The sequence below is a fragment of the Streptomyces cadmiisoli genome (assembly GCF_003261055.1).
Lineage (GTDB): Bacteria > Actinomycetota > Actinomycetes > Streptomycetales > Streptomycetaceae > Streptomyces > Streptomyces cadmiisoli.
Genome location: NZ_CP030073.1, coordinates 7,160,116 through 7,390,801 on the forward strand (window position 1 = coordinate 7,160,116; position 230,686 = coordinate 7,390,801).

Genomic DNA, 230,686 nt, shown 5'->3' on the forward strand with positions numbered 1-230,686 from the left:
CGCCGCCATGTCACCGCGCAACGCGCCTACTACGCCTGGGTGGTGGACGGACTGCCCCGGTCACCCCTCATCGAGGCCGCCTTCGACCGGCTGGAGGAACTGTGGCCGAGCGACCCCGGCCCGCCCGTGCTCAGCTGGGGCGACGCACGGATCGGGAACGTCCTCTACGACGGCTTCGAGCCCGCGGCCGTCCTCGACTGGGAGATGGCGGCCACGGCACCGCGCGAGGTCGACCTGGGCTGGACGGTCTACCTGCACCGCTTCTTCCAGGACCTGACCGCCGCCTCCGGGCAGCGCGGCCTGCCGGACTTCCTGCGCCGCGACCGGGTGGAGGCGCGCTACGCCGAACTCACCGGCCACACACCGCGGGACATGGACTTCCACACCCTGTACGCCGCCCTGCGGCACGCGATCGTGATGCTGCGCGTCGCCCACCGGCAGGTGCACTTCGGTGAGATCGCCGTCCCGCCGGACCCGGACACGCTGATCCTGCACCACGGCAGCTTGCGGGCCATGGTGCAGGGCGGCTACCGGTACTGAGCGCGGCCCGTCAGGCGGCGCTGCGGCGCATCGTCGGGACACGCATCGGGCGCGAGCCCGGGCCCCCGACGTGGGAGAAGGGCTGCATGCGCCAGTCGAGCCCCTGAGGCAGCGTCAGCAGCAGCGCGGTGTCCTGCTCGTGCGGCTCGAAGGACTCGTCCGCCGGCCGTGCGTCGGCGGCCCTGCGGCCCGTACCCGCGCAGACCGTGAGACCGAACGGGTTCCACGGCGAGGCGCACAGCGCGTGCTCCGGCAGGAAGTCCTCGTCCGCCAGCAGGGCGATGGGCTGGGCGCAGTCCGGGCAGATCACCCGGTACATCTCGAAGGTGTCGTAAGCGTCGGCCTCGTCTCCGTCGAAGGCGTCGGGTTCGACACCCTCCGGCTCGGGCTCGACGACCGGCTGCTGCCGCTTGGGTGCGGTACGACCAAGGCGCTTCAGACTCTGCATGTTCTCCCCCTCGGGCTGGGCCGTGAAAGGCGCTGCGGCCTCGACCACAGCAAGCACTTCCCGTCCTCCGACCGGCGTAATCACGACTCCATCACGGAGAATGTTCGAAACCTGTGGCGTTCGTCACATGCCGCCCGCAGGTGCCCCTTGCGCGCCGCGCGCGTCCCCCGGCCGGCGCACGACCGGCCCCCGCCGCCCGACGGGGCTCGCACGACCTGCGCTGCTCGGGTATCCGTGGAGATCAGCCGCACTGTAGGTTCTTGCGCCATGGAGGAGCTGGACCGACAGATCGTGCAGCTGCTCGTCAAGGACGGGCGGATGAGCTACACCGACCTGGGCAAGGCCACGGGCCTGTCCACGTCGGCCGTGCACCAGCGGGTGCGCCGGCTGGAGCAGCGTGGCGTCATCCGCGGGTACGCCGCGGTCGTCGACCCCGAGGCCGTCGGGCTGCCCATGACGGCGTTCATCTCGGTGAAACCGTTCGACCCCAGTGCCCCCGACGACATCGCGGACCGCCTCGCGGGCGTCCCCGAGATCGAGGCCTGCCACAGCGTCGCCGGCGACGAGAACTACATCCTCAAGGTGCGCGTCGCCACCCCCCACGAGCTGGAGGAACTGCTGGCGCGGCTGCGGGGCCTGGCCGGTGTGTCCACCCGCACCACCGTGGTGCTGTCGACGCCGTACGAGGCACGGCCGCCGCGGATCTGAGGCACCTGCGTTCCGGGGCGCGCGGGCGAGGCGGGAGACTGTTCCCATGAGTGAGCGCACCGCCCCGCCCAGAACCGTCCTGCTCCGCCGCGGAGAGGTCCACAGTCCCGCCGACCCCTTCGCCACCGCGATGGTCGTCGAGCACGGCCAGGTCGCCTGGGTCGGCTCGGAGGGCGCCGCCGACGCCTTCACGGACGGCGTGGACGAGGTCGTCGACCTGGACGGTGCCCTGGTCACCCCGGCGTTCACCGACGCGCATGTGCACACCACCTCCACCGGCCTCGCGCTCACCGGCCTGGACCTGTCCGGCGCACCCTCCCTGGAGGCGGCCCTGGCGCTGGTGCGCCGGTTCGCCGCCGACCGCCCCGCCGACCGCGTCCTGCTCGGCCACGGCTGGGACGCCTCGCGCTGGCCGGGCGGCCGCCCGCCGACCCGCGCGGAACTCGACGAGGCCACCGGCGGCCGGCCCCTCTACCTCAGCCGGATCGACGTCCACTCGGCGGTCGTGACGACGGCGCTGCTCGACCTCGTCCCCGAGATCACCGACCGCACCGACGGCCCTCTGACCCGCGACGCCCACCACACCGTGCGCGCCGCGGCGCTCGGCGCCGTCACGGCACGCCAGCGCACCGACGCCCAGCGCGCCGCCCTGGCCCATGCCGTCTCCCTCGGCATCGGCTCCGTCCACGAGTGCGGCGGACCGCAGATCTCCTCCGAGGACGACCTCACGGGCCTGCTCCGGCTCGCCGCCGAGGAGCCCGGCCCCCGGGTCGTCGGCTACTGGGCCGAACAGGGCGAGGCGGGCGTCGCACGGGCCCGTGAGCTGGGCGCGCGAGGAGCGGCCGGCGACCTGTTCGCCGACGGCGCCTTCGGCTCGCACACGGCCGCTCTGCACGAGCCGTACGCGGACGCCGGGCACACCGGCACCGCCTACCTGGACGCCGTCGCCGTGGCCGAACACGTCACCGCCTGCACCGAGGCCGGCCTCCAGGCGGGCTTCCACGCCATCGGCGACGCCGCGGTGACCGCCGTGGTCGAGGGCGTCCGGGCCGCCGCCGAGAAGGTCGGCCTCGCGCGGGTGCGCGCCGCGCGCCACCGTGTCGAGCACGCCGAGATGCTCACCCCCGAGACGATCGCGGCCTTCGCCGAGCTAGGGCTGACGGCGTCGGTGCAGCCGGCCTTCGACGCGCTGTGGGGCGGCGAGGAGGGCATGTACGCCCAGCGGCTCGGCGCCGAGCGGGCCCGCCTGCTCAATCCCTTCGCGGCGCTGCTGCGGGCCGGTGTCCCGCTGGCCCTCGGCTCCGACAGCCCGGTCACCCCGCTCGACCCGTGGGGCACGGTGCGGGCGGCCGCCTTCCACCGGACGCCGGAGCACCGGATCTCCGTACGGGCCGCGTTCACGGCGCACACGCGCGGCGGCTGGCGGGCCGTAGGACGGGACGACGCGGGCGTCCTGGTGCCGGGCGCGCCCGCGGACTACGCCGTGTGGCGCACCGGCGCCCTGGTGGTGCAGGCCCCGGACGACCGGGTCGCGCGCTGGTCGACCGACCCGCGCTCCGGCACCCCCGGTCTGCCGGATCTGACCCCGGGCTCCGACCTGCCCGTCTGCCTGCGCACCGTGGTGGGCGGACGGACGGTGTTCGTACGGCCGGGCGAGTGATCTCCCGGGGTGGCGGAGTGAGGATCGCCGCCCGGCGCAGCGTCGCGCGACCTGCGTATCCTCTGGCCCGACCTGGGCATCCCTGGCATCACCGCAGGTCGAACGACTGTTGACAGGCGGCGGCCCGGGGCCGGTAGGTTCGGCCGAGTCCACCACGGGACGCCCGACCGGCGAACGTCCGCGTCCGCGTCGCGGCGCCGCTGGGTCAGGGACGGTGTACCGCACCGGGGCACCGCCACTGGGAGCCAGGCTCAGCGACCGCGCCGCGGCGCGGGAACGTCCGGCCGGACGGGGGTCCCTCCCAGGCCGAGCGAGGTCGAGAGCTCGGGGGGAGGGTGTGACCCGGGTGGGGCCCGGGCGCTCAGTAGACAACGGCTTCAGGTCGACCCGCAGCCGGCGGGTCCCAGGTCGGCCCGAAGGGCGCCGGGCCCCCATCCGCAGCATAGGCCGCGGCTCCGCGGAGCCGGCCGCCGCGGCGTCAGGACCGCGGCCGGACCCCCTCCCGATCGCTTTCGGCCCCCTCGCGGAGCAAAGACAGATGCCTGCCCTGCTTTTGTGGAACCGACACCAGTAATCGAACATCCCGTCACGTCACCGCAGGCCGCGGCCACTATGGTGGACGTCTGCGGACGGACGTGAAGGGGCAGCAGTGAACGACGGCGAGGGGAACCGCGCGGCAGAGGCCCGGGTGAGGCGCTTCGGCCCGCTCGGCACGGCCTTGGTGATCATCCCCACCTACAACGAGGCGGAGAACATCAAGAGCATCGTGGGCCGTGTCCGCGAGGCGGTTCCCGAGGCCCACGTCCTGGTCGCCGACGACAACAGCCCCGACGGCACCGGCAAGCTCGCGGACGAACTGGCCGTCGGCGACGAGCACGTCCACGTCCTGCACCGCAAGGGCAAGGAGGGCCTCGGCGCCGCCTACCTCGCGGGCTTCCACTGGGGCATGGAGCACGGCTACGGCGTACTGATCGAGATGGACGCCGACGGCTCCCACCAGCCCGAGGAACTGCCCCGGCTGCTGACCGCCCTCAAGAACGCCGACCTGGTGCTGGGCTCGCGCTGGGTGCCCGGCGGCCGGGTCGTGAACTGGCCGCGGAGCCGCGAGATCATCTCCCGGGGCGGCAGCCTCTACTCACGCGTCCTGCTCGACGTGCCGATCCGCGACGTCACCGGCGGCTACCGGGCCTTCCGCCGCGAGACCCTGGAGGGCCTCGGCCTCGACGAGGTCGCCTCCCAGGGCTACTGCTTCCAGGTCGATCTCGCCCGCCGCGCGATCAAGGCCGGCTATCACGTCGTCGAGGTGCCGATCACCTTCGTCGAGCGGGAGCTCGGCGACTCCAAGATGAGCCGCGACATCCTCGTGGAGGCGCTGTGGCGGGTGACGTCGTGGGGCGTGGGGGAGCGGGTCGGCAAGGTGCTCGGCCGCGGACGGCCTCCGCAGCCGTAGACGGCACACGCTTATCCCGCACTGAGCCGGGCCCAGGCACACTGGGTGCATGACGATCGGCGCTTCGGACCCCGGCCACCCCACGCGACCCCGCCGTTCGCGGGTGCGCACCTTCCTGCCTCTGGGCATCGCCGCCTGGCTGGTGCTGGAGATCTGGCTGCTGACCGTGGTCGCCGGCGCGACGAACGGGTTCACGGTCTTCCTGCTGCTGCTCGCCGGGCTGGTGCTCGGCGCGGTGGTCGTCAAGCGGGCCGGCCGGCGCGCCTTCCAGAACCTGAACGAGGCGCTCCAGCGGGGCGGGACACCGGCGGGCGGCGGTGGGAACGGCCTGACGATGCTGGGCGGTTTGTTCCTGATGGTCCCCGGACTGATCTCTGACGCGGCCGGACTCCTGCTGCTCCTCCCGCCGGTCCAGAAGGCCGTCGGCCGGTTCGCGGAGCGCACGGTCGACCGCAAGCTGCGTGAGGCCACCCCTGGCAGCCTCGGCGACGCGTTCCAGCAGGCGCGCATTCACCGGCCGGACGGAAAGGTCGTGCAGGGTGATGTCATCCGGGACGAGCCGGAGGGCGCCCCGCGCGATCCGCGCCCGCCGCTGAACCGCTGACCACCCGTTCGGGAGCCCGGGCGGACAGGCCGGTCTTCGGACATGACTGCGGGCGCCGCACGTGATCTCACGTGCGGCGCCCGCAGTCTGTTCGCTTGTCGTGTACTGAATCCGGCCCGAGCCGCGCAATTACTACGCGGACTTGCGGCTGTCTCGGGGATGGACCGCGATGTTCATCGCGCCGGACCGCAGAACGGCGAGCCGCTCCTCGAGGACCTCTTCGAGCTCCTCTCGGGTGCGCCGCTCCATCAGCATGTCCCAGTGCGTGCGCGCGGGCTTCGCCTTCTTCTCCTCCGGACCGTCGCCGTCCACGAGGAGTGCCTGGGCACCGCAGACCTTGCACTCCCACTCCGGCGGGATCTCCGCCTCGACCGAGAAGGGCATCTCGAAGCGGTGCCCCTTCTCGCATGCGTACTCCACGGCCTGGCGCGGGGCCAGGTCGATGCCGCGGTCCGTCTCGTAGCTGGTCACCACGAGGCGCGTGCCGCGAAGAGCTCGCTCACTCATGAATCGTGCCTCCCGGGCTTGTCGCCCACAGGACAGGTGTCGCTGTCGTCGTCATCCGGTCAACGTCCGGTCGGCGGTAAAGATTCCCGTTCGGAGTCCCGTTCCGGGTCGTGCGTCGCCGTCGTAGCCGCCCATGTTGTACCCACCCGCGCCCGGTTTGTCACATCTGACAGCAGATGTCACCCAGCGTTTCGGCATCTTTGACGCGCAGTAACGGTACGCCTGGCAGGCCAAACGCGTACACTACAGCGCTTTCGTCCTGTGTGCTAAATCCTTTCGGGCACCGGGTTCCCGGCGTCGGCGATCGCACGCCGCACCGGAACCCGGGCCAGCAGCACGAAGCCGAGGGCGAAGAACGCCACCAGCGAGATGATCGCGTCCCGGTAGCTTCCGGTCAGCTGGTAGGTCAGGCCGAACAGCAGCGGGCCCAGCCAGCTCGTGCCGCGGTCGCTCAGCTCGTACGCAGAGAAGTACTCGGCCTCCTTGCCCGGGGGGACCAGGTGGGAGAACAGGGAGCGGGACAGCGCCTGGCTGCCGCCGAGCACGAGACCGATCCCGGCCGCCAGCACGAAGAAGAACACCGGCGCCCCGGCCGGCAGGAAGTACCCGATCGCCAGGATCAGCGTCCAGGCGACGAGCGAACCGAGGATCGTGCGCTTCGCGCCGTGCCGGCGGGCCAGCCGGCCAAGGCCGAGGGCGCCGAACACCGCGAGGACCTGGACCAGCAGCACCGCGCCGATCAGCGTGGACTGGTCGAGCCCCAGTTCCTTGGAGCCGTAGACGGAGGCCTGGGTGATCACCGTCTGGATGCCGTCGTTGTAGACGAGGTAGGCCAGCAGGAAGGACAGGGTGAGCGGGTGGCGCCGCATGTCGCGGACCGTCGCGGCGAGCTGCCGCCAGCCCGTCACGGTCGCCTCCCGGGCCGGTGAGCGGCGGTCGCGCAGCCGGCGCAGCGGAACGAGGGCGAACGCACCCCACCACAATCCGGCCGACGCCAGGCAGATACGGACCGCCATGGACTCCGTGAGGCCGAACGAGTCGTGGGCGAGGTAGAGGATCAGGTTGGCGACGAGGACCAGCGCGCCGGCCGCGTAGCCGAAGGCCCAGCCCCGGGAGGAGACCGCGTCGCGTTCCGCCGGCGGGGCGATCTGCGGCAGGTAGGAGTTGTAGAGCATCATCGCCACGGACTGCGCCGCGTTGGCGACGATCAGGAGCAGGCCGCCGAGCAGGTAGCGGTCGCCGTCCAGGAAGAACATGCCCGCCGTAGCTGCGGCGCCGATGTACGCGGCCGCGCCCAGGAGGGGCTTCTTGCGGCCGCTGCGGTCCGCCGCGGCGCCCACGAGGGGCATGATCACGACGGCCACGATCACCGAGAGGGACACCGAGTACGCGAAGAAGGAACCGGCCCGCACCGGGATGCCCAGCGGATGCACGAACCCCTCGTCGTCCGCCGCGGCCTCCGCGACCGTCGTCAGATACGGCCCCAGGAACACCGTGAGCACGCTCGTCGAATAGACCGAGCACGCCCAGTCGTAGAAGTACCACCCGCGCTGTTCGCGCTTGCGCTCGGCGGCCCCGTCGGCCTCCGGCGTCCGCACCGTCCCGGTCCCCACCCCTGCCCTCGCTTCCCCGAGAAGTGCCGTGCGCGGCGGCGGTCCGGGGTCAGACCCAGACGCCCCGGTCCTCCATGACCTTGCGCAACGTGTCGATGTGATCGGTCATGATGCCATCGACGCCGAGGTCCAGGAGCCGGTGCATCCGCTCCGCCTCGTTGATCGTCCAGACATGCACCTGCAACCCGCGCGCGTGCGCGGCCCGTACGAAGCGGTGGTCCACCACCTGGATCCCGGACTGCGCCTCCGGCACCTGCGCCGCGACCGCCGAACGGCGCAGCGCGGCCGGCACGCCCCAGGAGCGCATCCGCAGGTTGAGCACGCCGCGCGTGCCGTACGACGTCGCCAGACGGGGCCCCGCCAGGCGTTGGGCGCGGATCACGCGGGCCTCGGAGAACGAACCGGCGCAGACCCGGTCCCAGGCGTTCGTGCGCCCGATCAGCTCCAGGAACGGGTGCAGGGCCGACTCCGCCTTGAGGTCGACGTTCCACCGCACCTCGGGGAAGGTCTCCAGGAGTTCCTCGAACAGCGGCACCGGTTCGCTGCCCGCCACACGCGCGTGCCGGACGTCCTCCCACGGCAGATCGGCGATCCGGCCCGCGCCGTCGGTCACCCGGTCCAGCGTCGAGTCGTGGAAGGCGACGAGCCGTCCGTCGCGGGTGGCGTGCACATCGGTCTCCATGTACCGGTAACCCGCCTCGGCGGCCCGCCGGAACTGCAGGACGGTGTTCTCCAGGCCGTCCGCCGAACCGCCCCGGTGGGCGAAGGGGATCGGACCGGGATGGTCGAGGTACGGATGGCGTATGCGCGTGCTCACGGACGCAGTATCGCGCGCCGGGGTTGACCGGTGGCAACGACGGTGCTGCCGCCGGATGCCGGGGGGACGGCGAACACCCGCAGGAAGACCTGGGCGAGCGGGCCGATCGACACCGCGTACAGCAGCGTGCCGAGGCCGACGGTGCCGCCCAGGGCGAAGCCGGTCGCCACGACCGCCACCTCGACGCAGGTCCGGATCAGGCGGATGGAGCGGCCGGTGCGCTGGTGCAGTCCCGTCATCAGGCCGTCGCGCGGGCCGGGCCCGAAGCGGGCCGCGATGTACAGGCCGGTGGCGACGCCGTTGAGCACGACGCCGGACACCATCAGCGGCACCTGCACGGGCAGGGTGCGGGCTTCGGGCACCAGGGCCAGCGTGGCGTCGAGGGCCACGCCGATCACGAAGATGTTGGACACGGTGCCGAGGCCGGGGCGCTGGCGCAGCGGGATCCACAGCAGCAGCACGGCCGCGCCCACGATGATCAGGACCACGCCGATGGACAGCCCGGTGCGCTCCGCGAGGCCCTGGTGCAGCACGTTCCAGGGTTCGAGGCCGAGACCCGACTTCACCAGGAGCGCGGAGCTCACGCCGTAGAGCGTGAGTCCGGCGTAGAGCTGGAACAGCCGACGTGCGAGATGCCCCTGCGTGGACAAGACGTGCCCCCTGGTGGTCGTAGTGGCCTGATGCGTGACACTCTGTGGCTTGGGATGGAAAGCCATCCACGGCCAATTCGGGGAAGGTGGACTGGTAATCATGCCGCAGTGGACCTCGGCGGTGGGGGCGGCGCAGCTCGCCCGGCTGCTCACGTCGCAGCAGGACCGCCCGGCCGGACCCGGATCCCGCCGTCCCCCCGCCTATCGCGCGCTCGCCGACGGCGTCCGCCTGCTGGTGCTCGAAGGGCGCGTCCCCGTCGCCGCCCGGCTGCCCGCCGAGCGCGAACTCGCCCTCGCCCTGTCCGTCAGCCGTACGACCGTCGCCGCCGCCTACGAGGCGCTGCGCGCCGAAGGGTTCCTGGAGTCCCGGCGGGGCGCGGGCAGCTGGACCGCCGTGCCGGCCGGCAACCCGATCCCGGCGCGCGGCCTCGAACCGCTCCCGCCGGAGGCGCTCGGCTCGGTGATCGACCTCGGCTGCGCCGCCCTGCCCGCCCCCGAGCCGTGGCTCACCCGCGCCGTCCAGGGCGCCCTGGAGGAACTGCCGCCGTACGCCCGCACGCACGGCGACTACCCGGCCGGGCTGCCCGCCCTGCGCGCGATGATCGCCGACCGCTACACGGCGCGCGGGATTCCCACGATGCCGGAACAGATCATGGTGACGACCGGCGCGATGGGCGCCATCGACGCCATCTGCCATCTGTTCGGCGGCCGCGGCGAGCGCATCGCGGTCGAGTCGCCGTCCTACGCCAACATCCTCCAGCTGATGCGGGAGGCGGGCGCCCGGCTGGTGCCCGTGGCGATGGCCGAAGGGCTCACCGGGTGGGACGTCGACCGCTGGCGGCAGGTGCTGCGGGAGGCCGCGCCGAGGATCGCGTACGTCGTCGCCGACTTCCACAACCCGACCGGCGCGCTCGCCGACGAGGACCAGCGGCGCCGGCTGGTGGAGGCCGCCCGTTCGGCCGGTACCGTGCTCGTCGCCGACGAGACCATGACCGAGCTGTGGCTGGACCCCGAGGTGGAGATGCCGCGTCCCGTGTGCGCCTTCGACCCGGCCGGATCGACCGTCATCACCGTGGGATCGGCCAGCAAGGCGTTCTGGGCGGGCATGCGGATCGGCTGGGTGCGGGCCGCGCCGGACGTGATCCGCAGCCTGGTCGCCGCGCGCGCGTACGCCGACCTGGGCACGCCCGTGCTGGAGCAGCTCGCCGTGAACTGGCTGTTCGGCACCGGGGGCTGGGAGCAGGCCGTGGCGGTCCGCCGGGAGCAGGCCCGGGACAACCGGGACGCCCTGGTCGCCGCGGTGCGCCGGGAACTGCCCGACTGGGAGTTCGAGGTGCCCCGGGGCGGGCTCACGCTGTGGGTGCGGGCCGGGGGGCTGTCGGGCTCGCGGCTCGCGGAGGCGGGGGAGCGCGTCGGACTCCGGGTGCCGTCCGGTCCGCGCTTCGGGGTGGACGGCGCCTTCGAGGGGTATGTGCGGCTGCCGTTCACCGTCGGGGGCGCGGTGGCCGAGGAGGCGGCGGTACGCCTGGCCGCCGCGGCACGGCTGGTGGAGAGCGGAGGCGCGGTGGGCGCGGTGGCGCCGGGGTCGTTCGTGGCCTGAGGCGGAGCGTGCGCATCGAGGGGTAGGGCTCCGCAGGGCCCCGGCACCGGCGCCGACCCCGTGGAGCCCCAGGGCTACGAACTCGCCCGTGACGGCTCGGCCACCACCGCCTTGGCCACCACCGGTTCCGCCGTGACCGCCTCGGCCACCACCGGTTCGGCCGCCGCCTTGACCACCACCGGTTCCGCGGTGACCGCCTCGGCCGTCACCGCTTCGGCCGTGACCGCCTCCGCCGGTACCGGCTCCGGTTGCGCGGGTGTGCGTTCCGGCTCCGCGTCCGCCGGTGTCGTCCGCTGCGGCAGCAGGTCCAGCACCGCCTGCCGGTCGGCCTCGGTCGTCGCCTCGTCGTACGGGTCCGGGGTCGCGGGCACCTGGAGGCGCAGGACCGGGCCCGCGCCCAGTCGGGCGTAGCCGCGCCCGGACGGGAGCTGGGCGACCGGTGTGCTCTGCGGGGGCGCGCCCAGGACCGCTTCGAGGTGCTCAGCGGTGGCCGGACCGAGCACGACACGCGCACTCGTGTGCCGGGCCACGGATTCGGTCAGGGCGTCGAGGCCGTCGAACTGCTCGGCGACGACCACCGTGACGTTGGCGGCACGCCCGTGCCGCAGCGGCACCTGGAGCAGGGACAGCGGGTCCTTGTGGCCCTCGGCGGCGGCCACGTGGCTCAGCGCGGTCGGCCGGTCCAGGAGGATCCACAGGGGACGCTTCGTGTCCTCCGGCGGCGGATGGCCGGCCTGCCGGGCGCGGTTCGCCGCGATCAGCCGGCGCTCCGTCTCGGCGGTGGCCCATTCCAGGCTGGCCAGCGCCCCGGCGAGGGCGGACTCGACGGCCAGCACCCCGTCCCGGCCGGTCAGGCACGCGTGGTCGTCGGTGCCGCCGCCCTCGACGACCACGATGTCGCCGTACTGGAGGGCCTGGAGCGCGATGCAGCGCAGCAGTGTCGACGTGCCGCTGCCCGGCCGGCCGGCGACGAGCAGATGCGGTTCGGTGGAACGGGTGCCCGTGCGCCAGACGACGGGCGGGATGTCGCGCTGCCCCGTGCCGTGGGTGAGGGGGAGCGTGCGCTGGACCTCCGTGGGGTCCGTGAAGCCGAGGACCGTCTCGCCGGGTGCCGTCACGAAGCGCTGGGGGGCGATGTCGGTGGGCAGGGGAGCCAGCACGGTGACTGTCAGCTCGTTCCCCTCCGCGTCCCACTCGAAGTGGTACTCGCGGCCGCGGCCCGACTTCGCCGAGAGCAGGTGCTCGACGCGGGCGCGGGACTCGGGCTCGCCGTCCGGGAAGTACGCCGGGTAGCGGACCAGAAGGTGCGTGATGCGTCCGGTCGTGTCGAACGCGTATTCAGGGAAGGCCTTGTCCCATTCGCCGCCGTGGGCGTACAGGGGAGCGGGATCGTCGGCCGTGGAGAAATGCGGGACCATCGCCTCGTACAGCGAGTGCAGGCGCTGTGTCTGGGTCTCGTCGGGGCCCTCCGGCGTCGCCGGACCGCGGTCGCGGCCCTGCCAGGCTGCCGCCGCCATCACGGTGATGACGGCGAGCAGCGGGCCGTACGGCACGAGCGCCAGGACGAGGACCGCCGAGGCTCCCAGGAACAGCAGTGGGCCACGTCTGTCCTTGGGAGTCTCCGCCCACTTGCGCCGCCCGGCCGAGGCCAGCCGGCGCAGACCGCGAGTGATCGTGATCAGCGGGTGGAGGACGTCGGTGGCGCTGTCGGCCGCCGTCCGTGCCAGATCCCGGCTCCGGGCGAGCTGCGTGCTGCCGTTGCTCAGAATGCGGGGGAGGGGGCGGGCCACTGGTGTCTCCTGGAGGTGCGTACGAGCGGGATGGTGCGTCCCCGGGGGCGCGGGGTCAGAACTTGAAGCCGCCCAGGAGGCTCGCCAGGCTCTCGCCGCCGGCCTTGATGCTCGGGGCGATGGCCGTGCTCGCGAGGTAGAAGCCGAACAGGGCCGAGATGCAGGCGTGGGACGCTTTGAGTCCGTCCTTGCGGAAGAAGATGAACACGACGATGCCGAGCAGGACGACGCCTGAGATGGACAGAATCATGAGGTCTCCTGGTGTCTTGGGGGACAGTCACCGTGAGTTCTTCCAGGATCACAGCATGTATCCATACGATTAAAGGTGCAACCGGGTGAAATTTCGTACTTTTCGCCCTTGTGGCGGAGTCGTGACGGGCCGGTCCGGCGGGGCGATTGCGCCCGACGGGTGCATCGCTGATCTTTGCCTGGGACGGGGCCGGTCATGTGCCCGCGCAGCCAGTACGCTGGCAATTCACCCGTACGGCCGCACCGCTCGCAGTCGTACGCTTGGCTCCCCCTCGTCCCCGACGTGCGCAAGTGAGAGGCGGTCCGGCTGATGACCGAAGCCCCCGACCCCGAGGTCGTGGAGCTCGCGACCAAGATCTTCGATCTGGCCCGGCGGGGGCAGACCGAGGCCCTCTCGGCGTACGTCGACGCGGGCGTTCCGGCCAACCTCACCAACGACCGGGGCGACTCCCTCGTCATGCTCGCCGCCTATCACGGGCACGCCGCCACCGTGCGTGAGCTCCTCGCGCGCGGCGCCGAGGCCGACCGCGTCAACGACCGAGGCCAGACACCCCTCGCGGGGGCGGTCTTCAAGGGCGAGGAAGAAGTGATCAAGGTTCTCCTGGAGGCCGGCGCCGACCCGGCCGCGGGCACCCCGTCGGCCGTCGACACGGCCCGGATGTTCGGCCGCAAGGAACTGCTGGAATTGTTCGGCGCGCACTGAACCGAAGACCCTGACCGGGCGGAAAGGCCGATCGGTCAGGCAGGACACGGAAAACGGGGGAGGCGGTACAGGGCCGCCGGAAATTTCGGTCGCGGCATCACGAACAGCCGGGTCATCATGACGTCGTGATTCACGGACGCGATGGCTGGGCAGGTGTTGCCGCACCGCGCGGGCCGTGACGCGGTCCGCATGGGCCACCGACGAGAGGCAGAGGAAGATGGTCTACAGCAAGCAAGAGACGGCGGGCGCCCCGACGTGTTGTCACGCGGCCAGGTAGTGCACGTTTCCCGGTTGCGTCGACGCTTGATGTGAGGCTGTTTCCCATGTTCGATCCGGTCATAGCGCCCAGCGGTACCCTGCTCGGCCTGCTCCAGCGGGGCCGTGGCGACGGCACACTGCACGCGCTCACCGCTCCGCGGTCCGAGGCCCTCGCGGCCCTGAACCAGTGCGTGCTGAACGACCCCCGCCACGACTGGCAGGTGGAGAACCGCTCCCTTTACTACGCCCGTCTGTACCTGGACCTCGGCGGCGAACTGGACGCCATCGAGGCGCATCTCTTCGACCCCGAGGACATCGTCGACACCGACGACTCCCGCACCGGTCTCGCGCTCGCCGTCCTGGGCCACCTCGCCTCCTACGGCAGGCTCGACGCGCTCGCGCTGCTGCGCAGGTACGCCGCCCACGGTTCCAACTGGGCCTGGGCCCTGGACGAGCTGGCGCTGCGCGACGACGACGCCGGTCTGCGCGCCCTTGCGGCACCTGTGCTGGCCCGGTTCCCGGCCGACCCCCAGGGCGAGGCCGAACTGGCCGCCGCCGTGCGCGACGCCTTCGAGCCCCGGCCCTGGCGGTTGTGGGCCGACGATCCCCGCGAATCCGTCGCCACCCGCGTGCGTGCCGCGCAGGAAGCCGGCTGTTTCGACCGGTGGCAGCGGCAGATGCGGCCCACCGGACCCCGTCCGGGCTGGAGCGTGCAGGCCGTGTTCGAGTGGGCCCAGCAGGGCATCGAACGCGGTGCAGCCCTCCATGTGCCCGCCGCCCGCTGCCTCTCCGCCGTCGCGGGTCCCGACGACCGGCCCGAGATCGTCCGGGCCGCCAAGGACGGCACCGAGGGCGCCCGCTGCACCGCGCTGCGCTACCTCGCCGACTGCGACGATCCCGACGCCCTGAACCTCATCGAGGCCGCCGTCGCCACCGGCCCGGCCCCGGTCGTGGAGGCCGCCGTCGACGCCTTCGAGCGGATGCGCAGCGTCGCCGCCGTCGACCGGGCCCGCGGCTGGGCCCGCCGGCCCGACCCGCTCGGCGCCGGCGCCGGGCGCATGCTCGCCTGTCTGGGCGGGGCCAAGGACAGCGACCTGGTCCTCGGCGCCCTGCGCGACGCCGTGCGCGGCGAGGGACCGGACGCGCCGACGCTGTGGACCCTCGTCGACGGCGCCGGCCGGCTCGGCATCGCCTGCGCCGCCCCCGTACTGCGCCACGTCTACCGCGAGACCGCCTCGTCCCATCTGCGCGGCAGGGCCGCCCGCGCCCTGGCCGCCACCGATCCGTCCTTCGCCGCCGGCTTCGCCGTCGAGTGCCTGTGGGACTGCGAGGAGACCACCCGCGAGATCGCCGCCCGGCACGCCGAGACCGGCGACGCCCGTGTGGTCGAGCAGTTGCGCCGGCTCGCCGCCGACCCCGCCGAGGAGGCGGAGGTCCAGACGGCGGTCCGCAGCCGCATCGGACCCGACTCCTCCGCCGTGTGAACTCCGACCTGACGGGCCCGACGGCTTATTTCGGACGTAGCGGGCCCGTCGGGTGAACAGCGGGTGACCCCGGAGTCAGGGGCGCGTGGACGCGGTCCGACCTGCTCGGGTGCGCAGCGCAACGCTCATGGATCGTTCCCCGTCCGGAAAGATCGACGTTGACGCGGCCACGTCCAGTGCGGCGACAACACCCCTATGCGTGTCGTCATAGTGACCGAATCCTTTCCCCCCGACGTGAACGGCGTGGCCCACTGCGCGCTCCAGACCGCCCGACACCTCGTCGATCGCGGTCACGCTCCCCTCGTCGTCGCCCCGGCCCCCGCTCCCGGGAACAAGGCAGCCGCCTCGCTCGCGCCCTGCCCCGTCGTCCACGTCCCCTCCCTCCCGCTTCCCGGCTACCCCCAGGTCCGCGTCGCCCTCCCCAGCCGGCGGCTGGCCGCCGCGCTGATCGAGCACGAGGCCGACATCGTGCACCTGGCCAGCCCCTTCGTCCTGGGTGTCCGGGGCATGGCCGCCGCCGCCCGCTACGGCGTCCCCGCCGTCGCCGTCTACCAGACCGACCTGGCCGGATACGCCCGCACCTACATGGGCGCCGGCGAGGCCGCGGCCTGGCGCCGCATCCGCTCCGTCCACTCCGCCGCCGACCGCACCCTGGCTCCCTCCACCGCGTCGCAGACCGACCTGGAGGCCCACGGTGTGCCCCGGGTGCACCTGTGGCGGCGCGGCGTCGACACCGTGCGCTTCCGCCCCGTCCTCCGGGACGACGCGCTGCGCCGCGAACTCGCCCCGAACGGTGAGCTGATCGTCGGCTACGTCGGTCGGCTCGCGCCCGAGAAGCACGTCGAGCTGCTCTCCGGGGTCTGCGGGCTGCCGGGTGTGCGGGTCGTGGTCGTCGGCGACGGGCCCAGCCGGCCCGGTCTGGCCGAGGCACTGCCCGGCGCGGTCTTCCTGGGCCGCCGCACCGGAGACGAACTCGCGCGGATCTTCGCGTCCTTGGACGTCTTCGCCCACACCGGCCCGTTCGAGACCTTCTGCCAGACCGTGCAGGAGGCCATGGCGAGCGGTGTTCCCGTCGTCGCGCCGGCCGTCGGCGGCCCGCTGGACCTGGTCGACCACGGCCGCACCGGGCTGCTCGTCCCGCCGCGCGACGCCGACGCCGTCCGGGACGCCGTGGCGCACCTGGCCGCCGACGACGCCCTGCGCGCCGCCTTCGGGGCCGCCGCGCGCGCCACCGTCGAGGGCCGGACCTGGGCCGCCATCGGCGACCAGCTGATCACGCACTACGAGGCCGTGCTGGAGGCGCGCAGGCCGGCGGTGGCGGCATGAACGCCCCGCTGCGCATCGTCCGCCTGGCCAACTTCGTCGCCCCGTCCTCGGGCGGGCTGCGCACCGCCCTGCGCGAGCTCGGCAAGGGCTTCAGACGGGCGGGCCACGACCCCGTCCTCATCGTGCCGGGCGAACGGCACACGGACCGCGACACCGAGCAGGGCCGCGTCATCACCCTGCCCGGTCCGGTACTGCCCGGCACCGGGGGCTACCGCGTCCTCGTCGACAAGCGCCGGGTCGCCGCCCTGCTGGAGGAACTGGCCCCGGACCGTCTGGAGGTCTCCGACCGGACGACGCTCAGGTGGACCGGCAAGTGGGCGCGGCGCGCCCGGATCCCCGCCGTGATGGTCTCGCACGAGACCGCCGACGGCGTGCTGCGCACCTGGGGCCTGTCGGAGGACCTGTCCCGGCGCGCCGCCGACGCGCTCAACGTCCGTACCGCACACACCTACTCGAGGGTCGTGTGCACCACGGAGTTCGCCGAGCGGGAGTTCGTCCGGATCGGCGCCCGCAACGTCGTACGGGCTCCGCTGGGCGTGGACCTGGTGGCCCGGCATCCCGCCCTGCGCGACGGCGCGCTGCGCGACCGGCACGCGCGTGCGGACGAGGAACTGCTCGTGATGTGTTCGCGGCTGTCCGTGGAGAAGCGGCCCGGCACCGCGCTCGACGCCCTGGAGTCCCTGCGGCGCCGCGGCGTGCGCGCCGTGCTCGTGGTGGCGGGGGACGGCCCGCTGCGCGCGCGGCTCGAACAGCGGGCGCGGGAGCGCGATCTGCCGGTCGCCTTCCTCGGCCACGTGTCCGACCGGGGGCTGCTCGGCGCGCTCCAGGCCTCCGCCGACGTGTGCCTGGCCCCCGGGCCCGCCGAGACGTTCGGGCTCGCCGCACTGGAGGCCATGGCGTGCGGTACGCCCGTCGTGGCCAGCGCGTCCTCCGCGCTGCCGGAGGTGATCGGATCGGCCGGAGCCACCGCCGCGGACACCGGGGACGCCTTCGCGGACGCCGTGCGGACCCTGCTCGACCTGCCGGAGCGCGACCGCCGCGAGGCGGCACGCGCGCGTGCGGAGTGCTTCGGGTGGTCCACCGCGGTGGAGGCGTTCCTCGCCGCGCACGACGCGACCGCCCCGGACCGTCCCTTCGTGCGTGCGGAGGGCGCCGCATGAGACCCGTCCGCTTCGTGGCGCTCGGCGACTCCCTGACCGAAGGGGTGGGCGATCCCGTGGGGAAAGGGTGGCGAGGCTGGGCCGCGCTGCTCGCCGGCGGGCTCGGCGAACAGCCCGCCGAATTCACCAACCTCGCGGTCAGCGGCGCCCAGACGCGCGACGTGCTGGAACGCCAGCTGCCCCCGGCTCTGGCCCTGCGGCCGGACGTCGTGTCCGTTCTCGTCGGCGTCAACGACACGCTGCGCCGCACGTTCGACATCCACCACATCGCCGAGCGCCTCGACAAGGTCTACGCGTCCTTCGCCCGGCAGGACACGGCACTGCTCACCGCGTGCCTGCCCGACCCCGGCACGATGCTCGGGCTCCCCGGGGCGCTGGCCGCCCCGCTGGCCCGCCGGCAGCGGGCGGTCAACACCGTGGTCCACGCGCTCTCCGAACGCCACGGAGCCCTGCACCTGCACGCGGCCGAGGGAGCCTGGACCACCGACCGGGCGATGTGGAGCTCGGACCGGCTGCACCCCGGTGAGCGCGGCCACCGCCAACTGGCCGTGCGGTTCCACGGACTGCTCACGGACGCCGGTCTGGCGACGGGGGCCGCGCCCTGTCTGGAACCCGAGTTCCGCGCGCCCACCAGATCGGCGAGCCTGTGGTGGCTGGCCACCGCGGGCACCGCCTGGGTCGCCCGGCGCTGCAACGACCTGCTGCCCCAACTGCTGCGGCTCGCCGCCGACGAACTGCGCCACCGCGCGCGTGGCACCAGCGGCCGGCTCGACCTGGGCGCGGCACACGACGTGTCCGCGGCGCTGGCCGCGCTGTCCCTGCCGGTACCGGACCCGGTTCCCGGGCAACTGCCGGTTCCCGGGCGGCGGACCGCGCCGGGCGAACGGCCCCGGCCGGAGCAGCTGTCGGTGCCGGGACAGAGGCCGGTGCCCGGCCACCGACCGGAACCGGAGGCGGCCTAGAACCCCGCGCAGCAGTGACGCACCCGGGACCCTTCGCGCCCCGTGCCGCCTGCGCGCGCGTCGAGGGCTTCAGCGGCGGCGTACCGCGACGAAGCGGAGCGGAGTGCCCGGCACCGCCTGTGCGGCCGCCGGCAGGTCGCCCGCGGTGACGACCGCGATCACCGGGTAGCCGCCCGTGGTCGGATGGTCTGCGAGGAAGACGACCGGACGGCCGTCCGGCGGGACCTGCACGGCTCCCAGGACGACGCCCTCACTGGGGAGTTCGCCGCCGACGGCCCGCTCCAGCGCCGGTCCCTCGGTGCGCAGTCCGATGCGGTTGCTCGCGGCGGACACCCGGTACGCGCGGGAGGTGAACGTCCCTGCGGCAGCGGGCGTGAACCAGTCGTCGCGGGGCCCGAGCGTCACCCGCAGGACCAGTTCGGCCGGGGGCGCCGGCTGCGGAGCGACGTCCACGCACGCGTGGCTGCCCACCGGAGGCCCCAGGGGAAGGACCGTTCCGTCCGTCAGGGGCGGCGGCCCGAGGCCGGACAGCAGGTCCGTGGCGCGGCTGCCGAGGACGGGCTCGACGGCGACGCCGCCGGACAGGGCCACGTAGCTGCGCACCCCGCGGACGGCGGCGCCGACGTCCAGCAGTGCCCCGGCGGGCACCCGTACCGGCGCGCCCCAGGCGACCGGGCGTCCGTCCACCGTGACCGGGCAGGGCGCGCCCCCGACCGCCACGGTGACCGGGCGACGCGGGCGCAGCGCGCAGCCGTTGAGGGTCGTCTCCAGGACGGCCGCCTCGGGCGGATTGCCGACCAGCCGGTTGACCAGCGCCGCGGCGGGGGCGTCGAGCGCGCCGGAACGCGGCACCCCGAGGTGGGCGTGCCCGGGTCGGCCGCCGTCCTGCACGGTGGTGAGCGCCCCGGCCCGCACGACACTCAGCGCACGGTCCGTCATGACGGCCCCACCGGGACGAAGCGCACGCGCGTGCCGGGCGACAGCAGCGCGGCCGGCACGCGCGCGTGGTCCCACAGCACCGCGCCGGTGGTGCCGATCAACTGCCAGCCGCCCGGCGACGCGTGCGGGTACACCCCCGTGTACGGACCGGCCAGCGCCACCGAACCCGCCGGGACGGCGGTGCGCGGCGTGGTCCGGCGCGGGACGTGCAGGTGCGGGGGCAGCCCGGTGAGGTAGCCGAAACCGGGGGCGAAGCCGCAGAAGGCGACCAGGAACTCGGTGCCCGCGTGGACCCGGGCGACTTCCGGCTCCGACATTCCCCACAGTGCCGCGACGTCCGCGAGGTCGGGGCCGTCGTAGCGCACCGGCAGCTCCACGACCTCGCCCGTGCGCGGGGGCGCCACGGGCACTTCGGTGGCGGTGAGTTCGGACGCCAGACGCACCGGGTCGTCGAGTCCGTCGAGGAGGACCGTGCGGGCCGCCGGCACGATCTCGCGGACCGTGAGCGAACCCTCCGCGCGGCGGCGCACCAGTTCCGCGTGCAGCGCCTGCGCCTCGTCACCGGAGGACACCTCGACGAGCAGGGCGCGGTCGCCGACCGGCAGCACCCTCATGCGAAGGCCTCCACCCGGACCCCGGACTCCTCCAGCCGCCGCCGGACCCGGCGGGCCAGCTCGACGGCGCCCGGTGTGTCCCCGTGCAGGCACAGGGAACGCGCGCGTACGTCGATCCGCGCGCCCGAGCGGGCGGTGACCGTCCCCGACCGCGCCAGGCTCACCGACCGCCCCACGACCGTGTCGGGATCGGTGACGACGGCGCCCTCCTGGCCGCGGGGTACGAGAGTGCCCTGCTCGGTGTACGCGCGGTCCGCGAACGCCTCCGGGACGGCCGGGAGTCCGGCCCGCGCGGCCAGGTCCAGCAGCCGCGAGCCGGGCAGCCCCAGCACGGGCAGCGCGGCGTCCGCGAGGAGCACGCCGTCGACGACCGCGGCGGCCTGCTCCTCGTCGTGCACCACGCGGTTGTACAGCGCGCCGTGCGGCTTGACGTAGGCAACGCGTGCGCCCGCGGCACGGGCGAACACCTCCAGCGCGCCGATCTGGTAGGCGACCTCGGCCGCCAGCTCGTCGGGCGGCACGTCCATGGCGCGCCGCCCGAACCCGGCCAGGTCGCGGTAGGAGACCTGCGCGCCGATCGTCACCCCGCGTGCGGCCGCCAGCCGGCACACTCGGCGCATGGTGGCCGCGTCCCCGGCGTGGAAGCCGCAGGCCACGTTGGCGCTGGTGACCACCGACAGCAGTTGCTCGTCGTCGGTCAGCCGCCAGCGGCCGAAGCCCTCGCCGAGGTCGGCGTTCAGATCGATCGCGGTCATGGGTCCCCTCCTGCTGAGTCAGGCCACGCGGTACTGCTCGTCGCGGGCGTCGGTCAGGAACATCTGTCCCGGTGCGTGGGTGATGGCGAACGGCGGTCCGGAAGCCATCACGGCGGCCTGCGGGGTCACGCCGCAGGCCCAGAACACGGGGATGTCGTCCGGCTCGGCCTCCACCGGGTCGCCGAAGTCGGGGCGGGCCAGGTCGGCGATGCCGAGGCCCGAGGGATCCCCGCAGTGCACGGGACTGCCGTGCACCGCGGGGAGCAGGCTGCTCTCCCGGATGGCCGCCGGCAGATGCTCGGGCGGCACGGGGCGCATCGACACCACCAGCGGTCCGTGCAGCCGTCCCGCCGGCCGGCACTCACGGCTCGTGATGTACATCGGCACGTTCCGGCCCTGCTCGATGTGCCGGATCGGGACGCCCGCGCCGGTCAGCGCCCACTCGAAGGTGAAGCTGCACCCGATCAGGAACGACACCAGGTCGTCGCGCCAGTGGTCGAGCACGTCCGTCGGTTCGTCCACCAACTCGCCGTCCCGCCAGACCCGGTAGCGCGGCAGGTCGGTGCGCAGGTCCGCGTCGTCCGCCAGCACCGTCTTCCACGAGCCGGCGTCGGTGACGTCGAGCACGGGGCACGGCTTGGGGTTGCGCTGGCAGAACAGCAGCATGTCGTACGCCCAGTCCGCGGGCACCGAGATCAGGTTGACCTGGGTGTGGCCGGCCGCGACGCCGGCGGTGGGGCCGGTCAGTCCCGCGCGGACCCTGGCCCGCGCGGCTCTCGGGCTCCACGCGTGCGCGTGCTCGTCGACGAGGGTCATGGGCAGGTCCTGCGTGCGGTTCACATCAGCTCCTTCCCGCGCGTCTCGGGCAGTCCGAGCAGCGCCAGCGCCGCCAGTCCGTAGCCGATGGCGCCGAAGACCAGCGCGCCGCCGACGCCCCAGCTGTCCGCCAGGAAGCCGACCGTCGTGGGAAAGACGGCTCCCACGGCGCGGCCGGTGTTGTACGTGAAGCCCTGCCCCGTGCCGCGCACCTCGGTCGGGTAGAGCTCGCTCAGGAAGGAACCGAAGCCGCTGAAGATGGCCGACATGCAGAACCCGAGCGGGAAACCGAGCACCAGCACAAGGGTGTTGGCGCCGCTGGGAATGTTCGCGTAGGCCAGGATGCAGACGGCCGACAGCAGGGCGAACAGCCAGATGTTGCGGCGGCGGCCCAGCCGGTCGGTGAGGTAACCGCCGGTCAGATAGCCGAGGAAGGCGCCGGAGATGAGGAACGTGAGGTAGCCGCCGGTGCCGACGACGGACAGGTCGCGCTCCGTCTTCAGATAGGTCGGGACCCAGGTGGCGAGCGTGTAGTAGCCGCCCTGGACGCCGGTGGAGAGCAGTACGGCGAAGACGGTGGTGCGCAGCAGACCCGGAGCGCCGGCGGTACCGCGCCGGAATATCGCCGCGAACGACCCCTTGTGCGGATTCTTCGCGCGGGCCGCGGCGGCCTCGGGGGCGTCGTGCACCCGGCGCCGCATCCAGATGACCAGTACGGCGGGCAGGGCCCCGGTCCAGAACATCACGCGCCAGGCGAGGTCGTGGTCGAGGTAGGAGAAGACGAGCGTGTACACGATCACGGCCAGGGCCCAGCCGACCGCCCACGAGCTCTGGATCACGCCCAGGGTGCGCCCGCGGTGCTTCGCGCTCGCGTACTCGGCGACCAGGATGGCGCCGACCGCCCACTCGCCGCCGAAGCCGAGGCCCTGCAGGGCGCGGAAGACCAGCAGGGTCTCGTAGTTGGGCGCGAATCCGCAGGCCACGGTGAAGACGGCATACGTGATGACCGTGATCATCAGTGCCTTCACCCGGCCGATCCGGTCCGCCAGCACCCCGGCGAGGGCGCCGCCGATCGCGGAGACGACGAGCGTGACGGTGGTGAAAAGTCCCGTCTGTCCGCTGTCCAGGCCGAAGTAGGCGGCCAGGGCGACCATGCTCAGCGGCAGCGTGAAGTAGTCGTACGAGTCCAGCGCATAGCCGCCGAAAGCGCCGCCGAAGGCGCGCCGGCCGCGCGGACCGAGTGCGCGCAGCCAGGCGAACGCGCCGTCGTCGGAACCGTCACCCGTCCCGGGGCGGGTGTCGGCGGTCAGGGCCTGCGGTGGAGGGGGCGTACTCATGTGCACCTCGCAGTGGGAGGACGGAGGGTGCTTTCGGACCGGGTCGTGCCGTGCGGGGAGGGAGCGGTGGCGCGGTGGGGTCGCGCCGTTCGCAGCAAGGTAGGGGATCGTTCAACGATCCTTCAATACTCGTGTTGTTTCGTTCTTGTATCTGCGATTGAATTCCGGGCATGGCAGAGCAGCTGACGGGACTGGCCGACGACCGCGCGCTCCTCGGGCGCACCAGCACCGCCGAGCGGGTCTCGGACATCCTCAGGAGCCGTATCGCCGAGGGGTACTTCCCGCCCGGGACCCGGCTCTCGGAGGACAGCATCGGCGGAGCGCTCGGCGTCTCCCGCAACACGCTCCGCGAGGCGTTCCGGCTGCTCACGCACGAACGACTGCTCGTACACGAGCTGAACCGCGGTGTCTTCGTCCGGGTCCTGACCGTGGACGACGTCGAGGACATCTACCGCACCCGACGCCTGGTCGAATGCGCCGTCGTCCGCGGGCTGGGGGAGCCGCCGTACGCGCTCGACCGCCTCGCCTCGGCCGTGGCCGAGGGGGAGCGGGCCGCCGTCGAGAATGACTGGAAAGGGCTGGGCACGGCCAACATCCACTTCCACCGCGAACTGGTCGCCCTCGCCGAGAGCGACCGCACCGACGAACTGATGCGCAGCGTCTTCGCCGAACTGCGCCTGGCCTTCCACGTCGTGGACGACCCGCGCCGGCTGCACGAGCCGTACCTCGCGCGCAACCGCCAGATCCTCCAGGCCCTGGAGACCGGCGCCAAGGACGAGGCCGAGCGGCTGCTCGCCGTGTACCTGGACGACTCCCTCGCCCGGGTCGTCGAGGTCTACCGGCGCCGCGTGGGCGAGGACGGGCAGCCCTCGGCCGCGTCGGCCTGACACTCCCGTTCCGCGCGGGTCCGGCGCGTTTTCCCCCGCATCGGTCCGCCGCTCCCGCTTCGGCCCCGGTCCCGCGCCTCCCCCTCGCCTGGGTCCGCCGCGCCGGCTCCGCCCGCCTCCCGCGCCTCCCCCTCGCCTCGGTCCGCCGCTCCCGTTCCGCCCGGGTCCGGCGCCTCTCCCCGGCCTCGGTCCGGCGCTCCCGTTCCGCGTCCGTGTCGCCGCCGGCGCAGGGGCCCATCTGCGTCGTTTGGGTCGTTGTCGGACCGAGGACCTAATCTGTGCACCGTGACTTCGCCTGCATCGACGGACAGCGTTCCGCCCCAGTTCAACGCGGGGCCGCGGCCCGCTCCGGGCCCGGCCGCCGACGAGGGACTGGCGCGGCGGCTGCGCGCGCTCGCGTGCACCGCGCCGCTGCACGACCTGGACGCGCGCAAGGCCAATCTGGCGGGCGAGTACGCGGTGTACGGCATGGCGGAGGTCGCCCTCGCGGCCATCGATCTGGTCACCCTCAACATGGACTTCGACACCGGCGCCGACCACGACCAGGTGGTGGCCCGGCTGCTGCCGCGCATCGCCGCGCAGGCCCCGCGGCGCCCGGTCGCCGAGCACGAGCGCGTGGCCCGCTGGGTGCTGGAGAACCTGATCAACGTCGGCAGCGTGGACCGCGGATTCCGCGTGGTCTACGGCACGTTCGCGTCGGACGGCACCTACGTCCGGCGTGACTACGACTTCAAGCTGATCGAGGAGGTGCCGGGCCCCGGCGGCAGTGTCTACCTCCGCACCACGGACGAGGCCGTCAACGTCCTGGTCGGCGCCCTCGACACGGACGTCACCAGCGCGCAGATCGCCGCCGAGGTCAAGCTGGAGGTGCTGATCAACCGCGGCCGGCTCGCCGACGCGCAGCTGGCCGCCGAACAGGCCCGCTACCGCACCGTCCAGTACTCGGAGACCCTGCGCAGGGCGCTGGAGGCGACCCGGCGCAACGTGCGCGCGGTGGACTGGCTCGGCACCGTGCCCGACATGATCGCCGAGGCCCTCGACCACGTCGCCGACCGCTACCGCCACGAGAACGCGATCCTCACGAACATCCGCAGGGCGCGCGACGAGTCGGAGGACCCCGAGCACAAGCGGCGCGCCGCCGAGCTGGTCGACATCGTCAAGGACTGCATCCGGCGCCACACCCAGCTCCAGTCCCGGCTGCTGGAGGCCGGGCCGCTGTTCCGGGCCGAACAGGACCGGCAGGCCTTCGCCACCCCGATGACCACCTCCGGCACCGATCTGTACGGCCATCTCGTGGCGCCGCTGCTGCCGCTGCCGCTGGCAGGGGCGCTCCGGGTCACCGACGCGTTCTTCGCCCGCGGCACCGGCCCGCGCACACCGGTGTCCGTGCGCGTCGGTGACCTCGTCGACCTCCTGCTCACCCCGCCGGTCGAGCGGGAGCACCTGGGCGCGGAGATGCCCGAGCCGGACCTGATCGCCACGCCGGACGACAGCCGGTTCAGCGAGGAGCAACTGGCGGCGGCCACGCAACTGCTGGACCTGCCTGCGGACGCGCCGCGGCGGCTGTCGGGACTCCTGGCGCAGGCCCGCGGAACCGACCCCGATCTGCCGTACCTGGTGGCTCTGATGGCGGTGCACGCGGCGAGCCCGGCGGTGGGGACGGCCTACCGGCAGGGGGAGCAGAAGCTGCTGTTCTCCGTCGACGACGGGACGGAACTGGACGACCCGGAGTTCGGCGGGGCCGACCTCATCGTCGGGACCGCGCTGCTGGACGCCGTCGCCATGGCCGCCGACCGGACGGAGGCCGCGTGAGCCCCACCCCGCCCGTCGAGTGCGGGCCGTTCCTGCCCCGTCGCGCGATCGCGCGCACCCCCGGGGGCTTCGGCCCCGAGTTCGTCGCCGAGTCCGAGGAGTCGCGGTCGTGAGTGAGCACGTTGAGCCGGAAGGCGGTCCGGCGGCGGTGAGCCCCGCCGCCGTCACCCCCGCGGACGCCGCCGACGCGGCGCGGCTCGTCGCGTTCGGGCTGCAACCGAAGCTGCTGCCCGCCCGGGACCAGGAGTACGCGGACCTGCTGCGACGCCACCGGGAGGACCCGGCGTTCGCGCGGCTCGCGGACGCCGTGGCCGCCGGGCTCGGACTGATCGTGCTGGAGGTCTCCCCGCGCGCGGGCATGGCGGTCACCGCGGCCGAGGACTCGGTGTTCGCCGTTCGCATGGGCGACTACGCGCGCCGTACGGCCGCCGACTCCGGCGACCGCTTCCTGCACGGGCTCGCGCACCTCGCCGTGGCCGCGATGGCGTTCCCGCGCCCGGAGGACCTCGCCGACGACGGCTACATCGGGCGCGTCACGGTCAACGGCGTCGACGCCTTCGTACGGCAGGCGTGCCGCCGTCTGGAGGAGCGGGCCGCCGACCAGGGGGAGAACACCGACCCCGCCACCGACACACCCGGCCTGGAGGCCGCCTGGCGGATCTGGGTCAGACGCAGCGCGACGGGCGCCACGAAGGACGCGCGCCGCCTCGCCGGTTCCACGACAGGCATCATCGGCAAGGCCGTGACGTTCCTCACCGACTCCGGATTCCTGCAGCGCACGGGCGACGACAACGGCGGCACGTACCGCACCACCGCCCGGTACCAGCTCCAGGTCCGCGACATGGCGTCCAGCGCCGCCATGGCCGAACTGCTGGAACTGGGTGTCGTCCCGGTCACCGACGGCACCCCGACGCTGCTGCCCGCCGAGGACACCGACGACCTGGATCTGGTGGCCGACGCCGGGCTGCCCTTCCACACCGCCTGAACCGCCCCCTTCTGACGAAGACTTACGAGAGTCCGCCATGTACGAGCTGTCCCGGGTCCGCCTCTACTCCATCGGGCCCGCCGGTGCGCGCTACGCCGACACCGTGCTTGACCTGCGTGGAGTGGGCGAGCCCGTGCCCGATCCCGCGCCCACCCAGGCGGCGTTCTTCGAGGAGGAGCCGGTCGGTCCGCCGCGCCGGCCCGCACCCGCGGGCGTGCTCTTCCTGGAGAACGGCGGCGGCAAGTCCGTCCTGCTGAAGTTGATCTTCTCGGTGATGCTGCCCGGCCACCGGAACACGCTGGGCGGCGCCAGCTCCGGCGTGCTGCGGAAGTTCCTGCTCGCCGACGACTGCGGGCACGTCGCGCTGGAGTGGCAGCACGTGCAGACCGGCGAGTGCGTCGTCGTCGGCAAGGTGAGCGAATGGCGCGGACGGCAGGTCTCCAACGACCCGCGGAAGTTCGCCGAGGCCTGGTACTCCTTCCGGCCCGGACCCGGTCTGACGCTGGACAACCTGCCCGTCGCCGAGGCCACCTCCGTACGCCCGACCGTGGAGGGCCAGTCGGGCGCCCAGGGCCGCCGGCGCACCATGAAGGGCTTCCGCGACGCGATCACCGAGGCGGGCAAGGCGTACCCGCACCTGGAGGTGCACTGGGAGGAGATCCACGACCGGTGGATCGAGCACCTCGGGGACCTCGGACTCGACCCCGAACTCTTCCGCTACCAGCGGGAGATGAACGCCGACGAGGGCGAGGCCGCCGGACTCTTCGCGGTCAAGAAGGACTCCGACTTCACCGACCTGCTGCTGCGCGCCGTCACCGACACCCGTGACACCGACGGGCTCGCCGACCTCGTCAGCGGTTTCGGCAACAAGCTGGGCCGACGCGCCGAGCTGATCGCGGAACGGGACTTCACCGCCGGTTCGGTCGATCTGCTCGGCCGGATCGTGGAGATGGCCGAGGCCCGCGCACGCGCCCGTGACGTCCACACCGGCGCCGAGCGGCGGGCGCGGACCCTGGCGCGCAGGCTGTCCGCGCGCGGTGCCCAGGAGCGGATGCGGGCCGCCGACCTCGCCCAGCGCGTCACGGCCGCCGCCTACGCCGTGACCCACGCCGATTCGGCACGGGAGCGCAGCGCGCTGATCGCCGCCGAACTCGCCTACCGGCACGCCTCGCTGGCGCTGACGGCCGCCGAGAAGTCCGCGGCAGCGCAGAAGCGGGAACTCGCCGACGCACGCACCCTGCACTCCGCCTGGCAGGCCGCGGAGGCCGCACTGCGGCACCGCGCCGCCGCCGACCGGGTCGCGCGGGTCGCCGTCGCCATCCAGGAGGCCGAACGCGACGCCGCCCCCGCGCTGGCCGCCCGGGCGAAGGCCGCCGTCGACCTGGTCCGGGCCCTGCACGCGGCCGCGGAGAGCGCCGAGACCCTGGCCAACGAGCAGGAGGAGCGGTCCGGCGCGCTCCAGGAGGTCAGCGACAGCGCGTACCGGGACTCCACCGGCGCCGCCACCCAGGCGCAACGGGCCCGCAGCGATGCCGAGCACCTGCGCCAGCGCCTGACCGAGGTCGAGCAGGAGACCGCGGAGGCGGTGCGCGCGGGCTGGCTGGACGACAGCGCCCCCGACGCCGACCCGGCACGCGCCGCCCTCGCCGCCAGCGACGCCGAGAAGTCGGCGGTGGCCGCCTGGGACACCGCGCGGGAAGCCTCCCGCCGGGCCGGCGAGCACGCCCGGGAGTCCGCCTCGGCCGAGTCCCGCGCGGAGCTGACGGCGGCCCGGGCCGCGGACGCCGCGACGGCGGCCGAGCGGTCCTACGACGCCGAACGCCGCGTCGCCGAGACGCTCGCCGCGGAGGAGCGCCTCGCCGAGCTGCTCAGCCTGCCCACCGCCGCCCGCCCGGCACCGGGCGGCGTGCCGGCGCCCCGCGCGGGGGCCGACGACATCGACGGCGCGACGGCGGACACCGCCGACGGTGCCGCCGCCCCGGACGCCGCCGACGGCGCGACGGGCGGCCGCCCCGCGCCCGGCGCGGACGGCGCCACCCGGCGCTCCCCGCGTCCCCTTCGCCCCGAGGCCGAAGGGGCGCTCGACGCCGAGGAGCTGGACCGGTTCGCCGACGAGCTGCGCGAACTGCTGGACGACACGGTCGCCTCGTCCGAACGGCACCTGTTCGAACTGCGCACCGCCGCCGCCGACGACGCCCGGATCCTGGGCGCGCTCGGCGACGGCGGACTGCTGCCGCCCGGCCCCGACGTGCTGGCCACCGTGGAGTACCTCGGTGAGCACGGCATCCCCGCCCTGCCCGGCTGGCGCTATCTCGCCCAAGCGGTCGACCCCGCCGACCACGCGCGGGTGCTGGCCGCACGTCCGGAGCTGGTCGACGGCGTGATCATCACCGACCCGGCGTCCCACGCCCGGGCCCGCGAGACGCTGAACGACGCCGCGCTGCTGCCCCGTTCGACGGTGGCGGTCGGCACCGCCGCCGCCCTGCTCGCCCCCACCCCGCCCGCCGACGCGACGCCCGCCGACGTCTTCCTGGTCCCGCCGAACCCGGCCATGCACGACGAGCACGCCGCCGACGAGGAGCGGCAGACCCTGCGCGCGAGGGCCACCGAACGCGACGAGGAGATCCGCACGCTCGCCGCGCGCCTCGGCAAGGACCGGGAACTGGCGGCCCGGCTCGCCTCCTGGCGCACGGGCTGCCCGGCCGGGCGGCTGATCGAGCTGGCGCAGAGCGCGCGGGACACCCGGGCGTTCGCCGAGGAGGCCGAGGCCGAGCTCGTTCAGGCGCGGACCGTGCGCGCCGAGGCCGAGGAGGCCGCGGCGGAGACGGCGCAGGTGCGCGAGGAGCGCCAGGAGGCCGCGCAGAAGGCCCGACGGGCCGCCGACGCCCTGGCCGGACTGGCGTTCCGGCTGCGGGAGCGGGCCGGCTGGCAGGTCAAGTCGCGCGAACTCGCCGACGAGGCCGCCGACTCCGAGGAGCGCGCGCAGACCTGTCTGGAGCGGGCCCGCGTCGCCGACGAGGACCGGCGCGCCGCCCAGCGGGCAGCCGACGACGCCCGCCGCACCGCGCGCGCGTTGCGCGCCGAGCGCTCCGAGATCGCCGGCGCACCCGACGACGTACCGGACGACGGCACGGACCGCCCCAGGACGGCGCTGCCCGCACTGCGCGAGGCCTATCGCGCCGCCTCCCAGGTGTACGAGAAGGTCGGTGTCGGCGCCGACCTGCGGGCCGAGCAGGCCCGCGCGGAGAGCGACGAGAGCGCGGCCCGCGCGGAGCTGGACCGGCTGAGCAACAAGGTCCGCACCCGCGCGGAGCTGCTGCTGGAGTCCCCCGACGGCGCCGACGGCCCGTCCCGGCAGGCCGCCGCGGCGCGCGCCGAGGAGCACGTACAGCTCCTGGAGACCCGTATGTCCAGCGCCAGCGAGCAGCTCGGCCGGCTGCGCGGCGAGGCCGAGCGGCACGCGCCCGAGGACGGCGACGCGCACACCGAGCTGCCCGAGGAGTCGCAGCCCCGCGACGCCGAGCACGCCCAGGCGCTGCTGCGCACCGCCACCGCCGAACTGGGCGCCCGGACCGACGCGTTGAGCGCGGCCCGGGAGGCCCACGCCGAACTGCTCGACGCGCACCGCGCCGCGCAGGACGCGGCCGGCGGCTTCGACGAGATCGCCGCGATGCTGCGGGACCTGTTGCGCGAGCAGCCCGGCGACGAGGAGCCGGAGTCGCCGGAGCCGTACCCGGGCGGCTTGGAGGACGCCCGGCAGTCCGCCGCGGAGGCCCGCCGGTCGCTGCGCGGCTGCGCCGCCGACCTGTCGGCCGCCGAGACGGCGGTACGCGAGGCGAGTGACATCCTGGTCCGGCACGCCAACTCCACCCGCTACGAGCAGGTGCGCACCCCCGCACGGCAGCAGATCCGCGAGCTGCCCGCGCCCACCCTGCCGGAGCACGCCCAGAAGTGGGCCGACGCGTTCGCGCCCCGGCTGCGTGTCCTCACCGACGAACTGGCCCAGCTGGAACGCAACCGGGACTCGATCGTGGACCGGCTGCGCGGCCTGGTGGACTCGGCGCTGGCCACCCTGCGTTCCGCGCAGCGGCTGTCCCGGCTGCCCGAAGGGCTCGGCGAGTGGTCCGGGCAGGAGTTCCTGCGCATCCGCTTCGAGGAGCCCGACCAGGCCACCCTCACCGAGCGGCTCGGCGAGGTCATCGACGAGGCGACCAGGGCCGCCGTGAAGAAGAACTCCGACCTGCGGCGCGACGGGATGTCCCTGCTGCTGCGGGGGGTGGCCGCCGCGCTCCGGCCCAAGGGCGTGGCCGTCGAGATCCTCAAGCCGGACGCCGTCCTGCGCGCCGAGCGGGTGCCCGTCGGGCAGATGGGCGACGTGTTCTCCGGCGGTCAGCTGCTGACCGCGGCCATCGCCCTGTACTGCACCATGGCCGCGCTCAGGTCGAACGACCGGGGCCGTGACAAGCAGCGGCACGCCGGGACGCTGTTCCTGGACAACCCGATCGGCCGCGCCAACGCGACGTATCTGCTGGAGCTTCAGCGGGCCGTGTCCGACGCGCTCGGCGTCCAGCTGCTGTACACCACCGGTCTGTTCGACACGACGGCACTCGCGGAGTTCCCGCTCGTCATCCGGCTGCGCAACGACGCGGACCTCCGAGCGGGGCTGAAGTACATCAGCGTGGAGGAGCACCTGCGGCCCGGTCTGCCGCAGCAGCCGCAGGCCGGGGAGGCCGGGCACAGCGAGATCACGGCCACCCGGATGTTCAAGCGCCCGGCACCGGCCGCCTCCTGAGGAGCGCGGGGGACCGCGCGCCGGCGGTGGCCGGTCACGCGTTCCCCCGTACGCCCCCGGGTCACTTCAGGCGTCCTCCTTCAGCAGGTCAGCGCACTTCTCGCCGATCACCATCGTCGTGATGCACGGATTGACCGTCACCAGATCCGGCATCACCGAACCGTCCGCCACCCGCAGACCCTCGACGCCCTTCACCCTCAGCCGGGCGTCGAGCGGGGCCGAGGGGTCGTCGTCGGCGCCCATCCGCACCGTGCAGGACGGGTGGTAGACGGTGTTGTGGGTCTTGCGGATGTAGTCGAGCAGTTCGCCGTCCGACCGGACGTCCGGGCCCGGCGCCAGCTCCGCGCCGGCCCAGCCGCTCAGCGCCGGCTGCGCGGCGATCCTGCGGGCCAGCCGCAGCCCGTACGTCATCACCCGCACGTCGTGCTCGTGCGTGAAGTACCGCGGGTCGACCCTCGGCCTGTCGCGGTGGTCCCGGGTCCGCAGCCGCACCGTTCCCCGGGACCTGGCGCGGGTGACGTTCGGGGTGAGGCAGAACGCGTTCTCCGAGGTCGGGTAGCCCCACCGCGCCGTGTTGAGGTCGAAGGGCACCGAGCCGTAGTGGAACATCAGGTCGGGCCGGTCCAGACCCGGCTCGGTGTCGTAGAAGACGCCCGCCTCCCACCACTGGCTGGACGTGGTGGTCATCGGCCGGGCGGCCTCCCACATGATGACGCCCTCGGGATGGTCCTGGAGGTTCTCGCCGACGCCCGGCGCGTCCACGGTCACCTCGACGCCGACCTCCCTGAGGTGCTCGGCGGGGCCGATGCCGGACAGCATCAGCAGCTTCGGCGAGTCGATCGCGCCGCACGAGACGACGACCTCCCGCCGGGCCCGGACCGTCCGGGTGCGGATCAGGTCCGGGTCCAGGTACTCGGCGCCGGTGCACCGCCGTCCCTCCAGCACCAGCCGTCTGGCCCGCACCCCCGTGCGCACGACCAGGTTCGGCCGCTTGCCCATCACCGGATGCAGATAGGCCACCGAGGAGGACTGCCGGACGTTGTTCTCGTCGGCGTTGATCTGGAACCAGTTGGCGCCGCGGACCACGGTCGTACCCGTGTTGAAGCCGACCGTGGGGATGCCCGCCTGCGCGCACGCCTCCAGCAGCGCCGCCCCGCAGGGGTCCTCGCCCTTGAGGGTGCGCAGCTTCACCGGGCCGGTGCGGCCGTGGTGGTCGCCGGGCGCGTCGTTGGCCTCGAGCCGGCGGTAGAGCGGGAAGAGGTCGGCCGCGCCCCAGCCCGGGCAGCCGGCCGCGGCCCAGTCGTCGAGGTCCTCGGCGGGGGCCCAGAAGGCGATGCACGAGTTGTGCGAGGAGCAGCCGCCGAGCACCTTGGCGCGGGCGTGCCGCAGGAAGCTGTTGCCGGCCTCCTGCGGCTCGACCGGGTAGTCCCAGTCGTAGCCGGACTCCAGCAGGCCCATCCAGCGCTCCAGCCTCAGGACGTCGTCGACGCCGACGTCGCTCGGGCCGGCTTCCAGGACGCACACGGTGACCGAGGGGTCCTCGGAGAGTCTGGCCGCGACCACGTTTCCCGCGGTGCCGCCGCCGACCACGACGTAGTCGAACTCGTCGGTGTGCATGAGCTGCTGACCCCCTTCAGTCGGCCGCCGGGGCGGTGGGCCGGGCGGAGGACTCCAGCCGGTGCTCGGCGAGGACGCCGGTGCGGTGGCGCTGGACGAACCAGTAGTAGGCGAAGCCGCCGCCCGCGATGACCGCGACGAACAGGACGGCACCCCACCGCAGGTACCAGTGGAACGGCGCCGACGCGTTGTACACCGAGGCGCGCGGCCAGATCAGGTTGACGGTCATCGCCAGCCCCCACAGCACCGCCGCGATGTTGACGGGCAGTCCCCACCGGCCCAGCGAGAACCTGCCCTCGGCGGGCTGCCACCTGCCGCGCAGCCGGGCCACCAGCATCGGCGCGGTCACGCCGAGGTAGGCGAGGTAGATCATGATGATGCCGATGCTGGTGACCACGGTGAAGATCTGCGGCTGGCGGATGTTGACCACGAGGATCGCCAGCGCGAGGACACCGATGACCACGGCCGGCAGCACCGGCGTGTGGAAGCGCGGGCTGACCCGGGCCATCAGGGCGGACGCGGGCAGGTTGTTGTCCCGCGCCATCGCGAACGCCAGCCGGATCGCCGCGGTGTGGACGGCCAGGGCGCACACCGTGACCGCGATCAGCACGCACCACAGCATCGCCTTGCCGGCCGTCGGGCCGAGCACGTCGAGCACGATGTACTGGAGGCCCTCCGTCGACAGCTTGTCCCCGTTCAGGGTCGACACGCTCATCAGCGCGAGCAGCAGGACCAGCCCGCCCAGGACGAACGAGGCGACGATCGCGCGGATGATGGCGCGCGGCGCGTTGCGGGACGGGTCGAGGGACTCCTCGCCGAGCGAGGCGGCCGTGTCGAAGCCGTACATGACGTACGCGGACGCCAGCGAGGCCACCAGGAACGCGCCGAGGTAGCCGGCCGGCTGGCCGGCCCCGGTCCCGGCGGTGTCCGTCACGACCTGCGGGCCGCGCGTGATGTGCGCGGCGAACAGGGCGATCAGTACGACGGTGGCGATCAGCTCGATGAACACGCCCGCCGTGTTGATCCTGGCCATCAGCTTGACGCCGAAGGCGTTCACCACGGTGGTGAACAGGATCAGCACCGCGGCCAGGATGACCGCGTTGGTCGCCACGTCGTAGGTGCCGGTGCCGTCGCCCACCAGTTGGAACACGTCAGATATCTGGGGGAGCGTCAGCTGGTAGGCGAGGGCGACGGCCGCGATCGACACGATCGACGCGATCAGCATCATCCAGCCCGCCAGCCAGCCCAGATGCGGATTGCCCACCTTCTTCGACCAGTTGTAGACCGAGCCCGCCACCGGATAGCGGGCCGCGAGCTCCGCGAAGCACAGGGCGACCATGAACTGGCCGCCGAACACCAGCGGCCACGACCACCAGTAGGCGGGACCGCCGCTGCCGTAGCCGAAGTAGAACAGCTGGAAGGTGCCCGTCAGGATCGAGATGTAGCTGATCCCGGCGGCGAAGGTGTGGAAGTTGCCGAGCGAGCGCTTGAGCTCGGGTCTGTATCCGAACTCGGCGAGTTCGGTGTCGTCGTGGCCGGGTTTCCCGGCGGGTGGATGTTCGGTCGTCGTCATGAGCGGACTCCTGGTGGGGCTGGGGGAGGTGGGAAGTGCGGCTCCTGCGGGTGCCGGGACCGGTGGGGGATCGCCCTAGGCGAACCAGCCCTGGGGCGAGGGCGCGGTGTTGCGCCAGATGTGTTTCGGCTCGCGGTACTCGGCGAGCCCTGCCGGGCCGAGTTCGCGCCCGGATCCGGACTGCTTGACGCCACCCCACTCGGCCTGCGGCACATAGGGGTGGTAGTCGTTGATCCAGACCGTGCCGAGGCGCAGCCGTGCCGCGACGCGGGCGGCGCGGGCACCGTCGCCGGTCCACACGGCGCCGGCGAGACCGTAGACCGTGTCGTTGGCGAGCCGTACCGCCTCGTCCTCGTCGCTGAACCGCTCGACGGTCAGAACCGGACCGAAGGACTCCTCCCGGACCACCGACATCGTGGGCGCGCACTCGTCCAGCACGGTCGGCAGGTAGTAGAAGCCGGCGTCGAGACCGGGTCCCGACGGCCGGTCGCCGCCGCAGCGCAGCACCGCGCCCTCGGCCAGCCCCCGTGCGACGTACGCCTCCACCTTCGCCCGGTGCGCCGCCGAGATCAGCGGCCCGGTCTGCGCCCGCTCGTCGAACGGCCCGCCCAGCCGGATGAGTTCGGCCCGGCGCACCAGCTCGTCCACGAACCGGTCGTGCAGCGCGTCCTCGACCAGCAGCCGCGCGCCCGCCGAGCACACCTGCCCCGAATGCAGGAAAACGGCGGTCAGCGCCATGTCGACGGCGGTGTCGAAGTCGGCGTCCGCGAACACGATGTTGGGGTTCTTGCCGCCGAGCTCGAGCGCGACCTTCTTCACGGTGCCCGCCGCGGCCGCCATCAGCCGGCGGCCGGTGTCCAGCCCGCCGGTGAAGGAGACCAGGTCCACGTCCGGGTGGTCGGCGAGCGGCGCTCCGGCCTCCGGACCGGCGCCGAGGACCAGATTCCCCGCTCCGGGCGGCAGCCCGGCCTCGGTCAGCAGCCGCATGAGGTGGATCGCGCTGTGCGGGGTGAGCTCGCTCGGCTTGAGGACGAAGGTGTTGCCGGCCGCCAGGGCCGGGGCCACCTTCCAGGAGGTCTGGAGCAGCGGGTAGTTCCAGGGCGTGATCAGCGCGCAGACACCGACGGGTTCGTACACGACCCGGCTGTCCACACCGTCGCGGCCCGTCTCGACGACCCGCCCGGTCCCGGTCGCGGCCAGCCGGCCGAAGTAGCGGAAGCAGCGGGTGACGTCGTCGATGTCGTACTCGCTCTCCACCAGCCGCTTGCCGGTGTCCAGGGACTCGGCGCGGGCGAGCGCGTCCTTGTCCCGTACGAGCAGGTCGGCCACGCGCAGCAGTAGATCGCCGCGCTCCTCGGGGGAGGTGTGCGGCCACGGGCCGGTGTCGAAGGCGCGGCGGGCCGCGGCGATCGCCTCCGCGGTGTCCTTGCCGCCCGCCTCGTCCACCACCCCGACCGGGGTCCCGTCCGCCGGGCAGCGGATCTCACGGGTGCGCTCGTCGACCGCCGCGCGCCACGTGCCGTCAATGAACAGGTCCGGCATGGCCGCCTCCCAGTCTCTCGACGATCCACTCGTGGAAGATCCCGATGTGGTGCTCGTTGGGGACCAGCACACCGCCCCGGCGGTACGCGCGGGAACCCATCGCCGGCTGTGTTCTTTCACAGGCCTCGAAGTCCTGTGTGTTCACCCGGTGGAACAGCTCCACCGACTTCGACACGTCGGCACCCGAGGCCACCACCTCCGGCGCGTACAGCCAGTCGCACTCGACGACCGTGCGGTCCTCGGCCAGCGGGAACATGCGGTGCACGATGACGTGGTCCGGAACCAGATTGACGAAGACCGTCGGCTTGACGGTGATCGCGTAGTAGCGGCGGTCCTGGTCGTCGGTGACCTGCGGCAGCCGGCCGAAGCCCGCGCTGCCGTCCACCGTGAAGCCCTTGATGTCCTCGCCGAACTCGGCGCCGTGCCCGACGTAGTACTGCGCCGCGTAGCCGTCGGCGAACTCCGGCAGGACGTCGGTGAGTTCGGGATGGATCGTCGCGCAGTGATAGCACTCCATGAAGTTCTCGACGATCAGCTTCCAGTTCGCCCTCACGTCGTACGAGATGCGTTTTCCGAGCGCGAGGTTCTCGGCGCCGTAGTGCCCGATCGCCGCCGCGTCACCGAGCCGCTCGACGGCCGCGCCCGTCACCGTCTCCTCGAACGAGGGCGGTTCGTCGGCCAGGCACACCCATGCGTAGCCCAGCCACTCGCGCAGCGCGACCCCGATCAGGCCGTACTCGACGCGGTCCACGTCCGGCATCCCGGTCAGGTTCGGGGCCGCGATGAGCTTGCCGTCCAGGTCGTAGGTCCAGGCGTGGTACGGGCACTGGAGGCTGCGCCGGATCCGGCCCGACTCCTCCGTGCACAGCCGGGCCCCGCGGTGGCGGCACACATTGAGGAAGGCCCGCAGCTCCCCGGAGCGGTTCCGGACGACGACGACGCTCTCCCGGCCGACCTGCACCGTGCGGAACGTGCCGGGTGCGTCCAGGTCGGCGCTGCGCACGGCGCAGAACCACAGGGACTCGAACAGGTGCCGCTGCTCCTGCCGGAAGATCTCCGGGTCGGTGTAGTAGCGGCCGGGCAGGGTGGCGATCAGGCTGGGGGACACTCGGTGCGTCGTCACGTGCGGGCTCCTGGGGCGGGCGCGGCGGCGAGGCGGGCGGGGGCGAACAGGCCGATGGGGTGCGCGGTGGTGCCGGTCAGGGCCAGATCGGCGAGGATCTCGCCGACGACCGGCACGAACTTGAACCCGTGCCCGGAGAAACCGCAGGCCACGGTGACCGAGTCCGGGTGGGCGGGGTGGCGGGCGATCACGAAGTGCTCGTCCGGGGTGGTGGAGTACATGCAGGTGGCGGCCTTGAGGAAGGTGCCCGGCAGGTCCGGGATGCAGCCGGACATGTGATCCGCCATGGCCCGGATCTCCTCCTCGCGCACCGTGCGGTCGATGGTCTCCGGAGTGGTCTCGGTGCCCTTGCGGAAGAAGGCGACCTTGGCGCCGAGCCCGGGGCCGTCGATGGCCGGGAAGCCGTACACCTGGACGCCGTGCGCGTCCTCCCAGACGTAGATGGGATGGTTCTCCGGGAGGAAGGGGCGGACTCCGTTCCGCGGCTGGAACCAGTACATGACCTGCCGTTCGATCCTGCACGGCACCCCGATGTCGGTGAGCAGCCGCGGTGCCCAGGCGCCCGGGCAGATCACCAGCTGCCCCGCGGTGTAGCTGTCCTCGGCGGTGTGCACGCGCACGCCGTCCCGATACGGCTCCCAGCGGATCATCGGCTCTTCGAAGTGCAGCTCGGCGCCCTGCCGGGTGGCCAGCTGGAGGTGCGCGGCCACGGTGTTCTCCGGGCGCAGCAGACCGGCCTTCTTCTCGTACAGGGCCACCTCGTCGTCGCGCGGGGTGAGCGTCGGGAAACGCCGGCGGATCTCCCGCGCGTCCAGCATCTCGTGCGGCAGGTCCCACTCCCGGGCCGAGCGGAGCGCTCCGGCGACGGTCCGGGAGTCCGGGCGGCCGACCATCACGCCGCCGCCGAGGATCGCGATCTCCCGGCCGGTGGCCCGCGCCAGGTCGTCGTACAGCTCGTAGGCGCGCAGCAGCAGCGGGACATACGCCGGGTCCTCGAAGTACGACTGCCGGGTGATCCGCGAACCGCCGTGGCTGGAGCCCCGGTTGTGCACGGGGCCGAACTTCTCCAGGCCGAGGACACGGGCTCCGCGAGCCGACAGATGGTGGGCGGCGGCGCTGCCCATGCCGCCGAGGCCGATGACGATCACGTCGTAGGTGGGGGACACGTGGGTCTCCAGGGGTCGTTGGCGTGTGTCTCAGCGGCGGATCCGGGTCATCCCCGGGTCGAAGAGCGGCTCCTCGGCGACCGTCGCCGGGACCTTCTCGCCGAAGTACTCGACGTGCACCCCGGTGCCGGCCGGCAGGTCCGCGGGCAGCCAGGCGTACGCGACGCAGCGGCCCAGTGAGTAGCCGTACGACGCGCTGGTCACATAGCCGGCCGGCGCGCCGTCGACGTACACCGGCTCCTTGCCGAGCACGACGGAGGCGGGGTCGTCGAGCAGGAGCGGGGTGAGCCTGCGGGTCGGCGGCGTGCCGGTGAGCGCGGACCGCCCGAGGAACTCCTTGTCCATGCGCACGGCGAACCCGACGCCCGCCTCGAACGGGTCGTGCTCGTCCGTCATGTCGACGCCCCAGGCGCGGTAGCCCTTCTCCAGGCGCAGGGAGTTGAACGCCGAACGGCCCGCCGCGATCACGCCGAGCTCCCGCCCGGCCTCCCACAGGGTGTCCCACAGGCGAAGGCCCAGATCGGCGGTGGTGTACAGCTCCCAGCCCAGTTCACCGACGTACGACAGGCGCAGGGCCGTCACCGGGACGTGCCCGATGTGCGTCCGCTTGGCGCGGAAGTACCCGAAGGCCTCGTGCGAGAAGTCGTCGCCGGTCAGCGGCTGGACCAGCTCACGGGCGAGCGGACCCCACACGCCGACGCAGCAGGTGCCGGAGGTGATGTCCTCGATGTGGACGTCGGCCGGTGCGTGGCGCAGGAGGTGGTCGAGGTCGGCGGGCGAGTTGGCGCCGACCTGGAAGTGGTCGGGGGCCAGCCGGGCCACGGTCAGGTCGGAGCGGACACCGCCCGACTCGTCGAGGAGGAGCGTGTAGGTGACCGCGCCGGGCTTCCTGCGCAGATTGTTGGTGGTCATACGGTCGAGGAAGCCGAGGGCGCCGGGGCCCGTCACCCGCAGGCGGCGCAGCGGCGTCATGTCGTACAGGGCGACCCTCTCGCGGGTCGTCCGTGCCTCCGCGGCGGCGATCGGGGACCAGTGCCGGGCGGACCAGGCGTCGCGTTCGGGCAGCGGGTCGAGCCCGTCCACGAGCCGGGCGTTCGCCTCGTACCAGTGCGGGCGCTCCCACCCGCCGCCTTCGAGGAAGTACGCGCCCAGTCGCTCCTGACGGGAGTGAAAGGGACTGACGCGCAGCGGCCGGGGCCGCTCCATCGGCTGGAGCGGGTGAATGACGTCGTACACCTCGACGAACTGCTGCGCACCGCGTTCCCGGACGTACGCGGGTGAACGCTGCGCCTGCTCGAAACGCGTCAGGTCGCACTCGTGCACGTCGATCGACGGCCGCCCGTCCACCATCCATTCGGCGACCGCCCTGGCGGCACCGGCGGAGTGCGTCACCCAGACCGCCTCGGCCAGCCAGAACCCGCGCAGCTCGCGCGACTCGCCCAGCAGCGGCATCCCGTCGGGGGTGAAGGAGAAGACACCGTTGAAACCGGTCTCGATCCCGGTGGCGCGCAGCGCGGGGAGGAGACGACGGCAGTCCTCCCAGCTCGGCGCCCAGTCCTCGGGTGTGAACGGACAGGAGGAGGGCATCTCCAGGCCCCGGGCGCGGGCCTCGTCGTACGGGAGCACCGCGAACGGGTCGACGGGCAGCGGCCGGTGGGCGTAGGAGCCGATCCCGATGCGGTCGGTGTGCTCACGGAAGTACAGGTCGCGGTCCTGGAAGCGGAGGATGGGCCTCGACGCCTCCGCCGTGGCATCGCGCAGCTCCGGCAGCGGCCCGGTCCTGACGTACTGATGGGCCAGGGGCTGCAGCGGTACGTCGACCCCGGCCGCCCGGCCGATGACGGGACCCCAGAATCCGGCGGCCGAGACGACATGGTCGGCCGGGAACGTGCCGCGGTCGGTGACGACGGCCGTGACCCGGCCGTCCCGCCGCTCGATGCCGGTGACCGTGTGCCGGTCCAGGAACCGTGCGCCTCTCGCCGTGGCCCGCTCGGTCCGGGCGCGCGCGGCGAGCAGGGCGCGGGCCAACCCGTCGTCGGGCGTGTGGAACCCGCCGAGGACGACTGACTCGTCGAGCAGCGGCCACAGTTCCTTGCAGCGGTCGGCGCCGACGACCTCACCGCGGATGCCCCAGGAGGCCGCCCAGCCGGCCCGGCGATGTAGGTCGGCGAGGCGTTCGGGGGTGGTGGCCAGCTCCAGCCCGCCCACCCGGTCGAAGCAGGGGACTCCGTCGACCTCGAGCGCGGTGAACTTCTCGACGGTGTAGCGGGCGAACTCGGCCAGTGTCCTGGACGGGTTGGTCTGGAAGACGAGGCCCGGCGCGTGCGAGGTGGAACCGCCGGGGGCGGGCAGGGGGCCCTGCTCCAGGACGGTGACGTCCGTCCAGCCGCGGGCGGTGAGTTCGTCCGCGAGGGAGCAGCCGACTATGCCGGCGCCGATGACGACCACGCGGGGCTGCGGGCGGGTTGCGGGCGGGGTGGACATGCCCCTCCTTGGCGTTGGCGTTGGCATTGGCGATGGCGGGGACGGTGGTGGGGCGTTGGCGTCGGCGTTGGTGGGAACGTCGGCGTCGGCGGGGTTTTCCGCGAGGGCGCCGGAATGCATGTCCCCGGCCGTGTCCGGAGCGGGCACCGGTCGCCGGGACGATGCGCGGTCCCGGAACGGTGGCGGCGCGGCTCCGTCTCAGACGGTCGCGCGTTGGTGGGCGCGGGGGTCGCGCGCGGTCACGGCCCGTCGGCCGCCCGGAAGGCTCACAGGACCACGACCGAGCGCAGCACCTCGCCGCGGCGCATCCTGGCGAACGCCTCCTCGACCCGGTCGAGAGCGATCGTCTCTGTCACGAAGGCGTTGAGATCGAGCAGCCCGTAGAGGTACTGGTCGATCAGGAAGGGGAAGTCGCGGCTCGGCAGGCAGTCCCCGTACCAGGACGACTTGATCGCGCCGCCCCGCGAGAACACGTCGATCAGCGGCAGCTCGATCCTCGTCTCCGGGGCGGGGACACCCACCTGGATCAGCAGGCCGGCGTGGTCGCGCATGTAGAAGGCCTGCTCGAAGGTCTCCGGGCGGCCGACCGCGTCGATCGCCACATCGACCCCGAAACCGTCGGTGAGGGCGCGAACGGCCTCGACCGGGTCGGTGCCCCGGGAGTTGACGGTGTGCGTGGCGCCGAATTTCTCGGCCTGGTCCAGCTTCCTGTCGTCGATGTCCACCGCGATCACCTTCATGGCGCCGTTGAGGCAGGCGCCCGCGATCGCCGCGTTGCCCACGCCTCCGCAGCCGATCACGGCGACCGAGTCGCCCCGCCCCACGTTGCCGGTGTTGACCGCGGCGCCGTACCCGGCCATCACGCCGCAGCCGATGAGCCCGGCGGCCTCGGGCCGGGCCGCCGGATCGATCCGCACCGCCTGCCCGGCCGCGACCAGCGTCTTCTCGGCGAAGGCACCGATGCCGAGGGCGTTGCTGAGCGGGGTGCCGTCCGGCAGCGTCATCGGCTGCGTGGCGTTGCGGGAATCGAAGCAGTACCAGGGGCGGCCCCGGCGGCAGGAACGACACGAACCGCACGGCGCCCGCCATGCGAGCACCACGAAGTCGCCGGCCCGGAGGTCGGTGACACCCGCGCCGACCGCCTCGACGGTGCCGGCCGCCTCGTGCCCCAGCAGGAACGGGAAGCCGTCCGTGATCGCGCCCTCCCGGTAGTGCAGATCCGTGTGGCAGACCCCGCAGGCCTGCACCGCGACGAGGACCTCTCCGGGCCCCGGGTCGGGGACCACGATCGTCCGCACCTCGACCGGTGCGCCCCTCTCGACAGCGACTGCGGCACGGACCTCGTGTGGCACGGCAGGCTCCTCTGCTGTTGCGCATGGCACGACGGGTTGCGCGATGGGGAACATATTGAGAATGGCATCAAGCGGCCGTCAAGAGGTGCGGGTTAACCCTTGGCAAAAGGACCGGCGGGGGCGAAACGCGCCGGACACACAGCGGTGCGGGGACCAGGAACTCCCGGTCCCCGCACCGCTGTCGAGCCGTGCCGGCGGCCCCCGGCAACGTCCGCCGCGGCGTCCGTCGGGTGCCGACGTCCGCCGCTGCCCGCGTCAGAAGCCGTAGCCCATACGGCGTGACAGCTCCGAACCGGCCGCCACCGAGCGCTTGGCGAGCTCCGGCACACGGTCGGAGTTCAGCCGGTACACCGGTCCCGAGACGCTGATCGCGGCGATCACCTTGCCGTCGTGCGCGCGGATCGGCGCCGCCACGGCGGCGAGCCCCAGCTCCAACTCCTCCAGGGTGACCGCGTAGCCCTGCTCGACCACAGCCTCCAACTCGGCCCGCAGCACGCTCGCCCCGGTGATCGTGCGCTCGGTGAGCCGGGGCAGCGGACGCGCGAGCAGACCCTCGCGCAGGGTGGGCGGCATATGGGCGAGCAGCACCTTGCCGCTGGACGTGGCGTGCAGGGGAGTGCGTCTGCCGAGCCAGTTCTGCGCGGTCACGGAGGCGGTCCCGCGGGCCTGCATGATGTTGACCGCGGCATCGTCGTCCAGCACCGCGATGTTGACCGTCTCGCCCAGCTCGTCGGCGAGTTCCCGGCACACCGGGACACCCTCCTGCGAGATGTCCAGCCGCACTGCCGCCGCCCCCGCCAGGCGCAGCACGCCGGCCCCCAGGTAGTACTTTCCGCGGTCCTTCGCCTGCGCCACCAGACCGCGGTTCTCCAGCACGCCGAGCAGCCGGAACGCGGTGGACTTGTGCACGTCCAGCTCATCGGCGATCTCGGTGACGCCCGCCTCACCGTGCCGGGCGAGGATCTCCAGCACGCTCACCGCGCGATCCACCGACTGCACCGCTCCGGCCGCGCCTCTGCCGCCCTGCTTCATGGGGTTCCCGGCGCTCTCCTCGCCGCGGTCGGAATGCCTCTGCGTGCGGGCCATAGCTCAACTCTCACCACCTGGCGGCCCTGTTTGGGCCGCATCTGCGGGAAACCCTTGACGCGACGGTCGCCCCGCCCGGATTCTGTTGCGCATGGCGCGCTTCTGTGCGCCATACGAAACATCATGTTACTCAAGCGGCCGTCACCCGGAAGGGGCCGGACCGCCGGACCGACCCCGGCCCGCGCCCTCGCTTTCCCTGCACTTCGCGTACTTCACGTACCTCGCACACCCGTGTACTCCGCGTACTTCTGGAGCGTTTCGACCGGCTCGTACGCCTCGAACGCCCTGCACTCCGCGACTGCCGGACCAACGACGCTCCGCACTCCCTGATCCGCCTGGCCGCACAGATCCCGGACCGAGTGTCCCGGACCGAGAGGGGGGCCCATGATTCCCGTCTGCCGCCTCGAAGACCTCCCCGAGGGCGAGTCCGTCCGCGTCGAGACGACCCCGCCCGTCGCCGTGTTCCACACGGAGGAGGGTGAGCTGTACGCCGTCGACGACACCTGCACCCACCAGGACGCCTCCCTCTCGCAGGGGTGGCTCGAGGGCCGTCAGGTCGAATGCCCGCTGCACGCCGCCTCATTCGACCTGCGTACCGGGCAGCCCACCTGCCTGCCCGCCCGTCGCCCGGTCCGCACGCACCGCGTCACCGTCGAGGACGGCGTCGTCCACGTCCACCTCACGGTGGCGGAGGGCACGGCCGCATGGGCACGGAGCACCCCGGTGGTTCCGTCCGCCCCGCAGGCCCACAGCCCTTCCGCGGCCGAGGGGACCCGCACCGCATGAGGACCGTGACTGTCGTCGGCGCCTCGCTCTCCGGTCTGTACGCGGCCCGCGAACTGCGTTCCCAGGGCTTCGACGGACGCTTGGTCGTCATCGGTGACGAGCTCCACCGCCCCTACGACCGCCCGCCGTTGTCGAAGGGCTTCCTCACCGGACGGACCGACGAGGCCGGACTGGAACTCGCCGACCCCGAGGAGACCGCGGAACTCGACGCCGAGTGGCTTCTCGGCACCCGGGCCCGGGGCCTCGATCCCCGCGGCCGGACCGTGGTGCTGGACGACGGCCGGACCCTCTCGACCGACGCAGTCGTCATCGCCACCGGCGCCTCCGCCCGCCGCCTCCCCGGTCGACATCCGGCCGGCGTCCACACCCTGCGCACCCTCGACGACGCCCTCGCGCTGCGCCACGAACTCACCCGGGGCCCCCGCCGGGTCGTCGTGATCGGCGCCGGCTTCATCGGCGCCGAAACGGCGTCCTCCTGCGCCGCACTCGGTCACGAGGTCACCGTGGTCGAGGCCGCTCCGCTCCCCCTCGTGCCGCAACTCGGCCCCGACATGGCCGCCGTGTGCGCCCGGCTGCACCAGCGGGCCGGAGTACGGCTCATCACCGGGACGGGTGTGGCCGGCCTGCGCGGCACGGACACCGTCTCGGGAGTCGTGCCGGCGCACGGCGCGCTCCTCCCCGCCGACATCGTCGTCGCCGGTGTCGGAGTCACCCCCAACACCGACTGGCTGGCCGGCTCGACGCTCGCCCTGAACGACGGCGTTCTGTGCGACGACGGCTGTACGACGTCACTGCCGCACGTGGTCGCCGTCGGAGACGTCGCCCGGATCGGCGGGCTGCGCGCCGAGCACTGGACGGCGGCAACGGAGCAGCCCCGGGTGGCCGTGGCCAACCTTCTCGCCGGACGTACCGTCGAGACGGTGCGGTCGGTGCCCTACTTCTGGTCCGATCAGTACGGCGCGCGCATCCAGTTCGCCGGACGCCGCGAGGACGGTGACACCGTGCGCATCACCGAGGGCGACGCCGTCGATCCGGCCGGGGGCGGCTTCCTGGCTCTGTACGAGCGGGCGGGACGTACGACCGCCGTGCTGGCGGTGGACCGTCCCCGGTCCTTCATGCGCGTACGACGCGAACTCGTGCGCGCGAAAGAGCGGGTGGAGTCGGCCACACGGTGAGCAGTGCCGCCGGAAGAGGCGACCCGGTACGGCTGTACGGTCGGGGCTGGGCGCGCCGAGCAGTCGCGCGGCCCGCCCAGCCGTACCCATCACCACGGTCAGGGTGCCGGTACCGCGACCACCGCCCCGCTCCGGCCCGGTAGCTCCCCTGTGCGGGAACGGGACACTCGGCGTCTCAGGGATGCGACAACTGTCCGGCACCACCACGTCGGCGTATTCGCTCCTGAGTGCGCTCGGCGGAACGTGCCTGGCGCCGGGCACGCCGCCGCTCGCGGCGCAGCGCGCGTGCGGTGCTGCTGGGCATCGACACCACCCCGTTGCGCTGGTTCCACACCTGGCGCGTCACCCATACGTCGAGGACGCTCCAGGTGGCCACCACCGTGCTCGCGATGCTGCTGAGCACCATCGGGAACGCCAGCCAGGATCCGGCCAGCGTGCACAGGAACGCCACCATCGCCTGTACCAGCGTCACCGCGATGATGATCACGGCCCGCACGGCCGCCGTCCGCACCGGATCGGGCAGCCGACGGCGCTTCGCGGGCTCCTCCACCCACAACGGTCGGTAGTACGGGCGATCCTGATAGCCGTCCGGCTCGTCGTGCCCGATGATCCGGCCGGCCTCGGCCGCTGATGTGACGGCACCTGCCGGAGCGGCCTGATCGTGACCCGGGACAGGCGGGGCCGGCGCCTCCCGTGTCACCGCGGCCGTCGCTTCCCGAACCGTCTGCTCCGGCACTTTCGCGGTCGATCGCGGACTCTTCGCCCGTGGTCCGTCCGCTGCAATGTCGCGATCCGGCGCCCCGGTGTCCCGCTGCTCCACCGCTTGCGCGGCGGCGCCGTCACCGGACGCCTCATGCCGCTCCGCCGTCCCCATCACCGTGTCACTCCCCACCGCCAGCAGCCCGATCGCTCCGGTCCGAAGACCCGACTCCCCAAGGGCTGCCCGGCTTGCGCTGATTTACGCCGCGCGGGTGCGGGATGCGGCTCCTGTGTCCGATTCCGCCACCCATTTCCTGTAGAGAAGGACGAACGGGGCGCCTCGAAGATTCCCGCGGATCGAAAAATTCCAGCCAAAGGCCCGGCCATGCCCATGTGATCCGGACTCGCGGCCGTCGCAGCGATCGGGGAGGCAATCTCCCGCAATGGCCGGACAACTCCCCATGCCGGACCTCCCGTACGGAAGCTCGGCTTCCGGAAGGCCCTTCGAGTTAACTGTGTGTCGGTAGTAGGCTCGCGCCGTTTGTTGACGCACATGCACCCCCTTCCGCTGGGGGCGAGCTGGGGGAGGCCATGCGCTTTCGCGGGAAGTCCATCCGCAGGAAGATCGTGGCGTTGCTGCTCGTGCCGCTGGTGTCCCTGACCGCGATCTGGGCCTTTGCCACGGTGCTTACGGGACGCGAAGCCGACCGGCTGTTCACCGTCTCGTCCGTCGTCGAGGACATCGGCTACCCCACCGAGGACATCGTCCGGGTCATCCAGCAGGAACGCCGCCAGAGTCTGGTCCATCTGGCCGATCCGCGCGCCTCCGACGGGCTCGCGGCGCTCAGGCGCAGCCGCACCGCCACAGATGAAGCCGTGGGCGAGGTCCGCCGGAACGCGCAGGACCCGGAGGTGCGTGACGCCCTCGGTGAGAACACCGACGAACGTCTCACCGCCGTACTCGATGCCTTCGAGGGCATCGAATCCCTGCGTCGCAGCGTCGAGGACGGCACGGTCGACCGCGCGCAGGCCCTCGATCTGTACAACCGCCTGGTCGACCCCTGCTTCGTCCTCCTGACCGACCTCCATCTCGTCGACAACGTCGAAATGGACACGCAGTACCGCGCGCTGGTCAACATCGCCCGTGCCCGCGAGCTGCTCTCCCGCGAGGACGCCCTCCTCGGTTCCGCCCTGATCGTGGGCGAGCTCTCCCGCGCCGAGGTCCGCGACATCTCCGATCTCATCGCCCAGCGCACCCTTATGTACGAGACGAACCTGCCGCTGCTGCCGAGCTCGGAGCGGGACCGGTACGAGCGTTTCTGGAAGAACGCCGCCAGCGCTCCCCTGCGCGTCGCGGAGCAGTCCGCGGTCTCGGCCGCCTCCGGGGACACCGGCGCAGTCAGCGCGCAGAGTTGGGACACCGCGGCAGGCAATGTCCTCGACGAACTCGCCACGCTCGACGACGAGGCCGCGGACCGCTATCAGGAGCGCGTCCGGCCGATCGCGATCGGGGTCATCGTCAAGGTCGTCGTCGCGGGGGTGCTCGGCTTGATCGCCCTGCTCGCCTCGCTCTTCGTGTCCGTGCGTGTCGGCCGCGGCCTCATCCGCGACCTGCGGCAACTGCGGCTGGAGGCCCACGAGGCGTCCGGTGTGCGGCTGCCCAGCGTGATGCGCCGGCTCTCGGCGGGCGAACACGTCGACGTCGAGACCGAGGTCCCGCGCCTGGAGTACGACAAGAACGAGATCGGCGAGGTCGGCCAGGCCCTCAACACCCTCCAGCGCGCCGCCGTCGAGGCCGCCGTGAAGCAGGCCCAGCTCCGCGCGGGCGTCTCCGAGGTCTTCGTGAACCTCGCCCGTCGCAGCCAGGTCCTGCTGCACAAGCAGCTCACGCTCCTGGACACCATGGAGCGCAGGACCGAGGACACCGAGGAACTCGCGGACCTGTTCCGCCTCGACCACCTCACCACACGCATGCGGCGCCACGCCGAGGGCCTGGTGATCCTCTCCGGCGCCGCGCCCTCCCGGCAGTGGCGCAAACCCATCCAGCTCATGGATGTCGTACGCGCCGCCGTCGCCGAGGTCGAGGACTACGAGCGCATCGAGGTCCGTCGGCTGCCGCGCACCGCCGTGACCGGACCGGCCGTCGCGGACCTGACGCATCTCGTGGCCGAGCTGCTGGAGAACGCCACGGTGTTCTCGCCCCCGCACACCGCCGTGCACGTGCTCGGCGAGCGGGTGGCCAACGGCTTCACCCTGGAGATCCACGACCGCGGTCTCGGCATGGCGGCCGAGGCGCTGCTGGACGCCAATCTCCGGCTCGCCGAGACACCGGAGTTCGAGCTGTCCGACACCGACCGGCTCGGACTGTTCGTCGTCAGCCGGCTCGCGCAGCGCCAGAACGTGCGGGTCTCGCTGCAGCCGTCCCCGTACGGCGGCACGACCGCGGTGGTGTTCATCCCCGACTCGCTGCTGACGGACGAGGTACCGGACACCAACGGCGTCGGCTTCCGTCTCGACCGCCCCCGGCCCTCCAAGGAGGCCGAACTCGAGGAGAGCCGCAGGACGGCCCTCTCCCAGGTCCCGGTGCAGCTGCCCGGCCTGCCCGCCGGGCTCCTGGACGGGCCGGTCGAGCTGGAAGCGCCTGTCGACGTGGACGCCGTCGAGGACTTCCCCGGCGCGCTCGACAGCGAGGAGACCGAGCGCGGCGGACTCTTCCTTCCCCGCCGCTCCCGTACCCGGGCGGACGAGGACGAGCCGAGCGGCACCGACGACGAACAGGCCTCCGGTTCGCACGGCGCAGCCGGCCGGACCAATGCTGACGATCACGTGAACGCCCCGGTGCCGCTGCCCCGCCGCCGGACGCCCAAGCTGGTCAGCTCGCACGGGCGGCCGGTCACCGACCAGCGGTCCCGCCGCCAGGCGGCGGACGAGGACGCGACGGACGTCCCGGTGGCAGGCCTGCCCGAGCCCGAGCGCACGGCTCCGCTGCCCTCCCGCCGCCGCCAGACCTCGCCCCTCGGCCGGTCCACCGGGCCCGGCAGCCGCGGCGACGACTCCGGCTCGTCAGGGGACGGAGGCGGTGAGCGGCCGGAGCTTCCGGGCCGTACCACCGGCACACGATCGGGGCCGCCGGTACAGGACCTCGGCGGGCGCTCCGCGCGGCCGGGGCGCACCCTCGACGGTCTGCCCGCTCCCGCCCTCCCGCGCAGGAGCCGGGGACCGTCCGCGATCGGCCCCCGCGCCACGGACGACCCCGCTCCGAGCGCCACCGGTGACGAGTCCGCTCCGAGCGTCACCAGGGAAGAGCCCTCCGGCACCGCGTCCGGTCGGCTCCCGCGCCGCGTCCGGCAGGCGAGCCTGGCCCCGCAACTCAGGCAGGACCCCGGCCGTCGCGACGAGGACCGGACACAACCCGTGGAACGGGACGCCGACGAGGTACGCAGCAGAATGGCCTCTCTCCAGCGCGGCTGGCAGCGTGGCCGCGAGGAGAACGCCGCCGGCGGCGACGCCGACCGCGGCACAGCACCGCAAGGGACGACAAAGGGGGACGGTCGATGACCGCACCGAAGGCCACCGGCCACACCGCGACCGGCAAGTCCGGCGAGCTCAACTGGCTCCTCGACGACCTGGTCGACCGCGTGGCGAACATTCGCAAGGCTGTCGTGCTCTCCGGCGACGGCCTCGCCACGGGCGTCTCCAAGGACCTGAGCAGGGAGGACGGCGAGCACCTCGCCGCCGTCGCCTCCGGCTTCCACAGCCTCGCCAAGGGCGTGGGCCGGCACTTCGAGGCGGGTAACGTGCGCCAGACCGTGGTCGAGCTGGACGACGCCTTCCTCTTCGTCACGGCGGCCGGTGACGGCAGCTGCCTGGCCGTTCTCTCCGACGCGGACTCGGACGTCGGGCAGGTCGCGTACGAGATGACGCTGCTCGTGAAGCGGGTCGGCGCACACATGGCCGCCGCTCCGCGCACCGATCTGCCCGCCGGCGGGTAGTGGAATGACATGAGCGCAGACGGTCAGGCCAGAAGCCACTGGTTCGACGACGAAGCAGGACCGGTCGTCCGCCCCTATGCCATGACGCGCGGCCGCACCAGTCATGCGGCCCAGCACCGCCTCGATCTCATCGCGGTGGTCGTCACGGAACCCCGGGCGGACGACACGGACACGGACTCGGCGCTGTCCCCGGAGCAGGCGGACATCGTGGAGCTGTGCCGCGACGTCCCGCAGTCGGTCGCCGAACTCGCGGCCGAACTCGACCTGCCGATCGGCGTCGTACGGGTCCTCATCGGCGATCTCGCGGACGCCGAACTGGTGCATGTGACACGCCCCGTACCCCCCGCCGAGCTGCCCGACGAGAGTATTCTGCGCGACGTGATCAACGGCCTCCGGGCGCTGTGAGCAGCGCGGAAGCGAGGTGGAGACGTGACAGGCTGGCAGTTCTGGGTCGACCGGGGCGGCACCTTCACCGACATCGTCGCGAGGCGCCCGGACGGTCGCCTGCTGATGCACAAACTGCTGTCCGACAATCCGGCCCGGTACGCCGACGCAGCGGTGGCGGGCGTGCGCGAGCTGCTGGCCGGCTCCGAGGATCCCGTCGACGTGGTGCGCATGGGCACGACCGTCGCCACCAACGCCCTCCTGGAACGCAAGGGTGAACGCACCCTGCTCGTCACCACGCGGGGCTTTCGCGACGCGCTGCGCATCGCCTACCAGAACCGCCCCCACATCTTCGCCCGCCGGATCGACCTGCCCGAACTGCTTCACGAACGCGTCATCGAGGTCGACGAGCGCCTCGCAGCCGACGGCGCCGTCGTGACCCCGCCGGACCTGGACTCCCTCGCCGTGCCGCTCCGGCAGGCCTTCGACGACGGAATCCGCGCGGTCGCCGTGGTCTGTATGCACAGCCACCTCCACCCCGCCCACGAACAGGCCGTCGGCGACCTCGCCGCCACCGTCGGCTTCCCGCAGATCTCGCTGTCCAGCGAGGTCAGCCCGTTGATGAAGCTCGTCCCGCGCGGCGACACCGCAGTCGTCGACGCCTATCTGTCGCCCGTGCTGCGGCGCTACGTCCAGCACGTCGCCGACGAGCTCGAAGGCGTACGCCTGATGTTCATGCAGTCCAACGGAGGGCTCGCCGAGGCCGGCCAGTTCCGCGGCAAGGACGCGATCCTCTCGGGTCCCGCGGGAGGCATCGTCGGCATGGCCCGGATGTCGCAGCTCGCCGGCTTCGACCGGGTCATCGGCTTCGACATGGGCGGCACCTCCACCGACGTCTCGCACTTCGCGGGCGAGTACGAACGCGTCTTCACCACCCGGATCGCCGGCGTGCGGCTGCGCGCCCCCATGCTGGACATCCACACCGTCGCGGCAGGCGGCGGCTCGATCCTGCACTTCGACGGCTCCCGCTACCGCGTAGGGCCGGACTCGGCCGGCGCGGACCCCGGCCCCGCCTCCTACCGCGGCGGCGGACCGCTCACCGTCACCGACGCCAACGTCATGCTCGGCCGCATCCAGCCCGACGACTTCCCCCAGGTGTTCGGCCCCGACGGCGACCAGCCGCTCGACGCGGCCCTCGTCCTGGACCGCTTCAGCGCGCTGGCACAGGAGATCCACGAGAGGACCGGAGACGACCGCACGCCGGAACAGGTCGCCGAGGGCTTCCTCCAGATCGCCGTCGCCAACATCGCCAACGCGGTCAAACGGATCTCCGTCCAGAAGGGCCACGACGTCACCCGCTACGCGCTGACCACCTTCGGCGGCGCGGGCGGCCAGCACGCCTGCCGGGTGGCCGACTCCCTCGGCATCCGCACCGTCCTCGTGCCGCCCATGGCCGGCGTCCTGTCGGCGCTCGGCATCGGCCTCGCCGACACCACGGCCATGCGCGAGCAGTCCGTCGAGGTACCCCTGGACCCCGCGACGTCGCCCGACGTCCTCAAGACGGCCGGCGATCTGGAGGCGGCGGCCCGCGCCGCGCTCCTCGCCGAGGACGTCCCCGAGAACCGCATCGAGGTCACACGGCGCGCGCAGCTCCGCTACGACGGGACCGACACCACCCTCTCCGTCGAGCTGACCGATCCCGCGACGATGCGGCAGGACTTCGAAGAACGTCATCGCGCCACGTACTCCTTCACCCTCGACCGCCCGATCGTCGTCGAAGCCCTCTCCGTGGAAGCCACCGGCATCACCGAACCCCCCGATCTCTCCGCCCTCGCCCCCTACGAGGGCCGGACCGCCCCCGCTCGGACCGTCCGCCTGCACACCGGTGGTGCCTGGCGGGACGTGCCCCTGCGCCGCCGCGAGGACCTGCCCCCGGGCGACACCGTCACCGGTCCCGCGATCATCACCGAGTCCGGCGCGACGACCGTCGTCGACGACGGCTGGCGGGCCGCGGCGACCGACGACGGGCATCTGGTCATGGAACGCGCGGCGGTCACGGAGAGTTCCGAACTCGACACGGAAGTCGATCCGGTTCTCCTCGAGATCTTCAACAACCTGTTCATGTCCATCGCCGAGCAGATGGGGGCGCGACTGGAGTCCACGGCGCAGTCGGTCAACATCAAGGAGCGTCTCGACTTCTCCTGCGCCCTGTTCGACCCGGACGGAAACCTGGTGGCCAACGCCCCTCACATCCCCGTCCACCTGGGTTCGATGGGCACCAGCGTGAAGGAGGTCATCCAGCGCCGTGGCAGCGGCATGCGGCCGGGCGACACCTACGCGGTGAACGACCCGTACCACGGCGGCACCCACCTCCCCGACGTCACCGTGATCACGCCGGTCTTCGACACCGCGGAACGGAGTGACACGGAGAGTGACCGGATCCTCTTCTACGTCGCCTCGCGCGGCCATCACGCCGAGATCGGCGGCATCGCGCCGGGCTCGATGCCCGCCGACAGCCGCACCATCGAGGAGGAAGGCGTCCTCTTCGACAACTGGCTGCTCGCCGAGGACGGCCGGCTGCGCGAGGAGGAGACCCTGCGTCTGCTCGCCGAGGCGCCCCACCCCTCCCGCAACCCGAAGACGAACCTCGCCGACCTCCGCGCCCAGATCGCCGCCAACCAGAAGGGCGTCGACGAAGTCGCCCGCATGATCCGGGACTTCGGCCTCGACGTGGTCCAGGCCTACATGCGGCACGTCCAGGACAACGCCGAGGAAGCCGTGCGCCGGGTCGTCGACGCTCTGGAGGACGGCGAGTACGCCTATGAGACCGACGCGGGCGCCGTCATCCGCGTACGCGTGCGCGTGGACCGCGAGAACCGGTCCGCCACGGTCGACTTCACCGGGACCTCGCCCCAACTGGCCACCAACTTCAACGCGCCCTACTCCGTCGTCAACGCCGCCGTCCTGTACGTCTTCCGCACCCTGGTGGCCGACGACATCCCCCTCAACGACGGCTGCCTGCGCCCGATCGAGATCGTGGTGCCGCCCGGCTCCATGCTCGCGCCCCGGCCGCCCGCCGCGGTCGTCGCCGGCAACGTGGAGACTTCCCAGGCCATCACCGGCGCCCTGTACGCCGCTCTCGGCGTCCAGGCCGAGGGCTCCGGCACCATGAACAACGTCACCTTCGGCGACGAGCGCCACCAGTACTACGAGACCGTCGCCTCCGGCTCGGGCGCCGGAGACGGCTTCCCCGGCGCGAGTGCCGTCCAGACCCACATGACCAACTCGCGGCTGACCGACCCGGAGGTCCTGGAATGGCGCCTGCCGGTCCGGTTGGAGGAGTTCTCACTCCGGCGCGGCAGCGGGGGCGCGGGACGGTGGCCCGGTGGTGACGGTGCGGTACGCCGCATCCGGTTCCACGAGCCGATGACCGTCTCCACGCTCTCCCAGCACCGCAGGGTCCCCCCGTACGGCATGGCCGGCGGGGAGCCCGGCGCGCTCGGCGCCAACCGTGTCGAGCGCGCGGACGGCACGGTGACCGCACTCGGCGGAAGCGACACGACGGACGTCGGCCCAGGCGACGTACTCGTCGTGGAAACCCCAGGCGGCGGAGGATACGGGCCGCCGCCCCCGACCCATCAAGCAGGAGAAGAGATCGATGATCCTCGGGCGTTCTGAGCGCGGCAGGTCCCCGGTCGAGCCCGTCACGCTGAAGATCCTGGTGGCCGGCGGCTTCGGCGTGGGCAAGACCACCCTCGTCGGCGCGGTCAGCGAGATCAGGCCGCTGCGCACCGAGGAACTGCTCACCGAGGCGGGGCGCCCGGTCGACGACACCAGCGGCGTGGAGGGGAAGCACACCACCACGGTGGCCATGGACTTCGGCCGCATCACGCTGCGCGAGGACCTGGTGCTGTACCTGTTCGGGACGCCCGGCCAGGAGCGGTTCTGGTTCATGTGGGACGAGCTGTCCGAGGGGGCTCTCGGTGCTGTCGTACTCGCCGACACCCGCCGCCTGGAGGACTGCTTCGCCGCCATCGACTACTTCGAGCGGCGTTCCATCCCCTTCCTCGTGGGCGTCAACTGCTTCGAGGGATCGGCCCGTTATCCGGCCGACGAGGTACGCCAGGCCCTCGACCTCGACGACGACGTGCCGGTGCTGCTGACCGACGCCCGTGACCGGGAGTCGGTCAAGGACGTCCTCATCGGTGTCGTCGAGCACGCGATGCGGCATGCGGCCGACCGCCGCCAGGCCGTGTCGACCTGAACGGCGCGCCCGCTCTCGGGCGGGTGCCCACGGCCCGTACCCCCGCCGACAGGGGTACGGGCCGCAGCCCGGGGGCGTCGCACGCGCGTGTGCGGCCCGACGGCGCGCCTAGAGGTCGCCGTCCTCCATCCAGCCGAAGCTCTTCTCCACCGCCTTGCGCCAGTTGTGGTACTCGCGGTCCCGCACGGACGCCTCCATGGCGGGTGTCCACTCGGCGTCCCGCTGCCAGTGCGCCTTGAGCTCGTCGAGGTCGTTCCACACTCCGGTGGCGAGTCCGGCCGCGTACGCGGCCCCCAGGCAGGTCGTCTCGGACACCCGGGGCCGGATCACCGGCACACCGAGCACGTCCGCCTGATGCTGCATCAGCAGGTTGTTCCTGGTCATGCCGCCGTCCACCTTGAGGGTGGTGATGTGCACCCCGGAATCCTGGAACATGGCGTCCACGACCTCACGTGTCTGCCAGCTCGTCGCCTCCAGCACCGCGCGCGCGAGATGCGCCTTCGTGACGTACCGGGTGAGACCGGTGATCACACCACGCGCGTCGGAGCGCCAGTAGGGGGCGAACAGACCCGAGAAGGCGGGCACGATGTACGCGCCGCCGTTGTCCTCGACACCGGCCGCGAGGGTCTCGATCTCGTCGGCGTTGCGGATGATGCCGAGCTGGTCGCGGAACCACTGCACCAGGGCGCCCGTGATGGCGATCGAGCCCTCCAGACAGTAGACCGGAGCCTCACCGCCGATCTTGTAGCCCATGGTGGTCAGCAGGCCGCTCTTCGACGGCACCGGACGGTTGCCGGTGTTGAGCAGCAGGAAACTGCCCGTGCCGTACGTGTTCTTCGCCGACCCCACGTCGTAGCAGGCCTGTCCGAACACGGCCGCCTGCTGGTCGCCGAGCGCCGACGCGACGGGCACGCCCGAGAGCTGGCCCACCGCGGTCCCGTACACCTCGGCCGACGACCTGATCTCGGGCAGCACGGACTCGGGCACGTTCATGGCGGCGAGGATGGCCGGATCCCACTGGAGGGTCTCCAGGTTCATCAGCATGGTGCGCCCGGCGTTGGTCACGTCGGTGACGTGCCGACCGCCGTCGACGCCGCCGGTGAGGTTCCAGATGAGCCAGGAGTCGATGGTTCCGAAGGCGATCTCGCCCCGCTCGGCGCGCGCCCTGAGGCCCGGCACGTTGTCGAGCAGCCAGGCCGCCTTGGGCCCGGAGAAGTAGCTGGCCAGGGGCAGTCCGGTCTGCTCGCGGAAACGGTCCTGCCCGTCGCGGCCGCCCAACTCGTTGCAGAGGGCGGCGGTGCGGGTGTCCTGCCACACGATGGCGTTGTGCACCGGCTTGCCCGTGGCGCGGTCCCACAGGACCGTCGTCTCACGCTGGTTGGTGATGCCCAGCGCGCTCAGCTGGTCGGCGCGCAGTCCGGCCTTGGCGATCGCGCCGGCCACCACGGCCTGCACCTTGGACCAGATCTCCGTGGCGTCGTGCTCCACCCACCCGGGCTTGGGGAAGATCTGGCGGTGCTCGCGCTGGTCGACCGCGACGATCGCGCCGTTGCGGTCGAAGATGATGCAGCGGCTCGATGTGGTGCCCTGGTCGATCGCGGCGACGTACTTCTCGGCGTTGTCCGTCATGGCTACCCCTTGGGCTGGGATCAGAAGGCTGCGTTGTAGATGAGGCCCGCGAGCGTTCCTCCGACGAGCGGGCCGACGACCGGAACCCAGGCGTAGGCCCAGTCCGAGGTGCCCTTGTTCGGGATCGGCAGGAAGGCGTGCACGATGCGCGGGCCGAGGTCGCGCGCGGGGTTGATCGCGTAGCCGGTCGGCCCGCCGAGCGAGAGGCCGATACCGACGACCAGGAGCGAGACGATCAGCACGGTCGTTCCGGACTGCCCGAGCCCTTCGGTCAGGCCGAAGGCGAGAATCGGCAGCACCAGCGCGATCGTTGCGATGATCTCGGTGACCAGGTTCGCGACGGGATTCCGGATCTCCGGGATGGTGGAGAAGATCCCGAGGGTCGGAGTCGGCTCGTCCGCCGGGCCGCCGGTCGTGTCGGACCCGCGGACGTTGGCCTGGAACTGGGCGAAGTACACCAGGTAGGCGAGGGCGGCGCCGAGCATGGCGCCGATCATCTGGCCCAGCAGGTACAGCCAGACCTTGCCCCACTCACCGGTGTCGACGGCGATGCCGAGGGTCACGGCGGGGTTGAGGTGCCCGCCCGACAGGGGCGCGGCGGTGTACGCGCCGGCCAGTACGCCGAAACCCCAGCCGAAGGCGATCACTGTCCAGCCCGAGGCCCGCGCCTTGGAGTGTCTGAGGGTCACGGCGGCGCAGACACCGGCCCCGAAGAGGATGAGGATGGCGGTTCCGATGATCTCGCCGACGAGAATGTCTCCGTTGCTCATGGCGGCTCCTAGGCGCTGGCCCGGAGTGATCGACCCCGGACCTCCGTGCAGGGTGCGTGTCCCGTGCTCCCGTGCCGACGTCCGTCGAAGGCTGGGAGTTTCCCGCGCCCCGCCCGGCGTCCGTGACGAGCGTGCCGTGGCAGCCGAACCGCCGCCTGGGGGAGTGGGCCCCGACTCAGAGGCCCCTGCGGCGCATTGCCGTGATACGTCGTGATTGTACGGCGATGTCGACTGACACGGGGAAGTGTTCACCGACGCCCGGGGGGCGTCAAGGTCGTGTGCAGCAACGGTTCGAAGCCCGGTGTACGCGCGCGGTTCGTTGCCTCGCCGGCCCACCGTCCGCGGGCGGGCCGACCGGCTCGAGCGTCGGGCGGCGGTCGCGTGCGGCCCCGCGCCGGCCGTTCACCTCCGCGTCGGATCCCCCATCGCGCATCCCGCCTGACGAGCCGTCGCCCGCGCGCCGCGACGGACCTCGTGGCCGGGCGAACCGACGTGTCCCAGCACCCAACTCGCGCCGTACAGCGACTTGGCGGCCTTCTTCAGCGGCGCCAGACAGGCCGCCGCCTGCCGGTGATCGGTCACGCTGCCCGGTGGGCACAGCACGGTGGCCAGGGACAGCGTGACCGCACGTCCGCCTGCCGACCAGGGCGCGTCCAGCACGGACGCGGCGAGCGGATCCAGCCCTTCCGGGTCGGCTAGTACCAGGAAGTCGTCCCCGCCGATGTGCCCCACGCGCGTACTGCCGGACGCCGCGAGTTGCAGAGCCCGCCCGACCGACCGGATCAGCTCGTCGCCGGCCGCGAACCCCGCGCTGTCGTTCACCTGCTTGAAGTGATCGACATCCAGCCAACTCAGCGCGAAGGCATGCCCGGTCGCGATCCGCCGGTCCACCTCGCCGGTGATCGCGTCCGAGCCGGGCAGCCGCGTGAGCGGATTGAGTCCGGCCGCCTCCTCGACCCGGGTCTCGGCCAGCGCCCGTACGAGGTCCGCCAGGCGTACGGCGCCCACGCACCGGCCGTAGGCGTCGACGACGGCCACGTCGTCCGAGATCCTCGCCCGGCCGCCGTCCGCCACCACGTCCAGCACCTCCCACGCGGTGGCGTCGATACCCACCGTCCGCGGCGGGTCGCCGAGCTTCGCGGCCGGCCGGTCCGCGTACAGGGCGTGCCCGTAGCGGCCCGACATCGACAACAGGAAGCGGGAGCGGTGCACGGACCGCACCGGCACGCCGTCCCGGTCCACCAGCAGTACGCCGGACACCTCCGGCGAGCCGGTCAGCAGCGCCCGCACCCGCCCCGCGGAGGCGTCGGCGGGCAGCAGCGCGGCCGGCCGCACGAACTCCCGTACCAGTGGCCCCGTCGGCGTCGGCGTCCCGACGGCGGGGGAGCGGGGCGGAACGTATACGTCCACTGCCGGCAGTCTGGCCGGCGGCGCGAACAGATGGCCCTGGGCCAGTTGCGCCCCGGCCGACAGCGCCGCCGCGCACTGGAATTCGGTCTCCACCCCCTCCACGGACAGCAGCGCGCCGAGCTCGTCGCACAGGGTGCGCATCGCCTTCACCGCGGCCGGCCGGGACAGCAGCGACGAGTCGAGTTTCACCACGTCAGGGGAGAGGTCGGTGAGCAGACACAGCGGTGCGTCGCCCTCCCCGACTCCGTCGGCGCTGATCCGGAAGCCCTGCTCCCGCAAGGCGGCGGCCGCCTCCAGCAGAGCCGTGCGCGGCACATGCGTGAACGGCGGGCAGATGTCGACGGTGATCTCCCAGGGCATCCGTCCGGCCGCACGCACGGCGTCGTGCAGCGGGGCCAGGCCGCCGAGGTCGGCCAGGGTGCCGGCGAACACGTTCACGTGCAGCGGCAGCAGCGTCTCCTGGCGCACCGCCGCACGGACCGCCGATACGGCGAGCCGGCCGTCGAGTTCGGGATTCCGCCGGGCCTCGGCCAGAATGTCGCCGGTCTCCGGGCGGGCGAGGATCTCCAGGGCCGCTATCCCACCGGTGGACAGATTGACCACCGGCTGGAAGGCGAAGCGGAGCGTGTCCGACCAGGAGCGCACGTGAGCATCATGGCGCCGCCGCGAAGCGCCCAGGCCCAGTTCATGAGACGTTCACGCAGCCTTCCGGAGTGATCACGCAGAGTACGGTCCAGGAGTCCCCGTGCGGCATCGTCGGGCCGCTGCGATCGCACGCGCACGTCGGCCTCGCACACTGTGCCGCCTGCCGCTTGCCGCCTGCCGCCTGCCGCCTGCCGCCTGCCGCCTGCCGCCTGCCGCCTGCCGCCGCCGAGACGTCGTGTGCTGCCGTCACACGCGTACCGCCCCGGTTCCGCACCGTTCACGCGGCGGGTCCTTCATACGGTGGGCCGTCCACGCGACGGGTCGCTCATACGGTGGGTTGCTCACCGCACCGCGATCACTGCGGACCCGTGTCCGAAAAGCCCTTGGTTGGCGGTGATTCCCACGCTCGCCCCGGACACCTGCCGGTCCCCGGCCTCCCCCCGCAACTGCCAGGTGATCTCGCAGACCTGGGCGATCGCCTGCGCCGGGACCGCCTCCCCGAAGGACGCCAGCCCGCCGCTCACGTTCACCGGTATGTGTCCGCCGAGTGCCGTCGCGCCGTCCCGCAGCAACTTCGCGCCCTCGCCGGTCCCGCACAGCGCCAGGTCCTCGTACCACTGGAGTTCCAGTGCCGTGGACAGGTCGTACACCTCGGCGACGGACAGGTCCTCCGGGCCGATGCCCGCCTCCTCGTACGCGGCGCGCGCGATGGACACCCGGAAGGTCTCCGTAGTGCTCGCCCCGGCCGGTGCGGCGTCGGTCGCGATGTCCGGTAGGTCCAGCACGGTGTTCGGATAACGCGGTGTCACGGTGGACACCGCCCGGATCCGCACCGGCCGGTCGACCCCGTGCCGCCGGGCGAACTCCATGCTGGACAGCACCAGCGCCGCCCCGCCGTCCGACGTGGCGCAGATGTCGAGCAGCCGCAGCGGATCGGCGACCACCGGAGCGGCGGCGACCTCCCGCGCGCTGACCCGCTTGCGGTAACGGGCGTTCGGATTCAGCGCGCCCATCGCCGCGTTCTTCACCTTGACCTGCGCGAAGTCCTCCAGCGTGTCCCCGTGGACGGCCATCCTCCGCCGGGCGTACAGCCCGAAGTACGTCGGATTGGTCGCTCCGAGCACCCGGAACCTCAGCCAGTCGGGGTCGTCGGGCCGGCCACCGCCGGCCGGCCGGAAGAAACCCTTCGGCGCGGCGTCGGCGCCCACCACGAGCACCACGTCCGCGAGCCCGGCGAGGATCTGGGCCCGAGCGCTCTGCACGGCCTGCGCCCCCGAGGCGCACGCCGCGTAGACGCTCGTGACCCGCGCCCCCTGCCAGCCCAGGGCCTTGGCGAACGTCGCGCCCGCCACATAGCCGGGGTAGCCGCCGCGGACCGTGTCCGCGCCGACGATCGAGCCGACCTGCCGCCAGTCCACACCGGCGTCCGCCAGTGCCGATCGGGCCGCCGCCACGCCGTACTCGACGAAGCTCCGCCCCCACTTGCCCCACGGGTGCATGCCGGCGCCGAGCACCGCGACGTCCGCTGTCACCTCGTCACCTCCGCGGGCCGCCAGTGCCACGTCGTCCAGATCGTCTCCGCGTCCTCGCACAGCACTCCGGGCACCACCTCGACCTCCGTGCCCACCGCCAGGTCGGTGGCGTTCACCCCCGGAACCGCCTGCCCCAGCACCACGATCCGCTCGTACTCCAGCTCCACAGCGATCAACGCGTACGACTCCCACGGGAGTTCCGGATCGCTCACATACGGTGACGGTGGCCGGTACCGGCTGTCCGTGTACGACCAGACGCGTCCCCGGCGCGAGAGGGGGACCTCCAGCAGCTCGCCGCCGGAGCAGCCGGGATTCCGGCAGTGTGCGTCCTCGCGTGGAAAGAACACCGCGGCACAGGCCGAGCAGCGCGTGCCCAGGAGCCGGAAGTCGTCCCCGTGGCCGGTGAACCATCCGGCCACCACGGGTGTGCGTGTACGCAAGGTCCCTCCCGCACGCCGAGCTGAACTGACGGTCCGTCAGAAGTCTGCCACGGCAACCCGGCTCCGTCACCCGATCGGACGCGCGGCCTGTCCACCGCTTCCCGGACGCCGATCTCTCCTGCACCATGTAGGAGACATGACACGACTTTCGCTGCCGGCCCGAAGCCTGGTCACCTTGCTCGTCGCCGCGCTGGCTCTGACCGCCGCACCTGCCACCGCCCGGGCGAAGACCGAGCCCAAGGCCCCCGACGGCTTCGTCGCACTGCGCACCGTCGACCGGACGATCATCCAGGAGATGCGCTACTTCACCCCGCACAACTTCGTGGGCGAGCGCATCGACGGCTACCGGCAGCCCTTGTGCATCCTCACCCGCCCCGCCGCCGAGGCGCTCCACCAGGCGCAACGGACCCTGCTGCGCCGCGGCTACACCCTGAAGGTCTACGACTGCTACCGGCCGCAACGAGCCGTGGACCACTTCGTCCGCTGGGCCGAGGACCTCGACGACGAGGCCATGAAGGACGAGTTCTACCCGAACGTCGAAAAGAACCGGCTGTTCGCCGACGGCTACATCGCGGAGAAGTCGGGCCACAGCCGCGGCTCCACCGTCGACCTGACCATCGTGAAGCTCCCGGCGAAGCCGACCCGGCCGTACGTGCCCGGAGAACCCCTGGCGCCCTGCCACGCGCCCCGGAACGAGCGCTTCCCCGACAATTCCGTCGACATGGGCACCGGATACGACTGCTTCGACACCCTCTCCCACACCCTCGACCCGCGCATCCAGGGGGAGCAGCGGGCGAACCGGCTCCAGCTCAAGGGCATCCTCGAAGACCTCGGATTCGTGAACCTCGCCGAGGAGTGGTGGCACTACACCTACAAGCCCGAGCTGTATCCGGACACCTACTTCGACTTCCCCGTGTCCAGCAAGTCGCTGGCCGGACACCACTGAGCCACCTGGTGAAGACGCCCTCTCCAAGATCGGATACAGTCCGCCGCGTGTCCGAAACTCAGCACTCCGCCCCCAACTCCGCAGCGGGCTCCCACTGTTCAAGCTGCGGATCGCCCTACGGAGAGGGCGTCACCGGCTGGCCCCGCACCTGTCCGGCCTGCGGCGCCGTGGCCCACCGCAACCCGCTGCCCGTCGCCGTAGCCCTCCAGCCGGTCTACGACACCAAGGGCACCGCCCTGGTCGTCATCACCCGAACCGTCGCCCCCGCGCGCGGAGGCGTCGCCCTGCCCGGCGGCTACGTCGACGACCGCGAGGACTGGCGGCACGCCCTCGTCCGCGAACTCCGGGAGGAAACCGGCATCGAGGCGGCGAGCCGCGATGTACGGCTCGTCGACGCGATGAGCTCGCCCGACGGGCATCTCCTGCTGTTCGGCGCGCTTCCCGAACGCCCCGCCGACCGCCTCCCCGAACCGGCACCCACGGACGAGACGGAGGGCTGGCACCTCCTGCGCAGGCCCGAGGAACTCGCCTTCCCCCTGCACACGATCGCCGTACGGGCCTGGTTCGACGGCCGGTACATCTAGTGCCGCGGCAGGCAACGTTCTCCCCGTAGCGACGCCCGGCACGCTCCCCCACTGCCCGCAAGGGGTGGGAGGTGCCCCCACTCGCCGCACCGGCCGAAAGTCCGAGTACGTCCGGTACGAGGACTTCCGGCCGGCACACCGAGAGCACGCACCGGACGCCGCTCCTCACGGGCAACCGTTGCCGGCCGCGGCAGTAGCTCAGCCCTCCCCGAGCCCCCGCACACGCACCGGGTGAGGCGGCTCGCCGACGCCGTCCTCACCCTCCCGCTCCACGACCACGCGCGAGCCCTCCCAGCGCACCGCGTACCGTTCGATCTCCGCCTCCTCCCACCCGTCGCCGCTGTCCGGGACGACCATCCCCCCGCCACCGCGCCCACGGGCGGGAGCCCACACCTCCAACTCCAGACCGCCGTCCGCGCTCCGCGTGGGTATCACGGACCCCGCGCGCGCCAGCACCGGAATCCGCGACAGCGGGGCATCCACGAGAACCTGACCCGGCCCCCGGTACGGCTGCTCCGTAGCCGTGTCGTACCACAGCCCCCTCGGCAGCTGCACCGCACGCCGGTCCGCGCCGGGGTCGAGCACCGGCGCCACCAGGAGGCAGTCGCCGAGCAGGAAGGCGTCCTCGCAGTCCCGCAGCGCCCGGTCCTCCGGCGCACCCCACCACAGCGGCCGCACATAGGGCGCGCCCGTGCGACGGGCCAGATGTGCCAGCGTCACGAAGTACGGCGCCAGCCGCCGGCGCCCGACCAGTGCCGCACGCGCGTGCTCCAGCACGTCGGCACCGAACTCCCAAGGCTCCCTGCGACCGGCCCGCAGACTCGCGTGGGTGCGGAACAGCGGCAGATGGGCGCCGAGATGGAACCAGCGCAGATACAGCTCGGGGGAAGGGCTGCCGTCGAAGCCGCCCACGTCCGGCCCCGAGTACGGCACCCCGCACAGCCCCAGTCCAAGGACCAGCGACATCGACGCCCGGAGCCCCGGCCACCCCGTCGCGACGTCGCCGGACCAGGTACCGCCGTAGCGCTGCGCACCGACCCAGCCGGAGCGCGAGAACAGGAACGGCCGCTGCCGCGGCGTCAACGCGCGCACCCCCTCGAATCCTGCCCGCGCCATGCACAGGGCGTACACGTTGTGCGCCTCCCGGTGGTCACCGCCGCGCCCCTCCAGAGCGTGCCGGGACGAGCGGGGCAGCGTCGGCTCCCCGAAGGCCGTGAACGACGTCGGCTCGTTCATGTCGTGCCAGAAGCCGGCGAATCCCTGAGCGAGCCGCTCCTCGTAGAGGCCGCCCCACCACTCACGCACGCGCGCGTGCGTGAAGTCGGGATAGGCGACCTCGCCGGGCCACGCCACCCCGTGGACCACGTCCCCGGAGCCGTCCCGCACGAACGCGTCCTCCGCGACCCCGCCGTCGTACACGGCGTTGCCCGGCTCCGACTTCACGGCCGGATCGATGATCGACACCAGCCGCACCCCGTCCCGCCACAACTCCTCGGCCAGCTCCGGCAGCTTCGGGAAGCGTTCCCGGTCCACGGTGAACACCTGATGGGCGTCGTAGTGGTCGATGTCCAGATGGACCGCGTCCAGCGGGAGATCCCGCTCCCGGTACCCGGCCACGATCCGCCGCACTTCCTGCTCCGAGCCGAACCCCCACCGCGCGTGGTGGTGCCCCAGCGCCCAGGCGGGCGGCAGCGCGGGCGCACCGGTGAGCGAGGCCCAGGCAAGCAGCACACGCGCGGGGGTGCCCACCACCACCCAGCACCGCAGCGGGCCGCCGTCCATACGCAACTCGCACGTCCCCGCCCGGTCGTGCCCGGAACCGGCACCCTCCTCGCCCTCGCGCAGGGTCACCGTCCCGTCCCACGTGCTGTCGTGGAACACCAGATGCGTGCCGGCGTCGGCCACGACGAACTGCACCGGCATGGTGATGTACAGCGGGTCGTCCCCGGGCACGAAGGCACGCCCCGGGTCGGTGTTCCACAGCCGGTACGTGCCGTCCCGCAACCTGGGCCCCGACGCGCGTCCACCCAGCCCGAAGAAGCGCGCGTCCGCAGGCACCTCCGCCCGCTGAAGCCAGCGCGCGCCGCCCCCGTCGACCGGCTCCCACCACCGCGGCGGCAGATCGCGCCGCAAGGTCACACCGCCCGGCGTACGTACCTCCACAGCTCCGTTGCGCGACACCACGACGGTCACCCGCTCCGCCACGACACGCCAGCCGCCGTCCTTGTCCGGCTCCAGCACCGCCCGGGGATCGGGCTCCGGGCAGCCGACGAGCGCGTACGACGGCTCGGGCTCCGCGCCGTCCCACCCCCAGAACACGGCGCCGTTAGCCGCGACGACGATCCGCAACCGGGACCGGCTGAACCACAACGTGCCACCACCCGGCCCCGGCTCCGCGTTCTGCACCTGGCCCGGCACCCGCGCCCGCTCGGCGCCCCGCGGCGGCAGCCCCGCGGAGTCGGTACGCCTACGCCGCCATGCCGCCCGCACGGTACGCAACGCCTGGGCCGCCCCCACCGAACCGACCGCCTTCACCGAACGCACCAGGTCACGACCCTCCATACTGCTCACCCTGCCATTGACCACGCCACACGCGGGCGTCGTTCAACTGCCGTTCACCCGTGCCGGAACCACATCTTCACGATGCCGACTATGTGGGCGGCACCCTGGTGTCCTAGTCGATCACATGGCATCGTCCGTACTGCCGCGTCACGCGCACACCCAAGCCCGTGCGCGAGCGACGCACACGACGCGTACAGCCCGGGAGCCGCCCATGTCGACCGTGAACCCCCAGCCGCTCTGGCAGCCGGATCCGGGGCACATCGCCCGTGCACGGATCACCGAGTTCCAGGCCTGGGCGGCGGAGCACCACGGTGCCCCGGCCGAGGGCGGCTACGCCGCACTGCACCGCTGGTCCGTCGACGAACTCGACACGTTCTGGGAAGCCGTCACCCAGTGGTTCGACGTGCGGTTCTCCACCCCCTGCACGCGCGTGCTCGGCGACCGGTCGATGCCCGGCGCGCAGTGGTTCCCCGGCGCGACCCTGAACTACGCCGAGCACGCCCTGCGCGCGGCCGAGACCCGCCCGGACGAACCGGCCCTGCTGTGCGTCGACGAGACTCACGAGCCGATTCCCGTGACCTGGTCCGAGCTGCGCCGCCAGGTCGGCTCCCTCGCCGCCGAACTGCGCGCCCTCGGTGTCCGACCGGGCGCCCGCGTCAGCGGCTACCTCCCGAACATCCCCCAGGCCGTCGTCGCCCTGCTCGCGACAGCGGCCGTCGGCGGCGTGTGGACCTCCTGCGCCCCCGACTTCGGCGCCCGCAGCGTCCTCGACCGCTTCCAGCAGGTCGAACCCGTGGTCCTGTTCACGGTCGACGGTTACCGCTACGGCGGCAAGGAGCACGACCGCCGCGACACGGTCGCCGAACTACGCCGCGAACTGCCCACCCTGCGCGCCGTCGTCCACATCCCGCTCCTCGGCACCGAGGCACCCGAGGGCGCTCTGGAGTGGTCGGCGCTGACGGGCGCGGACACCGACCCCGTCTTCGAACAGGTCCCCTTCGACCACCCGCTGTGGGTCCTGTACTCCTCCGGCACGACAGGCCTGCCCAAGGCGATCGTCCAGTCCCAGGGCGGCATCCTCGTCGAGCACCTCAAGCAGCTCGGCCTGCACTGCGACCTCGGCCCCGAAGACCGGTTCTTCTGGTACACCTCCACCGGCTGGATGATGTGGAACTTCCTCGTCTCCGGCCTCCTGACGGGCACGACGATCGTCCTCTACGACGGCAGCCCCGGCCATCCCGACACCGGCGCACAGTGGCGCATCGCCGAACGCACGGCCGCCACGTTCTACGGAACCTCGGCCGCGTACGTCATGGCCTGCCGGAAATCGGACGTCCACCCCGCCCGGGACTACGACCTCTCCACGGTGAAGTGCGTCGCCACCACGGGATCACCGCTGCCCCCCGACGGTTTCCGCTGGCTTCACCACGAGGTGCGCCCCGACCTGTGGATCGCTTCGGTGAGCGGCGGCACGGACGTGTGCTCCTGCTTCGCGGGAGCCGTGCCGACCCTGCCCGTGTACATCGGTGAACTCCAGGCACCCGGGCTCGGCACCGACCTTCAGTCCTGGGACCCGAGCGGCAAGCCTCTGATCGACGAGGTCGGCGAACTCGTGGTCACCAACCCCATGCCGTCCATGCCGATCCACTTCTGGAACGACCCGGACGGCACCCGCTACCGCGACAGCTACTTCGACATGTACCCCGGCGTCTGGCGTCATGGCGACTGGATCACCCTCACCTCCCGAGGCTCCGTGATCATCCACGGCCGCTCCGACTCCACCCTCAACCGGCAGGGCGTGCGTATGGGGTCTGCCGACATCTACGAAGCCGTGGAGCGCCTGCCCGAGATCAAGGAATCCCTCGTCATCGGCGTCGAACAGCCCGACGGCGGCTACTGGATGCCCCTGTTCGTGCACCTGGCTCCCGGAGCGACACTCGACGAAACCCTTGTGAACCGCGTCAAGCAGACCATCCGCGAGCAGCTCTCCCCGCGCCACATCCCCGACGAGATCATCGAGGTGCCCGGCATCCCGCACACCCTCACCGGCAAGCGGATCGAGGTGCCGGTCAAGCGCCTTCTCCAGGGCACACCCCTGGAGAAGGCCGTCAATCCCGGCTCCATCGACAACCTCGACCTGCTGTCCTTCTACGAGGACCTCGGCCGCAAGCGCTCCTGACCGACCGCGCCCCCACCGCATCTCGGTCGGCACCGGCCCCGCGCTCATCGACCACGACGTCGGGTCGCGGGGCCGAACCATGTGGCCCACCTGCCCTGACCTGCGCTGATCGACCGCGAGGAGAAGGCCAGCCCTCGATTGTCAGTGCGGACGATTACTGTGAGTGAGCATTGATCGACCGTGCACAGGGGGAAAGATGGCGCACACCGACCACGAGACCATGCGACGCGTCCTGCGCCGCGAAATCGCCGGCACCATCGGCCTGCTGACCGACGAACACGACTTCCGGGCCATGCGGCGCTACCGCAGCTTCACCTTCGACGACCACGAGACCTACCTGCAACAGGTCGAGTCCCTCCTCAGGACACGAGCTTCCCAGGGCAGCCACACCACGGTGGCCCTCTTCGACCCGCAGGAGTACGCCGAGTTCTGCTCGCAGAAGGGCCTCGACCCCGACCTGCCGTCGAGCCGCACCCGCTTCACGGCGGAACTGGCCGGCACGGGCCCCACGGTCGAGTACGAGGGACAGACCCTCACCGACCTGGTCCCGGCCCTGGTGGACGAAGCGGTCCGCCAGGCGACGTGGGAGTACGCCTCCACACTCCTGGCCCGGCTCGGAGCCTGTCCGACCTGTGGCGAAGACCTGGGCCGCGCGGCCTTCACCCGCGCCTCGAACCTCATCAGGCGCATCCTCGACACGTCCCCACCGGGCAACCGGCACCTCGTCTGCAGTGTCTCGAGCACGCCGGAAACCCTCTTCGCCGTCCTCCACGCCGACGACGACCCCCAGGGCACCACGCGGCTCGACCAGACCGAATCCCTCGAATTCAGCACCGTGCTGGCCGTGGGCATCGCCACCCGGAGCACCGGCGGACTCGTCATGCGAACCACCACCCCAGGAACCGCGGAACGCATCTACGGCTGGCGCCTGCGCGGCGACGGCCTCGAGCCCCTCACCGCGGGCGAGGTCTTCGACGCCTATTGCACCGACATCGAATCGGGTGACCTCATCTCCCCGGAATCAGGAGTCGACTACTGCGAACCTCCCGACCTGGGACAGGACGGGAGGACCACGGACCACCGCCACTGAGCACCCGACAGCCCGAAGGGCGCCCCACCCGAAGGTGGAGCGCCCCAGGGGACGGCAGTGAAGGCCGGTGGACGGCTTCTCCTACTCGCCGGAGAGCACGGCCTGAGCCGCGTTCCGCGCCTCCTCGGCGCTGTCGGCAGCACGCGCCGCCGACGCGGCCCGCTCGCACTGAGCGAGCGTGTACTTCGCCAGGGTCGCCCGGACATAAGGAATCGACGCCGCACCCATGGACAGCGAGGTGACGCCCAGACCGGTCAGCACACACGCCAGCAGAGGGTCGGACGCGGCCTCACCGCAGACACCGCAGCTCTTGCCCTCGGCCTTCGCCCCTTCGGCGGACAGCGCGACCAGGTCCAGCAGCGCGGGCTGCCACGGATCCTGCAGACGCGACACCGCACCCACCTGACGGTCGGCGGCGAAGGTGTACTGGGCGAGGTCATTGGTCCCCAGCGACAGGAACTCCACCTCTTGAAGGATCGAACGCGCCCGCAGCGCGGCAGAAGGAATCTCCACCATCGCGCCGAACTTGGCCTGCAGACCCGCCTCACGGCATGCGTCCGCGAACGCCTTGGCGTCGCTGCGGTCCGCCACCATCGGGGCCATCACCTCGAGGTAGACCGGCAGGCCCTCGGCGGCCTTCGCGAGCGCCGTCAGCTGCGTCCGCAGCACCTCGGGGTGGTCGAGCAGGGCACGCAGCCCCCGCACACCGAGGGCCGGGTTCGGCTCGTCGGCGGGCGTCAGGAAGTCCAGCGGCTTGTCGGCACCCGCATCCAGGACACGGACCACGACCCGGCCCTCGGGGAACGCCTCGAGTACCTGCCGATAGGCCTCGATCTGCTTCTCCTCGGAAGGAGCCTGCTTGCTGTCGTCCAGGAAAAGGAACTCGGTACGGAAGAGACCGACCCCTTCCGCACCGGCCTCCACCGCGGCCGCGACATCGGCGGGACCGCCGATGTTGGCGAGCAGCGGCACCTTGTGCCCGTCGGACGTGACACCCGGGCCGCTCGACCCGGCCAGCGCCGCCTTGCGCTCGGCGGCCGCGGCCTCCAGTTGCGCCCTCTTCTCCGCACTGGGCTCCACGAAGATCTCGCCGGTGCTGCCGTCGACCGCGATGACCGTGCCTTCGGCGAGCTCACCGGCGCCCGGCAGCGCCACCACGGCGGGAACACCGAGAGCCCGAGCGAGAATCGCGCTGTGGCTGGTCGGCCCGCCCTCCTCGGTGACGAAGCCGAGAACGAGGGTCGGGTCCAGCAGCGCCGTGTCGGCCGGCGCGAGGTCGCGGGCGACGAGGACGTACGGCTCGTCACTGTCCGGGACACCCGGCATGGGCACACCGAGCAACCGCGCCACGATTCGATTCCGCACGTCGTCGAGGTCGGCCACGCGCCCGGCGAGGTACTCGCCCGCGCCGGCCAGCAGCTCCCGGTACGCGGCGAAGGCGTCGTACACCGCACGCTCGGCGGTGCTGCCGACGGCGATACGTCGATCCACATCGGCCATCAGCTCCGGGTCCTGGGCCATCATGGCCTGGGCCTCGAGCACCGCCTGGGCCTCGCCGCCCGCCAGGTTGCCGCGCGCGTTCAGGTCGGCGGCCACGGCCTCCACGGCCTGGCGCGCGCGCCCCTGTTCGCGCCCCGCCTCTTCCGCCGGTATCTGCTTCGCCGGCGGCTCAAGGACCGCCGTCCCCATGTGCCGAACCTCGCCGATCGCCACTCCGTGGCTCACGCCGACGCCTCGCAGCGTTGTCTCCATCTCACCCGTCTCCGATAGTGCGGCAAGCCATGCCGCCGCGGTGGTTGTTCACGATGCCGTCGGACGACGGCGTGACGTCACTGCCAGACGAAGAGGCTGTCGCCGGCCTTGACGTCGCCGTCGGTACGGAGCTCGGAGAGGGACTCGGCGGTTGCTTCCAGCGCCACGACGGGGCAGACCGGAGACTTGCCGGCGGCCTCCACGGCGGCCGGGTCCCAGCGCACGACGCTCTGGCCGCGCGTGACGGTGTCGCCCTTGTTCACGAGCAGCTCGAAGCCCTCACCGTTGAGCTGCACGGTGTCGATGCCGAGGTGGGTGAGCACGCCGTGTCCGTCCGCGTCCACGACCACGAAGGCGTGCGGGTGAAGGGAGACAACGACTCCGTCGACGGGAGCGACGGCCTCGGAGGGCTCACGCACGGGGTCGATGGCGGTACCCGGGCCGACCATGGCCCCGGAGAAGACCGGATCCGGCACCGCGGCCAGTCCGATGGCGCGTCCAGCGAGCGGGGACGACACAGTGGTCATGGGAAGCCTCCCAGGGGCGGAGATTCATACAGGCCGTCACGACCTGTCCCGGACGGCGCACTGTTGAGCAGGGTATGGCATATGAAGTACCCGTTCCGCATGGGAGGTCCTGCTTGACGGGCCTAGGACACGTCAGCAATCGATTTGCACGCGCTCCCGAGCCCCGTGTACAGTCGTACTCCTGCCTGAGACCGAACGGTGCTCCAAGCCCCGAGGCCAGGCGGCATCCAAACTCGTCAGATCCTATCTCGGGGTCACATTCTGCATGCCTGCAGGACGGTGGTCAGGGAGACGGAAAAACACTGATAGAGTTCGGAACATCGAAGGGAAGCGCCCGGAGGAAAGCCCGAGAGGGTGAGTACGAAGGAAGCGTCCGTTCCTTGAGAACTCAACAGCGTGCCAAAAGTCAACGCCAGATATGTTGATACCCCGTCTCCAGCATTTGCTGGGGCGAGGTTCCTTTGAAATAACACAGCGAGGACGCTGTGAACGGTCGGATTATTCCTCCGATCGTTCCGCTCTCGTGGTGTTCGCCCCGATCACGGGGAAGCATTCACGGAGAGTTTGATCCTGGCTCAGGACGAACGCTGGCGGCGTGCTTAACACATGCAAGTCGAACGATGAAGCCCTTCGGGGTGGATTAGTGGCGAACGGGTGAGTAACACGTGGGCAATCTGCCCTGCACTCTGGGACAAGCCCTGGAAACGGGGTCTAATACCGGATATGAGCCTCTTTCGCATGGTTGAGGTTGTAAAGCTCCGGCGGTGCAGGATGAGCCCGCGGCCTATCAGCTTGTTGGTGAGGTAACGGCTCACCAAGGCGACGACGGGTAGCCGGCCTGAGAGGGCGACCGGCCACACTGGGACTGAGACACGGCCCAGACTCCTACGGGAGGCAGCAGTGGGGAATATTGCACAATGGGCGAAAGCCTGATGCAGCGACGCCGCGTGAGGGATGACGGCCTTCGGGTTGTAAACCTCTTTCAGCAGGGAAGAAGCGAAAGTGACGGTACCTGCAGAAGAAGCGCCGGCTAACTACGTGCCAGCAGCCGCGGTAATACGTAGGGCGCAAGCGTTGTCCGGAATTATTGGGCGTAAAGAGCTCGTAGGCGGCTTGTCACGTCGGTTGTGAAAGCCCGGGGCTTAACCCCGGGTCTGCAGTCGATACGGGCAGGCTAGAGTTCGGTAGGGGAGATCGGAATTCCTGGTGTAGCGGTGAAATGCGCAGATATCAGGAGGAACACCGGTGGCGAAGGCGGATCTCTGGGCCGATACTGACGCTGAGGAGCGAAAGCGTGGGGAGCGAACAGGATTAGATACCCTGGTAGTCCACGCCGTAAACGGTGGGCACTAGGTGTGGGCAACATTCCACGTTGTCCGTGCCGCAGCTAACGCATTAAGTGCCCCGCCTGGGGAGTACGGCCGCAAGGCTAAAACTCAAAGGAATTGACGGGGGCCCGCACAAGCGGCGGAGCATGTGGCTTAATTCGACGCAACGCGAAGAACCTTACCAAGGCTTGACATACACCGGAAACGTCTGGAGACAGGCGCCCCCTTGTGGTCGGTGTACAGGTGGTGCATGGCTGTCGTCAGCTCGTGTCGTGAGATGTTGGGTTAAGTCCCGCAACGAGCGCAACCCTTGTCCCGTGTTGCCAGCAGGCCCTTGTGGTGCTGGGGACTCACGGGAGACCGCCGGGGTCAACTCGGAGGAAGGTGGGGACGACGTCAAGTCATCATGCCCCTTATGTCTTGGGCTGCACACGTGCTACAATGGCCGGTACAATGAGCTGCGATACCGTGAGGTGGAGCGAATCTCAAAAAGCCGGTCTCAGTTCGGATTGGGGTCTGCAACTCGACCCCATGAAGTCGGAGTCGCTAGTAATCGCAGATCAGCATTGCTGCGGTGAATACGTTCCCGGGCCTTGTACACACCGCCCGTCACGTCACGAAAGTCGGTAACACCCGAAGCCGGTGGCCCAACCCTTGTGGAGGGAGCTGTCGAAGGTGGGACTGGCGATTGGGACGAAGTCGTAACAAGGTAGCCGTACCGGAAGGTGCGGCTGGATCACCTCCTTTCTAAGGAGCACTTCTTAATCAGCTTCGGCTGGTTCAGAGGCCAGGATGCGAGCGAACGTCTCGCACTGGTTGCTCATGGGTGGAACGTTGACTATTCGGCCAGGTCTTGGGTCGGGGGCTGCTAGTACTGCTCGTCAGAGCGTGGAACGCATGATCTTCGGACGGGAGCTGGTCGGGCACGCTGTTGGGTGTCTGAGGGAATGAAGTTTCCTTCAGTCGCCGGCCCCAGTGAACTCCGGTTTGGTCCGGGGGTGATGGGTGGTTGGTCGTTGTTTGAGAACTGCACAGTGGACGCGAGCATCTGTGGCCAAGTTTTTAAGGGCGCACGGTGGATGCCTTGGCACCAGGAACCGATGAAGGACGTGGGAGGCCACGATAGTCCCCGGGGAGTCGTCAACCAGGCTTTGATCCGGGGGTTTCCGAATGGGGAAACCCGGCAGTCGTCATGGGCTGTCACCCGCTGCTGAACACATAGGCAGTGTGGAGGGAACGAGGGGAAGTGAAACATCTCAGTACCCTCAGGAAGAGAAAACAACCGTGATTCCGGGAGTAGTGGCGAGCGAAACTGGATGAGGCCAAACCGTGTACGTGTGAGACCCGGCAGGGGTTGCGTATACGGGGTTGTGGGATCTCTCTTTTGCGGTCTGCCGGCCGTGAGACGAGTCAGAAACCGTTGATGTAGACGAAGGACATGCGAAAGGTCCGGCGTAGAGGGTAAGACCCCCGTAGTCGAAATGTCAGCGGCTTGTTTGAGAGACACCCAAGTAGCACGGGGCCCGAGAAATCCCGTGTGAATCTGGCGGGACCACCCGCTAAGCCTAAATATTCCCTGGTGACCGATAGCGGATAGTACCGTGAGGGAATGGTGAAAAGTACCCCGGGAGGGGAGTGAAATAGTACCTGAAACCGTGTGCCTACAAGCCGTGGGAGCGTCGGAATGTGCTTGCACATTCTCGTGACTGCGTGCCTTTTGAAGAATGAGCCTGCGAGTTTGCGGTGTGTTGCGAGGTTAACCCGGGTGGGGTAGCCGTAGCGAAAGCGAGTCCGAACAGGGCGTTTTTAGTAGCACGCTCAAGACCCGAAGCGGAGTGATCTAGCCATGGGCAGGTTGAAGCGGAGGTAAGACTTCGTGGAGGACCGAACCCACCAGGGTTGAAAACCTGGGGGATGACCTGTGGTTAGGGGTGAAAGGCCAATCAAACTCCGTGATAGCTGGTTCTCCCCGAAATGCATTTAGGTGCAGCGTCGTGTGTTTCTTGCCGGAGGTAGAGCACTGGATAGGCGATGGGCCCTACCGGGTTACTGACCTTAGCCAAACTCCGAATGCCGGTAAGTGAGAGCGCGGCAGTGAGACTGTGGGGGATAAGCTCCATGGTCGAGAGGGAAACAGCCCAGAGCATCGACTAAGGCCCCTAAGCGTACGCTAAGTGGGAAAGGATGTGGAGTCGCACAGACAACCAGGAGGTTGGCTTAGAAGCAGCCACCCTTGAAAGAGTGCGTAATAGCTCACTGGTCTAGTGATTCCGCGCCGACAATGTAGCGGGGCTCAAGCGTACCGCCGAAGTCGTGTCATTGCAGCATGTAGGGCCAACGCCCGCTGTGATGGGTAGGGGAGCGTCGTCTGCCGGGTGAAGCAGCACCGGAAGGTAGTTGTGGACGGTTGACGAGTGAGAATGCAGGCATGAGTAGCGATACAAACGTGAGAAACGTTTGCGCCGATTGACTAAGGGTTCCTGGGTCAAGCTGATCTGCCCAGGGTAAGTCGGGACCTAAGGCGAGGCCGACAGGCGTAGTCGATGGATAACCGGTTGATATTCCGGTACCCGCTGTGAAGCGTCAAACATCGAGCATCGTGATGCTAAGGCCGTGAAGCCGCCCTGATCTCTTCGGAGTTGAGGGGAGTGGTGGAGCCGCCGGACCAAGCGGTTAGTAGGTGAGTGATGGGGTGACGCAGGAAGGTAGTCCATCCCGGGCGGTGGTTGTCCCGGGGTAAGGGTGTAGGCCGTGCGATAGGTAAATCCGTCGCACTTGAGGCTGAGACCTGATGCCGAGCCGATTGTGGTGAAGTGGATGATCCTATGCTGTCGAGAAAAGCCTCTAGCGAGTTTCATGGCGGCCCGTACCCTAAACCGACTCAGGTGGTCAGGTAGAGAATACCGAGGCGTTCGGGTGAACTATGGTTAAGGAACTCGGCAAAATGCCCCCGTAACTTCGGGAGAAGGGGGGCCACGCCTGGTGAGAGCATTTACTGTTCGAGCTGGGGGTGGCCGCAGAGACCAGCGAGAAGCGACTGTTTACTAAAAACACAGGTCCGTGCGAAGCCGTAAGGCGATGTATACGGACTGACGCCTGCCCGGTGCTGGAACGTTAAGGGGACCGGTTAGCTCCATTTCGGTGGGGCGAAGCTGAGAACTTAAGCGCCAGTAAACGGCGGTGGTAACTATAACCATCCTAAGGTAGCGAAATTCCTTGTCGGGTAAGTTCCGACCTGCACGAATGGCGTAACGACTTCTCGACTGTCTCAACCATAGGCCCGGTGAAATTGCACTACGAGTAAAGATGCTCGTTTCGCGCAGCAGGACGGAAAGACCCCGGGACCTTTACTACAGTTTGATATTGGTGTTCGGTTCGGCTTGTGTAGGATAGCTGGGAGACTTTGAAGCTTGGACGCCAGTTCAGGTGGAGTCGTCGTTGAAATACCAGTCTGGTCGTGCTGGATGTCTAACCTGGGTCCGTGATCCGGATCAGGGACAGTGTCTGATGGGTAGTTTAACTGGGGCGGTTGCCTCCTAAAGAGTAACGGAGGCGCCCAAAGGTTCCCTCAGCCTGGTTGGTAATCAGGTGTTGAGTGTAAGTGCACAAGGGAGCTTGACTGTGAGACCGACGGGTCGAGCAGGGACGAAAGTCGGGACTAGTGATCCGGCGGTGGCTTGTGGAAGCGCCGTCGCTCAACGGATAAAAGGTACCCCGGGGATAACAGGCTGATCTTCCCCAAGAGTCCATATCGACGGGATGGTTTGGCACCTCGATGTCGGCTCGTCGCATCCTGGGGCTGGAGTCGGTCCCAAGGGTTGGGCTGTTCGCCCATTAAAGCGGTACGCGAGCTGGGTTTAGAACGTCGTGAGACAGTTCGGTCCCTATCCGCTGTGCGCGTAGGAGTCTTGAGAAGGGCTGTCCCTAGTACGAGAGGACCGGGACGGACGAACCTCTGGTGTGCCAGTTGTTCTGCCAAGGGCATGGCTGGTTGGCTACGTTCGGGAGGGATAACCGCTGAAAGCATCTAAGCGGGAAGCCTGCTTCGAGATGAGGGCTCCCACCCACTTGATGGGGTAAGGCTCCCAGTAGACGACTGGGTTGATAGGCCGGATATGGAAGCACGGTAACGTGTGGAGTTGACCGGTACTAATAGGCCGAGGGCTTGTCCTCAGTTGCTCGCGTCCACTGTGTTGGTTCTGAAACCACGAACAGCCCCGTATGGCCACATGCGGTTCGGTTGTCAGTTTCATAGTGTTTCGGTGGTTATAGCGTGAGGGAAACGCCCGGTTACATACCGAACCCGGAAGCTAAGCCTCACAGCGCCGATGGTACTGCAGGGGGGACCCTGTGGGAGAGTAGGACGCCGCCGAACTCCTTTTGTAGCTCCGGCTCTTGGGCACCTGGCCCAAGAGCCGGAGCTTTTTTGCGTTGAGGTAAGGTCAGTGGGCATCGTTGGCTCGTTTTCGACAGGAGGCCCCCGGTTGGAGGTCCAGGAGACTCGCGTCCAGACGGACCGGGTCCTCACCATCCCGAACATCCTCAGCATGGCCCGGCTCGTCGGCGTGCCCCTGTTCCTGTGGCTGATCCTCAGGCCCGAGTTCGGTGGGCCGAAGAGTGACGGCTGGGCGCTGTTGGTGCTGCTTCTGAGCGGGATCAGTGACTACCTGGACGGCAAACTTGCCCGGCGTTGGAACCAGATCAGCAGCCTCGGCCGGCTCCTGGATCCCGCGGCTGACCGGCTTTACATTCTCTCGACCCTGGTCGGTCTCACATGGCGAGAGATTCTGCCGATCTGGTTGACGGCCGTACTGTTGGCGCGGGAACTGGTTCTGCTGGTGATGGTGGGCATCCTCCGGCGCCATGGCTATCCTCCGCCGCAGGTGAACTTCCTCGGGAAGGCCGCCACCTTCAACCTGATGTACGCCTTCCCGTTGCTGTTGCTGAGTGACGGAACTGGATGGATCTCGTCACTCGCTGCTATTTTCGGATGGGCGTTCGCAGGGTGGGGTACAACGCTGTACTGGTGGGCAGGAGTCCTCTACATGGTTCAAGTCCGCCGCCTGGTACGTGCGGACGCCATGGCCGATTGAGCTCCCCGAATGCGCGGCCGTAGCGGTGCGATGGCCCGCGAGGGAAAAGTGCGGGACAATTCGGACGGGTGAAGTCGGCTAACCGTCGTCTCTTCGAGGAGGACGCTTCCGACATGAAGGCCGTCGTGATGGCCGGTGGCGAAGGCACACGCCTTCGCCCCATGACCTCAAGCATGCCCAAGCCGCTCCTGCCGGTGGTCAACCGGCCGATCATGGAGCACGTTCTGAGGCTGCTCAAAAGGCATGGGCTCAACGAGACCGTCGTAACAGTCCAGTTCCTTGCCTCACTGGTCAAGAACTACTTCGGTGATGGCGAGGAGCTCGGAATGGAGCTCACGTATGCCAACGAGGAGAAGCCACTCGGTACCGCCGGAAGTGTCAAGAACGCTGAAGAGGCGTTGAAGGACGACACATTCCTCGTGATCTCCGGTGATGCCCTGACCGACTTCGACCTCACCGATCTGATCAACTTCCACAGGGAAAAGGGCGCGCTGGTCACGGTCTGCCTGACGCGTGTGCCCAACCCGCTGGAATTCGGCATCACCATCGTCGACGAAGAGGGCAAGGTCGAGCGGTTCCTGGAGAAGCCGACGTGGGGCCAGGTGTTCTCGGACACCGTGAACACCGGCATCTACGTGATGGAGCCCGAGGTCTTCAACTATGTCGAGGCCGATGTCTCGGTCGACTGGTCGGGTGATGTCTTCCCGCAGCTCATGAAGGAGGGCAAGCCGGTATACGGCTATGTCGCCGAGGGCTACTGGGAGGACGTCGGTACGCACGAGAGCTATGTGAAGGCGCAGGCCGATGTCCTCGAGGGCAAGGTCGACGTCGAGATCGACGGTTTCGAGATCTCGCCGGGTGTGTGGGTGGCCGAGGGTGCCGAGGTGCATCCCGATGCCGAACTCCGGGGGCCGCTCTACATCGGCGACTACGCCAAGGTGGAGGCCGGCACGGAGATCCGGGAGCACACCGTCGTCGGCTCGAACGTGGTCGTCAAGAGCGGGGCGTTCCTGCACCGGGCCGTCGTGCACGACAACGTGTACGTAGGGCAGCACAGCAATCTGCGGGGCTGTGTCGTCGGAAAGAACACCGACATCATGCGTGCCGCGCGGATCGAGGACGGGGCGGTCATCGGCGACGAATGCCTCATCGGTGAAGAGTCGATCGTGCAGGGCAATGTGCGGGTCTACCCGTTCAAGACGATCGAGGCCGGTGCCTTCGTCAACACCTCGGTGATCTGGGAGTCCCGCAGTCAGGCGCACCTCTTCGGTGCCCGCGGGGTCTCCGGAATCCTGAACGTCGAGATCACTCCGGAACTGGCCGTCCGTCTGGCCGGCGCGTACGCGACGACGCTGAAGAAGGGCTCGACGGTCACCACGGCTCGTGACCACTCCCGTGGTGCGCGTGCGCTCAAGCGGGCCGTGATCTCCGCGCTGCAGGCCAGTGCCATCGACGTACGGGACCTGGAGAACGTACCGCTGCCGGTCGCGCGTCAGCAGACCGCCCGGGGAAGCGCCGGCGGGATCATGATCCGGACCAGTCCGGGTGTGCCGGACTCCGTGGACATCATGTTCTTCGACGGGCAGGGAGCCGATCTGTCGCAGGCGAGCCAGCGGAAGCTGGACCGGGTGTTCGCGCGGCAGGAGTACCGGCGCGCGTTCCCGGGGGAGATCGGGGACCTGTACTTCCCGGCGAGCGTCTTCGACTCGTACACCGGGTCGCTGCTGCGCAATGTCGACACGACCGGAATCACCGAGTCGGGGCTGAAGGTGGTCGTCGACGCCTCGAACGGCAGTGCCGGGCTCGTGCTGCCCAGCCTGCTCGGCAAGCTGGGTGTGGACTCGCTGACGATCAATCCCGGTCTGGACGAGTCCAGGCCGACGGAGACGGCGGATGCGCGGCGGTCGGGGCTGGTGCGACTGGGAGAGATCGTCGCGTCGGCGCGGGCCGCGTTCGGGGTGCGCTTCGACCCGGTCGGTGAGCGGCTGTCGCTGGTCGACGAGAAGGGGCGGATCGTCGAGGACGATCGTGCGCTGCTCGTCATGCTCGACCTGGTGGCCGCCGAGCGCCGTAGCGGGCGGGTGGCGCTGCCGGTGACCACCACGAGGATCGCCGAGCAGGTCGCGGCGTACCACGGGACTCAGGTGGAGTGGACCACCACCTCGCCCGACGACCTGACGCGCGTCGGGCACGACGAGGGGACCATCTTCGGCGGTGACGGCAAGGGCGCGTTCATCGTTCCGGAGTTCAGCAGCGTCTTCGACGGTGCGGCCGCGTTCGTGCGGCTGATCGGGCTCGTGGCACGGACGCAGCTCACGCTCAGCCAGATCGACGCGCGCATTCCGCGGGCCCATGTGCTGAAGCGGGACCTGGCGACTCCCTGGGCCGTCAAGGGCCTGGTGATGCGCCGGGTCGTGGAGGCGGCCGGAGACCGTGACGTGGACACCACCGACGGTGTGCGGGTGGTGGAGGCCGACGGGCGCTGGGTGATGGTGCTGCCCGACCCGGCCGAGGCGGTCACCCACCTGTGGGCTGAGGGGCCGGACGACGCGTCCGCGCAGGCCCTGCTGGACGAGTGGTCGGCCGTCGTGGACAGCGCCGGTCGATAATTCGGGCAGCACGCGTGCGTGCCGGACAAGTGTCCCTAAGGGGGCCTGTCCGGCACGCCGGTGGGGCCATTCGGAGGTAGTGGTCGCGACGTGCGACGATGTGCGGCATGCCGCAGCAGCCCCCCGTTCGGAGCACATCCGCGCCCCCCGCGCGCCCGGACGCGTCCATGTCGCTGCTCACCAATGTCATGGACCACAGCCTCGACGACGGATACGCCGAGGCGGCGCGCAGAAGGCGGGAGGCCGGCGAGGGTGGCCTGCCCAGGACCCTGAGGGCGAAGCTCGGTCTGGCCGCCGGTCTGGTCCTTGCCGCGCTCGTGGTGACCGTGGGGGCGGCGCAGGCCCGGGTGGCGGCGCCGGTCGTCGCGAAGGAGCGCGAGGAGCTGATCGACCGGATCGAGCGGGAGACCGCCGCGGCGGACGAGCTGGAAAGCGACGTCGACAAGCTGCGCGACGACGTCGGTGCCCGGCAGCGCGAGGCGCTGAGGCACATCGGCGGCGGGCGGACCGACCTGATGGGCATGCTGTCCGGCGCCGCGGAAGTGCACGGACCCGGGGTGAAGTTGGTCGTGAACGACGCCAAGGAGTCCGACGCCGGCGGCGACAGCGACCCGCGTGGGACCTCGGGCTTCTCCGACACGGGGCGGGTGCGCGACCGTGACATGCAGCGGGTGGTGAACGGGCTCTGGGAGTCGGGTGCCGAGGCCGTGTCGATCAACGGGCAGCGGCTGACCGCCCTGTCGGCGATCAGGGCGGCCGGTGACGCGATACTGGTCGACAACCGGCCACTCGTGCCGCCGTACACGGTGCTCGCGGTGGGTGACGGCGCGCGGCTGAGCAGCAAGTTCCAGAACAGCGCGGACGGGCTTTACCTGCATGCCCTGCGGGAGAACTTCGGTATCCGGAACACCATCTCCGTCGAGGACGATGTGCGGCTGCCGGCGGCGCCGAGTGTGATCGTCCGCACAGCGGAGCCGATAACCGAGTCAGCACAGCCGAGAACTGAGAAAGGCACATCGTGATCGCCGTACTGGGCCTCGTCGTGGGAGTCGTGGCCGGCCTGTTGGTCCGGCCCGAGGTTCCGGCGGTCGTCGAGCCGTATCTGCCGATCGCCGTCGTGGCGGCGCTGGACGCCGTGTTCGGCGGTCTGCGGGCCATGCTCGACGGCATCTTCGACGACAAGGTCTTCGTGGTGTCGTTCCTGTCGAACGTGGTGGTCGCCGCGTTGATCGTCTTCCTCGGTGACAAGTTGGGAGTCGGCGCGCAGCTGTCGACCGGCGTCGTGGTGGTCCTCGGCATCCGTATCTTCTCCAATGCCGCGGCGATCCGCCGGCATGTGTTCCGGGCGTGAGGCCGATGAGCCAGGAGCTGGGCAATCAGGACGGAACGGGCGCGAACCGGCTGCGCAAGGAGCTGCCCGACGAGGTGCGGATCCCGGCCACGACCACCGTGGACACCGGTGAGGCGGAGACCGCGCCGGTACTCACCGGCCGCCAGCGGCTTGTGAAGGGCCTGTGGCCACCGCGTGTCACGCGGGCCCAACTCATCGTGGCGCTGCTGTTGTTCGGTCTCGGATTCGGGCTGGCCGTACAGGTCGCCTCGAACAGTGACGGCGACAGTGCCCTGCGGGGTGCGCGACAGGAAGATCTCGTTCGCATCCTCGATGAACTGGACGACCGCACACAGCGTCTTGAGGACGAGAAGCGGGGACTGGAGCAGCAGCGGGACGAGCTGGAGAACAGCTCGAACCAGGCCGAGGAGGCCCGCAGGCAGACGATCGAGAAGGAAAGGCAACTCGGCATCCTCGCGGGCACGGTGGCGGCGCAGGGGCCCGGCATCACGATCGTCATCGACGACACGAAGGGGACGGTGGAGGCGGACATGCTGCTCGACGCGATCCAGGAGCTGCGCGCGGCCGGTGCCGAAGCGATCCAGGTGAACGGCGTGCGAGTGATCGCGAGCACCTTTCTGACCGACTCCGGGCAGGGTGTGGCCGTCGACGGGAACAAGATCAATGCCCCGTATCGTTTCAAGGTCATCGGCAAGCCGCAGGACCTGGAGCCGGCGCTCAACATCCCTGGAGGCGTGGTGCAGACGCTGGAGAAGGAGCAGGCCACCGTTACTGTCGAGCGGTCGGACAAGATCGTTGTGGACGCCTTGCGGGCGGTGAAGCGACCTGACTACGCTCGGTCGTCCTCTCGGTGAACCGACCGTGCATGGGGGTAGTCCGGCCAGGGCATGAGGTTGCGGGGGGTCGGCGCACCGATTGGGTGGTGCGTGGTGGAAACTGTCTGGTGGATACGGACGTTGTGAGGATGTCCGGGTCGGCCGGAGTGTGCAGTCAGGGTTCGTCCTGCCCCACGGGCGGGTCTGTTCAGGTCAAGGGGAATCGCCCGTGAAGTTGTTTGCGAAGTTGTTCGGCAAGAGCGCGCGAGAGGACCGCGGCAACGCGACCTCCCGCCATCGCGCACAGCCTGACGCAGAGGGTCAGCGCCCCCTGTTCCGTGACCAGGTCGCTGGTCCGGGCGGTGACATTTCCGGAGGTCAGGGCGCGCCGAGTGTTGACCCTGCCCAGTCCGGCGGCATAGGTTTCGGGCAACCGTCAACCTCAAGTACGGGTGGAGGGTTCTCCGACGGCCCGTACGCGTCCAATGCCCCTGCGGGGCAGCCGCGGCAGGAGGATCCGTCCATGTCGGCCCTGGTTTGTACGAGGTGCGGTAACCGCAACGCGGAGAGCAGCCGCTTCTGCTCCAACTGTGGCGCGCCGTTGCGGGCCGGTGTGACCCCCGAGCGTCCGTCCGAGACGACCTCCACGATCTCCATCAGCGGTCTGGAGGCCTACGACGCCGAGGTCACCGGCCAGACGCAGATGCCGATGCTCTCTCCGGAGGCACAGGCCGCGGTGGACGCGCTGCCGCTGGGCTCCGCCCTGCTGGTGGTGCGCCGGGGGCCGAACTCGGGCAGTCGCTTCCTGCTGGACAGCGACCTGACCACCGCCGGGCGTCACCCGCAGAGCGACATCTTCCTGGACGACGTGACGGTCTCGCGGCGGCACGTGGAGTTCCGCCGCAGCCCGGACGGCTCGTTCACCGTGGCCGACGTGGGCAGCCTGAACGGCACCTACGTCAACCGGGAACGGATCGACCAGGTCGCCCTGTCGAACGGTGACGAGGTGCAGATCGGCAAGTACCGGCTGGTGTTCTACGCGAGCCGGCACGGCATCTGACCCTCCCCCGGACGCTGTCCGGGGGGACCCCAGGGAAGGTCCATGCTTCATACACCGAGCGGTGGTGCCGGAAGCGGCACCACCGCCACGGACGGCGCGCTGATGAGCATCGGCACGGTGTTGAACGTGTTGCGCGAGGAGTTTCCCGAGGTCACCATCTCCAAGATCCGCTTCCTGGAGTCGGAAGGGCTGATCGAACCGCAGCGGACGCCCTCCGGGTACCGGAAATTCAGCGCGGCCGACGTCGAGCGACTCGGTCATGTGCTGAGGATGCAGCGGGACCACTACCTGCCGCTCAAAGTGATCAGGGAGCACCTCGACGCCGTGGAGCGCGGCGAGGACGTGCGGCTGCCCACGCTCGGCCGGCAGCGCGACGGCGAGGCCGGGCCCGAGCCGGTCGAGAAGCCGGCTTCCGCCCGCATCGCGCGGGCGCAGCTACTGGCAGACGCCGGGATCGGCGACCAGGAGCTCGTGGAGTGGGAGTCGTACGGGCTGATCACTCCGCTGTCGGACGGTGTGTACGACGCGGAGACGGTCACCGTCGCCTCGCTCATCGCCGAGCTGGGACGATTCGGTATCGAGCCGCGCCATCTGCGGGTGATGAAGGCGGCCGCCGATCGTGAGGCCGGGCTGGTCGAGCAAGTCGTGGCTCCGCTGATGAGGCACCGCAACCCGCAGACCAGGACGCACGCGCAGGCTCGTGCGCAGGAGCTGGCGGGCCTCACCGTGAAGCTGCACGCGGCGTTGGTGCAGACGGCGCTGGGCGTACGCCTGCCCTGAGGACGTCCGCACAGCGTGCCGCCGGGGCCCGGGCGAGCGACGCTGGGTGCAGCGGGCGGCCGGAGGGCGACGGTGCGAGGTGCCGGGCCGGGTCGAGAAGCAGACTGCCTGCCGGTCATTGCCGACCCGGTGCGAGACCGGGGCGGCGCAACCGGGCGTGGGTCGGCTTCCCAGGGCAGGTCGGATGGGCCGCGAGGCCGGGGGCGGCGTCGCGGCGGGTGCCGCGGGCTCCTGCGAGGCCGTGCGGGGGGGGTGCGGTCTCGACCGGGCCCCATCGCCACTCCGGCTGCATCGGCCTGCAGAGGGCTGAGCTGGGCGTGCGTTCGTTCACCGACGGGCGAGTCGGCCGGCCGTGGAGTACGGGACGCGCCCGGTCGGGCTCCCGGAGCCGGTGTGAATATGCGCGGGTGTCCGTGCCGGGCCCCGGGGGGCCTGGGAGGCCGAGCCGGTTCGGGGTGGGAACCGTGCGCGTGGCGTGTGCGGTGCCTGTGTGCCCTGCTCGGGGGCGTGTCGGCCGTGGTCGCCCCGAGCGGTCGGGAGAAGGCCGTGCGCAGGCCGGATCGGTCCGTCAATGTCGGCCCGACTACCCAAACGTCCCGAGCACGGCCTAGGGTTGCTGTGTGAACGAGCTCGATGTCGTAGGTGTCCGGGTCGAAATGCCCTCCAACCAACCGATCGTGCTCCTGCGCGAAGTGGGAGGCGACCGCTACCTCCCCATCTGGATCGGGCCGGGGGAGGCGACGGCCATCGCCTTCGCCCAGCAGGGCATGGCGCCCGCGCGACCGCTGACGCACGACCTGTTCAAGGACGTGCTGGAGGCCGTCGGCCAGGAACTCACCGAAGTGCGCATCACGGATCTGCGTGAGGGCGTCTTCTACGCCGAGCTGGTCTTCGCCAGCGGCGTCGAGGTGAGCGCCCGCCCGTCCGACGCCATAGCGCTGGCCTTGCGCACCGGGACGCCGATCTACGGCAGTGACGGGGTGCTCGACGACGCCGGGATCGCGATTCCGGACGAGCAGGAGGACGAGGTGGAGAAGTTCCGCGAGTTCCTCGACCAGATCTCGCCCGAGGACTTCGGCACCAGCAGCCAGTGACCTCGTCGCCTTGGCCCCCGGGGCTGCGAACACCGGGTCGAGAGCCGTCCGTGTGCGGCTCGCGACCGTTCACAGAGGGGCAATTGCCGGCGGCCGGTGAGAGCGTCCTGCGACTCCTTGTCAGCGCATTCGGCTAGCCTTTCCCCGCGGTTGGGCGCGGGAAACCACTCGTAGGGTGATTATCACTCGGCGTGCCGAGTGTGGCGATCGTTGACGCACCCTTGGTGACTGCCTACCGTCGAGAAGGCAGGTCAAGGACGGAGGTCGGCGTGAGAAGCAGCGGCGACGGTGCGGCTGGGGGTGCCCCGGGACGCAGTCTCGGGGAAAGCGGTCCGTACCCGCTTCACGGCAGGGCGGCCGATCACGCCCGGCAGCGGCCGACGCCCGTTCCCACCACCGGAGGGGCGGCGTCCATGGCATCCGAGCAGATCGGCTACCGAGGCCCTACGGCCTGTGCGGCCGCCGGCATCACCTATCGACAACTGGACTACTGGGCCCGCACCGGGCTCGTGGAGCCCAGCGTCCGGCCTGCCCACGGGTCGGGCACGCAGCGTCTGTACAGCTTCCGGGACGTTGTCGTTCTGAAGATCGTCAAACGTTTCCTCGACACCGGGGTCTCGTTGCAGAACATCCGTACCACCGTCCAGCACCTGAGGGAGCGCGGCTTCCAGGACCTGGAGCGGATGACGATGATGAGCGACGGCGCCACGGTCTACGAGTGCACCTCGCCGGACGAGGTCCACGAGCTGCTCCAGGGCGGCCAGGGGATCTTCGGCATCGCGGTGGGGGTCGTCTGGCGGGACGTGGAGAACGCCCTGTCGCAGTTGCACGGCGAGCGCATCGACACCGGAGAGACGCTCGTCGGGCACAATCCGGCGGACGAGCTGGCGCGGCGGCGCAACCGGGCGGTCTGAGCCCCGGCCCGGCGGCGGGGGCATTGTCAGTGGCGTGAGGCAGCATCAGAGATGTGAGAACCGCGCCCACGATCCTGCATCTCGACATGGACGCCTTCTTCGCCTCGGTGGAGCAGGCGTCCAAGCCGAGCCTGCGCGGGAAGGCCGTGATCGTGGGCGGGCTCGGGCCGCGCGGCGTGGTGGCGACCTGCTCGTACGAGGCCCGGGTGTTCGGAGTGCATTCGGCGATGCCCATGGCCCAGGCCCGCCGGCTCGCCCCGAACGCGGCGTACCTGGTGCCGCGCTTCGGGCTGTACCGGTCGATCAGCGATCAGGTCATGCGGCTGCTGCGCGCGCTGTCACCGTTGGTGGAGCCGCTGAGCCTGGACGAGGCGTTCGTGGATCTGGAGGCCGGGGGAGCGGCCTGGGACGAGGAGTCGGCCCTGCTGGCGGGGGTGCGGCTGCGGACCGACATCAGAGCCGTCACCGGCCTCACGGGGTCCGTGGGGCTCGCCGCGTCGAAGATGCTGGCGAAGATCGCCTCGGAGCAGGCCAAGCCGGACGGGCTCGTGCTGATAGAGCCGGGGACCGAGCGGGCGCTGCTCGGGCCGATGCCGGTTCGGACGCTCCCCGGGGTGGGCCCCGCGACGGGCGACCATCTGCGGCGGGCCGGCATCACCACGGTCGAGGAGATCGCCGAGGCCGGTGAGGACGAGCTGGTGCGGCTGCTGGGAAAGGCGCACGGGCACGCGCTGTACGCCATGGCGCTGGCGCGCGACGACCGGCCGGTGGTCGCCGAGCGGGAGACGAAGTCGGTCTCGGTCGAGGACACCTACGACGTCGACATCCACGACCGGATCCGGGTCGCGCTGGAGGTGCAGCGGCTGGCGGACCGGTGTGTCCGGCGGCTGCGCGGCGCGGGACTGTCCGGGCGGACCATCGTGCTGAAGGTGCGGCGGTACGACTTCTCGACGCTCACCCGCTCCGAGACGCTGCGCGGGCCCACCGACGACCAGGCCGTGGTGCGGGAGGCCGCGGCCCGGCTGCTGGACTCCGTGGACACCACCGGCGGCGTGCGGCTGCTGGGGGTGGGGGTCAGCGGCCTCGCCGACTACACGCAGGAAGATCTGTTCGCGCAGGCGGTGGGGGAGCGGCCGGAGGGGCCCGCGGAGGAGGAGGCGCCCGAGTCGGCCGACGGTGCCACCCGGCCGGTGGAGCGGCGGTGGCCCGCCGGGCACGACGTGCTCCACACCGAGCACGGGCACGGGTGGGTGCAGGGCAGCGGGCTGGGGAGGGTCACCGTGCGCTTCGAGACACCCGACTCGGTGCCCGGGCGGGTGCGGACCTTCCGGACCGACGATCCGGCACTGGAGCCGGCGGACCCGCTGCCACTGGTCGCACGAAGACCCGACGAGGCGGCGGATGCGGAAGGGCAGGACCGTTCGTCGGCGTAGGGGCGTAGGGGCGTAGGGGCGTAGGGGCGTAGCGGCGCGGCAGTGCAGCGGCTTGGCGGTGGCGCGTGGGGGGCGGGTGCCGCCGAACGGGGACGGGTGGGCAGCGACGTCCGGGTCAGGGTTCGTCCGTGCCGGCCAGTTTGCCGAAGTCGTGGTCCGGGAGGCCGGGCGGGGAGGCCACGTCGAGGCCGTAGTGGTGGTAGAGCTGGAGCTCCTGGTCCGGCGAGAGGTGGCGGCCGACCCCGAAGTCGGGGGCCTCCTTGATCAGCGTGCGCTCGAAGGGGACGTGCAGACTGCCCTCGATCAGTTCGCTGGGTTCCAGCGGCACGAAGGCATCCCTGCTGAACAGCCCCGTGCGTATCGCAGCCCACTCCGGCACACCGGTCGCGTCGTCGAGGTACACCTCGTCGATGGTCCCGATCTTGTTGCCGCTGCGGTCGAACGCCTTGCGGCCGATCAGGTTGCGCGGATCGATCTCGGTCTGCACGGGCCCTCCACGTGGTCGCAACTCATTCGTAAGCACTACGAAAGAGCACATTGGGCGGCGCGGCCACTCGAAGGCACCGACATTGACCTCGCTGGTAGTCTGACAAGCGGCTGCTGACCCCGCGCGGGAGAGTCCTCCAGACACCATCGGAGGCGCCGAAGGAGCAAATCCTCCCCGGAATCTCTCAGGCCCCTGTACCGCACGGACGAGGTCACTCTGGAAAGCAGAGCGGGTGTCCACGGCTCCCGCTCTCACCGACGGTGCAAGCCGGTCGTCCCTTCGGCGACCCGGTGAAGCTCTCAGGTTGTGATGACAGAGGGGGAGGCCGTCGGGGCACCCGTGCCGGGGTGTCCCTCGAAGGTCGCGTCAGACCAGGAGGCCTCCGCCATGACCGCCCATCGCATTCCGCTCGCCGAGCTCGAACAGGGGACACCGTTCGAGCAGCGCCACATCGGGCCCGACCAGGAGGCGCGGGCCAAGATGCTCGCGCAGGTCGGCTACGGCTCGCTCGACGAGCTCACCGCCGCCGCGGTCCCGGATGTGATCAAGAACTCCGACGCCCTGGACCTGCCGGGCGCCCGCACCGAGGCCGAGGTGCTGGCCGAGCTGCGCTCCCTGGCCGACCGCAACCAGGTCCTCGACTCCATGATCGGACTCGGGTACTACGGCACGTTCACGCCGCCCGTCATCCTGCGCAACGTCATGGAGAACCCGTCCTGGTACACGGCCTACACGCCGTACCAGCCGGAGATCTCGCAGGGGCGGCTCGAGGCGCTGCTGAACTTCCAGACCGTGGTCGCCGACCTCACGGGTCTGCCGACCTCGGGTGCCTCGCTGCTCGACGAGGGCACGGCCGCCGCCGAGGCGATGGCTCTGTCCCTGCGCATGGGCAAGAACAAGAAGGGCCTGTTCCTGGTCGACGCGGACGCGTTCCCGCAGACCATCGCCGTGATCCGGACCCGCGCCGAGCCGACCGGCGTCGAGGTCGTCGTCGCTGACCTCTCCGGCGGCATCCCCGCCGAGATCGCCGAGCGCGAGATCAACGGCGTGCTGATCCAGTACCCGGGTGCCTCCGGCGCGGTGCGAGACCTCAAGCCGGTGATCGACCGGGCGCACGAGCTGGGCGCGCTGGTCACCGTCGCCGCCGACCTGCTCGCGCTGACGCTGCTGAAGTCGCCGGGCGAGCTCGGCGCGGACATCGCGGTGGGTACGACGCAGCGGTTCGGCGTGCCGATGGGCTTCGGCGGTCCGCACGCCGGCTACATGGCGGTGCACGAGAAGTTCGCCCGCAGCCTGCCCGGCCGCCTCGTCGGCGTCTCCGTCGACGCCGACGGCAACAGGGCCTACCGGCTCGCGCTGCAGACGCGTGAGCAGCACATCCGCCGTGAGAAGGCGACCAGCAACATCTGCACCGCGCAGGTGCTGCTCGCCGTGATGGCCGGCATGTACGCCGTCTACCACGGACCCGACGGGCTCAGGGCGATCGCCCGCCGCACGCACCGCTACGCCTCCCTGCTTGCCGCCGGGCTCGGTGCGGCGGGCGTCGAGATCGTCCACGGTGCCTACTTCGACACGCTGACCGCGCGGGTGCCGGGCCGCGCCGCCGACGTCGTCGCCGCCGCCCGGGACCGCGGGGTGAACCTGCGCCTGGTGGACGCCGACCACGTCTCCATCGCCTGCGACGAGACCACCAAGCGGGCCCAGGTGGACGCCGTGTGGGCCGCGTTCGGGGCCGAGGCCGACATCGAGGCCCTGGACACCGCCACCGAGGACGCGCTGCCGGACGCCGTGCTGCGCGCCGACGACTACCTGACCCACCCGGTCTTCCACCAGCACCGCTCCGAGACCGCGATGCTGCGCTACCTGCGCCGGCTCGCCGACCGCGACTACGCGCTGGACCGCGGCATGATCCCGCTGGGCTCCTGCACCATGAAGCTCAACGCGACCACCGAGATGGAGCCGGTCACCTGGCCCGAGTTCGGTCAGCTGCACCCGTTCGTGCCCGCCGAGCAGGCCGAGGGCTACCTCACGCTCATCCGTGAGCTGGAGGACGGTCTCGCCGAGGTCACCGGCTACGACAAGGTGTCGCTCCAGCCGAACGCTGGCTCGCAGGGCGAGCTGGCCGGTCTGCTCGCCGTGCGCGGCTACCACCGGGCCAACGGCGACGAGCAGCGCACCGTGTGTCTGATCCCGTCCTCCGCGCACGGGACGAACGCCGCCAGTGCCGTCATGGCCGGGATGAAGGTCGTCGTCGTCAAGACCGCCGAGGACGGCGAGGTCGACGTCGAGGACCTGCGCGCGAAGATCGAGAAGCACCGCGACGAGCTCGCCGTGCTCATGATCACCTACCCCTCGACGCACGGTGTCTTCGAGGAGCACGTCTCCGAGATCTGCGCGCAGGTGCACGACGCCGGCGGTCAGGTGTACGTCGACGGCGCCAACCTCAACGCCCTGGTGGGTCTCGCCAAGCCGGGGCACTTCGGCGGCGACGTCTCGCACCTCAACCTGCACAAGACGTTCTGCATCCCGCACGGCGGCGGCGGTCCGGGCGTCGGCCCGGTGGCCGTACGGTCGCACCTGGCGCCGTACCTGCCGAACCACCCGCTCCAGCCGCAGGCCGGTCCGGAGACCGGTGTGGGCCCGATCTCGGCCGCCCCGTGGGGTTCCGCGGGCATCCTGCCGATCTCGTGGGCCTACGTCCGGCTCATGGGCGGTGAGGGGCTGAAGCGGGCCACACAGGTCGCCGTCCTGAGCGCCAACTACATCGCCAAGCGCCTCGAACCGCACTTCCCGGTGCTCTACACCGGCCCCGGCGGGCTCGTCGCCCACGAGTGCATCATCGACCTGCGGCCGCTGACCAAGGCGACCGGGGTGAGCGTCGACGACGTGGCCAAGCGGCTCATCGACTACGGCTTCCACGCCCCGACGATGTCCTTCCCGGTGGCCGGCACGCTGATGATCGAGCCGACCGAGTCCGAGGACCTGTCCGAGCTGGACCGGTTCTGCGAGGCGATGATCGCCATCCGCGCGGAGATCGAGAAGGTCGGATCCGGCGAGTGGCCCGCGGACGACAACCCGCTGCGGAACGCCCCGCACACCGCCGCCGCGCTCGGTGGCGCCTGGGACCACGCCTACAGCCGTGAGGACGCCGTCTTCCCGGGCGGGGTCTCGGCCGCGGAGAAGTACTGGCCGCCGGTGCGCCGGATCGACCAGGCCTTCGGCGACCGGAACCTGGTGTGCTCCTGCCCGCCGCTGGACGCCTACGAGGACTGACCGGACCGTCCGACCCCGGTGAGGGCCCCGCGCCGTGCGAGCGCGGGGCCCTTCGGGTCTCTCAGGCCGGGTAGGCGTGTGTCTGGGCGGCCTTGACCGTCGCCCAGATCCCGGCGCCCGGCTGGAGGTCGAGTTCGGCGGCGGCGACCGTGGTGAGGTCGGCGGTGAGGGCCAGTTCGCCGGTGAGGGCCGCGCGGATCTGGTCGCCGTGGGTCTCCAGCCCGGTGACCTCGCAGTGCCACAGGTTGCGGGCGCTGGCGCCCGTCGGCCGGTCCCGGAAGAGGGTGACCGCACCGGGCGGGAAGGCCACGAAGACCAGCCCGTCGAGGTCCTCGGTGATGGAGATGGCCGGGCCGGGGTCCAGGTGCACGGTGTGGCCGGACGCGCGGCCCTTGTAGAGGTTCAGGCCGACGAGCTGGGCCACGTAGTCCGTGCGGGGGCGGCGGGCGATCTCGGCGGGCGTGCCCTCCTGCACGATCAGCCCGTGCTCCACGACCACGAGCCGGTCGGCCAGCACCATCGCGTCCAGCGGGTCGTGGGTGACCAGCACCGCCACCGCCTCGAAGTCCGCCAGATGGCGGCGGAGCTGGGCGCGCACCTCCAGACGGGTGCGGGCGTCCAGGGCGGCGAGGGGCTCGTCGAGGAGCAGCAGCCGGGGCCGGGTGGCCAGGGCGCGGGCGAGCGCGACGCGCTGGGCCTGGCCCCCGGACAGCCTGCGGGGCTTGACTCCGGCGTGCTCGCCCAGACCCATCCGGTCCAGCCACGCGGCCGCCTCCGCGCGGGCCTGGGCCTTGGTCGCGCCATGGCAGCGCGGTCCGAAGGCCACGTTGTCCAGGGCCGTCAGATGCGGGAAGAGCAGATAGTCCTGGAAGACGACGCCGACCGGGCGGGACTCGGGAGGCGTACGGTCCAACTCTTCGCCGTCGAGCCGGAGATGGCCGTCCGTGAGCGGGGTGAGGCCGGCCAGGGCGCGCAGCGCGGTCGTCTTGCCGGCCCCGTTGGGTCCGAGCAGCGCCACGACGTCGCCGGGGGCGGCGGTCACCGCGATGTCGAGGCGGAACGGGCCGCGGTCGACCACGAGGCGGGCGTCCAGCCCTTCACCGGAGGCGGCTGCGGGCAGCACGGTCCGGGAGTCTTCGACATGGGTCATGAGGCGGTCATCCAGCGGTCGCGCAGGCCCGCGAGGACCGCGATGGACACGGCGAGCAGGACAAGGCTGAGCGCGATGGCCGCCGCCGGGTCGTTCTGCAGGGCCAGGTACACCGCGAGCGGCATGGTCTGCGTGCGGCCGGGGAAGTTGCCGGCGAAGGTGATGGTGGCCCCGAACTCGCCGAGCGCACGTGCCCAGGCCAGCACCGCGCCGGCCGCGACGCCCGGGGCGATCAGCGGCAGGGTGACCCGGCGGAACGCGGTGAAGCGGGAGGCGCCGAGGGTGGTGGCCGCCTCCTCGAAGCGGGGGTCCGCGGCCCGCAGGGTGCCCTCCACGCTGATGACGAGGAACGGCATCGCGACGAACGTCTCCGCGATCACGACGCCCGCCGTGGTGAACGGCAGGGTGATGCCGAACCAGGCGTCCAGCCACTGCCCGACGACGCCGTTGCGGCCGAGGGCGAGCAGCAGGGCGACGCCGCCCACCACCGGGGGCAGCACCAGCGGCAGGGTCACCAGGGCGCGCACCAGACCGCGGCCGGGGAAGTCCGTGCGGGCCAGCAGCCACGCCAGCGGCACCCCGATCAGCAGACTGAGCCCCGTCGCCGCCGTGGCGCACACCAGGGACAGCCGGAGGGCCTGCCAGACCCCGGGGCTGGTCAACTGCTCCGGCAGGGTGCTCCACGGGGTCCGCAGGAGCAGCGCGATCAGCGGGAGCAGCAGGAACGCGAGTCCGGCCAGCGCGGGGACCAGCAGGGGCAGCGGTACGGCGCGGCCGCGCCGGCGGACGCGGCCGCGCCGGGGGCCGCCCCGTAGGGTCTCCGCGGGTCGGACTGTCACGGCTCGAGGAACCCGGCCCCGGTCAGTACCTGCCGGCCCTGCGCGGAGCGCACCAGCTCGATGAAGGTCTGCCCGGCCGCCTTGTTGGGAGCGTCCTTCAGCAGGGCGATCGGATAGTCGTTCACGGCGTCGGCCGACTCGGGGAAGTCCACGCCCTCCACCTTGCCACCGGCGGCCCGCACGTCGGTCTTGTAGACGAGGGCGGCGTCCGCCTCCTTCAGTTCGACCTTCGTCAGGGCGCTCTTGACGTCCTGCTCGTAGGAGACCGGGGTGAGTTCGACGCCGGCGGCGTCGAGCGCCTTCTGAGCGGCGGCGCCGCACGGCACCGACTCGTCGCACAGGACGACCTTCAGCCCCGACTTGGTGAGGTCCTTCAACGAGGAGATCTTGTCGGGGTTGCCGGGCAGGGTGGCGATCTCCAACTGATTGCGCACGAAGGTCTCGGGCGCCGCCGAGGTGTCGCCCGCGTCGGAGACGATCGCCATGGTCTTGGGGCTCGCGGCGGCGAAGACGTCCGCGGGTGCGCCGCCGGTGATGCTCGCGGCCAGCGAGTCGCTGCCGCCGAAGCTGAAGGTGACCTTCGTGCCCGGGTGCTGCTTCTCGAACTCCTCGCCCAGTGTCGTGAAGCTCTCCTTGAGCGAGGCGGCCGCGAAGACGGTCACCTCGCCGGAGAGCCGCTGCGAGGCGGACGAGGAGGGGTCCGACTCGGCGGACGAGTCTGTCGAGCCGGACGAGGAGCAGGCGGTCAGGGCCAGCAGCGCGGCGGCGCCCACGCCGGCCACCTGCACGGTCCGCCGGCTGCGGCGCGTGGATCGGATCATCACAGAGTTACTCCTCTGGCTTCCGGCGACTTCTCGGGGGAAGATCCCTCGGCTTCCTCCGATGCGTCGATCATACTGGCGCAGATGCCAGCCGGAAGTCTGCTGGAGCATCGCATGAGCGGGCCGATCGCCCGGACTGGGCGCGCATGTGCGATCGTACGGCGGACCTGGTGGGGTGTGAGTGTCGTGAGTGTCAGGCGCGGTCGATATGTACGTTCGTCGACTTCACCCGGGCCGTCGCCCGCATGCCGACCTCCAGGCCCAGCTCCTCGACGGCCTCCCGGGTGAGCAGGGAGACGAGTCGGTGCGGGCCCGCCTGGATCTCGACCTGCGCCGCGACGTCGCCCAGCTTGATCGCGGTCACGATGCCGGGGAAGGCGTTGCGGACGGAGGTGGACGCGGCCTCCTCCTCGCCGCTGCCGGACTTGGCCAGTTCGACCGAGAACGCGGCCAGGTCCCGTCCGTCGATGACCCGGTGTCCGCTGTCGTCGCGGTGGGTCGCCACGCGGCCCGCGTCGGCCCAGCGGCGGGCGGTGTCCGGGCTCACGCCGAGCAGCCGGGCGGCCTGACCGATCGTGTAGGAGTTCATGCAGGTCACGATAGGGCGGCAGCCGGTGCCGGTGGAGGCGGGGTTGGACCTCGGCCCTGACGCGACACCGCCCGGCGCCGCGGTTCAGCCCGTGTGCACCCGTGGCCGGCGGACGGGATCCGGTTCGGCCTCGCGCAGGATCTCCCGGGTGACCGGGGCGACCTCGCCCTGGCCGAAGAGGAAGAAGCGCAGGAAGTTTGCGGAGGGGCTGCCCTCGGTCCACTCGAAGTAGATGTGCGGGATGCAGCCGGTCGTGTCGCGCACGTGCAGCAGCAGAGCGGCCAGGGCGTTGGAGACGGAGGCGGACTCCAGCGTCAGGACGCGGTAGCGGTTGTGCATGACCGCGCCGTGCACCGTCAGGCCCGACTCGAACTCGGAGGGGTCGGTCACCGTCACCTCGACGAAGACGAAGTCCTCCTGGGCGGGGACGTCGTTGTCGCGCCGGATCTGCTCGATCTTGTCCCGGTACTCGGCGAAGTCGCGTGTGTCGGGCTCGTTGGCGATGAACCGGATCCTGCGGCTGGAGATGTCCCGGACGAACCGCTCCGCCATGTCGTCCAGTGTCACGCTGGTCACACGGAGTTCGAAGGAGCGGGCCAGCCGGGAGGTCAGCGAGAGGATCATGATGCCCGCGATGAAGCAGGCGCCGATCTTCACACCGTCCGGGCGTTCGATGACGTTCGCGATCGTCGTGTACAGGAACACCACGGAGATCGCGCTGAACGCGATGGTCCAGCTGCGGTGGCCGGCCTTCCGCGCGGCGATGGTCACCGCGATGGCGGCGGAACTGATCAGCACCAGTACACCGGTGGCGTAGGCGCCGCCCTGCGCGTCGACGCTGGCGTCGAAGATCCAGGTCACCAGGAACGCGACGAGGGTGAAGACGATGACCATCGGGCGTACCGCGCGCGCCCAGTGCGGGGCCATGCCGTAGCGGGGCAGATAGCGCGGCATCAGATTGAGCAGTCCGGCCATCGCGGAGGCGCCGGCGAACCACAGGATGGCGATCGTCGCGACGTCGTAGACCGTGCCGAAGACGTTGCCCAGATACTCGTGCGCCAGGAAGGCCAGGGCGCGTCCGTTGGCCTGGCCGCCCTCCTCGAACTCCTGCGCCGGGATGAGCAGCGTGGTGATGAAACTGGTGGTGATCAGGAAGCAGCTCATGATCAGGGCGGCCGTGGTGAGCAGCTTCTTGGTGCCCCGGATCCGGCCCTCCGGGTGCTCCTCCGTGTCTTCCGGATCGCCCTTGACGTGCGGCATCACGGCGACGCCGGTCTCGAAACCGGACAGGCCGAGGGCGAGCTTGGGGAAGACGATCAGCGCCATGCCGATCATGACCAAGATGTTGCCGTGCTCGGCGGTCAGCGCGCTCGCCCAGTCGGTGATGACATGCCCCTCGGTGGCGATGTGCCACAGCCCGGCGACCACCACGACGGCGTTCAGCGACAGATAGATGCCGACCAGGGCGACGGCGACTCCGATCGCCTCCAGGAATCCCTTGAGGAACACCGCGCCCAGCAGCGCGATGAGCACGAGGGTGATGAGCATCTGGCTGTCGTGCAGGGCCTCGTTGAGGTGGGGGTTCTCGATCAGATGGGTCGAGGCGTCCGCGGCCGACAGCGTGATGGTGATCAAGAAGTCGGTGGCGGCGAAACCCAGCAGGGTGAGGACGAACAGCTTGCCCTTCCAGAAGGTGAGCAGACGCTCCAGCATGGCGATCGAGCCCTGGCCGTGCGGGCTCTCCGCGGCGACCCTCCGGTAGACCGGCAGCGCGCCGGCCAGCGTGACGAGCACGAGCACGATGGTCGCGATCGGCGACAGCAGCCCCGCCGCGAGGGCCGCGATACCGGGCTGGTAGCCGAGGGTCGAGAAGTAGTCCACGCCGGTCAGGCACATCACCCGGTACCAGCGCTGGCCCTCGTGCGCGGGGGGCGGGTGCGCGTGCGCGGCGCCGGTCTTGCCGATGTCGGACAGCCCTTCCAGCAGCCAGGCGCGCAGGCGGCCCGGCGCGGGGCGTTCGGTGGCGGCCATCGGCGTGCTCCTGACGCGCTCGGCGTGCGGTTCCGGCCGTCATGCGGACCGCGCCCTCAGCGTATGCGGAGAGTGACGTACGGGCCCACGGGCGACGGGTGCCGCTACGTCGACGCACCGTCAGGACCGGCCGCTCGGCTGCTTGTGGCGCGCCAGGTCAGCGGCGGGAGGAGCGGCCGAGCCCGCATTGCGCCGAACGGGGGGGCGGGCAGGGGTGGTGGGCCCGGGGCGGACACGGTGCGTCATGTCGTACGTCGTCCGGTGTCCCGATCCAGCACGTCGCCCTGTGTTCCGAGGCCGGTCGGGCGTCCCGTCGTGCGGTTCTCGGTCGTGACCCGTGCGAGTGCCACGCGTTCGCTGAGGCTGCTGAGGCTGCTGAGGCTGCTGAGGCTGCTGAGGCTGCTGAGGCTGCTGAGGCTGCCGAGGTCGTCCAGGTCGTCGCGTGCGTCGCGGTCGTGGTGCGCGCCGTCGACGATCTCCACCGCCGGGTCGCACAGCCGCACCACGTGCCGGGCGCCCTGCGCGGGGGAGGCGCCCGGGTGGACCGAGACCGCGGTGACGCGAGGGTCGGCCGCGAACACCGTCAGGGTCAGCCGGGACCGGGCGTGCGCGGCGAGCCGCGAGTAGCGGCGGGCCCGGTGGGGGTCGGCCCACTGGATCGGCGCCGTGCCGTGCGGCGACGAGGAGACGTCGACCACCCGGCCGCCCGGACCGCCGGCGAGGGCCGGCGCCAGCAGGCAGGTGAGCAGGTAGGGGGCCAGAAAGTTGACCTGGAGGGCGATCTCGTTGCCGTCGTCGGTGACCGTGTGCCGTTCGGGTGCGGCCATGGCGGCGTTGTTGACCAGGACGTTCAGGTCCGGGTGCTCGGCCATGACCTTGTGGGCCAGGAACTCGATCTCGTCGAGGCGGGCGAAATCGGCGCCGTACGTGCACAGGCGCTCGGCGTCCACGCCCTTGGTGGCGACCAGCATGTCGGCCGCCGCCCGGGCCTCCTCGGCGGTCCGGCCGTGCATCAGCACCGTGGCGCCGCGCCCGGCCAGTCGACGGGCGGTCTCGACGCCGACGCCGGTGGAGGCGCCGGTGACCAGGACGGTACGTGAGGAGAGGGATGAGCCGGGCATGGTCCGTTCCGGGTTCGGGCACACGGGCCGGCCACAGGCGGCGAGTGCGCGGGGAGGACGGGGTGGAAAGGGGTGGGGAGGGATGGGAAGGGTCTGACGTGTGCGTACGGGACATCGAGGGCGGGGCGCCCGGCGTCAGCTGAGGCCCGGTACCCCGGAGATCAGCAGGTCGATCACCTTGATGCCGACGAACGGCAGGACCAGCCCGCCGAGGCCGTACAGGAGCAGATTGCGGCGCAGCAGGTCGTGCGCGGAGGCGGGTGCGTAGCGCACTCCCCGCAGGGCCAGGGGGATCAACGCCACGATGATCAGTGCGTTGAACACGATCGCGGACGTGATCGCCGACGTCGGGCTGTGCAGGCCCATCACGTTCAGCGCCTCCAGGCCCGGGTACGCGCCCGCGAACATGGCCGGGATGATCGCGAAGTACTTGGCCACGTCGTTGGTGATCGAGAACGTCGTCAGCGCGCCCCGGGTGATGAGGAGTTGCTTGCCGATCTCGACGATGTCGATGAGCTTGGTCGGGTCGGAGTCGAGGTCGACCATGTTGCCGGCCTCCTTGGCGGCCGACGTGCCGGTGTTCATCGCCACGCCGACGTCGGCCTGCGCGAGCGCCGGGGCGTCGTTGGTGCCGTCACCGGTCATCGCGACCAGCTTGCCGCCCGCCTGCTCCCGCTTGATCAGCGCGAGCTTGTCCTCGGGGGTCGCCTCGGCGAGGAAGTCGTCGACGCCCGCCTCCCGGGCGATGGCGCGGGCGGTGAGCGGGTTGTCGCCGGTGACCATGACCGTGCGGATGCCCATGCGGCGCAGCTGCGCGAAGCGTTCGCGGATCCCTTCCTTCACCACGTCCTTGAGGTGGATCAGGCCCAGGACACGCGGGCCGTCCCCGTCGTGCACCGCCACCAGCAGCGGTGTGCCGCCCGAGGCCGCCACCGAGTCGGCGAAGTGCCTCGCCTCGGGCGGGACCTGGCCGCCGTACATCTGCACCCACTCGATCACCTGCTGGGCGGCGCCCTTGCGGACGGCGGTCACGGCGCCGTCGTCCCAGCCCAGATCGACACCGCTCATCCGGGTACGGGCGCTGAAGGGCACCCACCGCGCGTGCGACAACTCGTCCTCCGTGGGCGCCCGCAGCCCGAACAGCTGCTTCGCCAGGACGACGACCGACCGGCCCTCGGGCGTCTCGTCGGCCAGCGACGACAGCTGGGCCGCCGCCGCGAGCCGGCCCTCCTCGACGCCCGGCAACGGAACGAAGGCGGCGGCCTCGCGGTTGCCCAGCGTGATGGTGCCGGTCTTGTCCAGCAGCAGGGTGTTGACGTCGCCCGCCGCCTCGACCGCGCGCCCGGACATGGCGAGCACGTTGCGCTGCACCAGCCGGTCCATGCCGGCGATGCCGATCGCGGACAGCAGCGCGCCGATCGTCGTCGGGATCAGCGTCACCAGCAGCGCGACCAGCACGGTCGTCGACTGGGCGGCGTCCGCGTGGTCGGCCATCGGCTGAAGGGTGACCACGACCAGGAGGAAGACGACGGTCAGCGAGGCCAGCAGGATGTTCAGCGCGATCTCGTTCGGTGTCTTCTGCCGGGACGCGCCCTCGACCAGCGCGATCATGCGGTCCAGGAAGCTGTGGCCGGGGCGGGCGCTGACGCGGACGACGACACGGTCGGACAGCACCGTCGTACCGCCCGTGACACCGCTGCGGTCGCCGCCCGCCTCACGGATCACGGGTGCGGACTCGCCGGTCACGGCGGACTCGTCGACCGCCGCGACACCGTCGATCACGTCGCCGTCCGCCGGGATCGTCCCGCCCGTCTCGACCAGGACCACGTCCAGCGGCCTGAGTTCGGCGGGGGAGACGGTCTCGGTGCGGGCCGTGTGCAGGTCGGTGCCGTAACGCCAGTCGAGCAGGCGCAGCGCCACGGTGTCCGTGCGCGTCCGGCGCAGCGACTCGGCCTGGGCCTTTCCCCGGCCCTCGGCCACGGCCTCGGCCAGGTTGGCGAAGACCACCGTCAACCACAGCCAGACACTGATCGTCCAGGTGAAGACGGCCGGGTCGAACACGGCCGACAGGGTGGTGAGCGCGGCTCCGACGGAGACCACGAACAGCACCGGGTTCCGGACCAGGACGCGCGGGTGCAGCTTGCGCAGCGCCTCGGGAAAGGACCGGACGAGCTGGGCCGGGTCGAACAGACCGCCGGGTGCGCGGCGTCGTGGAACGGTCGGGGCGGTGGGCTGCGGGCGGGACGCGGGTGCCTGCTCGGGGGCAGCGGGAAACATGGAGACGGAGACCTTCGTGCGGACGTGACCGGTCCGCCGGTGTGCCGGGGCACGCCGGCGGACCGGGGGGACGGACAGGACGCCGGCCGCGGGGGCCGTGCGGTGCCGTGACCCGGCACCGCACGGCGCGGCGGCCGCCGGCGTCGCGGCGACGACGGGTGCGTGTCAAGGGCCCGTCGCCGGAGGCCACCGGCGTCCGCGGCCTCCTCGGCGGCCGGATGGGAATCCAACCACCGTCGAGGACCGGAAGGGACGGCCGAGCCGGGAAATTTGCGGCTCTCATACGGGTTCGCGGCCGCCTCGTCAGCATCACGTCAAGGGCGCCTGAGCAGCCGTCAGGGGTGCGTCAACGCGGGGCTCGAGCGGTCGTAGGCAGCGTGAGACTGAACGGCGACGGGGGACGGGTACTGCCCTCGGCCGCGAGAAACCGTGACGGTGATGGCCGGGGAAGGGGCGGGAAACGGGAACCCCGGGAATCCCGCACCCCGCACCCGGGGCACCGGCACGCGGGTCACTCGGAGCGCGGCTTCGAGACCTGTGCGGCCGGAACCGGTCGCCCCCGTCCCGTGGGCGGTGTCGGACCGCGGCTCGGAGGGGGCGCGACCCGGGCCGTTCCGCGGGCACCCCCCGACAGCAGGCCGTGGCCGAGCGGGCCGCTCTGCGCCGCCGCCACCGGGACCACGTCCCCGCGCGGCTGCGCCCTCTGCGCGCGGCCACGGTCCTGCCCATCACCGCTCTCGCCGTACGGTTCCGCCGCGCGGCCCGCCGATCGGGACCGGCTCCCGGCGGGACGGTTCCTCGACGCCCCCGTTCGACGCCCGTGTTCGATGCCCGCGGCGGCGGCGCGCGGCCGATGATGCCGGGTCCGGCCTCTCGGGTACCGCTGTCCGGCGAGCCGTCACGGGGCCCGCCGGGCAACTGTTCGTCAAGACGGTGTCAACGTCCTCGTTCGAGGCGCCAGGGAGGCGTCAATACGCCTGACCGGCGTGCCGCCGAGCGCTTCGCTGAGGGTGATGAACGAAGTACGGCGCGGACGGCTGAAGGTCTACCTCGGGGCGGCTCCGGGGGTCGGCAAGACGTACCGCATGCTCGACGAGGGGCGGCGCCGCGCCGCCCGCGGAGCCGACGTCGTCGTGGGGTTCGCCGAGTGCCACGGGCGGCCCCGCACCGAGACCGTGCTGGACGGCCTGGAGGTCGTGCCGCGGCTCGGCTGCACCTACCGCGGCGGGCGGTTCGAGGAGATGGACCTCGCCGCGGTCCTCGCCCGCGGCCCGCAGATCGCCCTCGTCGACGAACTCGCCCACAGCAACGTCCCGGGCGGCGGCCGCAACCCCAAGCGGTGGCAGGACGTCGAGGAACTGCTCGCGGCCGGCGTCGACGTCATCACCGCCGTCAACATTCAGCACCTGGAGTCCCTCAAGGACGTCGTCGAGAAGATCACCGGCGTGCCCCAGCACGAGACCGTGCCGGACGAGGTCGTACGCCGGGCCCACCAGGTGGAGCTGGTCGACATGCCGCCCGAGGCCCTGCGCCGCCGGATGGCGCACGGCAACGTCTACGCACCCGAGAACATCGACGCGGCCCTCGCCAACTACTTCCGCACCGGCAACCTGACCGCGCTGCGGCAGCTGGCGCTGCTGTGGACGGCCGACCGGGTCGACGAGGCCCTCCAGAGGTACCGGGCCGAGCACGCGATAGGCGGGGTCTGGGAGACCCGGGAGCGGGTCGTGGTGGCGCTGACCGGCGGACCGGAGGGCGACACGCTCGTACGGCGGGCCGCCCGGATCGCCGACCGGTCGGCCGGCGGGGACCTGCTCGCCGTGCACGTCGCCCGCAGCGACGGTCTCGCCACCGGTTTCTCGCACGCGTCGCTGGCCCGGCAGCGCAGGCTGGTGGAGGACCTCGGCGGCAGTTACCACTCCGTCGTCGGCGACGACGTGGCGAGCGCGCTGGTGGAGTTCGCCCGTACCGAGAACGCCACCCAGCTCGTCCTCGGCTCCAGCAGGCGGGGACGCCTCGAACGGTTCCTCACCGGCATGGGCACGGGGGAGAGGGTCGTCGCGCAGTCCGGCGACATCGACGTCCACCAGGTCTCGCACGAGCGGGCCGGCCGCGGCACCCTGCTGCCGTCCCGGCGCCGCACGCTGTCGCGGGCCCGCATGATCGCGGGACCGGTCGCCGGGCTGGTGCTGCCGGTGCTGCTGACGGTCCTCCTCGCCCAACTGCGCGGCACCTTCAACCTCACCAGCGAGGCGCTGCTGTTCCTGCTCACGGTGGTGGGTGTGGCCTGCATAGGCGGCGTGGCCTCGGCGGTGATCGCCTCCGTGACGGCGTCGCTGCTGCTCAACTACTGGTTCATCGCGCCCATGGGGCAGTTCACGCTCCGCGACCCCAACGCCCTGCTGGCACTGGCCGTCTTCGCGGTGGTCGCCGCCACCGTCGCCGCGGTCGTCGACCGCTCGCTCAGACTGTCCCGCCGCGCCGCCCGCGCCACCGCCGAGGCGGAGACCATGTCCTCGCTGGCCGGCAGCATCGTGCGCGGCGGGCAGACGATCCCGGCGCTGCTGGAGCGGACCCGGGAGACCTTCGGGGTGGACACCGCGGAACTCGTCGCCGACGCGCCCGACGAGGCAGGTGCCGCCCGGTTCGGCGGGACCCGGGAGCCCATGTCCGGTGCCACCGTGGTGCCGGCCGGGCCCGGGGGCTTCCTGGTGCTGCGCGGCGGTGCCCTGTCCGCGTCCGAGCGGCGGGTCCTCGCCGCCTTCGCCGCGCACGTGGGGTCGGCGGTGGAGCGGGCCAGGCTGGCCGAGGCGGCCGCCCAGGTCGAGCCGGTGCGGGCCGCGGACCGGATGCGTACCGCGCTGCTGCGGGCCGTCGGCCACGACCTGCGCACTCCACTCGCCGCCGGTTGGGCGGCCGTCACCTCGCTGCGCAGCCGGGACGTCGAGTTCACCGCGGAGGACCGCGACGAACTCCTCGCCACCGCCGACGAGTCCATGGCCAAGCTCAGCCGACTGGTGGAGAACCTGCTCGACCTCAGCCGGCTGGAGGCCGGTGTGCTCAGGCTCAATCTGCGGCCGACCTCGCTGGAGGAGGTCCTCCCGGCGGCACTCTCGGACATCACCGGCGTGGAGGTCGGGGAGGTCGAGCGGGTTCCGCAGGTGCTGGCCGATCCGCCGCTGCTGGAGCGCGTGATCGCCAATCTGGTCTCCAACGCCGACCGCCACGCCCCGGCGGGTACGAAGGTGCTGGTCACCGCGAGTGTGCTGGCCGGCCGGGTGGAACTGCGGGTCGTGGACCGGGGCCCCGGACTGCCCGCGGCGGACCGGGAGCGGCTGTTCGAACCGTTCCAGCGGCTCGGCGACACGGACAACACCAGCGGCCTGGGGCTGGGCCTGGCGCTCGCCCGCGGGCTGACGGAGGCGATGAGCGGCACCGTGAGCCCCGAGGACACTCCCGGCGGCGGGCTGACCATGGTGGTGTCGCTGCCGCTGGCCGAACGCCCCGAGGCGCCGAACGCCGACGGCCCGAACCCGCCGGAACACGGACCGGTTCCGGGGGATCGGGCGGGGAGCGGGTGAGCGGGCTGGGCCGAGTGGGGTGCCGGCGCCGAGCCGGTTCTAGTCCAGGCCCGACACCTTGAACACGGTACGGGCCGTCTCGGCGTCCAGCCGCGCCGAGACGCGCTTGAGGGCCGTGGGCCCGGACTGCAGGTAGCCGGACGCCTCGGCACGGTGGGCGTCCAGGTCGACGCGGTACCACAGCTCGGGGTTGTCGATCAGCACCCGCGGGTCGATCTCGATCCGGTCGCCGAAGGCGTCGCGCAGCAGCAGCCGCTGCGAGACGCCGTCCAGACTGCGCACCGACACGAGCAGGTCGGTGCGGACCCGTCGGGTGCGCAGCAGCGACCGCGAGGCGATCCATCCCTCACCCACGGACACGCGGGGCGGGCAGAGCACCAGGAACAGCAGCGTCGCGAGGCCGAGCCACAGCAGCGCACGCCAGGCGGTCAGGCTGCCGGCGCCCCAGTCGATCACCAGCAGCAAGGCGGCCAGCAGGCCGGCGCAGCCGGCAGCGCTGCGCACATCACGTGCCCAGTGGCGGTCGTGGACCGGCGGGCGGGGGTGCCGGGCCGGTCGGTCGGTCAGATCCCGGCCCCGGTCGTCACGGAGTCCCATACCCCCGACGCTAGATGCCGCGCGAGCGGGGGCCGCGGGCGTTGACGGCCCTCTGACGTACGGGGCAGGGTTCTTGACGCCGCCGCAGCGGCCGTTGCCGTCCCGCCGGCTCGCACGACCGCCGTACGGCGCGGGCGCGCCGGCCCGTCGGCAGCGCGCCGGACCCGGCGCGACCGCCCCAGCGCCGGAGCGGCCGTCCCGGCCTCCGTCCCGGCCTCCGTCCCGATCCCGTGCGGCGCCTGCGATGGTCCGTCCCGGCCTCCGTCCCGATCCCGCGCGGCACCTCCGCCGAGCACTCCGTGCGGCGTGAAACCGACGGCGTGATCCGTCGGCCCGGCTCGAACCGCCCTGACGATCGGCTTCCGCATTCGCGCAGGCCGGGTGGCCGTAAGAGTCGCGTCAAGGCGGCGCAGAGGGCCGTAAGGGAGCCGTCAACGGCGGTCGAAACCGGTCGGCGAGGCGGTTTCCTCGAACCGTTCTGTTCCAACCGAACCCAACCGAACCTCTACTCCAGGAGCTCACGATGGCCGATGTGGCCTTCGTCGTCACCACGATCGCGCTGTTCGCGCTGGTGACCCTCGTCGCCAAGGGGGTGACGAAGCTGTGACCGCAGAGAACGTAGTCGGCCTGGTCGTGGCCGTCGCCCTGCTGGGCTATCTCGTCCTCGCCCTGATCTTCCCGGAGAGGTTCTGAGCACGACAATGGGTCCCGTACTTGCCGGCGTGCTCCAGTTGCTCGCCCTCATCGGCGCACTGGCGATCGCCTACGTCCCCCTTGGCAACTACATGGCCAAGGTCTACTCCTCCGACAAGCACTGGCGTGTCGAGAAGTGGATCTACAAGGGGATAGGCGCCAACCCCGACACCGAGATGCGCTGGACCGCGTACCTGCGCGGTGTGCTCGCCTTCTCGGTGGCCGGTGTCCTCTTCCTCTACCTGCTCCAGCGGCTCCAGGGCATCCTGCCCGGCTCGCTCGGCTTCTCCGCGATCGACCCGGACCAGGCGTTCAACACCGCCGTGTCGTTCGTGGCCAACACCAACTGGCAGTCGTACTACGGCGAACAGGCCATGGGCCACGTCGTGCAGACCGGCGGCCTGGCCGTGCAGAACTTCGTCTCCGCGGCCGTCGGCATGGCCGTCGCGGTGGCGCTGGTGCGCGGCTTCGCCCGCTCGCGCACCGGTGACCTGGGCAACTTCTGGGCGGACCTGGTGCGCGGCACCGTCCGCATCCTGCTGCCGCTCGCCTTCGTCGGCGCGCTCGTCCTGGTCGCCGGCGGTGTCATCCAGAACTTCTCCGGTATCCACGAGGTCGGCCAGTTCATCGGCGGCTCGCAGGAGTGGAACGGCGGCGCCGTCGCCTCGCAGGAGGTCATCAAGGAGCTGGGCACCAACGGCGGCGGTTACTTCAACGCCAACAGCGCCCACCCCTTCGAGAACCCGACGCCGTTCACGAACCTCTTCGAGATCTTCCTGATCCTCGTCATCCCGTTCGCGCTGACCCGCACCTTCGGCGTGATGGTCGGCTCGGTCCGGCAGGGCTACGCGATCCTCGCCACCATGGCCACCATCTGGCTCGGCTTCGTCGCGCTGATGATGTGGACCGAGTTCGCCCACCGCGGCCCGGCGTTCGAGATCGCCGGCGGCGCGATGGAGGGCAAGGAGCTCCGCTTCGGCATCGGCGGTTCGTCGATCTTCGCGGTCTCCACCACGCTGACCTCGACCGGTGCGGTCGACTCCTTCCACTCCTCGTTCACCGGCCTCGGCGGCGGCATCACCATGCTCGGCATGATGCTGGGCGAGATCGCGCCCGGTGGTGTCGGTTCCGGCCTCTACGGCATGCTGATCATGGCGATCATCGCGGTGTTCATCGCCGGTCTGATGGTCGGCCGTACGCCGGAGTACCTGGGCAAGAAGATCGGCACCCGCGAGATCAAGCTGGCGGCCCTCTACATCCTGGTCACGCCCGCGCTGGTGCTCGTCTTCACCGGACTGGCCATGGCGCTGCCCACCCCGGGCAACTCGATGACCAACAGCGGGGCGCACGGCTTCTCCGAGATCCTGTACGCCTACACGTCCGCCGCGAACAACAACGGCTCGGCCTTCGCCGGTCTGAACGCGGACACCCAGTGGTTCAACAGCACGCTCGGCATCGCCATGCTGCTCGGCCGGTTCGTGCCGATGGTGTTCGTCCTGGCCCTCGCGGGTTCGCTCGCCGAGCAGAAGCCGGTACCGGCCACCGCGGGCACCCTGCGTACCGACAAGCCGCTGTACGCCGGTCTGCTCGTCGGCACGATCATCATCATCACCGGTCTCACGTACTTCCCGGCCCTGGCGCTGGGACCGCTGGCCGAGGGGCTGGCGTGATGACCACCCGGACACAGAAGCAAGAGGACTCGATGTCCACAGCCACTCCGACCCGGGCGCCGCACAGCGACGTACCCACCGGGCACAAGTCCGCCGAGGGCCGTGTCGGCGCGGGCCTCTTCGACCCGAGGCAACTGGTCAGGTCGCTGCCGGAAGCCTTCCGCAAGCTGCACCCGCGGGTGATGGTCAAGTCGCCCGTGATGTTCGTGGTGTGGATCGGCTCGATCCTGACCACCGTCTTCTCCTTCACGGACCCGGGCGACTGGTTCGGCTGGACGATCAGCGCGTGGCTCTGGCTCACCGTGATCTTCGCCAACCTGGCCGAGGCGGTCGCCGAGGGCCGCGGCAAGGCGCAGGCCGACACCCTGCGCAAGGCCAAGACCGACACCGTGGCCCGGCGCCTCGTGGGCGCCCGCGAGGAGCGGGTGCCCGGCACCGAACTGCGCATCGGCGACCAGGTCGTGTGCGAGGCCGGCGACATCATCCCCGGTGACGGCGACGTCGTCGAGGGCGTCGCGAGCGTCGACGAGTCGGCGATCACCGGTGAGTCCGCGCCCGTGATCCGTGAGTCGGGCGGCGACCGCTCCGCGGTCACCGGCGGCACCAAGGTGCTCTCCGACCGCATCGTCGTCAAGATCACGACGAAGCCGGGAGAGACCTTCATCGACCGGATGATCAGCCTCGTCGAGGGCGCGTCCCGGCAGAAGACGCCGAACGAGATCGCCCTGAACATCCTGCTCGCCTCGCTGACGATCGCCTTCCTGCTGGCGTGCGCCACGCTGCCCCCGTTCGCGGACTACGCCGGCACCGAGCTGACGATGGTCGTGCTGGTCGCCCTGCTGGTCTGCCTCATCCCGACCACGATCGGCGCCCTGCTTTCCGCGATCGGCATCGCGGGCATGGACCGGCTGGTGCAGCGCAACGTGCTGGCGATGTCGGGCCGCGCGGTCGAGGCCGCCGGCGACGTCTCCACCCTGCTGCTGGACAAGACCGGCACCATCACGCTCGGCAACCGGCAGGCCGCCGAGTTCGTGCCGGTCGGCGGCGTCACCGCCGCCGAGGTCGCGGACGCCGCCCAGCTGTCGTCGCTGGCCGACGAGACGCCCGAGGGCCGCTCCGTCGTCGTCCTCGCGAAGGACAAGTACGGGCTGCGCGAGCGCCACCAGGGCGAGCTGGCGAACGCCGAGTGGATCGCCTTCACCGCCCAGACCCGGATGTCCGGAGTCGACGTGGACGGCAGGAAGGTCCGCAAGGGCGCGGCCGGTTCCGTCATCGCCTGGGTGGGCGAGCGTGGCGGCCGGATCTCCGAGGACGCCGACCGGCTGGTCAGGGAGATCTCCCAGGCGGGCGGGACGCCGCTGCTCGTGGCGGTCGAGGACGCCGACGGGGCCCGTGTGCTGGGCGTCATCCACCTCAAGGACGTCGTCAAGGACGGCATGCGCGAGCGGTTCCAGGAACTGCGCCGCATGGGCATCAAGACCGTCATGATCACGGGTGACAACCCGCTGACGGCCAAGGCCATCGCCGAGGAGGCGGGCGTCGACGACTTCCTCGCGGAGGCGACTCCCGAGGACAAGATGGCGCTGATCAAGCGGGAGCAGGCGGGCGGCAAGCTGGTCGCGATGACCGGTGACGGCACCAACGACGCCCCGGCGCTCGCGCAGGCCGACGTCGGCGTGGCGATGAACACCGGTACGTCGGCCGCCAAGGAGGCCGGCAACATGGTCGACCTCGACTCCAACCCGACCAAGCTCATCGAGATCGTCGAGATCGGCAAGCAGTTGCTGATCACCCGCGGTGCGCTGACCACCTTCTCCATCGCCAACGACGTCGCGAAGTACTTCGCGATCATCCCGGCGCTGTTCGCGGCGGTCTACCCGGGCCTGGACAAGCTGAACATCATGCAGCTGTCCTCGCCGGACTCCGCGATCCTGTCGGCCGTCGTCTTCAACGCGCTCGTCATCATCGCGCTGGTGCCGCTCGCCCTGAAGGGCGTGCAGTACCGGCCGGTGAGCGCCGACCGGATGCTTCGGCGCAACCTCGGGATCTACGGCCTCGGCGGCCTGATAGCCCCCTTCATCGGCATCAAGGTCATCGACATGATCATCTCCCTCATCCCCGGAATCGGCTGATCGCCATGAACAACTCCGTATCGAACACCGCCCGGTTGTTCGGGGCGGGCCTGCGCGCCCTCCTCGTCCTGACCCTCGTACTGGGCGTCTTCTATCCGCTGGCCGTGACCGGCGTCGCCCAGGGGCTGTTCAACGACAAGGCGAACGGCTCGGAGATCACGTCGCAGGGCAAGGTCGTCGGCTCCTCCCTGATCGGTCAGGCGTACAACCTGCCCCTGAAGGAGGGCCAGGAGACCCCGGAAGCCGACCTGAAGTGGTTCCAGGGCCGTCCGCAGAACGGCCTGGGCACCAACAGCGTCAACACCCAGTACTCGCTGATCCTCTCCGGCGCCACCAACCGCTCCGGTGACAACGAGGAACTCATCCAGTGGGTGAAGGACGCCAAGGCCGCCGTGGTGAAGGACAACTCCGTCTCGGGCTACGAGGTCAAGCCCTCCCAGGTGCCCGCCGACGCGGTGACCTCCTCCGGCTCCGGCCTGGACCCGGACATCTCCCCGCAGTACGCGGACATCCAGGTCCACCGGGTCGCCGAGAAGAACGGACTGCCCGTCGCCGAGGTGCAAGAGCTCGTGGACGACCACACCGAGGGCCGCACGCTCGGATTCATGGGTGAGCCCCGGGTCAACGTCCTGGAGCTGAACATCGCGCTCAAGGAACTCGTGGCCAAGAGCTGACGGCGTTACGCGAATCGCGCGGGAGTCGGCGGCCGGAGACACCTTCCGGAACGGCCGGCTCCCGCCGCCATGCGGCCGGTTGCGGCGCAGCCGGCGTGTACGACAGGAAGGGCGCACACCCATGACCAGGGTGCTGGTGGTGGAGGACGACCCGCAGCTCGTCCGGGCTCTCGTGATCAACATGCAGGCGCGCCGCTACGGAGTGGACGCGGCCCCCGACGGGGCCACGGCCCTGCGTCTGGCCGCCGCCCGCCGGCCCGACGTGGTGATGCTCGACCTGGGGCTGCCCGACATGGACGGGGTCGACGTCATCAAGGCGCTGCGCGGCTGGACACGGGTCCCGGTCCTGGTGCTCTCGGCCCGTCAGGCCTCCGACGAGAAGGTCGCGGCACTGGACGCAGGCGCCGACGACTACGTCACCAAGCCGTTCAGCATGGACGAACTCATGGCGCGGCTGCGGGCCGCCGTCCGCCGCACCGAGGAGGTCCCGGCCGCCGTCGGGAGAACGGTCGTGCGGACCGCGGGCTTCACCATCGACCTGCTCGCGAAGAAGGCGGTGCGGGACGGCCGCGACGTACGGCTCACGCCGACCGAATGGCATCTGCTGGAGATCCTGGTCACCAACCGCGGCCGGCTCGTCACGCAGAAGCACCTGCTCCAGGAGGTCTGGGGGGTGTCCCGGCGCAGCAAGACGAACTACCTGAGGGTCTACATGGCCCAGCTGCGGCGCAAGTTGGAAACGGACCCCGCGCACCCCCGCTACCTCATCACCGAACCCGGCATGGGTTACCGCTTCGAAGGGTGAACATGGCACGCGGCAAGCTTCGGATCTACCTCGGCGCCGCCCCGGGCGTCGGCAAGACCTACGCGATGCTCTCCGAGGCGCACCGGCGCGTCGAACGGGGCACCGACTGCGTGGTGGCCTTCGTCGAGCACCACGACCGGCCGCGCACCGAGGTGATGCTGCACGGTCTGGAACAGGTGCAGCGCCGGCGACTCGACTACCGGGGCGGCGTGTTCGGCGAGATGGACGTGGACGCGGTGCTGGCCCGGCGGCCGCAGGTCGCGCTGGTCGACGAACTCGCCCACACCAACGTCCCCGGCTCCCGCAACACCAAGCGCTGGCAGGACGTGGAGGAACTGCTGGCCGCGGGCATCGACGTCATCTCCACGGTCAACATCCAGCACCTGGAGTCCCTCGGCGACGTCGTCGAGTCCATCACGGGCATCCGGCAGCGCGAGACGGTGCCCGACGAGGTCGTGCGCCGCGCGGACCAGGTCGACCTCGTCGACATGTCCCCCGAGGCGCTGCGGCGGCGCATGGCGCACGGCAACATCTACAAGTCGGACAAGGTCGACGCGGCGCTGTCCAACTACTTCCGGCCCGGAAACCTCACCGCGCTGCGCGAACTGGCGCTGCTGTGGGTGGCCGACCGGGTCGACGAATACCTCACCGAGTACCGCAGCGAACACCGGGTCTCGAAGATCTGGGGTTCGCGCGAGCGGATCGTGGTCGGCCTGACCGGCGGACCGGAGGGCCGGACCCTGATCCGCCGGGCCGTGCGGCTGGCGGAGAAGGGCGCCGGCGGTGAGGTGCTGGCCGTCTACATCTCCCGCAGCGACGGACTGACCGGCGCCTCACCGAAGGAACTGGCCGTCCAGCGCACCCTGGTGGAGGATCTCGGCGGCACCTTCCACCAGGTGGTCGGCGAGGACGTACCGGCGGCGCTGCTGGACTTCGCCCGCGGTGTCAACGCCACCCAGATCGTGCTCGGCGTCTCGCGCCGCAAGACCTGGCAGTACGTCCTCGGGCCGGGTGTCGGCGCCACCGTCGCCCGCGAGTCCGGGCCCGACCTCGACGTCCACCTCATCACCCACGCCGAGGCCGGAAAGGGCCGCGGACTGCCGGTGGCGCGCGGCGCGCGTCTGGGCCGACCCCGCGTCGTCCGGGGCTGGCTCGTCGGCGTGCTCGGTCCCGTCCTGCTGACCCTCCTGCTGACGAGCGTCACCCCCGAGGTCGGCCTCGCCAACGACATGCTGCTGTACCTGACGTTCACGGTGGCGGCGGCCCTGCTCGGCGGACTGCTGCCGGCGCTGGCCTCGGCGGTGGTGGGCTCGCTGCTGCTCAACTGGTTCTTCACACCCCCGGTCCACACCCTGACCATCGCCGACCCGAAGAACATCGTCGCCATCGCCATCTTCATAGGCGTGGCGGTGTCGGTGGCCTCCGTGGTGGACCTGGCGGCCCGGCGCACCCAGCAGGCGTCCCGGCTGCGGGCGGAGTCGGAGATCCTGTCCTTCCTCGCGGGCAACGTGTTGCGCGGCGAGACCGGCCTCGAGGAACTGCTGGAGCGGGTGCGCGAGACGTTCGGCATGGAGTCCGTGGCGCTGCTCGAGCGGGAGGCCGACGTGGCGCCCTGGACCTGCGCGGGCAGCGTGGGGCCGCGGCCGGTCGCCAACCCGGAGGACGCGGACGTGGACATGCCGGTCGGCGACCACACCGCGCTCGCGCTCAACGGCCGTGTGCTGCCCGCCGAGGACCGCCGGGTGCTCGCCGCCTTCGCCGCGCAGGCCGTGGTCGTCCTCGACCGCCGGCGGCTCCAGGAGGAGGCGGACCGGGCCCGTACGCTGGCCGAGGGCAACCGCATCCGCACCGCGCTGCTGGCCGCCGTCAGCCACGATCTGCGGACCCCGCTCGCGGGCATCAAGGCGTCGGTGACCTCACTGCGTTCGGACGACGTCGAGTGGTCCGAGGAGGACCGGGCCGCCCTGCTGGAGGCGATCGAGGAGGGCGCGGACCGGCTCGACCACCTGGTCGGCAACCTGCTCGACATGTCCCGCCTCCAGACCGGCACCGTCTCCCCGCTGGTCCGGGAGATCGACCTCGACGAAGTGGTGCCGATGGCCCTCGGCGGGGTCCCCGAGGGCAGCGTCGATCTCGACATCCCGGAGACGCTGCCGATGGTCCACGTCGACAAGGGACTGCTGGAGCGGTCGGTGGCCAACCTCGTGGAGAACGCGGTCAAGTACAGCCCGCCCGGCGCCCGGGTCCTGGTGTCCGCGAGCGCCATCAACGAACGGGTGGAGGTGCGGGTGGTGGACCGCGGGCCCGGTGTCCCGGACGACGCCAAGGAGCGCATCTTCGAGCCCTTCCAGCGCCACGGCGACGCCCCGCGCGGCGCCGGGGTGGGGCTCGGCCTCGCCGTCGCCCGCGGCTTCGCCGAGGCCATGGGCGGCACGCTGAACGCGGAGGACACCCCGGGCGGCGGTCTGACCATGGTGCTCAGCCTGCGCCGGGTGCCGGGCCGCCGCCCGGACCGGCCGGACTACTCGGCGCGGGTGGTCTCGTAGCGACTGGACGGCCCGCCGGTTCGGGCCTCAGGCCTCCGGCGGGACCGTCTCCGGACGGTCGGCGAGTTCCCGGGCGTCCAGCCGCAGCCGCCACGCGTTGCGGCGGTGCACCGCGGCCAGCTCGGACTCCAGCGGTGACGGCGGCACCGCGAGCACCGGGCAGTCGGCATGGGCCAGGCAGTAGCGGCTCACCGAGCGGTTGAGCGCCCGGTGCCAGGGAGCGCGGCGTCCGGCGCCCACCACCAGGACGTCGTCCGCGCGGTCCGCGACCTCCACCAGGGCGCGCCCCGGAGTACCGCGCGCCACCAGCGCGCACATCGCGACCCCGGGGCCCCGCTCGCCGAAGACGTCCCCGAGCGCGTACAGCAGCCGCTCACGGGCCGACGCCTGCCACTCCTCGACCTGCACGCACGACATCGGCGACCGGCTCGTGACGCGCTCACCGCCGGGTGGCTCCCAGGCCAGCACCGGCCACAGTTCGGCCCCCCGGCACCGGGCCTCGTGGGCCGCCCGGCCCAGAGCGGTCAGACTTCCCAGGGAGCCGCTCACGCCGACGACGACACGAGGGGCACCGGAGCTGTCGTAACCGGACATGACTCCACCGTTCCTTCGCACCACACCCGCGCGCCCGCGGCCCGCGGACGGCCCTGCGGGCCGCACTCCCATCCCACTCCGGCGGGCGGCCCGCGAACAGGCGCGGCCCCACTTCTTGGCGCACCTCTAGCGCCCCCGGCGGGGGCCGGCCGGACCCACCGTCAGCATCCCGTCAGCGTCAGCCCCCTCGCCGTCAGCATCCCGTCATGACCCGTCGGAGCCGCCCGGGTGACGGGCATAGCGTCAGACATGCGCCCCGGCCGCCTCCCCGCGACCCGGGGCACCTCAGCCAGAAAAGCAACCAGCTCGGATCCTCCAGGAGGCATCCCATGGCAGATCTCATGTGCGAAGACCCGGAGCCTTCCAATCCGTTCCCGGCCGGACCTCTCCACGTTCCCGTCCGGTCGGGACCGGCAGGCTGCACGGCCCGGCTCTTTCGCAGCCCGCTCGGTGAGCGCACGGCCGTCGGCTTCACCTCCGAACGTCGACTGAGGGCGACCCTGGGACCCGACCAGGCCTGGATCCGGCTGGCCGAGCCCGCGCTGCGCGCGCTGACCGCGCCGCTCGGCGTCACCACCGTCACGATCGACCCCCAGTTCTCCGCACCGGCGCCCGCCCGCGACACCGCCGCGGCCCCCGCGCCCGGCGCTGCCGCCGCAACGGCGCCCGCCCGCGAGAGCGTCGCGGCGACCGCGCCCGGCACCCCGCCCGCCCAGGAGTCCTCCTGCGCGCCGGGCACCCCCGCGCAGCGGGCCGTACCGGGACCGGACGGCCACCGCCGCGCCCCATGGGACCCCCAGGCGGTCGGCGCGCTGCGCGTGACCGGCGCCGCCGCCCTCGTCTCGGCACTCGCGTTGTGGATCGGTTGAGAGGGACCGCACGATGACCACTGTTCACGAACCCGCCGTCACCACCACCGACGCCCTGTCGGTGTGGCCGGCGTCCACTGCCGAGCCGCAACCCGGCGACCTCGGTGTCGGCGGCGTACCGCTGGCCGAGATCGCCGACCGCTTCGGCACCCCCGTCTACGTCCTCGACGAGGGGGAGGTGCGTGACCGCTGCCGCACCTACCGGCACGCGTTCCCCGACGCCGACGTGGTGTACGCGGCCAAGGCGTTCCTGTGCCGCGCGATGGTCCACTGGGTGGACGAGGAGGGCCTCGGGCTCGACGTCTGCTCCGCCGGTGAACTGGAGCTGGCGGTCACCGCCGGCTTCCCGCCGGAGAAGATCGTCCTGCACGGCAACGCCAAGTCGCCGCGGGACCTGGAGACCGCGCTGCGCCTCGGCGTCGGCCGCATCGTCATCGACGGCCCGTCCGAGATCGCCCGGCTGGCGGCGGCCGTAGGACCCGAGGGCCGACAGAAGGTCATGGTCCGGGTGATCCCCGGTATCAGCGCCGGCGGACACGCGAAGATCCGCACCGGCACCGACGACCAGAAGTTCGGCCTGTCCATCTCCGACGGCTACGCCCAGCACGCGATCGCCCGCATCCTCGACCAGCCGCAGCTCGAACTGACCGGTCTGCACTGCCACCTGGGGTCGCAGATCACCAGCGTCAAGCCCTATCTGTCGGCGGTGCGCCGCATGGTCGGCCTGATGGCGCGGCTGCACGAGCAGCACGGCATCGTCCTGCCGGAACTCGACCTCGGCGGCGGCCACGGCATCGCCTACCGGCCGGGCGAACCGGCCCTGGACCTGACCGCGCTGGCCCGCAAGGTGCGCGCCGAACTGATCGCGGCGTGCGCGGCGGCCGGACTGCGGGTGCCCCGCCTGATGATCGAACCGGGCCGCGCCATCGCCGGCCCGGCCGGTGTCGCCCTCTACCACGTCCTCGCCGTGAAGCGCACGGGCTCGCAGGTCTTCGTCGCCGTGGACGGCGGGATGAGCGACAACCCGCGGCCCGCCCTGTACGGCGTGCGCTACGCGCCCCGCCTGGTCGGCCGGCACAGCGCCGTGCCGACCACGCCGGTGACGGTGGTCGGCCGGCACTGCGAGGCCGGTGACGTCCTCGCCGCCGACGTCGAACTGCCCGAGGACGTACGGCCCGGAGACCTGCTCGCCGTCCCCGTCGCGGGCGCCTACCACCTGTCCATGGCCTCCGGCTACAACATGGTCGGCCGCCCGCCGGTGGCCGCCGTCGCGGACGGCCGCGCCCGGCTCCTGATCCGCCGCGAGTCCCTGGACGACATCCGCAGCCGCGACGTCGGCCTGTAACCCGCTCCGCCCCCGGTCCACCTCCGGTCGAGTGACGGCCACGCCCTCGACCGGAGGTGTCCCATGCCCTTTCCGAGACGACCTGTGAGGAACACGTGACGGCCGAGAACGTCGTGGGGCTGATCGTCGCGATCGCCCTGCTGGCCTACCTGGTGGTTGCGCTGATCAAGCCGGAGCGCTTCTGATGACCGCGCCCGCGCCCCTGAGAGCGAAACCCGCCGAGGAGATACGGCCGCCCGAACCGGGACCGGCCCGCCGGATCGGCGCCGGCCTGCTCGACCCGCAGCAGCTCTGGCGTGCGCTGCCCGCCGCGCTGTGCAAGCTCAACCCGCTCACCCTGGCCCGCAGTCCGGTCATGTTCGTCACCGAGATCGGTGCCGCGCTGACCACCGTCCTCGCCGTCGCCCAGCCGTCGGTGTTCGGCTGGCTCATCACCGTCTGGCTGTGGCTCACGGTCGTCTTCGCCAATCTGGCCGAGGCGGTCGCCGAGAGCCGCGGCCGGGCGCAGGCCGACACGCTGCGCGGCATGCGCCGGCAGACCGTCGCACGCCGGCTGGTGGGCGGCGCCGAGGAGCGCGTGTCCGCGGCGGAACTGCGCCGGGGCGACGCGGTGGTGGTCGAGGCCGGTGAACTCGTACCGGGCGACGGGGACGTGATCGAGGGCGTCGCCAGCGTCGACGAGTCGGCGATCACCGGTGAGTCCGCGCCGGTCATCCGCGAGTCGGGCGGCGACCGCTGCGCCGTCACCGGCGGCACCGAGGTGCTGTCGGACCGCATCGTCGTGCGCATCACGCAGGAGCCGGGCGCGTCCTTCCTGGACCGGATGATCTCCCTGGTGGAGGGCGCCGACCGGAAGAAGACCCCCAACGAACTGGCGCTCAACCTTCTGCTGGTCATGATGACCTTCGTCTTCCTGGTCGCGGTCGTCACACTCCAGCCGATGGCGGTGTTCTCCAAGGACTTCATGGCAGCCGCCCACGACACGCAGGCACTGACCGCCGACGGCGTCACCGGCATCGTGCTGGTCTCGCTGCTGGTCTGCCTGATCCCGACGACGATCGGCGGGCTGCTGTCCGCGATCGGCATCGCCGGCATGGACCGGCTGGTGCAGCGCAACGTGCTCGCCATGTCCGGGCGGGCGGTCGAGGCGGCGGGCGACGTCAACACCCTGCTGCTGGACAAGACCGGCACCATCACCTTCGGCAACCGGCGGGCCGGTGCGCTGCTCCCGCTCGGCCCGGTCACCGGACGCCGGCTCGCCGACGCCGCCCTGCTCTCCAGCCTCGCCGACGAGACGCCCGAGGGCCGCTCGATCGTGGCGTACGCGCGGGAGAAGTTCGCCCTGGACAGGAGCGCGCGCGCCGACGCCGCCTGGGTGCCGTTCAGCGCCACCACCAGGATGTCGGGCGTGGACCTGCCCGGCGGACACCGGCTGCGCAAGGGCGCGGCCACCGCCGTGGCCCGATGGGTCCGGGACAACGGCGGTGAGGTTCCGGCCGCTCTCGACGCCTGCGTCGACCAGGTCTCGGCCTCCGGCGGCACCCCGCTCGCGGTCGCCGAGCACACCGCCGAGGGCCCGGCACGGCTGCTCGGCGTCGTGCACCTCAAGGACGTCGTCAAGCCCGGCCTGCGCGAACGCTTCGCGGAGCTGCGGCGGATGGGCATCCGTACGGTGATGGTCACCGGCGACAACCCGGTGACCGCGAAGGCCATCGCCGACGAGGCGGGCGTGGACGACTTCCTCGCGGAGGCGACACCGGAGGACAAGCTCGCGCTGATCAGGCGGGAGCAGGCGGGCGGCAAGCTGGTCGCGATGACCGGTGACGGCACCAACGACGCCCCGGCGCTCGCGCAGGCCGACGTCGGCGTGGCGATGAACACCGGTACGTCGGCCGCCAAGGAGGCCGGCAACATGGTCGACCTCGACTCCGACCCCACGAAGATCATCGACATCGTCGAGATCGGCAAGCAACTCCTCGTCACCCGCGGCGCGTTGACCACATTCTCTCTGGCCAACGACATCGCGAAGTACTTCGCGATCCTCCCGGCGATGTTCGGCGGGGTCCACTCCTCGCTCGACGCGGTCAACGTGATGCGGCTGCACTCGCCGACCTCGGCGATCCTGTCCGCGGTCGTCTTCAACGCACTGATCATCGTCGCCCTGATCCCGCTCGCCCTGCGCGGCGTGCGCTACCGGCCGGGGGACGCCGACTCCCTGCTCACCCGCAACCTGTGGATCTACGGCGTGGGCGGGCTGATCCTGCCCTTCCTCGCGATCAAGTTCATCGACCTCGCCGTCGTCCAGTTCATCCCGGGAATCCGATCATGAACCTCCGCACCCGGATGCCCTCCTGGATCGGCCACCATGTGGCGGCGATCCGGGTGGTCGTCGCACTGACCCTGCTCGTCGGGCTCGCCCACCCCCTCGCGATGACCGCGATCGCCCAGGTCCCCGGACTGCGCGACAACGCCCGCGGCTCCGTACTCGCCGAGGGCGGCAGCACGCTGATCGGCCAGTCCTTCCTGGACGACGACGGCAACCCGATCCCGTCCTACTTCCAGTCCCGGCCCTCCCACGCCGGCGACGGCTACGACGCCTCGGCGTCGGCCGCCGGAAACCTCGGCCCGGAGTCCACGGTCGACGTCCTCGGCCCCGACGGCAGGCAGAGCCTGCTGACCCAGGTCTGCGCCCGCAGCAAGGCGGTCGGCGAGCTGGAGCGGGTCGACGGCTCCCGCCCGTTCTGCACGGGTGACGGCGTCGGCGCGGTCCTCGGCGTCTTCCGCGCGGACGGCACCACCGGCCGGGCCACCCGCGTCGTCAGCCTCAACCAGGCCTGCCCGGCGAAGCCGTTCCGCGCCGTGTACGAGGGTGTGACCGTCGAGTGCGCCGAGCCGGGAACGGACTACGCGCGAGCGGTGGTCACCCCGGTACGCGGCGACGCGCCCGCCGGCCCGGCGGTCCCGGCCGACGCCGTCACCGCGAGCGCCAGCGGCCTCGACCCGCACATCAGCCCCGCGTACGCCGGACTCCAGACCCCGCGGATCGCCCGCGAACGAGGCCTGGACGAGCGGGCAGTACGCAGGCTCGTCGACGAACACACCACCGGCCGCGGGCTCGGCGTCCTCGGCGCACCGGCGGTGAACGTCGTCGAACTCAACGCGGCGCTCGACCGCACCCAGCCGCTGAAGGGGGCCTGACCCACATGTACGGCTGGCTCCAGGCCACCCTGATCCTCGCGGTCGTCGTCGGTCTGCACGTACCGCTCGGCGACTACATGGCGCGCGCCCTCGACGGCGGGCGGCACAGCCGCGCCGAGCGGTTCCTCCACAAGGTCTGCGGCATCGACCCGGACCGGGAACAGGACTGGCGGCACTACCTGTTCGCGCTCCTCGCGTTCAGCGTCACGAGCATCGCCGCGCTGTTCACCCTGTTCACCCTCCAGGGACGGCTGCCCTGGTCCACGGGGCACGAGGGCATGCCGTGGCGGCTCGCCCTGCACACCGCGGTCAGCTTCACCACCAACACCAGCTGGCAGAACTACGCGGGCGAGTCCACCACCGGCCACCTGGCGGTGATGGCGGGCCTGGGCGTCCAGGCGTTCGCCTCCGGTGCCGTCGGCCTGTGCGTGGCGCTCGCCCTCATCCGGGGCCTGACGCGCCGCGACACCGACCTGCTGGGCAACTTCTGGGTGGACCTGATCCGCTCGGTGCTGCGGATCTTCCTGCCCCTGTCGGTCGTCTTCGGCATCGTGCTGATCGCGCTGGGCGTCCCCCAGAGCCTGGGCGGCGCGCACATCGTCACCACGGTCGCCGGGGGCGAGCAGACCCTGCTCGGCGGCCCGGTCGGCTCCTGGGAGCCGGTGAAGCTCATGTCGGGCGACGGCGGCGGCATCTTCAACGCCAACAGCGCGCACCCCTACGAGAACCCGACGGCGGTCACCAACGCGATCGAGATCGTGCTGATGCTGCTGATCCCGACCGCCTTCATCCGCACCTACGGCCGGATGATCGGCTCACTGCGGCAGAGCTGGACCCTGCTCGCCGTGGTCGGCATCCTCTTCGGTCTGCTGCTCGCGGCCGGCAACCTCGCGCAGAGCGCGCACAACGGCACCGTCACCGAGGCGGTCGGCGGCCAGTACGAGGGCACCGAGACCCGTTTCGGCGTTCCCGCCTCCACGCTTTTCGGGGTGGCGGCCACCGGAACGGCCGACGGCGCGGCGAACGCGTCCTACGACAGCTTCTCGAGTCTCGGCGGCGGGGTGCTGCTGTCGGCGATGATGCTCGGCGAGATCGCCCCGGGCGGAACCGGCAGCGGACTGTACGGCCTGATCATGGCCGTGATGGTGGCCGTCTTCATCGGCGGTCTGATGGTCGGCCGCACCCCCGAGTACCTGCGCAAGCGGCTCGGCTTCGGGGAGATGCGCCACGTCGTGCTGTACGCCCTGGTCTCGCCCACGGCCGTGCTGGCCTGTGTGGCGCTCGCGGTGGCGCTCGGCCACGGTCCGTCCTCCATGGGCAACCCCGGACCGCACGGACTGACGGAGCTGACCTACGCGTACACCTCCAACGTCAACAGCAACGGCAGCGCGATGGCGGGCTTCAACGGCGCCACCGACTTCCACAATCTGCTGATGTCGGCGGCGATGCTGATCGGCCGCTGCCTGCCGATGGTGTTCGTGCTCGCGCTGGCCGGGCGACTGGCCCGGCAACGGCCCGGCGTCGTCACCGTGGGCACCCTCCAGGCCCGCGGCGTCAACTTCGTCGCCCTGGCCACCGGCGCCGCCCTCCTGCTGGCGCTGCTCAACTATCTGCCGGTGCTGTCCCTGGGACCACTGGCGGAGGGCCTGATGCGGGGGAGCACCTGACCGACCACGGGCGGTGACGGCTGCCGGACACGCGTCGGGGCCGGTTCGCGGTGGTTGTCCGCGGGCCGGCCCCTCATTGTCCTCGGGCGGTGTCCGCCGCCCGGTCCGTGCTCAGGCGGCGGTCATCACGCGACTGCCGTCCAGCGGACGGTGAGGCGCGATGATCTGGCCGTCCGGCAGGAGTTCACCGGTGTCCTCGAAGAGCACGACCCCGTTGCACAGCAGGGACCAGCCCTGCTCCGGGTGATGCGCCACGAGGCGGGCGGAATCCCGGTCGGCGGAGTCGGCGGTCGGGCACGGTGGCTGGTGCTGGCACATGGAAGGGATCTTTCGCTCTGATGTGGTGTTCATGGCCGCCCCCGTTGTGTTCCAGTCGGTCGAACCCAGTGTTGCTCCACGGGCGTCAATCCGCAGGGATTTGGATGCACCGCTTCTTCACAGGTTGATGACGCATCACCCGGCCGGGCGGTTCACTCCAACTGGAGGGTCATTTCGGGTGGTTCGACATGGCCGGACGGGGCTAGTCCGGACGGGCAGAGCGGTCATTCGGCTCGTACGAGCAATTCGGTGCTCTTGCGAGCGGGAAATGCGGGGGGCGTGGCGAACTCCGAGGCCGGGAAAGGCGTGTGCCCCGCCGCCGGAGGTCCGGCGGCGGGGCACACGAGGCCCGTCTCTCAGGCGGGCGAGCCCATCAGGGGCGGCGGCACCGAGCGGAGGGTCAGCACCGGGAGCAGATCGGCGACCCGGTGCGGATGGTGGGCCGCGATGCCGGGCGGAGCGGGAGCCAGCGGCACCAGCAGGTCGGTGGCCGCGGGGTGGCCGTCGGCACCGTCGGCGGCGCAGTCGCCGTGCAGCCACAGCGTGAGCATGTACAGGCTGGGCACGGACAGCAGACGGGGCTGGTACGCCTGGGGCAGGGATTCGGCCTGACGCAGGGCCCGCTCGGTCGAGGCGACGTAGGGCCCCTCGAAGAAGTGCGAGAAGGCCCAGCCGTCCGGAGTGAGCATGGTCTCGGCGGCGGCCACCGCCTGATCGCCGCAGCGGATCAGGAAGCGCCAGCCGGCGAGGCGGGTGCCGGGCGAGCCCTTGCCGGTGATCCGGTCCAGTACGTGGACGGGCAGCGGGAGTTCGGGCGTGGCGGGCCCTTGGGCGGCGCGCAGCGAGGGCGTTCGGGCCTCACGCACGGCGGTCGGGGAACCGAGTGCGGTGAGGACGGAGCGAAGTGCGGGCGCGGGAGCCGGCGGGACATGCAGCGGCATGGTGGGTCGCCTCTCATTCGACAGGCAAGTAGGCGCATGGTGACGGGGGCGGACGGCGCTGTCAGCTCACGGGGACAGGGAGGCGGGAGCCGGGGTCCGTGCACCAGGGGTGTGGGTGTGAGGACTGCCGTACGCCAACTCGACGGCAGGTTCCTCCGACCGCGGGCGCCAACCTTCTTCCTTGGGCGGAGTTTATACCTCGTTTGTTCATTCGATGTTTCGTCTAAACGCTCGCGGGCACTCGCACAAGGGTTCATTCGGACGGCGATACGTGGAAATCATCCCGATTCGCAGCGGGCCGCGCGGCGATGACCTCGCGAAATGCCTGCGACGCGGTAGGCCAATTCTCGTCGGCGTTTTTCACGAGTTCGCAGCGGCCGGAAAGTGCAGGTTGCAACTTGCCCGGGGAATGTGCCGCCGGTCATGTACGGCCCAAGTGGCCAGAGTAGCGGCTGCGGACACTCGCCGGGGGCGTTATGGATCGCTCGGGCTGGGCATCATCCTCCCTGACCCGGACACCGGCGGCCGGATCTCCGGCCCGCCCACCGAGGAGGGACGCTTCGATGGGGGAGAAGGTGGTGGCGGGCGCGTTCGACCTGTCCGACCGCCAGCGGTACCGCACCAAGCTCCGGCAGTGCCTGCGGGGACTGGAGCGGTTGCTGGAGGAGAAGCGGTTCGATCGCCCCAGGAACCTCATGGGTCTGGAGATCGAGCTGAATCTCGCCGGGGCCGACGGCATGCCGAGAATGCTCAATGCCCAGGTGCTGGAAAGGATCGCAAGCCGAGATTTCCAAACAGAACTCGCCATGTTCAACCTGGAAGTCAACATCACCCCGCACCGCCTGGGCGGCCGGGTATTCGACCGGCTCGCGGAAGAAGTGCGCACGGCTCTGGCGTATGCCCACCGGAAAGCGAACGAGGTGGACGCGGGAATCGTGATGATCGGCATTCTGCCGACCCTCGACCGCGACGACCTGGTCTCCTCGAACCTCTCCGACGTCGACCGCTACACCCTGCTCAACGACCAGATCGTGGCCGCCCGCGGGGAGGACTTCACTCTGGACATCGACGGTGTCGAGCGTCTGACCTGCACTTCCAAGTCGATCGCGCCCGAAGCCGCCTGCACCTCGCTCCAGTTGCACCTCCAGGTCACGCCGGCCCGCTTCCCCGACGTGTGGAACGCGGCGCAGGCCGCCTGCGCCGCGCAGATCGCCGTCGGCGCCAACTCCCCCTTCCTGTTCGGCCGTGAACTGTGGCGCGAGTCCCGGCCGCCGCTGTTCCAGCAGTCCACCGACACCCGCCCGCCCGAGCTGCAGGCCCAGGGGGTCCGGCCGCGCACCTGGTTCGGGGAGCGGTGGATCGACTCGGCGTTCGACCTCTTCGAGGAGAACCTGCGCTACTACCCCGCGCTGCTGCCGATCTGCGACGACGAGGACCCGCTGGCGGTCCTCGACGCCGGCGGCGTGCCCAAGCTCGCCGAACTCGTCCTGCACAACGGCACGGTGTACCGCTGGAACCGGCCCGTCTACGGCATCGCCGACGGTGTCCCGCATCTGCGGGTGGAGAACCGCGTCCTGCCGGCCGGCCCGACCGTGACCGACGTCATCGCCAACGCCGCCTTCTACTACGGCGTGGTACGGGCGCTCGCCGAGGACTCCCGGCCGGTGTGGGGCCGGCTGCCGTTCGACGCCGCCGCCGCCAACTTCGACGCCGCCTGCCGCCACGGCATCGAGGCCCGCTTCGTCTGGCCGCGGCGCGGACGGTACGGCGGGACGGCCGAGGTCGACGCGGTCAGCCTCGTACGGGACGAACTGCTCCCGCTCGCCGAGGCCGGGCTGGACGCCTGGGGTGTCGAACCGGCCGACCGCGACTACTACCTCGGTGTGATCGACGAGCGCTGCCGGCGCCGGGTCAACGGGGCCTCCTGGCAGGTCGCGACCTTCCACCGGGCGCGGGAGGGCGGCATGTCGCGCGCGCAGGCACTCGCGGCGACGACACGGCGCTATGCGGAACTGATGCACCTCGGGGAACCGGTGCACACCTGGCCGGTGGGCCTGCCCGAGCCGGCCAGGACCGGATGACCGAACCGCTGTGAGGGGGGAGCCGCGGCACGGCGGACACGCGTCTGCCAGGCTGGCGGGTGCCGGTGTGTGCGATCTTCGTAACCTTGTCGGAAGGCCGACGGGCGAGGATGTGCGCGAGGCCGGACCACTCGACAGGAGGCAGGCGTGCAGGCGGAGCAGGGCCCGATGGCCGAACCCGGGACTCCGCAGCGGGCGTCGCGGCGGATTCTCCGTGACGAGACGCTGCTCGTGCTCGCGCTGTCGCTCGGCGCCAGCGGTGTCTCCGCGCTGATCAGCTTCATCGGATCCGTCACCAGACCCGGCGGGCTGAAGGACCAGGCGGCGACCCTCAACGCCTCCGCCGCCCCCGGCCGCCCCTGGCTCGACCTGGCCTGGCAGCTCTTCGGCATCACGACCGCCCTCGTTCCCGTCGCCCTCGTCGCGCACTTCCTGCTGCGCGAGGGGCGGAGCCTGAGGACGCTCGGCTTCGACCGCACCGAGCCGTGGCCGGACCTCGGGCGGGGAGCCGCCGTCGCCGCGGTGATCGGCAGCAGCGGCATCGCCTTCTACCTGCTCGCGCGGGGCCTCGGCTTCAACCTCACCGTCGTCCCCGAGGCCTTGCCCGACGTGTGGTGGAAGTTCCCGGTGCTGATCCTTTCGGCGCTCCAGAACTCCATCGTCGAAGAAGTGATCGTCGTCGGCTATCTGCTGCGCCGGCTCGACCAGTTGGGCTGGTCCCCCACCTCGGCGCTGGTGGCGAGTTCCGTACTGCGCGGTTCCTACCACCTCTACCAGGGCATCGGCGGCTTCATCGGCAACATGGTGATGGGCGTGGTCTTCGTCCTCCTGTACCGGCGGTGGGGCCGGGTGGGCCCGCTGGTGGTCGCGCACACGCTGCTCGACATCGGGGCGTTCGTCGGCTACGCGCTGCTCGCGGGCAAGGTGGACTGGCTGCCCACGGCGTGACGCCGCGGACCCCAGAGCCTGTCCGCCCCTCCCCGGCCGCCCGGCCCTAAGCGAGCAGTTCCCCCTCGATGACGGTGACCGCGCTGCCGCCGAGCAGCGTGCGGTCGCCGCGCAGCGCGGTGCGGACGTGGCCGGAGCGGGGGGAGGCCTGGAGGCCGGTGAGGTCGGTGCGGCCGAGGCGCCGCGACCAGTAGGGGGCGAGTGCCGTGTGCGCGCTGCCGGTGACCGGGTCCTCGTCGATGCCCACGTTCGGGAAGAAGCAGCGCGAGACGTAGTCGTGGCCCGGCGCGGCGTCCTCCGCCCGCGCGGTGGCGATCACGCCCCGCGCCGAATGGGCGCCGAGGGCCCGGTGATCGGGGCGCAGCGCACGGACCGTCCGCTCGTCGGCGAGTTCGACGAGCAGGTCGCCGACCAGCGGGCCGGTGTCGAAGGCCGCGTGCGGCCGGGCACCGAGAGCGTCCGCGAGGCCCTCGGGGACGTCGACCGGGGTGAGCGGCGCGGTGGGGAAGTCGAGGGTGATCGAGCCGTCCTCGCCGGGAGTCGCCACGAGGACACCGCTGCGGGTGGCGAACCGCACCGCGCCGGCGTGGGCGCCCGTGCTGTGCAGGACGTGGGCGGTGGCGAGCGTGGCGTGGCCGCACATCGCGACCTCGGCCATCGGTGTGAACCACCGCAGCGCCCAGTCGGCCGTGCCTCCGTCCGGCAGCGGGTGCGCGAAGGCGGTCTCCGCGTGGTTGACCTCCATGGCCACGCGCTGGAGCCAGTCGTCGTCGGGGAAGGCGTCGAGGATCAGGACCCCGGCCGGGTTCCCGGTGAACGGGCGGTCGGTGAAGGCGTCGACGATTCGAATCCGCATGACGACGACGCTAAGGGCGCGGCGCACCCGCGGGCCAAGGCCAATTCACGGGTCCTGGACCTGGTGGGGGAGGGCGGCTGTCGGAAGTGTCTTGTCGGGTGAGCTATTCCGATATATCGTTGAGGTATCGCGACTGATCAATGATGGATTGGAGTGACGGGGATGCGCGGCGAAGGACACGAGTACGGGCACGGACACGGCGGCCACCGCCGCGGCCGGGGCGACTTCGACGGCCGCCGTGAGGCGTTCGGGCCGTTCGGTCCCGGTCCCCACGGCTTCGGACCGGGCGGGCCGGGCTTCGGCCCCGGGCACTGGGGCGGACGAGGACGCGGTGGACCGCGGGGCAGGGCGCGGCGAGGCGACGTCCGGGCCTCGATCCTGGCCCTGTTGAAGGACCGGCCCATGCACGGCTACGAGATGATCCAGGAGATCGCCGAGCGCAGCGGCGGGGCGTGGAAGCCCAGCCCCGGCTCGGTGTACCCCACTCTCCAACTGCTGGAGGACGAGGGCCTGATCGTCAGTGCCAGCGAGGGCGGCAAGAAGCTGTTCTCGCTCACGGAGCAGGGCCGCGCCGCCGCCGAGGAGGGCCCTGACGCGCCCTGGGAGGCGGCCTCGCGCGGGATCGACTGGGAAGCGCTCGGTGAGGTCCGGCAGGCGGGCCTGGGCCTGATGGAGGCGTTCGGCCAGGTCTGGAAGACCGGCAGCGCGGAGCAGCGGGACAAGGCCGTCGCGGTCGTCAACGAGGCCCGCAAGAAGCTGTACCTGATCCTCGCGGACGAGGACTGACGGGCCGCCCGGCGAGCCGGCGGCGCCCCGCGGAGCGATCCGCGCGGCGCCGCTCGGTGGTTCCGGCCCTCTTCTCGGACGGCCGGGCGCACAAAGAGTTCAGGCCACCAGCCCGCCGAGCTTGCGCAGCGACTCGTCCAGCGCGGCCGTCGCCGAGTCCTTGAGCTTGCCCGCCATCAACGAGACCGCGGCGCCGGTGAACTCCCCGTCGATGCGGACGGTCGTGGCGTCGCCGTCCGGTGTGAGCGTGTACCGCGTGGCGACGGTGACGGCCATCGGGCCCTTGCCGCGAATGGCCAGCACCCTGGCCGGCTCCATCTCCTCCACCGTCCACTCGACCTCGGCCGGGAAGCCCATGAGCTTCATGTTCTCCTGGAAGGTCGCGCCGACCTCCAGGGCCGAGGGGCCGCCCCCGGGGAAGCTCGTGTGGGTGGCGTTCCACTCTCCGTACGCGGACCAGTCCGTGAGCCGCGCCCAGACCTTCTCGGCCGGTGCCCCGATCCGTGCCTCCGAGCTGACTTCGGCCATACGACCACCCCTTCGTGTCGGGCTTGGGTGTCGCGGAACGTAGCCGGAGGGGCCCGAACATTCAATACTGATGAACCGTCAGGAAATGTGGAGGTCGCGGGCGACCGGGACCGAATCGGCCTGATCTCCTCCGTAGGGAGGAGATTCCGGCCGGCGATGTCCGCTCTGCGTGGGACGCGAAGATGCTTCTGACCGGGGATGACCGGAGCCGGAGGGGCTGATGGGGTGAGGGGGTGCAAGACCGTATCCCCCGGCAGCCGGCCCGCGAAGCGCGCGGCGCCCTCGGCGCGGACGACGATCCCCGGCTCAGCGCTGAGCTGGCGGCGATGGTCGCCGGTGCCCGCAGGCGAGCCCTCAGGGACGGGGACCGCCATATCGACACCGCTCATCTGCTGCACTCGCTGCTGGAGTCCGACCCCGCCGTGCGCGCGGTGTTCGACGACGGCCCGCAACTGGCGCGACTGCTCGGCTACCTCGTGCAGCGCAGCATCGGCTACGGCCTGCGGTGGCAGAGCACGGTCGAGGACTCCGGCGCCCTTCCGCTCGTCCACGGCACCGAGGGCTACTCGCCGCTGGCCGCCGGCGCGATGTCCCACGCCGCCGAGCGGGCCGCGCGACGCGGTGACGACCAGGCACGCGGCGTCGATCTGCTCGCGGCGATCGTCATGGACCCGCAGGCACGCGCCGTCGAGGTGCTCGACCGTGCCGGTGTGGACGCGGGCGAGCTGCACGCCCGGATCGAGAAGGGCTGCGAGGAGTACGTGCCGGGCGGCGAGCCCGGCTGCTGACCCGCCGCGGGACGTCCACTCGCTGAGACAGGTGTCAACGGGGGTGACGCTCATGTCATCGCCTGTCATCATGTGCCGATGCCTACGTCAGTCAGCAGTCGGAACAGCTGCGGCAAGGGAGCCGCGCTCACCCTCGCGCTCGGGTCGGCGCTCGCCTTCGGCGGATCGGGTGTCGCCGCCAAGCCGCTGATCGAGGCCGGCCTGGATCCCCTGCACGTCGTATGGCTGCGGGTGGCCGGCGCGGCCCTGGTGATGCTGCCGCTCGCCGTGCGCCACCGCGCGCTGCTGCGCCGCCGTCCCGCGCTGCTCGCCGGGTTCGGACTGCTGGCCGTGGCCGGAGTGCAGGCCTGCTACTTCGCCGCGATCTCCCGTATCCCGGTCGGTGTCGCGCTGCTCGTCGAGTACCTCGCGCCCGCCCTGGTCCTCGGCTGGGTGCGGTTCGTGCAGCGGCGGCCCGTGACGCGCGCCGCCGCGCTCGGGGTGGTGCTGGCCGTCGGCGGTCTCGCCTGTGTCGTGGAGGTGTGGTCCGGGCTCGGCTTCGACGCCGTCGGCCTGCTGCTCGCGCTCGGCGCCGCCTGCTGCCAGGTCGGCTACTTCGTCCTGTCCGACCAGGGCGGCGACTCCGGCGCCGACGCCCCGGACCCGCTCGGCGTCATCGCGTACGGCCTGCTCATCGGCGCCGCTGTGCTGACCGTCGTCGCCCGCCCCTGGACCATGGAGTGGGCGGTGCTCGGCCGGGCCGCGCAGCTGGACGGCACGGCCGTCCCGGCCTTCGCGCTGCTCGCCTGGATCGTGCTGATAGCGACCGTCGTCGCCTACGTCACCGGTGTCGTCTCCATACGGCGGCTCTCCCCGCAGGTCGCCGGGGTCGTGGCCTGCCTGGAGGCCGTCATCGCGACCGTTCTGGCCTGGGTGCTGCTCGGGGAGCACCTGTCGGCGCCGCAGATCGTCGGCGGTGCGGTGGTGCTGGTCGGGGCGTTCATCGCCCAGTCGTCGACACCCGCGAAGGGTTCCGCCGAACCGGTCGCCGCCGGCGCCCCCGAGCGCGAGTTGTCGGCACGCGGAACGGCGGCATAGGGTGTCGATCATGCATTCGGACGCACGCGTTCTTCCGCCCCCGGCCGCCTGAGGCGGGCCTCCGGAAACCCGTCCGGCGTGATGTCGCCGGGCTGGACGGTGCTGCCCGCGGAAGACGTCCGCGACCCCGCTGAGCGGCGGTCCCCGAACTTCCGCGCACTCGTGCGCATCCGCGGAGAGAACACGTGTCCACTGCTTCCCCTGCCGTCTCCGGCCTGCCCGTCGGGCGTGGCCTGCTGTATCTGATCGTCGCCGGTGCCGCCTGGGGCACCGCGGGCGCGGCCGCCGCGCTGGTCTACCGGACCAGCGACATGGGCTCCGTCACCCTGTCCTTCTGGCGCTGCGCGGCCGGACTGGTCCTGCTGCTCGCGGTCCGCGGGCTGCGTCCGCAGACCCGGGCCGTCCGAACGCCCGAACCCGCCGTCCGCAAGGCGCTGCGCATCGGTGCCACCGGGCTCGGCCTCGCCGTGTTCCAGACGGCCTACTTCGCCGCGGTGTCGGCCACCGGCCTGGCCGTCGCGACCGTCGTCACGCTCGGCGCCGGCCCCGTGCTGATCGCACTCGGCGCGCGGCTGACCATGGGGGAGCGGCTGGGCCGGGCCGGCCTCACGGCCGTGACCGGGGCGCTCACCGGGCTGGGGGTGCTCGTGCTCGGCGGCGAGGGGACGGCCGTGCGCCCCTGGGGCGTCGCGCTGGCCCTGCTGTCCGCCGCCGGCTACAGCGCGATGACCCTGCTCACCCGGTACTGGGGCCGCGACGGCGGGGCGGACGCCTCCGGCACGACCGCCTCGGCGTTCGCGGTGACCACCCTGTGCCTGCTGCCGTTCGCGCTGGCCGAGGGACTCGTGCCGCACACCGCCGACCCCGCCCGGCTGGTGTGGCTCGTGGCGTACATCGCGGCGGTCCCCACGGCGCTCGCGTACGCGCTGTACTTCGCGGGCGCGGCCGTGGTGCGGTCCGCGACCGTCTCCGTGATCATGCTCCTGGAGCCGGTCAGCGCCGCCGTCCTGGCCGTCGCCCTGCTCGGTGAACGGCTCACCGCGGCCACACTGGCCGGCACCCTGCTGATGCTCGGCTCGGTCACGGGCCTCGCGGTCGCCGAGGCGCGCGGGGCACGGGCGCGGCCCGGCGCTGACCCGCTCACCGGGACGTCACCCGTACGCGGGTGACCGTCCCGCCGCGGCCGGCGTGGTGGGCGCGGCGCGGCGGCCGCACGCGCGGGCTGCTGCGCGGGCCGCGGACGGCGGGGCGGCCCTGGTGGCGGAGCGCCGGCGGGGGCCGCCGCCCGGCGCCGGCGGCATCAAGCGGTTCCCTGCGCGTCGGTCGAGGTCGCGGCGCGCCGCCGCGCCGGACGGACCGGCGTCACAGCGCCGCCAGGTAGCCCGGCAGCGCCGTGCCGGGGGCCAGGTCCGGATCGGCGACCGGCGGCTCGTACCCCTTGCGCAGCGGCACGACACCGGCCCAGTGGGGCAGCGCGAGATCCTCGGGCTCGTCGCCCACCCCGCCCGTGCGGAGCTTGGCGGAGACCTCGTCGAGGCCGAGGCGGAGCACGGCGGTGGCGGCGAACTCCTTGGCGTTGGCCGGCCGGGAGTCCCGTGAGCGGCCGGGCACCACCTGGTCGACGAGCGCGTCGAGCGCCAGCCGCTTCTCGTCGGGGTCGGTGACGTCGTGGGCGGTGCCGTGCACCACCACGGAGCGGTAGTTGATCGAGTGGTGGAAGGCCGAGCGGGCCAGGACCAGTCCGTCGACGTGCGTGACCGTCAGGCACACCGCGAGACCGGGATCGGCCTTCCCGGCCATCCGCAGCGGGCGCGAGCCGGTCGAACCGTGCACGTACAGCCGGTCGCCGACCCGGGTGTACAGCGTGGGCAGGACGACCGGCGCCCCGTCGCGGACGAAGCCGAGATGGCAGACGTAGCCCTCGTCGAGAATCGAGTGCACCACGTCCTTGTCGTACGAGGCCTTGTGCGCGGCGCGGGTGGGCACCGTGCGGTCGGTGGCCGGGTAGACCGCGGATCGCGACGGCGTTTCCCTGCTTCCCTGCATGGCGGTCTCCATTGCACTAGTGCATAATGGGCTTTGTGCTAGGAGAGTATCGGATCGAAGGACGGGGCGCAGCGGAGATTTCCGCGAGCGTCGAGCGCGCGGTGGGCGCGGGTGCCCTGCCCCCGGGCCACCTTCTGCCGCCCATGCGGGAGTTGGCGGCCCGGCTCGGCGTCAATCCCAACACCGTCGCGGCCGCCTACCGGATCCTGCGGGAGCGCGGGGTCATCGAGACCGCCGGGCGCCGGGGCAGCCGGGTGCGGGCCAAGCCGGCCACGACCGCGCGGGACGCCATCCGCGTGGATGTGCCGGAGGGGGTGCGCGACATGGCCGCGGGGAACCCGGATCCGGCGCTGCTGCCCCCGCTGGCGACGGCGTTCGCCGCGGCGGGGGCGCAGGCGGACCGGGAGCCGGTGCTCTACGGCGACGCGCCCGTGGAACCCGAGCTGGCCCGCGTCGCCCGCGCCGACCTGGACGCCGGGGGAGTGCCCGACGGGCCGGTGGTGGTCACCTCCGGCTCGCTGGACGCGGTCGAGCGGGTCCTCGCCGCGCACCTCAAGCCCGGTGACGCCGTCGCGGTGGAGGATCCCGGGTGGGGCAGCCTCCTCGACCTCGTCCCCGCGCTCGGCCTGCGCACCGTGCCCGTGCAGGTCGACGACGACGGACCGCTGCCCGCGGACGTGGACCGCGCCCTGGCGGCCGGCGCGCGGGCGCTGATCGTCACCGACCGCGCGCAGAATCCCACCGGGGCCGCGCTGAGCGCCGCACGCGCGCGTGCCCTGCGCACGGTGCTCGGGCGGCACCCCGACACGCTGCTGATCGAGGACGACCACGGCCACGGCATCGTCGACCTCCCCCTGCACCCTCTGGCGGGAGTCACCCGTCACTGGGCCTTCGTCCGTTCGACGGCCAAGGCCTTCGGGCCCGATCTGCGGATCGCCGTGCTCACCGGCGACGAGCTGACGCTGGACCGGGTCCGCGGGCGGCAGCGGCTGGGGCCCGGCTGGGTCAGCCGGCTCACCCAGCGGGCGGTGGTGCGGCTGTGGGCCGACGGCGCGGTGGACACGCCGGCGGTCTCGGCGGCGTACGGCGGACGCAGGGATGCCCTGATCGGCGCGCTGGCGCGGCACGGCATCGCGGCGTACGGGCGCAGCGGCCTGAACGTGTGGATCCCCGTGCCGGACGAGACCGGCGCCGTCGCCCGCCTGCAGCACGCCGGCTGGGCGGTCGCCCCCGGTGCCCGGTTCCGCATGAGCGTCCCGCCCGGTATCCGGGTCACCGTCTCGACACTGACCGAGGGCGAGGCCGGCCCACTGGCGGAGGCGATCGCCGCCGCCGTCCGTCCGGCGCCGGTGCGCAGCTACGTCTGACCAGCCCACGTGCGGGCCTGCGCCGTCCAGGCGCCGCCGCGGGTGGACCGGGGCAGTGGTGGCCGCGTCGCCCCGGTCCGGGAGACCGGGCCGCGCCCCGCCGACGGCCACCGGCTGCGGCTGGGCACGGCGACCGGACGGCCGCGGTTCGGCACGGCGACCGGACGGCCGCCGTCGGCCACCGGCTCAGGACCTCCGCTCCCGGGTCAGGACCTCCGCACCTGGGTCAGCGCCGCCCCCGCCAGCACGATCGCCGCGCCGACCGGTGTCGACCAGGTGAGCGACTCGCCGAGGATCGCGACTCCCGCGGCGGTGGCGATGACGGGGATGAAGTACGTGACCATCTGGGCCGTGGTCGGGCCGACCTCGGCGACCAGGCCGTACTGGACGAGCACGGCGAGACCCGTGCCGAGCGCGCCGAGCGCGACCACGGCGAGCAGCGGGACGAGGGGGAAGCGGTCCGGCGCAGCCGTGAACAGGGGGGTGACCACCGCCAGTTGCAATGTCGCGAGCAGCAACTGCGCCCCGGTGAGGGACAGATGCGAGTCGCCGGACGACGCCAGTGTGCGGCGGACGTAGATCCAGCCGATCGGGTAGCTGAGTGAGGCCAGCAGAGCCAGCGCGGTGCCGGTGGGCTCGACGCCGTTGAAGCCCTGCCAGGCGCCGAGCACCGTCAGCACACCGAGGAAGCCGAGGCCCAGTCCGGCCACCCGGACCCGGGTCGGCCGGTCCTCGGAGAGCGCCACCAGCGACAGGGCCATGCCCCACAGCGGCGAGGTGGCGTTGCAGATGCCGGCGAGCGTGGACGGGATGGTCAGCTCCGCGTAGGCGAACAGGGAGAAGGGCAGCGCGTTCAGCAGGAGTGCGGCGACCGTGAGATGCCCCCAGGTGTGTGCTCCGCGCGGCAGCCGCTCCCGCTTCACGACCATCACCGCCGCGAGCACCGCGGTGCCGAACAGCAGCCGGCCGAGGGTGACCTGGAAGGGGGCGTAGCCCTCGGTGCCCACCTTGATGAGCAGGAAGCTGAAGCCCCAGACCAGCGAGAGCGCCGCGAAGCGGAGCCGCCAGTCGAGACGGCGGCGGGAGCGGGCGGGGGTGCGGACGGGCGTGCGGGTGGTCACGGCGGTGGTCATGACAGCAACGATGGGGGAGCGGACTTCGTAGCACAATCGAGAATTCGCACGCTGTATCTCGTAGCATCGCTTACATGTTGAGTCTGGAGCGCCTGCGCACCCTGGACGCCCTCGCCCGGCACGGATCGGTGAGCGGCGCGGCCGAGGGGCTGCACATCACCACCTCGGCCGTCTCCCAGCAGATGGCCAAACTGGAGCGGGAGGTGGGCCAGCGGCTGCTCGCCAAGCACGGACGCGGCGTGCGGCTCACCGACGCCGGGCGGCTGCTCGCCCAGCACGCGGCGCGGATCCTGTCCCAGGTCGAGCTCGCCCAGTCCGACCTGGAGGCGCAGCGCGGACAGGTGGTGGGCGACCTGCGCCTGTCGGCGTTCCCGACCGCCGCGCGCGGACTGTTCCCCGTCGCGCTCGCCGCACTGCGCGTCGCGCATCCCGCGCTGCGGCTGCGCTCCTGCGAGCTGGAACCGGAGCAGGGGGTCAGGGGCGTCGTGCGCGGCGACCTCGACCTCGCGGTCGTCCTCGACTGGTACAACAAGCCGATGCCGCTGCCCGGCGGCCTCGTCAAGGCACCGATCCTGGACGATCCCGCCGATGTCGCGATGCCCGCCGGCCATCGCCTCGCCGACCGCGACGAGGTCGACCTCGGGGAGTTCGCGGAGGACGAGTGGATCACGTGGGGGGACGGCGAGTTCTGCCACGAGTGGCTGATGTTCACCCTGCGGTCGCGGGGCATCGAGCCGATCGTCGGCCACCGCGCCGCCGAGACGCACACCCAGCTCGGGCTCGTCGCGGCCGGGCTCGGGGTGTGCATCGCCCCGCTGCTCGGCCGCCACCCGGTGCCGGACGGGGTGGTCACCCGGCCGTTGCGGCAGCGGGTGCGCCGGCATGTGTACGTGGTCTGGCGGGCGGACGCCGACCGCCGCCCGTCGATCCGGGCGGCGGTCGAGGCACTGCGCGCCGCGGGGGAACGAGTCGGCGTCTCCTGAAGCCCTTACGGAGCGCCCAGCTTGCGGAAGTCCCAGGAGACGATCTTCTGCGGAGTCAGTCGCACCCAGGCGTGCCGCCCGTCGTGCGGCATCTCCTCCAGGCCGAAGTTCTTGCGGGCGAACAGCGTCTCGGGGAGGTCGAGTTCGGCGTGCAGCTCGCCGGTGCGAGGGCTCTCGCCGACGAACTCCACGGCCCCGGACAGCTCCGCGCCGCGCAGTTCGTCGTACTCCTCGCCCGTGTCGACCACGACGGCCACCCGCGGGTCGCGGCGCAGATCGGCCCACCGCTTGCTGCGCACCACGGAGTACAGCCACATCGAGGTGCCGTCCCAGGCGAACCACAGGGTGCTCACGTGCGGGGCGCCGTCGGCCGACACCGTGGCGACCCGGCAGGTGCGCTGGGAGGTGAGGAACTCGTCCAGCTCGCCGGGCGTCATCATGATCTTCCGGCCCCGGCGCTGAGTGGCTGTCATGCGATTCTCCTCGAGAGAACTACATCTGACGGTACGTCAGAAAAGCATGGATCGTCTTGCGTCCCCGTGCAATGGTGGTTCGGCCCACCGCTACTGCATCCGCCCGCGACGAGGGGGAACCATGTCGTCCCGCGAACGTCTCAGCGAACTCCTCGACCCCGCCGTCACCGTCCTGCTCACCGTCGAGTGCCAGCAGGGCGTCGTCGGCCCGGACAGCGCCCTGCCCGAGCTGGCCCGGCAGGTCCGCTCCTCGGGCGCCCTCGCCAACGTCGCCCGGCTGGTGGCCGCCGCGCACGACAGCGGCGTCCAGGTGATCCACGCCATCGCCGAACGCCGCCCCGACGGCCGCGGCGCGGGCCGCAACGCCCGGCTGTTCCGCGCCGCCGAACGCCTCCCCGTCCAGCAGCTGTCCGGCACCACGGCGGTACGTGTCGCACCCCCGATCGAGGTCACCGAGCAGGACTTCGTCGTACGCCGGCTGCACGGACTGTCGCCCATCCAGGGCACCGACGTCGACCCCCTGCTGCGCAACCTCGGCTGCCGCACGGTGATCGTCACCGGCGTCTCCGCGAACGTCGCGATCCCCAACGCGGTCTTCGACGCCGTCAACCGGGGGTACACGGCCGTCGTGCCGACCGACGCCATCGCAGGGGTGCCCGCCGACTACACCCCCGTGATGATCCGTCACACCCTCGCCCTGGTCGCCACCCTCGCGACCACCGAGGAGGTGCTGGGCTGCCTGCGGCGGCCGGTCGCCCGCTGACCGTCACGCCGTCCTGATCTCGTCCCCCTCCACGGCGATCCGCCGCTCGTCCAGCGGCTGGGTGGCCGGGCCCTGCTTGACGCTGCCGTCGGTCGCGGAGAACCGGCTGTCGTGACAGGGGCAGATGATGACGCCGTCCCTGACGTCCTTCACCGCGCAGCCCTGGTGGGTGCACTTCGAGGAGAACGCCTTGTACTCCCCCGCCACCGGCTGGGTGACCACCACGTCGCCGAAGACCTTCCCGCCGCCCTCGGGAACGTCGGACGTCCGGCCGAGGACTTCGCCGGAGACGGCGCCGGAACCGGTGTCGGAGGAGTCCTCCGACCCGCACGCGGCCAGCGCGGCGGCGAGCCCCGCGGCCCCGGCGGCGGCCATCACGGTGCGACGGGCAGGACCTGACACCGAGTGACGCGATGCGAGCGTTTCACCGGACATGCTGGCGTTCCCTTCGTCGACATGTGATGTCCAGCAGTACGGGTCGGGACACGTCCCGGTTCAGTCGCCACGCGGTTCTTGACCCGATCGAGGTCACGACCCGACGGGTGGCGCCCCAGCCGTCACGAACGCCCCAGTAGCCTGGGGCGATGCTCAAGGAAGTCATCGCGACCCGCTACGTCACGCCGTTGCGTGAGGGCGGCTCGCTGCCGGGACTCGTCGAGGCCGACGACTTCGGGACGTACGTCATGAAGTTCACCGGCGCCGGCCAGGGCCGCAAGACGCTCGTCGCGGAGGTGGTCTGCGGCGAACTGGCCCGCCGGCTGGGCCTGCGGGTGCCGCGCCTGGTCACCGTCGAACTCGACCCGGTCCTCGGGCTCGGCGAGCCCGACCAGGAGGTGCAGGAGCTGCTGAAGTCCAGCGGCGGCACCAACCTCGGCATGGACTTCCTGTCCGGCGCGCTCGGCTTCGACCCCCTCGCCTTCGACGTGGGCCCCGAGGAGGCGGGACGGATCGTCTGGTTCGACGCGCTGGTGAACAACGTCGACCGCTCCTGGCGCAACCCCAACCTGCTGATGCGGCACGGCGAGCTCTGGCTCATCGACCACGGCGCCACGATGATCTGGCACCACAACTGGCCCGGCGCGCAGACCTCCGCGGCCCGCCCCTACGACGCCTCCGACCACGCGCTGCGCCCGTTCGAGCCGGATGTGCGCTCGGCCGCCGCGGAGCTGGCCCCGCGCGTCACCGAGGACCTCCTCGCCGAGGTCACCGCGCAGATCCCGGAAGCCTGGCTGGCCGGCGAACCCGGCTTCGAGACGACCGACGCCCTCCGGCGGGCCTACGCCGAGCCCCTGCTCGCGCGCGCCGCCGCCGTCCACGAACGCATCCAGGGGGTCCGGTGAGCGACCGGCACGTCTTCGAATACGCACTGCTGCGGATCGTCCCGCGCATCGAACGGGGGGAGTGCGTCAACGCCGGAGTCCTCGTCTACTGCCGTGCCAAGTCCTACGTCGGTGCCCGCACGCATCTCGACGAGGCCCGGCTGCTGGCTCTCGACCCCGGCGTGGACCTGCCCGGCGTGCGTGCCGCGCTGCGCGCCGTGGAGGGCGTCTGCGCCGGGGGAGCGGCGGCCGGGCAGGCGGCGGGCGACGACGCGGGCCGGCGTTTCCGCTGGCTGATCGCGCCGCGCTCGACGGTCGTGCAGCCCGGTCCGGTGCACACCGGACTGACCGCGGATCCGGCCGCCGAGACCGAGCGGCTGCTCGACCTGCTGGTGAGGTGATGGATCACATGCACCCGATGGGCCGTTGACACCGGGTGCCAGGGCTTCTAGCGTCACGTCTGCTGAAGGTACTAAGCGGTCGCTCATCGGAGGGCGTCCCGCTGAGCCGCATCCAAGGGCGAGGAGAAACAGCAATGTCCACCACTGAGCAGCGGGTCGCCGTTGTCACCGGTGCCGCGCGCGGCATCGGTGCCGCCACCGCCGTACGCCTGGCGGCCGAGGGCCGCGCGGTCGCCGTGCTCGACCTCGACGAGGCCGCCTGCAAGGACACCGTGGAGAAGATCGTCGCGGCCGGCGGCAGGGCCGTCGCGGTCGGCTGCGACGTGTCCGACGAGGCCCAGGTCGAGGCGGCCGTCGCGCGCGTCGCCGAGGAGCTCGGCGCGCCGACGATCCTCGTCAACAACGCGGGCGTGCTCCGCGACAACCTGCTCTTCAAGATGAGTGTCGCCGACTGGGACACCGTCATGAACGTGCACCTGCGCGGCGCCTTCCTGATGTCCAAGGCCTGCCAGAAGCACATGGTGGACGCCGGCTTCGGCCGTATCGTCAACCTCTCCTCGTCCTCCGCCCTCGGCAACCGCGGCCAGGTCAACTACTCCGCCGCCAAGGCCGGCCTCCAGGGCTTCACCAAGACCCTCGCCAAGGAGCTGGGCAAGTTCGGCGTCACCGCCAACGCCGTCGCCCCCGGCTTCATCGCCACCGACATGACCGCCGCCACCGCCGAGCGCGTCGGCATGGGCTTCGAGGACTTCAAGGCCGCCGCCGCCACCATGATCCCCGTGCAGCGTGTCGGCGAGCCCGACGACATCGCCAACGCCATCGCCTTCTTCACGGGCGACGCGGCCGGCTTCGTCTCCGGCCAGGTGCTGTACGTCGCCGGCGGACCGCTCGACTAAGGGGATCTCGGACATGGAACTCCCGGAGCTTTCGGGCAAGGTCGCGCTCGTCACGGGCGCCAGCCGCGGTATCGGCTACGGCGTCGCCGAGGCCCTGGTGGCACGCGGCGACCGCGTCTGCATCACCGGCCGGGGCGAGGAAGCCCTGAAGGAGGCCGCCGAGAAGCTCGGCGCCGACCGCGTCCTCGCCGTCGCCGGCAAGGCCCACGACCTGGACCATCAGGCCGAGGCCGTCGAGCGCACCATGGAGGTCTTCGGCCGGGTCGACTACCTGGTCAACAACGCCGGCACGAACCCGGTGTTCGGGCCGATCGCCGACCTCGACCTCGGGGTGGCGCGCAAGGTGTTCGAGACCAACGTGGTCTCCGCGCTCGGTTTCGCGCAGCGGACCTGGCACGCCTGGCAGAAGGACAACGGCGGCGCGATCGTCAACATCGCCTCCGTGGCGGGCGTCTCCGCCTCGCCCTTCATCGGCGCCTACGGCATCAGCAAGGCCGCGATGATCAACCTGACGCTGCAGCTGGCGCACGAGTTCGCGCCCGGTGTACGGGTCAACGCCATCGCCCCCGCCGTGGTGAAGACCAAGTTCGCCCAGGCCCTGTACGAGGGCCGGGAGGCGGAGGCGGCCGCGGCCTATCCGCTGGGCCGGCTCGGTGTGCCCGCCGACATCGGCGGCGCCGCCGCCTTCCTCACCTCGGACCAGGCCGACTGGATCACCGGACAGACCCTCGTGGTCGACGGCGGCATCTTCCTGAACGCCGGCGTGGGGTGAGCTGATCCGGCCGTACCGACAGGGGCGCCTCCTACCGTCGAAGCTTCGTGTGACGCGAATTTCTTGACGGAAGAGGCGCCCCTGCCCGTGTCCGGACGACACTCTGACCGATGACAACGTCGTCATGAAGATGCTGATCAAGGACCCCGGGAAAGGGCGCTTCAGGGCGTCGAACGTTGCGGTAGGGTCTGCCAACCCTTGGCATGGCGGATCGAGGAGCGTGCGCGTGTTCAACCGGAACCGAGGCCTTCGGCAGGTGGCCGCGATCGCATCGATGGCCATGGTGGCCGGATGCAGTATGTTCTCGGACGGCGATGGCGGTGACGAGGAACCGATCGTCGTCGGGACCACGAGCGCCCCGAGCACGCTGGACCCGGCCGCCTCCTGGGACGGCTCCTGGGAACTGTTCCGGAACGTCTACCAGACGCTCCTGAGTTACCCCAACGGCGCCACCACGCCCCAGCCCGACGCCGCCGACAGCTGCGGCTTCACCGACGCCACCAACCGGACCTACCGCTGCGAACTGCGCGAGGGCCTGACGTTCTCCAACGGCGACGGGATCGACGCACGGGCCGTCAAGCACTCCATCGACCGGATCAGGACCATCGGCGCACCGGGCGGACCGGCCGGTCTGCTGGGCAGCCTCGACCGGGTCCAGGCGCTCGGCGACCGTGAGGTGGTCTTCCACCTGAAGACCGCAGACGCCACGTTCCCGTTCGTGCTCGCCACCCCGGCCATGTCCATCGTCGACCCCGACGACTACCCGGCCGACGCGCTGCGCAAGGACGCCGCCGTCAGCGGGTCCGGGCCGTACACCCTCGCGTCCTACGCCAAGGGGGAGCGGGCCGAACTCGTCCGCAACGAGCGGTACAAGGGCTACGCCGAGCGCCGGAACGGCTCGGTGACCATACGTTACTTCCAGGACTCCGAGGCCATGGTCGGGGCGCTGCGGGACCACAGCGTCGACGTGACCTACCGAGGTCTCGCCGCCGACGACATCGTCGCCCTGGAGGGCGAGGACGCCGACGAGCTGCAGCTGGTCGAGGGCGCGGGCACCGACATCAGCTACCTGGTGTTCAACCCCAAGGACGAATGGGCCGCGAAGCCCGCCGTGCGCAAGGCGATCGCCCAGGTCGTCGACCGGGCGACCATCGCCCACAAGATCTACAAGGACACCGTCGACCCCCTGTACTCGATGGTCCCCAAGGGCCTGACCGGCCACACCACGGGCTTCTTCGACGACTACGGCGACCCCGACGCCGACAAGGCCCGCGCGTACCTCGCCGAGGCCGGCATCACCGAACCCGTGCCGCTCACGCTCTGGTACACCACCGACCGCTACGGATCCGAGACCGCCGTGCTGTTCCGGGAGCTGAAGCGGCAGCTGGAGGCATCGGGCCTGTTCGAGATCACGCTCAAGAGCCGGCCCTGGGCCACCTACGTCGAGGGCTACCAGAAGGGCGAGTACCCGGTGTTCGGCCGGGGCTGGTTCCCCGACTTCCCGGACGCCGACAACTACATCGCGCCCTTCGTCGGTGAGGAGAACGCGCTCGGCACGCCCTACCCGGCGTCCGAGATCACCAAGAAGCTGTTGCCCCGCTCCCGCGAGGAGAGCGACCGCGCCCAGGTGGAGCGCGAGTTCGAGGAGGCCCAGGAGATCCTCGTCGACGACGCGCGGCTGCTGCCGCTGTGGCAGGGCAAGCAGTACGTCGCGGCGAGCGAGGAGATCGCCGGCGGGGAGCGTGCGCTCGACCCGTCGACGATCATGATGGTGTGGGAGCTGTACCGCAAGACGAGCTGGTGAGGCGGCCCGCGGCCCCGGTTGTCAGTGGCCGCCGGTAGGTTCTGTGCCCAGGAAGCGACCGCACACCGTAAGGAAGTTGACGTGACCGACATCGCCATGCTGCCCGAGTCCTGGCGTGGGGTTCTGGGCGACGAACTGCACAGGCCCTACTTCAAGGAGCTGACGGAGTTCGTCGAGGAGGAGCGGGCGAAGGGTCCCGTCTACCCGCCGCGCGAGGAGGTCTTCGCCGCGCTGGACGCCACGCCGTACGAGCAGGTCAAGGTCCTGGTCCTCGGCCAGGACCCGTACCACGGCGAGGGCCAGGGACACGGCCTGTGCTTCTCCGTGCGTCCCGGTGTGCGGACCCCGCCCTCCCTGCGCAACATCTACAAGGAGATGGAGCAGGAACTCGGTCTGCCGATCCCGGACAACGGCTATCTGATGCCGTGGGCCCGGCAGGGCGTGCTGCTGCTCAACGCGGTGCTCACGGTGCGGGCCGGCGAGGCCAACTCGCACAAGGGCAAGGGCTGGGAGAAGTTCACGGACGCGGTGATCCGCGCGGTGGCCGACCGCCCCGACCCGGCGGTCTTCGTGCTCTGGGGGAACTACGCGCAGAAGAAGCTCCCGCTGATCGACGAGACCCGCCACGTGGTGGTGAAGGGCGCGCACCCCTCGCCGCTGTCGGCGAAGAAGTTCTTCGGCTCCCGCCCCTTCACCCAGATCGACGAGGCGATCGCCGGGCAGGGGCACGAGCCGATCGACTGGCGCATCCCGAACCTGGGCTGACCCGGACCGGCCCGCGCGTCCCCGATGGGCCGGCCCCGCCGGGTCGGCCCCGCCTCGCCGGGATTGTCCGGGGCTGCGGTTAGCGTCGGCAGTGATCGGACGAACGGTGAGGGCCGGGAGGCGCGGTGGCTGAGCGACAGGAACAGGCGGCGCCGGATGCCGTGATGACACGGATCGGGCAGGTCGTCATGCTGCACCACGCGGGTGACCGCGAGGAGGCCCGGCGGCGCTTCCTGAACCTGTGGGCGGAGATCGGCGAGGACGGGGACCCGCTGCACCGCTGCACCCTGGCGCACTACATGGCCGACGCGCAGGACGACCCCGCCGACGAACTGGCCTGGGACCTGAGGGCGTTGACGGCCGCCCGGGAGCTCACGGACAACCGGCTCACCGCGCCCGAGGGCGCCCTCGCCGCCCGTTCCTTCTACCCCTCCCTGCACCTCAACCTGGCCGCCGACTACGTCAAGCTCGGCCGCTCGGAGGACGCGCGTACCCATCTGCACCGGGCCCGCGGCGCGGCCGGCGCCCTGGCCGACGACAGTTACGGCGCGGGCGTGAGGGCGGCGATCGGGCGGCTGGAGTCGCGGCTGGGGGAGGGCGGAGCGGCCGACGGCGCGTGGGGGCCGCCCAGACAGCGGCCGTGACGGACGGCGCCCGCCCGGGCCGCGGGCCCGGCGTGCGCGGTCAACGGCGGTACGTCCGCTCGCAGATCACCGCCTGGGGGCTGTCCGATCGCCAGCCGCCGTAGTCCCTGCCGAGTGCGCACACATCGGTGGTCTCGCGCAGGGCGCCGGACGTGTCCGGGACCCGGGCGGACGGGGACCGCGCCGGCTGCGAGGGCTCGCGCGGCACGCGCGGCTCGGCCTCCTTCGGCGGTGCCGGGACGGTCGTACGGCCGGGCTCCGAGGAGGTCACGGGTGCCGTGGGCGCCGTCGGCCGGGGATGCCGGGACGGTCCGATCCGTTCCAGCGCCTCGCGGGCCGGCGCCTGCACGATCTGCGGCTGGGTCCGGCCGTCCGGGCGGGTGGCCGGAGACTGGGTCTGCGGGCCGGCCGGGCCGGGCGCGGCCGGGCGGTGCACGGTCGTGCAGCCGGCCAGGGCCGAAGCGGCCATGGTGACCAGGAGCGTCGCGGTCGTCGTCGTTCGATGCACCCGCGCAACTCTGCTGCTTGCGGCCGGTCCGGGCCGGATGGACAAGCCCAGGTTGCTCCGGACGGGTGATCCCGGCGCCCGTGCGAGGGGTGCGGGCTCGCCGAGGGTGACGTCAGTCGCCGGTCGCGCCGTCGATGCGCTCGCGGAGGATGTCCGCGTGGCCGTTGTGGCGGGCGTACTCCTCGATCATGTGCGTGTAGATCCAGCGCAGGTTGAACGGTTCGCCGGTGTACCGGCTGCGGCCCTTGGACAGATCGTCCAGCGCGAAGCCGGACGCGTTGTGCCGGGCGAAGCCGATCTCGGCCTGCCAGGTGGCGTACGCCTCCTGCCAGGTGTCCGCGTCGGTGAGATGGAACTCCCCGTCGCGGTCCTCCTCGGTGCAGTAGATCGGCCCGGGGTCGTCGCCGACCAGCACCTTGCGGAACCAGCCCCGCTCCACCTCGGCCATGTGCCGCACCAGCCCCATCAGGGACAGCTCGGACGGCTCCGCGGACGCGGTCCTGAGCTGGGCGTCGCTCAATCCCTCGCACTTCCACGCCAGGGTCTGCCGGTGGTAGTCCAGCCAGCCCTCCAGCATGGTGCGTTCGTCGGCGTTCTGGGCCGGCTCGCGGCGTTCGGTCGTCATCCGCGCATCGTGGCGCAACGGGGCCGAAACCGCCAGGAGTTTCACCGGCGCAGCGGTGCGGCCGTGCCGAGCATCCCGGCGAGCAGTTCCCGCAGACCCGTGCGCACCTCGTCCAGGGTCGGCACCCGTTGGCTGAAGGACCCGGCGACGCAGCTGAACATGAGTCCGTCCGCCCAGGCCACCAGGGACAGGGCGTGCCGTGCGGGATCGGTGGAGCCCAGCGCCGCGACGAGCGCGGTGAGCCGGTCGCCGTAGCGGGCGCCGATGGCGTCGTAGTAGGCCCGCAGTTCGGGGCGGCGGGTGGCCTCCAGGGCGAGTTCGTAGCGTGCGACGAGCAGTTCCCGGTTGCGGGTCAGGGAGCGGTGGACGGCCAGGGCCAGCCCGTCCACCAGTGCGTCGGGTCCGCCGTCCGGATCCGGCGTCTCGTGCAGCGCGAGCACGCGTGCCTCCCGCTCGGCGTGCCTGCGCACCGCGAGTTCCAGCAGTGCCTGCCGGGTGCGGGCCACGTTCGAGGTGGAGCCCGGCGGGAGCACGGCGGCCTCGTCCACGGCGCGGTGGGTCAGACCGCGCATACCGCGTTCGGCGAGCAGGGCGAGGGCCGTGTCGGCGACGACTTCGGCGCGCGACGCGCCCGTGCTGTGTGCGGGCATGGGATCAACCTACCTCGGCGACTACGCCTGTAGTACAGTCGGCGACATCGACACTACGGATGTAGTGAAGGTGAGCGCGGCACACCCCTGAGCCACGAGGAGCAGCCATGACACAGTCGTCGAAGCCGCGCCGAGCCGTGGTCGTCGGCGGCGGCATCGGCGGGCTGACCGCCGCCGTCGCCCTGCACCAGGTCGGCCGGCAGGTCACCGTGCTGGAACGCGCCCCTTCGTCGGCACCGGTGGGCTCCGCCCTCTCACTCGCCCCCAACTCCCTGCGGGCGCTGGACGTGATCGGCGTCGGCGACGAGATCCGCCACCTCGCCGCGTGGCAGGGACCCGGAGGGCTGCGCACCCCCGGCGGGCGCCGGCTGTCGCGGTCCGACGCCGCCGCGGCAACCGAGCGCTTCGGCGAACCGCTGGTCCTGCTGCACCGCGCCACACTGGTCGACGCCCTCACCGCCCGGCTCCCGAGGGGCGCCGTCCTCACGAACGCCCCGGCCGCCCTGGTCGACCCCGGCGGCACCGACCGGCCCGCCCGTGTCACCACCCCCGACGGCGAACTGACCGCCGACCTGGTCGTGGCCGCCGACGGCATCCACTCCGGGATACGCCGGACGCTCTTCCCGGCGCACCCCGGACCCGTCCACGCCGGCTTCACCACCTGGCGCGTGGTCGTCCCGTTGCCCGGCGTCGAGTTCGCCTCGCACGAGACCTGGGGCCGCGGCCGGATCTGGGGCACGCACCCCCTCAAGGACGGGCGGGTCTACGCGTACGCCGCCGCCGTCGCGCCCGCAGGGCTGCACGCGCCCGACGACGAGCGGGCCGAACTCCTGCGCCTGTTCGGCGACTGGCACGAGCCCATCCCCGCCGTGCTCGCCGCCGTCCGCCCCGAGGACGTCCTGCGCCACGACGTCCACCATCTCGCCCGGCCGCTGCCGGCGTACCACCGCGGCCGGGTCGCCCTGGTCGGCGACGCCGCCCACGCCATGCCGCCGAACCTCGGCCAGGGCGGCAACCAGGCCGTCGAGGACGCGATCGTGCTCGCCTGGCACAGCGACGACCTCGCCGCCTACACCGCCGCCCGCCTGCCCCGGACGACCGCCGTCGCCCGCCAGGCCGTCAGGGTCGCCCGGCTGAACATGATGAGCAACCGCGCGGGCATCGCCGTGCGCAACGCCGCGATGGCCGCCCTGTCGAAGGCGGGACCCGCGCTGTTCCTGCGCAGCTTCGACGGCATCGCCGACTGGCGGCCCCCGCAGCGGCCGTATGCTTCCGTCGGAACAGGCAAGCGGTGAAGGAGCCCAGGTGAAGGTCGGCTGCATCGGACTCGGTGACATAGCGCAGAAGGCGTATCTGCCGGTGCTCGGTGCCCAGCCCGGCATCGAACTGCATCTGCAGACCAGGACGCCGGCCACCCTCACGCGGGTCGCCGACGCCCTCCACCTGCCGGCCGCCCGGCGGCACACCACCCTGGACGACCTCCTGGCCGCGGGCCTCGACGCCGCCTTCGTGCACGCGCCGACCACCGCGCACCCCGAGATCGTCGCCCGACTGATCGAGGCGGGTGTGCCGACGTACGTCGACAAGCCGCTGGCCTACGACCTCGCCGACTCCGAGCGGCTGGTGGCGCTGGCCGAGGAGCGCGGCGTCGGCCTCGCCGTCGGCTTCAACCGGCGGCACGCACCGGCCTACGCGCAGTGCGCCGAGCATCCGCGCGACCTCGTGGTCATGCAGAAGAACCGGGTGGGGCTCCCGGAGGAGCCGCGCACGATGATCCTCGACGACTTCATCCACGTCGTCGACACACTGCGCTTCCTGGTGCCGGGCGACATCGACGACGTGACCGTGCGGGCCCGCGTCCGCGACGGGCTGCTGCACCACGTGGTGCTGCAACTGGCCGGGGACGGATTCACCGCGCTCGGTGTGATGAACCGGCTCAGCGGCTCCAACGAGGAGATCCTCGAGGTGTCCGGGCAGGACAGCAAGCGGCAGGTGCTCAACCTCGCCGAGGTGATCGACCACAAGGGCCAGCCCACGGTGCGACGGCGCGGCGACTGGGTGCCGGTGGCCCGGCAGCGCGGTATCGAGCAGGCGGTGCTGGGCTTCCTCGACGCGGTGCGGGCCGGCCGGCCGCTCAGCGCCCGGGACGCGCTGGCGACCCACGAGTTGTGCGAGCGGGTGGTACTGGCCGTCCTGGAGCGTTCCGCGGTCGCCGGGTCACCCGCGTCCCTTCGCTGACGGCGAAGGCCGCCAGCACCAGCAGCGCCCCGTACACCGGCCAGTCGCCGAAGCGGACGTACGGGGTGACGCCGTCGGCCAGCGGGACCTCGTAGACCCGTGCCGTACTGGCGTCGGTGCCGATCCAGTCGCCGATCCGCTGTCCCTGCGGCCCGTGGACCGCGGAGACACCGGTCAGTGTCGCGTGCACCATGGAGCGCCCGGACTCGGCGGCGCGCAGCGCGGCCAGCGAGGCGTGCTGGGCCGGTGCCCAGCTCCGCTGGAACGTGGACGTCGCGGACTGGGCGACGAGCAGGTCGGCACCGTCCCTCGCGAGGTGGCCGCTCATGTCGGGGAACGCCGACTCGAAGCACACCATCGGCCCGATCCGCAGCCCGTCACCGGCGTCCATCACCACCTGCGCGGTGCCGCGCCTGCGGTCCTCGCCCGCCGCCTCGCCGACGGACGTCGCCCAGCCGAGCAGCGACCGGGCGGGTATGTACTCGCCGAAGGGGACCAGCCGCATCTTGTCGTAGCGCTCGCCGATCAGGCCCTCGGGGCCGGTCAGGACCGAGCTCTTGTAGATGCCGGGCCGGTCCGAGCGCCGCGCGTCCACGTTGACCAGGATCGGCGCCTGCGTCTCGCGCGACAGTGCGGTGATGCGTCGTGCCAGGTCGGGGCGGTCGCCCAGGTCGTACCCGACGCTGCTCTCGCCCCAGACGATCAGGTCGACGTCCTGCCCGGCGAGCTGCCGGGTCAGCCGCTCCTCGCGGTCGAACCGCCGGTCGGCGCTGCCGGTGCCGTCGTCGACGATCCCGGGCTGGACGATTGCCACCCGCGCGTGGCTCTGCACCTCGGGGCGCGGCGACCACGTCCAGGCCGCCGAGCCGGCCGCCGCGGTCGCGACCAGCCCCGCCACCGCGGGTACCCGTGCCTCGCGCACCGCGACGAGGACGGCGACGGCGACGTTGACCAGCACCAGCAGGAAGCTGAGCAGCCACACCCCGCCCAGCGACGCCAGCCGCAGCGCGGGCGCCACCTGCCACTGGCTGGCTCCGAGCATGCCCCAGGGACCGCCGAGCCCCTGCCAGGAGCGGACCAGCTCCACCGCCAGCCAGCCCGCGGGCAGGACCAGCAGCGCGGCCGTGATCCGGCCCGCCGAGGGTGTGCCGGCCAGGAAGCGGCGCACGAGCCACCCCCAGGGCGCCCACAGCGCCCCGAGCAGTGCCGCTATCACGAACGTGAACACGTGCAGGTTCGGCAGCAGCCAGTGGTGCACCGCCAACACGAACCCGAACCCGCCGCACCAGCCGTCGTACAGCGCCCGCCGGCCGGTCGGCGCGGCGCGGGCGAGCAGGATCCAGGGGACCAGGCCGACCAGGGCGAACCACCACAGCGACGGCGCGGGGAAGGCCGCCATGGGCAGCGCGCCCGCCACCACGGCGAGCACCGATCGCCGCCACGGAGAGGCGAGCCATCGGCCCGGCATCGTCATACGGCGCCTCCCTACCCCGTGCGTCCAGTGTCGCGCTGAAGACGATCTCGGTACAGGGGGCGTCGGCTCATTCGGCCTGCGGGGAGGCCCCGGCTCCGTCCGGCAGCCGCCGCCACTTCTCGCGGACGACCACGTCACGCAGCCGCCAGCCGTCGTCCGTGCGCAGCAGCCCGAAGGAGTACCGGCCGCCGCACACGAAGTCGGGCGCCGCCGAGCCGTCACCGGCGAAGCGCATCGGATTGACGTAGTCGGCCTGGACCCGTGCGGTGTCCCCGGTGTCCCGCTCCAGCACCTCGAAACGCACCCGGCGGTTGACGATCAGATGCTGCCTCATGGAGAACAGCCGCAGGCTCTCCGCGAGCCACTCGGCGACGGCACCGGCATCCCCCTCGATACCGCCTGCGGACCGGTAGTCCGCCCGTCCGTCGGGGGTGAACAGATTCCGATACGCCTCCCAGTCGCCGTCGTCCACTGCCACGGCGTATTCGGTGATCAGTCCGTCGACGGCGAGCCGGTCCATCACGGCGGCGAGCTCCACGCGCTGCGTCATCGGCTCAGTGTTGGGCACGGGGGGTGCCGAGCCAAGAGGGCGTGCCGGGATATCCGCGGGTCCGCGCGGGCTTCATGGCGGGTTCGCGACATCTTGCCCGGACGTTCCGGATCCGCTCCGGGCGCGGCGGCCCCTGATCGCGGACCGCGGGAGGGGGCGTCGGCCGCGCCCGGCCGGGGTGACCGCGCGCGTTCCTCTCCGCGCGACGCCGCGGCCGGCGGCGGGCGGTACGCTGATCGACTTCCCGACCCGGCAGCGCCAGGAGGCAGGCATGACACGTCCCGTCACCGTCGTCACGGGCGGCAGCCGAGGCATCGGCGCCGCGACCTGTCTGCGGCTCGCGGCGGACGGGCACGACCTGGCGGTGGGGTACGTCCAGGACTCCGCCGCCGCCGATTCCGTCGCGGACGCGATCCGCGGTGCCGGGGCCCGCTGTGTGACCGTACGGGTGGACACCTCCGTCGAGGCCGACGTGGAGCGGCTGTTCGAGGTCGCCGAGCGGCAGCTCGGGGCCGTGACCGGGCTGGTGAACAACGCGGGAGTGACCGGCCCCCTGGGGCCGCTCGCGGACACGGATCCCGCCGAGCTGCGCCGGGTCGTGGACGTCAACCTGCTCGGCACGCTGCTGTGTTCACGCCGGGCCGCTCAGCTCATGTGCCCGCGCGGCAGCGGCGTGATCGTGAACGTGTCGTCGGCCGCCGCGACACTGGGCAGCCCCGGCGAGTACGTCCACTACGCGGCGGCCAAGGCCGCGGTCGACGCCCTGACGCTGGGCCTGGCCAAGGAGCTCGGCCCGGACGGGATCCGGGTGAACGCGGTCGCGCCCGGAGTGATCGACACCGAGATCCACGCCAGGATGGGCGCCCCGGACCGCGCCCGGCGGGCGGCGACCACGATTCCACTGCGCCGCCCCGGCAGAGCGGAGGAGATCGCCGCCGCCGTCGCCTGGCTGATGTCACCGGACGCGTCGTACGCGACCGGCGCGGTACTGCGGGTGTCGGGCGGCCGCTGACAGCGCCGCCCGGCACCCCGCGGCGGCGTCAGATCCTCGCGCGCAGCCGCTGGAAGGCGGTCGGCGTGGGTCTCGCGGGCAGGAAGTCCTTGATCTGCCGGGCGCATTCGTGTGCGTCCCGGACGCCGGTGTCGCACTCGATGTCGTAGACGCCGTGGGCGTGCACCTGCCGCACCTGCCGTGCGGCGAGACCCGCGGGCCGGTCGCCGCGCGCCCGCTCCCGGCGCTCCAGTTCGTCGACGGCGCAGTGCACGCCGACGAACACGACGTCCTCCGGCACCAGCAGGGACAGGCAGTCCTCGAGCCGCCACTCCGCGCTCAGGACGTGGTCCACCACGACGTTGTTGCCCGCCGCGGCCATGCCCGCGACGGCCCGGTGGTAGCCCCGCCAGGTCCGGTGCAGGACGGCGTCCAGCCGGTCCGGGGGGACCGGAGTGCCGGAGCGCATCGCGTGGAAGGCGTCGACCGGCATGTGAAAGTACGGCTCGTCGAGCATGCGCAGCAGCTCCGCCGCGATGCTCGACTTGCCCGAACTGGACGTGCCGTTGAGGAAGACGACCAGGCCGCGGCGGGGCGGCGCGTCGGTCAGGTGCTCCACGGTGCGGATCCTGCGCCGGTGCCTCAGGCGGCCTTGATGATCCCGCCGCGGATCGCGGCGGCCCACTCGACCACCAGCAGTTCGTACTCCGCTCGCTCCTGAGCCGACAGCGTGGCGCCCGCGCGCATCCACAGCGCACGGATCTTCTCGTTCACCTCGGCGGCGGAACGCACGGAACCAGGGGTCACGGAGTCAGGGGACATGCAGGCCAGCCTAGGGGCAAGCACTGACCCTGCGCTACCGGGCGGCTACGCGACCCGTATGTGGTTGGTCACCCCGGTCAGTGGGACGACTCCGCCGCGTGGGGACTGAGCACACCCATGGACACGAGCACGATGATGACGATGCCGAGGGCTATGCGGTACCAGACGAAGGGCATGAAGCTCTTGGTGGAGATGAACTTCATGAACCAGGCGATGACCGCGTAACCGGTGACGAAGGCGATCACCGTGGCGAAGGCCGTCGGCCCCCACGACACATGGCCGGATCCCATCGCGTCGTTCAGCTCGAACAGACCCGAGGCGAGCACCGCGGGAATGGCGAGCAGGAACGAGTAGCGGGCCGCGGCCTCGCGCCGGTAGCCCATGAAGAGGCCGCCGCTGATGGTGGCCCCCGAGCGGGAGACACCCGGGATCAGTGCCATGGCCTGGCAGAAGCCGAAGATCAGGCCGTCGCGGACGCCGAGGTCCTTGAGCTCCTTGCGCCGGATCGGCGCGCGGTGCCGGCCGCCCTTCTCGTCGCGGGCCGCCATCCGGTCGGCGATGCCGATGATCACGCCGACCACGATCAGCATCGTCGCGGTGATCCGCAGATCACGGAACGGGCCCTCGATCTGGTCCTTGAGCGTCACGCCCAGCAGACCGATCGGGATCGAGCCGACGATCACCAGCCAGCCCATCTGGGCGTCGTGGTCGGACCGCCACGCCTTGTCGTAGAGCGAGCGGACCCAGGCGGCGGTGATCCGGCCGATGTCCTTGCGGAAGTAGATCAGCACGGCCGCCTCGGTGCCGATCTGTGTGATCGCCGTGAAGGCGGCGCCCGGGTCCTCCCAACCGGAGAAGGCCGCGGTCAGGCGCAGGTGCGCGCTGGAGGACACGGGAAGGAACTCGGTCAGCCCCTGGACGAGTCCGAGGATGAGTGATTCGAACCAAGACATGAAGTTTCGGAGTCCAAGTGCCGGTCGTAAAACGGACGACGGACACACCAAGCCCCCGCGCGCGGTGATCAGGTGTGTTGAGGGGCAGCGTAGCGCCCCTGGGAACCGGGCCCGACACAGGGGTTTGCCCGGACCTCCACGGTGATCGGCCCAGGGTGTTGACCGAGTTCGGCACCGGGCCTACGTTGCCTGCGGGGAAAGCGCTTGCCATGTGCTCGTCACGCACCCGGGAGCCCCGAAGGAGTGCTGATCAGGTCGATGTCCGCACCCGCGACACCGGAGAAGCCCGTGCCACCGGAGACGCCCGGGACCTCCTCCTCGGACCGTCCCCGGGGCTCGCGGTCGCCCGCCGCCCGGCTCCTCGGCCGTCCCGTGCGGACCGCCGTCGTCGGCACCGGCGCCATCGCCCGGGGCGCCACGCTGCCCGCGCTGGCCGCACTCGCCGAGGAGGGCGAGACCGAGGTGGTGGCGGCGGTCGACGTCGACGGCGCGGCGGTCCGGGCGTTCTGCGCGGCCGGCGGGATCCCGCACGCGTACACCGACCTGGCGACGATGCTGCGCGAGCAGCGCCCCGACCTCGTCGCGATCTGCACACCGCCCACGCTGCACCGCGAGCAGAGCGTCGCCGCGCTGCGCGCCGGGGCGTGGGTGTGGTGCGAGAAGCCGCCGGTACCCACGCTCGCCGACTTCGACGCGGTCGAGGCGGCCGAGGGGCCGGCGGGCGGCCCGTACGCCGCCGTCGTCTTCCAGCACCGGTTCGGCTCGGGGGCGCGGCATGTGCGCCGACTGCTCGCCGAACGGGCCCTGGGCAGGCCGCTGGTGGCGCACTGCCAGACCACCTGGTACCGCGACGCCGCCTACTACGCCGTGCCCTGGCGCGGCCGTTGGCGCACCGAGGGCGGGGGTCCCGCCATGGGGCACGGCATCCACCAGATGGATCTGCTGCTCGATCTGCTGGGGCCGTGGAGCGAGGTGCGCGCGATGACCGGACGGCTGGTGCACGACGTGGAGACCGAGGACGTCTCCACGGCCCTGGTCCGCTTCGCCGACGGTGCGATGGCGACGGTGGTGAACAGCGTCCTCAGCCCGGCCGAGGTGAGCCGGATCCGTATCGACTGCGCACGGGCCACCGTCGAACTCACACACCTCTACGGGCACGCCAACGCCGACTGGCGCATCACCCCCGCTCCGGACGTGCCGGCGTCGGAGGCCGCGGCCTGGCGGGACTTCGGTGCCGATGTGCCCAGTTCGCACGTGGCGCAGCTGCGTGAGCTGGTGGCGAGCATGCGCGCGGGCGAACGGCCGCGCAGCAGCGGGCGGGACGGCCGCAAGAGTCTGGAACTGGTCACCGCGCTGTACAAGTCGGCGTTCACCGACACCACGGTGCGGCGCGGCGACATCCGCCCCGGCGACCCCTACTACACCGCCCTGCACGGCGGGGCCCCCGGCTGGGCGCCGCTCGCTCCCGGATCCGTTCCGAGCCAGGAGGCGTCCGCGTGACCGGCCTGCGGATCGTCCACGCGCACGGCGACCGGATCACGGTCACCGAGACCGCCACCGGCATCGACCTCTTCAGCTACGTCTACCGGCCCGAGTCGGCCTGGGAGGCCCCGAAGCCGTATCTGCATCCGGTGCGCACCCTGGCGGGCGCCGTCGTCACCGACTACCGGCCCAACGACCACCGATGGCACAAGGGCCTCCAGATGACCGCCTCCCACCTCTGCGGGCAGAACCTGTGGGGCGGCAACACCTATGTGCACGGCGAGGGGTATCTCGCGCTTCCGGAGCGCGTCGGGTCGATGGCGCACGAGGGTTTCGACGGCATCGCCTCGGACGGCTCCCGCGCCGTGATCGCCGAGCGGCTCACCTGGCGCCCGTACTCCGGTGAGCGGTGGGCCGACGAGGTGCGCCGGATCGAGGTGCACGACGCCGACCCGGCCGCGGGCTCGTGGGCGCTGACCTGGAGGAGCGCCGTCACCAACCGGCGTGACGAACCGCTGCTGTTCGGCAGCCCGACCACCGCCGGCCGCGAGATGGCCGGCTACACCGGGCTGTTCTGGCGCGGACCGAGGTCCTTCCGGGGCGGCCGTGTCCTCGGACCCGACGGCGCGGGGCCCTCGCTGATGGGTGAACAGGCCGCCTGGCTGGCGTACTCGGGGGAGCACGACGGACTCGACGGGCACGCGACGCTGGTCTTCGCGCACGCCCCGGAGAACGACCACACCGGAGCCGGGGGAACCCACCCCGCCCACTGGTTCGTCCGCAACGAACCGTTCGCCGCCGTCGCCCCCTCCTGGGCCTTCCACGACGAGCTGGAACTGGCGCCCGGCGCCACGCTGACCCGTCGCTATCGGGTCGTCGTCGCGGACGGAGCCCTGGAGCGGGAGGAGATCGCCGAGTACCTGGCGAGGCACCCGTGGTGAGCGGCGCCGCGCCCGCGGAACCTCCCGAGCGGTTCACCGGCCGCCCCGGCGGCGGCGCGGTCCAGCCCCGTCAGTCCACGACCGGCCCGCGCCGGGCGGCGGGGCGCGGGCGCTCACGACAGTCACCGGCGGGCGCGGAGCGGTGCGGGCGCTCACAGCCAACGGCGGCCCGCAGGCGCCACACCCCGCTCACGCCGCCGTCGGGCCCGACACCGTCCATCCGGGGCTCTGCGGATGGGACGTCAGGTCCTCGTGCCGTACCGGGTCGCCGCAGGTCCGGCAGGTGACGACCGGGACGAGTTCCTGGCCGCAGCGGTGCTCGATCACCATCGGGCGGTCGTCCGCGCGCAGATGGCGGTTGCCCCAGTCCATCAACGTCAGCAGCACCGGCTCCAGTTCGAGCCCCGCCTGGGTGGGCCGGTACTCGAAGCGCTGCGGACGCTCGCTGTAGGCGCGCTTCGTCAGGATCCCGGCGTCGACCAGGCGGCGCAGCCGGGTCGCCAGGATGTCCCGCGGGGCGCCGATGTTGCGCACCAGCTGGTCGAAGCGCCCGTTGCCCAGGCAGACCTCCCTGAGGACGAGCAGGGAGTACTTCTCGCCGACCAGTGCCAGGGCGTCGGCGATCGAGCAGGGGCGCGGGTCCTTGGTGGCGGCCATGAGGCTCAGCATAGGTGAGGGTTTGAATTTCCAACTCACAACGCTATGGTGAGTTCGGATTTCCTACTCACTGGTGATCGAGCCGGTGCTCGCCCCGGCGGCCGAGGAGGCCCGCAACATGCGTGACGCAGTCGTCGTCGAAGCCGTACGCACCCCGATCGGCAAGGGCAAGCCGAACGGCTCGCTCGCCCATGCCCACCCCGTCGAACTCCTCGCCCACACCCTGCGCACCCTCGTCGAGCGGTCCGGCGTCGACCCGGCACTGATCGACGACGTCATCGGCGGCACCGTCGACCAGGTCGGCGAGCAGGCCATGAACACCACCCGGTACGCCGTGCTGTCGGCCGGATTCCCCGAGACGGTCCCGGCGACCACGGTGGACCGCCAGTGCGGCTCGTCCCAGCAGGCCGTGCACTTCGCGGCGCAGGGCGTGATGTCCGGCGCGTACGACATCGCGGTCGCCTGCGGCGTGGAGTCGATGAGCCGTGTGCCGATGTGGTCGAACGTCCGGGCCGGCCAGGACCCCTTCGGCCCCGGAGTCGCCCGGCGCTACCCGGACGGCCTGATTCCGCAGGGGATCAGCGCCGAACTCATCGCCGCCGAGTGGTCCCTCACCCGGGAGCGGATGGACGCCTTCGCCGTCTCCTCGCACCACCGGGCCGCCGCGGCCTGGTCGGCCGGCCTCTTCGACGCCGAGGTGGCGCCCCTGGACGGCGTCGCCCGCGACGAGTGCGTCCGCCCGGGCAGCACGCCGGAGATCCTCGCCGGCCTCAGGTCCGCCTACCACGACCCCGCGTTCGCGGAGCGCTTCCCGCAGATCGAGTGGAACGTCACGGCGGGCAACGCCAGCCCGATCAACGACGGCGCCGCGGCCGTCCTGATCACCTCCGCGGAGACCGCGGCCCGCCTCGGCCTGCGCCCCCTCGCCCGGCTGCACAGCTTCGCCGTCACCGGCTCCGACCCGCTGCTGATGCTCACCGGCGTCGTCCCCGCGACCGAGAAGGTGCTGCGCCGGGCCGGTCTGACCATGGACGACATCGACCTGTTCGAGGTCAACGAGGCCTTTGCCGCCGTGGTCCTGGCCTGGCAGCAGGAGACCGGCGCCGACCTCGCCAAGGTCAATGTGCACGGCGGCGCGATCGCGCTCGGCCACCCGCTGGGCGCCAGCGGCACCCGGCTGACGACCACCCTCGTGCACGCGATGCGCGAGCGCGGCGCCCGCTACGCCCTCCAGACCATGTGCGAGGCGGGCGGACTGGCCAACGCCATGATCCTGGAATCCGTGTGACGGGCGGTCAGCGGTCGCGCAGGTGGTGACGCTTGCGCCAGGCCATGACCACCCCGGCCAGGCCCGGTACGGCGATGAAGGCCATCGCGATCAGGAAGGCGGGCGACGTCGGCGTCGACGCGCGGGCGCCCGCGACCACGTACGCGGCGGTGTTCGGCAGCGCGCCGAGCGCCGTCGCGAGCAGGAACGGCAGCCAGCCCATGCGGGAGACGGCGGCGCAGTAGTTGGCCGCCCAGAACGGCACGCCCGGGAACAGCCGCACCGCCAGCATCGAGCGGAAGCCGTGCCGGCTGAACTGGCGGTCGACGGTCCGCAGCACCTTGCCCCGCAGCAGCGGGCGCAGCGCGTCCTGGCCCAGCACCCGGCCCAGCCCGAAGGCGAGTCCGGCGCCGAGCACCGTGCCCGCGACGGCCGCCGCGGTCCCCAGCTGCGAACCGAACAGCGCGCCCGCCGCCAGGTTCAGCAGCGGACGCGGCACGAACGCCACGGTGATCAGGCCGTACGCCACCGCGAACATGACGGCCGCCGCCACCCCGCTCAGCTGCGGCGGCCAGCCGTGCGCCAGCAGCCGCTGGGGCTCGAACAGCAGCATGGCCGTCGCGGCGCCCACCAGCAGCGCGACGAGCAGGGAGAACCGTGACCACGGCGAGAGCAGGACTCTCGCGCAGCGCGCGGTGAATCCGGGCGGTACGGCGACGGCGACCGTGCCGGACGGCACCGCGGCCGGGAGCTTCGACGTGGTGGTGGCCTGGGGAGAGGCCTCGGACGCGGCCCGGGACGGGGCCGTGGCGGTGCCGCCAGAGCGGGTGGAGGCATCGAGCATCCGGTGACACTAACCGACAAATATGTGTGATCGCCGTATGGTTCGTCTCATGAGCGTCACAGGTGCGGGAACAGTCGGTGTTCCGCGCAGCGAACTCGCCGACACGCTGCTGGAACGGCTGACCGTGACCTACGCCTCAGCCGCCGATCCCGAGCGGGCGGCGCCCATGCGTGCGTACATGAAGGACGTCGCCCCGTTCCTCGGCCTGACCACTCCCGTGCGCCGCGCCCTGTCCCGCACCGTCGTGGCCGGCACGCCCCGCCCCGACGAGGCCGACTGCACGGCCGTGGCCCTGCGCTGCTGGCAGCTCCCGCAGCGCGAGTACCACTACTTCGCCGTCGACTACCTGCGCCGGCATGTGGGCCGCTGCTCGTCCGCGTTCCTGCCGGTGGCGCGGCACCTCGTCACCACCGTGTCCTGGTGGGACACGGTGGACGCGCTCGCCGCGCACGTGGTGGGCGGGCTGGTCGCCGCGGACCCGGAGCTGAGGCTCGACATGGACGCGTGGATCGTCGACGACGACCTCTGGGTCGCCCGTACCGCACTGCTGCACCAACTGCGGTTCAAGGACCGCACCGACACCGAACGCCTCTTCGCCTACTGTCTGCGCCAGTCCGGCCACCCCGACTTCTTCGTCCGCAAGGCGATCGGCTGGTGTCTGCGCGAGTACGCCAAGACCGACCCCGGCGCCGTACGCGCCTTCCTCGCCCGCGAGCGCGGACGCTTCGCGCCGCTGGCGGTACGGGAGGCGCTGAAGAACATCGGGGCGTGAGCGCCGCGGGCGCGGCACCCGCCGGGCGCCCGGAAAACCATTCGACGCCCGGCGCGGCATGGGCGAAGATCTGCCTCATGTTCCGGTACGCCTTCGTCCTCGCAGCATCCGCCGCCGCGGATGCACCGAAGGCTGCCGTCCTGATTGTCACGGCCACTGTCGACGGCGCCCGAAGCTGACCCTCCCCGGATCGTCCGGCGGACCCCGCAGGGGGAGGGTCGGCAGGTCTCACGGGGTCCCCGTCCCGGCCGCGCACAGCGCCCGCCGGGACCTTCACTCACCTCCAGGCAGAGACTTCGAGGTACCGCCATGCCCAAGACGGCGTACGTCCGCACCAAACCGCATCTCAACATCGGCACGATGGGCCACGTCGACCACGGCAAGACCACCCTGACCGCCGCCATCACCAAGGTCCTCGCCGGGCGCGGCACCGGCACCTTCGTGCCGTTCGACCGTATCGACCGAGCCCCGGAGGAGGCGGCGCGCGGCATCACCATCAACATCGCGCACGTCGAGTACGAGACCGACACCCGGCACTACGCGCACGTCGACATGCCCGGCCACGCCGACTACGTCAAGAACATGGTCACCGGGGCCGCCCAGCTGGACGGCGCGATCCTCGTCGTCTCCGCGCTCGACGGCATCATGCCGCAGACGGCCGAGCACGTGCTCCTCGCCCGGCAGGTGGGCGTGGACCACATCGTCGTCGCCCTGAACAAGGCCGTTCGGCAAGTGGAGTAAAGGCACCAACCTAGCTACGGCTAGGGGACTCCCCTTCACACTGACTGCCTAGACAGCAGCAACGGCCCCGCTACGGCGGGGCCTTAGCCGTTCTAGGGCCCCGTGAGGACCCAGGGGGAGGGCCAGGGGCCCGGAGGGCCGGTAGGCCCCAAGAGGGCCCCAGAGGGCCCCTGTACGGGCAGGGGGACACCCTTCAACGTTGGGGGGTGGGCGTGTAACCGTTTCCGGGGCGCGTACGCTGATACCAATAGGTCCCCTAAGCAACTAACCTACTTAGGTAAGCCTGACTAGACTTACTCGTGAGTTGCAGAGGGAGGCACACCCCGCTAGTGTGTCCTTGCCTTTCGGGCAAAGTTTCAAAAGGTTGTACGCCAGTGCCAGTGATCCACACCACACGAAATGTCGACGCACACACCCGCACCGTGTGCTAGATTGAGATCACAGCAACAAGGAGTGCGACCGATGACCCAATATCCCGTACGGTTAACCCCTTAGGAAAACAAATGTCTTCCCCTACCGGCCGTAAGCCTCACCCTAATCCGGAGACAGAGGCCACGATTAGGGCCGTGTACGATGACAACGGCAAGCAGATCCGCACCTACGCGGAAGCCGCAGAGTACTTGGGCGTAAGCAAAAATACGGTTGCGTCCCGGCTACGCCGTGCGAACATTGCGGCTCTAAGCGCCGTGCCTTACGACGATTACACTCCCGCTAACGTTGACCCTGAGCATTTCCACGACAGAGAAAACGTTATGCTCCGCACCCTTGCGGAGGAGGAAGCGGGAATGCACATCAGCGAAAAGCGCATGAGGGAACTTGAGCGGTTTAAGGCTAAGTCGGAAAAGCTTATCGTCGTGTATGACCCAGAGTACGGGTTCTACTGGCGTAAGCGGGAAAAGGGGGAAGAATATTGGTTGGCGCAAGAGTGAGCGTCCGGTAAACCTCAGTGCAAGGGGCCTCCCACCTAAAAAGGTGTGGTGCGGCCCCTTTCCTTTCGCTAGAGTTTCGAACACTCGTACGAACGAATGAGCGGTTATGTTACCGCTACGTAACGAAAGATGTGATGGATTCGTGTACAAAACCCGTTGACCAGCGGGGATGCGGAACATACCCTTTCTTTACGTACTGAATGAGAGTTCAACAACACCAGTTCAGCGCACCCGTGTGAGGGGCATTAGGGCCCCCTACAGATAGGACAAACACAGAGTGGGCGAATACCGGCCTTGTAGCCTTGACCCGGTTAGCGCGGTCGAGACTGGCGTAAACGCAAGCACTAATCGCGTTTACGTGGCCCTGGGGGAGGATTGCGCATGGGGTATAGCGGGGACGTACCTTAAGCGCTATGAACTGCTTTTTGGCGAACCTGTAGTGGAAGACATTAGGGAAGGGCGTTTGTGGTATGAGTGGGATGCTCCGAAGGACTACATTGCAACCAACTTCCCTTACCTCCGTGATAAAGAGGACGTGCCCCACGAACACGCCCTCCCCGACCTTTACGGGGTGGCAATCGAGTAAGGAGGCCGCATATCGTAGGCCATAAGTCCGTATCCCAATACACTACCTACTCCGGATGTTCTGAGCGTTACCGGCTAGAACGTTTGGATAAGAAACCCCAAACCCCTGCCGGTTGGACGCTACAGGGTTTGGCAGTACACGAAGCGATTGAAGCGTGGGAACGCTCTAACCGAACAATGGACCTTACAGGCGCCAACGACGTTTACGAGTCGGCATGGCGCCTTCACCTTACCCGCATGCTAAAGGACGAGCCGGACACCGATAAATGGATGACCGGCAACCCACGCACTAAAGGTAGTGTGGACCTAACCCGAAGGTTCACGCGCGGTAAAGAGCAGCTAGAGCAGTACATCAAGAATGCACTAGCTCAGGGGTGGGAGATTTGGGAAACTCCCGATTTTGAACCTGCAATTGAGTTGCCCTTTAGAATCATGGTCGGTAACATTGAAGTAGTCGGTTACATTGACCAAATCCGGGAACACCCGGACGGCAGTCTAGAAATAGTCGACATCAAGTCGGGCAGTAAGATTCCCTCTTGGGATTTTCAGCTAGGCGTGTATCGCCTAGCGGTCCTAGAATCTTATGGGGTAGAGATTAACCAAGGGTCATTCCTTATGCTTAAGGATGACCGCATGGTGGGTCCTACAAACCTCACACGGTTTACGCGAGAGCGTGTTACGGCATGGTTTGATGCCCTTAACCGTGGTGTAGAGGCCCAAGTTTTTATGCCCAATGTCGGGGATCATTGCCGCATCTGCGGCGTTTGGAAATACTGTTCAGCTAAGGAAAGGAACTAAAATTGACTAAGGTCGACGGGCAGGAAGGTTATATTGCCCAGCTTTCGTTTACCTCCCCTGAGGGAGCTATGACGAACCTGCGAGGCACTAGCACCGAAGAGTTTACGGATACGCTCGACTGGTTCATCAAGGGCGGAGGGGAGGTAATCTCCGAAGCTATTACCCACGCTAAGGCCGTGAACCTCATCCGTGAGCAGTTGGGCGGTAAGGTCGAGTCGTCCAGCGGTGGCGGGGCCCGTGGAGGGGCCTACAACGGCCGTACAGGTGGCGGGAGTTCCGGCCGGTCGTATGGTGGCGGGAACGGCGGCGGAGGCGGAGGGGAGGCCCCCCAGGGCCCTCCTGCTAACCACAACCTTGCAACCGAGTGTCGTCATGGTGAAAAGAACTTTGTTTCTGGCGTTTCGGCCAAGAACAATAAGGCATGGTTCGGTTTCGACTGCCCCCAGAACTACAAGCAGGGCGAGTGCGCGCGGTTTGCTCAGGCCGGATAACCGGCCATTTTTTTTGCCCCACAATGCACACCCCTAGGGTGTGTGCGGAAAAGAGGTTGATTGCTTACCCTAGTACGAGCCCGACATAAGGCGGGTAAAGCGGGTGAGCCTCTACCTACGGCATTTCCCGCCCTTGAAAAGGCGGGAGTCCACATTCGGCGCGGTCAACTAACGTTGATCGCTGCCGGATCCGGAACCGGTAAATCGGCATTCGCAACAACGATTGCCGTACGGGCAGAGGTACCCACCCTGTATTTCTCGGCTGACTCTGACGCATTCACGCAATACACGCGTTTGGGTGCCATGCTTACCGATAGCCCCGTGTGGGCTGTTGAAAAAGACATGGACAATGGCCGGTCTGTGCACTACGACACACAAATAAATAACCTGGACTTTATGCGTTGGGACTTTGAGGCCCAACCTGCCCTAGACAATATCGACCTTGACATTAGAGCGTTTGGCTACATGTATGGCTGCTGGCCGCATCTAATCATCATCGATAACATCAAAAACGTCTGGACAGAGTCCGAAAACGAAAACAACCGCTACAGTGAGATTATCGATTACCTGCACGAACTAGCCCGTAAAACGGGCGCGGCAGTAATCGCCTTGCATCACCTGACAGGGGAATACGACGATGGCATTAAGCCTGCCCCCATGTCTGCCCTACTGGGCAAAGTGTCCAAGATTCCCGCGATGATCCTAACCCTTCACAAAGAGGGAAATGCAGATTTTGAGAATCTGAAACTAAACGTATCCATCGTAAAGAATCGCGGCGGAAAGGCTGACCCCTCGGGGCAATGGTTTATCAGCCTGCCCGCAAACCTTGAATACATGAGAATCGGATAAAGGAGACTAACGCATGACTGAGAACACGCTTAAGGACCCTGCCAAGAACATCATGGTTAAGGGTGAGGAGGTTCCCCGCGTGATTGACAACGGCGACGGAACCGTTACGTGGAACCTTAAGGGAGAGACTGCCACGCGTATTGCGGCCCTCCTCCTGATCAGTCTTGCCGGGACCATGCCCGGTAGCCGTAGGGCCCCCTCTGGAGGCTTTGGAGACTTCCTGACTGGCCGTGGCCTCTGAGCACACGCAAGGGCTACAGGCAGTGCTCTAAGTGCTCTAGAAACCGTCAAGAGCGTTTCTTTCAGGGAACACGGGGACGGGTGTGCGCTGGGTGCCGTAAGGGCACCCAGCGTGCCAATAGCCGCAATGCGAGGCTAAAGGCCACTTACGGGCTAACCAGTGACGACTATCGAACCCTATTCGAATTCCAGGACAGGGTGTGCGCGATATGCCTAGAGTCCCGACGAACCAATTTGGCCGTTGACCACTGCCACAAAACGGAAGCGGTTAGGGGCCTTTTGTGTGCCCGCTGTAACAATTTCCTTTTGGCCCGTGGGGCAAGGGATAGGCCGGAAGTACTCCGCCGTGCGGCGGATTACCTTGAAAACTATCCGGCATGGCAGGCCCTAGGGCCCCGATACACGTACGACAACAAGGAGGAAAACAGTAATGGCTAACGGCGTGGTCCATCAGATAATCCTTAAGGCGAAGCTTGAGGAGGGTAAGGCACCCGCTTTCGACGCCTCTAACGTCGTTACGGTGTCCGCTCTGGAGGAATTCCTTATGGAGGTTAAGGACGCCACTAACGGCTACGATGATCCGCTCATTACGGTCACCTTTGACCGTCTTACCTATGAGTACGAGGAGAACTGATTTGCCCCGACACAATGGCAATACTACTAAGCGCAGTAAGCGACAGGCGCGAATTGACCGCGCTACCGGGTATGCGGTTGATCCGGAGGTTTGGGAGGCGTACGCACGTCAGATGATGTCTGACGGGCCGGAGGACTACGCGTCCTCCTGGACGACTGAAACGGCCCAGGAGGGCCGCTACATGGGGGACTAATGGAAGCGGCCGATAAGCCACCCATTAAGGAACTCCTAGAGCATTACGGGGCCCACGACGTTAACGATCGGGGGTCGTGGGCCCCCATCAAATGCCCTTTCCATGAGGACCGTTCCGCTAGTGCATCCGTTAATACGGGCCTAAACGTTTTCAAATGTCACACATGCGATTTCGGGGGCGATTCTTTCGCCCTAGTCCAATGGCAGGAGGGGATTAGAGATTTCAACGATTCCATCGAATTCTGCGAAAGAATTCTTGGAGGAAGCTACGGCAAAATATCATCGGTCGATAAAGGGAAACGTCGCCGGAGAAACATTCTTGACGAAGAGGTTCGGGCCCCAGTGGCAGGACAGCGCTCGATTCTTTCGATTGGGCGCCGTAGAAGATCCGTTGCCGGGTCATGAACAATATCGGGGAATGTTCGCTATTCCTTATGAGGCCCCTTACGGGGTCCTAGGAATGAAATTCCGTTGCCTTTCGGACCATGACTGTAAAGCCGTTCACAAAAACCGTTACCTTAACCCATCAGGTAATGGGACACGCCTTTACAATACGGCAGACCTTTTCCGTAACGAGGAATTCCTAGCCATTGCGGAAGGCGAAATAGATGCGATTACATCGCATATGGCGGGTATTCCCACGGTCGGGGCCCCTGGGGCAACATCCTGGAAGCCTGAATTTACCCGCATGATCCGAGGCTATAAGGCGGTTTACGTGTACGCGGATAACGATGATGGGGGAACGGGCCTAGAAAAGTTTGCTGAGCCGCTAGCGGCCCTAATCGAGAATGCGCGAGTCATTCTCCTGCCCGAAGGACACGACGTTAATTCGTTCGTGCAAGAAAACGGTTATGACGCACTAAAGGAGTTGATCGGTGTATAAGGTCGGGGACATTGTCCGCTATCAGGGAGTCGAATTCACCATCGTTGAAATTGACGAAACCGATAAGACATTCCCTTACCGAATAGAGGGCGGCGAGAATTACGCCGGTTTGTGGGTCGGGGATAAGGACGTTACCCGCCTTACACGGCCGGACACCGTTGGGGCCAACCTGGTCCACGGGGAACGCTATGAGTCCTACGGGGATCCGGACGTGTCCTTTAGCCGCATCTCAAAGCTATGGTCCGCCCACCTGGGCGTAGACATCAGTAAGCGGGATGTCGCCCTAATGATGATTCTGCTTAAGGTGTCGCGTGAAAAGAGCGCACACAAGGAAGACAACCTAGATGACATTGAGGGCTACGTTCACTGTGCCCGAATCCTTAAGGAGGAAAATGCTGTTTCCTAGGCAGTCGCATTCGTGCGAGGAAGGCGCCACGGACGTTATAACCGTCGCGGAAAGCACTTACGACCATGACTCTGTCTACGTGACCGCATCCGAGCACAACGGTGCGGGAGTCATGACCCATCACATCGGATTCTTCCTGGCCCCTCGTGAGGCTGTCGCTTTCGGTTTCCGCCTCATGCGGGAGGGCCTTTCCAAGATGCACAGCGAAAGGGTCAGCTAATGGCGCGAATCACGACGGAAACGCTAACCGTCGGAAAGCTTCAGGTGTGTTTTCAGTACAACCATTCAACCGGCCTCCGGTCGGTAACCGTACTGGATTGGAATAGTGACGAAATTGATTACGACCATATCACTAGTTATGAGGCCGCCGGTTTGGCGGATTTCTTCGGGAGGCCAACAAGTTGAAGCATGACGCTAAGAACCCTTACACGGTAGTCCTCATCCCTGACACTCACGTGCCGGAGCATCACACCAATGCGGTCAAGAACATTGGGGCATTCCTTAAGGAGACTAAGCCTGCCGGTGTTGTGCACACGGGAGACTTCCTGAACCTTGATGCCCCTAGCCGCTGGTCTAAGGGAACCATCAACGAATTCGCGGGGGGAGTGCACGAAGAACGGGAAGCCGGTAAGCGCGTCCTAGACTTTTGGCGCTCTAACCATGACGGATACTTTGGCTTCCACCTCGGTAACCATGACATCCGCATTAGCGCATACCTCCAAAAGTATGCCCCCGCCGTGGCGGGAATGCCGGAATGGGAATACGACAGGCTCCTAGACTTTGACTCCTTCGGTATTGAGGTTCGGGACAGTATCCATAAGGTTGCCCCGGGATGGGTCACCACCCATGGGGACAACAAGGAAATCCGAATGGCGCAAGAGGCGGGCCGCACGGCCCTTAACGCTGCCACGGTTTACGGAAAGAATGTGGTGTGTGGTCACACGCACCGTGCCGGTATTACCGGCAAGAGCCACGGTTACGCTGGGGCCATGATTCCCCGCTGGGGAATGGAAATCGGCCACATTACCGACATGCGTAAGGTGGCTTACCTTTCGACTGGTTACGCTAACTGGCAAATGGCTTTCGGTCTACTGCACATTTCAGGTAACCGTGTTCAGCCGGAAGTCATTTTCATGGCAAACGATGGCTCATTCCTTTACGGAGGCATGCGGTTTGAGAACGGCAAGATTGGAAAGGTTTCAAAGTGACTTACGACCCCCAGGATTATGTAAACCTTGCCCGGTCGGTTGCGCGCGGTTTCGCGCGTGACTGGCCCGGTATTGACGCCGAAGATTTGCACGGCGAGCTGTCGCTTAAGCTTGTTGAAAAGCGTCATTTCTTTGAAAAGACTACCGGTAACCTTAACGGCACCGTAGGTGCCTACCTTCGAAAGTATGCGCAAGAGTATTGCGCTAAGGAACGTTACCGGGCCGTTTACGGTACCCCGCACTACCTGTATGGCAGTGAAGAGGTAGCGGAGCTGCTGGGCACCTACTACCTTCCCCGGGATGCTTGGGCGGAGGCCGGTTCAACCGTCCAGTACGGGCGGGAAAAGGCCCGCGACGGGCAGGCTACGGTGACGGCCCTCATAGACCTTGATTGCGCGTATCAGGGCCTCACAGACACTCAGCGGGAGGTTCTGCGAGAGCACTGGGAGTACGGCCCCCAGGAGGCCGCACAGCGTGCCGGTATCAAGCTTCCGTCATGGTCTAGGGCCCACTCTCGCGCCGTGGCCCGACTCAGGGACCTTATGAACAATGAGCGGCTAACCGCTATCGACGCACATGACGGGCCCGGGGCCCGTACAGCCATCAGTAACGAATCCGCCCGTAGCCTCGCTAACCGATAGGAGACAAAACCTTGAAGACTGGTAACACCCCTGCCTGGATTTACAACCCCAACATTCCCCGACCGCCTAAGGGCGATAAGCCTGGAAAGGTGGCCGCTATCATCGCGGCTATCGTCGTGACCATTCTCGTCATTGGTGCCGTTGCGCTGTGGCTTAGCGTTATCGCGTTCGCGTTCGCTGCCCTTTTCAGCCTGTCTTTCAGTGAGGCTATTGCTGCGGCATTCCTCTTCAACCTGTTTATTGCCTGCCAGGGCAGCACTAACCGCAAGTAAGGAGTACAAAATAACTACCGACATTAAGTGGGGTCCCACTGGGGAAACCGTTTATACCCGCACCTATTCCCGTCCTAAGCCGGACGGCAGTAAGGAAACGTGGCCGGAAACCGTAAACCGTGTGGTGGACGGTAACCTTTCCCTTGTTGACCCTAAGCATATTGAGCCGGGGGAACGGGAAGACCTGATTAAGTTTATGACGGATTTCAAGATTCTTCCGGCCGGACGGCATCTCTGGGCCTCCGGCGTTAAGGGCAGACAGTATCTTTTTAACTGTCACATTGCCCCCTGGGACGCTAAGCGTCCGGAACGGCATTTCTCCTTTGTATTCCTCCGCCTCATGGAAGGCGGGGGCGTAGGGTCCAACTATTCCGATGACCGCCTAAACGGATACCCGGATATCGCTAACGTCCTAGACATTCACATTGTGTGTGATCCGGAGCATGCGGATTATCCGGCCCTAAAGGAGGCCGGTCTACTGTCCACCACCTACACCCCGGATTGGGTCGGGGCCTATGAGGTGGAAGACTCGCGGGAAGGTTGGAGCACTTCCCTAGAGCATCTGATTAAGGACGCCTATAACTGGGATCTCAGGCACCGTGCCCGGGTGTTTGACGTGTCCCGCGTGCGGCCCTCCGGGGCCCGCCTGAAGGCTTTTGGTGGGCGGGCCTCCGGGCCCGTTCCCCTTGCCCGAATGCTGAAGACTACGGCCGAAATCTTTAACCGTAGGGGCCGATATCATGGGGCCCTTACCGGCATGGACGCCATGGAAATTGATCATGCTATCGCGGAGTGTGTGGTTAGTGGTGGCGTGCGCCGTTCCGCACGCATGGCAATGAAGTCTTGGAAGGATCCGGATATCCTTGACTTTATTCACTGCAAGGTGGATAGCGGTAAGCACTGGACTACCAACATTAGCGTCATTGTGGATAACGAGTTTTCGGCCGCTCTAAGGGACGAAAAGCATGCGCTAAACGCTCACGCCAACATGGTTATGGACGAAACCGTTAACGGCATGCTCGTTAATGGTGAGCCTGGATTCTTCAACATTGATCTAGCTCAGGAAGGGGAGGTGGACCCTATTGAGGCTACTAACCCGTGTGGGGAGATTCCAGGCCCGCAAATGATGGCTTGTTGCCTCGGTCATGTGAACATGCAAGCTTTCGTCCGGCTGGACGGTAGCGTTGACCGTAGGGGACTTGATAAGGCGCATCGTCTGGTTACCCGGTTCCTTATCCGTGCCACTTTCGGGGACTTTACGGATGCCGAACAGTTGGCCGTAATGCGCCGTGAACGGCGTATCGGTGTCGGCCATTTCGGTGTTCAGGGGCATCTAAACCTTAGAGGTATCCGTTACACGGACGCACCTTATAGCGTTTATCCGAGAGAGTTGGAAGACCTTTACGATGTGGTCCGGGATGAGGCAAGGGGATACGCCTTTAGCTTGCGTATCCCTGAGCCTATTAAGGTTACGACTGTTGCCCCTACGGGTAGCATCGCTAAGCTTCCGGGCGTACCCGAGGGTGACCAGGCTATTTACGGCCGATATTTTAAGCGACGTATCCGGTTCTCTGCGGTTGATCCTGAGCAGATGGCTCAGGTTAAGGCGTATGAGGCGGAGGGTTACCTAGTTGAGGATTGCGTCTATGCCGCTAACACTAAGGTTGTCACCATTCCGACTAAGGACACTCTAGTTGCGGAAATGGAGGCCCGGGGCCTGGACTCGGATATTGTCGAGTCTCAGGACCAAATTAGTGCGGCGGAGTCGATAGCCTTTCAGGCTATGTATCAGACCTGCTATGCGGATAACGCGATTTCCCATACGGTGAACATTACGGAGGGCAGCATTACCGCATCGGAGTTGCGGGAGACGCTAATTAAGTATCTTCCCCAGCTTAAGGGCACTACGATTATGGTTGATTCTTCCCGCCCGCAGTCTCCTTACGAGCGAATTACGCGTGAGGAATATGAGGCTGCCACGGTTAAGGGTATTGCTGACTCTATCGATTTGGAGTGCGCTACTGGTGCCTGTCCCATCCGGTGAGGATAGGCGGGTTAAGTATCTCTCTCATTACGGGGTCCGTTTCTGTTGTGTCTGCGGATGGATGGAAATGGACCTCGTTTTGGAGGGGGATTCTTACTCGGCTGAATGGTACGACGAATGCCCTAATGGTTGTTTTGGAAAGGAGACATACGAAATTGCGTGTAACGCTAATCGCAAAGACTGAAGCTAATTATTTTGCCATGATGGAAGCTACGGATCATGAATATGATCCCTCGGGGTTTGATGAGGGGGACGGTTTCCGGAATTTGGACATCACAAATGATTGTGACAGTGTCCCCGTGTTCGGGGGCCGGAACTGTTATCAGTCGTGGGGTAAGCCTAATCCGGCCACGGCAACGGAAATGGGCTACCTAAAGAACATTCTCAGTCATGAGCATTACAGCGTGTTGGAGCATTCTTCGGCCACGTTCTACGTGACTGGCGTTAGCCGGAACCTAACCCATGAGCTAATCCGTCACCGGCACCTTTCCTATTCGGAACTTTCACAGCGTTACGTCGACATGGAAAACGCGCGAATCGTCATTCCTCCTGCCCTACGGCAGGAACACGGTGGGGAAGTAATGGGACCCCTTCCCTGGGGTGCAGTGAGGGACTATGAGGCAACGGTGCGACGACTCATGGCCCAGGGTCTTAAGCGAAAGCAGGCACGGGAGGCCGCTAGGTACATCCTTCCCGGAGGGACGGAAACGCGAATAGTCGTTACCGGGAACATGCGCGCATGGCGCGACAGCATTTACAAGCGTTTTAACGTTTCCGCAGATGCGGAAATCAGGGAGTTTGGAGGCAGTCTCCTTACCCAGCTTAAGGAGATTGCCCCCGGCTGTTTTCAGGATATGGACAACACGGAACCTTTTGGAGGTAAGTAAATGGCTATTGTTGAAAGAACGGCCACCTATTACGAGTGCACGATTTGCGGAATGCAGTACTCATGGCCCATTGAAATGTGCATGAACCAGGGGGATGCACAGCATCAGAATCCCGGAGGTGGCGGGGAGGATCCCAACAATTGATAAAGACTCGCCCAACGTGGGATGAGTACTATATTGGCGTAGCGATAGCTGTAGCGGATAGGGCGGATTGCCTTAGGTCCGCCGTAGGTGCGGTCCTGGTTAAAGACAACCGCATTATGGCTACCGGCTATAACGGGGCCCCTCCGGGGGCCCCTGGTTGTCTCACAGCGGGGGCGTGCCCCCGAGGCAGACTCACATACGAGGAAAGGCCCCCAGGGGGCACGTACGGCGACTGTATCGCCATTCACGCGGAGCGTAACGCATTGGAAGAGGCAGGTAGGCGGGGAACGATTGGGGCAACCCTTTACGTGACCAGGGCACCGTGTGGCGACTGCGAGGCCGCTATTTGGTTTTCTGGTGTTGTCCGCATCGTTTATGCCAGTCCGGAAGGCTTGATAGTTCTTACGGCCCCGGAGAAATAAAAGAAAGGCCCCCAGCGTTTAGCTGGGGGCCTCTACTTGTCTTAGGCAGTCATAGAGCGGTCAACGCAAAAAATCTTGTAACCTTCGGAGCATGCCTCATAACGGAATCCGAACCGCTTACCGAATCCCTTACCGGTAACAAACTCGGCCCAGTACTTTACCCGGGCCTCCGCAGTCTCCCTATCGTTCACGGTTTCCCACTCTTCAACACGCTTAGAGGGACGCACGAACATGCAAGACTTAGCCATTACGCATCGCACTTTCTGTGGCGCATCAGGCAACCGGCCGCCCTAAAGGCCGGTCGTTCCCAACGGGACCAATTGAAGCACACACACCAGGGGTGTGCAAGGGTTGGCCATGGCCTCACGGTAACGCCCTCAACTCGCCTAACATCCAAGGGACTTGACACCCGTAGGTAAGTAAGTAAGTATCTATACCGGCCCCACCCGGGGCCGCACGGTAACATACATACTTACATACCCACCTGGGGGAGTTGCTGTGATCAACACCGATAGGCCTATGCCGGACGAAACGGTTTATACGGGCCTCCTGGGGCGTACCGTCCAAACACTCCGCCCGGGAACCGAGGCGGACCCCGTGGGTGTCCTAGGGAGCCTCCTAGTCGGTTTCTCGGCCCTAGTCGGGCCGCAGGCAAGGGTGAAGATTTCCGCCCTGGACAATCACCCCGCACTAGTTTGGGCTCTCCTCCTGGGTCGTACTGCGGACGGGCGCAAAGGGTCCGCGACGAGTGCGGCTAAAGCCGTACTGCGGTTGACCGACGAACAGTTTTACCGGCAGTCTACGGTTAGCGGTATTTCCTCCGGTGAGGGCCTGATCAAGGAGGTTGAGGATCCTACGGCGGAGGATTTGGAACTTTTGCAGAGTGTTACCGCACTAACCGGGGAACCGTTGGTGGTGGATCCGGACGATATCGGGGATCAACGACGTTTCGTCATCGAAACGGAATACGCGAACCTGATGAACCGTTCCGCTAAAAGCGGTTCCCTTTCTGCGGTCCTTAGGCAGGCGTGGGACGGGGACGATTTGAAAACCCGTACCAAGAAAGGCAGCATGACCGCCACACGGCCTCACATTGCCGTGCTGGGGCACATTAGTCCCGGGGAGTTCCGGGACATGATGCGTGCCAAGGAACTTGCCGGAGGGACGTATAACCGTTACCTCATTCTTCACGTTCATCAGGCGCAATTGTTGCCCGATGGTGGGGATGTGGACATGAAAGAACTTAAGGTGTGCGCTAGCGCGCTTGCCGAGAATGCGGCACTGGTCCGTGACCAGGGTGACACTCTGATTACCCGCACTAAGGATGCGGGGGAATACTGGTCCGATTACCTTTACGCTGCGATCAACAATGAGAATCCGGAGGATGAGACGCTAGCCCAGTTCACTGCCCGGAGGGCCCCCTATACGCTTAGGCTGGCAGCACTGTACGCAATGGCGGACGGGCGTAAGCAGATTGGGGTTAGGGACCTGAAAGCGGCTAACGCCCTCTTCCGGTATTCCATGGAAAGCACCGAGCATACGCTTAAGCAGTCTTACAGCCGAGCGGAGGTTCCCGCAGCGACTAACCCTCTAGCGCGGGCCCTCTTCCAGGCAGGAGACGACGGGCTAAGCGTGACGGAAATCCGGGAGATTGTGGGTAAGGGTAAGCCTCGGCCGGAGATTGATGTAATGCTGGAAGAACTCCCGGTAGACTCTAAGCTTAGGCGTAATGCCCAGGGGCGGCCCTCTACGGTGTTCTATTGGGTCGGGGATGACGGGGACGGTTACGCGTAGCGGTTAGGGCCCTTCGGGGGCCCTCTCACTAACCCCTATTGCACACCCCCATGGTGTGTGCTTTAATGGAGTCACAGCGGGGCCCGATTAGGGCCGGGCCCCCAGGACCCTAAGGGGTTACGATGTCGGTAAACCTCACTAAAGGCGTAATGGACTACACCTTCAACATGGGTAGCTTCGGCCAGTGGCGGAAGGTGGACGTGTCCACCCTTGCGGATGGCACGGTTGTAACCACTTCCTACCCCAACCCCCCTTACCGGGATGTCCTGGGTGTGGTGAGGGTTAACCGGTTCCCGGGCCTCCACGCTGACACCGTGGCGGAAATCATCCGCAGCGTGGATGCGGAATACATCACTGAAGAGGTTATGTGGATGGACTAGCCTTTAGAGGCTAGCGGGGGCCCCTCCGGGGGCCCCTTTCGCATGTGTGGGTACGGCGCGGCCGGAGGCCGGTACTGTGGCCGGAGGCGGGCCCCCAGGGGCCCCTAGAGGGCAGGGAGGACGTAGGGCATGGAACGGGACCAGGAAGCCCCCGGAGGGGCCGTGAGAGAGCTAGAGGTGAACGGGGTCACCTATCAGGTTCTAGCCCTGGAGAACGGCACGTGTGCCGTTCAGGGCGGGGATTGGGCGGTTAGCGGCTGCCCTAACGAACTAGCCGCTATGGGGGCGATTATTGACCGGGTGGAAAGCCTCCAAAACTCTTAGAGGTTAGTGCCGGTTAGGGCTATGCACACCCGTGCGGGGTGTGCTTTAATAGTCCTAACGCCGAACGCGGCGCTATAACTCAAGAGGGGAACGGCGACAATGCCGCACTTTATTGCCAAGACTGGTCAGCGTGTAGAGATGATCATCATGGATAGTGAAGTCGAGATTATCGTTTACGCTGCAAGCGGGGATGTCATCTCCACAACTCGGGCTAACCGGATTGATGCTGCGGAACTGATGATTGGCCTTTCGGAGGTTCGGGAGGCCTAGTCGCTAAACGGAAGGGGGCCCCGTAAGGGGCCCCTAACCGGCCCCCTCTTAACTAACCCTACGGAGGTAGGAAGCATGGCTAACGCCATTGGTAACCGCGACAACGACGATATCTGTTACCGCCTGGAAGTGACCGGAGGAAGCCTCTGGGAGATTCTGGAAGTCCTGAGCCGCGCGAACCTCACGGAGGACCAGGCTAAGGCCTATCAGGAGTTGCAGGATGCGGTTTCATCCGCGCGCGTTGTGCGCTAACCACTAAAGGAGGGGCCCCCGTAAGGGGCCCTAACCCTTTACCCCCTAATGCCCGATTTATGATGATTTATCATGACATTGACGGATTTATCAACCTAAGGCTGACAGTAGGTGATATAGGAGACTTGCCTAATCACCTAAAGTTACCAAGGTTAGGGGTTGCATTAGTGGGTTAGGAGTGCAATAATTATCTCAAGAGGGCAGGAACAAACCCCAGCGGAAGGCTAAGACGATGGCTCAGCTTAAGACTCGCAAGGAAGCGAACGGGACCTACTCTTGGAAGGTTATTGGGGACGACGGTTACGGCGCTAAGGGCCCGTGGGAGCGGACGGAGGCCCGGACCCCGTGGGGTGCGCGAGTGCAGGGGGCGCCTTACCTCAAGCTTGAGCTTGACGCCGAAGAGTTGACGCGGGAGTGGGAGGCTAACCCTAAGCCTCACACCCACACCGGCCGGAATGCCGACTATGCTAGCGAGTGCGAGAGCTGCAACAAGTAACCCAGAGGGGCCCCGAAGGGGGCCCCTTTCCTTTTGCCTCTAATCGGACATGTCGCCAATGTTAGCTTTATGGCGATATATACCCTAGCGCGACTTTTAAGATGATAAATCGGACATTAGCAGGTTAGGCCTAACGGCTAACCTCGGAGTGATTACGGCGTAATCACTAACCCCGCGCACGGGGTTGCACACCCCTAGCGTGTGTGCTTTAATAGGCACATCGCAGGGAACGGGTTAGCGGAGGGCAGAAATCATGGGTTACCGAATCAAGTACAACCGGACTACCAACCACATTGACGGGATGGGGGTGAACGCGTGCCCCACCCTTAACCTGCCTAACCTTGCCACCTCCGGTAAGGACATTGAAAACCTGGGTGAGGCCCTTTTGATCGCTCGCACCCTGGGCGGCCGGAAGGTTTGCCGGAAGTGCGAGAGTGCCGCTGTGGCGGCCCTGGAAGCCTCCGGGCGGCCCGTGCGCGTACCGGTGGCCCCGGAGGGCCCCAAGGCCCCTACAGGGGCCCAGAACGTCACCCCCATGCGTGGGGGCAAGACACACAAGCCTGGACTTGAATTCAGGGGTGAGCCTTTCCCTAAGTGCCGTACCGGAGGGCAGACCAACTCCGGTACCCGTTACCGGAAGACTTCCGGCCCCGTTGACTGCGCAACATGCCTGTCTTACGACACACCCCTTAAGGAGACTGGCCCCGTTCCCCCTAACTTTATTGAACTTGCCCGTTCCGGTAACACTCGACAGGCCCGCGCTTACTGGCAGCGCCGTGTCGATAACTGGGGAAAGAACTAACCCCTAAGGGGGTTGTGGTTAACGCCCTAACCGACTAATGTTCTCTGTGTCGGGCCGGTTAGGGCGGCCCCCAGGGAAAGGTAAAGCTAATGTGGGATTACGAGGAAACCCCCCGCTACGACAACGACGATAACGTGGAGCACTGGCAGCGGCTTGCGGACACTGCCCGCAATGCGGATGATGCGGAGTCTTACGCGTGGATGGCGGCCCGCGCCCAGTGGCTCCGCACTTACGGAAGCTTCTAAGCGGTAAGACGGTTAGGGCCCCTCCGGGGGCCCTAACCTGAGGCTTGCACACACCCTTAGGGGTGTGCTTGAATACCCCCATCGGTAAAGGGAAGGGGCGGAAGTGTACGGGAGTGAAAGTCCCGAAACACGGGCCGTTATGCAGGCCCTCCTTACGGAAACCGGCATGTGGACGAAAGCCGGTGAAAGCTTCCCGCTTTACTCCGTGGAGGAGTACGCGGATGCCGCTAAAAGATGGTTGGGTGATAACACCGAACTATCCGGGCGGGAGATTGAGCGGGCCGATTACAGTGTGGCCCTGAACTACTTCCGGGAAGTCATGGAATGGCAACCGCCTAAGGGGGTTGCAAACGGCGGGGAAACCCCGCTAAAGTCGGAGACACCGGGGAACACCCCGGGCCCCAGCGGAAAGGGATCCAACGTGACTGACTCAAAGCTTTTCAGCACTGCTAACCGCACGGCAATCCACCACAAGGACAATGCGGAAAAGTGCAATACAGCTAAGCGGGCCGCCGCGCGGGAGTTCAGCGGTTTCCCCACGCTCACGCTGGAAGAGGCGCAGGACATCAAGCCGTGCGCTAACTGTGTGACGGAGGTTGAGGCGGAAATGATCCTGATGGAAGAGGCCCAGAAGGGGGCTCAGGAGGCCCCGGAGGGCACGACCCCGGACCCTGAGGCCCAGGAGGGCCAGGAGGACGCCACGGAGGCTCAGGAGGCCCCGGACGGGCCCGACGGGGGGCACGCGGAGTACGTGGCCAGTATGGAGGCCAACAAGCCGGACCAGGAGGAGGACCAGGAGGACGACGGGGACGACAGGGCCCCGGAGGAAATCGCCTCCGAACAGTTCGGCGTTAGTGACCCCTGGAAGGCCCTGGAGAACTGGGGGCGGGCCGCCCGTAGCGCACGCGCTAACGGGAGTGAAACCGGTTACGAGTACTGGATGGGTAAGGCGGACGCCATTGGGGAAGTGCTGGGGGCGGAATAACCCCGGTTAGGGGGTTGCGCTAACCCCCCCGCCCTAAGGCAGAATCTAAAGCAGGAAAGCGGGGCCCTAACCGGGGCCCCGCCTAACCCCAGCGGAAACAAGGGAAAGAGGAACCTAAAATGGCCCGTCGCATCGTTGAACTGGTCGAGATTACTGACGACGTTACCGGGGAGGTTATCCCGGAGGAGGACGCGGACACCGTTCGTTTCTCCGTGGATGGAATGCTTTTCAAGTTGGAAACCTCCCAGGAATACGCGGACGGTTTCCGTGACATGCTCGCTAAGTACGTCGCACTGGCCCAGGTCGACGACGAGTATGCGATTTCCCCTAAGTCTGCCCAGGGCATTCGCACCCGTACGGCGGCCCCCGCTAAGCGCACGGCGGCCCCCCGCCGGGCCGCCACCGGATCCGGTCACACGCTGGTTATGGTCCGTTCCTGGGCCCAGGGTGAGGGTTATGACCTGGGCGACCGGGGCCGCATCCCGGCAAGCATTCAGGAGGCCTACGCTAAGGCCCACGGGGTGAGCGTGGAGGACTTGACTGCCTCTAAGTAACACCCCCTGAAACGACGAAAGGGCCCCCGCCGTTAGGCGGGGGCTTTGTCATGTCTAGGGGTTACATACCTACTTACTTACTCATTAGAGGGGGCATCCGTGTAAAGGGCCTCCAGAACCTTTGCGTCATGCTCGGTTAGGGGCACGGTGCGGATGTCCACGTTAAGGCCCAGGAGGGCCGCTACAACGCCCAGGAGGGCACCGGTGGGGAGGTTATCCACGTACACGGCTACGAGGGGCAGGAGGGCCGCTAGAGCGGCGTACAGGCGGGTACGGTTACGATCAAGGAAAGACATTAGAGGGGTTGTCTCCTAACTGTTGTGTGTGGTTAAATCTGTTGACCGCCCGACACTGGGGCGGTTACCCAGCGGAAAGGGAATAGAGGCAATGGGACACGCGGTGATCGTTAGCAACTGCGCTAACTGCGGTAACCCCGTAACTTTCATGGCGGAGAATGCGTCCAGGATTATGGCCATGCCTATCCTGCCGGAAACCGGCCTGCCGGTTGATGTGCAGATCATTAAGGGTGAGGACGGTAACCCCGTTGCGGCCCCCCGCGAGTACACGGAGGAGGAGTTGCAGCGAGCCCGGAAGAATAAGAAGCCTATGTGCCTGGACTGCGCTAACCGCTCTGTGCAGAACATGAGGGCGCGCGGTTTTGAGGCTCCCCAGGTCGACGCTAGCGCGTACGACATTCCGGCCTAACGGCTAATCCCTAACCAACTAACCCAGCGCTTCGCGCTGGGTTAGTTGCACACCCTCTAAGGGTGTGCTTTAATTAGAGCAACGGCAGGGGATAGGGCCCCCGCCCAGCGGGAAGAGGTTAGGGAATGCCTAGAGCGGCTTTCGGAATCCAGGTTACCGACTTCAACGACGACAACACCGAGGGTGAAACCCGGTGGCTTACCGGTCGCGGTGACTTCAAGACTCTGGAAGCCGCTAAGAAGGAGGTTAGCCGGATGTACGCCGAGTTTTACGCCTCCGATTTTGGTGTCTGGTCCGCGCACGTTGGCTACGTCCGGGTGACCATTGTTAAGGGCAAGCGGGAAACGGGCTGTTACAGCATGATTGTTGACCTGGGTTAGAGGGTTAGGGGCCCCCGCAAGGGGGCCTAACCCCACCCCGGGGTGATTACGCCGTAATCACTAACCGGGGTTGCACACCCGGGCGGGGTGTGCTTTAATTTTCTCGTCAGGGAGAGACGACGAAGGGGCCGGAAATGAGCTACCAGCGGACGCACCGTTACTGCAAGGGAACAGGTGAGGTTCCCCGCGCTTCAGGCCTTCCCGGCTTTTGCTTCGCATGCAACGGCACTGGAAAGCTTACGGTATACACGGCGGAAGAAAAGGCGATGCAGAAAGCTAAGCGCGACCGCTGGGAATCTGCCCGCACGCTAGTTACCGCCCACGCCCGTAAGGTGTCCGCCCCTAACGGTGTCTCCGCCCTAACATTCCGGCTGGATGTTGTGGCCGGATTCGATGCCCTGGGGGAGCGTGAGCCTGAAAGAATGGAGCGGCTTTACGCGTCACTGGATGCCGGGCGGCTAAACGATGTTGTGCGCGCTCTCTACGCCTACCGCAATAACGCCAGTGAGGGGGAGCACTGCACCGGATGCAACAAAGATAATTTGCCCAAGGGGATGATGTGCGACAGGGAGGCCGCTACAAAGGGCCTATGCCTGAGATGCTGCCCGCATAACCATGGATGACGATTAGGGGCCCCTCCGGGGGCCCTTTCCTCGTTTCCGGGGTGATTACGGCGTAATCACTAACCGGGGTTGCACACCCGTTAGGGGTGTGCTTTAATTCTCTTGTTGGCCCGGTAAGGGGCCGGGCCCCGGTAGGGGAGTTTGAAAAGTGGATAGAGCGGAAATCATCGCATTTCTCCGGGGTTACGCACTGGCCCTCTGGGGCCAGGGGTGGGACGTCATTTGGGAAGCTTTCACGGATGACGAACTGTGGGAGGTAGTCAAGGAGGCCCCCGCTATCGCAGAGGCCGGTGCTAAAGCGGAGGCGGAAGCCTGGAAGGCTATGACCGGCCAAAATGGTTACGCCCCCGCTGGGCGTGACGAAATCGGACAAGTTGCGGTGAAGATCGTTCAGGAACGGGTTATCAATATGCGACCCTAAAAGGAAAGGGCCCCCGAAAGGGGGCCCTTTCTCGTTTTAACCCTTATACCCCTTGAAGGTTGCAGCCCACTGTGCCGGGCCACAAACAGTGTCCGCCTTACCGTTGGACTGGAATTGCGGATACTTCACCTGATAGGCCTTAACCGCATTCCCCGTACTCTTGCCGTAGTAAGGGCCAGGCTTACTACCGGCATAAAACCGCTTGAAGCCTAGAGCGATTAGCCGCTTATCCAGGAGGGTGACATACGGGGAAGACTTCCCCGGGTACAGCTTATCCAATCCGGGGAAAGCCGGAGGGCGGGCAATCGGAGGACGAACAATCGCCTTAGGGTAAGCCGGATATCCGTAGCCCAGAACAGAGGGCACCTTACGGGCCCTAGTGCGCTGATAGGCGCCATCCCCGTTGGACTGCGAACCTGCATTACTCGCAGACGTATTCCCCTCGTACGTCGTAATGGTGGAATCCGTGTACGACTTGACGATTCCAACATGGTCGGCCAAACCGTCCCCGTCCCAATCGTAGAAAACGATCGCACCAATACGGGGGGTTAGCCCCCACTGGTTACGGGCCTTAAACCAATTAACGTGCGCAGGGCAATAAGCAAACTTACCGATAGCGTTAGCGTTACCGGACTTACTACCGCAGTACGAAATGAACATGTCGCACCAGGGATTATAGTTCAGGCCATACCAGCGACCAAATATGGTGTCGTTATTACGGCCCTCCTTATATCCCTTATCAACCCAGCTTTTACACTCGGCTAGCATCTTGTTAACGGACACGCCTACTCCTTTCTTAGACATGGGTGAGGCCCCACCCGGAAGGGGTGGGGCCGTTGAAGCGCTACAAGGGCCCTAGGAGGCCCTGGAATCCTTGCGGAGCGTCTATGTACCGGCCCGCAGCTCCGGGGCGCGCACAGAGCCACCGGGGCCCCGTAGGGCCCCCATCACTTCCGCATGCTGTGTAGTGACCAGACTCGACAGATCAGCGATAGCCCGTTCTCCAGTGACCAGGGATCGCAGCATGCCGTTTTCTGCCTCCAGCCGTTCCACACGTGCGGTTAGATCCCGCACAGTGGCCTCTAGCCGATCGGCCCTAGTCTTTTCCGCCTCCGCATTTTCCTTCCAGAGGCGTGCGGATTCCGAATCTGTTTCAGACCTAAGTCTGACAAATGCAGAACCTATACCGACTAGGGCACCACAAACACCCAACGCTAGGCCCGCATAATCCATAACTCATCTCTCCCTCATTAACCCCTAACCGGCTTAACCCAGTCATGGTTAACCGGAGTACCAACATTGAAAACTGACACAGTTGTATTCCATTCGCACGTGCCCCCGGACACGCTTACCTGATGCTGGATTTTCTCCACCTGTAGGTAAACCGTTTTCCACGGGGCATAGTCGGGGAGATTGCTTAGGGTCGCAATTCCCAATAGGTCCAGGCGGAGAATCTTCGCAGCAACATTCCAGTTAGCCGCAAGATTCCACGTAATGTCACTTAGCTGAACCCTAGGCCGGTGATAACCGTCCTCATTGCCCAGCAATTCATCAACCTGAGTTTCGACGTTAACGGGGTTAGACAACCTACTCTCAAACGTGTACGGCCTACGGCCGAACCTCGTAATAGATTCGGTGTCAATATTCGTGTAAACGTTACCCGTGTTTACGTGCGTACCCTCCACATAGTTGTAAATCCTTGAAATCTCAGTTTCATAGGACCAACCAGGTTCGGGGCCCTCACCCTGGGAGAAATCCAGAACGGCACTATTGCCAACCTTAGGAGTAGCATTCAAAAGGGCTGCAACAGTCGTGCGGTTATACCATGTAATCCGCCCGTCACGGTTAGCGTACATAAAGCCGCGTAGGTCCCTGGCAACGTCCTGGAGGACGCTTAGGGCAGACACATTGCTGAATGCTGCGGGAAGAATATTGAAGCCGGTAACACCCCCGTCGCCATCATAGTTGGCGTAACGGGAAGGGTTAACACAGCGGGCAATATAACCAATCACAGCGCCACCCGTCTTTGACGGGGACTTTTCCCAAGCTTTCGCATTCCACCTATCGGTAACACTTAGCGTGTTACTCGCAGACAGGGACACGTGCGAAAGGAAGCCAACGAATTGCCAACGCGCTAGCGCTAGATCCGTGGCATGCGAACCGCCAACGTAATGGTTATTTGGAACGGCGACACTACCCGCAGGGGTAGTGCTAGAACCAACTAAAGTGCCATCAATGTAGACGCTAATAGACCTGCCCCCTGTAGTGGGATCAGCCTTAGCGGCACCGTTAATGACAACAAAGTGAGGGTTACCGTCGTACAGGGAGCCTCTGGGCCGGTTGACTAGAAAGCCGCTAGAGATAGCGCCCCAGCGGGTGAAAATGTAGTCACCGTTAGCGTCACCAAAACACGACACCAAATGGGTACTTGCCCCATCGGATAGTCGGGAGGCAGCGAACACCCCATAGTGTGAACCGTTAGGGGGCCTGTCAGCGGCCGGAACCTTAAACCAGAAAGACAACTGAAAGCCGGTATCCGGCAGTAGCCTTAGACTCTTCCAGGAAGGATCTGTAACCACTTCCGGTTCCCCGGAGGCCTTAAACCAGGATCCTGCGGCAGGATCGGCATTAGCGCTGAACTGTACGCATGTGCCGTCCGCTTCGCCGCCAACAAAACCGGCTACACCAAACGTAATGGTGCCTTCCCCATCCGTGGATTCCAGGATGTCACCGCCACCTAGGGTGGAGTTACGGCCGTCAAGGGCCTTACTGCTTCCTGCCGGATCATCGAACGGCATATAGGTGACTAGGTTCTCGTCAACCAAATAGCCTGCCTTGACAGGGTTAGGGAATGTGGTATCGGAGAAAATGCGGAAATCATCCGAGGCGGATAGTTCCATTTCCTGATTACCGTAGGGGGAATAGTTGGACGATGACCACTTTTCCGCATACCCGTTAAACACCGGTTCCGCACCATCACCGTAGGCATAATCCACGGGGTTAGTGTCAGTGGAAATGTCTTGGATCTGCATTCCCATTAGCTCAAACGCGTAATCCGCTGCCACGTTCTGTGAAAGAACAGTGTCACCAAAATGCATGCTGATACGGAGATCACCGTTAATGCAGTCTGCGGGAACGATAAACGTTTGATCAAACCGGAACCAGGTTCCGGTAAGGGTGTGGGTAAAGTTTGAGCTAGCCCACAATTGATCGTTATTGCCTCGGTCGAATAGGTCCAGCCGGAAGTGTCCAGCCGGAGGCGTGCCAATAGCAGACCTAGCCCAAAACCGTACCCGGTAAATGTGGCCCGAATACACGGGGGCCTGAGTGTAGACACCAACACTGCCAACCTGAATGCCGGTAACCGTGTTCGCTATAGCCTTGTTCAGTTTGAAGCGGAACGCTGTAGTGCCTGTATCGGCCGCAGGAGGGCTAGCCGCAGTCTCATAGGAATGAGTCCACCACTGTTCCCCTCCGGGCCCCTGGACCTTGTGGACGCGGTTGTTGGGGGCGTGAGCCTCTTCCCCGATGACGGGGGAGGCAATCCAGCGGGGGAGAATGTTCCCGCCCATGAGGGAATGAACCTTTACCCGCCGGTTGGGCCTAACCATGCTCGTGTAGCCGCTATCAAAACCCGTACCGAAAATCACGTAAGGGTCATCATTGTTGAACTGGCAGGATTCGATAAGAAAGTTGGTAGCCGTATTAGGGGTGCGATTAACGATACGAACCCTAGCGAAATACGCGTTAGCGGGAACCTCACACGTGACAGTAAGACTCGTGTTCGTCGTGTCACTGCTAATGGTCGTATTCCGGTACCCACCGGGGGACCGGATAAGAGTCTGACTAGCCGTATAAAAGTCCAGGTCCGCGCGGACGTTAACCGTCGCATCCGCAGCAGAAAACTTACGGAAAACGTAGGTGGACACCATGCGCGTGTTAGGGACAACGGCAGTCATGGGCATGAGAATGAGGCTTTGACCGCTGCCTACGGTTCCCGGAACCGTAACCTTAAGCGTGCTCTTGCCCGTAGCGGGCAGAGTGAAAAGGGAAAGGGTAACACCGTTAGCGGCACCGAAAGGGGCCGTAGCGGAGGGCGTGGCAACGTTAGCCGGATACAGTTCAAACCCTGCCGAGTTAACGCGGCTAGGGGTAAAGCGTCCGTCGCTGTTATCCAGCGACATTGAAAGCGTGCCAGTCTCAAACTGGTCTAGCTCAAAAGAACGACCCCTAGACGTATTGAAGGCCTTAACCCAGGGGGTCACATCGGAAAAGTTTGGGGTATCGCTAATCTCCGATTGGAAAGCAACCGCAGCGTTAAAGGAAAGTCTCACACTATTTGCCATAACATTTAGGGGCGGGCCGCCCCTGGGATAGATACTTACTTACATACCTACCCCAGAGGCTATAGCCCGTTCCTGCCTCCATTCCTCTTACCGATACGGATAATCTCGTCACGAACATTTCCAGCGATAACCTTTGCTAGGTCACGTTCCGTCGTGACATGCCCGGCAACGTGAACGTTGATAACACTCGGCCGGATAGCCTCCTTACGGGTTACGTAAGCGGCATCCGAACCAGTCTGGTTAGCAACCTGGGTAGCGTGCTGAAAGTTTTTCACCTCAGTCGCCATATCCCTAGCGGCCTTCCAGGCCCGTTCCGCAATAGCGTTACCCAGCTTTTCCGCTATCTTTTCAACGTCAACAATACGGCGCTCTAGCTGACGGGTAAGACCGTCCGCAGTCCAGTTAGCTATTTGAGCCATAACTCGACTAGGGGACTTGATACCAAGAGCCTTTTTAATAGCGCCAACCATAGACTTAGCAATGTCTAGCATCACCTTTTCAATGGTTCGCTTCTTTTTCTTCAGGCCCTTGATTAGGCCCTCCGCAGCAGCTATGCCGGAATCGTACATAGCCTTAGACGCGGTTGAACCTGCCTTAGTGGCAGCGCTAGCTAGGGCCTTTTGCTGATCATTGATAGCCGCCACCTGGGCGGGAGTAGAAGACGCTAGGGCCGCCGCAGCTTCCGCACCACCCTCTACGCCCTGTTGCGCAATCTGATCAATGAGGGCAGACGAAATACCCTTAGCCTTAAGCTTCGCTAGATTCTCGGCAAAGATTCGGGCCTTAACCGCAGCATCCTTAAGCTTTTGCAGAATGCTTCCAGCGGAAACGACCGACCCATCATCGTTGGACAGGAAACCAGACGAGCCAATGATGTTGTCTCGAATACTGGCAGCGTAATCCTTTTTCGATGACCGAAGGTCCTTTAGCTTTTCCTCCGCCTTTTTAATCTGACCCATAATCTTGTCACGCTGCTTAGCGAAACTCAAAAGCCGCTTGTTATCCTTAGCGACTAGGTCACTCAACTTTCGTAGAGCAGTCTTAGTCTTGCCCGTACTGCCCTTAATGGCCTTAGCGATAGATTCCGATAGCTTCTTAGCGGTCGACGCAACCTTAGCCGCTGTGCCGGTCATACCGACGATTAGACCTTGGCCGACCCACTTACCTAGTTCCTTGGTAACCTTTGAAGGTGACGCAATGCCTAGGACATCCTTAATCTTGTTAGGGATGTGCTGGGTTACGAAATTCTTCACGGCCGAAGCAACATAGCCACCCAGGGAGGTAATGCCGTTTACTAGACCGTAAACGATATCCTTACCGATGCTAGCCATTCCGCTAATGAGTGCCTTAGCGGCATTAGTGACACCGGAGAATACGCCCTTAGCGGCGCCAACAATGGCGTCCTTTAGGCCGCCTACAATGTTCTTTAGGCCCTCCCAAATCTTCCGCCAGTCACCCGTAAGGATTCCAGAGAACACCTGGAAGATACCCTCAACGGTACGGAAAAGGCCCTTAATGATTGCCAGTACGGCATCTACCGCGCCCTTAATGATTGACTTTAGGACGCCACCAAAACGCTCCCACATAAACTTAGCGATAGCGGTAACACGCTTAATGATGTCGCCAATAGTTTGCATAGCGGCCCCGAAAGTTCGGGCCACCTGCTGAACAACCGGCTTAATCTTCGGTAGCTGATCCTTAAACCAGGGAAGGAACTGGGTACGCACCACGTTGACTGCGCCACCCAGCGCGCCCTTAACACCGCTCATAGCGTTACGGGCACCGGAGGCTAGAGGGGCAAAAGAGCCTTGACCGCTCTTAGCCTTAGAGAACATGTCCCCGATTTGGCGGGTACTCGACCGCACAGCGGGACCCAAATTAGAGTTAACGTAATTAACGAACCGGGTGATTCCAGGAATCACATAATTGCCGATAGCGTGAACAAAAGTTTCCTCAAGCTTGCGCTTAAACTGGTTCACACGAGTCGTCGCGTTATCCCTAATGGTGTCACCCATTGTTTTAGCGGCACCACCAACGGTGCCCAAAGTACCTACAGCCTTAGAAGGGTCAAGGGCGTAAAGAGCCTCGCCCATATCTTCAGCCTTAGTGCCAAATAGGTCGATAGCGATAGAGTTTCGCTTAACCGGATCCTCAACATTCCGGAGGGCATCCAACGTATCGTCGAAAGCCTTAGCGGATTCCTTACCGCCCTTACCGAAAGCCTTAAACATCTTATCGGCGTCAATGCCTAGCCGGTCATAACCGGCCCGGATACTGTCGGCACCTGCAACCGCACCAATAGAAAATTCCTTAATGGTGTCAGCCACAACGTCCGCATCACGCGCACCGGCCTGGAGGCCCTGGGACAGGATGCCCGTAGCGGTCTTGGCATCAATGCCCATATTCCTAAACTGAGTGGAATACTCATTGATTGTGTCTAGGAAGTCATCCGCCTTGTTGGCTCCAGTCTGGAAACCCCGCGTAATGACATCAAATGCTTCGTCGGCATCCTTAGCTAGACCAGTCCTCATTAGCTGGGCTACAGCATTAGTAACCCCGCCTAGGTCCTGATCAAAAACCTTCGCAACATCCTGGGCCTTAGTCGCTATCTCTTCTAGTTGTTCCTGGGATGCGTCGGGCGGAAGAATCCCCGATTGCATGGTGGACTTAATAGCGTTTGCGGCCTCTTCAAACGTGTCAGAAACCGCATTGGCGTAAAGGTGTCCGGCCGATTCACCGGCCTCCTTAGCGGCCTCCTCCGTAGTGCCCAATTGGGCCTGAAGCTTATCGACTATGCGTTCCTGCTCCATGGCCTCTGTGAGGGCCCCTACGAACAGAGCACCGGCAGCCGCAGCGATACCCGCTAGAACGGCCCCCAAGCCCGCTAGGCGGCCCTGAGTGCCTGTCTCGATAGCAGCTCCGCCCGCTTCGCCAGTCTCAGCACCGGCAGCAGCGAAACGGCCTTGTGCGTCCCGTAGACGTCCAGAAATATCCCGGGTCATTTGCTGGGTGGCTTCACCCGCAGCATCCGCAATATTTCGGGCCGCATCCCCGGCACCTTCACCAACCTGATTAAGGCCGTTAAGCGCATCCGCAACTTCACTAGTAACGGTAACTGATAGATTTTGGTTATTACTCGACACGCTTTAGGCCCTCCCTATAACCTCCTGCCGGTGCCCCTCAAAAGCGTTGAAAACATCCAAGGGCATACGCATTAGTTCCTCGTACGAAATTCGATAGAATCGACAAAAGGACGCATACCCCTTAAGGATGTCTAGCCTTTTGGGTCCTCCTCCGGGGACTCCACCTCAAGTTCCACCGCAGGAATATTGAATGCATCCTCGTAAGCGAACTCCGGGTTTTCCTTACGCTTCAAAAGCCACACAAGGGCGATAAGATGCCCAGGATCCATATCCGTGCTCTTAAGCGGACGCCCCTTAGCGTCCTTAAGGATTTCCCCCGTATCAGGGTCACGCTTAACGCGTGCCGTAAAAGCATCCTGCACACTAACGCCAGTCTTATCCTTGAAAAGGAACATGTCGCCAAGCGTCAGACTCTTAGGATCAAAAACAACCTTCACGATTCCTACTCCGTTTCTGATTAGTCCGGGAATGCTTGTTGCACTGCCCGGGAAAAAGCTTCGTAATACGTTCGCGCCGCATCACGGTTCTCTACCTCGTATTTAGCCTGGAAAAAGAAATAGCCGGAACGACGGTACGACATGAACTGTCCGTAATAGTGGGAACCAAATTCCGCACCCATTGCATACGGCCATTGCGGGCCGCCGTACTTAACCTTGACGTTGCCATACTTGCGTTCCACACGGGCAGACTGCATTGCCTTAGGGGCAACCCCGCCCAACTGATCAGCGCGCCGCTTAGCGCGCTTAATGATCTGCTCGCCGATTTCCATATCAGTGCGAGAAACCAGTGCGGGCAATTCGTCAGTAACTTCCCGTAGGGCCGCCTGAAACTCTTCAAACCCTTGGGGCCTAAAGCCCGTCCCAGTGCGGCCCCAACCGCCACGGGGCCCCGAACCACGTCGGGGCCCTCTAGCCGCACGAGCCATAGTTAGATAGCCGTATCCTGCGACTTGTAAGCGATAGTGATTGCGTCATTCCCGGTAAGGTTAAGAGCCTTGCCGCTAATGGTGATATCCGGAAGCTTACCGGCCTCCGCCTGAGGCGTAGCCTCATCAAACCGCGCATTAGGAATAGTGACGGTAATCGTAGGGAACTTAGTAGGCTGACCATCCAGCGGAACACCCGCCCAGGTAAGAACAAGGTTGCCCATATTGCCAGTGGCGGTAGCCGCTACAACCTTGTTGTAGGCGGTCATACTGTCAAAATCGCCCTTTAGCTCAAACTCGATATCACGGGACTTTTCCTCCCGAGGCTCACGCCTACCGACACCGATAGCCCAACGGTCATCCTTAAGACCGTTGTCACCCTTAATGGTCACATCGCTAACGGCAACAGTCGTACCGTCCAACGTGAACGTGCCACCCAGGTAAGTAAACAGGTGCGAGGCACTGGGATACGTGGGAGTAACCGGAGTACCGACACGAACAGTTTCCTTAGCGAAAACCATATCCACGTTAAGGTTCAGAACACCATCAACCTGGTTCGAGATTTCCCAAGAGGAAACCTTACCGCCAGTGTAAACAAACTGGGAAAGGGCACCGGACGCGTCTACGCGGCCAACCTCAACAGTCGTCGACTTACCGGCTAGGTCCGCAATCGTGCCAGTAAACACGCTGAAACCATCAGGGTCAGCAGTGCCCTTAGCCACATTGCCTAGCATGTGCTTAAGCCAAAACGCAAAACCCTTATCCAAAACTTCTAGCTCTAGGGTGCCATCCGCACCCTTAGGGTTAGGTGCGAAACGGTCCGCGCGCATAACACGCTGACCAGTCTGCATAGCCGCAGACTCGACACGCTCATACTTACCGGAAATGGATTCCTTAGACAGTTCAAAAAACCGTGTAACAGGAACGGCCGTACTGTAGGTCACCTCATCAACGGCACCCACATAAGAATCAAATACGCTAGCCATTAGCCCTCACTCTTCTTAGTAGTCGTTCGGGCCTCCGCCCAATCCCCACGGGTAATAAGGTCTGCGCCAATCGCGTTGGGAACCTCCACGGTTTCGCCCTCCGCTACCGTGAGGCCTAGCGAAGGCACGTCAACGGCCCTGAAAGGGCCTCTATAGGTGACACGCATACGCGGACACCTCCTTTCTCTGTTAGGCCCTCACGCGGGCGTTTAGCGGTTCTCTCGGGCCTTAATCTCGAACGCCCCTTCCCACTGTGCTTCAAAACCCTCCGGAGTAGGCCAGGAAACAAGACGCTCCGGGGCCATGACGGAGCTAATGACAACCCCACCCAATGAGGGTTCACTCTCGACCGCCTTACGGCAATGTTCGGCAACCTCCAGGGCCGCCGTTTCAACGTCCTCCGCTGTAGCGGCCGGAATGTCAACGGTAATCACAAAGTGAACACTGTAGTCAGTTTCAACCTGCCTGTTTGTCTTCCAGGCGGAGGACATCCAATCCACCTTGCCAACCATGACCCATTTCTTTTCAGTCTGCTTAGGAATGGACCAGGTGACATGATAGTTAGCAATCTCCGGAATGGCCTTAATGCGTGCCATTAGGGCACGCTTAACGGCTAGCGCATTAGACACTAAAGAAGCCACCCCCCAACCTTGTAACGCTCTAGAATGGCGTCAACCTCAGGGAGGCCGGTTTCAAAACCGGCACGGCCCGCTGTGGCAAGTTGGTAAGTACCCATGTCGTTAACCTGGAAAGAAACGGCACGGTCGGGGATGCCGGAATTCACCGAAACCAGCAAATCCCTAACCCTTAGGAGGGCTGCACGCTTCACGTCTGCCGGAGGGGGCGAAATACCGTACGTAACGGTAATGCTCTCATCCTCATTGCATACGGACTGCTGTACGTCCTCCACGTAAACCGCGTCCATTTCCGAAACGGTTCGAGCCCTTAGTACAAAAGAGCGGCCCGTAATCATTTCGAATTCTTCTTCAACCGCATCACGGGCGGAAACAATTAGGCCCGTTGGGAAACGGCCGCTATTGGCTAGCACTTCCTCAAAAGCGCGAATTTCCTTAACGGACACAATGGGGGAGTCCGTAACCTCAAACACGAATCGGCGATAGCCGGAGTCATGCACCCAGTAGCCCGTGTACTCCCCCAACGCTGTAGGGGAGTACGTAGCGGCCCATAGAGGGCCCTCCCCGGTAGCGGGGATGTCTGCCACTGGGTCATCACCTGTAGGGGCCGCAGAACGGCCCTGGAAGACCTTTAGGCGCACGTTCACGGCGGAACCGGAATCCTCATCATCTGCAAAATCTACGGAGAGACTGACTGCCCTCCCCAGCCTTAGGCGCACGTGCGCGGACCCCCTTTACTTACTTAGATACTTACTCACTTGCGGGGCCGCCCCCGCTTAGGTGTAGGCCGGTTGACCTCTACCGGTTCCCCGCCCTCCTGGGCGGACTCAACCTCTGCATAGGCAACCGCATTGCCTAGCTCAATATGCCGATTACCGATTCCCTCGGTAACGTCTAGAATTTCTCCGGGACCAGGATTCCACTTACCGCCAACAATGCCGATTAGCTGTCCCGAAAGTCGGATACGCAAATGACTCTCCTTTCAGGGTTTAAAAGGGCCCTCCCCGGAGTAGGTGGGGAGGGCCCTTAGCTATTAGGCCGCAGCAGTGCGGAGGGCAGCGACAGACTCTAGGTCCATCAGGTCACCGCCACCACGCCACGTAAGCTTCCAGGAAACCATGTCGGAATCCCACGCGTACTCGTCAGAACGGGAAACGGTAATTCCCTTAACCTGCCGAAGCTTAAACTTACTGAAGTCACCGTACCAAATAAGGTCAGTGTTAATGGTGCCACCGGCACCGGTAGCCTTAGCGGTAATCGTAGCGTCGGTAACGTACGGCTTACCCAGGAGAGTATCCGGGGCACCAACCTGATAGGACGGGTTCCAAATCGGATTACCGGCCGTATCCTTAATCTTACGGAGTTCCGCTAGCTGGAGGTCACCAAACATCCATGCCGCATTCCGGCGGTAACCGGTCCGAAGGTTGTGCTGAACATCAATAAGGTTGTCATACGAAACCTTAGTCGTAGCCGCAGCACCGACCATAACAACCTTCTTACCAACCGGGACCGCGACCTGAAGCTTTGCCAGCATGTCAGCGGTAATACGGTCCGAAAGGGCCTGGCCCGCATCGTCCGCAGCAATAGCCGCAATATCAACCTCAGAGTCCGTTAGCAGCTCAGCGGAAAGCTGAACACCCGTGCCGTACTTAGCGACGGTTAGATCCTTAGTGGTGAAACCGCCCTTACCGAACGTGTACTTTTCACCCTCGGGCAGAATCGTCACATCGGTAGTCGGGGACATCCACGCATTCTTAACCGGGTAACGGATAGTCTCACCGTGGGAAGTGGTGAAGGTGGAAACCAGGTTAAGGAACGGAGAGTGTTCCCGCATAACCTCCTGCACCTGGGCGATAAACTGGACGGAAGTAGTGTTACCAGCAAAGGCCGCATCCGACACCTTACCCGCAGCGGCCTGGACGTTACCGCCCGGGGCCCGCATCTCCATATCCGGAGTAATAAGGCCCTCACGGATCTCACCGTTAGCAACGGCTAGCAGAAGGGACCGCGCGTCCATTCCCGGGGCCTCGCGGCCCTCCTCCTGGGTACCCGGAACGAAAAGCTTACCCAGCTTCCCGTCAAGGTTACGAGCCTCCGCCTCCGCCTCGGCCTTAGCGGTGAAGTCTCGAACCTCCTCCGTCTTAGCCTCAATAGCGGCGTCCAGCCGCTCTAGACGCTCACGCTTATCAGCGTCGGTAATCTTAGTGTCGTCAAGAACACTCTTGTATTCCTCAAAAAGTCGGCCACGGGCCTCTAGCGACTTACGGGCCAGATTTACAAAAGACATCTATTAGTCTCCAATCTCGATTGTTTCAAGGGCATTGCTAAGGGCCATGCCCTCAATTTCCATAGCCCGTAGGTTTGGCTTAGGTGTGCGCGCTTCACGCGCAGCATTTAGTGAACGCTGGGCAATACCAGAATCGGTATCCAGGTAAGCCGGATAAGTGACCGGGGACACGTCCCTAAGTTCTAGATCCTTAAGCGTCCTTAGGTCCCTTCCATCCGCATCAAATGACCAATCCTGATCAATCGCGCGGAACGCGAAAGACGATTGGTTAATGTCTCCACGCTCTAGGGAAATAGCTAGGTCCCTACCGGCCGTAGTGTTCGGTAGGTCCACCTCATAGCGGAGGCCAATACCATCCTGAGATAGCCGGAGCGTTCCGGCCGTAGAACGGCCCAGAACAATATTCGGATCATGGTTAAACAGAGCCTTAACGTCCGCTCCCTCTTCGAGAGAACGGGTAAACGCACCCGGGGCGATAGTCTCAACAAAACCGCCTAGATCCTGGGACCGAGTATTAAACTTAGCCGCGTAACCAACCATGGTTACCGAACCGTCCTCATTACTGCGAACCTCAAACGTGCCGTTAGTCGTTCGCGTTTCCTGGTCCTTGATTTCCGTCAACCCCCTTTCCATTATTCGGGTCATCATTGCCCGAATTAGAATTCGGGTCGTTAGCGTTAGCGTCCGGCACCAAGGGGGCCGGGACAGGGACAGGCTTTACCGTTTCCTCCGTGACCGGAGTCAGGTTCGCCGGGCGGTAATACGTTTCTCCCAAACCGTCCGGCAACGGTTCCCAGTCCTCCAGCTCTGCAATGCGGTCCGCATTGATAAAGCCGTACTGAATACCCGTCGCATAGGCCTGATAGCGTTCGCTCGTCTTAGCGCGCAACCGCGCATCAAGATTGAACTTGATATAGCGGTTACCGGGGAGGAGGTACGTAGAAATAGACTGCTCGATCCGGATAAGCCATGGGCTAAGTGTCTGGTCAATAAACCATCGGTTCTGCTCCTCAACACCGGATCCCCACGAACTAGTAACCGTGGGATCAACCTGGTTAGCCGGTACCCGGTAAATCAGCGCAATTTCCGTTTTCTGGAAACGGCGCGTATCCAAAAACTGTGACTGTTCCGGAGTGATAGTGATGTTCTGCCACGTAGCGCCACCGGTAAGAATTCCCAGACTGTGAGAATTATTGATACCGGAATGCTGCTTACGAAACATTTCCCGCAGCATGAGAGCCTGATCACGGGAAGGGTTACCCGGATGCTGGATAATTCCAGTCATAGCCGTACCCTGCCCGAAGAAACGGGCCCCGAACTCTTCGGCCGTTAGGCCCAAACCTACAGCCTGCCGTGCATTCTCCAAGGGGCTAAGGCCCCTTGCCTGGCCCGGAACCGTAAACGCTGGAATCCACAGGATTACACTGCGGTCGAAAGGCTCACCGTTAACAATGAACTTGACTTCCCGACCATCATTAACCGGCTCAATGTGAACAACCCTAGGGTCAAGCGGATAGAGGGCAACGACCGAACCGGAGTCATCCCGCTGGGTATAGATGAACGCATTACCGTCCATCAACAGACTTGTCATAATCCGATGCCAGAAATCAAACCGCGTCATAAAAGGGTTCGGCTGATCCAGCCACTTAGGATTATTCACTTGCTTGTTTTGCTTACCCGCAATGTAGGTATCAACCGGTAGGGCCGCCACCGAATCCGCGATAAGGGAAACACAATAGAGAACGGCCGGAAACGTTAGGGCATCCTGATTACTGACACGCTTACCTGAAAAAGTAAACTTGCCCTTAGATGCCCAAAAGGCCGGATCCTCCCATGTTGGCGTATCGCCAACGTTGATAGCGCTACGGCGCTCAAACAGATTACCTAGGCCCATTACTTACCCCTTTCAGCCGCTATACCGGCTAGAAGGGTTAGGCCTCCAGCAATGCCGAAACCTAGGCCCACATCAACCGTGAAACCGGCTATCGACAACAGAAACACTCCCGCACCCTGTAGGGCCGCATACGGCCGAATGGCGGGGAACCGCTTTACCATTCCTCATCCTTTCCAATACCCCGCCACTGTGCGAGAAAGTCGTCAAGTCCATCCGGCCCATCACTAGCCTTTGGGGCGGAATCTTCACCGTTAAAGGAAATAAATTCCACATCAGGTTCTAGTTCATTAGGCACAAGTGAAACCGCCAACGCGTTAAGCGTTGCCGCGATGCCGTCGATTTTTTCGGCGTCCTTAGCGCGCTTCGGTTTCATAAGGCCGTCAGCCTTAAACTCAAGTTCCACGTTGTTTGCCATCCAAGACAACACGGGATTATCCCCGTGCCGTAGCGTCCTTTCGGCGATTTGGGACTCAAGCATTTTGCACGGCTCATTAAGCCGTGTAGCAGACTGCGGAACCTTCACAACAGAAAGGCCACCATCTTCCAGACGTTGCACAATCTGAAGTGAATTCCATGGGTCATAACCCAGGTGCCTAATGTTGAACTCTTCGGCATCCTTGTTAATGTCGGCATAGATACGTTCGTAATCGACAGTCTCTCCGTCGGTTACAGTCAAATAGCCTTGACGCTCCCAAGCGTCAAACTCATCCCGCATTTCGGGCCGCCGCTCAATACTTGCGCGCGGAACCCAGAAACGGGGGAGGACAGTAAACCCAGGTGCCGAAGGGTCATCCATCGAACCGGGGAAAAGCAAAACCCATGCGGTAAAGTCAGCCGTAGACGCTAGGTCCAGGCCTGCAAAGCACGGGCGGCCCTTAAGCCGTTCACGGTCTACCGGATCACCCGCTGTAGCCCTCCACGCGTCCATACCAATCCAGCGTGTCGCCTGAGCGACCCACTGGTTAAGACGGAACACGCGGAACGCGTTTTCAGCGGAGGGCTTTTCCTTAGCGTCCCGGAACTCATCCCTAAGGGTATTGATGTTCAGGAAGTCACCCAATGCGGGGTTAGCCCAATACCATCCCGTTGGCTTAATGCCCTTAGCGGGATCCCCGGGGGATCCCTCAATAGCCCAATCCGCATCCTTTGGAAGGTTGCGGAGATAGACAAACCGGGAAGGGTCAAGCGACTGATCCTTTTCAACCCGTTCGCTAAACTCGTGTTCTTCCAGCGCGAAACGCGCAGACGTATAAGCGGCTGTAGTAATGCACACCATGAGCGGCTGTTTACGGGTACCGAAACCCTGCCTCATGGCGTCGAATAGGTGCCTGTCCCGCTGGGTCAGAACCTCATCCATGAGGACTAGGGAAGGGTTAGTGCCCAGTGCGCCCGCAGCGTCACCGGGAAGAACTGCATAAATGCTGTTAGTCTTCCGGTCAATAATGCGCTTACGGCTGTCCACAATCTCTAGCCGCTTAGACAGAATGGGAGATAGCTCGACCATTCGTTTAGCCGTATTGAAAACTAGTGCAGCCTGGTCGCGGTCCGCAGCAACGGAGTAAACCTCTGCTGACTCTTCGTCGTCGCCAACCAAACCTAGGAGGGCGATAGCGGAAGCTATCTCACTCTTACCGTTCTTGCGGCCTAGCTCAATCCAGGCCATGCGGTATTGACGCGTCCACTCCTGAAACTGATCATCGTAACGAACCGTTCCGAACAGAGGCTTAAAGATTCCGTCCTTTTGCCAGTCGGACAGAATGAACGGGTGCCGGGCCGTGCGGCCCTTAGTGTGAACTAGAAGCTTTTCAACGAACGCTATCGAACGATCGGCACGCTTAGGGTCATACCGCCACCAATGAGGATCAGGGTTAGTCGGGCCGTGCGGGGCCAGTGGGTAAGCCAACGGGTGATCCTCCTTCCAGGGGGTGTGTATGTGATCGCTAACCCCTAACCAACTAACCCAGCGCTCCGCGCTGGGTTAGTTGCACACACCCTGGGGGTGTGCTTTAATTGAGTCAGCGGCAGGGATTAGGGCCCCTGCCACGGCGAAGGGTTAGACAATGAACGCGACTGGCGCACGGATCTTGGAACTCCTGGACTCCCGCGTACTTCCCGCTTGGTACAACGTGCGGGAGGCCCGGTTCTACGCTTGTCACGGCATGTTCGGTTTCCCCCCCGGGGGAAGCTTCGCCGCTAAGATCATTAAGCGGCTGGAAAGCTACCCGGCACGAGCCGGTTACACGGTTTCGGCCCCGGTTATCCCGGTTGCCGTACCGGCCCCTAAGGCACCTGAGGCCCGCACCTACACGGCAACGGCCCCCGCCATTCAGGCCCGGGGGATGTACCGCCTTAACGGCGAGATTTACAAGGTGGTCGACAACCCGCGCACCGGCCGGTTTGCGGCCCACAAGCTGGACATGGAAACCCGTAAGTACACGTACGCTAAGGGCATCATCTACAAGCTGACTGAGGCTCACCGGCTGGACACGAGCACAATCGCGGCTCACGGCCTGGACCAACTGTGGTGCCTTTGCTGCGGTCGGGCCCTTGACCGTAAGGACTCCCAGGAACGGGGCATTGGCCCCATCTGCGCCGATAAATACGGCTTCTAAGGACTAAGAGAACCGGGCCCCGAAAGGGGCCCTTTCTTTTTGGCTGACACAGTTGGACTCGAACCAACACCTAACCGGGTAACAACCGGTTGCCCTACCAATTAGGCTACGTGTCATTGGTTGGCCCTACCGGATTTGAACCGGTGATCTTTCCCTTATCAGGGGAACGCTTAAACCTGGCTAAGCTAAAGGCCGTTGCATGCGTACCTTAGAAAGGATTCGAACCTTCAACACCATGGACCTAAATCATGGGCCTCTGCCAATTGGGCTACTAAGGCTTGCGTGTACCATGCTCCGCATGGCTTACATCGTGCGTATCGGAAACGCTGCCCGGAGGGCAGACACCTGGGCGGAAGCTGTAGCCGCTGTGCTCGAATACCTCACCCGCTACCCGGGGGCCACACGGGAGGCTGTAAGGGCCCTAGGGGCCGCCTCCAGGGCCGTACAGGAGGCCCCACAAGACGAAACCCCCTGGAGGCACGTTCTCGCCATCCGGGGGGTTTCAGTGGCCGTATCGATTACCGATGATCGATCCGGACGTTAGCCCAATCAATCTCATGTTCCCTGGGGGAAAGTTCATCCCACATACTCGTATTGGCGCGCGTCCTTTCGCGCGTCTCACGATTAGGGGAGTAAAACCCAGCGGGCAGGAGAAAGATAGGACCGCCGTTAAGCTTCCGGTATTCCCTGCACTGGGTGAGGAATCTTGTAGCCTCCTGCATCGTGCGGAAAGCGATAGGGTGTTTCTTTTCCGGGAACCGGCACCAATGATCCCGGCTGGACGGGAAATGGTGCATGGAAAGCACGTCGACAATGCCGTAACTCCGCCCCTGGGCGGGGTTAAGCACATCCGTTAGCACGTGCCCCCTGGGCATTGGCATGACCGTGTAGCGGCTTGCGCGTCGGAACATCATGCACACACCGTAGGGGGTGTGCAGTCCGCTTGTCACTACCCCTACGGGAGTACGTCAGAACGGCTAGAACGGCCCCTAGGAGGGCCTAGAACCGCTAGGGTGACTCCCGTCCCCCTCCAGGGGGCCTACGGGCCTAGCTAGCCCGTACACGCTCACCCTGGACGGAGTACGCCCGACCCACTAGCGCGCGGGGTTCAACTGGGCGGGACATGGTCCGGCCGGTAGGCCACCGGTCGGGCCTCCTAGCCCCCCTGGGCCTTACTCGACGGGCCCGTGCTGAGGGGGGCTAGGCCCCGCCAGACAGCAGCCGGAGGACATCTGCATCCGGTGCGTCCCCGTCATCCGTAGGGGCCACAGACAGGCGCACACGGTCAACGGGAGACAACCCCAGCTTGGCACCCCAACGGTTCATCTGATCCAGCGAATCACGCTGGACCTGAACGGCAGGATTCTTAGACGTAACCCCACGGTGCCCCTCCACGGTAAAGCCGTTCCGGTTAACGTCCTCCACGGCCTTAACGTACATTGAGTAAGACTGGCAGTAAGCCGCAACCGCGTTACGGTCTGCCATAGTGATTACACCCATCTTTTCAAGGATAGGCATTAGCCTTTCCCATTCCCTAAGGGCAATGTCGTCAAGCCATTCCGGAGCGTCGGGGAATCCAGCCGGAGGCACCGGCTCATTATTAATCGCACCCTTACCGGGATTACCGGTAATCTCCTTTAGTGCGGAAGGCTTAGGAAACCGACCGCTATTAGTGCCACCCAACTCCCCTAACCCTCCTTCACTAATTCATTCAAACCGCTATGCAGCGGAATAGTATGGATATGCAGAGTGCATAAACGCATGAATATTCATGCGTCTCTAATGTCCGATTTGGACGATGTGAGCTTTTGGTCTTTTTCCCCGCGCGTTCACGGGGGGGAACTACGGGGGGGGTTCCTAACTTCTTAAACCAACTTTTTACCCCCCTTATCCCCTCAAAACGGACATTAGGGGTTATGCATAAGTGCATGGTTATTCATTGCATGGTTATGCATGATGCATAAACACCCCCCTGGGGTGGGGTGTTTATTCGTTGGGTGTTCAGTATCCCCGGTTACCGCGTCGACTGTTGCAGCGTCGACATAGGACGCGAATGTTGGAGGGACTGTTTGTCCCTCCTTTGCTTCGCGGTATTCGATGGTCACCTGTTAGGGGATTACTGTTGTCTCCTCTTGTTAGACAGAATGAGCAATAGGGCTGCAATGCTATTGCAGCCTTTACGTTCTTTAGCCATTGGTTAGTGTAACCTCTGGCATGTCTGTTCTTTGCTTTATATACACGGGGCTTAGGCCCCGTGTTATTAATGCATGCGCCACATCGGGTGGCGCTTAGTGGTATTAGCCGGTTGCACCGGCTACACATGTTGTTAGGCATAGGGCCCCCTATCTTGGTGGGGGCCCGTATAGGGGGCCTATTAGAGGCCCCCATAAGTAAGGGCCCCTAAGGGGGCCCTGTATGTAGTCTCTTAGTGTAGGCCCTTAGGGGCCTACTAGAGGAGGCTCTTAAAAGCCTCCTCATTATATATAGTACTGTCTTCACTCAGATTGTTAACACCCCAAGGGGTGTGATGCTGATCACGCACACCCTAGGGGGGTGTGCATGCTAGGGTGTGCACACCTTGCCAGGCCTTAGGGGGCCTGACGGACCTAGCGGATAGAGGCTTGTATGGGCGTTGTGTGGCTTCCCAGGGAGTACCCAGCGATAGCTAGGGGCTTGCACGAGTGCCCTACGGAGGGCACGTGTGATTACTGTGCGGTCATGGCCCAGGGGACCATGTACCGGGATTCCGGGACAGTTGTTTACCGCGTCTATTTCCCTGCGACTGATCAGGGTAGGGCTGCTATTAAGGAGGCTGTTATTAGCCTTGAAAGGGCCACTAATGGCCGTAATGATTTGACGTTTAGCCGTAAGGGGGGTCTTAGGGCCCTCCATAATCGTCTAATTGCGGAGGCCCGCGCTACGGGCGCATTGGCGTGGATTAGCTAGAGTGCCCCTCATGGATGAGTGGATGAGGGTAGAGGTTGAAGGCCAGGCAGGCTCTCATGCGGCCCTGAGGGCCGCTAGGGAGACGTTCTGTGGGGCCGTGTTCACGTTCCCCATGGGGAAGGGTGAGCCGTCGTGTCCGGGGTGTAGGGAGGCCCTGGGCCTGCCTGTTGGCCCCGAGGGGGCCTAGTGCGCTAGTGTCCGTGCATTCTCCGGAGGGACCCACCCTTTCGGAGAGTGGAAAAGGCCCCGAATTGATAGCGGGGCCTTTTCTGTGCCCTGGTTTAGGCCAGGGCCTTTTTCATGGTCTGACATGGACACACCTAGGGGGTGTGCATGAGCTAGGTCACACGTTTGAGGGTTGCGCACACACCCGAGGGGTGTGCATAGTTGGTCATGTCACCGGGAGTGAGGGTGACACCCCAGCGGAGAATCCTTTAGGGCGGGAATCATGGCTAACCTTTGTTTCGAACGTGAGGTAGAAGTACGTAAGGCTAAGACTGCGCTTGCGCCTTACCGCAGGATGCCGGAATACCGTTCTGCGCTTAGAGCTATCGTAAAAGTGGCCCATGAGGCCAAAACGGTTGAGGACATTAGTAAGGCCACTTTTAGGGCTGCTGTTTGGTTCTCTATGGAGGAGTCCAAGCAAGGTTACGAGTGGGCTAATTCGCCTAAGGGCAAGAATGCCCGGAAGCTTACCAAGGCTGATTACAGGAGGTTCTAGTTATGGGCGTTAACCTTTTGCCTGATGTGTATGAGCGTGCGGCGGACCTGATTAAGTCCCGTGGACACGCTAAGGGCGATTACGTGGATGAGAATGGCTGTGTGTGCGCCCTGGGGGCCCTGGGCGTTGCCCTGGGCGTGGAGTTTATCCGCGAGACTGGCACGGAGGTCACTATTCCTAAGACTCTTACCTCTGAGTACACGTATTACGGGGAATACCTCCAAGACTACTTTGCGTGCGAGTTTGAAGGCCGTAACGGGTGGGAAATCGTCCCGGACTTCAATGACGCGGATGACACTAAGCCGGAGGACGTAGAAAACCTCCTCCGGAGTTGTGCCCAGGACCTTCGGGAGGAATACGAGTCTTGGCACAAGGCGTAACCGGCTTTACCGCTACCGGTGATAGTGAGGAGATAGCTAGGGCGCTGTTTAACGCCCTAGCGTTTCTTCCAGCACGTACTAACCCCCCGCTTGTTAGGTGCACTTTCGAGCGTAAACGGGTTACTTTCCTTGCCACTGACTGCTATACGGTCGGGCAGGATTGGGCAGAAATGGAATCCGGCCCTATAAGGCCGGTTGAGGTTTGGATAAATCAGGATGCCGCAAAGGCAATCGAGAGCACGGCACGCAAAGATGTCCTACCCAAATCACGCGCGCCCCAAGACTCCGACGGTAAGGGGCGGGGTGTCTTCAATTATCACCCCGGTGATGCTCTCCATTTCGCTCCGCAACTTGAGGGAGTTCCCGCCTCAGGGCGAGATTACACGGGCAATTTCGAACCCGTCGCCACTCCTGCCGGAGTGCTAACCCCCGACGCTCTATGGGATGCGTGTGATGGTCTCTTGGAGCGTTTGGAAGACCGGGACCCTTTCTTGCCTAATGTGGCAATGTTTGATCCGGCCCTCTTGGGCCGGTTCGGCAAGGTGAAAACCCCGGGAAAACAGTTGACCCATATGGATATGTGGTTTGGGGACGCTTCTAATGTGGTCCTGGTCAAAATTGGTGCCCGTTTCCGGGGTGCGATTATGGCCATTGACCGTGATAAAGCGTCGAAACACGAAAACATGGAACCGGAGGGTTTGTGGTGAGTCGATACGTTGTCTTGGTTACAGGGTCGCGTGACCTTAAGGACCGCAACATGGTTTGGATGAACCTAAAGGCTCAAGCCTATGGAGTGAGGCGCCTATATCCTGAGGTGACGGAAATGATCGTTCGTCATGGTGCTTGCCCTACGGGCGCGGATAAATACGCGGAGGAGTGGGTTAGCGAACAGGCCGGTAAGTGGCCGTTCACTGTATCCAGTGATCCTATGCCCGCGTATTGGAGCGGCTACGGCAAGAATGCGGGGCCTAAGCGTAATACGGCCATGGTGGCGAAGGGCGCAGATGAATGCATGGCCTTTATGCGCCTAGGTAGTCGGGGGACAATGGATTGCCTAGTCAAGGCGATTAAGGCGGGAATTATAACGACCGTACTCCATGAGGAGGACTCTAACAACGAGACTTACGCAACGGAGGCTAACTAATGGTATTCATCGTTGCTGCTATAACCGTAGGTTGCCTTATCGGGGTAGCTTTCGCCATCAACGCTAAGGAGTAGCTGTGGAAATGTGGATTAGTCACGACGGTACGCGGCGGGAGTGCTGGAAGGGTCACCGGACCCTTAAGGCCGTTCGTATGGCTATCGCCTACGAAACCCGCTGGAATACTAATTCCCTCCGCATATTTGTGCGCAACAGTGGCCCGATGGGGGAGTTTTACGACGAGGTGCCCCGGGAAGATTGGGATGTCTTCAATGAATAAAACTCAGGTGCGCGTGTTGGCGCTCTTGCGCTCAAAAGAATGGGTGTCAACGTCCGAACTGTGTTCCCCCCAAGGGGGCGCGAATAACGGCACCCGCCGCGTGCGGGAACTAAGAGAACTCGGCTACCCCATTATCAAACGCCACAAGGCTAATTCAACCGATTGGGAATACAGCCTCATACGGCCTAACCAGGAAGAGGTGATTTTCTGATGCATGCATCAATAGCCGTTAAGCGTTTTTTGCCGAAGCGTCAGGATGTACTCATGCGCTACACGGGAGTACTCGGCCAAAAAATGGCGGAGCTACAGGCTAACCCTGATGCTGGTTTTGATGGGGCAGCGCTTATGCGCCAGAACATTGCCGAAATGGTCAACCCCGCAGAAATTAGGCAGAGTTACATAGCAGGGTGCGAGGAATATAAGGAATTCCTCCAAGGTGTGATAAGAAAATTCAGTGGCCGCAATGAATACCTTACGGATTCGGCAATGGGGTTGATTGAAGCCACGGACGCAAACATTGAATACGCGAAACGCCCGGATTTTGAGGTTGAGATTATGAGACTCGCCTATAAGGAACTTTCGTAATGAGAACGGGTAGGGCCCGAAGGGGCGGAATGCTTATGTCCCCCAGGACCAGAGGCACCCTTACAGCCTTCCATCCATGCTGCCCAGGGCACGACCACGAGTCGAGCGGACGGGACCGCCGGAGGTGGCGTAAGCGCATGCGGAGGGCCGAAGAACGGCGCTGGGTGAAGGAGTGGAAGGGGGCCACGGCCCCCCTGGTCCCCTGGGATGAGTACGACAGGCCCTAGGACATGAGTAGGCCCCTCCAGGGCAACACCCCCCGGAGGGGGTGAAGTTAGGGCCCCTGGAGGGGCGTACGCCCCAGCGGATAGGGCCCGGAGGCACCTAAAGGACGTGCTGACCAGGGTAGGCCCCCCCGGGGCCCATATGCAAGATCAGGAGGAAAGGAATCGCACCAATCGGGCAAGAGGGGCAGACAGTCATGATCTGGACGCACGCCCACGAAAATAGCGAAGGGCGTTATAGGCGCCTTATGGAAATTTTGTTTACCCCTCCGCAAGCGGCTAGTCCGCGTGATACGTTGCGTGCCACAACAGAAGAAACCCCGGAAGGCTAGGCCCACCGGGGTTCCCCCACCCGCAGCAACGCGCCAACGTTCCGCGGGGTGGCCAGTCTGGAGGGACTGACATGCCGAAGAGTACAGGTGTGCTTGACCGTGCCGCAAACGTGCCTGACACCTTTCAGGGCCCGGTAAGGACTATCCGTGCGGCCCTCATGGCTCGTGTGTCGACCGCTGAACAAGCGGACGGTTACGGCATCAAAATTCAGGTAACCGCTGGGGAAGACTACATTTCCCGTCAGCCGGGATGGATCCTCCCTCCGGAACTGGTTTTTATTGATGAGGGCGTTTCAGGGTCCATCATTGACCGCCCGGAAATGCTCCGTCTTGAGGAAATGGCCCGTGCGGGCCTAATCGATGTAATCGTTGTCCATAAGTTTGACCGCATCGGTCGTACAGGTCGCGCATTCTGGACCTGGATTTGGGCAATGGAAGACCTGGGTATTTCCTTTGTGTCTGTAACCCAGAACATTGACTCCAGCACCAAATTTGGCAAGCAGCAATTGCAGTTTTACGCCATGATGGCGGAAGCTGAATGGGACCTGATTAGGGACCGGACGGTAAACGGCCGGAACACAGCGGCCCTGGAGGGCCGGTGGCCCAGTGGCACACCCGCTTACGGGCATAAGACCGTTGGGGCGCGTAAGCGCCGTATGGCGGTTGTCTGCAAAAAGGAAGCCAAGGTAATCAAGCTTGCATGCGAACTAATCGTTGACCAGGGCATGAATGCGGAGGATGCCGCACGGGAACTTAACGCCCGGGGTTGCCGTACCCGCACGGGTGCCCCGTGGCAGGGGCCTAACCTGACTGCCAGACTCAAGAGCGAAACGATTAGCGGCACGTTCATTTACCGTAACCCTGACAAGTCGGGGAATAGGGTAAAGATGAATATCGACGGTACGCCCCTTTACGGGGACAGTGTCGAAATCAAACTCCCTAAGATTCTGGGTAAGAAGCGTCACAATGCGCTTTTGGCGGCCCTTAAGCTTCGGTCGCGGCCCAAGACGTCCGCATACGATTACCCCCTTTCCACCCGTATTAAGAGCGGGTGTGGGCATTACACGGGTCGGCATGACGCTAAGAGCGGCACCCGGTTTTATCACTGCACGACCGGTGGCACGGGATGTAATGACATGCCGATTGACGCCAACACCATTGAGCAGGCGGTTTGGGGGAAGATCACTGAAACCATTAACGACCGAAAGCAGCTAGAGCGGATTGCGCAAGACTGGGTTAGGAAGATTCCCGGGGATATCGACGATAAGCGTAAGCGCGTCGACACGCTCTCTAAGAGTGTCGGGCAGATTGAAACTAACCTCGTTACGGCAACGGTTAACCTTGCCACCATGGCCAACCTTACGGAGGAGATTAAGGCCGCAGCGCTGGACAAGCTGAATAGTGATCTGACTGCCGAAAAGGAACTCCTTAAAGAGGCTCAGCGCATTCTTAAGGAACATGAGGCGGTGGAGGCGCGCGTCAGCTCCGTCATGGCTGTAGTGGAAACGGCGCAAGCCAAAATCCGAGAAATCTCCCTTTCCGAAATGCGCGAAGTCATGGAGATTTTTAGGATTGAGGTAGAGCTACTGGGGGAGTTGAAGCCTAACCGCCCGGGTGTTCCGTGCAAGGTTTCCACGTGGCACAAGGCTGATCAGGTACCGGTCCCCGATTTCATCAGTGAGGAGGAGTGGCCGGAGGTGGAGTCTTTCCTGCGGGCCACGCTGGGCCGGAGGATGCCGTTCGTTCGCTCCGGGCCCCCGCTACGGGTGCAGATCAATGGAGCGCTGTACCGGCTCAGGCACGATTGCGCATGGTCTGAGGTACCGGAGGAGTACGGGACGTACCACACTCTCAAGAAGAGGCAGGAAGGCTTGTGGGAGGCCGGAGTCTGGCCCCAGTTGGTCAAGACGTTGAATCAGCGGCGACTTGGGGTGGCCATGCCCACGGCCCGCTACCTGCCTGGACTCGTCATCAGGGGTGAGCTAGTTGGGGACCTTCGCTTGGTAGGCACCGATGCCGCAACAGGCGAACAGTCTTCAACAAGGCCGACGCGGGCGACGAGGAGCTGACCGACCTGGTCGAGCTGGAGGTCCGCGACCTGCTCACCGAGCACGGCTACGGCGGCGACGCGGTTCCCGTCGTACGGGTCTCCGGGCTGCGGGCCCTGGAAGGGGACCCGCGCTGGACCGCCTCCGTCGAGGCGCTGCTCGACGCGGTGGACACCTATGTGCCCATGCCCGAGCGGTACTTGGACGCGCCGTTCCTGCTGCCGGTGGAGAACGTGCTCACCATCACCGGCCGCGGCACCGTCGTCACCGGCGCCGTGGAGCGCGGCACCGTCCGGCTGGGCGACCGCGTCGAGGTGCTCGGCGCCGGACTGGAGTCCGTCGTCACCGGCCTGGAGACCTTCGGCAAGCCGATGGAGGAGGCGCAGGCCGGGGACAACGTGGCGCTGCTGCTGCGCGGTGTGCCGCGGGACGCGGTGCGGCGCGGGCACACCGTGGTGGCACCCGGCAGCGTGGTGGCCGGCCGCCGCTTCTCGGCGCGGGTGTACGTGCTGTCGGCGCGTGAGGGCGGACGTACGACACCGCTGTCGACCGGCTACCGGCCGCAGTTCTACATCCGCACCGCGGACGTGGTCGGGGACATCGACCTCGGGGAGACGGCCGTCGCCCGCCCCGGCGACACCGTCACCGTGACGGTGGAGCTGGGCCGCGAGGTGCCGCTGGAGCCCGGACTGGGCTTCGCCATCCGTGAGGGCGGACGCACGGTCGGCGCGGGCACGGTGACGGCCGTGGACTGACGCGGTCGGGGCCCGCCTCCCGGGCGGAGGCGGGCCCCGCTCGCGAGGCGCCGGGGGCCGTACGCGGGGGAGCGGCCCTTCCCCACGCGGTACCCCGGTCCCGTGCCGTCACAATGGAGGCGTGAACGAGTCCATACCGGTGATCCGCGACGTCGACCACGGGACCGCCAAGCTGATGCCCGACGTCGACCGGGATCGGGCCTGGCTGCTGACCGTCGACGGGGCACCGCAGTCGTACGTCGACCTCGACGAGCCGACGCATCTGGAGTTCGAGTACGCGCGCAGGCTCGGGCACGCCCTGGACACGGTCGCCGACCCCGGCCGGCCGCTGGACCTGCTGCACCTCGGCGGCGGCGCGCTCACGCTGCCCCGGTACGCGGCCGCGACCCGGCCCGGCTCCCGGCAGGACGTCGTCGAGGCCGACCGCGCCCTGCTGAAACTGATCGTCGAGCATCTGCCGCTGCCCGGCGGGGCGGACATCGCCCTGCACACCGCCGACGCCCGGGACTGGCTGGCCGCCGCCCCGGCGGACTGTGCCGACGTGGTGGTCGGTGACGTCTTCGGCGGCTCCCGGGTGCCGGCCCATCTCACCTCCCTCGCCTACGCCCGCGAGGCCGAGCGGGTGCTGCGTCCCGGCGGCGTGTACCTGGCCAACCTCGCCGACGCCGCGCCGTTCCCCTTCCTGCGCTCCCAACTGGCGACCTACGCGACGCTGTTCCCGGAGCTCGCGCTGATCGCCGAGCCCGGAGTGCTGCGCGGCCGGCGCTTCGGCAACGCCGTGCTGCTCGCGTCGCACCGCCCACTGGACACGCGGGCGCTGGCCCGGCGCGTCGCCGCCGACGCCTTCCCGGCCCGCGTCGAACACGGAGCCGCACTGCGGGACTTCATCGGCGACGCGCGGCCCGTCCGGGACGAGGACGCCGTACCGTCACCCGAGCCGCCCGGCGGAGCCTTCGGCATCGGCTGATCCCGGCCCGACCTCGGCCGCCCCCTTGACCACTTGCTTGGAGCGCAGGGTGAGGTTGCGCACGTCGCGCACGCACAGCACCGCCGCCGTGGCGGCCACGGTCAGCCCGGCGCACCACCACAGGGCGGCGGACCGCCCGACGGCCGCCTCGGCCGGGCCCGCCAGCGCGGTCGCGATCGGCACCATCGACACCGAGCCGAACCAGTCGTAGGCGGAGACCCGGGAGAGCTTGTCCTCGGGGATCTCCTGGTGGAGCGCCGTCATCCACGAGACGCCGAACACCTCGATCGACAGGCCGCTGACGAACATCGCCGCGCACAGTACGGCGATCGGCGCCGGGACGGCCAGCGCGGCGGACGGGAGGGCGAAGGGGAAGACGCAGAGCGTGCCCACGAGGAGTGTCCGGCGCGGTCTCCAGCGGGTCATCAGCAGCGCGCCCGCGGCGTTGCCCGCCGCGTACAGGGCCAGCGCCAGTCCCCATGGGCCCGCCCCGCCGAGGTGGTCCCGGGCGACCTGCGGGCCGTAGACCGCGTCGGCGGCCACTATCATCGCGTTCACCAGGGAGAACTGGACGACGATCGCCCACAGCCAGGTCCGGGAGGTGAACTCCCGCCAGCCCTCGCGGAGATCGGCCAGCAGGCCCGTACCCGGTGGGCGTGGCGCGATGTGGCTGACGTCCAGGAAGGCGCGCAGCGCACCCGCCAGCGCGAACGCCGCCGCGTCCACGGCGAGCACCCAGCCGGGGCCGATCACGGCGACCAGGGCCCCGCCCAGGGCGGCGCCGGTCAAGGACGCCCCGGTCGACGCCATACGGAACATCGCGAAGGCCCGGCCCGCCTGCTCACTGGTGACGGAGGACAGCAGCATGCCCTCGGCGGCGGGGCTGAAGAACGCCTGTCCCGTGCCGCCGAGGGCGGACAGGACCATCATCTGCCACAACTGCGCCTCGCCGGCCAGGACGAGCACCGCGAAAGCCGCCTGGGACAGGCAGTTGAGCGCGTTGGCCGCGACCATCACCCGGTGCCGGGGCAGCCGGTCGGCGACCGCGCCTCCGATGAGCAGGAAAAGCACCAGCGGCAGGGTGCGCGCGAAGGCGACGAGGCCGACGTCCCCGCCGTCACCGCCCGCCTCCAGGACGGCGAACGCCGCCGCGATCAGGGCACCCTGGCTGCCCAGGCTGGTGATCACGGCGGCGGCGGTCAGCAACGTGTAGTTGCGGCCCGCCCAGGCGGGGCGGCGGGAAGCGGTTCGAGCAGAGGTCACGGGCCGACTATCACGGTACGACCCCCGGCCTGCCAAACCGATTCCCGGCCGTTGCGCCGGTCGGCCTCGGTCGTCGTGCCCGGTCAGCCGCCGGTCGGCTCCCCGTGCAGCCGCACGGTGCTGAGGATCTTCATGATGGTCGCCTCGGGAACCTCCTTGTCGACGCCCTTGGCGCCGTAGAAGTTCCACGAGACGAAGTCGCCGGCCGAGTTCTTGAAGCCGAACGTGACCGCCTTGCCGTCGCTGGCGCACTTGCCCTTCTGGGGCGTGTTCGTGGACTGTGCCCAGGCGATGCTGCCCTCGATGCCGGACTCGGTGGTGTAGGCCTCGGCCTTCTTGTCGAACGTCAGGCTCTTCTTGTCCGGCTGCGTGTAGCCGCCGAAGACCCACCACGCCACCGTGTTCACGGCGACCTCGTCGGTGCTCTTGGCGCCGTCGGCACCCTTGGTCCCGACCGCGGCCAGCGCCGTGTCCTCGGTCCGGCCGTCCTTGTTCTCGTCGGTCGTGCACCACTTCGACTGGTAGTAGGCGGGCGCCGACATGATGATCAGCGGCTCCGCGCTGTCGGACTTGTCGTCCTCGAAGCCGATGCTCAGGCCCGGCGACTGGACCTCCCAGTCCGCCGGCACGTCGAACGCCACACCCCGCTTGGGGTTGACCACGACCTTCCAGCCGCTGATCGTCGGCTTCTGGGTCTCGGTGCCGCGCGGGTTGTCGTCCGAGCCGGACGCGGTGTCGCTCGGTTCCGCGGACGCCGAGGGCGACCGACTGGTCTTCTTCTCGGTGCCGCCATCGGCCGAGTCGTCCGTGCCGCCGCCCAGCACCAGGTAGCCGGTGACGCCCGCCGCCACCACCACGGCCGTGGCCGCCACGATCGCGACCAGCTTGGTCCGGTTGCCGCCGCCCCCGCCGCCCGGCTGCGGCTGGGGGGCGCCGGCCGGTGCCGGCGTGCCCCACTGCGGCTGCTGCGCATAGGGATTGGGCTGCTGGAAGCCGGGCTGCTGATAGGGATTCGGCTGCTGGTATCCCGGCTGCTGGTACGGGTTGTTCTGACCCTGCTGGTTCTGCTCGCCCCCGGGCGGCTGCTGTCCTGGCCACATGAGCGGTAACCCTAGTGCCGCTCCGGACACGATTCGGTCACTGCCTTTTGTCAGGCACGTAGCGAATCAGGAGTCCGAGGGGCCGGCGTGGCGGCGGAGCGTGCCGAGGGTCCTCTCGACCGTGGTGTCCGGCACTTCGGCGCCGACCCCGTCGGCTCCGGCGAACGACCACGAGACGACGTGGCCGGCCGAGTTCTTGAAGGCGAACGTGGTGGCCTTGCCGGCGGAGGGGCAGTCGCCGCCCGGGTCGATTCCGGTGGAGCGTGAGGTGGCGACGCTGCCGGTGATGCCGGACGCCGTGGTGAACGAGTCCACCGCGCCGGTGCTGACCCTCTCGAGGCCGGGCGGCGTGTACAGGCCGTGGACCCGGGCCGCCGAGTGCGCGCGGGCGACGGCCTCGGTGCTGCGGGCGCCGTCGTGCCGTCGCGTGCCCGCGGTCGCCAAGGGCGTGACATCGGCCGTTCCGCCACGGTCCGGGTCGGCCGAGCACCACTTCTCCTTCAGGACCGCGCGGGTCCTCGCCGCGAGCAGGGGTCCGCCGCCGGGGGTGTCCTTTTCCTAGCCGCGTGGCCGACCCGCCCGGGTGGCCGGAGCGTCCAGCCCGCGGGGACGTCGAAGGCGACACCGGCCTCGGAGTTGACGACCGCCTTCCAGCCCTCGACGGTCGGCCGCGGCCGGTTTCCGGTTCGGCCGCGGTCGCCGCTCGGCTCGGACTCACCACCGCGCGGGCGGTTCGTGCCGTTCGGGCCGTCGGGCCCGTTCAGGCCGGGCGGGACGGGCGAAGAGGCGGCGGAGACGTCCGGGCCCGCACCGGGTGTGCCGCCGCCCAGGAGCACCGCCCCGAGCACGGCGGCACTCACCACGACGGCCGCGGCGGCGGTGTCCACGACCGCTTTCACCCGGTGTGCGTCGATACCGGACGCGGCGCGGAAGGGCGGGTTCTGCCACGGCTGGGACTGCGGGCACCAGGGGGTGCAGTGCGGGTGCGGATCGGGCGAACCCGGTTGGGGCCGAGGGGCGTTGGGCGGGAGGTGCTGAGGGGTCGGCCCGCTCCGCGGCGGCTGATCTCCTGGCCACACGGGCCGCCATGACACGGCGATCACCGGCCGCGTCTGGCCAGTCGAGTCTACTCACGGGTAACATTCGGTCATGAGCTCAGATCAGATGTCCATCGGCGAGCTGCTCGCCGCGACGGTGCCGATGGTTCGGACCCTGAACCTCGAATATCTGGAGACCACGCCGGAGAAGGCCGTGCTGGTGCTGCCGGACCGGAGCGAGTACCGCAACCACGTCGGCGGCCCGCACGCCGGTGCCATGTTCACCCTCGGCGAGTCGGCCAGCGGGGCGATCGTGCTGGCCGCGTTCGGCGAGCAGCTCTCGCGGGCCGTGCCGCTGCCGGTGCACGCGGAGATCGCGTTCAAGAAGATCGCCCTGGGTCCCGTCACGGCCACCGCGACGCTCGGCCGGCCCGCCACCGAGGTCGTCGCCGAACTCGACGCGGGCAAGCGCCCGGAGTTCCCGGTGGCCGTCGCGATCCGGCGCGAGGACGGCGCCGTCACCACGGAGATGACCGTCGTCTGGACGCTGCGCCCCAACGGCTGACCCGAAACGCCCGACGGGGCTCCGCCTTCACGGCGGGGCCCCGTTCGTGTCGCGCGCACCGCGTCGGACGAAGCCCGCTGTTCGGCGGAAAAGTTGAAGATGATGTGCGCCAACCGCCCTCTGACGCACACACTTTGCGGATATGACGGCTCATTTTTTCGAATGCCGGTACGGATACCAAGGGTAACAACCGCGAATTTCCCGCCCGTTGCGCATGGTTCACTCGGACTCCTTGTTCCCCTTCGGTGCGTGTGCGAAAGTGTGCCACCCCGCGGGACGTGATGGTCGGGCTCAAAAGGCCGGACCCATGAGTACGCACCAATCAGGCACCTGCTTTCCGAAGGACGTGCGTCGCGTGCCCGTCCTGCGGCTGGGAAGGAAATGGTTCAGTGCACCCCCCTTACCCCCCACGTCCCCCCTATCCGCCCCGTCCCGGATCGCGCCCGGGGGAGTCCGACCGCGATCTCCTCGCCGGTCTCGGCGGCCCGGGCCTGAGCCCCGGCCGCGGTCCCGGCACCCGGGCCCTCGCGCTGCTGCTCGCCCGGCACTGGCGCCCCGTGCACGAGTACGCCGTCATCTGCCTGGCCTCCTCGGCGGCGTCGGCACCGATGGCGGCCGCCGCCGCGTTCCAACGGGTGCTCGGCCGGGGGACGCTGACCGGCGCGCTGCGCCCGCACCTGCTCACGACCGTGCGGGAGACGGTCGGCCAGTGGGCCGCCGAGGACGACGTGGCGGTCCTGCTGCCCGAACTCCGCAAACCCACCGGAGGCCGCGGACTGCGCGCGGCACGGTCCGTGACAGCGGAAAAGCGGCTCCTCGCAGAGCGCGCTTTCCTCGCACTTCCCGGAGCCTCCCAATGCCTGCTGTGGCACATCGAGGTCGAGGCCGAACCCATATCCGTACCGGCTGGTCTGCTGGGCATCGACGGACCCACCGCGTCGGCCGCGCTGCGGCGCGCTCGTGAGCAATTCCGTGCGGGATGCGTACGCGCTCACCGGGAACTCGCACCGTCCCGGGAATGCCGTTTCTACAACCGTCTCCTGGACGTTCCGATGCGCCGCGGCGGAGCCCTGCTGCCGGATGTGCAACAGCATCTGACGGCCTGCCGGTACTGCCGGTACGCCGCCGAACAACTCGGCCGTACGGACGGCGGACTGGATCTGCTGCTCGCCGAGACGGTGCTCGGCTGGGGAGCCCGCCGCTACCTCGACTCACGGCCGGGCCGCGGCATCCCGCCGGTACCGCCCAGGCCGCTTGGGCCGCCCCGGCCCGGAACCGCCCGCCCCGGAAGCCGCGGACGCCATCGCACCTCGCCGGGCGGACCGCTGTCCGGCAGACCCACGAAGACCGTGGTCCTGGGCATCGGCCTGACCTCCCTCGCCCTGCTCGCCACCGTCCTGGTCGCCAGGAGTTGGTCCGGGGACAACCAGGTCTCCCCCGAGGGCGACCACGGCTGGGGCGCGCCCACCAGCCGCACGGTCCGGCCGAGCCCGCCGTCCGAGGTGCCGTCCGCCGGAGCACCTCCGCCGGCCTCCGGTGCCCGGCCGGCCGAGATCGCCCGGGGGCGGTTGCGCAACGTCGCGCTCGGTCTGTGCGTCGACGGCGGGAACGGCACGTCCCGCACCCGTGCCGTGCTGGCGGCATGCTCGTCCACCGTCGCCCAGCAGTGGTCGTACCAGGACGACGGAGTGCTGCGCAGCCTCGCCGACCCGAGGCGCTGTCTCGATGCGCCCGGACGCAGGGGAGCGGTCGGGACGGCCGACTGCGTGACCCGCTCCGCACAGGCGCGGTACGACCTGACGGTGCGCGGCGAACTGCTGCTGCGCCGGCACAGCGGCCGGCTCGTGGCTCCCGGCCCGGACGCGACCGTGGTCGTCGCCGCCCGGGACGGTTCGCAGGAGCAGCGATGGCGGCTGGAGGCGGCGACAGAGGCGAAGGACGCGAAAGAGGACGCGAAAGAGGACGCGAAGGAGGCGGCGAAGGACGCGGCGAGGGAGGCGAGAGGGGCGGCGAAGCGGCCGCGGCGGGACGGTGCCGGCGGACAGGACGGACATGGCGCCGGCGGGTGGGAGAGGGCCGCGGGAGGCGCCGGGGGAGTGCGGTGACACGTACCGACCGGGCCGACCGCCGTGACCTCGCCGACGCGCCCGCGGCCGGGTGCGACGCGCGCGACGCCGCGGCCGGGGTGCGTGTGGCGGTCACCGCGTCCGCGCTCGGCCGAACCGTCGAGGCACTGGCCGCCATGTGACCTGTGCGACGCGTTGGTACCGGTGTGACCCGGTAGGCTGCGCGGCGTGCGCCCCTTTGCGGGCGCACGCCGTCCGTCGGCGGCTCGCCGCACGGCGCCGAAACAGCAAGGCGCCGAGGCATCGACGCGTCAACGCACCAAGGCACGTACAGCGGAGGAACCGGCGGTGCACGTCCAGGAATGGCTCGAGACCGTACCCGCGGTCAGCATCTACGCACTCGTGGGGGTGGTCATCGGCCTGGAGAGTCTGGGCATCCCCCTGCCGGGCGAGATCATCCTCGTCTCCTCCGCCCTGCTCGCCTCCCAGCACGGCGACATCGACCCGATCGTCCTCGGCATCTGCGCCAGCACGGGCGCGATCGTCGGCGACTCCATCGGCTACGCCATCGGCCGCAAGGGCGGCCGGCCGCTGCTCGCCCGGCTCGGCGGGAAGTTCCCGAGGCACTTCGGCGAGGCGCACATCGCGACCGCCGAGCGGTCCTTCGAGAAGTGGGGCATGTGGGCCGTCTTCTTCGGCCGCTTCGTCGCCCTGCTGCGTATCTTCGCCGGGCCGCTCGCGGGTGTGCTGCGCATGCCGTACTGGAAGTTCCTGATCGCCAACGTTCTCGGCGGCATCGTCTGGGCCGGCGGCACGACCGCGGTCATCTACTACGTCGGTGTCGTCGCCGAGGCGTGGCTCAAGCGGTTCTCCTGGGTGGGTCTGGTGCTGGCCGTCCTGATCGGCCTGACGTCGATGCTGGTGCTGAAGCGGAAGGCGAGGCAGGCTCAGGCCGGGATGCCGGAGCCGGCAGCGGGGCCGGTTCCGGCCGGCGAGAGCACCCCCTGACGTACGCGGAGCCGCGCGACCGGCGGGCGGCGGCCCGGCGGCGCGCTCAGTCGTGCAGTTCCCGGTGACTCCTGGCCAGTTCCGCGTACAGCGTCCCGTTGAGCGTGACGCCCTCCCGCTCCTCGGCCGTGAGTTCCCGGCGGACCTTGGCGGGCACGCCCGCGACGAGGGACCCCGGGGGCACCCGCATCCCCTGCGGCACCAGCGCCTGCGCGGCCACCAGCGAACCGGCCCCGATCACCGCGCCGTTGAGGACGGTCGCCCCCATCCCGATCAGGCAGTCGTCCTCGACCGTGGCGCCGTGCACCACGGCGTTGTGCCCGATCGAGACCCGTTCCCCGACGGCGACCGGGAAACCCGGATCCGCGTGGAGCGTGCAGTTGTCCTGGACGTTGCTGCTCGCGCCGACGGAGATCCGCTCGACGTCGCCGCGCACCACGGCCCCGTACCAGACGCTCGCGCCCGCACCCAGCGTCACGTCGCCGATCACCGTGGCGGTGGGTGCCACGAATGACTCCGGATCGATCTTCGGCTCCCTGCCGCCGATGCCCGTGATCAACGCCCGCTGTCTCATCGCCGCCTCCTCGTCGTGGACCACCCGCACCGTACGCCACCCGGTGGGGCGAAGATCACAGGCGTCCCGCCCCGTGGGCGCGGTCGGCGCTGAGTACCGTGAGCGGGTGCCGAAGCGCAAGAACACGTTCTCATCCTGGCGGCGCCGCCTTGCGCAGCGGGCCGTCCACGCGGGCTGGGCCTGGTTGCAGCGCACGGGCTCGGTCACGGCCGAGCGTCCGGGGCGCCTGCGCTTCGCGGCGATAGGAACCGGTACCAGGCTCGCCTTCCCCCTCGGCACGGTCTTCGGCGAACCCTGGATCCACCTCGGCGCCCACTGCATCGTCGGTGAACAGGTCACGCTGACCGCCGGTCTGATGCCCGACCTCGACCTCGGTCCGGAACCGATCCTGCGCATCGGCGACGGGGTGGTCCTCGGCCGGGGCAGCCACGTCATCGCCGACACGACCGTCACCATCGGCAGCGACTGCTACTTCGGGCCGTACGTCTACGTCACGTCCACCAATCACTCCTACGACGATCCGCACGAGCCCATCGGCAAGCAGTGGCCCCGGATGGAGTCGGTGGAGATCGGGCCGGGGTGCTGGATCGGCACCGGCGCCGTGATCCTGCCGGGCGCGCGCATCGGGCGGAACGTGGTGGTGGCCGCGGGCGCGGTGGTGCGCGGCGCGGTACCGGACCACGCGGTGGTGGCGGGGGCGCCCGCCCGGGTCGTGAGGCGCTGGACGCCCGTCGACGGCTGGCAGCCGCCGCTGCGCACCCCGGCGCCGGTGCCGATACCGGATGGGGTGACCTCCGACCAGCTGCTGGCGCTCGCGGACCTCGACGAGGTGGCCGCGGCGAGGCTCGCCGAGCTGGACGTCGAGTCCTGAGCGTCCGTCCGCCCGTTCACCGCACAGTACAGTTCGGTGAACGCGCCAGGTGCTTCGAATAGACCACGGCCGGACCGCGGCCGGACGGCGGCGTGTTCAGTGAAGTGAATTCAATCATCCAGAATATTGGACGGAATGTGTCGGACCTCGATCTGCTGACCCAGTCCCTGGCGCGCAACGTCAAGCGCTGGCGCACCGAGCGCGGCTTCACCCTGGACACGCTCGCGGCCCGCGCCGGAGTCAGCCGCGGCATGCTCATCCAGATCGAACAGGCCCGGACCAACCCCAGTCTCGGCACGGTCGTCAAGATCGGCGACGCGCTCGGCGTCAGCATCACCACGCTCCTGGACTACGGGCAGGGCCCGAAGGTCCGCGTCGTCCCGGCCGAGCAGGCCGTGCGGCTCTGGCACACCGAGGTCGGCAGCTACAACCGGCTCCTGGCCGGTACCGAGGCCCCCGGCCCGCTGGAACTGTGGGACTGGCGCCTCATGCCGGGCGAGAGCAGCCCCTCCGACCCGCACCCCGCCGGCACGGTCGAACTCGTCCACGTCACCACCGGGGAGCTGACCCTCACCGTCGACGGTGTGCCGTACCGCGTCCCGGCGGGGGCGAGCGCCTCCTTCGAGGCGAACACCCCGCACATCTACGGCAACGAGGGCGGCGAACCGATGGAGATGGTCCTGGCCGTCTCCGTGCCGCCCGTGGGCTGAGACGCCCCGCCCGGCCCGCGAACCGGCTGTTAGCGTGCGGCCATGCGCGCACCCATCGGAGACTTCGACAGCACCACCCCGGCCCCCGAATGCCTCGACGAGCTGATCGCCCCGGTCGCCGACGCCGTACGCGGCTGGCGCGGCAGCGTTCCCGCGGAGCAGATCCTCCACGTCGACACCGACCCGCGGTGGGCCGACACCGCCGTCTTCGTCGAGCACTACGGCAAGGACCTGCTGGAGACCTCGGCGAACTGCGTGGTGGTCGCGGGCAGGCGCGGCGGTGAGACGACGCTGGCCGCGTGTGTCGCGCTCTCCACCACCCGGGTCGACGTCAACGGAGCGGTCCGCCGCCGACTCGGCGCCCGCAAGGCGTCGTTCGCCGCGATGGACACGGCGACGGGCGAGACCGGCATGGAGTACGGCGGGATCACCCCGATCGGACTGCCCGACGGCTGGCCGGTGCTGGTGGACTCGGCCGTCGTCGACCTGCCGTACGTCCTGGTCGGCAGCGGCCGCCGGCGCGGAAAGCTGCTGGTGCCGGGGAAGGCGTTCGCGGAACTGCCGGGCGCGGTCGTGCTGGAAGGGCTGGGCATCGCCTGAGATCAGCCGGCCGCCGAGTGGTGGGCCAGCGCCCGGTGCGGGTCCGCCTCACCCGGCGCGGGTGCCGGGTCGGCGTGCACCAGGGCGGCGGTGAGGCGCGGGACCGCGTGCAGCAGGGCGTGTTCGGCCTCGACGGCGACGGCGTGCGCCTGACGCACCGTGACGTCGCCGTCCACCACCACCGCGACCTCGGCCCGCAGTCGGTGGCCGATCCAGCGCAGCCGCAGTTCGCCCACCTCGTGCACGCCGGGCACCTCGCGCAACGCCCGCTCGGCCCGGTCCACCAGTGCCGGGTCGACGGCGTCCAGCACCCGCCGCACCACCTCGCGCGCGGCGTCGCGCAGCACCAGCGTGATCGCCGCGGTGATCGCCAGACCCACGATCGGGTCGGCGAGCGGCATCCCCAGCGCCGCGCCGCCCGCGCTCAGCAGCACCGCCAGTGACGTGAACCCGTCGGTACGGGCGTGCAGTCCGTCGGCGACCAGCGCGGCGGAGCCGATCGAACGGCCGACGCGGATCCGGTAGCGGGCCACCCATTCGTTGCCGGCGAACCCGACCACGGCGGCCACCGCGACCGCAGGGACGTGCTGCACCGGGCGCGGGTCGAGCAGCCGGTCGATCGCCGTCCACCCGGCGAACGCCGCGGACGCGGCGATGGTCAGCACGATCACGATGCCGGCCAGGTCCTCCGCCCGACCGTAGCCGTAGGTGAAGCGGCGGGTGGCGGCGCGCCGGCCCAGCAGGAAGGCGATGCCGAGCGGTACGGCGGTCAGCGCGTCCGCGGTGTTGTGCACCGTGTCGCCGAGCAGCGCGACCGAGCCGGACAGCAGCACCACGACCGCCTGCGCCAGCGCGGTGGCGCCGAGCACCGCCAGCGACACCCACAGGGCGCGCATCCCGCGGGCCGAGGACTCGAGGGCGGAATCGACCTTGTCGGCGGTGTCGTGGGAGTGCGGGGTGAGGACGTGGGCCAGACGGTGCGGAAGAAGGCGCCGCAGGCCGGAGGCGGGACGGGAGGGGTGGCCCGAGTCCCCGTGCCCGTGCGCGGGGTTGTGCGGAGGGCTGTCCGTGTGTCCGTGGCTGTGCGGGTGCGCGGGTCCGTCGTGCCGGTGCGCGTGGCCGCCGGCGTGGTGGTGCGGCTGCCCGTGTCCGTGTTCGTGTCGGTCGCTCACGTGTCTCCCCTTCCGGGCCGCGCGTCGGACGGCCGCGACGTGTGCCGCGTCGGTGGACGTACCCGGTCCACGGGGCCATTATGTGCGTATGAGCGCACGCATGCACCTGTCACCTGCGCACGATGCGCATCCGCGCACCCCGGGCGAGGAGCAGTTCGCGCTCGCCGCCGAACTGCTCGCCCTGCTCGGCGACCGCACCCGACTCACGCTGCTGCACGCCCTCGCGGACGGTGAGGCCGATGTCACCACGCTCACCGAGACGTGCGGCGCCGCCCGGCCCGCGGTCAGCCAGCACCTGGCCCGGCTGCGGCTCGCGGGTCTGGTGACCACCCGCAAGGACGGCCGACGGGTGATCTACTCCCTGGTCGACGGACATCTGCGCCGGGTCGTCGACGAGGCGCTGAGCCTGGCCGACCACCGCCTCACCGGGCGGCCGGAGCACGACTGACTCAGCTCGTGCCGTCCGTGCCGAGGTACTGCTCGGCGAAGGCCGTCGCGGCGGTCGGCGAGGTGAACAGGCGGCGCAGCCGGGCCAGGGTGGTGCCCGCGCGGTAGGGATCACCCGAGGCGGTTCCGTGGTAGATCTCCGACAGCCACTGGGAGAACTCCTGGTAGTCCCACACCCGGCGCAGGCTCCGCGCCGCATACTCGCCCAGCCCGCTCGTGTCGCCCTTGCCGAGGCGGGCCACGAGCGCGTCCCCGAGGAGGAAGGCGTCGTGCAGGGCGAGGTTCATGCCCTTGGCGGCGATCGGCGCGGTCAGGTGGGCGGCGTCCCCGGCCAGGAACAGCGGTCCGGCCGTCTGAGGCTCGACGACGTAGTTGTGCATGTCGAGCACGCGCTTCTCGATCAGCGGCCCCTCGGTCAGCGGCGGCGCGTCCGCGGCGCCGAGCCGCTCCCGGAGTTCGGCCCAGACCCGCTCGTCGGACCAGTTCCCCGGGTCGTCGCCCGGCGGGCACTGGAGGTAGTAGCGGGTCACCTCGGGGCTGCGGGCCATGTGCCCGGCGAAACCGCGGGGGTGGATGCCGAACACGACACAGTCGCTGGACGGCGGCGCCTGTGCGAGCAGGGCGAGCCAGCCGATGCCGTAGTCGTGCCGGGCGACGCGGACCCGCTCGGCCGGCAGCGCGGCCCGCGTCACCCCGCGCGCCCCGTCGCAGCCGGCCACGAAGTCGCAGCGCACCAGCCGCCGTTGCCCGGTCTGCGGGCAGTCGTACGACACCGAGGGGTGTTCGGTGTCCAGGCCGTGCAGCCGCACGTCCCGCACGCCGAACCGGATGTCCCCGCCGTGTACGTCGGCGTACTCGCGCACGAGATCCGTCACCAGCAACGGCTGCGGGTAGACGTAGTGGTGCTGTCCGGTCAGTTCCGCGTACGGCAGCCGGTGGCGCCGTCCCTCGAAGCGGAACTCGCACTCGGTGTGCACCTCGGCGCGGGCCAGCAGGTTCTCCGCCAGCCCCCGTCGTTGCAGCCCGCGCACGGCCCACTCCTCCAGGACCCCCGCTCGGGGCCGCCGCTCGATGAACTCCCGGCTCTCCGCCTCCAGCACCACGCAGTCCACGGACGCGGCCCGCAGGATGTTGCCCAGGGTCAGCCCAGCGGGGCCGGCGCCGACGATGACGACCGCGGTGCGTGGCACGGCTGTGGTGTCGGTGCGGGGGGAGGGGTGAGTCACCCGGGCATTATGGCGTCGGCCGGCCACCGCGGCGAGATGTTCCGCACGCGTGCGCGCACTACCTAGCCGAGGAGCGGGATCTCGATCGCCGGGCAGCGGTTCATCACCATGTCGAGGCCGGCGGCGCGGGTGCGCTCGTAGGCGGACTCGTCGACGACACCGAGCTGGAACCACACCGCCGCGGCGCCCTTGGCGACCGCCTCGTCGGCCACCGCTCCGGCCAGGTCGCTGTTGACGAACACGTCGACCACGTCCACGTCGAAGGGGATGTCGGCGAGACTGGCGTAGCCCTGCTCGCCGTGCACCGTCTCCGCTTTGGGGTGGACGGGCACCACGCGTTTGCCGTGGGCCTGGAGCACACGGGCCACGCCGTAGGCGGCCCGGTCCGGGTTGGCCGACAGCCCCACCACCGCCCAGGTGTCCCCGTGCTCGGTGAGAATCCTGCGGACCGTCGCTTCGTCGCCGTACACCCTCGGCCTCCTGGGCCTCGTCGCCATGCTGGACAGGCGGCAGGCGCCGCCGAGCAGTGCAACGGCGGAGCCCGCCCGAGGATTCCCGGCCCGGCACCGGCCCGCCGCCCTCCCGGTCGTGCGGCCCGGAATCACCCCGGACGGCTGCGCCCGGCCGTCGGCGCGCCTACGCTCGCCCCGTGCTGCGCATCACCGACACCAGAACCGGCGAGTCCGTCGACGCCTCGACCGCCCGCCGGGGCCTGACCCGTGTCGAGGTCCACGCGCCCGGCCTCGACGCCACGACCCTGCGGGTGCTGCTGGTCGCGGATGTCCTGGTCCGCGCCCTGGAACTCGGCGGTACGCCGGTCTGGGCACTCATGTCCGGCGACCGGGACCGGGCCGAACTGCGCACGGCCTGCGCCGCGCTCGGCGTCCGGCCGCTGGAGGACCGCCGCGACACCGGCGCCGCTCCGGCCGGGGCCCGGGTCATCCATGTGGCGCAGGAGGGCGGGACGACGTCGGACGGGATCTGGATCGGCGTCGCGCCCGTGGACCCCGGGCCGGTGCTCCTCGGGCAGGGCGTCGTGGGCGGGGTGAACCCCGACGTGCTGCGGCTGGCGCTGCTCGCACCGCGCAGAAGCACTCCGGTGCGCCTCGACGACACCTCCCTGGACGAGGCCCGCGCCGGCCTCGCCCACTGGCGACGGGCCGTCGCGGCCTGGGCCCGCCGGCCCTCCCGGCCGGTCCCCGACGAACTGCGTGAACAACTGCGCGGTGCCTGGGAGGACGACCTGGACATCGCCTCGGTGCTGCGCGTCCTGGGCCGGGTGGAGAGCGAGCCGGAGCTGCCGGACGGAGCACGCTTCGAGACGTACGCGTACGCGGACCGGCTGCTCGGACTCGAACTGACCCGGGACCTGGGAGCGGCGGCATGACCGCGCGCGACAAGGCCCGCCCGCTGCGCCGGCTGGTGGTGCTGCGGCACGCCAAGTCCGCCTGGCCGGCCGGGGTCACCGACCACCAGCGCCCCCTCGCGCCCCGGGGCCGGCGCGACGCCCCGGCGGCCGGGCGCGCCCTCGCCGAGGCCGACTGCCTGCCCGACCTCGCCCTGTGCTCCACCGCCGTACGCGCCCGCCGCACCTGGGAACTGGCATCGGCACAGTGGGGCACCCCGCCGCCCGTACGGCACGATCCGCGGCTGTACGCGGCCGGAGTCCCCGATCTGCTGGGCGTGGCGCACGAGGTGCCGACGGAGGTCCACACGCTGCTCCTGGTCGGGCACAACCCCGGTCTGGAGGAACTCGTCCTGTCGCTGGCCGAGGACGGCCTGGGCGACACCCTGGACAGGGTGCGGTCGAAGTTCCCCACCTCGGCGATCGCCGTACTGGACTGGCACGGGGGCGGCTGGGACACCCTGACGCCCGGACGGGCGCTGCTGACGGCGATGCTCGTGCCGAGGGGGAAGAAGAAGTAGGGCGGCCGCTCCCGGACCGGCGCACGCACGCGTACCGCATAGGCTGGCACGATGCAGGACGAGTACCGGACGGTCGCCCGCGCGGGCGTGCACGAGACCGAGGTCAACCGCTCGCGCTTTCTGTGCGCCGTCGCCCCGGCGGCCACGGAGCAGGAGGCCCAGGACTTCCTCGCCGCCGTGCGCAAGGAGCACGCCGACGCGACGCACAACTGCTGGGCGTACGTCATCGGCGCCGACGCCTCCGTCCAGAAGGCGAGCGACGACGGCGAACCGGGCGGCACCGCGGGCGTTCCCATGCTCCAGATGCTGCTGCGCCGAGACATGCGCTACGTCGTCGCCGTGGTCACGCGCTACTACGGCGGGGTCAAGCTCGGCGCGGGCGGCCTCATCCGGGCCTACGGCGGAGCCGTCGGCGAGGCCCTGGACACTCTCGGCACGATCACCCGGCGCCGGTTCCGGCTGGCCACGGTGACCGTCGACCACCAGCGGGCCGGCAAGGTGCAGAACGATCTGCGCGCCACCGGCCGCGCGGTGCGTGACGTGCGCTACGGGGAGGCGGTCACGATCGAGATCGGCCTGCCGGACGCCGACGTGGCGGCGTTCCGGGCCTGGCTCGCCGACGCCACGGCCGGGACGGCCGGGTTCGAACTGGGCGGGGAGGCCTACGGGGACGCGTAGCGGAGGCGGCCGCGTCGAGCGGCGCCCTCCGCGTTCCGCCCCGTGTCCGTCCGGTGCGGGCGCCGCGCCCGGAGCGCGGCATCGGCGGCCGGCCGCCTCGAGCAGGGCGCGGTACGCGACGGCCCGGTGCGTGCGGCCGTGCGAACCGGCGGGCCGTCATGCGTCTATGACGGAAATGGCGGTGCCGGGACAGGCGGTGACGGCGTCCTCGACCGCCGAACGGTGCTCCTCGGCGGGTTCGGGGTCGAGCAGGAGGACGGTGCCGTCCTGGTCGGACTGGTCGAACACCTCCGGCGCGGACAGCACGCAGTTCCCGGCGCCGCAGCACTTGTCGTGATCAACGATGACCTTCATGTCGTTCCCTTCTGCCCGGCCCCTCGGCCGGGCCGTCGGTGTACGGCCGTGGTGAGCACCCCCGGTCGCTACGGACGGATCCCGTCGCAGGCGATGGGCAGATGCCGCGGGCCGCGCAGTACCGCGTTCTGCCGGTACGGGGGCGGGTCCTCCAGCAGCCGCGGATTCTCCAGCCGGCGGGCCAGCTCCGCCAGGGCCGTCTGGGCCTCCAGCCGGGCGAGCGGCGCGCCGAAGCAGCTGTGGATGCCGCTGCCCAGGCCGAGATGCTGGTTGTCCCGGCGGTCGGGGTCGAAGCGGTCCGGGTTCTCGAAGCGCTTCGGGTCGCGGTTGCCGGACGCGAGGACCAGCCACAGGGAGGCGCCCTTGGGGATGGTCACGCCGTGGACCTCGATGTCGGCGAGAGTGGTGCGCTGCGGCACGAGCTGCACCGGCGGTTCGTAGCGCAGCAGCTCCTCGACGAGGGGCACCGCGAGCCGCGGCTCCGCGCGCAGGCGTCGCAGCACGTCGGGGTGGCGCAGCAGGGTCAGCATCCCGTTGGTGACGAGGTTGACGGTGGTCTCGTGCCCCGCGATCAGCAGCAGCGCGGCCGTGCTGAGCAGTTCCATCGTGGTCATCGCGCCGTCCGGGCCCTTGGCCGTGGCCAGTTCGGAGAGCATGTCGTCGCCGGGGTTCTTGCGGCGTTCCTCGATCAGACCGGCCAGGTACATGCCCAGCTGCATACGGGCGTCGTGGGCGACCTTGCCCCGCTCGGCGGGATCCGCGTCCGGATCGGGGTCCAGGCTCGCCGCGATGGTGTCCGCCCAGCTGTGGAAGCGGGCCTCGTCCTCACGCGGCACACCGAGCAGCCGGCAGATCACCGTCACGGGGAAGGGGTACGACACCGCTTCCACGAGGTCGATCCGGTCGGTGTCGCCGATGCCGTCGATGAGGCCCGTGACGATCTCGTGCAGCTCCGGGCGCATCCCGTCGACCCGGTGCGGGGAGTGCGGCGGGCCGAAGGGCCGGTTGGTCATCCGCCGCAGCCGGTCGTGCTCCGGCGGGTCGAGCCGCAGGAAACTCGGCGGCAGGGCGCTGTCCCCCTGGGACGACTCGGCCAGCGGGTCGCCGGCCGTCGACGCCAGGTTGCTCGCGTCGGAGCTGATCCGCGGGTCGTGCAGCAGGCTGCGGATCTCGTAGTAGGTGCCGATGACGTACGGCCCGCCCTCGTCGTGGTGGACCGGCGTCTTCCGCAACTCCTCGTAGAGCGGGTACGGGTCGGCGCGGTTGGCGTAGTCCAGGATCTGGTGCAGCAGGGATTGCGTCATGGCGGGTCCTCGTGGCCGTGCGGGGTCAGCGTGCGGGGGTGAACCTCATCCGGCGGTCGGCCGGCGAGTATCCGCTGAGGGTCACCGTGGGGCCGTGGGTGGGGACCGACGGGTCGGGGAAGTCCGCGTCCAACGGCCGGTGCCCGTCCGGGCGCCGGTCGACCATGTGGAACGGCGGCGGGAACGGCGCGGTGGTCTCGATCAGCTCCTGGTAGAACGGCAGCCATCGTGCGTGGTCGAAGGAGACCGCGCCGATCACACGCCCCTGGTAGCCGTAGACGCCGACGAACCGGTGACTGTCGAGCGAGCCCTGCGAGACGACGATCTCGGTTCCCATCGACGGGACGCCGACGGACTTGATGTTCACGCCGAACTGCGAGGACCAGAAGGCCGGCACCCACATGTGGGGCAGCCGGTCGGCGCTCGCACTGAGCATGTTGTGCGCCGCGATCTCCGCCTGGCAGACGGCGTTGCCCCAGTGCTCGAGGGACAGGAACTGGTAGCCGAACAACGGGTGCGGGGAGCGTGCCACGTCGCCCGCGACGTAGATGTCGTCGGTGACGATCCCGCGGATGTCGAAGGCGCGGCAGCCGGCGTCGCAGGCGATACCGCGGGGGCCGGCCCCGAGCCCGGACCCGGCGAGCCATTCGGTGTTGCGGGTGGCGCCGAGGGAGACCACGACCACGTCGGTCTCCACGGTGGCGCCGTCCGACAGATGCGCGGCACGCACCCGTCCCGTGGCGTCGCCCTCCAGCGCGGTCACCATCACGCCGCACCGCAGATCCACGCCGTGCTCCTGCTGGAGATCGGCGGCGACCGCGCCGACCACCCCGCCGAGCGCGCCGACCAGCGGCGAGGCGCCGCGCTCGGCGACGGTGACGGGCAGACCGCGTTCGCGGCAGGCCGAGGCGATCTCCGAGCCGGTGAAACCGGCGCCGATCACGAAGACCCGCTTGGGTCCCTCGGCGAGCCGCCGGGCGAGTGCGGCGCAGTCGTCGCGGGTCCGCAGCACGAAGACGCCGTCGAGTTCCGCCTCACGCTCGTGCGGCCACGGCCGGGCCCGCACGCCCGTGGCGATCAGCAGTCGGTCGTAGGGCACCTCGTCGCCGTCGGCCAGCCGCACCCGCCGGGCGGCCATGTCGAGGCCGGTGGCCGGGACACCGAGCCGCCAGGTCGCGTCGACGTCCCGGCGCCGCGGCAGCGCGGTGCGGTCGGCGGTGGTCATGCCCAGCAGCACCTGCTTGGACAGCGGAGGCCGGTCGTACGGCGCGTGGGGCTCGTCGCCGATCAAGGTCAGGGATCCGGCGAATCCCTTCTCGCGCAGGGTCTCCGCGGCGCGCAGACCGGCCAGCGAAGCCCCCACGACGACGATGCGGCCCTCACGTCTGAGCCATTCCAGCGAACCGTCACCGTTCACCGGCCACCGCCCCCGCGGGTGCGTCCGTCGCCTCGACGAGGATGGCCTGGACGGGGCATGCCGCGGCGGCCTGCGCCACCTTCCCGCGTGCCGTGTCCTCGGGCTCCGGGGTGTACAGCAACCCCTCCTCGCCGTGCATGCTGAAGACCTCGGGAGCCAGGAACGCGCACTGCGCGTACCCCTGACAGCGGTTCAGGTCGACGACAACTCTCACCAAGGGATCGGTCCTCTCCGGTGGCCCGCCTCCCCCCAGGGACCATCCTCGGCGGCCGGGGCGCGCGCGGCGAAGAGGGGGAGACCGTTGGAGTGACCGGGGCGGCCGGCTCAGACCGGGGCGGCGGGCCGCCGGCCGCGCAGGATGTGCACCCCGACGATCAGCGCCCAGGCCGGGAGCACCAGTTCGGACCACGGCACGTCCGCGCCCACCACCAGCAGCGTCAGACCCGCGAGGTAGCCGAGCAGCACGAGCGGGCGGGGGAAGACGCCCAGGCGGCGGCCGATGGTGGAGGTGGTGAAGATGAACACCGCCGCCATGCGCATGGCGTACGTGGTGAGCAGGACGTAGGCGAAGTGGCGGCCGAACGGCGCGTGCGGCTGGCTCTCGTCGAGCACCGTGCCGGCCGCGGCCCCGCTGCCGAACAGCGTGGCGACGAAGACCAGCCCGCTGCCGAGGAACACGGTGGACACGAACCGGTCCTCGCCCGCGCCGGCCTGCTCGCGCACCGCTCCCATGAACCACAGGAAGGCGATCCCGGCGAACGGGAGCAGCGCCAGCGCCGTCTGCACGGCGGTCCGCTGCGCGGGGTCGACGGTGATCTCCTCCGCGTCGGCACCGCCGGGCAGGGCGAGGCGCACCAGGACGATCGCCGCGGCCATCAGGATCGCGAACACGACGCCGGCGATCCCGGCGGCCCGGGGTGTCCCGAGGCGCTCGTGGCGTTGCCCCATGGTCCCTCGCTCTCTGTCCGGCCCTGTCCGGGCTTCCTTCGTACAGACAGCAGCAATCCGGGACCGCGCGCCACCGGGGCCGCCGGGCGGACGGCCGTCGTGCTCAGTCGGCGGTGCGCAGCAGCAGCTTGCCCGTCGATGTGCGCGAGCCCATCAGCCGGTGGGCCCCGGCGGCGTCCGACAGGGGGAATTCCGCCGTGACCGGGAGTCGCACGGTGCCGTCGGTGACGGTGCGGAAGGCGCGCTCGGCCAGCCGGCGCAGCGCTTCGGGAGCCGACCGGGCGAGGGCCAGGACGGAGAAGGCGGCGACGGAGTGTCCCCGTGCGGCGAGCTCGGGCTGTCCGACGTGCCACGGCGGCGCCCCGCTCGCGTTGCCGAAGGACACCAGGCGCCCGAAGTCGGCCAGTACGTCGAGGCCCGTGCGGAGTGTGTCGCCGCCCACCGGGTCGAGGACCAGGTCGACCCCTCTGCCGCCGGTGGCGCGGCGGACGCCGACGGGGAAGGAGGCGGCGGTGAACACGGCGTCGTAGCCGTGGTCGCGGGCGTGGCCGGCCTTGGCGGGGGAGGAGACCACGCCGTACACGGCACCGGCACCCGCGGCCCGCGCCAGTTGCCCGGCCACCGTGCCGATGCCGCCCGCGGCGCCGTGCACCAGCACGCTCTCCCCGGCGCGCAGCCGCCCCACCTCGTGGAGCAGGGCGTGCGCCGTCGGCAGCACGGTCGGGAGCGCGGCGGCGGTCCGCAGGTCGAGGCCCTCCGGGAGGGGGAAGACGGTCGCGGCGTCGGCGACCGCCACCTGTGCGTAGCCGCCGCCGTCGAGGAGCGCGACGACCTCCTGCCCCGGGCGCAGCCCCTCGACGCCCTCGCCGACGGCGCGGATGCGTCCGGAGACCTCCAGGCCGGGGCGGTGGGGCAGCGACGCCACCCGGTACCCGTCGGCGCGCGCCTTGAGGTCGGCGAAGTTCACCCCCGCGTGGGCGGTGTCGACGGTGACCTGGCCCGGCCCCGGCTCGGGGATCTCGGCCCGTACGACCTTCAGCACCTCGGGACCGCCGTACTCGTGGAACTCGACTGCGCGCATGAGGGAACGCACTTCCTTCGACAGATCGACAGATCGACAGATCGATGGGCAGATGGATCAGATGGGTCAGATGGGCGGACCGGAGAGCAGTCAGGCAGCTCGACGGGTGTTCAATGAAAAGCGAACACTGTGAACTGTATGATGCTCATCGAACACTGGGCAAGCGGTTCCCGCGTTCCGGCGGGACGTCCGGGCCGGGCCGCGCGGCGTGAGGGGTGGGTCATGGCGAACCAGGCCGCGGGCCGCGGTCACCGTACGGCGCCGGCGCACACGGATCCCGAGGACGTCTCGGTCCTCACGGCGCTGTCCGCGGTCGCCGACCCCGTGCGCATCCGGCTGATCCGCGAGCTGGCGGGCTCGGCCGACTGGACGCGCAGCTGCGGCAGCTTCGACGTGCCGGTCGGCAAGGCCGCGCTCAGCCACCACTTCTCGGTGCTGCGCGGCGCAGGCCTGGTCGAGCAGCGGGACGAGGGGCCCAGGCGGGTCAACCGGCTGCGCCGCGAGGAGTTCGAGGCGCGCTTCCCCGGACTGCTCGATCTGCTTCTGCGCGCCGAGGGTGCCGACTGAGTGCTTCCGGGCGAGTGGTTCCGGGCGGGTGGTTCTGTCTGAGCGGCCCTGTCGGGTTCCCGTGATCCGACGGCCCGGTCAACCCGGACATTTACCGCGACTTGTCGCGGGATGCGGGTGACGGACCGAGGCCCGCGGCGGTTCCGCCGACCAGAGGCGTTAGCGTGGTGTTCGTTTACAGTCGGGACGGGCTGGTTCATGCCGGTCCTCAGGTGCCTTGGGGGAGATGTGCGGGTCGGAGCGGCTTCTTGAGACTGCTGCACACGTCCGACTGGCATCTCGGCCGGTCGTTCCACCGGGTCGGCATGCTCGGCGCGCAGGCCGAGTTCATCGGCCACCTCGTCACCACCGTGCGGGAACGCGACGTGGACGCGGTCCTCGTCGCGGGCGACGTCTACGACCGTGCGGTACCGCCACTGGCCGCGGTCGAGCTGTTCGACGACGCCCTGCACCGGCTCGCCGACCTCGGCGTGCCGACCGTGATGATCTCCGGGAACCACGACTCCGCCCGCCGCCTCGGAGTGGGCGCCGGGCTCATCGGGCGGGCGGGCATCCATCTGCGCACCGAGCCCTCGGCCTGCGGCACCCCCGTGCTGCTGCGCGACGCGTCCGGCGACGTCGCCGTCTACGGCCTGCCCTACCTCGAACCGGCCCTGGTGAAGGACGAGTTCGCGCTGGACAAGCCGGGCCACGAAGCCGTGCTCGCCGCCGCCATGGACAGGGTCAGGGCCGACCTCGCCACGCGCGCGCCGGGCACCCGGTCCGTCGTCCTCGCGCACGCCTTCGTCACCGGCGGCGAGGCCAGCGACAGCGAGCGCGACATCACCGTCGGCGGTGTGGCGTCGGTCCCGGCCGGAGTCTTCGACGGCGTGGACTACGTGGCGCTCGGGCATCTGCACGGCTGCCAGACGCTCACCGACCGGGTTCGCTACTCGGGCTCCCCGCTGGCCTACTCCTTCTCGGAGGCCGAGCACCGCAAGAGCATGTGGCTCGTCGACCTCGACGCCGACGGCGCGGTCACCGCCGAGCGCGTCGACTGCCCCGTGCCGCGTGCGCCGGCCCGGATCCGGGGTCGGCTGGACGACCTGCTCGCCGATCCGGCACTCGCCCGGCACGAGGAGGCGTGGATCGAGGCGACCCTCACCGACCCGGTCCGCCCCCACGACCCCATGGCCCGCCTCACCGAGCGGTTCCCGCACGCCCTCAGCCTCGTCTTCGAGCCCGAACGGACCCCGGACGAGCCCCGGGTGTCGTACTCCCGGCGCCTCGCGGACCGCAGCGACCAGGAGATCGCCGAGGACTTCGTGACCCATGTGCGCGGCGCCGGGCCCGACGCGGCCGAACGGGCCGTGCTGCGCGACGCGTTCGACGCGGTGCGCGCCGACCGGACCCTGCGGGAGGCCACGCCATGAACCGGCACGCGCCGGACCACGCCGGGGAGGGCACCCGATGAGGCTGCACCGGCTCGAACTCACCGCCTTCGGCCCCTTCTCCGGCACCCAGAGCGTCGACTTCGGCACCCTGTCGGCGGCGGGACTCTTCCTGCTGCACGGGCCGACCGGAGCGGGCAAGACGTCCGTACTGGACGCCGTGTGCTACGCGCTCTACGGCTCCGTGCCCGGCGCCCGGCAGAGCGGCCAGGGCACGACGCTGCGCAGCGACCACGCCGCACCCGGCACCCGCACCTCCGTCACCCTCGAACTCACCGTCGCCGGCCGCCGGCTGGGGATCACCCGGCAGCCGCCCTGGGAACGGCCCAAACGTCGCGGCACCGGCACGACACTGGACAAGGCGCAGACCTGGCTGCGCGAGTACGACGCGACGGCCGGAGCCTGGAAGGACCTCAGCCGCTCCCACCAGGAGATCGGCGAGGAGGTCACCCAGCTGCTCGGCATGAGCCGCGAGCAGTTCTGCCAGGTGGTCCTGCTGCCGCAGGGCGACTTCGCCCGCTTCCTGCGCGCCGACGCCGAGGCCCGCGGCAGGCTGCTGGGCCGGTTGTTCGACACCCACCGGTTCGCCGAGGTCGAGAAGCGGCTCGCCGAACGCAGGCGCGCGACCGAGGCCGGGGTGCGGGACGCGGACGCGGCGCTGCTCGCCGACGCCCACCGCATGCAGCAGGCCGCGGACGGCGCCATGGACCTGCCCGAACTCGCCCCGGGCGATCCCGGCCTGGCCGACGCCGTCCTGAGCGCCGCCGCCGTCGCTCGCAGCACCGCCCGCGAGCAGTCGACCGTCGCCCGCTGCGGTCTCGCCGCGGCGGAGTCCACCCAGAGCGCCGCCGGACGCGACCTGGACGACATACGCGAAGTGGACCGGTTGCAGAGGCGGTTCGCGCAGGCGCGGGAGCGGGCCCGGCTGCTGGACGAACGGGCTGACGGCCACCTGGCCGACCGACGGCGCATGGAACGCGCCCGCAAGGCCGAGGCGGTGGCACCCGCGCTGGAGCTGCGGGAGTCCGCCGACGCCGAGCACCGGCGTGCGGCGGCCGCCGAGACGCAGGCCCTCGCCGCGCTGCCGGACGGCCTCGCCGAGGCGGGCGCGGCCGGACTCGCGGCCGCCGCGCGCCGTACCGCCGAGGAACTGGGCGGCCTGGAATCGGCCCGCCGCGCCGAACAGCGCCTCGCCGCACTCGGCACGGAGCGCGCCGGCCTCGACCGTCAGGACCGCGCCGACGAGGACGTCCTGCGGGATGCGGCGACCTGGCTGACCGACTGGGAGACCATCCGGACCGCCCTCCGGGCACGTATCGAGACCGCGCAGGCAGCCGCGTCCGTGGCCGAGCAACTCGCCGCGCAGCGCGACCCCGTACGACAGCGGCTGACCGCCGCACGGGCGCGCGACCGGCTCACCGGGGAGACGGAGGGGGCCCACGGACGCGCCCTCGCCTCGGCGGAGCGCGCTCTGCGGGCCCGTACCCACTGGCTCGACCTGAAGGAGCAGCGCCTCGACGGCATCGCCGCCGAACTCGCCGCCAACCTGAAGGACGGGGAGTCGTGCGCGGTCTGCGGTGCCGTCGAACACCCCCACCCCGCGCGGAAGGTCGCCGGACACGTCGACCGCGCGACCGAGGAGCGGGCGCTCGCCGCCCACCAGCGCGCGGAGGAGGAGCACGCCGAGGACGAACGGCGCCTCGGCCGGGTGCGCGAGGAACTGGCCGCGGCGACCGCCGAGGCGGCCGGCACCCCCACCGGCCGACTCGTCGAACAGGCCGAGGAACTGGAGCGGCAGCACACGCGGGCCCGGCGGGACGCCTCCGACCTGCACGACGCGCGGGAGGCGCTGCGCCGCGCCGAGCTGGAGCACGAACGGCGTACCGCCGACCGGCAGCAGGCCGAACTGCGCGTCGCGTCCCGGCTGGCACGGCGGGAGGCCCTGGAACGCGAGCGGGCCGACCTGGAAGCGGAACTGGCACAGGCACGCGGCTCGTCGGGCAGCGTGGCCGCGCGGGCCGCGCAACTGGAGCGGCGGGTGGCCCTGCTCACCGAGGCCGCCGACGCCGTCCGGGTCGCCGAGGACACCGCCACACGCCTGAAGGACGCCGACGCCCGGCTCGCCGACGCCGCCTTCAGGGCCGGCTTCGACACCCCCCGGGACGCGGCCGCCGCCCTCCTCGACGACCACGCGCACAGAGAGCTGCAACGGCGGCTCGACGCCTGGCAGACCGAGGAGGCCGCCGTCCGCGCGGTGCTCGCCGACGACGACACCGCGGCCGCCGCCGAACGGCCCCCGGCCGATCTCGCGGCGGCCGAGCGGAGGTCGGCCACGGCGTCGCAGCGGGTGCGCGAAGCAGCCTCCCGGTGCGACGCCGCCGCGCGTCGCTGCGCCGAACTCGACCGGCTCTCCGCACGGGCCGCCGAGGGCGTACGGCGAATGGGGCCGCTGCGCGAGGAGTACGAGCGGGCGGCCCGGCTCGCCGGGCTCGCGGCCGGCACCTCCGCCGACAACGAGCGCAGGATGCGCCTGGAGTCGTACGTCCTCGCCGCCCGTCTGGAACAGGTGGCCGCCGCCGCGACCGTACGGTTGCAGCGCATGTCGTCCGGCCGCTACACCCTGGTCCACTCCGACGACCGCAGCGGGCGCGGACGCAGCGGACTCGGCCTGCACGTCGTCGACGCCTGGACCGGACGCGAGCGGGACACGGCGACCTTGTCGGGCGGCGAGACGTTCTTCGCCTCGCTCGCGCTGGCCCTCGGCCTTGCCGACGTCGTCACCGACGAGGCCGGCGGGGTCCGCCTCGACACGCTGTTCATCGACGAGGGCTTCGGCAGCCTCGACGACGAGACCCTGGACGAGGTGCTGGACGTGCTGGACTCCCTGCGCGAACGGGACCGCAGTGTCGGCATCGTCAGCCATGTCGCCGATCTGCGGCGGCGCATCCACGCACGACTGGAGGTCGTGAAGGGCAGAACGGGGTCGACGCTGCGCCAGCGGGACTAGGGCCGCACCGAGGGGGTCCGTCCGCCGGCGACACCGAGGGTCCGTCCGCCGGCGACGCCGGACCGGGGGCTAGCGGCCGAGCGGACGGCGTGGCAGCGGCGAGGAGTACACGACGCTGGTGGTCACCGAGCCCAGGGCGCCGATCCGTCCGGACACCTCTTCCAGATGGCGCATCGAGCGGGCGGCGACCTTGATGACGAAGCAGTCGTCGCCCGTCACATGGTGCGCCTCAAGGATCTCTGGGGTCGTGGCGACGAGATCGTGGAAGGGCTTGTAGTTGCCCGTCGGGTAGCGCAGGCGCACGAACGCCAGGATCGGCAGGCCCAGCCGCTCGGGGTCCACGACCGCGGCGTACCCCTGGATGACGCCCGCCTCCTCCAGACGGCGCACCCGCTCGGTGACCGCGCTCGCGGACATCGACACCGCCCGCGCCAGCTCCGCGAAACTGGCCCGGCCCTCCCGTTGCAGGACGTCGAGGATGCGCCAGTCGGTGGCGTCCGGGGAAAACGCGGTCATGCCCGATGAATAGCAGGGGAAACACCGGCCGATCAATACGAACGCCGGTGATCGCGCCTTAAGACGGACCATCACCCGCCGTAGATTCGTGGTCACCGAAGTCGCCGACGGAAGGCCGAAGATGAACACCACCACGACCGGGCGCCGCCTCTTCCCGGGTGCCGCCCCCGCCGACGCGGCCGCCTACTTCCGCGCACGCCTCGCCTTCCACACGGACGTCTCCGACGTGGCCGCCGCCCTCTCGGCCGGCGGCGAGCCCGGCTTCGTCGTCGTGGACTCCCGCTCCACCGAGTCCTGGGAGCAGGGCCACATTCCCGGCGCGGTCCACCTGCCCACCGCGC

Annotated in this window: 203 protein-coding genes, 3 tRNA genes, 3 rRNA genes, 2 pseudogenes and 1 riboswitch (2 of these 212 running past the window's edge); of the genes and pseudogenes, 122 read left to right on the forward strand and 89 right to left on the reverse strand. The window is 68.8% G+C overall.

Features of this window, described 5'->3' with window-relative positions:
• Positions 1-540 carry the 3' portion of a phosphotransferase family protein gene (locus DN051_RS31530; protein ID WP_053759890.1) on the forward strand. Its footprint begins 555 nt before the window's first position, so 540 of the gene's 1,095 nt are visible here — the last part of the coding sequence; the start codon falls outside the window, past its left edge; the stop codon is at positions 538-540.
• 10 nt (positions 541-550) lie between these two features.
• Here DN051_RS31530 and DN051_RS31535 read toward each other — a convergent pair whose 3' ends face one another.
• Positions 551-988, reverse strand: coding sequence for a hypothetical protein (locus DN051_RS31535; protein WP_053759954.1), 438 nt, complete (start codon positions 986-988; stop codon positions 551-553).
• Between the two features lie 267 nt (positions 989-1,255).
• On the opposite strand from DN051_RS31535, the gene DN051_RS31540 reads away from it, so the two are divergent.
• From DN051_RS31540 to fxsA, 4 genes are all read left to right on the forward strand, one after another.
• On the forward strand, positions 1,256-1,696 hold the full coding sequence (locus tag DN051_RS31540) for an Lrp/AsnC family transcriptional regulator (RefSeq protein ID WP_053759891.1): 441 nt from the start codon (positions 1,256-1,258) through the stop codon (positions 1,694-1,696).
• Between the two features lie 46 nt (positions 1,697-1,742).
• Positions 1,743-3,356, forward strand: a complete 1,614-nt coding sequence (locus tag DN051_RS31545) for an amidohydrolase (RefSeq protein WP_112440087.1) — start codon at positions 1,743-1,745, stop codon at positions 3,354-3,356.
• Between the two features lie 649 nt (positions 3,357-4,005).
• Complete coding sequence (locus DN051_RS31550) at positions 4,006-4,806, forward strand: polyprenol monophosphomannose synthase (RefSeq protein ID WP_053759893.1); 801 nt, start codon at positions 4,006-4,008, stop codon at positions 4,804-4,806.
• 49 nt (positions 4,807-4,855) lie between these two features.
• On the forward strand, positions 4,856-5,410 hold the full coding sequence (gene fxsA / locus DN051_RS31555; RefSeq protein WP_112440089.1) for an FxsA family membrane protein: 555 nt from the start codon (positions 4,856-4,858) through the stop codon (positions 5,408-5,410).
• 132 nt (positions 5,411-5,542) lie between these two features.
• Here fxsA and DN051_RS31560 read toward each other — a convergent pair whose 3' ends face one another.
• The 4 genes from DN051_RS31560 to yczE all read right to left on the reverse strand — a co-directional run bounded on the left by DN051_RS31560 (position 5,543) and on the right by yczE (position 8,997).
• Complete coding sequence (locus tag DN051_RS31560; protein WP_003977404.1) at positions 5,543-5,917, reverse strand: RNA polymerase-binding protein RbpA; 375 nt, start codon at positions 5,915-5,917, stop codon at positions 5,543-5,545.
• A gap of 266 nt (positions 5,918-6,183) precedes the next feature.
• Positions 6,184-7,530, reverse strand: a complete 1,347-nt coding sequence (locus DN051_RS31565; RefSeq protein ID WP_053759895.1) for an MFS transporter — start codon at positions 7,528-7,530, stop codon at positions 6,184-6,186.
• Positions 7,531-7,579: 49 nt separating this feature from the next.
• The gene (locus tag DN051_RS31570; protein ID WP_053759896.1) at positions 7,580-8,347 is read right to left on the reverse strand and encodes a glycerophosphodiester phosphodiesterase family protein; all 768 of its coding nucleotides are present in this window, start codon (positions 8,345-8,347) and stop codon (positions 7,580-7,582) included.
• On the reverse strand, positions 8,344-8,997 hold the full coding sequence (yczE, locus tag DN051_RS31575) for a membrane protein YczE (RefSeq protein WP_053759897.1): 654 nt from the start codon (positions 8,995-8,997) through the stop codon (positions 8,344-8,346). The genes DN051_RS31570 and yczE overlap by 4 nt, the downstream gene beginning before the upstream one ends.
• A 100-nt stretch (positions 8,998-9,097) precedes the next feature.
• On the opposite strand from yczE, the gene DN051_RS31580 reads away from it, so the two are divergent.
• Entirely contained in the window at positions 9,098-10,597 is a 1,500-nt protein-coding gene (locus DN051_RS31580; RefSeq protein WP_053759898.1) for an SCO1417 family PLP biosynthesis transcription factor, read from the forward strand.
• 74 nt (positions 10,598-10,671) lie between these two features.
• On the opposite strand, the gene DN051_RS31585 is transcribed toward DN051_RS31580, so the two are convergent.
• Both DN051_RS31585 and DN051_RS31590 read right to left on the reverse strand, forming a co-directional pair.
• Positions 10,672-12,387, reverse strand: a complete 1,716-nt coding sequence (locus tag DN051_RS31585) for an ATP-binding protein (RefSeq protein WP_112440091.1) — start codon at positions 12,385-12,387, stop codon at positions 10,672-10,674.
• 55 nt (positions 12,388-12,442) lie between these two features.
• Positions 12,443-12,637, reverse strand: a complete 195-nt coding sequence (locus DN051_RS31590) for a hypothetical protein (RefSeq protein WP_053759900.1) — start codon at positions 12,635-12,637, stop codon at positions 12,443-12,445.
• A gap of 309 nt (positions 12,638-12,946) precedes the next feature.
• Between DN051_RS31590 and DN051_RS31595 the strand changes: the two genes are divergently transcribed.
• The 5 genes from DN051_RS31595 to DN051_RS31620 all read left to right on the forward strand — a co-directional run bounded on the left by DN051_RS31595 (position 12,947) and on the right by DN051_RS31620 (position 18,529).
• Complete coding sequence (locus DN051_RS31595) at positions 12,947-13,339, forward strand: ankyrin repeat domain-containing protein (RefSeq protein ID WP_053759901.1); 393 nt, start codon at positions 12,947-12,949, stop codon at positions 13,337-13,339.
• A gap of 323 nt (positions 13,340-13,662) precedes the next feature.
• Positions 13,663-15,081, forward strand: a complete 1,419-nt coding sequence (locus tag DN051_RS31605) for a HEAT repeat domain-containing protein (protein ID WP_112440093.1) — start codon at positions 13,663-13,665, stop codon at positions 15,079-15,081.
• 195 nt (positions 15,082-15,276) lie between these two features.
• Positions 15,277-16,407, forward strand: a complete 1,131-nt coding sequence (locus DN051_RS31610; protein ID WP_053759903.1) for a glycosyltransferase family 4 protein — start codon at positions 15,277-15,279, stop codon at positions 16,405-16,407.
• On the forward strand, positions 16,404-17,567 hold the full coding sequence (locus DN051_RS31615) for a glycosyltransferase (protein WP_053759904.1): 1,164 nt from the start codon (positions 16,404-16,406) through the stop codon (positions 17,565-17,567). Before DN051_RS31610 ends, DN051_RS31615 begins: the two co-directional genes overlap by 4 nt.
• A complete protein-coding gene (locus DN051_RS31620) occupies positions 17,564-18,529 on the forward strand; it encodes an SGNH/GDSL hydrolase family protein (protein WP_112440095.1) in 966 nt (321 codons plus the stop codon). Before DN051_RS31615 ends, DN051_RS31620 begins: the two co-directional genes overlap by 4 nt.
• Before the next feature lie 69 nt (positions 18,530-18,598).
• On the opposite strand, the gene DN051_RS31625 is transcribed toward DN051_RS31620, so the two are convergent.
• The 5 genes from DN051_RS31625 to DN051_RS31645 are packed head-to-tail and all read right to left on the reverse strand — an operon-like array spanning position 18,599 to position 22,990.
• Complete coding sequence (locus DN051_RS31625) at positions 18,599-19,468, reverse strand: 5-oxoprolinase subunit C family protein (protein ID WP_053759906.1); 870 nt, start codon at positions 19,466-19,468, stop codon at positions 18,599-18,601.
• Positions 19,465-20,082, reverse strand: a complete 618-nt coding sequence (locus tag DN051_RS31630) for a 5-oxoprolinase subunit B family protein (protein WP_053759907.1) — start codon at positions 20,080-20,082, stop codon at positions 19,465-19,467. The genes DN051_RS31625 and DN051_RS31630 overlap by 4 nt, the downstream gene beginning before the upstream one ends.
• A complete protein-coding gene (locus DN051_RS31635; RefSeq protein ID WP_053759908.1) occupies positions 20,079-20,837 on the reverse strand; it encodes a LamB/YcsF family protein in 759 nt (252 codons plus the stop codon). The genes DN051_RS31630 and DN051_RS31635 overlap by 4 nt, the downstream gene beginning before the upstream one ends.
• An 18-nt stretch (positions 20,838-20,855) precedes the next feature.
• Complete coding sequence (locus DN051_RS31640) at positions 20,856-21,653, reverse strand: putative hydro-lyase (protein WP_112442533.1); 798 nt, start codon at positions 21,651-21,653, stop codon at positions 20,856-20,858.
• A 20-nt stretch (positions 21,654-21,673) separates the two neighbouring features.
• Positions 21,674-22,990, reverse strand: coding sequence for an MFS transporter (locus tag DN051_RS31645; protein ID WP_053759910.1), 1,317 nt, complete (start codon positions 22,988-22,990; stop codon positions 21,674-21,676).
• A 170-nt stretch (positions 22,991-23,160) separates the two neighbouring features.
• Between DN051_RS31645 and DN051_RS31650 the strand changes: the two genes are divergently transcribed.
• The 4 genes from DN051_RS31650 to DN051_RS31665 all read left to right on the forward strand — a co-directional run bounded on the left by DN051_RS31650 (position 23,161) and on the right by DN051_RS31665 (position 31,466).
• The gene (locus DN051_RS31650) at positions 23,161-23,877 is read left to right on the forward strand and encodes a GntR family transcriptional regulator (protein ID WP_053759911.1); all 717 of its coding nucleotides are present in this window, start codon (positions 23,161-23,163) and stop codon (positions 23,875-23,877) included.
• Between the two features lie 285 nt (positions 23,878-24,162).
• Positions 24,163-25,689: a hypothetical protein gene (locus tag DN051_RS31655; RefSeq protein WP_112440097.1), complete on the forward strand. Its 1,527-nt coding sequence runs from the start codon at positions 24,163-24,165 to the stop codon at positions 25,687-25,689.
• Positions 25,690-25,798: 109 nt separating this feature from the next.
• Positions 25,799-26,674 carry a hypothetical protein gene (locus DN051_RS31660; protein ID WP_053759913.1) on the forward strand — a complete coding sequence of 292 codons (876 nt, stop codon included), beginning with the start codon at positions 25,799-25,801 and terminating at the stop codon, positions 26,672-26,674.
• 37 nt (positions 26,675-26,711) lie between these two features.
• On the forward strand, positions 26,712-31,466 hold the full coding sequence (locus tag DN051_RS31665) for a hypothetical protein (RefSeq protein WP_053759914.1): 4,755 nt from the start codon (positions 26,712-26,714) through the stop codon (positions 31,464-31,466).
• A gap of 66 nt (positions 31,467-31,532) precedes the next feature.
• Here the strand turns inward: DN051_RS31665 and DN051_RS31670 are convergent, their stop codons facing one another.
• From DN051_RS31670 to DN051_RS31705, 8 genes are all read right to left on the reverse strand, one after another.
• Positions 31,533-33,083, reverse strand: coding sequence for a GMC family oxidoreductase (locus DN051_RS31670; protein WP_053759915.1), 1,551 nt, complete (start codon positions 33,081-33,083; stop codon positions 31,533-31,535).
• A 16-nt stretch (positions 33,084-33,099) separates the two neighbouring features.
• Complete coding sequence (locus tag DN051_RS31675; RefSeq protein WP_053759916.1) at positions 33,100-34,656, reverse strand: APC family permease; 1,557 nt, start codon at positions 34,654-34,656, stop codon at positions 33,100-33,102.
• Between the two features lie 75 nt (positions 34,657-34,731).
• Positions 34,732-36,198 carry an aldehyde dehydrogenase family protein gene (locus tag DN051_RS31680; RefSeq protein WP_053759917.1) on the reverse strand — a complete coding sequence of 489 codons (1,467 nt, stop codon included), beginning with the start codon at positions 36,196-36,198 and terminating at the stop codon, positions 34,732-34,734.
• Positions 36,179-37,321 (reverse strand): aromatic ring-hydroxylating oxygenase subunit alpha, encoded by a 1,143-nt coding sequence (locus DN051_RS31685; RefSeq protein ID WP_053759918.1) that lies wholly within the window; start codon positions 37,319-37,321, stop codon positions 36,179-36,181. The genes DN051_RS31680 and DN051_RS31685 overlap by 20 nt, the downstream gene beginning before the upstream one ends.
• Positions 37,318-38,487, reverse strand: coding sequence for an N-methyl-L-tryptophan oxidase (gene solA / locus DN051_RS31690; RefSeq protein ID WP_112440099.1), 1,170 nt, complete (start codon positions 38,485-38,487; stop codon positions 37,318-37,320). The genes DN051_RS31685 and solA overlap by 4 nt, the downstream gene beginning before the upstream one ends.
• A 30-nt stretch (positions 38,488-38,517) precedes the next feature.
• Positions 38,518-40,971: a GcvT family protein gene (locus tag DN051_RS31695; protein WP_112440102.1), complete on the reverse strand. Its 2,454-nt coding sequence runs from the start codon at positions 40,969-40,971 to the stop codon at positions 38,518-38,520.
• Between the two features lie 266 nt (positions 40,972-41,237).
• Positions 41,238-42,323: an S-(hydroxymethyl)mycothiol dehydrogenase gene (locus DN051_RS31700; RefSeq protein WP_053759921.1), complete on the reverse strand. Its 1,086-nt coding sequence runs from the start codon at positions 42,321-42,323 to the stop codon at positions 41,238-41,240.
• A gap of 255 nt (positions 42,324-42,578) precedes the next feature.
• The gene (locus DN051_RS31705) at positions 42,579-43,355 is read right to left on the reverse strand and encodes an IclR family transcriptional regulator (protein ID WP_246041137.1); all 777 of its coding nucleotides are present in this window, start codon (positions 43,353-43,355) and stop codon (positions 42,579-42,581) included.
• Between the two features lie 438 nt (positions 43,356-43,793).
• On the opposite strand from DN051_RS31705, the gene DN051_RS31710 reads away from it, so the two are divergent.
• Entirely contained in the window at positions 43,794-44,195 is a 402-nt protein-coding gene (locus DN051_RS31710) for a bifunctional 3-phenylpropionate/cinnamic acid dioxygenase ferredoxin subunit (protein ID WP_112440105.1), read from the forward strand.
• Positions 44,192-45,370, forward strand: coding sequence for an NAD(P)/FAD-dependent oxidoreductase (locus DN051_RS31715; protein ID WP_199314719.1), 1,179 nt, complete (start codon positions 44,192-44,194; stop codon positions 45,368-45,370). Before DN051_RS31710 ends, DN051_RS31715 begins: the two co-directional genes overlap by 4 nt.
• A 175-nt stretch (positions 45,371-45,545) precedes the next feature.
• Here DN051_RS31715 and DN051_RS31720 read toward each other — a convergent pair whose 3' ends face one another.
• Positions 45,546-46,244 (reverse strand): hypothetical protein, encoded by a 699-nt coding sequence (locus DN051_RS31720; RefSeq protein WP_112442539.1) that lies wholly within the window; start codon positions 46,242-46,244, stop codon positions 45,546-45,548.
• 416 nt (positions 46,245-46,660) lie between these two features.
• On the opposite strand from DN051_RS31720, the gene DN051_RS31730 reads away from it, so the two are divergent.
• Genes DN051_RS31730 through DN051_RS31750 form a run of 5 tightly spaced genes read left to right on the forward strand, consistent with a single transcriptional unit; the run spans position 46,661 to position 54,709 of the window.
• A complete protein-coding gene (locus DN051_RS31730; RefSeq protein WP_112440109.1) occupies positions 46,661-49,627 on the forward strand; it encodes a sensor histidine kinase in 2,967 nt (988 codons plus the stop codon).
• Positions 49,624-50,061 carry a roadblock/LC7 domain-containing protein gene (locus tag DN051_RS31735; RefSeq protein ID WP_112440111.1) on the forward strand — a complete coding sequence of 146 codons (438 nt, stop codon included), beginning with the start codon at positions 49,624-49,626 and terminating at the stop codon, positions 50,059-50,061. Before DN051_RS31730 ends, DN051_RS31735 begins: the two co-directional genes overlap by 4 nt.
• A 9-nt stretch (positions 50,062-50,070) precedes the next feature.
• The gene (locus DN051_RS31740; protein WP_053759927.1) at positions 50,071-50,466 is read left to right on the forward strand and encodes a DUF742 domain-containing protein; all 396 of its coding nucleotides are present in this window, start codon (positions 50,071-50,073) and stop codon (positions 50,464-50,466) included.
• Positions 50,467-50,490: 24 nt separating this feature from the next.
• Complete coding sequence (locus tag DN051_RS31745) at positions 50,491-54,123, forward strand: hydantoinase B/oxoprolinase family protein (RefSeq protein WP_112440113.1); 3,633 nt, start codon at positions 50,491-50,493, stop codon at positions 54,121-54,123.
• A complete protein-coding gene (locus tag DN051_RS31750; protein WP_053759929.1) occupies positions 54,104-54,709 on the forward strand; it encodes a GTP-binding protein in 606 nt (201 codons plus the stop codon). The genes DN051_RS31745 and DN051_RS31750 overlap by 20 nt, the downstream gene beginning before the upstream one ends.
• A 108-nt stretch (positions 54,710-54,817) precedes the next feature.
• Here DN051_RS31750 and glpK read toward each other — a convergent pair whose 3' ends face one another.
• The 5 genes from glpK to DN051_RS31780 form a co-directional block, all read right to left on the reverse strand.
• Positions 54,818-56,338 carry a glycerol kinase GlpK gene (glpK, locus tag DN051_RS31755; protein WP_053759930.1) on the reverse strand — a complete coding sequence of 507 codons (1,521 nt, stop codon included), beginning with the start codon at positions 56,336-56,338 and terminating at the stop codon, positions 54,818-54,820.
• Between the two features lie 20 nt (positions 56,339-56,358).
• Positions 56,359-57,108, reverse strand: a complete 750-nt coding sequence (locus DN051_RS31760; protein ID WP_053759931.1) for an MIP/aquaporin family protein — start codon at positions 57,106-57,108, stop codon at positions 56,359-56,361.
• A 402-nt stretch (positions 57,109-57,510) separates the two neighbouring features.
• Positions 57,511-59,163, reverse strand: coding sequence for a GGDEF domain-containing protein (locus DN051_RS31765; protein ID WP_112440115.1), 1,653 nt, complete (start codon positions 59,161-59,163; stop codon positions 57,511-57,513).
• A 341-nt stretch (positions 59,164-59,504) separates the two neighbouring features.
• Positions 59,505-60,695, reverse strand: coding sequence for a lipid-transfer protein (locus tag DN051_RS31775; protein WP_112442541.1), 1,191 nt, complete (start codon positions 60,693-60,695; stop codon positions 59,505-59,507).
• Positions 60,692-61,117, reverse strand: coding sequence for a Zn-ribbon domain-containing OB-fold protein (locus DN051_RS31780; RefSeq protein WP_112440119.1), 426 nt, complete (start codon positions 61,115-61,117; stop codon positions 60,692-60,694). Before DN051_RS31780 ends, DN051_RS31775 begins: the two co-directional genes overlap by 4 nt.
• 154 nt (positions 61,118-61,271) lie before the next feature.
• Between DN051_RS31780 and DN051_RS31785 the strand changes: the two genes are divergently transcribed.
• The gene (locus DN051_RS31785; protein WP_112440121.1) at positions 61,272-62,081 is read left to right on the forward strand and encodes a M15 family metallopeptidase; all 810 of its coding nucleotides are present in this window, start codon (positions 61,272-61,274) and stop codon (positions 62,079-62,081) included.
• Positions 62,082-62,128: 47 nt separating this feature from the next.
• Positions 62,129-62,665, forward strand: a complete 537-nt coding sequence (locus DN051_RS31790) for an NUDIX domain-containing protein (RefSeq protein WP_053759935.1) — start codon at positions 62,129-62,131, stop codon at positions 62,663-62,665.
• 198 nt (positions 62,666-62,863) lie between these two features.
• Here the strand turns inward: DN051_RS31790 and DN051_RS31795 are convergent, their stop codons facing one another.
• Positions 62,864-65,227: a glycoside hydrolase family 31 protein gene (locus DN051_RS31795; RefSeq protein WP_112440123.1), complete on the reverse strand. Its 2,364-nt coding sequence runs from the start codon at positions 65,225-65,227 to the stop codon at positions 62,864-62,866.
• A gap of 211 nt (positions 65,228-65,438) precedes the next feature.
• On the opposite strand from DN051_RS31795, the gene DN051_RS31800 reads away from it, so the two are divergent.
• Together DN051_RS31800 and DN051_RS31805 are read left to right on the forward strand one after the other, a co-directional pair.
• Complete coding sequence (locus tag DN051_RS31800; RefSeq protein ID WP_112440125.1) at positions 65,439-67,406, forward strand: acetoacetate--CoA ligase; 1,968 nt, start codon at positions 65,439-65,441, stop codon at positions 67,404-67,406.
• A 196-nt stretch (positions 67,407-67,602) separates the two neighbouring features.
• Positions 67,603-68,496: a hypothetical protein gene (locus tag DN051_RS31805; RefSeq protein ID WP_053759938.1), complete on the forward strand. Its 894-nt coding sequence runs from the start codon at positions 67,603-67,605 to the stop codon at positions 68,494-68,496.
• An 81-nt stretch (positions 68,497-68,577) separates the two neighbouring features.
• Here the strand turns inward: DN051_RS31805 and ptsP are convergent, their stop codons facing one another.
• Both ptsP and DN051_RS31815 read right to left on the reverse strand, forming a co-directional pair.
• A complete protein-coding gene (gene ptsP, locus DN051_RS31810) occupies positions 68,578-70,248 on the reverse strand; it encodes a phosphoenolpyruvate--protein phosphotransferase (RefSeq protein ID WP_053759939.1) in 1,671 nt (556 codons plus the stop codon).
• 77 nt (positions 70,249-70,325) lie between these two features.
• Positions 70,326-70,775: a PTS sugar transporter subunit IIA gene (locus DN051_RS31815; protein ID WP_053759940.1), complete on the reverse strand. Its 450-nt coding sequence runs from the start codon at positions 70,773-70,775 to the stop codon at positions 70,326-70,328.
• 552 nt (positions 70,776-71,327) lie between these two features.
• Between DN051_RS31815 and DN051_RS31825 the strand changes: the two genes are divergently transcribed.
• The 13 genes from DN051_RS31825 (at position 71,328) to DN051_RS31885 (ending at position 87,252) form a co-directional block, all read left to right on the forward strand.
• Positions 71,328-72,850, forward strand: a 16S ribosomal RNA gene (locus DN051_RS31825).
• A gap of 305 nt (positions 72,851-73,155) precedes the next feature.
• A 23S ribosomal RNA gene (locus tag DN051_RS31830) occupies positions 73,156-76,276 on the forward strand.
• A gap of 85 nt (positions 76,277-76,361) precedes the next feature.
• A 5S ribosomal RNA gene (rrf, locus tag DN051_RS31835) occupies positions 76,362-76,478 on the forward strand.
• Together the 16S, 23S and 5S rRNA genes form the textbook arrangement of a ribosomal RNA operon.
• A gap of 109 nt (positions 76,479-76,587) precedes the next feature.
• Positions 76,588-77,196, forward strand: a complete 609-nt coding sequence (clsA, locus tag DN051_RS31840; protein ID WP_053757149.1) for a cardiolipin synthase ClsA — start codon at positions 76,588-76,590, stop codon at positions 77,194-77,196.
• A gap of 113 nt (positions 77,197-77,309) precedes the next feature.
• Complete coding sequence (locus tag DN051_RS31845) at positions 77,310-79,805, forward strand: mannose-1-phosphate guanyltransferase (RefSeq protein WP_112440129.1); 2,496 nt, start codon at positions 77,310-77,312, stop codon at positions 79,803-79,805.
• Between the two features lie 98 nt (positions 79,806-79,903).
• Positions 79,904-80,827, forward strand: a complete 924-nt coding sequence (locus DN051_RS31850) for a DUF881 domain-containing protein (RefSeq protein ID WP_112440131.1) — start codon at positions 79,904-79,906, stop codon at positions 80,825-80,827.
• Positions 80,824-81,156 carry a small basic family protein gene (locus tag DN051_RS31855; protein ID WP_003988855.1) on the forward strand — a complete coding sequence of 111 codons (333 nt, stop codon included), beginning with the start codon at positions 80,824-80,826 and terminating at the stop codon, positions 81,154-81,156. Before DN051_RS31850 ends, DN051_RS31855 begins: the two co-directional genes overlap by 4 nt.
• Positions 81,157-81,161: 5 nt before the next feature.
• Positions 81,162-82,010, forward strand: a complete 849-nt coding sequence (locus DN051_RS31860) for a DUF881 domain-containing protein (RefSeq protein WP_079000419.1) — start codon at positions 81,162-81,164, stop codon at positions 82,008-82,010.
• Between the two features lie 61 nt (positions 82,011-82,071).
• Entirely contained in the window at positions 82,072-83,031 is a 960-nt protein-coding gene (locus DN051_RS31865; RefSeq protein WP_112440133.1) for a zinc-ribbon and FHA domain-containing protein, read from the forward strand.
• A gap of 42 nt (positions 83,032-83,073) precedes the next feature.
• Positions 83,074-83,811, forward strand: a complete 738-nt coding sequence (ftsR, locus tag DN051_RS31870) for a transcriptional regulator FtsR (protein ID WP_112440135.1) — start codon at positions 83,074-83,076, stop codon at positions 83,809-83,811.
• 620 nt (positions 83,812-84,431) lie between these two features.
• Positions 84,432-84,905, forward strand: a complete 474-nt coding sequence (locus DN051_RS31875) for a bifunctional nuclease family protein (RefSeq protein ID WP_004002801.1) — start codon at positions 84,432-84,434, stop codon at positions 84,903-84,905.
• A 269-nt stretch (positions 84,906-85,174) separates the two neighbouring features.
• The gene (locus tag DN051_RS31880; protein WP_079000423.1) at positions 85,175-85,819 is read left to right on the forward strand and encodes a MerR family transcriptional regulator; all 645 of its coding nucleotides are present in this window, start codon (positions 85,175-85,177) and stop codon (positions 85,817-85,819) included.
• Positions 85,820-85,872: 53 nt separating this feature from the next.
• Positions 85,873-87,252 (forward strand): DNA polymerase IV, encoded by a 1,380-nt coding sequence (locus DN051_RS31885; protein ID WP_112440137.1) that lies wholly within the window; start codon positions 85,873-85,875, stop codon positions 87,250-87,252.
• A 115-nt stretch (positions 87,253-87,367) separates the two neighbouring features.
• Here DN051_RS31885 and DN051_RS31890 read toward each other — a convergent pair whose 3' ends face one another.
• On the reverse strand, positions 87,368-87,739 hold the full coding sequence (locus DN051_RS31890) for a PRC-barrel domain-containing protein (RefSeq protein WP_053761535.1): 372 nt from the start codon (positions 87,737-87,739) through the stop codon (positions 87,368-87,370).
• A gap of 114 nt (positions 87,740-87,853) precedes the next feature.
• A riboswitch (glycine riboswitch) is annotated at positions 87,854-87,949 on the forward strand.
• 177 nt (positions 87,950-88,126) lie between these two features.
• On the opposite strand from DN051_RS31890, the gene gcvP reads away from it, so the two are divergent.
• Positions 88,127-91,012 carry an aminomethyl-transferring glycine dehydrogenase gene (gene gcvP, locus DN051_RS31895; protein ID WP_053761534.1) on the forward strand — a complete coding sequence of 962 codons (2,886 nt, stop codon included), beginning with the start codon at positions 88,127-88,129 and terminating at the stop codon, positions 91,010-91,012.
• 61 nt (positions 91,013-91,073) lie between these two features.
• Here the strand turns inward: gcvP and DN051_RS31900 are convergent, their stop codons facing one another.
• From DN051_RS31900 to kdpB (DN051_RS31930), 7 genes are all read right to left on the reverse strand, one after another.
• On the reverse strand, positions 91,074-92,162 hold the full coding sequence (locus DN051_RS31900; RefSeq protein ID WP_053761533.1) for an ABC transporter ATP-binding protein: 1,089 nt from the start codon (positions 92,160-92,162) through the stop codon (positions 91,074-91,076).
• Positions 92,159-93,001, reverse strand: coding sequence for an ABC transporter permease (locus DN051_RS31905; RefSeq protein WP_053761532.1), 843 nt, complete (start codon positions 92,999-93,001; stop codon positions 92,159-92,161). Before DN051_RS31905 ends, DN051_RS31900 begins: the two co-directional genes overlap by 4 nt.
• Complete coding sequence (gene modA / locus DN051_RS31910) at positions 92,998-93,822, reverse strand: molybdate ABC transporter substrate-binding protein (RefSeq protein ID WP_053761531.1); 825 nt, start codon at positions 93,820-93,822, stop codon at positions 92,998-93,000. Before modA ends, DN051_RS31905 begins: the two co-directional genes overlap by 4 nt.
• 193 nt (positions 93,823-94,015) lie before the next feature.
• The gene (locus tag DN051_RS31915; RefSeq protein ID WP_053761530.1) at positions 94,016-94,411 is read right to left on the reverse strand and encodes a TOBE domain-containing protein; all 396 of its coding nucleotides are present in this window, start codon (positions 94,409-94,411) and stop codon (positions 94,016-94,018) included.
• An 84-nt stretch (positions 94,412-94,495) separates the two neighbouring features.
• Positions 94,496-96,442: an APC family permease gene (locus tag DN051_RS31920; RefSeq protein ID WP_112440140.1), complete on the reverse strand. Its 1,947-nt coding sequence runs from the start codon at positions 96,440-96,442 to the stop codon at positions 94,496-94,498.
• A gap of 242 nt (positions 96,443-96,684) precedes the next feature.
• Positions 96,685-97,563: an SDR family NAD(P)-dependent oxidoreductase gene (locus tag DN051_RS31925; protein ID WP_112440142.1), complete on the reverse strand. Its 879-nt coding sequence runs from the start codon at positions 97,561-97,563 to the stop codon at positions 96,685-96,687.
• A 135-nt stretch (positions 97,564-97,698) separates the two neighbouring features.
• Entirely contained in the window at positions 97,699-99,840 is a 2,142-nt protein-coding gene (kdpB, locus tag DN051_RS31930) for a potassium-transporting ATPase subunit KdpB (protein WP_112440144.1), read from the reverse strand.
• A 1,013-nt stretch (positions 99,841-100,853) separates the two neighbouring features.
• Here kdpB (DN051_RS31930) and DN051_RS31935 point away from each other — a divergent pair.
• The gene (locus tag DN051_RS31935) at positions 100,854-103,421 is read left to right on the forward strand and encodes an ATP-binding protein (protein WP_112440146.1); all 2,568 of its coding nucleotides are present in this window, start codon (positions 100,854-100,856) and stop codon (positions 103,419-103,421) included.
• A gap of 39 nt (positions 103,422-103,460) precedes the next feature.
• Here DN051_RS31935 and DN051_RS31940 read toward each other — a convergent pair whose 3' ends face one another.
• Positions 103,461-104,018 carry a hypothetical protein gene (locus tag DN051_RS31940; protein WP_246040677.1) on the reverse strand — a complete coding sequence of 186 codons (558 nt, stop codon included), beginning with the start codon at positions 104,016-104,018 and terminating at the stop codon, positions 103,461-103,463.
• 603 nt (positions 104,019-104,621) lie between these two features.
• On the opposite strand from DN051_RS31940, the gene kdpF (DN051_RS31945) reads away from it, so the two are divergent.
• From kdpF (DN051_RS31945) to DN051_RS31970, 6 genes are all read left to right on the forward strand, one after another.
• Positions 104,622-104,711, forward strand: a complete 90-nt coding sequence (kdpF, locus tag DN051_RS31945) for a K(+)-transporting ATPase subunit F (RefSeq protein ID WP_009326374.1) — start codon at positions 104,622-104,624, stop codon at positions 104,709-104,711.
• An 8-nt stretch (positions 104,712-104,719) separates the two neighbouring features.
• Positions 104,720-106,381, forward strand: coding sequence for a potassium-transporting ATPase subunit KdpA (gene kdpA / locus DN051_RS31950; protein WP_112440148.1), 1,662 nt, complete (start codon positions 104,720-104,722; stop codon positions 106,379-106,381).
• Positions 106,381-108,513 carry a potassium-transporting ATPase subunit KdpB gene (gene kdpB, locus DN051_RS31955; protein WP_199314721.1) on the forward strand — a complete coding sequence of 711 codons (2,133 nt, stop codon included), beginning with the start codon at positions 106,381-106,383 and terminating at the stop codon, positions 108,511-108,513. Before kdpA (DN051_RS31950) ends, kdpB (DN051_RS31955) begins: the two co-directional genes overlap by 1 nt.
• 5 nt (positions 108,514-108,518) lie before the next feature.
• Positions 108,519-109,187, forward strand: coding sequence for a potassium-transporting ATPase subunit C (locus DN051_RS31960; protein ID WP_053761525.1), 669 nt, complete (start codon positions 108,519-108,521; stop codon positions 109,185-109,187).
• A 121-nt stretch (positions 109,188-109,308) separates the two neighbouring features.
• Positions 109,309-109,992 carry a response regulator gene (locus tag DN051_RS31965; protein ID WP_053761524.1) on the forward strand — a complete coding sequence of 228 codons (684 nt, stop codon included), beginning with the start codon at positions 109,309-109,311 and terminating at the stop codon, positions 109,990-109,992.
• A gap of 2 nt (positions 109,993-109,994) precedes the next feature.
• On the forward strand, positions 109,995-112,538 hold the full coding sequence (locus tag DN051_RS31970) for a sensor histidine kinase (RefSeq protein ID WP_053761523.1): 2,544 nt from the start codon (positions 109,995-109,997) through the stop codon (positions 112,536-112,538).
• Between the two features lie 27 nt (positions 112,539-112,565).
• Here the strand turns inward: DN051_RS31970 and DN051_RS31975 are convergent, their stop codons facing one another.
• A complete protein-coding gene (locus DN051_RS31975) occupies positions 112,566-113,132 on the reverse strand; it encodes a universal stress protein (protein WP_112440150.1) in 567 nt (188 codons plus the stop codon).
• 329 nt (positions 113,133-113,461) lie between these two features.
• Between DN051_RS31975 and DN051_RS47840 the strand changes: the two genes are divergently transcribed.
• The 6 genes from DN051_RS47840 (at position 113,462) to kdpA (DN051_RS32005) (ending at position 120,211) form a co-directional block, all read left to right on the forward strand.
• Entirely contained in the window at positions 113,462-114,001 is a 540-nt protein-coding gene (locus tag DN051_RS47840) for an SAV_915 family protein (protein WP_112440152.1), read from the forward strand.
• 13 nt (positions 114,002-114,014) lie between these two features.
• Complete coding sequence (gene lysA, locus DN051_RS31985) at positions 114,015-115,346, forward strand: diaminopimelate decarboxylase (protein ID WP_112440154.1); 1,332 nt, start codon at positions 114,015-114,017, stop codon at positions 115,344-115,346.
• 95 nt (positions 115,347-115,441) lie between these two features.
• On the forward strand, positions 115,442-115,531 hold the full coding sequence (gene kdpF / locus DN051_RS31990) for a K(+)-transporting ATPase subunit F (RefSeq protein WP_063797361.1): 90 nt from the start codon (positions 115,442-115,444) through the stop codon (positions 115,529-115,531).
• Positions 115,531-117,675, forward strand: coding sequence for a potassium-transporting ATPase subunit KdpB (kdpB, locus tag DN051_RS31995; protein ID WP_112440156.1), 2,145 nt, complete (start codon positions 115,531-115,533; stop codon positions 117,673-117,675). Before kdpF (DN051_RS31990) ends, kdpB (DN051_RS31995) begins: the two co-directional genes overlap by 1 nt.
• Positions 117,672-118,544, forward strand: a complete 873-nt coding sequence (locus tag DN051_RS32000) for a potassium-transporting ATPase subunit C (RefSeq protein ID WP_112440158.1) — start codon at positions 117,672-117,674, stop codon at positions 118,542-118,544. Before kdpB (DN051_RS31995) ends, DN051_RS32000 begins: the two co-directional genes overlap by 4 nt.
• A 5-nt stretch (positions 118,545-118,549) precedes the next feature.
• Positions 118,550-120,211 (forward strand): potassium-transporting ATPase subunit KdpA, encoded by a 1,662-nt coding sequence (kdpA, locus tag DN051_RS32005; RefSeq protein ID WP_112440160.1) that lies wholly within the window; start codon positions 118,550-118,552, stop codon positions 120,209-120,211.
• 111 nt (positions 120,212-120,322) lie between these two features.
• On the opposite strand, the gene DN051_RS32010 is transcribed toward kdpA (DN051_RS32005), so the two are convergent.
• Positions 120,323-120,529 carry a DUF5999 family protein gene (locus DN051_RS32010; protein ID WP_053761518.1) on the reverse strand — a complete coding sequence of 69 codons (207 nt, stop codon included), beginning with the start codon at positions 120,527-120,529 and terminating at the stop codon, positions 120,323-120,325.
• A 356-nt stretch (positions 120,530-120,885) separates the two neighbouring features.
• Complete coding sequence (locus tag DN051_RS32015; RefSeq protein ID WP_053761517.1) at positions 120,886-121,470, reverse strand: hypothetical protein; 585 nt, start codon at positions 121,468-121,470, stop codon at positions 120,886-120,888.
• Positions 121,471-122,033: 563 nt separating this feature from the next.
• On the opposite strand from DN051_RS32015, the gene DN051_RS32020 reads away from it, so the two are divergent.
• The gene (locus DN051_RS32020) at positions 122,034-123,551 is read left to right on the forward strand and encodes a glutamate-cysteine ligase family protein (RefSeq protein ID WP_053761516.1); all 1,518 of its coding nucleotides are present in this window, start codon (positions 122,034-122,036) and stop codon (positions 123,549-123,551) included.
• Positions 123,552-123,698: 147 nt separating this feature from the next.
• Positions 123,699-124,499 (forward strand): CPBP family intramembrane glutamic endopeptidase, encoded by an 801-nt coding sequence (locus DN051_RS32025; RefSeq protein ID WP_199314723.1) that lies wholly within the window; start codon positions 123,699-123,701, stop codon positions 124,497-124,499.
• Between the two features lie 46 nt (positions 124,500-124,545).
• On the opposite strand, the gene DN051_RS32030 is transcribed toward DN051_RS32025, so the two are convergent.
• A complete protein-coding gene (locus tag DN051_RS32030; protein ID WP_053761514.1) occupies positions 124,546-125,355 on the reverse strand; it encodes a PhzF family phenazine biosynthesis protein in 810 nt (269 codons plus the stop codon).
• 162 nt (positions 125,356-125,517) lie between these two features.
• Between DN051_RS32030 and DN051_RS32035 the strand changes: the two genes are divergently transcribed.
• Positions 125,518-126,141 carry a PadR family transcriptional regulator gene (locus DN051_RS32035; protein WP_053761513.1) on the forward strand — a complete coding sequence of 208 codons (624 nt, stop codon included), beginning with the start codon at positions 125,518-125,520 and terminating at the stop codon, positions 126,139-126,141.
• A gap of 99 nt (positions 126,142-126,240) precedes the next feature.
• Here the strand turns inward: DN051_RS32035 and DN051_RS32040 are convergent, their stop codons facing one another.
• A complete protein-coding gene (locus DN051_RS32040; protein ID WP_053761512.1) occupies positions 126,241-126,669 on the reverse strand; it encodes a type II toxin-antitoxin system Rv0910 family toxin in 429 nt (142 codons plus the stop codon).
• 233 nt (positions 126,670-126,902) lie between these two features.
• Between DN051_RS32040 and DN051_RS32045 the strand changes: the two genes are divergently transcribed.
• From DN051_RS32045 to DN051_RS32055, 3 genes are all read left to right on the forward strand, one after another.
• Complete coding sequence (locus tag DN051_RS32045) at positions 126,903-127,457, forward strand: Clp protease N-terminal domain-containing protein (RefSeq protein WP_053761511.1); 555 nt, start codon at positions 126,903-126,905, stop codon at positions 127,455-127,457.
• Between the two features lie 72 nt (positions 127,458-127,529).
• Entirely contained in the window at positions 127,530-128,534 is a 1,005-nt protein-coding gene (locus DN051_RS32050) for an EamA family transporter (protein WP_053761510.1), read from the forward strand.
• 185 nt (positions 128,535-128,719) lie between these two features.
• Positions 128,720-129,703 carry a DMT family transporter gene (locus DN051_RS32055; protein ID WP_112440162.1) on the forward strand — a complete coding sequence of 328 codons (984 nt, stop codon included), beginning with the start codon at positions 128,720-128,722 and terminating at the stop codon, positions 129,701-129,703.
• Positions 129,704-129,896: 193 nt separating this feature from the next.
• Here the strand turns inward: DN051_RS32055 and DN051_RS32060 are convergent, their stop codons facing one another.
• Positions 129,897-130,580, reverse strand: a complete 684-nt coding sequence (locus DN051_RS32060; RefSeq protein WP_053761508.1) for a pyridoxamine 5'-phosphate oxidase family protein — start codon at positions 130,578-130,580, stop codon at positions 129,897-129,899.
• A 35-nt stretch (positions 130,581-130,615) separates the two neighbouring features.
• On the opposite strand from DN051_RS32060, the gene DN051_RS32065 reads away from it, so the two are divergent.
• Positions 130,616-131,947: an aminotransferase class I/II-fold pyridoxal phosphate-dependent enzyme gene (locus DN051_RS32065; protein ID WP_112442546.1), complete on the forward strand. Its 1,332-nt coding sequence runs from the start codon at positions 130,616-130,618 to the stop codon at positions 131,945-131,947.
• A gap of 206 nt (positions 131,948-132,153) precedes the next feature.
• Here DN051_RS32065 and DN051_RS32070 read toward each other — a convergent pair whose 3' ends face one another.
• Positions 132,154-133,080 (reverse strand): DMT family transporter, encoded by a 927-nt coding sequence (locus tag DN051_RS32070; protein WP_246040678.1) that lies wholly within the window; start codon positions 133,078-133,080, stop codon positions 132,154-132,156.
• A 74-nt stretch (positions 133,081-133,154) separates the two neighbouring features.
• Between DN051_RS32070 and DN051_RS32075 the strand changes: the two genes are divergently transcribed.
• Positions 133,155-134,063 (forward strand): LysR family transcriptional regulator, encoded by a 909-nt coding sequence (locus tag DN051_RS32075; protein ID WP_053761506.1) that lies wholly within the window; start codon positions 133,155-133,157, stop codon positions 134,061-134,063.
• A 5-nt stretch (positions 134,064-134,068) separates the two neighbouring features.
• Here DN051_RS32075 and DN051_RS32080 read toward each other — a convergent pair whose 3' ends face one another.
• Positions 134,069-134,536: a pyridoxamine 5'-phosphate oxidase family protein gene (locus DN051_RS32080; protein ID WP_053761505.1), complete on the reverse strand. Its 468-nt coding sequence runs from the start codon at positions 134,534-134,536 to the stop codon at positions 134,069-134,071.
• A gap of 121 nt (positions 134,537-134,657) precedes the next feature.
• Between DN051_RS32080 and DN051_RS32085 the strand changes: the two genes are divergently transcribed.
• Entirely contained in the window at positions 134,658-135,299 is a 642-nt protein-coding gene (locus tag DN051_RS32085; protein ID WP_053761504.1) for a cysteine hydrolase family protein, read from the forward strand.
• Positions 135,300-135,302: 3 nt separating this feature from the next.
• Here DN051_RS32085 and DN051_RS32090 read toward each other — a convergent pair whose 3' ends face one another.
• Positions 135,303-135,734 carry a Rieske (2Fe-2S) protein gene (locus DN051_RS32090; protein ID WP_053761503.1) on the reverse strand — a complete coding sequence of 144 codons (432 nt, stop codon included), beginning with the start codon at positions 135,732-135,734 and terminating at the stop codon, positions 135,303-135,305.
• A 149-nt stretch (positions 135,735-135,883) separates the two neighbouring features.
• On the opposite strand from DN051_RS32090, the gene DN051_RS32095 reads away from it, so the two are divergent.
• The 7 genes from DN051_RS32095 to DN051_RS32125 all read left to right on the forward strand — a co-directional run bounded on the left by DN051_RS32095 (position 135,884) and on the right by DN051_RS32125 (position 141,900).
• Positions 135,884-136,639, forward strand: a complete 756-nt coding sequence (locus tag DN051_RS32095) for a HipA family kinase (protein ID WP_053761502.1) — start codon at positions 135,884-135,886, stop codon at positions 136,637-136,639.
• The gene (locus tag DN051_RS32100) at positions 136,636-137,019 is read left to right on the forward strand and encodes a DUF3037 domain-containing protein (protein ID WP_053761501.1); all 384 of its coding nucleotides are present in this window, start codon (positions 136,636-136,638) and stop codon (positions 137,017-137,019) included. Before DN051_RS32095 ends, DN051_RS32100 begins: the two co-directional genes overlap by 4 nt.
• A gap of 134 nt (positions 137,020-137,153) precedes the next feature.
• Positions 137,154-137,915, forward strand: coding sequence for a 3-oxoacyl-ACP reductase FabG (gene fabG / locus DN051_RS32105; RefSeq protein ID WP_053761500.1), 762 nt, complete (start codon positions 137,154-137,156; stop codon positions 137,913-137,915).
• A 13-nt stretch (positions 137,916-137,928) separates the two neighbouring features.
• Complete coding sequence (locus tag DN051_RS32110; RefSeq protein WP_053761499.1) at positions 137,929-138,687, forward strand: SDR family oxidoreductase; 759 nt, start codon at positions 137,929-137,931, stop codon at positions 138,685-138,687.
• A gap of 226 nt (positions 138,688-138,913) precedes the next feature.
• Positions 138,914-140,491, forward strand: a complete 1,578-nt coding sequence (locus DN051_RS32115; RefSeq protein WP_053761498.1) for an ABC transporter substrate-binding protein — start codon at positions 138,914-138,916, stop codon at positions 140,489-140,491.
• Between the two features lie 81 nt (positions 140,492-140,572).
• Complete coding sequence (gene ung / locus DN051_RS32120) at positions 140,573-141,256, forward strand: uracil-DNA glycosylase (protein ID WP_053761497.1); 684 nt, start codon at positions 140,573-140,575, stop codon at positions 141,254-141,256.
• Positions 141,257-141,381: 125 nt separating this feature from the next.
• Positions 141,382-141,900, forward strand: coding sequence for a tetratricopeptide repeat protein (locus DN051_RS32125; RefSeq protein WP_053761496.1), 519 nt, complete (start codon positions 141,382-141,384; stop codon positions 141,898-141,900).
• A 40-nt stretch (positions 141,901-141,940) separates the two neighbouring features.
• On the opposite strand, the gene DN051_RS32130 is transcribed toward DN051_RS32125, so the two are convergent.
• The 3 genes from DN051_RS32130 to DN051_RS32140 form a co-directional block, all read right to left on the reverse strand.
• Positions 141,941-142,408 carry a hypothetical protein gene (locus DN051_RS32130; protein ID WP_234388962.1) on the reverse strand — a complete coding sequence of 156 codons (468 nt, stop codon included), beginning with the start codon at positions 142,406-142,408 and terminating at the stop codon, positions 141,941-141,943.
• Positions 142,409-142,520: 112 nt separating this feature from the next.
• Positions 142,521-143,033 (reverse strand): DinB family protein, encoded by a 513-nt coding sequence (locus DN051_RS32135; RefSeq protein WP_053761495.1) that lies wholly within the window; start codon positions 143,031-143,033, stop codon positions 142,521-142,523.
• 41 nt (positions 143,034-143,074) lie between these two features.
• Positions 143,075-143,683, reverse strand: coding sequence for a TetR/AcrR family transcriptional regulator (locus DN051_RS32140; RefSeq protein ID WP_053761494.1), 609 nt, complete (start codon positions 143,681-143,683; stop codon positions 143,075-143,077).
• Positions 143,684-143,790: 107 nt separating this feature from the next.
• On the opposite strand from DN051_RS32140, the gene DN051_RS32145 reads away from it, so the two are divergent.
• Entirely contained in the window at positions 143,791-144,978 is a 1,188-nt protein-coding gene (locus DN051_RS32145; protein WP_112440166.1) for an FAD-dependent monooxygenase, read from the forward strand.
• A 10-nt stretch (positions 144,979-144,988) separates the two neighbouring features.
• A complete protein-coding gene (locus DN051_RS32150; protein ID WP_112440168.1) occupies positions 144,989-145,921 on the forward strand; it encodes a Gfo/Idh/MocA family protein in 933 nt (310 codons plus the stop codon).
• On the opposite strand, the gene lnt is transcribed toward DN051_RS32150, so the two are convergent.
• Entirely contained in the window at positions 145,818-147,395 is a 1,578-nt protein-coding gene (gene lnt / locus DN051_RS32155; RefSeq protein WP_112440170.1) for an apolipoprotein N-acyltransferase, read from the reverse strand. The two genes, DN051_RS32150 and lnt, sit on opposite strands and share 104 nt — an antisense overlap.
• 67 nt (positions 147,396-147,462) lie before the next feature.
• Positions 147,463-147,945 carry a nuclear transport factor 2 family protein gene (locus tag DN051_RS32160; RefSeq protein ID WP_053761490.1) on the reverse strand — a complete coding sequence of 161 codons (483 nt, stop codon included), beginning with the start codon at positions 147,943-147,945 and terminating at the stop codon, positions 147,463-147,465.
• A 271-nt stretch (positions 147,946-148,216) separates the two neighbouring features.
• Here DN051_RS32160 and DN051_RS32165 point away from each other — a divergent pair, with 271 nt between their 5' ends.
• Complete coding sequence (locus tag DN051_RS32165) at positions 148,217-148,957, forward strand: SDR family oxidoreductase (protein WP_053761545.1); 741 nt, start codon at positions 148,217-148,219, stop codon at positions 148,955-148,957.
• 28 nt (positions 148,958-148,985) lie between these two features.
• Here DN051_RS32165 and DN051_RS32170 read toward each other — a convergent pair whose 3' ends face one another.
• The 3 genes from DN051_RS32170 to DN051_RS32180 form a co-directional block, all read right to left on the reverse strand.
• The gene (locus DN051_RS32170) at positions 148,986-149,555 is read right to left on the reverse strand and encodes a chloramphenicol phosphotransferase CPT family protein (RefSeq protein ID WP_053761489.1); all 570 of its coding nucleotides are present in this window, start codon (positions 149,553-149,555) and stop codon (positions 148,986-148,988) included.
• Positions 149,556-149,578: 23 nt separating this feature from the next.
• Positions 149,579-149,758 (reverse strand): hypothetical protein, encoded by a 180-nt coding sequence (locus tag DN051_RS32175; RefSeq protein ID WP_079001442.1) that lies wholly within the window; start codon positions 149,756-149,758, stop codon positions 149,579-149,581.
• 77 nt (positions 149,759-149,835) lie between these two features.
• On the reverse strand, positions 149,836-150,711 hold the full coding sequence (locus tag DN051_RS32180; protein WP_053761488.1) for an undecaprenyl-diphosphate phosphatase: 876 nt from the start codon (positions 150,709-150,711) through the stop codon (positions 149,836-149,838).
• Between the two features lie 258 nt (positions 150,712-150,969).
• Between DN051_RS32180 and DN051_RS32185 the strand changes: the two genes are divergently transcribed.
• Both DN051_RS32185 and DN051_RS32190 read left to right on the forward strand, forming a co-directional pair.
• Entirely contained in the window at positions 150,970-152,211 is a 1,242-nt protein-coding gene (locus tag DN051_RS32185) for a Gfo/Idh/MocA family protein (protein ID WP_079001440.1), read from the forward strand.
• On the forward strand, positions 152,208-153,134 hold the full coding sequence (locus tag DN051_RS32190; RefSeq protein ID WP_053761487.1) for a DUF6807 domain-containing protein: 927 nt from the start codon (positions 152,208-152,210) through the stop codon (positions 153,132-153,134). Before DN051_RS32185 ends, DN051_RS32190 begins: the two co-directional genes overlap by 4 nt.
• A 189-nt stretch (positions 153,135-153,323) precedes the next feature.
• Here DN051_RS32190 and DN051_RS32195 read toward each other — a convergent pair whose 3' ends face one another.
• The gene (locus tag DN051_RS32195; RefSeq protein WP_053761543.1) at positions 153,324-153,791 is read right to left on the reverse strand and encodes a winged helix-turn-helix transcriptional regulator; all 468 of its coding nucleotides are present in this window, start codon (positions 153,789-153,791) and stop codon (positions 153,324-153,326) included.
• Positions 153,792-153,909: 118 nt separating this feature from the next.
• Between DN051_RS32195 and DN051_RS32200 the strand changes: the two genes are divergently transcribed.
• A complete protein-coding gene (locus DN051_RS32200; RefSeq protein ID WP_112442548.1) occupies positions 153,910-155,079 on the forward strand; it encodes a thiolase family protein in 1,170 nt (389 codons plus the stop codon).
• A 7-nt stretch (positions 155,080-155,086) separates the two neighbouring features.
• Here the strand turns inward: DN051_RS32200 and DN051_RS32205 are convergent, their stop codons facing one another.
• Positions 155,087-155,902 (reverse strand): TVP38/TMEM64 family protein, encoded by an 816-nt coding sequence (locus tag DN051_RS32205; protein WP_053761486.1) that lies wholly within the window; start codon positions 155,900-155,902, stop codon positions 155,087-155,089.
• A 49-nt stretch (positions 155,903-155,951) separates the two neighbouring features.
• Between DN051_RS32205 and DN051_RS32210 the strand changes: the two genes are divergently transcribed.
• From DN051_RS32210 to DN051_RS32340, 24 genes and pseudogenes are all read left to right on the forward strand, one after another.
• On the forward strand, positions 155,952-156,674 hold the full coding sequence (locus tag DN051_RS32210) for a DNA alkylation repair protein (protein ID WP_053761485.1): 723 nt from the start codon (positions 155,952-155,954) through the stop codon (positions 156,672-156,674).
• A complete protein-coding gene (locus DN051_RS32215; protein ID WP_053761484.1) occupies positions 156,671-156,853 on the forward strand; it encodes a hypothetical protein in 183 nt (60 codons plus the stop codon). The genes DN051_RS32210 and DN051_RS32215 overlap by 4 nt, the downstream gene beginning before the upstream one ends.
• A gap of 130 nt (positions 156,854-156,983) precedes the next feature.
• A pseudogene (locus tag DN051_RS32220) lies at positions 156,984-157,397 on the forward strand (GTP-binding protein); the annotation flags it as partial.
• A gap of 584 nt (positions 157,398-157,981) precedes the next feature.
• On the forward strand, positions 157,982-158,344 hold the full coding sequence (locus tag DN051_RS32225; protein WP_162624993.1) for a sigma factor-like helix-turn-helix DNA-binding protein: 363 nt from the start codon (positions 157,982-157,984) through the stop codon (positions 158,342-158,344).
• Positions 158,345-159,013: 669 nt separating this feature from the next.
• Positions 159,014-159,727 carry a RecB family exonuclease gene (locus DN051_RS32230; RefSeq protein ID WP_246040679.1) on the forward strand — a complete coding sequence of 238 codons (714 nt, stop codon included), beginning with the start codon at positions 159,014-159,016 and terminating at the stop codon, positions 159,725-159,727.
• A 2-nt stretch (positions 159,728-159,729) separates the two neighbouring features.
• Positions 159,730-160,218, forward strand: coding sequence for a hypothetical protein (locus DN051_RS45170; RefSeq protein WP_162624994.1), 489 nt, complete (start codon positions 159,730-159,732; stop codon positions 160,216-160,218).
• A 60-nt stretch (positions 160,219-160,278) separates the two neighbouring features.
• Positions 160,279-161,067, forward strand: a complete 789-nt coding sequence (locus DN051_RS32240) for an AAA family ATPase (protein ID WP_112440176.1) — start codon at positions 160,279-160,281, stop codon at positions 161,065-161,067.
• 13 nt (positions 161,068-161,080) lie between these two features.
• Entirely contained in the window at positions 161,081-161,308 is a 228-nt protein-coding gene (locus DN051_RS32245) for a hypothetical protein (RefSeq protein WP_112440178.1), read from the forward strand.
• A gap of 80 nt (positions 161,309-161,388) precedes the next feature.
• Positions 161,389-161,745: an endonuclease VII domain-containing protein gene (locus DN051_RS32250; protein WP_112440180.1), complete on the forward strand. Its 357-nt coding sequence runs from the start codon at positions 161,389-161,391 to the stop codon at positions 161,743-161,745.
• Complete coding sequence (locus DN051_RS32255; RefSeq protein WP_112440182.1) at positions 161,738-161,941, forward strand: hypothetical protein; 204 nt, start codon at positions 161,738-161,740, stop codon at positions 161,939-161,941. Before DN051_RS32250 ends, DN051_RS32255 begins: the two co-directional genes overlap by 8 nt.
• Positions 161,942-162,133: 192 nt before the next feature.
• Positions 162,134-162,538, forward strand: coding sequence for a CHC2 zinc finger domain-containing protein (locus tag DN051_RS47845; RefSeq protein WP_112440184.1), 405 nt, complete (start codon positions 162,134-162,136; stop codon positions 162,536-162,538).
• 220 nt (positions 162,539-162,758) lie between these two features.
• Positions 162,759-163,016 (forward strand): hypothetical protein, encoded by a 258-nt coding sequence (locus DN051_RS47850; protein WP_425471793.1) that lies wholly within the window; start codon positions 162,759-162,761, stop codon positions 163,014-163,016.
• Positions 163,009-163,422 (forward strand): DUF6378 domain-containing protein, encoded by a 414-nt coding sequence (locus tag DN051_RS32270; protein WP_112440188.1) that lies wholly within the window; start codon positions 163,009-163,011, stop codon positions 163,420-163,422. The genes DN051_RS47850 and DN051_RS32270 overlap by 8 nt, the downstream gene beginning before the upstream one ends.
• Positions 163,423-163,823: 401 nt before the next feature.
• Entirely contained in the window at positions 163,824-164,630 is an 807-nt protein-coding gene (locus DN051_RS32280; RefSeq protein ID WP_112440192.1) for a metallophosphoesterase, read from the forward strand.
• A gap of 652 nt (positions 164,631-165,282) precedes the next feature.
• The gene (locus DN051_RS32285) at positions 165,283-165,543 is read left to right on the forward strand and encodes a hypothetical protein (RefSeq protein WP_162624995.1); all 261 of its coding nucleotides are present in this window, start codon (positions 165,283-165,285) and stop codon (positions 165,541-165,543) included.
• 22 nt (positions 165,544-165,565) lie between these two features.
• A complete protein-coding gene (gene nrdJ / locus DN051_RS32290) occupies positions 165,566-167,587 on the forward strand; it encodes a ribonucleoside-triphosphate reductase, adenosylcobalamin-dependent (RefSeq protein ID WP_246041143.1) in 2,022 nt (673 codons plus the stop codon).
• Between the two features lie 203 nt (positions 167,588-167,790).
• A complete protein-coding gene (gene thyX, locus DN051_RS47855; RefSeq protein ID WP_425471794.1) occupies positions 167,791-168,474 on the forward strand; it encodes an FAD-dependent thymidylate synthase in 684 nt (227 codons plus the stop codon).
• Between the two features lie 77 nt (positions 168,475-168,551).
• Positions 168,552-169,040 carry a deoxycytidylate deaminase gene (locus DN051_RS32300; RefSeq protein WP_246040680.1) on the forward strand — a complete coding sequence of 163 codons (489 nt, stop codon included), beginning with the start codon at positions 168,552-168,554 and terminating at the stop codon, positions 169,038-169,040.
• 498 nt (positions 169,041-169,538) lie between these two features.
• Positions 169,539-170,834, forward strand: coding sequence for a DUF3987 domain-containing protein (locus DN051_RS32305; RefSeq protein WP_112440198.1), 1,296 nt, complete (start codon positions 169,539-169,541; stop codon positions 170,832-170,834).
• Between the two features lie 122 nt (positions 170,835-170,956).
• Positions 170,957-171,214, forward strand: a complete 258-nt coding sequence (locus tag DN051_RS32310) for a hypothetical protein (protein WP_162624996.1) — start codon at positions 170,957-170,959, stop codon at positions 171,212-171,214.
• A gap of 669 nt (positions 171,215-171,883) precedes the next feature.
• On the forward strand, positions 171,884-172,060 hold the full coding sequence (locus tag DN051_RS45175; protein WP_162624997.1) for a hypothetical protein: 177 nt from the start codon (positions 171,884-171,886) through the stop codon (positions 172,058-172,060).
• 1,709 nt (positions 172,061-173,769) lie between these two features.
• The gene (locus tag DN051_RS32320) at positions 173,770-174,588 is read left to right on the forward strand and encodes a hypothetical protein (protein ID WP_162624998.1); all 819 of its coding nucleotides are present in this window, start codon (positions 173,770-173,772) and stop codon (positions 174,586-174,588) included.
• 119 nt (positions 174,589-174,707) lie between these two features.
• Entirely contained in the window at positions 174,708-175,142 is a 435-nt protein-coding gene (locus DN051_RS32325) for a histone-like nucleoid-structuring protein Lsr2 (protein ID WP_112440204.1), read from the forward strand.
• Between the two features lie 830 nt (positions 175,143-175,972).
• A complete protein-coding gene (locus DN051_RS32340) occupies positions 175,973-176,227 on the forward strand; it encodes a hypothetical protein (protein WP_112440211.1) in 255 nt (84 codons plus the stop codon).
• A gap of 1,080 nt (positions 176,228-177,307) precedes the next feature.
• Here DN051_RS32340 and DN051_RS47570 read toward each other — a convergent pair.
• The 12 genes from DN051_RS47570 to DN051_RS32370 all read right to left on the reverse strand — a co-directional run bounded on the left by DN051_RS47570 (position 177,308) and on the right by DN051_RS32370 (position 193,390).
• The gene (locus tag DN051_RS47570) at positions 177,308-178,075 is read right to left on the reverse strand and encodes a CHAP domain-containing protein (protein ID WP_112440213.1); all 768 of its coding nucleotides are present in this window, start codon (positions 178,073-178,075) and stop codon (positions 177,308-177,310) included.
• A gap of 446 nt (positions 178,076-178,521) precedes the next feature.
• Positions 178,522-181,230 carry a LamG domain-containing protein gene (locus DN051_RS45180; protein ID WP_162625000.1) on the reverse strand — a complete coding sequence of 903 codons (2,709 nt, stop codon included), beginning with the start codon at positions 181,228-181,230 and terminating at the stop codon, positions 178,522-178,524.
• 446 nt (positions 181,231-181,676) lie between these two features.
• On the reverse strand, positions 181,677-184,760 hold the full coding sequence (locus tag DN051_RS32350) for a phage tail tape measure protein (RefSeq protein ID WP_162625001.1): 3,084 nt from the start codon (positions 184,758-184,760) through the stop codon (positions 181,677-181,679).
• Positions 184,761-184,891: 131 nt separating this feature from the next.
• The gene (locus tag DN051_RS45185; protein WP_162625002.1) at positions 184,892-185,197 is read right to left on the reverse strand and encodes a hypothetical protein; all 306 of its coding nucleotides are present in this window, start codon (positions 185,195-185,197) and stop codon (positions 184,892-184,894) included.
• Positions 185,198-185,217: 20 nt separating this feature from the next.
• Positions 185,218-185,529: a hypothetical protein gene (locus DN051_RS45190; protein WP_162625003.1), complete on the reverse strand. Its 312-nt coding sequence runs from the start codon at positions 185,527-185,529 to the stop codon at positions 185,218-185,220.
• A gap of 158 nt (positions 185,530-185,687) precedes the next feature.
• Entirely contained in the window at positions 185,688-186,671 is a 984-nt protein-coding gene (locus tag DN051_RS45195) for a phage tail tube protein (RefSeq protein WP_162625004.1), read from the reverse strand.
• A 209-nt stretch (positions 186,672-186,880) separates the two neighbouring features.
• Complete coding sequence (locus DN051_RS45200; RefSeq protein WP_162625005.1) at positions 186,881-187,267, reverse strand: hypothetical protein; 387 nt, start codon at positions 187,265-187,267, stop codon at positions 186,881-186,883.
• Positions 187,268-187,299: 32 nt separating this feature from the next.
• Complete coding sequence (locus tag DN051_RS45205; RefSeq protein WP_162625006.1) at positions 187,300-187,893, reverse strand: hypothetical protein; 594 nt, start codon at positions 187,891-187,893, stop codon at positions 187,300-187,302.
• Between the two features lie 446 nt (positions 187,894-188,339).
• On the reverse strand, positions 188,340-189,593 hold the full coding sequence (locus DN051_RS32355) for a phage major capsid protein (protein WP_112440217.1): 1,254 nt from the start codon (positions 189,591-189,593) through the stop codon (positions 188,340-188,342).
• Between the two features lie 3 nt (positions 189,594-189,596).
• Positions 189,597-190,241 carry an HK97 family phage prohead protease gene (locus DN051_RS47860; RefSeq protein ID WP_425471685.1) on the reverse strand — a complete coding sequence of 215 codons (645 nt, stop codon included), beginning with the start codon at positions 190,239-190,241 and terminating at the stop codon, positions 189,597-189,599.
• Positions 190,177-191,487 (reverse strand): phage portal protein, encoded by a 1,311-nt coding sequence (locus DN051_RS32365; RefSeq protein ID WP_112440221.1) that lies wholly within the window; start codon positions 191,485-191,487, stop codon positions 190,177-190,179. Before DN051_RS32365 ends, DN051_RS47860 begins: the two co-directional genes overlap by 65 nt.
• A gap of 154 nt (positions 191,488-191,641) precedes the next feature.
• Positions 191,642-193,390: a terminase large subunit gene (locus DN051_RS32370; RefSeq protein ID WP_199314729.1), complete on the reverse strand. Its 1,749-nt coding sequence runs from the start codon at positions 193,388-193,390 to the stop codon at positions 191,642-191,644.
• Between the two features lie 256 nt (positions 193,391-193,646).
• Between DN051_RS32370 and DN051_RS32375 the strand changes: the two genes are divergently transcribed.
• Positions 193,647-194,099 carry a DUF6011 domain-containing protein gene (locus DN051_RS32375; RefSeq protein WP_162625007.1) on the forward strand — a complete coding sequence of 151 codons (453 nt, stop codon included), beginning with the start codon at positions 193,647-193,649 and terminating at the stop codon, positions 194,097-194,099.
• Positions 194,100-194,139: 40 nt separating this feature from the next.
• Here the strand turns inward: DN051_RS32375 and DN051_RS32380 are convergent.
• The 5 genes from DN051_RS32380 to DN051_RS32400 all read right to left on the reverse strand — a co-directional run bounded on the left by DN051_RS32380 (position 194,140) and on the right by DN051_RS32400 (position 196,487).
• Positions 194,140-194,215: transfer RNA gene (locus DN051_RS32380), tRNA-Asn, on the reverse strand.
• A gap of 1 nt (position 194,216) precedes the next feature.
• Positions 194,217-194,294 (reverse strand) — tRNA-Ile (locus tag DN051_RS32385).
• Between the two features lie 9 nt (positions 194,295-194,303).
• Positions 194,304-194,377 (reverse strand) — tRNA-Leu (locus tag DN051_RS32390).
• A gap of 922 nt (positions 194,378-195,299) precedes the next feature.
• Positions 195,300-195,617: a phage terminase small subunit P27 family gene (locus DN051_RS47865; protein ID WP_425471795.1), complete on the reverse strand. Its 318-nt coding sequence runs from the start codon at positions 195,615-195,617 to the stop codon at positions 195,300-195,302.
• Between the two features lie 483 nt (positions 195,618-196,100).
• On the reverse strand, positions 196,101-196,487 hold the full coding sequence (locus DN051_RS32400) for an HNH endonuclease signature motif containing protein (RefSeq protein WP_342781487.1): 387 nt from the start codon (positions 196,485-196,487) through the stop codon (positions 196,101-196,103).
• 1,281 nt (positions 196,488-197,768) lie between these two features.
• On the opposite strand from DN051_RS32400, the gene DN051_RS32405 reads away from it, so the two are divergent.
• The 7 genes and pseudogenes from DN051_RS32405 (at position 197,769) to DN051_RS32425 (ending at position 204,478) form a co-directional block, all read left to right on the forward strand.
• Entirely contained in the window at positions 197,769-198,146 is a 378-nt protein-coding gene (locus tag DN051_RS32405; protein WP_112440229.1) for a DUF6197 family protein, read from the forward strand.
• A gap of 461 nt (positions 198,147-198,607) precedes the next feature.
• A complete protein-coding gene (locus tag DN051_RS45210) occupies positions 198,608-198,853 on the forward strand; it encodes a hypothetical protein (protein ID WP_162625009.1) in 246 nt (81 codons plus the stop codon).
• A gap of 59 nt (positions 198,854-198,912) precedes the next feature.
• On the forward strand, positions 198,913-199,290 hold the full coding sequence (locus DN051_RS47870) for a hypothetical protein (RefSeq protein ID WP_425471796.1): 378 nt from the start codon (positions 198,913-198,915) through the stop codon (positions 199,288-199,290).
• A 541-nt stretch (positions 199,291-199,831) separates the two neighbouring features.
• Positions 199,832-200,152, forward strand: a complete 321-nt coding sequence (locus DN051_RS45215) for a hypothetical protein (RefSeq protein WP_162625011.1) — start codon at positions 199,832-199,834, stop codon at positions 200,150-200,152.
• A gap of 714 nt (positions 200,153-200,866) precedes the next feature.
• A complete protein-coding gene (locus DN051_RS32415) occupies positions 200,867-202,777 on the forward strand; it encodes a recombinase family protein (RefSeq protein ID WP_246041146.1) in 1,911 nt (636 codons plus the stop codon).
• A pseudogene (locus DN051_RS32420) lies at positions 202,747-203,511 on the forward strand (EF-Tu C-terminal domain-related protein); the annotation flags it as partial. The gene DN051_RS32415 and the pseudogene DN051_RS32420, both read left to right, overlap by 31 nt.
• Before the next feature lie 121 nt (positions 203,512-203,632).
• Positions 203,633-204,478, forward strand: a complete 846-nt coding sequence (locus DN051_RS32425; RefSeq protein WP_112440235.1) for a spermidine synthase — start codon at positions 203,633-203,635, stop codon at positions 204,476-204,478.
• Here the strand turns inward: DN051_RS32425 and DN051_RS32430 are convergent.
• The 4 genes from DN051_RS32430 to DN051_RS32445 form a co-directional block, all read right to left on the reverse strand.
• Entirely contained in the window at positions 204,440-205,741 is a 1,302-nt protein-coding gene (locus tag DN051_RS32430; RefSeq protein WP_112440237.1) for an MFS transporter, read from the reverse strand. The two genes, DN051_RS32425 and DN051_RS32430, sit on opposite strands and share 39 nt — an antisense overlap.
• Before the next feature lie 83 nt (positions 205,742-205,824).
• Positions 205,825-206,841, reverse strand: coding sequence for a DUF8017 domain-containing protein (locus tag DN051_RS32435; RefSeq protein ID WP_112440239.1), 1,017 nt, complete (start codon positions 206,839-206,841; stop codon positions 205,825-205,827).
• A 66-nt stretch (positions 206,842-206,907) separates the two neighbouring features.
• On the reverse strand, positions 206,908-207,372 hold the full coding sequence (locus DN051_RS32440; RefSeq protein ID WP_484420471.1) for a DUF8017 domain-containing protein: 465 nt from the start codon (positions 207,370-207,372) through the stop codon (positions 206,908-206,910).
• Positions 207,342-207,740 carry a DUF8017 domain-containing protein gene (locus DN051_RS32445; protein ID WP_162625013.1) on the reverse strand — a complete coding sequence of 133 codons (399 nt, stop codon included), beginning with the start codon at positions 207,738-207,740 and terminating at the stop codon, positions 207,342-207,344. The genes DN051_RS32440 and DN051_RS32445 overlap by 31 nt, the downstream gene beginning before the upstream one ends.
• A gap of 265 nt (positions 207,741-208,005) precedes the next feature.
• Between DN051_RS32445 and DN051_RS32450 the strand changes: the two genes are divergently transcribed.
• From DN051_RS32450 to DN051_RS32460, 4 genes are all read left to right on the forward strand, one after another.
• On the forward strand, positions 208,006-208,443 hold the full coding sequence (locus DN051_RS32450) for a DUF4442 domain-containing protein (RefSeq protein ID WP_053761477.1): 438 nt from the start codon (positions 208,006-208,008) through the stop codon (positions 208,441-208,443).
• Between the two features lie 389 nt (positions 208,444-208,832).
• Positions 208,833-210,548: an RICIN domain-containing protein gene (locus tag DN051_RS32455; protein ID WP_112440245.1), complete on the forward strand. Its 1,716-nt coding sequence runs from the start codon at positions 208,833-208,835 to the stop codon at positions 210,546-210,548.
• Positions 210,545-210,691, forward strand: a complete 147-nt coding sequence (locus DN051_RS45220) for a hypothetical protein (RefSeq protein ID WP_162625014.1) — start codon at positions 210,545-210,547, stop codon at positions 210,689-210,691. The genes DN051_RS32455 and DN051_RS45220 overlap by 4 nt, the downstream gene beginning before the upstream one ends.
• Positions 210,692-210,857: 166 nt before the next feature.
• A complete protein-coding gene (locus DN051_RS32460) occupies positions 210,858-211,517 on the forward strand; it encodes a DedA family protein (protein WP_053761475.1) in 660 nt (219 codons plus the stop codon).
• A gap of 46 nt (positions 211,518-211,563) precedes the next feature.
• Here the strand turns inward: DN051_RS32460 and DN051_RS32465 are convergent, their stop codons facing one another.
• The gene (locus tag DN051_RS32465) at positions 211,564-212,091 is read right to left on the reverse strand and encodes a gamma carbonic anhydrase family protein (protein WP_112442554.1); all 528 of its coding nucleotides are present in this window, start codon (positions 212,089-212,091) and stop codon (positions 211,564-211,566) included.
• Between the two features lie 106 nt (positions 212,092-212,197).
• Here DN051_RS32465 and DN051_RS32470 point away from each other — a divergent pair, with 106 nt between their 5' ends.
• The 3 genes from DN051_RS32470 (at position 212,198) to DN051_RS32480 (ending at position 214,272) form a co-directional block, all read left to right on the forward strand.
• The gene (locus DN051_RS32470) at positions 212,198-212,962 is read left to right on the forward strand and encodes an acyltransferase (RefSeq protein ID WP_053761540.1); all 765 of its coding nucleotides are present in this window, start codon (positions 212,198-212,200) and stop codon (positions 212,960-212,962) included.
• Between the two features lie 137 nt (positions 212,963-213,099).
• Positions 213,100-213,672, forward strand: coding sequence for an XRE family transcriptional regulator (locus DN051_RS32475; RefSeq protein WP_112440246.1), 573 nt, complete (start codon positions 213,100-213,102; stop codon positions 213,670-213,672).
• A 42-nt stretch (positions 213,673-213,714) separates the two neighbouring features.
• The gene (locus tag DN051_RS32480; protein WP_053761473.1) at positions 213,715-214,272 is read left to right on the forward strand and encodes a YbaK/EbsC family protein; all 558 of its coding nucleotides are present in this window, start codon (positions 213,715-213,717) and stop codon (positions 214,270-214,272) included.
• Positions 214,273-214,274: 2 nt separating this feature from the next.
• Here DN051_RS32480 and DN051_RS32485 read toward each other — a convergent pair whose 3' ends face one another.
• A complete protein-coding gene (locus DN051_RS32485; protein WP_053761472.1) occupies positions 214,275-215,444 on the reverse strand; it encodes a cation diffusion facilitator family transporter in 1,170 nt (389 codons plus the stop codon).
• An 88-nt stretch (positions 215,445-215,532) separates the two neighbouring features.
• On the opposite strand from DN051_RS32485, the gene DN051_RS32490 reads away from it, so the two are divergent.
• Positions 215,533-215,892 (forward strand): ArsR/SmtB family transcription factor, encoded by a 360-nt coding sequence (locus DN051_RS32490; RefSeq protein ID WP_053761471.1) that lies wholly within the window; start codon positions 215,533-215,535, stop codon positions 215,890-215,892.
• Position 215,893: 1 nt separating this feature from the next.
• Here the strand turns inward: DN051_RS32490 and DN051_RS32495 are convergent, their stop codons facing one another.
• Both DN051_RS32495 and DN051_RS32500 read right to left on the reverse strand, forming a co-directional pair.
• Positions 215,894-217,117, reverse strand: coding sequence for a 4-hydroxybenzoate 3-monooxygenase (locus tag DN051_RS32495; protein ID WP_053761470.1), 1,224 nt, complete (start codon positions 217,115-217,117; stop codon positions 215,894-215,896).
• Positions 217,118-217,179: 62 nt separating this feature from the next.
• Positions 217,180-217,587, reverse strand: a complete 408-nt coding sequence (locus DN051_RS32500) for a CoA-binding protein (RefSeq protein ID WP_053761469.1) — start codon at positions 217,585-217,587, stop codon at positions 217,180-217,182.
• 179 nt (positions 217,588-217,766) lie between these two features.
• On the opposite strand from DN051_RS32500, the gene DN051_RS32505 reads away from it, so the two are divergent.
• The 3 genes from DN051_RS32505 to DN051_RS32515 are packed head-to-tail and all read left to right on the forward strand — an operon-like array spanning position 217,767 to position 219,721.
• The gene (locus DN051_RS32505; protein WP_053761468.1) at positions 217,767-218,504 is read left to right on the forward strand and encodes a hypothetical protein; all 738 of its coding nucleotides are present in this window, start codon (positions 217,767-217,769) and stop codon (positions 218,502-218,504) included.
• Positions 218,501-219,043, forward strand: coding sequence for a SixA phosphatase family protein (locus DN051_RS32510; RefSeq protein WP_112440248.1), 543 nt, complete (start codon positions 218,501-218,503; stop codon positions 219,041-219,043). Before DN051_RS32505 ends, DN051_RS32510 begins: the two co-directional genes overlap by 4 nt.
• Positions 219,044-219,094: 51 nt before the next feature.
• Positions 219,095-219,721, forward strand: a complete 627-nt coding sequence (locus DN051_RS32515; RefSeq protein WP_053761466.1) for a YigZ family protein — start codon at positions 219,095-219,097, stop codon at positions 219,719-219,721.
• 156 nt (positions 219,722-219,877) lie between these two features.
• Here the strand turns inward: DN051_RS32515 and DN051_RS32520 are convergent, their stop codons facing one another.
• The 6 genes from DN051_RS32520 to DN051_RS32545 all read right to left on the reverse strand — a co-directional run bounded on the left by DN051_RS32520 (position 219,878) and on the right by DN051_RS32545 (position 224,825).
• Complete coding sequence (locus DN051_RS32520; RefSeq protein ID WP_053761465.1) at positions 219,878-220,075, reverse strand: ferredoxin; 198 nt, start codon at positions 220,073-220,075, stop codon at positions 219,878-219,880.
• 68 nt (positions 220,076-220,143) lie between these two features.
• Positions 220,144-221,379: a cytochrome P450 gene (locus tag DN051_RS32525; protein WP_112440250.1), complete on the reverse strand. Its 1,236-nt coding sequence runs from the start codon at positions 221,377-221,379 to the stop codon at positions 220,144-220,146.
• Between the two features lie 25 nt (positions 221,380-221,404).
• Positions 221,405-222,796, reverse strand: coding sequence for an NAD(P)/FAD-dependent oxidoreductase (locus DN051_RS32530; RefSeq protein ID WP_112440252.1), 1,392 nt, complete (start codon positions 222,794-222,796; stop codon positions 221,405-221,407).
• Positions 222,786-223,010: a ferredoxin gene (locus tag DN051_RS32535; RefSeq protein WP_053761539.1), complete on the reverse strand. Its 225-nt coding sequence runs from the start codon at positions 223,008-223,010 to the stop codon at positions 222,786-222,788. The genes DN051_RS32530 and DN051_RS32535 overlap by 11 nt, the downstream gene beginning before the upstream one ends.
• A gap of 110 nt (positions 223,011-223,120) precedes the next feature.
• A complete protein-coding gene (locus DN051_RS32540) occupies positions 223,121-223,744 on the reverse strand; it encodes a hypothetical protein (protein WP_112440254.1) in 624 nt (207 codons plus the stop codon).
• Between the two features lie 103 nt (positions 223,745-223,847).
• Positions 223,848-224,825, reverse strand: coding sequence for a quinone oxidoreductase family protein (locus DN051_RS32545; RefSeq protein ID WP_112440256.1), 978 nt, complete (start codon positions 224,823-224,825; stop codon positions 223,848-223,850).
• Positions 224,826-225,047: 222 nt separating this feature from the next.
• Between DN051_RS32545 and DN051_RS32550 the strand changes: the two genes are divergently transcribed.
• The 3 genes from DN051_RS32550 to DN051_RS32560 all read left to right on the forward strand — a co-directional run bounded on the left by DN051_RS32550 (position 225,048) and on the right by DN051_RS32560 (position 229,829).
• Entirely contained in the window at positions 225,048-225,392 is a 345-nt protein-coding gene (locus tag DN051_RS32550; protein ID WP_053761538.1) for an ArsR/SmtB family transcription factor, read from the forward strand.
• 248 nt (positions 225,393-225,640) lie between these two features.
• Positions 225,641-226,804 (forward strand): exonuclease SbcCD subunit D, encoded by a 1,164-nt coding sequence (locus DN051_RS32555; protein WP_053761460.1) that lies wholly within the window; start codon positions 225,641-225,643, stop codon positions 226,802-226,804.
• A gap of 37 nt (positions 226,805-226,841) precedes the next feature.
• Entirely contained in the window at positions 226,842-229,829 is a 2,988-nt protein-coding gene (locus DN051_RS32560) for an AAA family ATPase (RefSeq protein ID WP_112440258.1), read from the forward strand.
• 69 nt (positions 229,830-229,898) lie between these two features.
• Here the strand turns inward: DN051_RS32560 and DN051_RS32565 are convergent, their stop codons facing one another.
• Complete coding sequence (locus tag DN051_RS32565; RefSeq protein WP_053761458.1) at positions 229,899-230,345, reverse strand: Lrp/AsnC family transcriptional regulator; 447 nt, start codon at positions 230,343-230,345, stop codon at positions 229,899-229,901.
• 121 nt (positions 230,346-230,466) lie between these two features.
• Between DN051_RS32565 and DN051_RS32570 the strand changes: the two genes are divergently transcribed.
• Positions 230,467-230,686, forward strand: partial view of a rhodanese-like domain-containing protein gene (locus tag DN051_RS32570; protein WP_112442556.1) — the 5' end (the start) only. 254 nt of this gene lie beyond the right edge of the window; 220 of the gene's 474 nt are visible here — the first part of the coding sequence; the start codon lies at positions 230,467-230,469; its stop codon lies beyond the right edge, outside the window.

What these genes read in the sequence shown, in the direction of transcription:
- DN051_RS31535 (WP_053759954.1), bottom strand. Translation starts at nt 988, where the DNA reads ATGCAGAGTCTGAAGCGCCTTGGTCGTACCGCACCCAAGCGGCAGCAG.
- DN051_RS31540 (WP_053759891.1), top strand. Translation starts at nt 1,256, where the DNA reads ATGGAGGAGCTGGACCGACAGATCGTGCAGCTGCTCGTCAAGGACGGG.
- DN051_RS31545 (WP_112440087.1), top strand. Translation starts at nt 1,743, where the DNA reads ATGAGTGAGCGCACCGCCCCGCCCAGAACCGTCCTGCTCCGCCGCGGA.
- fxsA (WP_112440089.1), top strand. Translation starts at nt 4,856, where the DNA reads ATGACGATCGGCGCTTCGGACCCCGGCCACCCCACGCGACCCCGCCGT.
- DN051_RS31560 (WP_003977404.1), bottom strand. Translation starts at nt 5,917, where the DNA reads ATGAGTGAGCGAGCTCTTCGCGGCACGCGCCTCGTGGTGACCAGCTAC.
- DN051_RS31580 (WP_053759898.1), top strand. Translation starts at nt 9,098, where the DNA reads ATGCCGCAGTGGACCTCGGCGGTGGGGGCGGCGCAGCTCGCCCGGCTG.
- DN051_RS31590 (WP_053759900.1), bottom strand. Translation starts at nt 12,637, where the DNA reads ATGATTCTGTCCATCTCAGGCGTCGTCCTGCTCGGCATCGTCGTGTTC.
- DN051_RS31595 (WP_053759901.1), top strand. Translation starts at nt 12,947, where the DNA reads ATGACCGAAGCCCCCGACCCCGAGGTCGTGGAGCTCGCGACCAAGATC.
- DN051_RS31605 (WP_112440093.1), top strand. Translation starts at nt 13,663, where the DNA reads ATGTTCGATCCGGTCATAGCGCCCAGCGGTACCCTGCTCGGCCTGCTC.
- DN051_RS31610 (WP_053759903.1), top strand. Translation starts at nt 15,277, where the DNA reads ATGCGTGTCGTCATAGTGACCGAATCCTTTCCCCCCGACGTGAACGGC.
- DN051_RS31615 (WP_053759904.1), top strand. Translation starts at nt 16,404, where the DNA reads ATGAACGCCCCGCTGCGCATCGTCCGCCTGGCCAACTTCGTCGCCCCG.
- DN051_RS31620 (WP_112440095.1), top strand. Translation starts at nt 17,564, where the DNA reads ATGAGACCCGTCCGCTTCGTGGCGCTCGGCGACTCCCTGACCGAAGGG.
- DN051_RS31625 (WP_053759906.1), bottom strand. Translation starts at nt 19,468, where the DNA reads ATGACGGACCGTGCGCTGAGTGTCGTGCGGGCCGGGGCGCTCACCACC.
- DN051_RS31630 (WP_053759907.1), bottom strand. Translation starts at nt 20,082, where the DNA reads ATGAGGGTGCTGCCGGTCGGCGACCGCGCCCTGCTCGTCGAGGTGTCC.
- DN051_RS31635 (WP_053759908.1), bottom strand. Translation starts at nt 20,837, where the DNA reads ATGACCGCGATCGATCTGAACGCCGACCTCGGCGAGGGCTTCGGCCGC.
- DN051_RS31640 (WP_112442533.1), bottom strand. Translation starts at nt 21,653, where the DNA reads ATGACCCTCGTCGACGAGCACGCGCACGCGTGGAGCCCGAGAGCCGCG.
- DN051_RS31645 (WP_053759910.1), bottom strand. Translation starts at nt 22,990, where the DNA reads ATGAGTACGCCCCCTCCACCGCAGGCCCTGACCGCCGACACCCGCCCC.
- DN051_RS31650 (WP_053759911.1), top strand. Translation starts at nt 23,161, where the DNA reads ATGGCAGAGCAGCTGACGGGACTGGCCGACGACCGCGCGCTCCTCGGG.
- DN051_RS31665 (WP_053759914.1), top strand. Translation starts at nt 26,712, where the DNA reads ATGTACGAGCTGTCCCGGGTCCGCCTCTACTCCATCGGGCCCGCCGGT.
- DN051_RS31670 (WP_053759915.1), bottom strand. Translation starts at nt 33,083, where the DNA reads ATGCACACCGACGAGTTCGACTACGTCGTGGTCGGCGGCGGCACCGCG.
- DN051_RS31675 (WP_053759916.1), bottom strand. Translation starts at nt 34,656, where the DNA reads ATGACGACGACCGAACATCCACCCGCCGGGAAACCCGGCCACGACGAC.
- DN051_RS31680 (WP_053759917.1), bottom strand. Translation starts at nt 36,198, where the DNA reads ATGCCGGACCTGTTCATTGACGGCACGTGGCGCGCGGCGGTCGACGAG.
- DN051_RS31695 (WP_112440102.1), bottom strand. Translation starts at nt 40,971, where the DNA reads ATGTCCACCCCGCCCGCAACCCGCCCGCAGCCCCGCGTGGTCGTCATC.
- DN051_RS31705 (WP_246041137.1), bottom strand. Translation starts at nt 43,355, where the DNA reads ATGAAGCAGGGCGGCAGAGGCGCGGCCGGAGCGGTGCAGTCGGTGGAT.
- DN051_RS31710 (WP_112440105.1), top strand. Translation starts at nt 43,794, where the DNA reads ATGATTCCCGTCTGCCGCCTCGAAGACCTCCCCGAGGGCGAGTCCGTC.
- DN051_RS31715 (WP_199314719.1), top strand. Translation starts at nt 44,192, where the DNA reads ATGAGGACCGTGACTGTCGTCGGCGCCTCGCTCTCCGGTCTGTACGCG.
- DN051_RS31720 (WP_112442539.1), bottom strand. Translation starts at nt 46,244, where the DNA reads ATGGGGACGGCGGAGCGGCATGAGGCGTCCGGTGACGGCGCCGCCGCG.
- DN051_RS31730 (WP_112440109.1), top strand. Translation starts at nt 46,661, where the DNA reads ATGCGCTTTCGCGGGAAGTCCATCCGCAGGAAGATCGTGGCGTTGCTG.
- DN051_RS31735 (WP_112440111.1), top strand. Translation starts at nt 49,624, where the DNA reads ATGACCGCACCGAAGGCCACCGGCCACACCGCGACCGGCAAGTCCGGC.
- DN051_RS31740 (WP_053759927.1), top strand. Translation starts at nt 50,071, where the DNA reads ATGAGCGCAGACGGTCAGGCCAGAAGCCACTGGTTCGACGACGAAGCA.
- DN051_RS31750 (WP_053759929.1), top strand. Translation starts at nt 54,104, where the DNA reads ATGATCCTCGGGCGTTCTGAGCGCGGCAGGTCCCCGGTCGAGCCCGTC.
- glpK (WP_053759930.1), bottom strand. Translation starts at nt 56,338, where the DNA reads ATGACGGACAACGCCGAGAAGTACGTCGCCGCGATCGACCAGGGCACC.
- DN051_RS31760 (WP_053759931.1), bottom strand. Translation starts at nt 57,108, where the DNA reads ATGAGCAACGGAGACATTCTCGTCGGCGAGATCATCGGAACCGCCATC.
- DN051_RS31785 (WP_112440121.1), top strand. Translation starts at nt 61,272, where the DNA reads ATGACACGACTTTCGCTGCCGGCCCGAAGCCTGGTCACCTTGCTCGTC.
- DN051_RS31795 (WP_112440123.1), bottom strand. Translation starts at nt 65,227, where the DNA reads ATGGAGGGTCGTGACCTGGTGCGTTCGGTGAAGGCGGTCGGTTCGGTG.
- DN051_RS31800 (WP_112440125.1), top strand. Translation starts at nt 65,439, where the DNA reads ATGTCGACCGTGAACCCCCAGCCGCTCTGGCAGCCGGATCCGGGGCAC.
- DN051_RS31805 (WP_053759938.1), top strand. Translation starts at nt 67,603, where the DNA reads ATGGCGCACACCGACCACGAGACCATGCGACGCGTCCTGCGCCGCGAA.
- ptsP (WP_053759939.1), bottom strand. Translation starts at nt 70,248, where the DNA reads ATGGAGACAACGCTGCGAGGCGTCGGCGTGAGCCACGGAGTGGCGATC.
- DN051_RS31815 (WP_053759940.1), bottom strand. Translation starts at nt 70,775, where the DNA reads ATGACCACTGTGTCGTCCCCGCTCGCTGGACGCGCCATCGGACTGGCC.
- DN051_RS31845 (WP_112440129.1), top strand. Translation starts at nt 77,310, where the DNA reads ATGAAGGCCGTCGTGATGGCCGGTGGCGAAGGCACACGCCTTCGCCCC.
- DN051_RS31850 (WP_112440131.1), top strand. Translation starts at nt 79,904, where the DNA reads ATGTGCGGCATGCCGCAGCAGCCCCCCGTTCGGAGCACATCCGCGCCC.
- DN051_RS31860 (WP_079000419.1), top strand. Translation starts at nt 81,162, where the DNA reads ATGAGCCAGGAGCTGGGCAATCAGGACGGAACGGGCGCGAACCGGCTG.
- ftsR (WP_112440135.1), top strand. Translation starts at nt 83,074, where the DNA reads ATGCTTCATACACCGAGCGGTGGTGCCGGAAGCGGCACCACCGCCACG.
- gcvP (WP_053761534.1), top strand. Translation starts at nt 88,127, where the DNA reads ATGACCGCCCATCGCATTCCGCTCGCCGAGCTCGAACAGGGGACACCG.
- DN051_RS31900 (WP_053761533.1), bottom strand. Translation starts at nt 92,162, where the DNA reads ATGACCCATGTCGAAGACTCCCGGACCGTGCTGCCCGCAGCCGCCTCC.
- modA (WP_053761531.1), bottom strand. Translation starts at nt 93,822, where the DNA reads ATGATCCGATCCACGCGCCGCAGCCGGCGGACCGTGCAGGTGGCCGGC.
- DN051_RS31915 (WP_053761530.1), bottom strand. Translation starts at nt 94,411, where the DNA reads ATGAACTCCTACACGATCGGTCAGGCCGCCCGGCTGCTCGGCGTGAGC.
- DN051_RS31920 (WP_112440140.1), bottom strand. Translation starts at nt 96,442, where the DNA reads ATGGCCGCCACCGAACGCCCCGCGCCGGGCCGCCTGCGCGCCTGGCTG.
- DN051_RS31925 (WP_112440142.1), bottom strand. Translation starts at nt 97,563, where the DNA reads ATGCCCGGCTCATCCCTCTCCTCACGTACCGTCCTGGTCACCGGCGCC.
- kdpB (WP_112440144.1), bottom strand. Translation starts at nt 99,840, where the DNA reads ATGTTTCCCGCTGCCCCCGAGCAGGCACCCGCGTCCCGCCCGCAGCCC.
- DN051_RS31935 (WP_112440146.1), top strand. Translation starts at nt 100,854, where the DNA reads ATGAACGAAGTACGGCGCGGACGGCTGAAGGTCTACCTCGGGGCGGCT.
- DN051_RS31940 (WP_246040677.1), bottom strand. Translation starts at nt 104,018, where the DNA reads ATGGGACTCCGTGACGACCGGGGCCGGGATCTGACCGACCGACCGGCC.
- kdpA (WP_112440148.1), top strand. Translation starts at nt 104,720, where the DNA reads ATGGGTCCCGTACTTGCCGGCGTGCTCCAGTTGCTCGCCCTCATCGGC.
- kdpB (WP_199314721.1), top strand. Translation starts at nt 106,381, where the DNA reads ATGACCACCCGGACACAGAAGCAAGAGGACTCGATGTCCACAGCCACT.
- DN051_RS31960 (WP_053761525.1), top strand. Translation starts at nt 108,519, where the DNA reads ATGAACAACTCCGTATCGAACACCGCCCGGTTGTTCGGGGCGGGCCTG.
- DN051_RS31965 (WP_053761524.1), top strand. Translation starts at nt 109,309, where the DNA reads ATGACCAGGGTGCTGGTGGTGGAGGACGACCCGCAGCTCGTCCGGGCT.
- DN051_RS31970 (WP_053761523.1), top strand. Translation starts at nt 109,995, where the DNA reads ATGGCACGCGGCAAGCTTCGGATCTACCTCGGCGCCGCCCCGGGCGTC.
- DN051_RS31975 (WP_112440150.1), bottom strand. Translation starts at nt 113,132, where the DNA reads ATGTCCGGTTACGACAGCTCCGGTGCCCCTCGTGTCGTCGTCGGCGTG.
- DN051_RS47840 (WP_112440152.1), top strand. Translation starts at nt 113,462, where the DNA reads ATGGCAGATCTCATGTGCGAAGACCCGGAGCCTTCCAATCCGTTCCCG.
- lysA (WP_112440154.1), top strand. Translation starts at nt 114,015, where the DNA reads ATGACCACTGTTCACGAACCCGCCGTCACCACCACCGACGCCCTGTCG.
- kdpB (WP_112440156.1), top strand. Translation starts at nt 115,531, where the DNA reads ATGACCGCGCCCGCGCCCCTGAGAGCGAAACCCGCCGAGGAGATACGG.
- DN051_RS32000 (WP_112440158.1), top strand. Translation starts at nt 117,672, where the DNA reads ATGAACCTCCGCACCCGGATGCCCTCCTGGATCGGCCACCATGTGGCG.
- kdpA (WP_112440160.1), top strand. Translation starts at nt 118,550, where the DNA reads ATGTACGGCTGGCTCCAGGCCACCCTGATCCTCGCGGTCGTCGTCGGT.
- DN051_RS32010 (WP_053761518.1), bottom strand. Translation starts at nt 120,529, where the DNA reads ATGTGCCAGCACCAGCCACCGTGCCCGACCGCCGACTCCGCCGACCGG.
- DN051_RS32015 (WP_053761517.1), bottom strand. Translation starts at nt 121,470, where the DNA reads ATGCCGCTGCATGTCCCGCCGGCTCCCGCGCCCGCACTTCGCTCCGTC.
- DN051_RS32020 (WP_053761516.1), top strand. Translation starts at nt 122,034, where the DNA reads ATGGGGGAGAAGGTGGTGGCGGGCGCGTTCGACCTGTCCGACCGCCAG.
- DN051_RS32030 (WP_053761514.1), bottom strand. Translation starts at nt 125,355, where the DNA reads ATGCGGATTCGAATCGTCGACGCCTTCACCGACCGCCCGTTCACCGGG.
- DN051_RS32035 (WP_053761513.1), top strand. Translation starts at nt 125,518, where the DNA reads ATGCGCGGCGAAGGACACGAGTACGGGCACGGACACGGCGGCCACCGC.
- DN051_RS32040 (WP_053761512.1), bottom strand. Translation starts at nt 126,669, where the DNA reads ATGGCCGAAGTCAGCTCGGAGGCACGGATCGGGGCACCGGCCGAGAAG.
- DN051_RS32060 (WP_053761508.1), bottom strand. Translation starts at nt 130,580, where the DNA reads ATGCAGGGAAGCAGGGAAACGCCGTCGCGATCCGCGGTCTACCCGGCC.
- DN051_RS32070 (WP_246040678.1), bottom strand. Translation starts at nt 133,080, where the DNA reads ATGACCACCGCCGTGACCACCCGCACGCCCGTCCGCACCCCCGCCCGC.
- DN051_RS32075 (WP_053761506.1), top strand. Translation starts at nt 133,155, where the DNA reads ATGTTGAGTCTGGAGCGCCTGCGCACCCTGGACGCCCTCGCCCGGCAC.
- DN051_RS32080 (WP_053761505.1), bottom strand. Translation starts at nt 134,536, where the DNA reads ATGACAGCCACTCAGCGCCGGGGCCGGAAGATCATGATGACGCCCGGC.
- DN051_RS32085 (WP_053761504.1), top strand. Translation starts at nt 134,658, where the DNA reads ATGTCGTCCCGCGAACGTCTCAGCGAACTCCTCGACCCCGCCGTCACC.
- DN051_RS32090 (WP_053761503.1), bottom strand. Translation starts at nt 135,734, where the DNA reads ATGTCCGGTGAAACGCTCGCATCGCGTCACTCGGTGTCAGGTCCTGCC.
- DN051_RS32095 (WP_053761502.1), top strand. Translation starts at nt 135,884, where the DNA reads ATGCTCAAGGAAGTCATCGCGACCCGCTACGTCACGCCGTTGCGTGAG.
- fabG (WP_053761500.1), top strand. Translation starts at nt 137,154, where the DNA reads ATGTCCACCACTGAGCAGCGGGTCGCCGTTGTCACCGGTGCCGCGCGC.
- DN051_RS32110 (WP_053761499.1), top strand. Translation starts at nt 137,929, where the DNA reads ATGGAACTCCCGGAGCTTTCGGGCAAGGTCGCGCTCGTCACGGGCGCC.
- DN051_RS32135 (WP_053761495.1), bottom strand. Translation starts at nt 143,033, where the DNA reads ATGACGACCGAACGCCGCGAGCCGGCCCAGAACGCCGACGAACGCACC.
- DN051_RS32140 (WP_053761494.1), bottom strand. Translation starts at nt 143,683, where the DNA reads ATGCCCGCACACAGCACGGGCGCGTCGCGCGCCGAAGTCGTCGCCGAC.
- DN051_RS32145 (WP_112440166.1), top strand. Translation starts at nt 143,791, where the DNA reads ATGACACAGTCGTCGAAGCCGCGCCGAGCCGTGGTCGTCGGCGGCGGC.
- lnt (WP_112440170.1), bottom strand. Translation starts at nt 147,395, where the DNA reads ATGACGATGCCGGGCCGATGGCTCGCCTCTCCGTGGCGGCGATCGGTG.
- DN051_RS32160 (WP_053761490.1), bottom strand. Translation starts at nt 147,945, where the DNA reads ATGACGCAGCGCGTGGAGCTCGCCGCCGTGATGGACCGGCTCGCCGTC.
- DN051_RS32165 (WP_053761545.1), top strand. Translation starts at nt 148,217, where the DNA reads ATGACACGTCCCGTCACCGTCGTCACGGGCGGCAGCCGAGGCATCGGC.
- DN051_RS32175 (WP_079001442.1), bottom strand. Translation starts at nt 149,758, where the DNA reads ATGTCCCCTGACTCCGTGACCCCTGGTTCCGTGCGTTCCGCCGCCGAG.
- DN051_RS32180 (WP_053761488.1), bottom strand. Translation starts at nt 150,711, where the DNA reads ATGTCTTGGTTCGAATCACTCATCCTCGGACTCGTCCAGGGGCTGACC.
- DN051_RS32185 (WP_079001440.1), top strand. Translation starts at nt 150,970, where the DNA reads ATGTCCGCACCCGCGACACCGGAGAAGCCCGTGCCACCGGAGACGCCC.
- DN051_RS32195 (WP_053761543.1), bottom strand. Translation starts at nt 153,791, where the DNA reads ATGGCCGCCACCAAGGACCCGCGCCCCTGCTCGATCGCCGACGCCCTG.
- DN051_RS32200 (WP_112442548.1), top strand. Translation starts at nt 153,910, where the DNA reads ATGCGTGACGCAGTCGTCGTCGAAGCCGTACGCACCCCGATCGGCAAG.
- DN051_RS32205 (WP_053761486.1), bottom strand. Translation starts at nt 155,902, where the DNA reads ATGCTCGATGCCTCCACCCGCTCTGGCGGCACCGCCACGGCCCCGTCC.
- DN051_RS32210 (WP_053761485.1), top strand. Translation starts at nt 155,952, where the DNA reads ATGAGCGTCACAGGTGCGGGAACAGTCGGTGTTCCGCGCAGCGAACTC.
- DN051_RS32245 (WP_112440178.1), top strand. Translation starts at nt 161,081, where the DNA reads ATGACTGAGAACACGCTTAAGGACCCTGCCAAGAACATCATGGTTAAG.
- DN051_RS32255 (WP_112440182.1), top strand. Translation starts at nt 161,738, where the DNA reads ATGGCTAACGGCGTGGTCCATCAGATAATCCTTAAGGCGAAGCTTGAG.
- DN051_RS47845 (WP_112440184.1), top strand. Translation starts at nt 162,134, where the DNA reads ATGGAAGCGGCCGATAAGCCACCCATTAAGGAACTCCTAGAGCATTAC.
- DN051_RS47850 (WP_425471793.1), top strand. Translation starts at nt 162,759, where the DNA reads ATGGCGGGTATTCCCACGGTCGGGGCCCCTGGGGCAACATCCTGGAAG.
- thyX (WP_425471794.1), top strand. Translation starts at nt 167,791, where the DNA reads ATGGAAGCTACGGATCATGAATATGATCCCTCGGGGTTTGATGAGGGG.
- DN051_RS32310 (WP_162624996.1), top strand. Translation starts at nt 170,957, where the DNA reads ATGTCGGTAAACCTCACTAAAGGCGTAATGGACTACACCTTCAACATG.
- DN051_RS45175 (WP_162624997.1), top strand. Translation starts at nt 171,884, where the DNA reads ATGGCTAACGCCATTGGTAACCGCGACAACGACGATATCTGTTACCGC.
- DN051_RS32320 (WP_162624998.1), top strand. Translation starts at nt 173,770, where the DNA reads ATGTGGACGAAAGCCGGTGAAAGCTTCCCGCTTTACTCCGTGGAGGAG.
- DN051_RS32325 (WP_112440204.1), top strand. Translation starts at nt 174,708, where the DNA reads ATGGCCCGTCGCATCGTTGAACTGGTCGAGATTACTGACGACGTTACC.
- DN051_RS32340 (WP_112440211.1), top strand. Translation starts at nt 175,973, where the DNA reads ATGCCTAGAGCGGCTTTCGGAATCCAGGTTACCGACTTCAACGACGAC.
- DN051_RS47570 (WP_112440213.1), bottom strand. Translation starts at nt 178,075, where the DNA reads ATGTCTAAGAAAGGAGTAGGCGTGTCCGTTAACAAGATGCTAGCCGAG.
- DN051_RS45180 (WP_162625000.1), bottom strand. Translation starts at nt 181,230, where the DNA reads ATGACTGCCGTTGTCCCTAACACGCGCATGGTGTCCACCTACGTTTTC.
- DN051_RS45190 (WP_162625003.1), bottom strand. Translation starts at nt 185,529, where the DNA reads ATGGAAATCGGCGAGCAGATCATTAAGCGCGCTAAGCGGCGCGCTGAT.
- DN051_RS45195 (WP_162625004.1), bottom strand. Translation starts at nt 186,671, where the DNA reads ATGGCTAGCGTATTTGATTCTTATGTGGGTGCCGTTGATGAGGTGACC.
- DN051_RS45200 (WP_162625005.1), bottom strand. Translation starts at nt 187,267, where the DNA reads ATGGCACGCATTAAGGCCATTCCGGAGATTGCTAACTATCATGTCACC.
- DN051_RS32355 (WP_112440217.1), bottom strand. Translation starts at nt 189,593, where the DNA reads ATGTCTTTTGTAAATCTGGCCCGTAAGTCGCTAGAGGCCCGTGGCCGA.
- DN051_RS47860 (WP_425471685.1), bottom strand. Translation starts at nt 190,241, where the DNA reads ATGATGACCCGAATAATGGAAAGGGGGTTGACGGAAATCAAGGACCAG.
- DN051_RS32365 (WP_112440221.1), bottom strand. Translation starts at nt 191,487, where the DNA reads ATGGGCCTAGGTAATCTGTTTGAGCGCCGTAGCGCTATCAACGTTGGC.
- DN051_RS32375 (WP_162625007.1), top strand. Translation starts at nt 193,647, where the DNA reads ATGTTCGGTTTCCCCCCCGGGGGAAGCTTCGCCGCTAAGATCATTAAG.
- DN051_RS47865 (WP_425471795.1), bottom strand. Translation starts at nt 195,617, where the DNA reads ATGCCTATCCTTGAAAAGATGGGTGTAATCACTATGGCAGACCGTAAC.
- DN051_RS32400 (WP_342781487.1), bottom strand. Translation starts at nt 196,487, where the DNA reads ATGGGGGCCTCTAATAGGCCCCCTATACGGGCCCCCACCAAGATAGGG.
- DN051_RS32405 (WP_112440229.1), top strand. Translation starts at nt 197,769, where the DNA reads ATGGGCGTTAACCTTTTGCCTGATGTGTATGAGCGTGCGGCGGACCTG.
- DN051_RS47870 (WP_425471796.1), top strand. Translation starts at nt 198,913, where the DNA reads ATGAACCTAAAGGCTCAAGCCTATGGAGTGAGGCGCCTATATCCTGAG.
- DN051_RS45215 (WP_162625011.1), top strand. Translation starts at nt 199,832, where the DNA reads ATGCGCTACACGGGAGTACTCGGCCAAAAAATGGCGGAGCTACAGGCT.
- DN051_RS32415 (WP_246041146.1), top strand. Translation starts at nt 200,867, where the DNA reads ATGGCTCGTGTGTCGACCGCTGAACAAGCGGACGGTTACGGCATCAAA.
- DN051_RS32435 (WP_112440239.1), bottom strand. Translation starts at nt 206,841, where the DNA reads ATGTGGCCAGGACAGCAGCCGCCCGGGGGCGAGCAGAACCAGCAGGGT.
- DN051_RS32450 (WP_053761477.1), top strand. Translation starts at nt 208,006, where the DNA reads ATGTCCATCGGCGAGCTGCTCGCCGCGACGGTGCCGATGGTTCGGACC.
- DN051_RS32465 (WP_112442554.1), bottom strand. Translation starts at nt 212,091, where the DNA reads ATGAGACAGCGGGCGTTGATCACGGGCATCGGCGGCAGGGAGCCGAAG.
- DN051_RS32480 (WP_053761473.1), top strand. Translation starts at nt 213,715, where the DNA reads ATGCGCGCACCCATCGGAGACTTCGACAGCACCACCCCGGCCCCCGAA.
- DN051_RS32490 (WP_053761471.1), top strand. Translation starts at nt 215,533, where the DNA reads ATGAGCGCACGCATGCACCTGTCACCTGCGCACGATGCGCATCCGCGC.
- DN051_RS32510 (WP_112440248.1), top strand. Translation starts at nt 218,501, where the DNA reads ATGACCGCGCGCGACAAGGCCCGCCCGCTGCGCCGGCTGGTGGTGCTG.
- DN051_RS32515 (WP_053761466.1), top strand. Translation starts at nt 219,095, where the DNA reads ATGCAGGACGAGTACCGGACGGTCGCCCGCGCGGGCGTGCACGAGACC.
- DN051_RS32520 (WP_053761465.1), bottom strand. Translation starts at nt 220,075, where the DNA reads ATGAAGGTCATCGTTGATCACGACAAGTGCTGCGGCGCCGGGAACTGC.
- DN051_RS32525 (WP_112440250.1), bottom strand. Translation starts at nt 221,379, where the DNA reads ATGACGCAATCCCTGCTGCACCAGATCCTGGACTACGCCAACCGCGCC.
- DN051_RS32540 (WP_112440254.1), bottom strand. Translation starts at nt 223,744, where the DNA reads ATGGGGCAACGCCACGAGCGCCTCGGGACACCCCGGGCCGCCGGGATC.
- DN051_RS32545 (WP_112440256.1), bottom strand. Translation starts at nt 224,825, where the DNA reads ATGCGCGCAGTCGAGTTCCACGAGTACGGCGGTCCCGAGGTGCTGAAG.
- DN051_RS32550 (WP_053761538.1), top strand. Translation starts at nt 225,048, where the DNA reads ATGGCGAACCAGGCCGCGGGCCGCGGTCACCGTACGGCGCCGGCGCAC.
- DN051_RS32560 (WP_112440258.1), top strand. Translation starts at nt 226,842, where the DNA reads ATGAGGCTGCACCGGCTCGAACTCACCGCCTTCGGCCCCTTCTCCGGC.
- DN051_RS32565 (WP_053761458.1), bottom strand. Translation starts at nt 230,345, where the DNA reads ATGACCGCGTTTTCCCCGGACGCCACCGACTGGCGCATCCTCGACGTC.